This window comes from Gorillibacterium terrae, assembly GCF_051594785.1.
Taxonomy (GTDB): domain Bacteria; phylum Bacillota; class Bacilli; order Paenibacillales; family NBRC-103111; genus Gorillibacterium.
Genome location: NZ_JBPPGI010000001.1, coordinates 1,256,996 through 1,487,681 on the forward strand (window position 1 = coordinate 1,256,996; position 230,686 = coordinate 1,487,681).

Consider the following 230,686-nt stretch of genomic DNA (forward strand, 5'->3'; position numbering starts at 1 on the left):
TTGCGCCTGCAAATCCCCGAACAGGCTTGCGAACCGGAACCCCTGTCCGACGCCGATCAGGAGGAATCCCTGCTGCCGCAGATCCGAAAGCAACTCATTCGGATCATGGCGCGCATCCTAAAATACGACGAAGCCAAGCTCAAGTTGGATGACAATATGAGCGGGATCGGATTCGACTCCATCACCTTGACGGAGCTGGCCAATCATCTCAATGCCACTTTCAAATTGGACCTTACTCCGGCTCTTTTCTTCAAGCATACTAACCCGGGAGCGTTGGCCCAGTACTTGGTTCGGGAGCATCGCGAATCGGTGTCGCGGTATTTTCGAGCCCAAACGCCGCCCGCCGGGAAGCCGCCGTTGCTCCCGGCCCGGCCCGAAGCACCGCCTGTAAAAGGCTTTCGCTCCCGGTTCGAGAGCTTCGGTCAACCGCAAAGCCGACGGATGGACGTTCGCATATCTAACCCGGAGCCGGTAGCCGTCATCGGGATGAGCGGCGTTATGCCCCAGTCCGATGACTTGGAAGAGTTCTGGCGAAACCTGATCGGGCAGCGCGATTTGATCAGCGAGATTCCCAAGGACCGCTGGGATTGGGAAGCCATATATGGGGAACCCAACGGCCAGTCGTTCCAGACGAACGTCAAATGGGGCGGATTCATCCGGGAAGTGGACAAGTTCGATCCCCTGTTCTTCGGCATCGCCCCCCTGGATGCGGAATTGATGGACCCTCAGGAGCGGATCATGATCGAAGTGGTCTGGCAAACCATCTGGGATGCCGGGTACAAAGCCAAGGATTTCGCCGGAACCCGGACCGGCCTGTTCATGGGAGTATCCAATGCCGATTATCAGGAGCTGTTGATCAAGGAGAACAAAACCCCTGTGGTAACCCATTCCCTGTTGGCGAACCGGATCTCCTATATGTTGGATATTCATGGACCCAGCGAACCGGTGGATACGGCTTGCTCCAGCTCGTTGGTGGCGGTCAACCGGGCGGTGGAGGCGATCCAGTCGGGTCATTGCGAGATGGCGCTGGCAGGCGGGATCAATATCATCGTCAGCCCGAATTTATATGTTTATCAAAGCGCATCCGGGATGCTCTCTCCCGACGGCCGCTGCAAAACCTTTGACAAACGGGCCAACGGTTATGTGAGGGGGGAAGGGGCGGGGGCCCTCCTATTAAAGCCCTTATCCAAGGCGCTGGCGGATGGCGACCATATCTATGCGGTGATCAAGGCCGCTTCCGTGAATCATGGGGGGCACGCCGCTTCCTTGACCGCTCCCAATGCCGCCGCACAAGCGGACTTAATAACCGGCGTTTATCGGAAGGCCGGGATCGATCCTTCCACGGTCAGTTATATCGAGACCCACGGGACAGGAACAAGCTTGGGAGACCCGGTGGAAATTGAAGCGTTGAAGGATGCCTTTCAGGACCTCTACCAACAATGGGAGTTGCCGGACCCGCCTGAACCGCATTGCGGTCTGGGCGCGGTTAAGACCAATATCGGCCATTTGGAATCCGCATCCGGAATCGCGGGGCTGCTCAAGGTTCTGTTGGCCCTGAAATATAAGCAGCTGCCGCCTATTCTTCATTTTGAGGAAATGAATCCTTATATCAAATTGGAAGGCAGCCCGTTTTATATTGTCCGGCATTTGCAGCGCTGGGAGCGGTTGCGGGACCGTTCCGGCCACGAAATCCCCCGGCGGGCGGGAATCAGTTCGTTTGGAATTGGAGGCGTCAATGCCCATGTTGTCTTGGAGGAATACGAGGAGAGCTGCGAGGTATCCGAGACGGCCAGCGGACAACCGCAAATTCTCGTTTTTTCCGCCAAAAGTCAGGGACAGCTTCAAGATTATCTCCAATCGATGCTGGACGAATTCCGCAAGATGCTGGCCGGAACCGAGGAAACTCGCATGAACCGGCTCCTTCCCCGTATCGCCTATACGTTGCAGACCGGTCGGGATGCCATGGAAGAACGGTTGGCGGTAGTGGCATCAAGTCTGGATGAGTTGGTAGAGAAGCTGCAAGGCTATCGGCAAGGCAACTCGGCTGTGGAAAACGTATTTGCAGGGAGCATCGGACCGGAGCCGGGAATGACTTCGCTCTTATCGGGAGGGAAGGGCTGGCACTCGTTCGTACAAACTCTGCTAAGAGAGAGGGAGTACGTTCAGGTTGCCCAATTATGGGCGGCCGGAAATGAAATCGACTGGGACCTCTGTCAGGAGGGAACGAATCCCGGAAGAATTCCGCTGCCGCCTTATCCTTTTGCCCGAGAGCGATACTGGTTGCCCGGTACGGATCCGGGGATCGGCGCCACGCAACAACATCCTTACCGGAGTCCTTCTCCGGCCAAGCTTCATCCCTGTATCGATCGGAATACCTCCACGCTGCGGGAGCAAAAATACAGCACCTTGCTGTCCGGAGACGAGTATTATTTGCGGGATCATGTAATCGGAAATCGCAAGATATTGCCGGCGGCGGTATACCTGGAGATGGCCCGGGCAGCGGCGGAGCTTGCCGGGGAACAAGCTGTGGCCAAAATCACGAATGTTCTGTGGGTCAAGCCTTTGGCAGCGGGAAGCGATATCCAAACCGTGGACATCTGTATGCACCCCGAGCGGAATGAAGTTGCGATCGAATTCGTCACCCATGCCGCAGACGGACCCATCATCCATGCTCAGGGACGGGTGACCTTCTCTGCCGATCGGCCCGAGCAGGCAAAAGCGGAATGGATCGATATTGAGAGCATCAAGCATCGAACCGTTCAGTTCGGGATTGACGATGCGATGTATCGGGAACTCCGACAGAATGGCATCGAGTTCGGAGCGAGTTTCCGAACCCAGCGCGATGTGTACCGGAATGAATCCGAGGTCCTGGCGTATCTGGAATTGCCGTCTTCGCTCCAGGAGGGCTTCGCGGATTACGGGCTTCACCCCGTGTTGATTGACGGCGCTCTCCAGTCTGCCGCACATCTGGCCCAAAGAAAGGCGAACGGGACCGGAGCCCTGTTGTTGCCGTTTGCCATGGAAGAATTGAAGATGAACGGGCCTATTCCGGCTCAATGCTATGCGTACGTTACCCTTTCCCATACGACCGCCTCCGTCAACCCGGAACTCCAATCCTATGACATTCGGATCGCCGACATCGACGGCCGGGTCGTCGCGAGCATTCAAAGCTACTCCGTCCGGGAATTTCATCCGACGGAAGTCGAGGCATCTGCCACCGGGACCCCGGCTTTGGAGAATCGCGGAGCCGATGCGTCGGATGCAGCTATCCGGGATTTGTTGTCCCGATTGGAAAAGGGCGAACTGCGGGTCGAAGAGGTAAATCGATTACTGGAGGTCTTATAATGCATGCATCGGACCAGGAACGGATGAAGATATTGGAGCTGATCGCCAAGCAACAACTCTCATCCGAGGAAGGGCTAACTCGAATTAAAGCGTTGCGGCGCAGCCCCGGAGGCGAACTGGACAGACCAACGGGCACGGCGGGTTCCCATTCCAGGGATCAAGAAATTTTATATGGCCGAAGTTACTGGGAAACGGTACCCGCTTGTCACCCGGTTTCCGCCAAGCCTGTGGGTGGCCTCGTCCTGTTTACCGATGACGATGCGTGGGCGGACAGCCTCCGAAGCCTCATCGGCGATCGGATGGTACAGGTGAAAGCCGGAGACCGGTACCGCAAGCTGGGCGCGGATCTCTTCGAAATCAACCCAGCGGCTCCCGATGACTACCAGGCGTTACTTCGGGAGCTGGAGCAGCAGCAGCGGACTCCCCGTCACATTATTCACGGGTGGTCGATCGACTCCTACTCTTCCGAAGCGGATGCTCTGCACAGTCAATTGGAGCATGGCCTTTATTCCATGTATCATCTTTGCCGGACCCTGCTGGAGCAGAAAAACAAGCGTCCGATTCAGTTGTTGTATGTATATTCGGCAGCGGCGAATCCCCTTAATCCGGGAAGCCTCCTTCAACCCCAATATGCGGCGGTCAATGGATTTGCAAAGACCCTTTGCCGGGAGAATCCGCAATTTGCGGTGAAGACGATCGGATGGGATACCCGGTCCATGCCAAGTCTAACACCGGAGTCGCTGGCCGAATGTCTGGAGCGGGAATTGGCCGAGGCGATTGCGGGAACGGCGGAAGTTCGGTATGAGCACGGCCTGCGTCAGATGAAACGGTATGCGGAAGCAACCATGGGTTCGGAGGAGAGCCTGCCGCCGTTTCAGGACCGCGGGGTCTATCTGATTACCGGCGGAATGGGGGGATTGGGCTCCCTCTTCGCCAACTACCTGGCCCGGGAATTCCAGGCGAGATTAATCCTGGCGGGCCGTTCCGAGATCCAAGAACAGGGAAGCCGCCTATTGCAGGAGCTGGAGGCCCTGGGTGCGGAAGCCATCTATGTCCGGGCGAATCTCGCAAAACGGACGGACGTGGAACATTTGATCTCCCAAGCCAAGGCCCGGTTTGGACAGATTCAGGGAGTGATTCACAGCGCAGGAGTTTTAAAGGACTCCTATCTGCTGAAAAAAGACCGGGCGGATATGGAGGCCGTATTGGCCCCCAAAGTGTTCGGTACGGTGTACCTGGATGAAATGACCCGAACCGAGCCGTTGGATTTCTTTGCTTTGTTTTCTTCCCTCGCCGGCGTCTTCGGCAATGTGGGGCAGAGCGATTATGCCTATGCCAACCAATTCCTCGACGAGTTTGCCGGATGGCGCTCCGCGATGAGACGTCCCGGCAAAACGGTCTCCATCAATTGGCCTTACTGGCAGGATGGACGAATGGCCGCCGATGAAGCATCCTTCCGCCAACTGAGCGAAACGACCGGCCTGGCCGCCTTGAGTACCGAAGCGGGCATCAAGGCCTTTGGCACTGCGCTTCATTCGGACATGACCCAGGTGATGGTCCTGCCCGGCCATGCAGACAAGATCAGAAATTGGATCAAGGAGTTGAATCAAGAAACCAGGACTTCCACTAGCGTTGAACCGGTGGAGGCTCTGAATGAAGGAGCGAAAGCTCCGTTCAGGAAGAAGACCGAGACATTCCTTAAGGAACTATTGGCTCGGCAAACCAAGCTGCCTGTCTCCAAAATCGATTCCCGGGAGCGGTTTGAGAAATACGGGATCGATTCGGGGATGATTATCCGATTGAACCGGGAGATGGAACGCCACTTTGGGGACTTGTCCAAGACCCTGTTTTTTGAATATCAAAATCTTCATGAACTGGTCGACTATTTCGTAGAGCATCACCAGCAGCAATTGCTGACCTTAATCGGCGGCGACGATCGTCCATCCGCGTCTCCCCAACAGTCTTCCGTATCGGCCGATCCCGATAAGGCCAAGGAACGGCCGCGGTCCCGGTTTCTGGATCGTGAATCCCCCCGGTCTCAGACCGAAACCAAGGAGACCGCTCCGGTGCGGGACTTGGCTATCGTCGGCATAAGCGGACGGTACCCGGAAGCGAAGAATCTCGATGAGTTTTGGGAAAACCTGAAGGCGGGCCGGGATTGCATCGTGGAGATCCCATCCGAACGCTGGGATTATCGCCGCTTCTATGATCCCGATAAAACAAAGCGCGGAATCAGCTACTCCAAATGGGGCGGATTCCTGGATGGCTTTGACCAATTTGATCCCCTGTTTTTCAATATATCGCCCATTGAAGCCGAGCATATGGACCCTCAGGAGCGGTTGTTCATGGAGACCGTCTGGCACACCTTGGAAGATGCGGGGTATACCCGGGCGGGCTTGCATAAGAACGTGGGGGTCTTTGTCGGGGTGATGTACGGCCAATACCAGCTGTTCGGAGCGGAAGAGATGCAAAAGGGCAATATGATTGCCAATACCTCCTCCTATGCCGCCATCGCCAATCGGATCTCGTACTACTTTGACTTTCAGGGTCCGAGCATTGCCGTAGACACCATGTGTTCCTCCTCGTTGACCGCCATTCATTTGGCCTGTGAAAGCATTCTCCGCGGCGAATGCAGCAAGGCCATCGCGGGCGGTGTGAATCTCACCCTTCATCCCATGAAGCATCTGCAGTTAAGCCAGGGCAATTTCGCCGCCAGCGACGGCCGGTGCCGCAGCTTCGGGGACGACGGGGATGGTTACGTTCCGGGTGAAGGCGTCGGTGCGGTTCTGATCAAACCGTTGTCGGAGGCAATCCGGGATGGCGACCATATCTATGCGGTCATCAAGGGAACCTCCATTAACCACGGGGGGAAGACCAACGGCTTCACCGTTCCCAATCCCAAAGCCCAAGCCGGTTTGATCAGCCGCGCGCTCAAGAATGCCGGCGTTCACCCTCGGACGATCAGCTGCATCGAGGCCCACGGAACCGGTACTTCTTTGGGCGATCCCATCGAGATTACCGGTTTGGCGAATGCTTTCCGGGAATCCACCCAAGACAAGCAGTACTGCTCCATCGGCTCCGCCAAATCGAATATCGGACATTTGGAATCCGCGGCGGGAATCGCCGGGCTGACCAAAGTCATTCTGCAAATGAAAAACCGCCAATTGGTACCCTCTCTTCATTCGGAACGGTTGAATCCTCATATTCATTTTCCGGAATCGCCGTTTTATGTCCAGCGCGAGCTTACCGGGTGGAACCGGCCGATCATTCAAGAAGAGGGAATCGAGCGAGAATATCCCCGGCGGGCGGGGATCAGTTCGTTTGGGGCGGGAGGCTCCAATGCCCACATTATTCTGGAGGAATACTCTGCTCCGGAAGTTCCGGCGGAATGGGATACGCAGCCGCGCGTGGCGGTGTTTTCGGCAAAAACCTCCGCAGCGCTTGACAATTACCTGCGCTCCTTCAAAAGCTGGCTCAAGCCGTTTAGCGATCCGGCCCGATTGGATGCGGGAGAAATGATTCCTTATCGGGATTTTGTCTACACGCTGCAGGTCGGGCGTGAAGCTATGGATGAGCGGTTGGCCGTAGTGGCCGCCGGCTATGCCGAATTGGCGGAGAAACTGGCCCGGTTTCTGGAAACGCGCCAGGAACAAGACGGGGTATACTCCGGTTCGCTCCGCGCCAAGAGCGCTCCAAACCTACTCCTGATGGAGGAAGAAGAGGGAGAGGCTTTCGTTCAAGCCTTGATACAGAAAGGCCGAGCGGATCAACTGGCCAAAGTCTGGGTATCCGGCGCTGCCGTTCCATGGGAGATGGGCTACGCCAACGAACGGCCTCGGCGGATTTCATTGCCCGCCTATCCCTTTGAGGAGGGACGCTACTGGATTCCCACCGTGGATGCGCCTAGGACCGGCAACTTCACCAGCCTCCATCCCCTCGTCGACACCAATGAATCGACCTTGGAACGGCAATGGTACCGGAAAATCCTGAACCCTGCCGAATTCTACCTCCGGGATCATCGCATATCCGGCGATAGGATCTTGCCCGGCGCGGTATATCTGGAGATGGCCGTTGCCGCAGGCCATTTGGCCGTGCAAGACCGCCGGGTTCGCATCATTCAAAATGTCGGATGGATGAGCCCGATCGGAGTCAGGGAGGAAACTCTCCCGGTATCGATCCGGTTGTTTCCGGAAGGCGACGCCGTGGATTTTGAAATCTCCACCGATACGGACGACCGTCTCGGAGATCTGGTTCATTCCAGCGGCCGGCTGTATTATGCCGGTCCGGAAGAAGTCATGGGGCCTGGCTCCATTCGCCCGGAAACGATTCAACAGCGGTGCCCGGTAGTGAAGGCAGGGGCGGAATGCTATTCGGCCTTCCAACGGATCGGATTCCAATACGGTCCGGGCTTTCAAGCCATTCAAAGACTGTACCTCAACGAGAATGAATGCTTGGCCCAACTGGAAGTGGCCGACTTTTTGGAAAGCGAGTTTTCCGCTTATGTCCTTCATCCGTCCTTGTTGGATGGAGCCTTTCAAACGGTGGCCGGATTCGCTCAACTCGCCGGAACCGACCTGAACCGGCTATTCCTGCCCTATGCCCTGGACGAGCTGGTCCTCTTCGGTCCGTTGCCGCCGAAATGCTTCGCCTATGTTACCGTGTCCGGCGATTCGGTCCCGCAGATGCCCAAATATAATATTCAGTTGGCCGATGAAACGGGAGAAGTCCTGGTTCAACTGAAGGGCTTTACGTTGAAGGCGGCCGCAGCCGCTTTGCCGGTCCTGGATTCTTCCGCCTCTCGCACGGTTTATTATCAACAGAATTGGGTTCCCGCGGATTTGGCGGTTGACCCGGAGCATGGCCCGCTGGGGGATACGGTCATTTTTGCCAGCGAAGAAACGTTGGCCGTCGCGTTACAGGAAAGATGCGGACGGCGGAAGGACAGCTCTCGGGTAATTCTCGTAAGACCCGGCGGGGATGATCGAAAGCCGGAGGCAGGAGTCTATTCCATGGCGATGGACGATCCGCAAGCCTACCTGAAGCTGTTTGATGAATTGCAGGCCCAACATATTAGCTTGCAAAATATTATCTACCGGTGGTCTCCTGAAAAGTTCACCGCGGAGGAATCTCCCATCCAAGCATGGCTTGCCCGGAGCGCCTATTCGCTGCTTTATCTGACCCGGGCCTTGATCGAACGGAACCCGAATCGGCCGATCCGTCTCTTATACCTCTATGAATCCCCCAATGGGGAGATACAGCCATTAGATGCGGCACTGGGTGCATTCATGAAAACCATACGCTTGGAATATCCGCATTTGATTTACCAAACCATGGAGATCCGCGGTGCAGGAAGGGCAGCACCCGGCAATAATTTATTGGAAGGAATGGCGGAGTTGGCGTGCCGGGAACTGCAGTCCTCCCGGAACATCCCGGCGGAAGTGCGTTACGAGGCCCAATCGCGGTTTATTCATCAACTGCAAGCCTTTCAACCGGAAATGGAAGCACAGCCGTTCACGGGCATATGTCGAGAACAGGGCGTTTATTTGATCACCGGCGGCGCAGGGGGATTGGGGTTCATCTTTGCCCGGTATCTGTCCGAACGGTACAAGGCGAAATTGGTTCTCGTGGGCCGGTCTCCATTGAATGCCGAGACGGAAGACAAACTGCGCAGCTTGGAGAAGTCCGGCGCCGAGATCCTCTATGTGGCGGCCGATATATCCAAACAGCACGATGTGATTGAAGCGGTGCGCAAAGCCAAGGCTAGGTTCAGCCGGATTGACGGGGTTATTCACAGCGCCGGGGTGCTCCGGGATTCACTCGCCTTCCGGAAAACCGCGGCGGAAATGGATGAGGTGCTGGCTGCCAAACTATACGGCACCCTTCATTTGCACGAAGCGACCCGAGGGGAAAAGCTGGACTTCTTCACCCTGTTCTCGTCCACGTCCGCCGTCAGCGGGAATATCGGCCAAGTCGATTATGCGTATGCCAACAGCTTCATGGATTATTTCGCAGAATATCGAACTCGGGAGAATGCGCCGGGGATAACCACGGCCATCAATTGGCCGTTATGGGAGAACGGTGGAATGAGGGTGAACGATGATGCCAAAACCCTCATGCGTCAAGCGGGCCTGGTCCCCTTGCGTGATAACGAAGGCATTCGGATCTTCGAAACCGGTTTGTCCGCCGGAATTCCCAACCTGATTGTCTTTGCGGGAGAACCGAATCAAATCAACCGGTTCCTGAATCCGGAGCCGGTCACAACCGCTGACTTCCAGTCCCAACCCGAGGGAAATTCGTCCGCCGAACAATACCGGGATGAAGTGGAAGCCTACCTCAAAACCATCCTATCCCGGGAGATCAAACTGCCGCTTCATCAAATCGATTCCCAGGCCCCGTTTGAGCAATACGGGATTGATTCCGTGATGGTGTTAAACTTGAGCCGGGCGTTTGAAAGCTTCTTCGGGAGTCTCTCGAAAACGTTGTTCTTTGAATACAAGAGTGTGGCGGAGCTGGCCGGGTACTTTATCAAATTCCATCCGGAAAAGGTGGCCAAGCTGGGCAAGAAACCGGCAAAGTCCCCAGAGAAAGCGCAACTCCAGGAACCGGTGCGGGAAAGGGCAACCCGTTCCCGATTTATTGCGGCTTCCGCTTCCCTCCAGGACCGAACCCTAAACGAGCCGGTCGTCCAAGACATCGCCATTATCGGTGTCAGCGGCCGGTATCCGATGGCCGCCGATTTGAATGAGTTCTGGGAGAACTTAAAAAGCGGCAGAGATTGCATAACGGAGATTCCCCGCGAACGGTGGGCCTTTGAGGATTACTTCGACCCGGATAAGAATGCCCGCGGCAAAAGCTATGGCAAATGGGGAGGCTTCCTGGACGGCATCGACCGGTTTGACCCGCTGTTCTTCAACATCTCTCCCCGGGAAGCAGCCTATATCGATCCACAAGAACGGCTGTTTCTGGAGACCGTTTGGCAGACCCTGGAGGATGCGGGGTATACCCGCGGGCAATTGGCCCAAGACAAAGTCGGTGTTTTCGTCGGCGTCATGTACGGGCACTATCAGCTGTTGGAGGGGGGAAGCGATGGAGTTTCCCCCGGATCGTCGCATGCTTCCATTGCCAATCGGGTTTCGTATTATTGCAATTTCCGCGGACCGAGCATCGCTTTGGATACCATGTGCTCCTCGTCCTTGACTGCGATTCATCTCGCTTGTACCAGCATCCGCAACGGAGAAAGCGAAGTGGCGATTGCCGGCGGAGTGAACCTGTCCGTCCACCCCAACAAATATTTGCAGCTGAGCCAAGGGAAGTTTCTCGCCAGCGACGGCCGCTGCCGCAGCTTCGGAGCAGGGGGGGACGGTTACGTACCGGGCGAGGGAGTGGGGGCAGTCCTCCTAAAGCCATTGCACCGGGCCGTCGCCGATGGGGACCGGATATACGCCGTTATTAAAGCCTCTGCGGTAAACCATGGAGGCAAGACGAACGGGTACACGGTTCCCAATCCTACCGCTCAAGCGGAACTGATTGCCAACACCTTGAAGAAGGCCCGGGTTGATCCCCGGACCGTCAGCTATATCGAGGCTCATGGAACCGGGACATCCTTGGGCGATCCCATTGAAATAACCGGTTTAGTCCATGCCTTCCAAGAGGGGGCCGGGACAGGCACGGGCGGCGAGCCGTATTGCGCCATCGGATCGGCCAAGTCCAATATCGGACATCTGGAATCCGCCGCAGGGATTGCCGGCATCACCAAGGTACTGCTGCAAATGAAGCACAAGCAATTGGTTCCTTCTCTGCATTCCGACAGCTTGAATCCCCATATCCCGATTGAGCACACGCCGTTCTATGTCCAACGGAAGTTAACCCCCTGGGAGAACCCGCACGTCATGGAGAATGGGATCGCGAAGCGATATCCGTTGCGGGCTGGAGTAAGCTCCTTCGGGGCCGGCGGCTCCAACGCCCATATCATCCTGGAGGAATATACCCCGCCGGTCCGGGAGAATTTCCCCGATCCTTCGGAATTCATCTTTGTTTTTTCCGCCAAGAACAGCGACCGGCTTAAAGCTTATGCTCGGAAAATGGCGGAGGTGCTGCAAAGCAGCGACGGGAAATCCCGGGAGACACCTGGAGATCAGGACCTGCTCATGCGGGTGCAGCATGATTTGGTAAAGCGCGTTGCCGACATATTGCGCATCAGCGAAGCGGAAGTCGCCCCCACCGAGTTCGGCGAATATGGTTTGGATCCGATTGGACTGACGGATCTGGCCAATCAGCTGAATGAGATGTATCAATTGGACATCGACGCGGCCTTGTTTTTCGATTATCCCGCCTTTGCCGATCTGAGTCGGCATCTGCTTCAAATGAATTCGGCGGCGATTGCCCATTACTATGGAAATCCCGAACCGCAAGCCTCCATGGAAGCACGAGAGCCTTTCAACCTGGCGGATCTGGCCTATACGCTGCAAATGGGACGGGAATCCATGGAGGAGCGATTGGCTATCGTCGCCTCCAGCCGCGAGGAGCTGGCGGATCGGCTGGTCGCTTTTATTGAAGGCGCTACGGATAGGGAGGATATTTATGCCGGCAATGTCCGGGATAACCGGTTGAACGCCCACATGCTGGTCAGCGGCAGGGAAGGGCAGGAATTCCTGCGGATTATTTATGATGAACATCAATATAGAAAATTGGCGCAATTGTGGATCAGCGGGATTGATATCGATTGGCGTCCGTTATATCCCGAACCTATTCCCGCCCGTATCTCCCTCCCGGGGTATCCGTTTGCCAGGGAACGCTACTGGGTATCCGCTGCGGAACCCAAAGAGAGCAAGCAGCTGGCAGTCCGCCTGCATCCGCTGATTGACCGCAACGAGTCTACGGTGGCCGGGTTGTGTTTCAAGAAGGAATTTACGGCCGCAGAGCCTTTTGTTCATGATTTCCGGCTGGATCATCGGCAGGTCGTTCCCGGCATCATTCATCTGGAAATGGCCCGGGCTGCCGGTAGTTTGATCAACCAACCATTGCGGGTGGAGGAACTAACCAACGTGGCTTGGGGTCCTCCGATTCCATTGGATGAGGTTCGGGAAGCGGAGATCGGGCTATATCCTGCAGGCGACAGCATGGAATGGGAAATTCGCACGATTACGCACGATGGCCGGACACGAATTTCGGCCCAGGGCGAACTTTCCTATGCTGCGAAATCCGAAGCGGTTCCTCCGGCAGAACCGCCAATAGATCGGTTACAAGCTGATGGTAAGGGCCCACTCCCGGCAGCGGAGTTTTATGAGCTGATGGAGAGGCACGGTATGAAATATGCAACCGGACTCCAGGTCGTCCGCGAGTGTTTCGTTGCGGATGGAGAGGTGTTGGCCCGCTTCCAGCTCCCTGCCTCGTCAAGAGGAACCATGACGGAATTGGCCCTTCATCCGGCCGTGCTGGAAAGCATCCCTCAGCTCATCCTGGCGCTTGAAGCCAACGCCGCCGGGACGGCCGGCCAACCGAAAGCTCTGTTGAAAGCGGCGCGGGTCAAGCTGCTGCAGCCTCTCACCGAAACGGGGTATGTCCATATTCATCCTTCCCAACCATCCAGTGAGGAGGAAAGGGAGTTTGATGCTACCGTGGCTTCGGCTGACGGCCGGGTTCTGGCGGTCCTCCAGCAAGTTCAGTTGGAGACAGTCCGGCTTGACGCCCACTCCGAAACGCTGCAAGCGGAGCACGGGGAGAGGACCGCGTTTTTCCTTGAAAAATCATGGCGAGCGGCAGAGCCTACCGAAACCATTCCCACAACCATCACGGGGACCATCATCATCTTGGGGAATGAAGAGACAACCGCCTTGGCGGACCGCCTGTGCAGCCCGAATCCCGATGCTTGCATTTACATTCAGGATGGCTGGGGATACGAACACCAAACCGGTCAGACCTATGGCTTGAATTTCCGGGAAGCGGACCAAGCAGTCCGGTTGATTCAAGATATCCTGAAGCAGAGAGCCGACATTGCGGCGATTATTGATTTGTCGGATTTGCACAGCCGGCCAAGCGGTACCGGCCGTTTGGCCATGGGGAAAGTCGCCCTGCTGCAGGAGTTGATCAAAGCGATCATTCCAAAGCCGCTCACGATTCTCCATGCAACCACGGGATTGCAGGAGTCGCACAAGATTCCGTCGTTAGACGGAGCGGGCATGGCCGGACTCGTGAGGATGCTGGGAGCCGAATATCAGAAAGTCCACTCCAAAACCGTAGACACCGACTTGCCGATGGACAAGACGGAAGAATGGGCGGAAGTCATCCAACGGGAAATGCGCTGTCGGGACGCGGAGGGCGAAATCCGTTATCGGGCAGGGAAGCGGTATGTTCCCTATCTGAAGCCAGTCGATCCGGGGATTGGAAGTCCCCGAAGTCTGGTCTTAAATCCTGAGCAAGCCATCGTCATCACCGGCGGGACTCGGGGAATCGGGTTGGAGATTGCCCGACATCTGGTCCGGAGAGGAGCAAGGAAATTGGTCTTAATGGGGGTTCAGCAGTTGCCGATTCGCAGCCGGTGGCGGCAGTTGGCCGGCAGCTCCGATACGGAGCCCGGGGTTGCTGCAAAAGTCAAAGCACTGCTGGAACTGGAAGACGCCGGAGCGTCCCTCGAACTATATACGGGTTCCCTGGTCCAACAGGCTGAGCTGGAAGTATTCTTCCAAGAAGTCAGACGGCGAATGGGAGGGATTCAGGGGGTTATCCACTGCGCGGGATACATGAGCCAAGCCAATCCGGCTTTCATCCATAAAACCGAGCAGGATATGCAGCGGGTCTTTGAACCGAAGATGGAGGGTCTGGAAGTGCTGCATGAGGTATTCAAGAACGATTCCGTGCAGTTCTTTCTCTTGTTTTCTTCCGTGTCCGGGCTGATTCCGGCACTTGCGGCCGGGGTCAGCGATTATGCTACCGCCAATGCCTACCAGGATTATTTTGCTGCCTATCAGCACAGACAAGGATACGGCTATTACAAATCCGTCAATTGGCCGGTATGGACCGGCACCGGAATGGCTTCCGATATCGCGCCGCTCTATTCCCAGTTAGGATTCGCTCCGCTGTCGGTGTCCGAAGGTCTCGCATTGTTCGACGCTGTCCTCCAAATCCCCAATCCCTCGCAGATTATGCCGGGTTTGACGATAGCGGAACGGTTCCAACCGGCCGGGTTGCTGCATAGCAACCAAGCGATGAAGGCGCGGTCCAAGCCAGCGGACGCCCCGATCTCTAAGTCTCAGCCGCATAGGAGCATCACAGGGACGATTTCCGCCTTGAAATCATTGTTCGCGGAGGAGTTGAAAATACCGGAGGATCAACTGGCGGAAACGGCCGATTTCGCGGATTTCGGAGTGGACTCCATCCTGCTTGCCGAGCTTGTCAAAAAGGTGGAGGTCCGCTTCGAACGGAAATTGGAACCGGGCGTATTCTTGGAGTACTCGACCTTGGCCTCGCTGGGCAGTTACCTGGAGCGGATGCAGTCTCAGAAGACTCCGCCGGTGGTCGAAGCGCCGCAGCCAGCGCCTAAGGAGCGGACACCGTTCCGACTCGAGTTCCAAAGCGGATGGGAGCTACAGTCCCGTAAAAACCGGGTAAGCCGGATCGGCAATACCGTCGCTCCGGAGTCGCACAAAGTCGCTGTCATTGGGATCGCCTGCCACTTCCCGGGTGCCCAGGACAAGGATTCGTTCTGGGACAATTTGGCGAAAGGGCGGAGCGGTATCCGAGAAATTCCCGCTTCCCGCTGGGATATCGGGCGCTATTATTCCCCGGATTATCAATCCGGTAAAAGCATCAGCAAATGGGGAGGCTTTCTCGACAATATTGAGTATTTCGATCCTGAATATTTTCATATCAGCGAATCGGAAGCGCTGCATATGGATCCGCTCATCCGTCAGTTCCTGGAGATCAGCGTCGAAACGATCCAGGATGCGGGCTATACGCGGGAAGAGCTGTGGAATAAGAAGGTGGGCGTTTTCGTGGGCTCGCGGACGGGCTATTTCGCCTCCCGAATCCCTCAAATGCTGAAGAACAGCGTAACCGGAACAGGGCAGAACTTCATTGCGGCCTATGCCGCCCATTTCCTCAATCTGAAAGGACCGAATATGGTCGTCGATACCGCCTGCTCCTCGTCGATGACAAGCATTCATCTGGCCTGTCAGAGTTTGATGCTGCAGGAATCGGAGATGGCTCTCGCCGGAGGAGTGGATATCTTGCTCGACGAGAATACATACCTGGTTCTAAGCGAAGGGCGGGCGCTCTCTCCGGATGGGAAATGCCATACGTTCGATGAAAAAGCCAACGGGTTTGTGCCCGGTGAAGGCTGCGGGGCCGTCTTATTGAAACGGTTGGATAAGGCACTGGCCGATGGGGATCACATCTACGCGGTGATTGAAGGCTCGGCGATCAACAACGACGGCCGGACCATGGGAGTAACCACACCCAATCCGGAAGCCCAAAGCATGGTCATTCAAGAGGCCTTAACCAAGGCGGAAGCAACCCCCGGTTCCATCAGTTATATCGAGAACCACGGGACGGGCACGATGATCGGCGACCCTATCGAATTGAAGGCCCTAACCAAGGTTTTCCGTGAATCCACCAGGGAGAAGCAATTCTGCGCCGTGGGCAGTGTGAAAACCAATCTGGGCCATCTGCTCAGTGCGGCAGGGATTGCAAGCTTCATTAAAGTGGCCTTATCCCTGTACCACCGACAATTGCCGCCTACCTTAAATTGCGAGACGCCCAATCCGCGCTTCGAATTTGCAAGCTCGCCCTTCTATCCCAATACCCGGCTGCAGGAGTGGAAGCCCCGGGCGGGAATCCGTCGGGCGGGAATCAGTTCCTTCGGATTCGGAGGGACCAATGTCCATATGATCGTGAGCGAAGCGCCGAATCAAGAAGAGGGGCGGAAGACCAGACAACCGCTCCCACGGGTGATATTCAACCGTAGACGATTCTGGTTGGATTCGATACCGGAGGAGAAGGTCGAACGGCCAATCGCCGCTGATCCGCTGCCGAACTCCGCCGCGCTGTTGGATATTACCGTGGAGCATTCTACTGCGGATGCTTTCTTGAAATTCTTGGGGGATAGAGGTGTATGACCATGGATAAGCCCGTATCGATCCAGTTCAGATCGCTGATAACGCATGATAACATGATTGTAAAAAACCACCAGGTTCATGGCGTCCGGATCATGCCAGGCGTAACCTTCCTTGATATGATTTGCAGGGGGCTGCTATCGCAAGGATTTCCCCTGGATCAAGTGGAACTGCGCAACATCGTATTCTTGAAGCCCATTGCCACGGACCCAAATTACGATCAGGAGATTTTCATTGCTATCACGAAAAATGAAACCTCTGGAAATCACGGCATCATTACGGCGAAAAGTCGAAAAGTTAAAAACGATCGGTGCCTCAGTCCGGACTGGGACCTAAATCTGCAAGGAGAACTCCATCTTCACTCGGAACCGTTATCCGACCGGATTGACATTCCCGCACTGAAAAGCCATGCCCTCCGGGTATCGGACATGGAGGAGGCATACGCCGCTGAACGCAAGGTCGACATTGTGCACGACGCTTTTATGAAGATACAAGGCAGGGTGTACCGGGGTGAGGGGTATTGTCTGGCCGAACTTCAGTTAAGTGAATCGGCACAGCTGTATCAGAACGATTTTTACCTCCATCCGGCATTTCTCGACTCGGCCACCATCATTCCCAGCTTCATGTTCTTTAAGGATAACAAGCCATCTGCCGGAGAAGAGCACCAGGATCAAAAGCCGTTTATTCCGATGTTTATTGAATCGTTCCGGAGCGGGGAGAAGCTGAAGGAGAAATGCTATGTGTTTGTCCGGGAGCAACAGGCGGATTCTGTTCCTGGACGGGATGTGATCTCTGTTGATATTGAGTTGTATCAAGAGTCCGGTAATCGGGTGGCTGTATTCAAGAAATTGACGTACAAGGAGATCCGCTCCAAAGATGCCATTACGAAGCTTCAGAAGCCGACGGATACTTCCGCAACTTCTCCTCCACCTATCCCGGAACGGATTCCAACCGAGGGGCCGCGGTTAGTAGGGGAGAGCCCCCGGCAGGAATCGGAGGAGGCCGGTCGAGCGGGCCTCGAACAGGATTTGCAGCAGATGGCCGCCGCCATACTCGGGATAGCGCCGGAATCCATCGGGGTGGACGTTCCCTTCTACGAACAAGGATTGGATTCGGGCCAGTTGCTGCAATTGGTTCGGGAGTTGGAAGCCCGGCTGGGGCGGCAGCTTTATCCGACCTTGCTCTTCGAATATACCAATATCCGGGATCTGGCCGCCTATCTTGCCCAAGAAAACCTGCCGTTGTCCACGCCGCAACCGGAATTAAGCCCTGTGTCTACCGGAGAAGTCGAACAGGATTTGCGGCAAATGGTAGCGGAATTCATTAACCAATCCCCGGAAGCCGTCCGGGTGGATGTCCCGTTCTACGAACAGGGGCTGGATTCGAATCATCTCTTGCAATTGGTCCGGCAACTGGAAGCCAAGCTGGGGCAACCGCTATATCCGACCTTATTGTTTGAATATACCAATATCCGGGAACTGTCCGGTTATCTGCTGAAGGAGTATGGCGATGCTTTATCCGGTTCCCGTAGCGTCAGCCCGCCGCAGCAAATTCCGGATACCCCATCCGCGGTGCTCTATGCGGTGCCGGTATGGGAGCCCTCTTCGCTTCCTGTTGCCGGTCCGTCCCTGTCCGGCAATCCTGTGCTGATCTTCGGTACGGGCGAGCCTTTTCACGGCCTGCTGAAAGAACGTATCGAAAACGAAGGGGGTTCCCGTGTAACGCTGGTTAAACCGGGCGCCGCATTTCAAGCCCTCGGGGATGAAACCTATGAAATCAACCCCCATCAGCCGAGCGACTTTAAGCAATTGCTCCAAGCGCTGAAAGAGCGGGGGGCATGGCCCCGCAAGGTGGTGTACAAGTGGGGCGATATTCCTTTTGATTCCCGCGCCGAGAGGATGCCGGCCCAGTTGGAGCAGGGAATATTTCCCCTCTTCTATCTCCATAAGGCTCTATTGGAAGAGAAGATTAAGGACAAGTTGGCCGTCGCGGTCGTATCCCCAAGCACCGCGGGCCCGACTTCGCCCCTATTCGGTGCTGTCGGCGGGTTTGCAAAATCGGCACAGCTCGAAAATCCGATGATCCAGTATAAATTGGTCGAATTCAAATGGACATCGCCCAGTACCCTTGCATCCGAGCAGGTGGCGAATGCCGTCTATCGTGAGCTCCAAGCGGAAGGCAGCGGCGGGGAAATGATTCAATACCGCGATGGGGAACGGTGGGAAAGAGTCCTCCGGGAAACGAATCCCGATAACGAGCTGCCGATTCCTGTGAAGAAGGGCGGAGTCTACCTGATAACCGGAGGGATGGGGGGCCTCGGCCTGATGGTTGCCCATTCTCTCGTCCAACGAGAACAAGTGCGCTTGGTGCTTACCGGCCGCACCGATTTAAATGAGGAGCAGCAACGACAGCTTCGAAAGATGGAGGCCGGTGGATCGCAAGTCTGTTATATTCGCGCGGATGTTTCCCAGCGCGATGCAGTGGACAAGCTGATCGCCGAAACAAAGAGGTTATTCCATGAGATCCACGGCGTCATACATTGCGCGGGAGTAACACGAGATGCGGTCATTCTCCAGAAGACGCTTCCGGAGATGGAGGCTGTGTTGGCTCCCAAGGTTTACGGAACAGTCAATCTGGACGAGGCGCTGGCCATGGAGCCTCTGGACTTTTTTGTGATGTTCTCCTCCACGTCGGCCCTGTTCGGGAATGTCGGACAATCCGATTACGCGTATGCCAACTGCTTTATGGATCATTACGCCCACTGGCGGGAAGCCCAACGGATCGCCGGCAACCGTCCCGGAAGAACCTATGCCATCAACTGGCCGCTCTGGGAGCAAGGAGGAATGCGGGTTGATGATGCAACCCGTCGCTGGATCCAGTCGCAAACCGGGATGATTCCTCTATCAACCTCGGAGGGGCTCCGCGCCTTCGGGCGGATATTTGCCCTGCCCAGTCCCCAGGTGTTGGTCGTTGGTGGGGAAGCGGACAAACTCAGAGAGGTCTTCCTGCAGCGTCCCGAATTGGCGGATGCCGCAAGTCCTCCCGCAGCATCGATTGATCCGGCTCGGCATGATGCTGCCGATGAACCCATTGCCATTATCGGCTTGAGCGGGCGATATCCGATGGCTCCCGATCTCAATACGTTCTGGGACAATTTACGGCACGGAAAGGATTGCATTACCGAGATTCCCCCAGAACGCTGGGATTATCGCCGGTTCTATGATGCAGAGCCGGGCAAGGAAGGCAAAATGTTCAGCAAGTGGGGCGGTTTTATTGATCAGGCGGATTGCTTCGATCCCCTGTTCTTTAATATCTCCCCCCGCGATGCCGAGTACATGGACCCCCAGGAGCGGGTGTTTTTGGAGATCGTCTGGCAAACCCTCGAGGATGCGGGATATTCCAAAACCCGCCTCCGGAAACGCAAAGTCGGTTTGTTTGTCGGAGTCATGTGGAGCGAATATCAATTGCTGGGCATGGACGGATCAGAGGAGACGGCGGCGCCCATGCAGGCCCATGCCTCCATTGCCAACCGTGTATCGTACTTCTTTGACTTTTGCGGACCGAGTATTGCTCTGGACACGATGTGTTCCTCTGCACTCACCGCGATTCATCTGGCTTGCGACAGTATCCGCAAGGGAGACAGCGAGTTGGCTGTCGCCGGCGGAGTGAATCTATCCATTCATCCGAACAAATACCTCAATCTGAGCCGGATGCGTTTTACCTCCAGCGATGGAAAATGCCGCAGCTTTGGAGAAGGAGGCGATGGGTACGTTCCGGGCGAAGGGGTAGGGGCAATCTTATTAAAACCATTAAGCAAGGCCGTTGCGGACGGCGATCAAATCTATGCCGTAATCAAAGGAAGCGCCATAAACCACGGCGGAACCTCCAGCGGCTATACGGTTCCCAGTCCCATCGCACAAGCCAATGTAATCGGGGAAGCATTGCGCAGAGCTCAGGTAGATTCCCGCACCATCAGTTATATCGAAGCGCACGGAACCGGAACCTCTCTGGGAGATCCCATCGAGATAACCGGTTTGACCAAAGCTTTTCGGGAATGCTCCGGCGCGGACGGGGAGGCGGATGCGCAAAACCAATATTGCGCCGTCGGTTCCGCCAAGTCCAATATCGGACATCTGGAATCGGCTGCAGGCATAGCCGGACTGACCAAAGTGATTCTGCAAATGAAACATCAACAACTGGTCCCCTCCCTGCATTCGGATACGTTGAATTCCAAAATCCCTTTTGACCAAACCCCTTTTTATGTTCAACAGGAATTAACCCCGTGGAAGCGTCCGGTCTTGAATGAGAACGGAAACGCGAAGCAGTACCCGCTCCGGGCCGGGATCAGCTCCTTCGGAGCCGGAGGTTCGAATGTTCACCTCATATTGGAAGAGTTTGCGGGCCGCACCCGAACCTCCGCTGCGGATAAGCACCGGCAAATCTTCCTGTTTTCCGCCAAAAATGAAGAACGACTCGCCGCCATCGTCCAGAAAATGGTTCATTATTTGGAGGGAGACAACCGGCCGGGTGCTCCGGCGGATGTAGCTTATACCCTGCAAGTCGGACGGGAAGCCATGGAAGAGCGGCTGGCGATAGTGGCCACGACCTTGGAGGAGCTCGTCGACCGCTTGCGGGCTGTGGATGCGGGGAAGATCGATCGCCATCATGTCTTTCAAGGGAATCGCAATAACGGAGGCGCTGCAAGGAAATCCCCCGTACCGGCAGGGGCTGCGGCGGAATTATGGACGAACGGGGAACTGGAGAAGTTGGCGCAGCTTTGGGCTTCCGGCGCCGACTTGGAGTGGGACCAGCTCTATACCGGGCCGAAACCGGCCAGGATCTCGCTGCCGACCTATCCTTTCGCGCGGGAGCGGTACTGGCTTCCGGAATCCGCGGAACGGTCAAACCGCAAAGGCGGCTTAGCCGCGCTGCATCCGGTACTGGATTCTAACAACTCGACGTTTGCGGAGCAATGTTTCGTGAAAAGCTTCACGGGGGACGAGTTTTATCTGAAGGATCATGTGATTGGGAACGACAAAGTGCTGCCGGGAGTTATCTATCTGGAGATGGCAAGAGCCGCCGGAGAATTGGCCAATGGCGGCAACCCGACCCGAAAGCTGATGAACGTCATTTGGGCGAATCCGGTGGTGATCGGGAACAGCCCCCGCGAGGTGGCGATCTGCCTCTACCCGGAGGGGATGACAGCGGAATATGAAGTGGTTTCCGTTGGACCGGATCAGCAGAGAACTGTCCACGCCCAGGGAAGAATCGGCTATCAGGACGAAAGCGGCAGCAATCTGGAGAAGCTGGATATCGAAGCCATCAAACGGCGCTGCACCCGCCGTCAAAGCCGCGAGGAATGCTACCGGGAGTTTGAAAGCCGCGGCTTCCGCTATGGCCCCGCTTTCCAAACCATTCGGGAGTTATGGGGGGCGGAAACGGAAGCTTTGTCCTGCCTGGAATTGCCCGATGAACTGGCTGAGAGTATGGCGGACTTTGATTGGCACCCGTCCCTGATGGATGGTGCGCTGCAAACCGTGAGCGGGTTGATTCGGAAGCAAGGCGACGACGGAGGCTTATATCTGCCTTTCGCCGTGGAAGAACTGGAATTGCTCCGCCCCTTGCCACCTCAATATTACGCCCATGCCGAATGGGTGCGGGGACCGGCGGGAATTTCCGGCATACTCAACTTCCATATCACTCTGGCCGACGAACAGGGCCGAATCCTGGCGCGGATGCATAACTTTACTTTAAAAGCCTTCGCGGATAAGCAAATTGGGTTACCCCGGGAGTCTGTCTCTCCCCTTTACTACGGTACCCGGTGGATGGCACAGGAGGCGCAGCCGATTTCGAGCTCCGACCTTGGAACCATCGTGATTTTTGACGACAATGACGAACTGGCTGACCGCTTGCGGCATTATGCGCAGGAGGTTCTGGTCGTCACCCCGGGGAACGGTTATCGGCCCACCGGCGAACGTGCCTATGAGATTGATCCTCTTAACCGGGACGACTACCGACGTTTATGGGAGAATATGATCCGAAGAACCATAAAGCCAACTCGGATTGTTTACCACTGGACGCGTGAAGACTCGGAGCAGACCCCATCTGTCAACGCGGAACTTCGGCGGGGAATCTATGGGTTACTCTTCTTGACCCAGGCGATCCTCGGGCAAAAACCGGATGAGACGATTCAGTTGCTATACGTTTACGATGCCGGAGCAGCCGGCCGTCCTTTGCAAGCGGCAATCGGCGGGTTTGCAAAATCGTTGCGGCTCGAGAATCCCCGGTTTATCTATAAGACCATCGAATTGGTAACCGGCGGAGAAGGGGATATATGGAACATCCCCCTGGGGCAAATCATATCCACGGAATTTCATGCCGGGGATGATCCCGTTCAAATTCGCTATAAAGATGGGCTGCGCTATGTGAAGCAATATATAGAAATTGCGATGGAAGCAGAGCCGACCACCCCTCTGCCGCTGAAGGAACGGGGCGTTTATTTAATCACCGGGGGCGCCGGAGGATTGGGACTGATCTTCGCTTCCCATTTGGCCGAGAAGGTCAAAGCCAAGCTTGTGCTAACAGGACGCAGCGCCCTGTCCCCGGACAAAGAACAGAAGCTCCGTGAGCTGGAAGCCCGGGGTGCCGAAGTCCTCTATTTGGCCGCGGATGTCACCCGACCCGATGAAGCGGCGGTGTTGATCCGAAGGATCAAGGCCCGATTTGGCCAGTTGAACGGGATTATTCACAGTGCGGGAATTCTGCGAGACTCCTTCATACTTAAAAAGTCTTCTGAAGAAATGGAAGAGGTTCTGGGTCCCAAGATTTTTGGAACGATGAACTTGGATGAAGCTACGATCCATGAGAATCTGGATTTCTTTGTGCTATTTTCATCGACGGCCGCCGAGCTGGGAAATTTGGGCCAATGCGATTACGCATATGGGAATCACTTTATGGACCATTACGCCCGCTGGCGCTCCGAAAATCAGCGTTCCGGCAAGTGTCTCTCCTTAAACTGGCCATTATGGCGGGAGGGCGGAATGCAGATCGGGGACGATCTGGTCCGCGCAATGAAGCAGACCCTGGGGCTGGAGCCACTGGAAACCCGGGCCGGGCTCGAAGCCTTTGAAGCGGGGCTGAAGGCCGATGTTACCCAACTGATGGTCCTGAAAGGGGACGCTGCGCAGATTCGCGCCTGGGGCAAACCGAATTCTCAGGTTCCCCGTACCCTTCAAGCCGGGGCAGACCTCACGGAGCCTGAATATGCCGGACTGCAAGACAAGACCGAGGCTTACCTCAAACAAATCCTGGGCCGGGAGATTAAGCTGTCGGTGGATAAAATCGGCTCGCGGGAGCCTTTGGAGAAATATGGGATCGACTCGGTCATGGTCATGAATCTTACCCGGGAGCTGGAACGGGATTTCGGCGCATTGTCCAAAACGTTGTTCTTTGAATATCAAACCATCCGTGATCTCGCGGGTTATTTTATGAAGCAGCACCGGCGGGCATTGGCGGAGAAATTGGGCGGGGGGCTGAAGCTGCAACGGGAAATCCCTGTCCAACAAGTGACAAGGATCGAGCCGAGCACCCGCACGATCAAGCGTTCACGGTTTGCCGGCGATGCGCGGGAGGCCGGTAAGCCGATAGAGGAAGACATCGCCATTATCGGAGTGAGCGGTCGTTATCCGATGGCGGACAATCTGACGGACTATTGGGAGAATCTGAAGTCAGGACGGGACTGTATCACGGAGATCCCGCCGGATCGTTGGAACTGGCAGGACTATGAAGATGGGGAATCCGTCAGCAAGTGGGGCGGCTTCATCCGGGATGTGGACAAATTCGATCCGTTATTCTTCCATATCTCCCCTCGGGAAGCCGCATACCTTGATCCGCAAGAACGCTTATTTATGGAGACCGTCTGGCATACGCTGGAGGACGCCGGCTATACACGCGAACAGTTGGGGAGCAAGAAGATCGGCGTCTTTGCCGGAGTCATGTATGCGCAGTACCAGTTGTTCGGCGTGGAGGAAACCCTGATGGGCAATCAAATGGCCCTGAATTCCATCCACGCTTCCATCGCCAACCGGGTATCGTACTTCTTCAATTTCCATGGCCCCAGCATTGCCCTGGACACCATGTGCTCCTCTTCCTTGACCGCGATTCACCTTGCCTGCGAGAGCATCCGGCGGGGGGAGAGCGAACTCGCCATCGCAGGAGGAGTCAATGCCTGTATCCATCCGGATAAATATATCGGATTGAGCCAAGCTCACTTCACTTCCAGTGACGGAAGGTGCCGGACTTTCGGGGAAGGGGGCGACGGATACGTACCTGGCGAAGGTACCGGTGCACTGCTGCTAAAGCCCTTATCCAAAGCCGTTGCGGATGGCGACCAGATCTACGCGGTCATCAAAGGAAGCGCGGTAAACCACGGCGGAAAGACCAACGGGTACACGGTTCCCAATCCCAATGCCCAGGGAGAATTGATCACGGAGGTCCTAAAGAAAACCGGAATCGACCCAAGGACCATCAGTTATATCGAAGCACACGGGACCGGAACCGCGCTTGGCGATCCTATCGAGATTTCGGGTTTGATGAAAGCCTATGGCGAATATACAAACGATAAACAGTATTGTTCCATCGGCTCCGTGAAATCCAATATCGGCCATTTGGAATCGGCCGCCGGAATCGCCGGAATTACCAAATTGCTGCTGCAAATGAAGCATAAACAATTGGTTCCGTCCCTCCACTCGGAAACGATCAACCCGAATCTCAATTTACAGGATTCGCCGTTTTATGTTCAACGGGAACTGGCGCCTTGGGACCAACCCTTGATTACAATCGACGGGATTGCCAAGCGGCATCCGAGGCGAGCCGGGATCAGCGCCTTTGGGGCAGGCGGGTCCAATGCGCACCTTATCCTGGAAGAGTATGAAGATCCGCGCCAAACCGCGGCAGAAGAAACGAAAGAGCACCTGTTTGTCTTCTCCGCCCGGACGGTGGATCGGTTAAAAGCTTACATCCGCAACATGATCGAATTTATAGACCGTGGCAGCACAAGGAGAATCCGTGTCAGGGCGGGCCACAACCTGCTGGACCATGTCCTGCAAGAAATGGTGCGGACCACCACGGAGCTGTTGCAGATCGGGGAAACGGAAATATCCGCCACGGAAGAGATCGTCGAGTATGGACTGGACCAGGTAGGATTGGCAAATCTGGCCGAGCGGTTGAGTGAAGCGTTGAACCTGGAGATATCCGCTGCCCTCTTTTCCGACCATCCGTCCTTGGATCAGGCTGCGCATTATGTGCTCGGTGCTTATTCGGATGCGCTCCAAAGCCGTTTTCGAGAGCCGGAGGAATCGGTGCAGAAGGAAACGGAGAGCGAGCCGTCACTTTCCCCGGAAGACATGGCCTACACCCTGCAAAGACGGGAAGTCATGGAAGAGCGTTTGGCCATTCTTGCGTCGGATTTGGTTGAACTCCGGGATAAATTGTTGGGTTTCCTCGAGGACAGGTCCGACCTTCCCGGTATCTTCAAGAGCGTGAGCCAAAGCGAAGATCATTTTCGATTCTTAATGGAAGGCGAAGAAGGACAGGAGTTTGTGAATCGGCTGCTTCGGGACAGGAGGCTGGCCAAACTGGCTTATGCTTGGGTAGCAGGTGTGGATTTGGACTGGAGCCTCCTGTATTCCGGCTCAGCCCCCCGCCGGATTTCCTTGCCCTTGTATCCGTTTAAACGAGATCGGTATTGGCTCGAGCGCCGTACCCAAGGGAAGAGGAGTTCAGGACAAATTCATCCCTTAATCGACAAGCTTCATCCTGAATTAAGCCACTGGTCCGTGCTGACTTATCAAAAAACGATTCAGAGCTCCCAACCGCCGGTCAAGCATTATCAAGTCATGGGCCGAGCTTTGTTGCCTAATATGAGTTATTTGGAAATGGCCTACAGTGCCTTTGCCCACGCCCGGGGAGAGCGAGATTTCCTATTGGCGAATGTGAGCTGGCGGAAGCCTTGGGTAGACCGTGCGGCGGAGGAGGTATGCATCAGGATCAGCCGCGAAAATCGCCAGGCGCTGTTCAGCATCATCAGCCAGGATCATGGGCATGCCACGGTTCTTGCTCAGGGGGAAATGCAGCGAATCGATAGCCATTCCGCTATCGGACAGCGGATCTCTCCGGAGGCCGTAATGGGGCGGTGCAGCCGGCGGCTGGATCGGGAAGCCTTGACGCTGGAATGGAGCCGGACCGGAGTTGTTCGGGGTCCGTATTATCAAATCATTCATGACGTGTATGCCAATGCTTCCGAGGCATTGGGAAGCTTCCGCTTCCCCGCAGAGTATGAGAATGAACTTAAAGCTTATACACTGCACCCCGCTTTGCTGGAAGGCAGCTTGTCCATTCTTGCGGCTTTCTTTGACGACCGCCCCATTGCGGGTCTTCGCCCTCTGCTTCCCTACGCCGTAAAAGCGGTGGAAGTTCTGCAGCCGGTCACGGCTCAAGGCTTCGCCTATCTCCGCCTGACAGGGGAAAACCGATTGAATATGGCGATTCTGGATGAGTCCGGACAGGTCTGCGTGAAGCTGCATGGACTGAGGGTGAAGGAGCTGACGGATCAATTTGAGTTTCCTGGGGACGAAGAAGGGTTCATCCCCGCCTTTCGCATAGCGGCGCCGGAGTCCGGGAATGGGGAAGATCAGCCGCAGGATGCGATACAGCCGGGACAAGCTCTCGCCAAACCCGCATCCGGTGACGGGGATTTACGGGAGGAAGCCGTAAATTACGTTCAAGCCTTATTCGCAGAGGTGCTAAAAACCGCCAAAAGCGAAATTCGGCTCCGCGATCCTTTTGATCGCTACGGGATTGATTCCATTCTGGGCATGGAGATCACGAAACGTCTGGAACGGGATTTCGGAACATTGCCGGTAACGCTCTTGATTGAACATCCCACCATTGAAAAATTAAGCGCCTATTTATGGCAGCATTATGGGACGATCATCGAGGCTCTCGCGGGACGGTCCGTGGAACCGCAAGCGGATGCGGATCTATTCGCAATGCCAGCCATCCTCCCCTTCGGGGATTCTCCCGAGCTCCCGGCGCCCGGGCTGGATGGGGAAGCCGACCCGCATCCCGCCGATTCGCCGATCGAAATCATGTCGGTCAGTGAACGGCTGGTGACCGAAACGGATAATTACTGGCGGCAACTTCGGTCTAGCGATGGGGCAGCGCCGGAAAAGACGGATTATCTCAAGGAATACCTGAAGCTGGTGGGGAAGCAGCACGGCCAACAGGCCCACCTGCGAGTGAAAACCCCAAATGCCTCCCGCATGGAAGTGGTGATGGCCGGGGAAGGTGATCCGGTGCTGCTCATTCCGGGATTCGGCATGACTGCGGCCCAATGGACGTATCAGCTGACTGGATTAGCCCATCATTACCAGGTGATTGTCATCCATGCCCCGGGGGTGGGCTATAGCGAAGACAACGGCGATCTCTCCTTCAGCGGTTATTGCAAAACCTACCTTGAAGTCCTAGACGAGCTTGCGATCCGGCGTCCGATTCATGTAATCGGGGCTTCCTGGGGAGGCATGGTTGCGCAGACTTTAGCCAGAGAATATCCGGAAAGGGTGGCTTCATTAATCCTTACCTGCAGCTTGTGCCAGCTGCAAAAGACCGATCAAGACCAACTGAAGGACCGGGTTCGCCGAGATTTCGAAAATATCAACGCCCTTGAGCATTATCATCTCTTGATGGAAAGCCAAATTACCAATCCGGTGGCCATCCGGTATGCCGAGCAATTTCCGGAGGAAGGATTATCCACTACGGAGATTCTCCCCGAAATTTCCGTCCCCACACTGGTCATCAGCGGGGAACGGGACCTGGGCGTTGATCCGAAGGAAACGGAGTTGATCCGCTCGGGCATTCCGAACTCGCACTATTATGAAATGGCCGGCGCCGGTCATTTCCCGATGCTTACCCATCATCAGGGGTACAACCGCAAAGTGCTTGAGTTCCTGGCCGGTCTGGAATGAGTACGGAGGAAGCTTGTAAGGAAGCAACAGACGCCTAAGGAGGATGCTCGATTATGATTTCTGTCGGAATTGAAGCGATCAATACGTTCGGTGGAATGGCTTACCTGGATGTCATGGAGCTGGCCGAGTACAGAAAATTGGATGCACCAAGATTCAGGAATCTATTGATGAAGGAAAAAGCGGTGGCATTGCCTTTTGAAGATCCGGTTACCTGCGCGGTAAATGCTGCTAAACCCATCATCGATTCGCTATCCGAAAGTGAAAAAAATGCCATTGAGCTATTGATTACCTGTTCGGAATCCGGTATCGATTTTGGAAAATCGATGAGCACCTATATTCACCATCACTTGGGATTAAACCGCAATTGCCGCTTGTTCGAGCTGAAGCAAGCTTGCTACTCCGGTACTGCGGGTTTGCAAATGGCGATCAATTTCATCCTGTCCCAGACTTCTCCCGGTGCGAAGGCGCTAGTGATCGCAAGTGACATATCGCGGTTCTTGGTGGCAGAAGGCGGCGATGCCTTGACAGAAGATTGGTCTTATGCGGAGCCTAGCGGCGGTGCCGGAGCTGTAGCGGTATTAGTCAGTGAACGGCCCTATATATTTCAAGTCGATGTGGGGGCCAACGGGTACCATGGCTATGAAGTGATGGATACATGCCGTCCCATCCCGGATAGCGAAGCCGGAAATGCCGACCTGTCCTTAATGTCCTACCTCGATTGCTGTGAACAGACATTTCTGGAATATCAGCGGCGGGTTTCCGGAGCGGATTATCGGACTACCTTCAACTACCTTTGCTTTCATACTCCGTTTGGAGGCATGGTGAAGGGAGCTCATCGTACGATGATGAGAAAGATGGCCGGAGCAAAGCCCGATGAAATTGAAGCCGACTTCGAGAGGCGCGTCATGCCGGGAGTGACCTACTGCCAGCGGGTAGGCAATATCATGGGAGCAACCATACTGCTCTCATTGGCAAGCACCATCGACCGAGGCGATTTTACAACTCCCAAGCGGATCGGTTGTTTTTCGTACGGGTCCGGATGCTGTTCGGAATTTTACAGCGGGGTCGTTACGAAACAGGGGCAGGAACGCCTGCGCCGGTTCCATATTGAGAAAGAACTGAACGAACGCTACCCGTTATCCATGGAAGAATACGAAAAAATCGTGCAGGAGAGCGGTACGGTGAAATTCGGAACCCGAAATGTGAAGCTGGAGCCGGACTTGATTCCGGGTGCGTTGGATAAAAGCCGCGGGAAGCGGAGGCTTATCCTTGAGGGGATTCGGGAATTTCACCGAGAATACAGGTGGACCGAATGAATTATCAGACGATAAAGGTCAACTTTCAAGACAAGGTTTGCTTTATTCAAATCCATCGTCCAGAGGCGAACAATACCATAAACGAACTTCTCATCGAGGAATGCCATCAGGTGCTGGATCTGTGTGAAGAAACGATATGCGTGGTTGTGTTGGAGGGCCTGCCGGATGTCTTTTGCCTGGGTGCGGATTTTCAGGAGATGCATGCCGACCTGTCGAGCGGTCAGCGGGTCGAACCGAAGCCGGAACGCATGTATGACCTTTGGCTGCGGCTTGCCACCGGGCCGTACATCACCATTTCGCATGTCCGGGGGAAGGTAAATGCCGGGGGGATTGGCTTTGTCGCTGCCAGCGATATGGTGGTGTCGAATCTGTCCGCCCAATTCAGCTTGTCGGAATTATTGTTCGGCGTTTTTCCGGCAGCCGTTCTGCCTTTTTTGGTCAGAAGAATCGGAATGCATAAAGCAAATTATATGACGCTGATGACCCAACCGTTTTCGGTTCAGCGGGTACTTGATTGGGGACTGGTGGATGGCTGCGATTCCGATAGTCAGGCATTGCTTCGCAAGCACCTGCTGCGGTTAAGGCCGCTCACCAAGAAGGCGATCCTCCGGTATAAACAGTACATGAGCAGGCTGAATGAAGATCTGGAGCGGGCTAAACCATTCGCCATTGAAGCCAACAGAGAAGTCTTTTCCGATCCGCAAACGCTCGAAGGAATTTACCGGTATGTTGATAAAGGAATATTTCCATGGGAGAGCTTGCCTTGAGAATCCTGACCGTTTCGGACTTGCATATTGACTTCTCCGAAAATTATGAGTGGCTAACACATCTATCCGGCGAAGAATACAAGAATGACATTTTGATTCTGGCAGGGGACATTTCCCATCAGATCACTCACATCGAACAAGCTTTTACAAGCTTAGCGGCGAAGTTTGCAAAAGTGTTTTACGTACCGGGGAACCATGATTTATGGATAACGAACAATGCTTATTCCACTTCCCTGGAGAAGCTTCATGCTATCGAAACGCTGGCCCGACAGGCAGGCATTGGAATGGAACCCGGCAGGGTGAAGGACGTTTGGATTGTTCCGCTATTCGGATGGTACGATTATTCGTTCGGAAGGCCAAATGAGGAAGTTCGGAATTCTTGGGTAGATTTCTACGCGTGCAAGTGGCCGTCAGGACAGGATGTCAACCAAATTACCAAGGACTTTACGGATCGCAACCGGGTGACGATTCCGAAGGGCGATCCGTGCATCATTTCCTTTTCTCACTTTCTACCGAGAATCGATATTATGCCTGACCAGATTCCCGAGAGCAAGAGGACCCTCTATCCCGTACTTGGAAGTGTGTTGCTTGAAAAACAGATACGCGTTTTGGAATCGGATATCCATATCTATGGGCACAGTCACATCAACAGAAATATATGCAAAGACAATACGCGCTACATCAATAATGCGTATGGGTATCCTTATGAAGCGGGTTATACTCGTAAAAAGCTGTTGTGCGTGCACGAATTTTAGCAAGAAGTTGATGCAATTCGTTGGGCGGGAGGTAGGGCCATGAAGCCTTATAATGGAGAATTATTCGTTGAATCGGATCGTGCAAGCTACAAAGCCGGTGTTTGTTTTTGCAACTACTCGTATATCGAGAGGCATTGCGAAGTCCAATCCTTTCTGCATGCGGAGGAGCTGGACTATTTTCATGAACTGAGATTTGAGAAAAGGATTAAAAGTTACCTGATCGGCCGATATGCAGCCAAGCAAGCTTTCGTCCATCAAATAGGGGGAGATCGCCTTCAACAGGTTGCGATCAAAAACGGGATTTTTGGTCAGCCGGTGCTTGCAAGTCCCCATTCGTCCCATTTGCAGGTCAGTATCACCCATTGCGGCGATATAGGCGGCGCTATTGCTTTTCCGGAAGCATGTCCGATGGGCATAGACATTGAGAGCATTTCGATTCTATCCCAGAGCGGCTTCCTCTCCCAAATGACCAACACCGAAAAGGGGTTGGTAGGCAAATTGCAAATGGAAAATGGAAGAAGTGTAGCTGAAATCGTCACCTTGATCTGGTCTGCCAAAGAGTCTCTTTCGAAAGTTTTGAAAACCGGTTTAACGGTGCCGTTTGAAATCTTGGAAGTAAGCGATATTGCATACAATGGAAACGACTATGTGTGTTACTATAAGAATTTCATTCAATACCGTACCCTTTCCACTAGAAAAGAGGACTATGTATTATCCATCACTTGCCCTAAGAATTTGAGAATCCAAAATATCGAAAAGGTGTTTGACGGATTTTGTACAAACGCAGGTCAGGTCCTCCCCGGTGATTCGTTAGATCCAACCGGAACCGATTTATAAGACTACATATTCCGCACGAGTGAATAGGAAAGCTAAAACGTGGCTGATATGAAGAATTGAAGGAGAAGATTCTGTCAGTGTGCTGCTCGACAAGCAGCACGCTTTTTTTTTGGACAAAGCGGCTTTTCCGCTGCAAAAAATATCCTGAACGGCATCGAGGTGGCTGGCTCATCCCAAATGGTTCGCCAGAAATGGATAATGAGGGGATACTTGGCGCCCCAGGTTTCCTCGAAGCGATCTAGTTCTGGTGATGAAACACTTCTGGATCTCGGTGTTCAAGATTTTGGCTTTCGGTTGACAATGAAAGCGGTTCGAATTAAAATGCGTTTGGAGGGTAATATCATCATTTATTAATTAATAATATTGTTAATGAAAACCCGAGAAGCCTGAAAGTATGAGCCTTTGAGAAGGAGAGAGCATCCATGTCCAACCTGAAAGCCCGTATGATCGTTGACAAAGCCTTCCGCATTGCAGAGGTGGATAAACGGATTTATGGATCGTTTGTCGAGCATCTGGGACGAGCCGTATACGGAGGCATCTATGAGCCGGGACATCCGGCCGCGGACGCATTAGGATTCCGCCGCGACGTGATGGAACTGGTCCGCGAGCTTCGTGTGCCGATCATCCGCTATCCGGGCGGCAATTTCGTATCCGGTTACAACTGGGAAGACGGAGTCGGCCCTGTCGCCGAGCGCCCTAGGCGGCTGGAGCTGGCCTGGCGCACCGTCGAGAGCAATGAGATTGGAACCAATGAATTCGTACGCTGGGCCAAAGAAGCCGGCTCCGACGTCATGATGGCCGTCAACCTGGGGACGCGCGGCATCGACGACGCCCGCAACTTGATCGAATACTGCAACCATCCCGGCGGCACCTATTGGAGCGACCTGCGGCGCAAGCACGGGGTGGCGGAACCGCACCGGATCAAGACCTGGTGCCTCGGCAACGAGATGGACGGCCCGTGGCAGATCGGCCACAAAACGGCTCATGAATACGGACGGCTGGCGCTCGAGACGGCCAAGGCGATGCGTCAGGTCGACCCGGGAATCGAACTCGTCTCCTGCGGCAGCTCGAGTACGGGAATGCCGACCTTTCCCCAGTGGGAAGCGGATACCCTCGATCATACCTATGAAGCGGCCGATTTTGTGTCGCTCCACCAATATTACGGCAACCGTGACAACGACACGGCGAATTTCCTTGCGCAGTCGCTGGATATGGATCATTTTATTCATACCGTGGTCTCGGTCTGCGATTACATCAAAGCCAAGAAGCGCAGCAAGAAGACCATGCTGCTCAGCTTCGACGAATGGAACGTCTGGTATCATTCCAACGGGGCGGACTCCCGGCTCGAACCGTGGACGGAAGCGCCGCCCCAGCTGGAGGACGTCTATACCTTTGAGGACGCGCTCCTGGTCGGCAGCATGCTGCTCACCTTCCTGCGCCATGCCGACCGGGTGAAGATGGCCTGCCTCGCTCAGCTTGTCAACGTCATCGCCCCGATCATGACCGAGAACGGCGGCCGGGTATGGAAGCAGACGATCTATTACCCGTACCTGCATACGTCTCTTTATGGCCGCGGAGTCTCGCTCAAGCCGGTCGTGACCTCCACTAAGCACGACACGAAGGACTTCACCGACGTACCTGACCTGGACAGCGCCGTGGTGTTCAACGAAGAGGAGGAGACGCTGACGATCTTTGCCGTCAACCGCAGTCTGAATGACGAACTTCCGCTGGACTGCGATGTGCGCAGCTTCGAAGGCTACCGGCTGGAGCAGCACATCGTGCTGACGCACGACGACATGAAGGCGGTCAACACAGCGGAGCGGGAAGAAGTGGCGCCAAAGGAATGCCGCTCATCGCGGCTGGACAACGGCATTCTGGAAACACGTCTGCCTAAGGCGTCGTGGAACGTCATCCGTCTCACCAAAGCGGAAGGGAAGTAAGGGCCGCATCGAGAACCAAGCCGGGGCGCGTTGAAGCCGGGTCCGCAGGAAGCATACCGTCGTAAGCGGTCCTGCCCATGTCGGAGAACGTCCGGATAATAGCAAAAGACCTTGATCCCGCGATGGATCAAGGTCTTTTTGCATGAGGGGAGCCGGGATACGGGAAGGAAAAGCCTATCTTGAGGCTCCCAATCCCGCATATAGCCGTTTGCGCCTGTGCAGGGCGGGAGTGCAGACCGGAGTGCAACCGAGAATGCAGGCCGCGGGCGCAGGGCCCGCGGGCTGACTGCGTTACTTCGTCGCGTTCTCCTCCGGCTGCGCTGCCGACTCAGCCTCGTCTTCTGGCTCTGCGGCTTGCGGCTTGTTGTAATAAAGGCGGAAGACGATGTCCTGATTGTAGTTGCCGAAGCCCTTGCCAAACAGGGTCACCCCGCCGATATGCTCGGATTCCTTCTCGACCGCAATCCGCAGCGTCCATTGACGGTCGCGCACGTTGACCTGTTCCAGCGTCACGTCCGACATCCGGTTACCGTCCATGAAGGTGCCGTCGTTGCTCACGATGAGGTGCTTGAGCAGCCCGTATTGGTTGACGACGTTCGGCCACCAGGAGGGACTGTATTTGCCGCGCCGGTCGCCGAAGTCTCCGGGACTCGTCCAGGTGCCGAGCTTGACCGAATTCAAGTAGAAGGTGATATCCGAAGGCCAAAAATTATTGGTAAGCGGCGCTTCCGAGGCGATCTCCATCGAGAAGACCAGCTCCTCGGGGTTCTGGGTAGACAGCAGGAAATTGGGAATTTTGTATTCAACGAACCCCTCGCTGAACCAGAGAATCTTGGCGTGAAACCGCTCCGCATCGAGAAAATAGCGGGGATCGTCCACCTCGCCGATAAACCGTTCCGCCGTCGCCAAGCCGCAGGTCGGTTCGACGGCAATATCGGTATAATGGCCGACCGAGATATCGACCTCGTGGAAGGCGCGGATGTTCTCCTGCTTGGCGGGAAAGAGGATCTCCGCCTGCTCGACCTGAAGCGTGCAGAGCTTCTGCACTCCGCCTTTGCCTGGCAGCATCTCGGTGCGAATGATCCCCGCTTTTTCCAGCTTCTTGATGTGCATCGTCATGATGGCGCTGCTGAGGCCGACCGCTTCGGCCAGCTCGCGGATATTCATCGGCCGCTTGGACAAGAGCCGAATGATCTTGAGCCGAACCTGACTGGCCAGCGCTTCGTAAAAAGGCAAAGATTTCTCGGAGATGTCGAGATTCATGGTTCCTCCGCATGATTAATAATTTTATACATATTCTATATCTTTATTAATGTTTTGGCAAATATCCGTCCGCCGATCATCTGCGGGCCATCCGGCGCATCTCCTCCGCCGGCTTCATCGGCTGCAGCATGTCTTCATGACGGCTGGACCCATGCCAGCTGCCGCTGCGTCCCGTCTCTCCGGACATGAGAGGTGATTGCAGGTCATCTCAGTATTGCTTTTTGACTTCGCTGCGAATCATTCCGATGAAGGCCTCGGCCACCGGAGACAGCGGTTCCTGCTTGCGCGTGCACACGGCGATCGGATTCATCAGGGTAAGCCCGCTGACGAATACCCGCGACACTTCGCCCCGCTCGACGTAATCCTTTACGGCCAGAGACGATATAAAGTTGGCCCCGTAGCCCGCGATCACGGCACGCACCGCCTCGCTGACCCCGTTGAATTGCAAGCCGATCTTAGGAGGATTCACATTCAAGGCGCGGCACAGAGAGAACAGCCGCTCTCGGGTGGAGCTGCCTTCCTCGCGGAGAATGAACGGCACCTTCATCATTTCGGATAAGGAAATTTCCTTGCCGGCATAGGGATGACGATTCGGCACAATAAACCACAGCTCATCCTCCAGCAGCTGCTCCCACTCAATGCCCGGCTGCTCTTCCCATCCTCCGCCGTAAACGGCCACCTCCGCGTCATAGTGGAGAAGCTGCTCCACGGCCTCGCGGGAATTGACGGTGGTCAGCACCACCTCCACCTCGGGATGCTCTTGCTTGTAACGGGCCAGCCACTCGGGAAGGAGCAGGTTAGCGGGAAGATAGGTAGCCACAATGCGCAGCACACCGCTGAAGCCGGCCTTGTACTCCCGGATGCCCGACTCAATCTCCCGCTCCAGCGCAAACAGCCGTTTGGCATAGCCCGCCACCATGCTTCCGCTATCGGTCAACAGAATGCCGCGCCCCTTTGGCGCCAGCAGTTGAAACCCCAGCTCTTTCTCCAGGTTGCGGATTTGAGCCGTAACGGCCGGCTGGCTGATATGAAGCTCGGTCGCAGCGCGGGTCACCCCGCCTTTTTCGGCAACCGTATAAAAGATCCTCAGCGCATGCAGATTCATTAGCAGGACTCCATTCCTCATCAAAATTGATGAAAAACGAAAAAATATATATTTTTCTTATGATAACCTTTCCGTTATTCTAGTATCAAGAGAAATATTTCACAAATTCCAAGAGGAAAATGGACAAGGAGTGGAACCCATGCGCAAAACCAAAATCGTTTGTACCATCGGCCCATCCAGTGAAAGCCCGGAAATGCTTCGCAAGCTGATTCGAGCCGGGATGAACGTAGCTCGGCTGAACTTTGCCCACGGGGAGCCCGAGGAGCATAGCGCCCGTATTCGCGCCATCCGGGAGGCTGCCGCCGCGGAGAACCAATATGTGGCCGTGCTCATCGACACCAAGGGTCCCGAGATCCGCATCGGCAAAATGGAGGACGCTTTCGTGGAGCTTGAAGCGGGTGAAACCGTCACCTTAACCACGGAAGAGGTGCTGGGGACCAAGGACCGCATTCACGTTACCTACAAGCAGCTTCCCCAGGACGTGAAGCCCGGCAGCATCATCCTGATCGACGACGGCCTCGTTCGCCTTGAGGTCGAACAGGCCGAAGGGACGGAGGTGGTCTGCCGAATCCGCAACGGCGGCCGCTTGAAGCCCCGCAAGGGCGTCAACGTTCCCGGGGTGAAGACCAGCCTGCCCGGTGTAACCGAGAAGGACATTCGCCACATCCGTTTCGGCGTGGAGCAGCAGGTCGATATGATCGCCCATTCCTTCGTCCGCAAGGCGGAGGACATTCTGGAGATCCGGCATATTCTGGATGAACTCGGCGCAGGACATATCCAGGTAATAGCCAAAATCGAAAACGACGAAGGCGTTGAGAATCTGGACGCTATCCTCTCCGTGGCGAGCGGCATCATGGTGGCCCGCGGCGATTTGGGCGTGGACTTGCCGGTAGAGGATGTGCCGCTGGTGCAAAAAGACATGATCCGCCGCTGCAATCTGGCAGGCAAACCGGTCATTACTGCCACCCACATGCTGGAGTCCATGCAGCAGAACCCCCGTCCCACACGCGCGGAAGCCGGAGATGTGGCCAATGCCGTATTTGACGGGACCGATGCGGTCATGCTGTCCGGAGAAACCGCCGCAGGCAAGTATCCGTTGGAGTCGGTGGAAACCATGGCCCGCATCGCAGGGAAGGCCGAATCCGTTCTGGACAGCTATAGCTGGCTGGTTCTGCAGGCCGCCCGTAAAACGCAGGACGTGACCGGAGCCATCGGCCAGGCGGTCGCGCAAGCGGCAATGGAACTGAATGCCAAAGCCATTCTGGCCCTGACGGAAAGCGGCTTTACCGCCCGGATGATCGCCAAGCATAGACCTCAGGCTCCGGTAATCGCCGTATCGTCCAAGCCTTCCGTGCTTCATGGGCTGACGATGAGTTGGGGCGTCATCCCGCTGTTGCGCAGCACGGACGTTGCGGACAGCGATGCCGCAGTGGTGTCCGCGGTGGAGCTGGCCAAGGCCGGAGGCTACGTCCAGGACGGCGATCTGGTTGTCATCACTGCGGGCGTGCCTGCCGGGGCATCGGGTACCACGAACCTGCTCCGCATCCACCGGGTAGGAGATTCGCTGTAGCTTTCATCGGTTGCCGAAAGCGCCGTTCCCGCATTCGGAGCAGGTTCTTGTGAACCTTCTCGGAAAGGGGAGCGGCGCTTTTTTATGGCTCCTAGCTCCACTACACGAGGTGCGGCGGTTCCATTGCACGAGGCACGGCGGTTCCATCACACGAGATGCGGCGGCTCCGCCCGCCGATCATCTGCGGGCCGCCCGGCGCAGCTCCTCCGCCAGCTTCATCGCCTGCCGCATGTCTTCATGCTGGCTGGACCAATGCCAGCTGCCGTAGCGTCCGATGCTGTGGATGCCCCGCTCCCGCAGATAAGCCCGCAGGACGGCAACCGCCTCCGGCTGTGGCAGGCAGTAATTGTGCTCCAGGTAGACGGGATGGATCACGGCGACATCATCGGCATCCCGGATGAATCCAAGCGTCCTCAGCTCGTCGAGAACCGTGGGAAGGAGGGCCAAGGCCTCGTTGCGGCCGGAAAATCGCAGCGGCGAACATTCCACATACATCGAGCTGAAGCCTTCGGGAGCGAGCTGCGAATTGACGTTGCTGTAGAAGCCGAGCCGGTAAAAGGACAGCTTGGGGTCGGCGGCGTACAGCCAGTCCACCCCGTCGTGCCGCTCGTTTCGGCGCACGCCCAGGTTCAGGATGAAGCCGCGGCTGGCCTTAAGGGAACGGGCCAGCCGCTTCATCGCCGGATCGGCGTCCTCGATCAGGCCGACGAGCAGCGGCAGGGGGAGGGTGCTGACGAGCGTCCGCCAGGAAAGCTCCGAATCGCCGCAGGCGAGCGTCCGGTTCCGAAGCCGGATGGAGCGGACCGGCGAGTTCAGGCGGATATCGAGTCCGCGCGCCAGATGCCGGGCGATGGCCTCGGCGCCGCCGCTTGCCGGATACCAGAATTCCCGGTTATAGCCTTGGCCTCCGGCGGGCTTCACATTGCGCAGCGCCTCATAGCCACTCGACCCGACGGCGATCTCCCGCAAGTTCCGTACGCCGTACATCTTGCGGTTGTAATCGCCGAAGAATAGCCTGTAGAGGGTCGGCCCGAAGGTGCGAAGCAGCAGCTCTTCATACTGGCGGGCCTCTCCGCCGGTTGCAACCGCCGAATTCAGCTCCCGGCGGATGCGCTGAACGAGCTTCCGGTCGGACAGCTCCTCGTAGGTCTGCTGCAGCGGGTAGCCGATCCGCTTCCCGTTCAGCAGAACATAGGCCCTTCGCTCATGCCGGACGAGCGGCAGCCCTTCAAGCAGAGCGAGAACCTCGGGCGCGTTCTGTCGGTGGAACCAGTGGCCGCCCGTATCGAAGCCAAACCGTCCCGCTGCCGTCTCCACGGTGTAGGAGCGGGCTTTGCCGCCCGCTGCCGGTCCCGCTTCGAGGATGACGGCTTGACCGCCGCAGCTTCTCGCGAAGGCGAGTCCGGTCACCCCTGCGCCGAGCACATACAGGCTCATCGGGCTGCCGCCTGTTCCGCCTTTGGACGCTCCGTTCCGGCCGGCAGCCCGAGCGCCGTCAGGATGATCCCATTCACCCGGTCCACGTCGTACACCTCCGCGGCGATCCGGCGGCTGGCCATTCCCATCCGGGCGGCCAGCTCCGGCTCGGCGAGGAACCGCCGCATGGCTCGGACGAGCCCGGAAACGCTGCGCGGCGCGACGACGAAGCCATTCTCGCCGGGAACGACCGTGTCCCGGCAGCCCGGCGTGTCTGTCGTGATCACCGGCAGCCCGCACGCCATCGCCTCCAGGATGGCCTTCGGCGTGCCCTCGCGGTAATAGCTCGGCAGCACGAAGACGGAGGCGTTGGCCAGATGCGGCCGTACATCCGCCGCTTCTCCGGCGTACTCGAGGATGCCGTCCCGCACCCAGGCTTCGATCTCCTGCGGGTCGATGGCCGACGGATTGCAGTCGAACGGGCCCACCAGGCGGAAGACCGCCTGGGGATAGCGCGGCTTCAGCAGGCGCGCCGCTGCGGCGAATTCGCGGACGCCCTTGTGCTTCAGCATCCGGGCGACGAGCAGGAAGACGATCGGCTTGCCGTCGTTTCCTTTGCGTTCCGCAGGCTGAAAGCGGGCCAGGTTCACGCCCGTTCCGGGCACACGGACCGCTTTTTCCCGGATGGAGGACCGGAGGCGGGCCAGCTCGGCGGCATCGTCGCCGTTCTCGAAATAGATTCGCTCACAGCCGTCGATGGCTCGGGCATAGAGCCGCTTGACGAAGGGCAGGAGCAGCGCGGTCTTCCAGGTCCGCTCCGCGAACAGATAGCCGAGGCCGGTCACGAACAGGTGCACCCGGCGAACGCCGGCGCGCCGGGCGGCCAAGGACCCGTACAGGTTCGGCTTCAGGGAATAGCAGAGCAGACGGTCGGGCTTCGCCTCGCGCAAGAGGGCGGTCAGCGCGACCAGGCTGCGGAGGTCCTCGAACGGGTTTAAGCCGGTATTGCGCAGCGGGATCGTCCGGCTGTGGACCCCGCCGGGAAGCTGCGCTTGCCCCAAGGGAAAATCAGGCGCGGCCGCAATCACCTCATGGCCTTGGTCGAGCAGAGCTTGAAGCAGATCATGCTGGAAATGGACATAATATTTTGCATAAGGGACGAGCAGAAGAATTCGCACGAGTCATCCTCCTTGCGGCAGAGAAGCCATATCGATGCGGCCGAGTCGACGACCGGCCAGGAGTGCGGCAAGCAGCGAGACGGCGAGAATGAGCCCCGCCGCCTGCCGGTGAAAGGCCAGAAAGACGCCGGTCCCTCCCAGGGCAACCGTAACGGCGATGGACTGGCCGACGATGGCGGGTATGGGTATGCCGAGCCTGCGCAGCCGGAGGGCATAATGGTCGGGGCTGCCCCGAAAGGGAGAATGGCCCTTCTTCAGGCGCAGCCACGAGACGAACACGGTCTCGAAGAGGGGGACGCCCAGGACGAGAACCGGGATGGCGAGCGGAAGTCCGGCCGGCTCGTCCATCGTCCACTTGAGCGCGGAGCACGCGGTCAGGTACCCGATCCACTGGCTGCCCGCATCCCCGAGGTAGATCCGGGCGGGCTGCACGTTATAGGGAAGGAAGCCGAGACAGGCTCCGGTCAGTCCGAGAAGCAGCGCTCCGTAAGCCGCGTCGCCTTTCGCCAGCAGGAGTAGAGCCAGAAAAGGCGCCGTACCGGCGCAGACCCCCGTTGCCAGTCCGTCCATGATATCGATCAGGTTCCAGGCGTTGCAGACGCCTACGATCCAGAGGACGGTCAACGCCGCATCGGGCAGGGGGGCTCCGAACACTTGCGCCCGCAGACCGAAGCTCCAGGCGCAGGCGCAGGCGGCGAGCTGGACCGCAAGCTTGGCGCTGACCGGGAGCGTTCTCCGGTCGTCGAGCAATCCGCCGGAAGCAATCAGCAGCCCGCCGAGCCCGAGCCCCAGCCATTCGCGCGACAACGAGAGCTGGCCGCTCAGGATTGCGAGGGGAAGAGCGACCGCGAATACCAAAGCGATGCCTCCCAGGTAGGGGACGGGCGCTTTATGCCGTTTGAGCGGAGGGATGGGGCGGTCGACGAAGCCGGTCTTGTTCGCCAGGACCACCATCAGCGGGGTCAACAGAAGGGCGAGCGGAAACGAAAGAGCGAAGAATAGCATGATATCGAGACGCCTCCTATATCTTTCTTCATATAGAACAATCGTTCGATATATAGAATGATAGCATGAGTTTGAAAAATATGGTAGTGTTAACCAGATTTTGCAGGTTCGCGACTGCCATAAATACTCCAAAAGCAAACGGCCCCATCTCTCCGGGAAAGAGAGGCGGGGCCGTTCGGGCATGGCGAGCGAGGGTTGGGTTGAGGCTCTGTGCGATTTCTTTATTTGTAGCGATGAAAAAGTCATGATAGTTAGGCGAAAGGGGTAGGGGCGGAGGGCTTCATCCGTTCTTCTGGGCATAGAGAAATTCGCTGACGGCCGAGCTTCGCAAGAGGAGCCAACCGGCCGCGCCGGAAAAGACGAGCTGAAACAGAATGACCCCGTATACCCAGCCCGGAACTCCCTGGGCGGTGGAAGCGGAGGCCAGAAGCGAGATTCCCTGAAGAATGCCCATGAACAGACCGAAGACGAACAGATACCGCACCCAGACAACCCCGGCGAACAAGGCGATGGACAGGGCCATTTGAATAACGAATGTGAACACATTGTGATTTCCGATCAACGACAGGATGGCGAACAGCATGTTTATCCCGGCGATAACGATCACGATGATGCGGCCCATGCGGAACTCCTTAGCCTGCCGTTCCAGGTAGCGCTGATATTCGGCTTCCCGTTCCTGCTCGGAAATGCCGTCGAATCGCCCGAAGGCCGGTTGTACATCCTGGCGGGGGAGCGGGAGGTCGGCGGAGAGGTCGTTCAGCCGGCGGGCGAGCTCCCCCATGCCGCTCAGTTGCTCCACGTTAACCGTGTCCAGCCGTTCGACGATGGCGGCCTTGGCTTCCGCATCGGCCTGAATCCGGCTGCGGTATTCCTTGACTACCTCGCCGATCCGGCCGGGAGACGCCTTCATTCGCTTGATGTCTTCGATGGAGAAGAACAGCCTGCGCAGCTCGGCGATCGTCTTCAGTTCGGAGACATCGGTTTCCGAGTATTCCCGATATTCGCGGCCGTTTTTTCGGGTGGTCTGCGGAGACAGCAAGCTTTCCTCCACATAAAAACGGACGGTCCGTTCGGTTAAGCCGGTCAACTCGCATACCTGCTTGATCTTCATCGCACTCACCTTTCCAAGGAAAATTTGCTCATTATCACGTTCATCTGGCCTTACTCTACACTCTTACGTAGGGGAAGTGTCAAGAAAATCCCGGCAATAAGGCGGAAAACACTCTATTGCTTTTTATAACGTTATATCGTAATATTACGATATATTGATGTAAGGAAAAGAGGTCCGCCATGAACGAGAATTCCTTCAAAGCGTACTTTTCCACCGCCGAGCTGCTGAAAGCCTTGGGTCATCCGGTCCGGCTGTGCATCGTGCGGGGGCTGCTGCAAAAAGACCAATGCAACGTAACCTATATGCAAGAATGCTTGAACTTGCCTCAATCCACGGTCTCCCAGCATCTGCAAAAGCTGCGGACCGCCGGGATCGTCCAGGCGGAGCGAAACGGTCTCGAAATTAACTACACCATTGCCGACGAACGGGTGAAGCAAGTGGTCGCCCTGTTGCTGCCGGAAGAGGAGGGCTTCTAAATGAGTAAAAAAGTGCTGATTGTCGGGGGAGTGGCGGGAGGAGCTTCCGCCGCCGCACGTTTGCGCCGTCTGGATGAACATGCGGAGATCGTTTTGTTCGAACGGGATTCGTATATCTCGTTTGCCAATTGCGGTCTGCCTTATTATATCGGCGATTCGATCAAGGACCGCTCCAAGCTGCTCGTGCAGACTCCGGAAGCGATGCGCCAGCGCTTCGGCCTCGATGTGCGCATCGAGAGCGAAGTGACGGCGATTCACCCGGAATCCAAGACGGTCACCGTCCGCAGCCGGGAGCGGGGAGAATACACGGAGAGCTATGATGCCCTCATCTTGTCGCCTGGCGCGAAGCCGCTCCGTCCGCCGATGCCCGGAATCGATTCGCCGCGCATCTATGCCCTGCGCAACATTCCGGACACCGACCGGATCAAGCAAAAGGTCCGGGAGGAAGCCACCCGGTCGGCCGTGGTGATCGGAGGCGGTTTCATCGGCGTAGAGATGGCCGAGAACCTGCGCGAGCTTGGCCTCGAGGTTACGCTTGTGGAAGGCGGCCCGCAAATTCTCGCCCCCTTCGATCCGGAGATGGCCGGAGCGCTGACCGAGGAGCTGGAGGAGCACGGCGTGCGGGTGCTGCTGGAGCAGAAGGTAACCGGTTTTCGGGATACGCCGGCCGGCCGGACCGACGTCCTGCTGGAAACGGGAGAGGCGCTGAACACGGACCTGGTTCTGCTCGCCATCGGCGTCAAGCCGGACACGGATTTCCTGAAGGACAGCGGCCTCGTTCTGGGTCCCCGCGGCCATATCCTGGTCGACGACCGGCTCAAGACCAACCTGGATGAGGTCTACGCGGTGGGAGATGCGGTCGAAATCGTCGATTACGTCAGCGGAACCAAGACGGCCATCCCGCTCGCCGGTCCGGCCAACAAGCAGGGACGGATCGCCGCCGACAACGTATGCGGCCTGGACACGGCTTACCGCGGCGCTCTCGGGACTTCGATCCTCAAGGTCTTCTCGCTGACCGGCGCTTCCACGGGCTTGAACGAGAAGACGCTGAATCGGCTCGGTCTTCCGTACCGCGTCAGCGTCGTTCACCCGAATTCGCATGCGTCTTATTATCCCGGCGCCTTCCCGCTGACGCTGAAGCTGCTCTTCGCTCCGGACGGCCGGGTGCTTGGAGCTCAGGCGGTCGGCCGCAAAGGGGTGGATAAGCGGATCGACGATATCGCGACGGTCCTGCATTTCCGCGGCACGGTCGAAGACCTCACCGAGCTGGAGTTGGCGTATGCGCCGCCGTTCTCCTCCGCCAAGGACCCCGTCAACATGGCGGGCTACACGGCGGAGAACATTCGCAGCGGCCGGACATCGGTCTTCCTGCCGCGCGAGCTGGACGGACGCGACACCGGGGCTTCGCTGCTCATCGACGTCCGCTCCGCACTGGAGCATGCCAACGGATGCATCCCGGGTTCGCTTAACGTGCCGGTGGATGAGCTGCGCGACCGCTTGGGCGAGCTGGACCCGGCCAAGGAAATCTGGGTTTACTGCCAGGTCGGGCTGCGCGGCTACACCGCCGCCCGCATCCTGGAGCAGCGGGGCTTCCGCGTCCGCAACCTTACGGGCGGCTACAAGTATTACGCCATGGCCCAGTATCGGCCGAAGCTGAGCAAGCCGGAGCCGGCCGAGCGCGAAGCAACTGCGGTTGCCGCTGCGGCTGCGTCGCAGACGATCGCGAGCGGCGTGCGGGAAACCGCGGCGGTCCGCGACCCGCAGCCTATGCCGGCCTCGAACCGTCCGTCCTCGGATCGGACCGGAGAGTCGGACGGCCCGAGTCGGCCGCAGCCAGACGCCGAGCTGGACGCTTGCGGGCTCTGCTGCCCGGGACCGCTCGTGCAGCTGAAACGGGGGATGGACCGGCTGCAGGATGGTCAAGTGCTGCGGGTCACGGCGACGGACCCGGGTTTCCTGAAGGATGTGGGAGCTTGGGCGGATATGGCCCGGCAGGAGCTGATTCAAGTGAGCAAGAACGACGACGGCGTGATTGAGGCTGTCCTGCGGAAGCGCGCGAGCGCGCCTGCCTTTGCCGAGGGATCGTCCCCCGCCTGCGCGGACTCGGCCTCCACTGTACCGGCCGTTTCGGCCGACGGCAGCACCCTGGTCGTCTTCAGCGGCGATCTGGACAAAGCGATCGCTTCCTTTATTATCGCGAACGGAGCTGCGGCGAGCGGTAAGAAGGTGACGCTGTTCTTCACCTTCTGGGGCCTCAACATCCTCCGTAAGCCGGAGGCGGTCGCCGTCCGCAAGTCCTTCGTCGGCCGGATGTTCGGCCGGATGATGCCGCGCGGCAGCCGGAAGCTGGGCTTGTCCCGCATGAACATGCTTGGCATGGGACCGAAGATGATCCGCGGCGTAATGAAGAGCCGGAACGTCGCCTCGCTGGAGGAGCTGATGGCGACCGCCGTCCGCCAAGGCGTCGAGCTTGTCGCCTGCCAGATGTCGATGGACGTGATGGGGATTGCCATGGAGGAGCTGATCGACGGGGTAACGGTAGCCGGAGTCGGCTATTACCTCGGCAAGGCGGACCGCTCGTCGGTGAATTTGTTCGTCTAAACCGGACTCTTTCCGATGCGGAAGAATGTGGTAAAATGGGGATGGAAGTCCGTCAACCGAAAAGAAGTGGACGGATTCCCGGGGAATCGTATATCACAGCTTTGAACGAAGGCTCGATAAGGGGACGACGATATGAGGCTTCATGGCATTTGCCTGATTACGGTGAACGTTCCGGCGCTTACGGAATTCTACCGTTCCATTTTGCACGCTGAATCCGAGGGGGACGAAACCTCCGTCTGCCTTCGGCTGCCGAACGGCGGCTCGCTGGACATCTGTTCCGCAAATGGAGTAGAAAGCCTGGCTCCGGGCAGTACGGAGGGAATCGGGCATGGCGGCTTCTCGCTCGATATCGAAGTGGAGGACGTCGACGCGGAATACGAACGCATCCGGGAGAAAGTTCGGATAGTAAAGCTGCCCGAGACGTACCCGTGGGGGAGACGCTCGATGTGGTTCCGCGATCCGGACGGAAATTTGGTTAACTTCTTTCAGACTTTATCCAGGTAATCCCAAAGGAATGACTTCCATCTGCGCAGGCGTTACTAAAAAGTTCAATCTATATAGTAGCACCCTTAAGAAGACGGGGAATGCCGAGAGACATTTTCCGCTTTTCTGGGGGTGTTTTTATTATCGCTTTCTTGGGGAGATGGAGTGTGTAGGAAGGGACTGATTTCGATGTATGAAAGGATGGTCAATGGCTGATTTCAAAATGAGTCTTCGTATGCAGAATTTGGCGAGGATAAATATCCTGATCCGCCATTTGATTATTGTCCTGATCCAATAACTTGATTGGAGTTGCTCCCGGTTGGATTGATTTTAGAAACAATCCGGTTTCGCCGTAATCGGACAGGCTCGTTAATACTTCATCTTCGGAAACGGACCCATTTGGTTTCGAATAAACCAGATAATTTCCATCAGGGGTCAACATCGGGTAGAACAAATACTCCCCGAGAGAGACGAGCCGCTTGGTGTCTGAATGGTATTGGTACGCCTCATGATTAATCGTTAAAAAAATGGAGTTGTTGTCGTGCCACTGGGAGATATAGAAGGAACAGTCTCGTTCGGATAAATCCTTCCCGATTCTCACATGATCGATGATGGCGTTATTATCCAAGTCATAGATAAGGAGATATTTCACATGTTCCGCATCTTCTCCTTGATAAGCCATTTTACTATGGTCGGGAGAATAAACCATTCGGAATAAACTTCCCTTAACTTGGTCATTCAAATCCAATTGTAATTTGGAGAAGGAACCATCCCTATTTTGATGGGAAAATTTTTGTTTATCCGCGTTATAGGAAAGGGGAGGTGCGAACTCCTTCCTGTGAAACTTCATGATCTCGCTCTCCGTCAGTTTTTTTCGATCTGCAAGATCATAGTAGAAAGGGGTCACCGTTGGTTCCGTTCCCTTTAGGCCATAAAACACAATACTGGCGTCATGGTTTACTTCTTGTGGATACAGCGAGCTTACCCAGGACTCGGAAATCACTTTTTTGTTAAATTCGATAGCAGATACGATGGTTTCTTTGCCCTGAAGCGCATCGCTTAAATTGAGGAAGAAGTGCTCGTCTGCAGAAGTGGTGAACCAAAGCCAATCCGAAAATTTATCATGGGGCACTGCAGATGGGTTTCGCATTAGCGGCCTGCAACCCGAAGCGAATAGGGCGATGCACAGCAGAAAAACAAATACACATGTCCTTTTTTTCACATTTTTCACCCCGTTTCTAGGATTGCCAGAACCAAAACTTGCGTTGCTGCAAACAATCGAGTGTCGTGGGGGGCTTGGAGGAATCCTCTCTTGTGGGCTTGAATGGCTGTGCCGGATGGTTTTGGATAACCGTATAGGGGCGGGCACGCTTACTGTATCATATTCATTGCTGGATAAAAAGGCGGTTGTCGTGCAATGGATAGGCAAATCATGGTAGGCTATATCCATCGAGCAAGCATACTCATTTTATGACAGGGATGTAAGAGAGATGAGAGATTCAATGAGGCCGTATGCGCTGACGGTCGCCGAGCGAGATGCTGCGCTGGCTGAACTGTCCTCGGAACAGCAAGGGTTCCTGATTAATCGGCTCGTACGGAGCAGACGTACCCTGTTCGCCAATGTATTGGCCGAACGGAAGGGCTATCATTTGCCTGATGCTGCATCGCCGGAAGAAATCGAGGTTCTCCTGGAGGATTGGACCTACTCCGGTTTCATCGACGCCGGGAGGGTCTCGGTGGACCTGAGATGCGAGTGTGGCCGGCCCTTGCGGTATCAACATCAAGTCCAGCATAAAAGCTCGGGGGAGATCCGGAAGTTCGGGATTGAACATCTGAAGGAGCATTTGGCAATCGACGCAGAGGCGGTATCGGCCATCCAGAAAGGATTCCAAGCCATTGATTATGAACAGGACGAAATTCTGATCAAGCAAGGGCTCGGGTGGCAGCCAGACCCCGATCTTCTCTCTCTATATCCGCTTCCACCAGATGTTCAGGAGCAGCTGGATTTGCGATTGCCGTTATTGGAGCGCCAGATGGTTCGGCTTCGGGCTCAGCTTCAGCGGACTCGGCGGCCATCCCTTCGGAAACCGCAATCGCAGCCGACTCCTCTGCCTGCATGGGAGCAGCCCATCGTCCAACCGTCGTTATTTGAAACGGTGGAGTACGAGCAGCGGCCGGAATTGGAGCAAGATGACATCGGTCCTGTTCTGCTCCATCTACCTGGGTCATTGGCTGATGCCGCTGTTCAGCACCTCTTGCGCGGAGTTCGGAGCGCACGGGTGCTGTGCGAACTACTCATCAAGGATCATGGAGGGGCTTCCAACCGTTATCGCACCGGCAAGCCCACTCTGTATTACAGTGTCTGCCGATTTGTTGAATCTCTCCCGGGGGCGGAACTTTTAGAAAGCAGGGTAGAGGACCGGTTGTACACTTATGAAAAGAACCGGTGAATCCTGAGCCCGTCCATACGGAAGAAAGCGGTGGTTGACGCATCGCACGGGCAGATTTTCCGCATCCGCTGAATTACTCTTATCTGTTCCGGACAACGGATGGCGGTCGTCAATGGGCTCCGCTGCCGGTGGAGCTCCCGCATTCGGCCGATTCGAATCGGTGAGCGGATAACCAAAGATCATCCACGCAACGAAAAGAAAGCGGCGGCACGAATCATTTACGATTCGTGCCGCCGTTTTTAGTTGCCGAAGCAGCACCGAGCTGCCTCTTACCCCCGCGCCGTCCGCTTCAACACGCGCGCCCCGTACCGGGCAAGCTCCAGCTTGCCGGAGAGGGCTTCGCCCGTCTCCGCGTCCCGGTAGTCGGCATCGTCCAACCTGACCTCGGCTTCGCGGCCGGAGAAGTTCAGCACGAACACGAAGTCGTGCTCGCCGTCGCTGCGGAGCTGGGCGGTCACGCCCTCCGGCAGCACCGTGTCCAGTACCGGCCGGATGCCGGCTTCGCGGATCAGCTTGCCGTAGAAGGCAAGGTAGAACGCCGGATCGCTGACGCGGGCGGCCAGGTAGTAGGCTTGGCCTTCGCCGCGGCGGTTGACCGTGAGCGCGGGCATCCCGGCGTAGAAGTCGTCGCCGTAGACGCCGAGCGCCTCGGCTCCCTCCAGATGAATCCGCTCGCACAGCTCGCGGATTTCATACTCTCCGGCAAGGGCGTTCGCTGCCGCTGCCGAGTTGCCGTTGTCCCTTCCGCCATTGCCGCCATTTCCACCGCTATCGCTTGCCGCCTCCGCGCTCGCCGCCACGATCAGCCGGTTGCGCTCGTGGTCGTACAGACCGTCGATCTCCTCCGCCCAAATGCCGAGCGTCTCGCGCAGCGGCCCGGGGAACCCGCCGAGGTGGCAGAGATCGTGCTCGTCGACAATGCCGGTCCAGTAGGTGGCGACGAGCGTACCGCCCTCCTGCACGAACCGGTCGAGGGCCGCGCCGGTTTCCTGGCGGAGCAGATAAGCCATCGGCAGGATGAGCAGCTTGTAGCCGGAGAGATCGTCGTTCGAGCCGACGATGTCGGTCGGAATGCCCAACTGCCACAGTGCTTCATACTGCTGGAGCACCGTCTGCTCGTAATGCAATCCGCCGTTGCGGGGGCCTTGGGCGTCGTTGACCGCCCAGCGGTTGTCCCAGTCGCAGAGGATCGCCGTCTCGACGCGCGGCATGGTACCGGCGAGCTCGGGCAGCGCGGCGAGCGTCTCGCCCAGCTCAGCCACGTCGCGGAAGACGCGGGTGTGCTCATGCCCGGCGTGGTCGACGACGGCGCCGTGGAACTTCTCGCTGGAGCCGCGACTCTTGCGCCACTGGAAGTACATCACCGAGTCCGAGCCGTGGGCGACCGCCTGCAGCGAGGACAGCCGGTGCATGCCGGGCTTCTTCAGCTTGCTGATCGGCTGCCAGTTGGTCAGGCTGGGCGTGCTCTCCATCAGGAGGAACGGCTTTTGCTTCAGAGAGCGGAACAGGTCGTGGTTGAACGCGAACCAGGTGGCCACGTTCTTTTCGTCTTCGGCCGCATGCCAGGTCGGATAAGCGTCCCAGGAGATCACATCGACGGCTTCGGCGAACACCCGGTAATCCAGATCGTAGAACCAATCCATGAAGTTTGCGGTACAGGGCAGCTCCGGGTTTGCCGCCTTCAAGAATTTCGCTTCGTGGAGATAGAAATCGACCGTCTGCGCCGTCACGAACCGCCGCCAGTCGAGATTCTGGCCGTGCACCATGTTCTCGCCGTGCGGGGCAGGGGATTCCACCTGCGACCAAGAGGTGTACGCATGGCTCCAAAAGGAGGTCCACCAGGCCTTGTTCAAGGCCTCCAGGCTGCCGTATTGGCCCTTCAGCCAAGTCCGGAACGCGTCTTGGCAGAGGTCGCAATGGCACTCTCCGCCGAATTCGTTGGAGATGTGCCAGCCGAGCACCGCCGGATGGTTCGCGTAGCGTTCGGCGAGCCGGGTATTCATCGCCTGCACCTTGGCACGGTAGACCGGCGAGGTATAGCAGTGGTTGTGGCGCATGCCGTGCAGGTTGCGCACGCGGTTCGCGCCGACCCGCAGCACTTCGGGATACTGCTCGGACATCCAGGCGGGTCGGGCTCCGCTCGGAGTCGCCAGCCAAGCGAAGATGCCGTTCGCGGCGAGCCGGTCCAGCAGCTCGTCCATCCAGTCGAAGGTGAAGACGCCTTCCTCCGGTTCGAGCGCGGACCACGCGAAGATGCCGACGGACACGGCGTTGACGCCGGCCAGCTTCATCAGGCGGATGTCCTCGGCAAGGATGTCGGGGCGGTCGAGCCACTGGTCGGGGTTATAATCGCCGCCGTGGAGCAGGGCGGGCAGCTTGGGGCTAATCGGCGGATGTTTGGCGGTCATGGGGGAACACTCCTTTTGTCGGATGTGGCATAAGGGAAGAAGTCCGAATGGAGAACGGGTGACGCGATGGCATGGCTAGACGGATGATTAGGGTAGACGCTACATCCGGCTACATCCGGCCAACGAAGGCCTTGACACCTGACACAAGCGAGGAGGAGACCGGGTCTCCTCCTCGCCGTTTTTTAGCGCAACCTTGCGCCGTCCATCGCTTTACTTGCTTTGCTTGGCCAGGAAGTCGTTGATTTGGCTCTGCACTTCCGCAATGATCTTGTCAATGCCGGCGGCTTTGACTTGCTTTTGCAGATCGGCCAGGCCCTTGTCGACGTCCTGGATCGAGCCGTATTCCAGCGGGATGCCGTAGCGCAGCATGACGTTGCTGACGTTGGCGACCTCGGTCTTGACCTTGCTGTTGTCGAAGACGAAGGTTTCGAGCGCGTAGTGGTAGATCTGGCCGTTCCACTTGTCCGTCAGCGCCGTGCCTTCGGCCGGGAAGGAGGCATCGTCGCGGTTCAGCGGCGAGTTGAAGCCCCAGTTGGAGAAGCCGGTGTAGTTGCTCGTCTTTTCCGTCGAGTTGTACTTGTCGTCGCCGACCGGCTCGTAGTTCGTGCCGGCGATGCCGTACATCACCAGATCGTGAAGCTCCTTGTCGTTCTGCAGGAGATCCAGCGCCATGAGGGCCCGTTCGGCATTCTTCGAGGTGGCGTGAATGGCGACGCCGTTCTGGGTGGAGATGGCCTGCGTCTTCTTCTTATCCGGCGTAACGTCGGCGAGAGCGACCTCGTACGGCGATTGGTTGCGTCGCATTTCGGTCATGATCGATCCGAGCGTACCCAGGTTATGCGTGATGGAAGCGGTCTTGCCTTCCTTGAAATCCTGCTGGTGGTCGTTCTTGTTGTTCAGCACGTTCTTCGACCAGACGTTGTGGTCGGCCAGGTCCTTGTAATAGAGCGCGAGCTGCTTGAACTCAGGCGTTTCATAGACGTTGAAGACGGTGCCCTTCGGATCGTCGAGGCGGAACGCGATCGGCAGGTCCAGATCGAACGTATGCCATTCGAACTGCTGCTTCATCAGCACGCGGTCGAGGTTGTGGAATTTCCAGTCGCCCGTTTCCGGCGTGAAGGGAATGACGCCTTTTTCCTTTTCGGCAATGGTCTTCAAATAAGTAGCGTACGCTTCCGGGCTGTTGATCTCCGGCAGGTTGTACTTTTTGCGCAGGTCCTCGCGGTAGAGGATCAGCTTCTCGACCGATTCTCCCCGGTTCTGGGGCACCATGTACAGCTTGCCGTTGACCTTGGCCTGGTCCCAGTTCACCTGCGGCATGGCCTTGAAGGTTTCGGGCATGTAAGTCTTGAGCATGTCGTCGGTGAGTTCCTTGAAGCCGCCCTTCAGCGCCTGGTCGTTATAACCGGCCCAGTTGGCCGCATAGATCATATCGAAGTTTTCGTTCGCCGCCAGCTTGAGCGGGTATTTCTGCGCCCAATCGGACCAGTCGAGGAACTCGCCGTCGATCGTCGCATTGATCTTCTCCGACAGCTTCTTGTTGATCTGGCCGAAGACGGCGTCGTAATCGACCGGCTTGGGTCCGACGAAGATCATCTTCAGCGTGACGGCCTTGGAGGTATCGACCGTCCCGGCCGCACTGGCCGACGGAGCGGCCGATTGGCTGCCGGAAGCGGCCGGTGCGCTGGCCGACGGTTCCGCCGTCTTGCCGCTGCTGCAAGCCCCGAGCGCGGTGGTCAGCATCAGGACAGAAGCGAGTGAAATCAACTTGCTCTTTTTCCCCATTGGAAAATCCCCCTATTTGGTGTGATGAACGGTTCTATGACAATCCGGTTGATAACCGGGATCATCCTTTGACGGCACCGATGGTAAGGCCGGTGACAAAGTACTTCTGAACGAACGGATAAGCGATGATGATGGGTCCGCAGGCGACGATGGTCATCGCCATTTTCAGGCTCTCGGTGGGAAGCGCCGTCGTGACGACTGCGCCCGAGCCCATCATGGCCTTGCGCATGCCGTCCATGTTGCCGAGCATTTTGTAAAGGTAATACTGCAGCGGCATCAGGTTGTCGTTCGAGACGAACAGGAGCGCATTGTACCAGTCGTTCCAGTAGGCGAGGGCGAGCAAGAGCCCGATCGTCGCCAGCGCCGGTTTGGCCAGCGGCAGGATCAGTTGGCGGTAGATGCGGAAGTCGCCGGCGCCGTCAATCTTGGCGGATTCGGTGATCGCTTCCGGGATGCCGTTCATGAACGACTTCAACACGATGATGTAGAAGACGTTCAAGAGCAGCGGCAGGATCAGCACCGTCAGCGTATCCTTCAGGTGCAGGTAGTTGGTCATCATCAGGTACCAGGGCACGAGACCGCCGCTGAACAGCGTCGTGAAGAAGAAGTAGAACGAGAAGCCGTTGCGCCACTTGAAGTCCTTGCGGGTGAGGCAGTAGGCGGTCATCGAGTTCAGGAACAGCCCAAGTGCCGTGCCGATTGCCGTTACGGCGATGGTCACGATATAGGCATGGACGATCTGGTCCGGATACTTGAACAGAATCCGGTAAGCTTCGATGCTGAATTCGGAGGGGAAGAACTGAAACCCCTTCAGGACAATGGCGCTCTCCTTGGTAAACGACGACGAGATGATCAGGATGAAGGGCAGGACGCAGGCCACGGCGAGGAAGATCAGCAGCACGTAGCCGATCGCCGAGAACAAGGTGCGGTCCCAGTTGCGGGATAGCCGGGGACGGATGCTCTCCATCCGGATTTCGGGTGAGCTCATGGGGGAGCCTCCTCTCTTAATAAAGTGCCCGGTCGGGATCGTATTTACGAACGGCGTAGTTGACGACCGTGATGGTCACAAAGCCCAGCAGCGATTGATAGAACCCGGCCGCCGCCGACATGCCGATGTCGTTCGTGGTGAGCAGGGAGCGGAACACGTAGGTGTCGATGACGTCGGTCGCGGAGAACAGCACCCCGTTGTTGCCGACCATGTTGTAGAACATCCCGAAATCTCCGCGGAAAATGTTGCCGACGGCGAGCAGCATCAGGATGATCATCGTCGGATACAGGCAGGGCAGCGTGATCTTGCGCACCCGCTGGAAGATGTTCGCCCCGTCGATCTCGGCCGCTTCGTACATCTCGGTATCGATGCCGGTGATGGCGGCGAGGTACATGATCGTGCCGTAGCCGAGCGATTTCCAGGCGGCGACGACGATCAGAATGACCGGCCAGTATTTCGGCGAGTTGTAGACATCCACGGGGTCCATGCCAAAGCTTCTCAGCATGGAGTTGATCGTGCCGATGTCGAAGTTCAGCAGGTTGTAAGCGATGGCGCCTACCACAACCCAGGAGATAAAATAAGGCAGGAACAGCGCCGACTGGGTGATCTTGCGGAACCATTTGCCTCCCACCTCGAATAGGAAGATGGCGGCGACGATCTGCAGCGTGTTGTTGATCACGATGAAGGCGATGTTATACAGCGCGGTATTGCGCGTTACCCTCCAGCCGTCGCCCGATTCGAAGAAGAATCGGAAGTTGGCAAGTCCGTTCCAGGGGCTGTGGAAGATTCCGCCTCCGTAGTCGTAGCGTTTGAACGCGAGGATGATGCCGCCCATCGGCAGGTAGGCAAGCACCAGGTAGAACAGAACGGCCGGCGCCAGCATGAGAAGCAGGGTCCGGTATTTGCGCAGGTCATTCCAAAAACGGTTCATGGTCGTCTCTCCTCTCTCGTGTCTCTCTGATGTTCATTATAAAAAGGAGAGAAGCGGATTTTAATTCAGGGAAACAACGAAAACCTATACTTATTCTTGGTTGTTGAAAGCGGTTGCCGTAAGGCCGGTCGGAAGCGAAGACGAAAAACAGCCCGGACCGGAAAGTCGGGCTGCGAAAAGGCTGTCATCCTTCCGAAAGGCCGCTGAACCATGAAACGGAGGGGGCGAATCGTCCTCTCCTTCAGACCCGGTGCTTTTTGCGGTAATCTCCAGGTGACATCTGCATCGTTTCCTTGAACTGCCGGTTAAAATAAATGATGTTCTTGTAGCCGATCCGCTCGGCGATTTCATAGATTTTGAGCGACGGATCGAGCAAGAGCTCGCAGGCGCGCTTCATCCGCAACTGGATCAGGTAATCGCTGAACAGCGTGCCGGTTTCCTGCTTGAACAGCTGGCCGAGGTAATTCGGCGTGAAATTGAAGTGGGCGGCGACCTCGTTCAGCGTGACCTTGCCGTTCAGCCGCTCCTCGACGTAGCCGGTGATGTTGTCGATCAGCTTGCGCTTCTGCCGCTGCTTCTTCAGGTAGAGCAGCTCCGACAGCTCGAAGAAACGGCGGCGCAGCCAGGACACGATGTCCTGCATGGTCTCGAATTGGAACAGCACGGAGGAATGCGCCTGGTCCCAGCCCAGGATCTCGTAGAGGTTCTCGTTCATTTGCAGCAGGTCGGCGTGCAGCTTCGACGTGATGCGGATGATAAGATCGTACAGGTCGCTCTTGCTGGCGAGCGGACTGGCTCCGCCGAACAGCTCCTGCAGGCAGTCGTCGACTACCACCAGGTCGTAGTCCAGCATCGCCTGCAGCATTTGATCGACCTTGTCTTCCAGGTTGGGCGACATGCAGGTCTTCGGCGACCATTCGGACGCATCCTCGATGATCCGGTTCTTGCCGAGAATCCATTTGATGCTGAGGGCGGCGAGCGCTTGGCGGAAGGAATCCTGAAGTTGGCCGAGACCCGATGCATGCATGCCGATTCCGATGGTGAGCGTGTATCCGAATTCGCCATGGAATTCGTCGATCAGCGGCTGCAGCCGGGAAGGCAGCTGCTCCTTGGCGAGACCCGATAACAGCACGAAGCGGCAGTCGTGGTCGGGGAGCAGGGTGCCGAGCCGGCGCCCGGCGCTGAAATCCCGCAGCCAGCGGTCCATGGCCCGCTTCCGCTCGCGGCGGTCCTCCTCGACGAGCTCCTTCATCCGCCAGGACACGTCGTCGATCTCGATGACGGCCGCCGTCGCGCCGCCGGCCAGCAGCGGATCGAGCAGGTCGCGTATGAGCGGCTCCGTCTGTCCGGAGGCATCGCTTCGGAGCCAGCGCAGGAGCAGCTCCTGGTGCACGAGGGACAGCTTGTCCGACAGGAGCCGATGCTGCTCCAGCTCTCCGAGGATCCGGACGATCAGCTCGTCCAGCTTGGCGTTCAGCTCGCCGTCGTCCACCGGCTTCAGCAGGTACCCGTAGGCGCTCATCTCAATCGCCTCGCGCGCGTATGCGAAGTCCTGGTGGCCGCTGATGAACACGACGGCGAGGCCTGGCAGGAGCTCCTTGGCCCGGCGGGCGAATTCCATGCCGGTCATGATCGGCATGCGGATATCGGAGAGCAGGATGTCGATTTTTTGCTGCTCCATCAGCTTGAGGGCGGCAAAGCCGCTGGTGGCGGTAAAAACCTTGTCTTCCTTGAGGCGCGGATGAGCCGCTACCCGGCGGCGCAGCCATTCCAGGTCGATCGGCTCGTCGTCGACGAGCAGCACGGAAAGCTCTTCCATGCAGGGTTCACTCCATTCGTAGTCTATCTGGATGCGGGTGATAGAAGAGGGCTCTACGGCTTCTCGGCCGGCAGGAGCAGGCGGACCGCCGTCCCCGCCCCGTACAGGCTGCGGATGGCGATGCCGTAATCGGGCCCGTAGCGGAGCTTGATCCGCTCCTCGACGTTCTTCAGCCCGTAGCCTCCCGCCTGCGCGGCCTCCGATTGCAGGCTGTGCAGGGTCTCCGGCCGCATGCCGACGCCGTTGTCGATGATGCCGAGCTCGATTCCGCGCTCGGTCAGCCGGCCCCAAATGCGTATGGAGATGGTCTCGCCGAACCAGGCGTGCTTGAAGATGTTCTCGACGAAGGGCTGGAGGATCAGCTTGAGCACCGGATAGGGCTTGATCTCGTCGGCGATGTCGAAGGCGACGGAGAAGGCGTCGGCGTATTTGACCCGCTGGATGTCCAGATAGGCCGCCACCTGCTCGACCTCCTGCTCCACCGTGATGATGCTGTGCCCCTCGCTCAGGGTCAGCCGGTAAAAGCGGGAGAGCGCTTGCACCATCTGCGTAACCTTCTGCGCTTCGCCTAGGTTCGCCAGGCTGCCGATCGCCGACAGGGTGTTATAGAGAAAATGCGGGCTGATTTGCGCCTGAAGCGCGTCCAGCTCGGCTTGTTTCTTTTGCAGGCCCTGCACGTAGACGTCGTTGATCAGCTGCTCGATATCGGCGGCCATCTGGTTGAAGGAATGGGCGATCTGCACAAACTCGTCGTTGCCGCTGATGGCGATCCGCTTGTACAGGCTGCCGTCCTTGAAGGAGCGGACCTGCTTGACGATCCGCTTCATTCGCATACCGGACAAGCGGGCGACGACCAGCCCGATGGAGGCCATGACGGCGAAGCTGGCGAGGCAGATCAGCCCGATCAGCCGCTGCAGCCGCCCCGCTCCTTTGTTCAGGTAGGCATGGGGAATCTGGGCTTCGATGACGTAGCCCAGGTCGGAGACCTCCTCCTTGATGCTGAGGAAGGAGCCGTTCGGACTGGCGGTCGCCGTCCCCTTCTCGTAGAGAGTCTCTCCGGTATTCCCGTCGACCAGCCGAATGCTGAACCCTTGGTCGAACGGAGCGTTCTCGTCGCTGCCGAGCAGCTCGTCCAGCCGGACCGTGGCCCGCAGATAGCCGATGGGACTCGAGCCGCCGTTGTAGGACACCAGCTTGCGGAAGTGGGACAGGTTTCCGAGCGCCGGGTCCATCTCGATCTGGTGCCAGGGGGTTCCTCCGTCGTCGGCGTCGAGCCGCCGGAACCAGTCGGAATTCTCGATCTCGCCAGCCATCAGGACATAGTAATCGCTCTTGGTGATCGGCGCGGTCATGCTGTCGCCGGTAACCTCCAGAAACTGATCGTTGGTGACGTAGAGCGCGAGCCGGATATGGTTCACATACAGCACGAGCGGGGCCTTCAGCTCGGGAATGATGTTGTCGCGGATATTGAGCATCGTCTCCAGCTGGTTGCCTTTAAGCACGATGGCATTCTGGAACGACAGGCTGCTGAACAAGGTGTCCGACATGCGCTGGATTTCGTCCATCTTGTAAGCCATGTTGGTGCGGATCTGGCTGACCAGGGTGCGGATGCTGGACTCCGCCAGCTCGGTTCGGGACTTGACGAGCATGGAATAGGAGATGGAGCCGATCAGCGCGTCGGTCAGCAGCACGAGCACGAGGTAGGGAATCATGATCTTGTACGAAAAGGGAATAAACAGCCTGCGGGTTCGAAGCCGTTTGCGCATGGCGGCCTCCTGTGAGCGTTTGCGGATTGGTCTTTCTACTATAGCAGAATTTCTTCGGCTGCGGTCAAGGGAGCCATTTCCTGTGGGGGCAAAGGCAAAAAACCGCTGTCCCTCTGGCGGAAAGAGAAACGTTTCGGTAGAATAAAAGACGGCAATCTTACATCATAGGTCAACTTGCGGAGGGTAAATGGGAAAGCTTAAGGAATGGACAAAAAATTGGAAGCTGGTGCTGCTGCTCGCGCTTCCGTCGGTCATCTCGTTCGCCACGCAGACGGTATCCGGGACGGCCAGCCTGATCATGGTCGGCAAGCTGGGCGCGGTCGTCATCGCCATCGTCGGCCTGGCCAACGTCATCATCTATAACGCCTGGGCGCTGTTCTCCGGCCTCGGCCATACGGTGAATTACCTGGTCTCGCAAAATTACGGCGAAGGCGACATGAAAAAAGGCGTCGAGCGCACCTTCATTGCGGTCGGTATCTCAGCAGCGATGGGGCTATTGGTCTTCGTGCTCGGATACTTCTCCGGCGATCTCATTCGCTTGATGGGGGGCTCGGCGGAGATGTCGCAGCAGGGAGCGGGGTATCTGCGCATCCGCTTCTTCGCGCTCGCCTTCGGCATCGTCACGTCGGTCATCTACGGGTTCTTCCGGGCGATCGGCGACACCCGCACGCCGATGCTGATCGCCATCTTCGCCAATGCTGTGATGATCGGCGTCACCTACGCGCTCATCTTCGGCAAGCTGGGCTTCGGCGAATACGGGCTCGCCGGAGCGGGCTACGGCGTGCTGGTCAGCGAGGTAAGCGGCTTCCTGGCGGCGGGCATCCTGCTCGTCTGGAAGCTGCGCACGCGGTTCCGGTCCGCCGTCGCCGTTCCGCGCGACGGGCGCGAGGCGAAGCTGATGGCGAAGGAGGCGGGCAAGCTCGGCTTCATGGAATTCTCCATGAGCGCGGCCATGCTGATCTTCACCATGGTGGTGGTCCGGCTCGGCGAGACGGCCCTCGCCGCCAACGAGATCGCCTTGAACGTCATGGCCTTCGGCTTCATGCCGGCGATCGGCTTCGGCTCGACCGCGACCATTCTGGTCGGCCAGGAGATCGGCAAGGGCAACCCCAAGCTGGCGCGGCGGTACGGGACCGACTCGGCCGTGCTCGGCTCGCTGTTCATCCTGCTCCTCGGCACGGTCGAGGTCGTCTTCGCCAAGCAGATCGGCCGCTTCTATTCGCCCGAGGATCGGGAGGTGGCGCTGCTCGCCGCCCACCTGATCCAAATCTCCGCCTACCTGCAGCTGTTCGACGGCTGGTTCAACCTGTTCGCCGGCGGCCTGCGCGGGGTGGGCGACACCTCCTTCCTGATGAAGGCGGGCCTTGTCACCGGCTGGCTGCTGTTCGTGCCCATGGCGTACGGGTTCACCATTTGGCTGGGTTGGGGAAGCTACGGAGCCTGGATCTCCCTCTATCTCTACCTGCTGATCCTGGGTACGGTGCTCCTCGTCCGCTATTATCGGACGCCATGGTCCGAGGTTCGGCTCGTCCGGGCCAACTAAGCGCAGGACGGATCGGAGCCTATCCGGTCGGCCGAGAGGCCGGGCGGAGGGGCTCCTTTTTTGCGGTGTGCGGAGTCGAAGCGGGCGGTTCTGAGGCGGCGCATAGCCTCAGGCGGAGATAGACAGGATACGGAGGAAACCGAATGGGGCAAAAGCCCAAAGGAGGAAATGAACGTGTCCAACGCACGGAGTTCCGCTCCGGCTCCTTCATCCGGCGGCAGCCATCGATCCGGGCTGGGGAAGTTGCCTGAGCAGACAGAAGCTGCGCCGGCTCTCGCCCGCTTTCTGTTCGATCGCTTGAAGGAGGCCGGCGTCACCGAAGTCTTCGGGGTTCCGGGGGATTACAATTTCACGCTGCTGGACGAGCTGGAGCGCTGTGAGGGCATCGCCTTCGTAGGCGGGCGCAACGAGCTGAACGCCGGCTATGCCGCCGATGCGTACGCCCGGATTCGAGGGCTTTCGGCGCTCATCACCACCTTCGGCGTGGGCGAGATGAGCGCCGTGAACGCCATAGCCGGCGCGAGCAGCGAGCAGGTGCCGATCGTGCACATCGTCGGCGCCCCGCCGGCCGCCGCGAAGCAGGAGAAGAAGCGGATGCATCACACGCTGATGGACGGCAACTATGACGTGTTCCGCCGGGTCTATGAACCGCTCGCGGCCTATACCGCCTGGCTGACGCCGGAGAACGCGGCGGTGGAGATTCCCGCTGCGCTCCGGATCGCCCTGGAGCAGCGGCAGCCGGTGTACCTCGCGGTCTGCCATGATCTGGCGGACCGCCCGATCCAGCCGCGCGGGCAGGTTGCACCCGCCGCACCCGCATCGCCCCCGGCCGCTTTGCAGGCTGCCGTCGAGCACGCGCGGCATCTCATGGACCCGGCGGCAGGGGAGACCGTGCTGCTTGCCGACGCCGGAACGGACCGCTTCCGGCTGCAGGAGCCGGTCCGGCGGCTCGCGGAAACGCTCGGGCTCCCCGTCGCTGCCAGCGTCCTCGGCAAAGGAGCCTTCGACGAGAGCCACCCCCAATTCATCGGCATCTACGCCGGAGCATTCGGTTCTCCGGTGACGGCGGAGCGGGTCGAGAGGGCGGGGTGCGTCGTCGCGGTCGGCCCGGTCTGGGCCGATACGAACCTGGCCCATTTCACGGCGAAGCTCGACCCGGCCCGGGTGATCGAGGTGCATCCGACTTGCGCCAAGGTAGCCGAAGCGGAGTTTCCCGGCGTACGGGCGGAGGAGTTTTTGACCGCACTTGCCGGAAGCGTCCGCTCCCAGCCCCCGGCTGCCTTGTCCACTGACGCCTCGGCTGCCTTCCCTCCCGAGGCCCCGCCGGCCTTGTCTCCCGAGGCCCCGCCGGCCTTGTCTCCCGAGGCCCCGCCGGCCAGGCCGGCCGAAGACCCGCGGGAGATCGCGGCCGAGGGCTCCGAACCGGGCGGAGAACCGGCAGAGGGAGCCCACCCTCAGGCTCCGCTTACCGCCGGCCAGTATTACCCGCGCCTGCAAAGGCTGCTGCGGGAGGGAGATATCCTCGTCGTCGAGACGGGAAGCTTCTTCTACGGCATGTCCCAGCTCCGTCTTCCGCGCGGGGCGACGTATATCGCCGAAGGCGGCTGGCAGGCGATCGGCTACGCCACTCCCGCCGCCTTCGGCGCTTGCGTGGCCGCGCCCGAGCGCCGGGTGCTGCTGTTCACCGGCGACGGCTCGCTGCAGCTCACGGTGCAGGAAATCAGCTCGATGCTTGCGTACGGCTGCCGCCCGATTCTGTTCGTGCTGAACAATGCCAGCTACACCATCGAGAATTATTTGAATGTGAACGTGAGCGATGCCCGCTACAACCGGGTGCCGGTGTGGTCCTACACCCGGCTGCCGGAAGCCTTTGGCGGCGACGCATTCGTCGCCCGGGCCACCACTGCCGGCGAGCTGGACGAAGCCATCCGGGAGGCGGAACGGGAGTGCTCGCACCGGTTGTGCCTGCTCGAGCTTGTAGTTAACGATCCGCTGGACGCCCCCGATTACATGCGGAAGCTGCGGAGCTACTTGGAGGAACGCAAGCGCCAAGGCTTCTCTTCTTGAGGATTTGCGGTTGGTATCGCTTTGCCGGTTCGACCCCTGGGGAGGAGTCCTTGTGTCGCGAAGGGGAGCGGTGAAGACCTTCCAAGCTGCCGCGCCGGGAAGATTGGGGTGACGCTCTCTCCCCGGGGGTGGTATACTTTGGAATATTATTGTAGACGACCGGGAGGGATGAGCCATCGAACGCATTGCGGTAATCTCGGATCTGCACGGCAACGTGCCCGCCTTGGAAGCGGTGCTCGCCGACATCGGCAGGCGGGGAATCTCGCGAATCTTCTGCCTGGGCGATCTGGTCGGGAAGGGGCCGGATTCCGACCGCACCGTCGATCTCGTGCGGGCGAGCTGCGAACGGACGGTCTGCGGGAACTGGGATGACTTCGTCTCCCGGACGAGCGAAGCCCCTACGGTGCTCTGGCACCGTGCCGTGCTCGGGGAGGAGCGGCTCGCTTACCTGCGGACCCTGCCATTCCTGATCGAGTTCTTCATGAGCGGGCGGCTGATCCGGCTGTTCCATGCCTCTCCGCGCAGCTTCAACGAGCGAATCCAGCCGTGGGATTCGCTGGACAGACGCCTGTCGCTGCTGGAAGCTTCGCCTTACGGCGAGCTTTCCGCCGTCTCGAACGTGGCGGGGTACGGGGATATTCATCAGGCTTATCTCCAACAGCTGCCGGGTGGCGGCACCTTGTTCAACACGGGCAGCGTCGGCAATCCCCTGGACCAAACCAAGGCTTCCTACGTGATTGCGGAAGGCGACTACGGGAGCGAAGAACCCGCTCCGTTCGGGCTGCAATTCGTCCGCGTTCCGTATGACATCGAAGAAGCCGTGCGGCTGGCCGAGGAATCGGGCATGCCCTCGCTCGAGCCGTATGTCCGGGAACTTCGAACCGCCCGATACCGGGGACTGCCCCCAGCGCCGGAGCCGAAGGGAGAGGCCCTTTCTTGAAGCCCACGACGCTCTATCTGATTCGCCATGCCCGTTCCGATACGTCCGTTCGGGAGGAAGAACGGCGGCCACTCACGGAAGACGGGCTTGAGGCGGCCCGGCAGCTGGCGGCCGCGATGACGGCGCTTCCGATCGTTGCCGTTTATTCGAGCCCTTACCGCCGTACCGTGGAGACGGTGCAGGGGCTCGCCGCGGCCAAGGGCTTGCCCCTGCAGCTCGACGAGCGGCTGTGCGAACGCCGGGTCGGCTCTTGGGTGGAGGACTTCCGGGCGTTTGCCCGCAGCCAATGGGAGGACTTCGCCTATAAGCTCGAGGGAGGCGAATGCCTGCACGAGGTTCAACAGCGGAACCTGGAGGCTCTCGCCGACATCCGGCGCCGCCATTGTGGTGAGACGGTCGCCGTCGGCACGCACGGCACCGCGCTCTCTGCGGTCCTTCATCATTACGATCCGGGCTTCGGTTATGAGGGCTTTAGCCGCATGGCCGACCGGATGCCCTACGTCCTGCGGTTGGAATTCGAAGGAGAGGCGCTGCTTCGCATCGAGGAGACCGAGCGCCTGTCGGGCTGACCGAAGACCACCGCCGAAAGACCCCGTGAACCTGCAACCAAGTGCCGGTTCACGGGGTCTTTTATAAGAGAGAGGAGTTTTAGAAGGATGCTTTTTCTGATACCGGTCGGTCTATTTCTTATTATGTTTCTATTGGTATGCGGCACGTTTGCGAGGACGGGGCGAATTTTGCGGGATTTGGACCGGATCAAGGATAAGCTCGGGCTCTCGGACGAAGGACAGGTTCCGCTGCCGTCCTCTGAGGGAAGGGAGTCGTCTTTTGCCGAAGAATCGGATGCCGAGCGGACGGTCCGCGATCCCGCCTTGGAGACCTGGAGCTTTTTTGCGCCGGTTCCGATCCAATCCTTTGAATCCAAGAGCATTCCAGAGAAAAACCGGCATAGCGTTAAGGAAGAGGATGGCTCTTCGGCAGAACCGGTTAAAGGAGAAGGAGAGGGAGCGGAATCGGATAATTGACGGGTTGACGGCGGGATCGTCCGGTTAATAAGATAGATAAAGTCGTTTCGCTCGCCCCTGGGGGCATATTCTTTTATCCCACTATAGAAAGAAGAATCGGGATCATGAACACCGTCAACAAACTCCTGAGTCGGAGGTTTGTCCTGTTCACGCTGGTGCTGCTGCTCAAGAGCAGCCTGGCCTGGCTGGTGGTTTTCGGAGGCGGGGCCAATCTTCGGATGGCGCTTACGGAAATACCGTTTTTTTGCGCGGTGTTTTGCCTGATTGAGATCTTCGCCCGAAAACGCCAGCTTCTTTATTATGTCATCGCGAATCTGATCTTTACGGCGCTCTATTTCACCGTGCTGATGTATTACAAGTATTACGGCATCATCGTTACGTACCATGCCATCAGCCAGGCCGACAAGATCACCAAGGTCAAGGAAAGCACCTACTCGCTGCTCCAGCCGCAGTACCTGCTCATGTTCGTCGATATCATCATCCTGCTGGTGCTGCTCGTCCTGTATCGCAGCAAGGGAACCCGGGCGCCGCAGCTTCGCCTGAAGCCTTACCGCAAGGCGGCTCTCCGGGGCATCCTCGCGGTCTCGATCGCCCTCTGCATGCTGAACGTCTGGCCGAATCGGGCCAGCATGAACGAAACCGAGCAAGCCGAGGAAATGGGAATCATGAATTACGAGGTGTTCACGCTCCTCAGCGACAGCACGCAAAAAGCGCAGCTGATCGACTCCAAGGAGATCACCCAGGCCGCCATCGACAAGCTGAAGGGAATCGTTCCGCCGCAAACTCCGCAGTACCGGGGAGCCGAGAAGGGCAAGAACGTCATCGTCATTCAGATGGAGTCCTTCCAGTCGTTCCTGATCGGGCTCAAGGTGAACGGCGTCGAGGTGACGCCGACCATGAACCGGTTGGCCGCCGGAGACTTCTATTACAATCACTTCTATACCATGGTCGGGCAGGGTACGACGTCGGACGCCGAGTTCACCGTCAATACCTCGCTCTATGTTCCGGAGCACGAACCGGCCACCCAAAACGACGTCAACAAGGTATTGCCCAGCCTGCCCAAGCTGATGCAGCAAAACGGCTATACCACCGCAACCTTCCACACCAACGATGTCCAGTTCTGGAACCGCAAGGAGCTCTATCAAGCGCTGGGCTGGGAAAAGTATTTCGATCACAGCTACTTCGGCGACGAGGATCATATCGCCTTCGGCGCTTCCGATGAAGTCTTGTACAAGAAGACGGCGGAGCAATTGATTCGCATGGAGGATGCGGGGCAGCCGTTTTATGCCCAGGTCATCTCGATGAGCTCGCATCACCCCTACAACATCCCCCGCGAAAAGGTAACGCTCGATATCCCGAAAAAGCTGAACGATACGCTGGCCGGACGGTACCTGGAAGCGCAGAACTACGCCGACCGCGCGCTCGGCGGCTTCATCGGGCAGTTGAAAAGCTCGGGCCTTTGGGACAACAGCGTCGTCATTCTCTACGGAGACCATCAGGGCCTGCCGGTCTATGCGCTCTCCAAGGCGGAAAAATCGTCCTTGGAAGAGATGCTTGGCCACCCGTACGATTACAAGGACATGTTCAACATCCCGCTGATTCTGCACGCTCCCGGCATCACGTACCCGGCCGTTCAGCCGAAGACCGGGGGACAGATCGACCTGCTGCCGACCATCGCCAACCTGACCGGCGCACCGATCGACAACCAGATTCATTTCGGCACCGACCTGCTGAACGCCGGTTCGACGCCCAGCCTGCTGCCGATGCGTCACTTCCTGCCGAGAGGCTCCGTGGTCTCGGATACGGGCATCTTCGTCCCCGGCGCGGGTTACGAGGACGGAACGCCGTATCCGTTCGCCGGATCAGCGGCAGACAGCGGCCGCGTTTCGCTGGAGGAGTTCAACCGGACGCTCAGCCTGCTGGACTATTCCGACAGCTATATCGCCCAGCTTCCCGATCGAACCGACGCCGAGTAAGGCGCCGGGCGCCGGTAGTAGCAATTAAAGATGATTCCTGTGCGAAACGGGAATCATCTTTTTTATTTTCATTCAGTTGCTGCAAAAAATAATCGTATTCGACCAGAAATAATGGTTTTACATTATGGGAATACCTGTTTCCCGTACTAAAATAAGAGAAGTACATAGGACAGAATCCCCCTCTCCATCATCTCTTTAGAAATCAATGAGGCTACCCAAATGATTCGAAATTCCTTAACCTCCATCCAAATCATGTTCCGCTATGCGAAACGGGCTTCCATTTGTCATATCGTTGTGATGATGGTTTCCGCGATGGTTACGCCGCTTACTCTGATCCTGCTGCAAAAACTAATCGACGGCATCTCCCTTTATATGAAAAGGGAAGCCGGCTTTTCCACGGTTCTCCCCTATCTGTTCCTTCTGGGAGCAGCTGCTCTTCTTTCCTCGTCAATCGGATATTGGAACAGCTTGGTTGATGGTGTTTTGAACAAACATCTTTTAAGTCACTTTACACCTACGCTTGTTCGTAAATTCAAAAAGCTGGAGTATGGTTGTTTTGAAGATCCAAATTGCCAGAATACGATATCTCGAATCGGCGAAGACTTTCACGAGAAAATGAAAAATGTATTTATGATCTCCATCCATCTCCTTTTTGTGCTGATCGCCTTGATTGGCACTTCCCTGGTTTTTATGAAGGCTTCCTTCTGGTTTTGTATAGGGTTTCTTTTGATTCTTCCGACCATGGTACGGATCAATATCAAATCGGTTCAGCTGATGAATACGATGTTCAATAGCCAATCCATGGAGGAGAGAAAGCTAACCTATATGGAGGGATTGCTTACGAATAAAGATTCGTTGTATGATTTTAAGCTATTTCAAGCGATTGATTTTTTGATTTCAAAATGGAACACAATAGCCAAAAAGGTGTTATCGGAAAGAATGGCCATTACCCTCAAATCCCAGAAACTGTTTTTTATAAGCAATGGACTGATGATGTTGTGGTCCCTCTTTGTGACGATCTTACTCCTGCATTTGCTGTTTAGGGGCCATCTGACTGCGGGCTTATTCATCGCACTATTTGGTTCCATAGATAAAATATTATCTCTTTCCCATCAATTATCCGACGGCTTTACCAGGCTGTCCTATCATTCCATAGACATGCACCACTACAACAAGTTCATAGCTTTTCCCGAAACGAAGACGAAGGAGAAGACCCGGGAAGTAAAGGGGTCCAAAATTTGTTTTACGAATGTGACCTTTCGCTATCCGAATTCCACCAAAGCCGTTCTCAAGGGAGTCAGTTTTGAAATTAAGGAGAACGAAAACGTAGCGATCGTCGGAGAAAACGGTTCGGGGAAATCGACCCTGATCAAGCTGCTGTGCAACTTGTACTCCCCGGATGAAGGAACGATCACGATAGATGGGATTCCTCTTGGCGAACTGACCCGAGATCAAATCCGAGAAGTCATTTCAGTGGTGTTTCAGGATTATGCCCCCTACAGCCTGACGCTCCGTGAGAATATCGCCCTCGGGAACCTGGAGAAATTGCAGCGAGATGAGGATTTGAACGAGGCCCTTAAACAAGGGTTGGGCGATGAAATTTTGGAAGTTGTCCAGGGAAATCTGGATGTGCCTTTAGGGAAGCTGGAAGAGAACGGCATCGATCTATCAGGCGGTCAGTGGCAAAGGATTGCCATTGCCCGGGCCTGTATAGCGAATGCCGCCTTTCTTGTCCTGGATGAACCGACCGCGGCTCTTGACCCGGTGGCCGAAAGCCGAATGTACGAAAGCTTTTTGGAAGTCATGAAGAATAAAGGGTCCATCATGATATCCCATCGCCTGGCAAGCGCCAGGTTGGCGGATAAAATTATCGTGCTTGCGGACGGGAAAGTAGCCGAGTCAGGAAGTCACCATGAGTTGATGCAACAGGATACCCTGTATGCAAGCATGTATAAGACGCAAGCAGTCTGGTATACAAAGGATGCGAAATCCTCATGACGACTGGAAGGAAACCGACAAAAATCACTCGAAAGATTTTTTCTCAAGTGATCAAAACCGTTCCTTATTCGAGTGCAGTTACCATTTTAACTTATGTTGCTTTTGCTGTAATCCCGGGGGCAAGCACATTTATTACCTCCAGCTTGTTTGATCAGGTGTACCGCTACGCGCAACTCCCTTCGGAAACGGACAAATCCATCGTAATGGGGTTGGGGCTTGCTTTTGCCATGCTCTATGTCCTGAAAACCACTCTTAATGCGCTTTCCAGCGTCTGCATTAACACGGGGATTTATGAAAAAGTATCCCATTATTTCAATCGGTTTCTTGCGGAAAAAGCATCGAAACTCGAAATGATGGAGTTCGAGAAGGCAGAGACCCTGGATGAAATCAGACGAGCCCAAGATTGTGTGTCCCGGGAGATCATTCCCCAGATTTTTATGATGACCTTAGGGATCGCTTCCAGCATGGCCAGTGTTATAGGAATTGCTTTGATTCTTGCTGGCTTTTCGATTTGGTTTATCCCCATATCCATGCTTAGCGTGCTACCCTTCTTTATCGCCCGTATCATCAGAGGGAAATAGTTCTATCAGTTGAAATGGTTTCAAGCCAAAAAACATCGCACCATGAGCTATCTCTGGGGACTATTTAACAACCGTAAAACCGTAAAGGAAATGCGCACATATGGCTTTGAAAGGTATATCACCGATAAATGGGATGTCATTCGGGGAGCCGTTCAGGAAGAACAGTGGAGTTTTGCCAAAAGGGATCACCTCAGTCTTATGCTGTGCGAGTTCATAAAGATTGGAGGATATGCGGGAAGTCTGCTGTTCTCCTTCCTCTTGACCGTCCATGGAGAGGTAAGCATTGGGGCGTTCGGTACCTGCATTCTTGCATTCGCTTCCATTCAAGACCAAATGAAATCGTTATTCACGGATATCGGGAAGCTTCCGGAGCGTATGGCTTTTGCAGAGGATTACTTTACGTTCTTGGAGCGTCCTGAAGAGAAGAAGGGAGGCCTTCCTTATGGCGGGCTAACCCATAAAATCAAACTTGACGCCGTTACCTATCACTATCCCAACTCCAGCCATCCGGCAGTTAAACATGTTTCCTTTACGATAAACAAAGGAGAAAAAATTGCGATTGTCGGAGAAAACGGAAGCGGCAAAACAACGTTGTCCAAGCTAATCATCGGTTTGTACCCTTGTGAACAAGGGAGCATTACCTACGATGGAACAAATTTGAAGGAGTTGGATAAAGAGGCGTTATACCGCTCGGTCTCCGCCATCTCCCAACAGATTGTCCCTTATCATTTCTCCCTTCGTGAAAGTGTAGCTTTGGGTGATCTATCCGGGAGGAAACGCGATTCGGATATCCACGAAGTCCTTGACCGGCTTGGGCTAAAAGAAGCCATTTGCGAATTGGGCGGAATCGACACTCCGTTGGGAAAAGAATTTGGAGGAGCCGAATTATCGGGAGGACAGTGGCAGAAGCTTGCGATTGCCAGAGCGTTGCTTAAACCGAGCGAATTTGTGCTTCTGGATGAGCCTACCTCCGCTTTGGATCCTTTAATCGAAACCGAAATCTTATCCAATTTCATAAAGATCGCCAAGGATAAGACGGCAATCATGATCTCTCATCGGGTTGGACTATGCCAATTCGTCGATAAAATCATTGTCATGAAAAAGGGAGAAGTGGCGGAAGTCGGAACCCACGAGCAACTTATGAAAAGGGGCGAAGCCTATTATCGATTGTTTACCGCTCAACAACAATGGTATGCATGACAGACCGGAATAGCTAAACTTTCGCTTCGCGGCCCAGTCTGTCGCGATCTTGCTCATTCATTCCGGAAGCCGGACAGGGGCGGCATATCCGGGTTATACTGAGAGCGAAAGGAGGGATCGGCATGACCTCGATGCGGACAACGAGAACCGACTCGACCCGGGCAGACCGGCTTGCGGGAGAGCCGGCCGACGATGCGCAGTGGGACGCGATTCGGACGAACAATGCCGCTTGGAACGGACGATTCCTCTACGCGGTGGAGTCCACGGGAATCTACTGCCGGCCTTCCTGCGCCTCCAAGCCGCCGCTGCGCAACAACGTTCGGATCTTCCGCAGCGCGGAGGAGGCCGAGCGGAGCGGCTTCCGGCCATGCAAGCGATGCAAGCCTGAGCGGGAACGGCTGCCGGACCGCGAGTGGGTGGAGGAGATCAAGGGCTTCATCCGCAGCCATTGCCACGAACCGCTGTCGCTTGCGGCGATCGCGACGGCCTGCCTCGGCAGTCCCTATCACCTCCATCGCACCTTTAAGCGGGTGGAAGGCGTGACTCCGGCGGATTACCTGCAGAGCTGCCGGCTGGAGCGGGCGATGAGCGAGCTGCGGCGGACGGACGCGTCGGTCGCCGAGATCGGAGCGCGGGCTGGATACGCGAACGCGGCGACCTTTGCCGCACGCTTTAAGCGGGAGAAGGGACTAAGCCCGAGCGAGTATCGGGCAAGCGTAGGCGCGAAACCGGACGAAACGGAAGCATCGAAAGGAGAGGAAACTAGATGAACGAATACCAACCGGACGGAAAGGGTATGGCGGACGGAGTGGCCGGACAGAAACCAGACAGAGAAGGTGCAGACGGCCAGCTCCGGAGCCCTCTGCCGGACAGGCAGCACGCTGCCCCGCGAGTCATCTACTGGACGAAACTGCCCGATTCGGAGTGGGGGCTCCATCTCGCCGCCACGGACAAGGGCCTGTTGTATGTAGGCTCCCGGGGCCGCTCGCTGGACGAGCTGGAAACGTGGGTGAGCCGCCGCATTCCGGGGGCGGTGCTGCAGCGGCAAGACGAGCGGCTGCGCCTCTATGCCGAACAAATGGGGCGTTATCTGCGGGGAGAAGCCGAGCGGTTCGAGCTGCCGCTCGATGTGACCGGAACCGCGTTCCAGCAACAGGTCTGGCGCGCTTTGACGGAGATTCCCTACGGAGAGAGCCGCACCTATTCCGCCATTGCCGAGCGCATTGGGCGGCCGGCCGCGGTACGCGCCGTCGGAACGGCGATCGGCGCGAACCCGCTGCAGATCGTCATTCCCTGCCACCGGGTGCTCGGCAAAAGCGGAGCCCTCACCGGCTTCCGGGGAGGGCTCGAGATGAAGGCGATGCTGCTCGCGCTGGAGGGCTGCGGCCTTGACAGCGCGAGCGGGTATGCGGGGGGCGCGGCAGCCCCCGCGGTCAGTTCCGGTCCGTGATCCGGTCTCCTTCCTCCAGGTTCCCGAGGAGGAAGGGGGAGGCCGGATCGTGGACGGACCGGTTTCGCTCCGCTGCGCCGGGGCTCGCGTTGGCGTAGCAGTACAGGCAGCGGTGCGTACAGGTGTCGTACGCGCCGAGATCGACGGACGGGAGGCAGAGGCAGCCCGTCCGCTGGTTGCGGTCTCGGGCGGCGGACAGCTCCCGCCCAAGGAGCCGGCCGAGCAGCGGCGCGTCGATGCAGCTGCCGGCCGGCACCCCGCAGCCGGAGTAATCCTCCGGCTCCGAGCAGGCGCTGATCGCCAGGCCGAATTCCGCCGCCGTCTCGGCCAGGGCGGCCGCCAGCCCGCGCCGTTCCTCTGGCGTAGGCTGGCGGTAGTCCAGACCCTTCATGTTGCGCTTGGTCTTGGCGTACTCGTCCAAGAAGCTGACCATCACCTTCCCGGTGTGCGGATGAAGCTCTTGGGCCAGCTCGCGGAACGCACGGCGGTGGAAATCGGCTGTGTAGCAGTCGCTGAACAGGATTGGATCGTACCGCCAGACCGTGCGGTCCCGACCGATCAGCTTGGCCAGCCGGATGAAAGCCTCGACCGTCTCCGCAGGGGCCGGAACGTTCTGTTCCACCTCGCGCCCGTAAGGGGTAATCGTCACTTGATAATAGGACGGATAGCGCTCCAGAAGCGGCACCGTGTCCAGGAAGGGCCGCGGATTCTTCGTCCAGAAGACGAAGGCGTCCACGGCGTCCGGCGTGAGCCGGATGCGGCCGAGCTGGCGGCGGTTCATCGGATTGCGCACGAGGGCGTACCCTTCGCGGATTCGATTCCGAAACCACTCGCCGTAAAGAGCGGGAATATCGGTTCGGCGGCTGACGCTGACGATCATCGGGCACCTCCCGGTTCAATGGCCGTGCAGTAAGCGGGGGAGACGGAGCTGCGGTTGACGAAAGAGCGGTTCAATATAAGGTCCTCCATAAATAAAAGGTCGCATACGATTCCCAGCCGCTCCAGGCGGCGGCAAGCTGCCGCAGCTCTTCGCGCGTCGGCTTGCGGTCCATGCCGGTCAACAGCCGGACGGCGTTCTGCAGCCCGACATCGTCGGCCGGAAAGGCCGTCGGCAGGCGCAGGCAGCGCATCAATACATAATGGGCGGTCCACGGCCCGATGCCGCGGATAGCCGTCAGCCTCCGTTCGGCTTCCTCGGCGGTCTTCGCTTGCGCGAGAGCTTGCTTGGAGAGCTGCCCGTCCGCGATCAGCCGAGCCACGCCGATCAGGTATTCGCTCTTGCGGCCGGTCATCTGCAGCTCCTGCAGCGCGGACGGCGATAGCTCGGCGATCCGCTCCGCGGACGGAAACAGCCAGTAACGCTCGCCGTTCGCTTCGATAAACTCCCCGTAAGCTTCCACCAGCCTCCGCTTCAGCGTATGGGCAAACGCCAGATTGATCTGCTGCCCGATAATCCCCCAACTGACCGCCTCGAACAGATCGGAGATGCCGATCAGCCTCAGCCCGTAATGGGCTTCGACCGCTCCCCGGAGCAGCGGGTCCGCTTCCGCCAGCGCATAGAAGGGAGCCAGGTCCAAGTCCAGATCGAACCAGTCCCGAACATAGGCTTCGGCCGCCTCCAGCCGTTCCGGCGACTCTTCGGCTTCGCCGGCGCCGTTTCGAAGACGCAGGGCGAGCGACCGCTCTCCGTGCGCCGCAAGCTCCAAGAGAGCCGGCATCTCAGCGCCCGAGCCGTCCGGCAAATACAGCGCCTTGAACAGCCGGCTCTCGCGGATACGGTAGAGGCATTCGTTCGGAGCCGCCGCCAGATAGGCCAGATTGGGAGCGAAGCGAAACGGTTCCGGCGCTTCGATGATTCTCAGCCTCGCAGGCATAGCCATCCTCCTCTTTTCGTGTCGGGTCTCTTACCGTTGTACCACAAATTCGCTTGGTCTGCCTCCCGTGATCTTGCTCTTTCGTTCCGCTAACGGGCACATGTTCCGCTTGCGGGTACATTCCGCTTGCAGGCACATTCCGTTTGCGGGCATCCGTTCCGCGATGTCGGGCTTCACAACGCAGAGCTGGAGGGATATAATGCCAATAACCCGATAAAAGGATGGCGAGTTCCCTTGAGCGAGAGCAAGACCAATGCCATGCGAATTCTGGACAAGGCCGGGGTGGACTACCGGACGCACGCATACGATCCGAACGACGGTCAGATTCACGGCACCGCCGTCGCCGAGAAGATCGGCCTGCCGGTCGATCGGGTATTCAAGACCTTGGTCGCCCATCACGGCAGCGCCCTCTACATATTTGTCATTCCGGTCGCTTCCGAGCTTGATCTGAAAAAAGCGGCCAAAGCCGCGGGAGAGAAGAGCATCGACATGCTCCCGCTGAAGGATCTGCAAAAGCATACCGGCTATATCCGCGGCGGTTGCTCACCGGTTGGCATGAAGAAGCTGTATCCGACCTTCATCGATTCGAGCGCGGAAGCGTTGTTCCGGATCGCGGTCAGCGGTGGACGGGTTGGCCTGCAGATGGAGCTCGCTGCAGGTGAGCTAGCCGGGCTGATCTCGGCCCGGTTTGCCCCGCTGGCGAAAGAGGAGGAACAGGGTTGATGGAGACGGCGAAGCGAAGCGCTTCCGAGACGGTCAAGCTGTATACGGTCTGCATGATTGCGGACGGCGACCGCATTTTGCTGCTGGACCGGCGGCATGACGCGTTCCAGGGTTTTATCGCGCCGGGCGGGCGCGTCGATTATCCGGAAAGCCCCTTGGAGGGGGCCATCCGCGAGGTGAAGGAGGAGACGGGACTGACCGTACGGGGGCTCGTCTTCAAGGGGCTGGCGGAATTTATCAATCCGGGCGGCGAGCGGTACATGATCTTTAACTACTTTACCCGCGAGTTCTCCGGCGAGCTGTTGACCGCAAGCCGAGAAGGGGTTCCCCGGTGGGTTCCTCTCTCGCGGCTGAACGAGGTGGACATGCAGGACAACTTCCGCCGGCGCATCCCGCTGTTTTTCGAGGCGGGAACGTTTGAAACCCACATGAACCGGCTGGACCCGGAGCGGGTCTGGGAGGAAGTCCGCAGACAATAACCCCGAGAGGGGAGAGAAAAGGGGACAATCGACATCATGTATACGTTCCGGCAAGCCCTGGAGGAGGATTTCACGGCGATCGCCGCGCTTCCGCAAAACGAGCAAGAAGCCTACTACATGTTCCCGCGAGGCACCTGGCCGTTAAAGCCGGAGGAGCTCTACCGGGCTTCCCTCGAACGGGAGCTGGCCATCGTCATGGAGCGGCAGGGGGAACTTGCGGGCTATTGTTCGATGTACGACGTAGCGGAGGGCGAGTCGGCCTGGCTGGGCAACGTGATCGTGAGCCCGGCCGCCCGGGCCAGCGGCGCTTCCGCCGAGCTGCTCGGCCATATGATGAAGCAGGGGAGGGAAGCCTTTCGGCTGAAGGAGCTTCACCTCGTCTGCCACAGCACGAACGCCCGGGCGATGCTGTTCTACCGGCGGATGGGCTTCCTTCCGTACGAGGTGGGCAAAACGGACGATTGGCAGGGCAATCGAATTGCCCGGGTCCTGATGAAGCGGAACTTGACCGAATAGAGCGCAAGGGAGCGAGGAGCCAAATGGCCGAGAACCGGAACAAACCGGAACAGGACAAGCTGAGCGAGGCGGCGAGGGAGCGGCTTCGCCGGTTGGAGTCGGACGACCGCCGCAGACAGCTTCCGCCGGAGGAACTGCTCGCGGAGCTTCCGCTGGAAGAGGCGGCCGCCGTGCTCGACCTGGGAGCGGGAGGCGGATATTTGACCCTGCCCGCCTCCATGCGCACAAGTGGGACGGTCTACGCGGTGGACGCCGACCCGCTCATGCAGGAAGTTCTGGAGAGCCGGGTGCGCAGCAGGGGGATCGCCAATGTTCGGGTGCTGGAGGGGCGGGCGGAACGGCTTCCGCTGGACGACGCTGCCGTGGACGCGGTCCTGGCCTCGCTCGTCCTGCATATTCTGGACGAGCCCGGCGAGGGGGTGGGTGAGCTGGTCCGGGTGCTAAAGCCTTCCGGAGTCGGCTTGATCGTCGAGTGGGCCGAGCCGCGTCCCGACGGCAAGGAAGGCCACCGGGTGTTTCGGCCGGACATGGTCTGTCTGCTGGAAGCGGCGGGTGCGGCTGTGACCGGCGGCCGCGCTTGGGGCGACGCTTATTATTCTCTTCTGTTTCGCAAAGCGTGAAGCGGAAGGCTTATCCGTTCCAGCGAGTGAAATTTCTCAAACTTCAAAAAAGGCCCTCCCGGTCAGCCTTGACGGCTGCCGGAGGGCCTTGCTGGTTTTCGGTCGCTTTTTACCTTCACGGTTCCTGAATTAAGGGGTGTACTGCTGAACGATCTTCACGATTTTCCCGTCCTTCAGAGTCAGGTGGTAGGGAAAGGCGCTCTGATCGAAGTCGGCTTTGTCCTGAAGCAGTCGGGTGAACTCGGAGAGCTCGATCTTCTCGTTCCACTGAATGGCATCGGGGCGATAAAGCTGCATCAGCACCTCGGCTTCGGGACTGACTTCGTAGCTTTCCAGCGTCTTGTCGTCGTTGACGATGTAGTAGCCGTCGGGCGCACCGCCGATTTCCTTGGCGCCTTCCGGGTCGCGCTCGGCGAATACGCGGTCGGCTTCCTTGCCGAAATACCAGTCGATCGGATCGCCGGTCAAGACCAGTTTGCCGTCCTTGCTCTCCAGGGAGGAGATCATCACCGTCACCGTGCTTTCCGGCGTCGAACCCGCCGGCGAACGCTTGCCGACCGCTTGGGCCGTCGACACGGCCGATACCAGCAGAATTACCGCTGCGGCTCCGTAAACCCATCGTTTTGCGCGTCCGTTTCTCTTCATCTTGCTTCTCCCCTTCGAGTCCGCTTGCGAATCACGGTCTTTGCTCATTCTTACCCCGTCTCGCGCGGCGCTAACCATATTCTATTCTACATAACGTTGCGGGAAGCCGAAATGTTTCACTTTCTTGGGGAAAAAAACGTTGTCCGGCCCAAGGGAGGGTTCTGCTTGAAACCGGATTCGTGGTAGAATGGTGGACAAGGAGGAATTCAGCCATGTCTCAAAAGGAAAACGAAACCCCGCAGGCGACCGATCAGGAAAAGGCGGAAGCCATCGGCGCTTTGCTCGGTCATTGCAAAAACCTGCTTCAGCAGAGCTTTGAAGGCTCTACCGTGGAAGGCCAGGTCGGCGAGCACCCGATCTTCGGACCGTTGTTTCTCTACACGCTTAAACTGAACGGCCAATCCTATTCATGCGGCTTCCTGATCGGGGAAGTGGCGCGTACGGTTCAGAATAATCCCCGTCCCGATCTTTGGCTGTCCTCTTTCTTTGTGGATATGGTCCGCGAGGGAGTCAGCCGGCCGCTGCCGGAACAGCCGAAGTCCGAGGAGGAGAGCAAGACCTTTGTGGAGCAGCAAGTGCTGCCGGCTTGCGCCCGCGGCATCGGCGAGGAATTCGCCGGCCGCCAGGTCCACCTCGAGGTGTCGATGAATCCCGAGGTCGGCCCGGTTCTGGAAGCGGGTCTTCCCGAATTCAAAGAAGGACCGAATACGACCGCGCTGCCCATCGCCTTTCTATTCACCTTATACCTCTTGAACCGCGACCCCTCGGAGCCGGTGATCGAATCGCTCAACCGGATTCTCGCCGAGCAAGCGGCCGCCGGGGTCCAGTAGCCTTCGGCCTCCGCCGACTTTGCTTCGCCTCTGTATGCGTCATAGGCCGCTTGGCTTCCGATATTCGGGAGAGCCAAGCGGTCTTTTCCGATTTCGGCAGGGATGGCCCCGCGTCAGGCAGGAAAAACATCCCACTTGTCGAATACGGTAGTGTTCGACACTTTTTTACGGTAATGGGATGGGAGCTCGTGGGATCGTTGATCTTTCCAAAATCGGCACGTGTGGGCAGGATCGCTTTGTTCGTCCTGCTGGGTGCGGCGGCTCTGCTCGGATACGGTCTGCCGGTCCGGCTGCTGTTCGGCCTCGAATTCATCTTCGCATCGGTGTTTCTTTACATATCCGGACGCTTGTACGGCCCGCTCTGGTCGATTCTCCAGGCGCTCGCTGTCCAAACGGCCGGCTATTTCCTGTTCGGCCCCTCCGTCGGCCTCCTGCTGCACGGAACGGAAACCCTCCTTGTCCTTTTCTTCTGCGGCAAATCGAGGCGCAAGGAGTTCTTCTTCGGGGATCTGCTGTTCTGGCTGCTGCTGGGGCTTCCCTTCCTCGGGATTTGGCTGCGCGTCAGCGGGCAGCTCTTTTCCACGGAAATGGCGTTGTCCCTGCTCGTCCCGCTGCTCAGCGGCCTCATGAACGCGCTTCTCGCCGATCTGCTGTTTACGTATCTTTCGCTGTCCCGTTGGCGGACCCGCACCCCGGTGAAGTTCGGCGGCAAGGTGCGGCTGGGCAAGCTGCTGCAGCAGATCACCTTCGCCTGCATCTTCGCCTCCGGCTTCATTTATCTGTTGAACAGCAGCCATACGCTCGAACAGAATATATTGAACCAGGTCGGCGGCGAGGCGGCCGGTTCCTCGCATACCATCGAAGAGGCGTTCAACGGCTGGTCGGCCGAACAGCGGAGGGGAATCGAGCTGCGCAGCCTGCTTACCTACGCCGATCTCCGCGAGCTGATCCGCAGCGCCTCCATGTCCGCCGATTACGAATGGGCGCTGGTCGATTCCAAGGGAGCCTGCTTGTTCTCCTTTCCGAGCAGGGACGAAGAGCCGGGCTGGCTTCGCTCGGGGCAGTGGAGGAAGCTGTCTGCCGCCCTGTATTCCTGGAAGCCGGACCTTTCGCCGCTGCCCCCCGGAGACACGAGCTGGAACCAGAACGGTTATGTGTATTCCGCCGATCTGGGCCGCAATGAGCTGTATGTCAAGGTCCCGCTGACCAAGTTCAGTCCGGATGTATTCGGCTTATACACGGCTCAGCTCAAAAGCTTGTCGCTGCTCGTGCTCATGCTCGGCGTCTTCGCGTATTTGATGCACAAATTCTTCTTGACCACGATCCGCCAGCTTGCGGCCAGCACGGAGAATATTCCGCGCCGGCTGAAATCCCGCTCCAAGATCGAATGGCCGCATTCCCGGATCGAGGAGGTGCATTCGCTCATCGGCAACTTCCGCTCCGTGTCCTCACAGCTTGCCACCATGCTCGACGATTCCTGGCAGATGGCGTATTACGACACGCTGACCGGGCTGCCGAACCGGCGGCATTTTACCGAGCATCTCCGATTAACGCTGAAGAGCCGGGAGGAGCGGGAGGAGCAGCAGCTAGCCGTTCTGTTCATCGACCTCGACCGGTTCAAGCAGATCAACGACACGCTCGGACACGGCATCGGCGACGCTCTGCTGCGGGAAGTGGGCGAGCGGTTGTCCGCCGCTTTGCCGGAAGGCGCGTTCATCGCCCGCCTCGGCGGGGATGAGTTCGTCGTCGTCGCCGAGTACCTCGAGGAATCGGCTCCGGCCTCCGTCGCGGAATGTCTGCTCGGCGAGCTGAACCGGCCGTTCGTCGTCGAAGGCCACGAGCTCTACGTATCGGCGAGCATCGGAATCAGCCTGACCGAGGGCCAGGGGGAATGGGAGCTCGACGAGCTATTGAAGAAAGCCGATTCGGCGATGTACGACGCGAAGGACTCGGGCGGCAATGCCTTCTGCTATCATGCCAGCAGCCAGTCGCAGACGATGTCGGAGCAGATGCTGCTGGAATTCGAGCTGCGTAAGGCGCTGGCGCGCAACCAGCTGACGCTGTATTATCAGCCGATCGTGGACGCGGAGAGCGGAGCGGTGCGCTCGGTCGAAGCGCTGCTTCGCTGGAACCATCCCGAGCTCGGGGCCATCCCGCCGTCCAAGTTCATCCCGGTCGCCGAACGCAGCGGCTTGATCAAGACGATCGGCGAATGGACCTTGAAGGAGGCGTGCCGGCAAAACCGGGAGTGGGCGGAGGCGGCCGCGGAGCCGTTCCGCGTTGCGGTTAACCTGTCGCCGAGCCAGTTTCAGCAAGGCTCGGTGGCGGAGCTGGTGCGCCGGGTTCTCGCTTCGACCGGCTTGTCCCCCGGGCTCTTGGAGCTGGAAATCACCGAAGCGGTGGTGGTGGACCACGTCGGCAAGGTGATGGAGGAGCTGCACGCCTTAAAGGAACTGGGCGTGCGGATATGGATCGACGATTTCGGCACCGGCTATTCGTCGCTCGGCATGCTCAAATCCCTGCCGGTGGACGGGTTCAAGATCGATCAGTCGTTCGTGCGGGGGCTGCCCGACGATCCGGACAACCTCTCGATCGTGCGCACGATCGTATCGCTGGCCGAGTCCCGCAAATGGAGCGTCATCGCCGAAGGCGTGGAAACGGGCCGGGAGTCGGTCACGCTCGCCGAGCTGGGCTGTCTGGAGCAGCAGGGCTACTATTTCAGTTATCCGCTGCCCGCAGACCGAATTGCGGCGCAGGTTTTCGTCGCGCGACCGGCCGGCTGGAAGGAGGAGGCATGAAACATCGATTGCACGGCTTGCTGGTTGTGCTGCTCATCATCCTTCTATCCGGCTGTTCGAGTCCGCTGGCGACGGATAGCCCGATCAAGCCCGTTGCTTCGCCGTCCGCTGCGGGTATCGCAAGCGGCGAGCCCCCTGTCCTGAAGGTGTTGGTTCCCAGCGATATTCCGAAGGTCTGGCGGGAAGAATTAACGACGCTCGCCTCCACGCAGAACATTGCCTGGGTCTATGTCAACAAGAACGATGCCGCCGCTTATCTCGATGCGCTCACCGAAGAGCGTCCGCCCGATCTGGTGCTGTTTGACGAAGGCATGCTGGGCGAGCTGCGGGGACTTGATCTCTTTGAGGATTTAGGCGGTGCCGCTTACGGCGCGTTCTCTTACGCGAACCTGTTTCCCGGCCTATCGCTCAATCCTTACAAATCGATGGACCGTAACCGGCTGGTTGCCTTTCCGTTGGGCCTGTTTGCCAAGGTCACCTTATACCGGGCGGATCTGCTTGCGGCGAATGGGTTTCCCTCTGATCCGGAAGTTTTGGGGGATTACCTGGAGGACCCCGAGCGTTGGCTCGGGCTCGGCACCAAGCTGGCCCACAAGGGCATCCGGACACAGGAATGGAAAACGGACGGCCTGGATTTCCTGATGACCGGGCAGGGCTATTTCCGCGACGACGGCTCGTTCGTCCGCAGCTCCGCCGACTTGGTGAAGAAGCTGGGAGCGGTCCGGGACGCCTCCCGGAACGGAATGAGCGCCGAGCGCTCCGTCGATTCGACGCCGGAGCTGGTTCGAGAGGGAAAGATCGCCATGCTGTACGGACCGGAATGGAAGCTGGAAGGGCTGCGCCAAACCGATCCCGTCTTCGGAAACGAATGGCGGATGACGCGGCTGCCGATGGGAACATATGGGGCGAGCGACTCGCTGCTGTTCGCCATTCCCCGGAGCGGAAGCCATCCCGCGGAAGCGTGGGCGTTTGCCAAGGCGTGGCTGGAGCGGGAGAAAGCCGCGGGAAGCGCGATTGGCAGCAAAGCCGGGGTATGGTGCTCCCGCTTTCCGGACACATGGCCGACCCCGCTGGACCGGCGGGCGGATCAAATCTGGCGGGCGACCGTCCTCGACTACCTGTTTGACGGCAGCAAGACCCCGACGCAGGCGGTCGCCACCGCCTATGCCCATACCCTGGGCGAGATCGGCACGGACCTGCACTCGCTGTTTGCCGTCCTTCGCCAATCGTCCCGATAAAACCGGGATGGTGAGTGGACCGGCGGACATGCTATAATAAAGTTTAAAAAGTTTCCGTTCAGACGGTTGGAGTGGGATTATGACGAAGAAAGTAACGATGCAGCAAATCGCAGATCATCTTGGGGTATCCAAGTTTGTCGTTTCGAAGGCGCTCTCGGGCAAAGGCGGCGTCAGCACCGGGGCCAAAGAACGGGTGCTCGAGGCAGCCGCTCAGCTGGGCTACTTCACCCAGCCGAGCGCCGGCCGCTTGCGGGCGAAGAGGGATGACAAAGCGCCCAAGCCGCAGTCGGGCCGGCATTCCGTTCTCGTCCTCATGCCGAATGTTCGTTATCAAACCATGGATTCCACCTATTGGGGCAAGATCGTGGACGGCATCTCCGCTTGCCTGTCGGAATACGGCTACAGCATGGTGATCGTGGCCGAACAGAACGTGGAGACGCTTCAAAATGTCCTCAACCTGGACGGCATCCTCGGCATGATCGGCGTCGGCGTCATCTCCTCGGCCGTTCTGCTGGAAATTCACCGTTTGGGCCTGCCGATGGTATTGGTGGACCATGAGGATTCGCTGATCCCCGCGGACACGCTGTTCCTGAACAACTTTGACAGCATGAACCGGCTGGCGCGCCACCTGATCGCCATCGGTCACCGGAACCTGCAGTTTGTCGGCGACATCGGCTTCTCCCGCAGCTTTCTGGACCGGTTCGCCGGGTTTCGCGCCGCCATGGAAGAAGCGGGCCTAGCGCTCGGCGACGAGCCGTACGGCAGCCACAGCCTGGAGGGAGTCGACCATTATTCCGAGCAACTGCTCCCTTGGCTGGAGAAGAAGCAAGCGGAGGGCGCGCTGCCGACTGCGCTCGTCTGCGCCAACGATTCCATCGCGCTCGGCGCCATGGAGGCGTTGACCAAGCTCGGGGTGAGCGTTCCCGATGAAATGTCGGTGACCGGCTTCGACAACATCGACGATTCCGCTTGGTCGAATCCGCCGCTGACCACCGTTCACGTACCGAAGGAGACGCTGGGACGTCGGGCGGTCCGTCAGCTCATGGACCGGATTCAGACGTCTGCGGAACCGCAGGAGAAGGTTTTGCTCGCGGGCGAGATCGTCTATCGCGGCTCCATCCGCGAATGGACGCGCGGCTGATCATTCAGCCGCCTCAAGCTTGCATCAATCACCCAACTCAAAAAAGCCCCGGTTCTTCCGCCTAGACGGACGAACCGGGGCTGCTTATTAAGCTGGCAATGCGAGCGTTAGCGGCGAACGGGAATCAAGAGTGAGCGGGCTCGCGGGTCAAGCGTTCGATCATTTCCATGCAGGCGCGGGAATTGTGGTAAGGGCATTTCCAGGCGCTCACCTTGGACTGGCTGATGATCGGCTGGCCCTCGGCGGACAATCCCCAGTACCATTCGCCGTTGACGTGGTCGGAGATGTGCCGATCGATGAATTCCCAGGAATGGACGGCTGCGTTCAGGTAACGCTCATCCTGCGTCATCTGATAGGCGTTGTAGAAGCCGACCATCGCTTCGGCCTGCGGCCACCAATCCTTGCCGGCGTCGAGGAGATTGCCCTTGTTGTCCGCTTCGTTCCAGATGCCGCCGTCCTGGTCGACGCCTTCCTTCAAGGTCGCTTCGGCCATGTGCACGGCGACCTTCTTCACCTGCTCGGTCAATTCCTCGTCGCCCAGCACCTCGGCCGCTTCGACGAGCAGCCAGCTGCCTTCGATGTCGTGGCCATAGGAGACGTGGCCGCCCTTCACGTGCCATTCGTCGTCGAAGAACAGCAGGAAGTGGCCCGTGTTGTCGTCGACGATATAACGAAGAGTAACCTCAATCAGTTCCTTGAGGGAACGGCGCAGCGATTCGGAAGGCCATACACGGTAGAGGTTGGTGTAGCCTTCAAGTACGTGCAGGTGGGTATTCATCGACTTGGGCTCGTTCATGTCCTTGCCGCTCAGGCTCAGCTCGTCCGTCTTCTGCCAGTCGCGGGCGAGAGCTTCCACATAGCCTTTGTTGACCGGATCATAGGCATGCTTCTCAAGAAGCTCGAACAGCTTCACGGCTTCGTCCAGCGCAGCCTTATCCTTGGTGATGCGGAACCACTCGGCGAGCGCATAGATGGCGAAGGCTTGTCCGTAGACCTGCTTCTTCTCGCTGCCCGGGGTGCCGTCGGCTTTAACGCTCCAGTAGAGGCCGCCGTATTCCGGGTCCAGGAACTTCTCCAGCAGGAACTTGAGCGCCCGCTCGGCGGTCTGCTTGTAGACCGGATCGGGATACAAGCGGTAAGCGGACGAGAAGGTCCAGAGAATGCGGGCGTTCAGCACGAGGCTCTTTTCGGCGTCCTCGACCACCGTCAGGTCGTGGCGGATTTCTCCAAGGAAGCCGCCGTGGGCTTCATCGATCGTGTGATTGATCCAGAAGGACAGGATGTTGTCCTTAAGTTCTTTTTCAATTTGCGGGAGCAGGGTAGTCTTAAGTTCAGCGGTCATGGCAGTTCCTCCTTGGCTTGATTGCTTGTTCATTTGTTCAATTGCTTGCGGTAATGGCTGCGGATGGTGGCGGCGGCTTTCTTGCCGTTCACATAATAATCTCCCTTATCGGCAGCCTCAGCCGCGTCCTCCAGCTTGGCCGGCCAATCCCAGAGCATATAGCCCTCCACCCACGGACGCTTCTCGCAAGCGGCGAACATGGCACGGTAGAAGGCGTCTTGGGCTTCCTGCGAGGGCTGGCCCGTGAGCGACCAGTCATTGGGAACGAACTCGGAGCCAACGCGACTCATGCAGCCCGCCTCCATGAAGAAAAACGGCTTGCCGTACGCCTGGACGACGCGCTCGATCCGGTCGAGGTTTTCCTCCCAAGCATCCACAGGGTAATAGCCGCTGGAGGAGATGAAGTCGACGGCGTCCCACCATTTGACTTGGCCTTCCTGGTACTTGTCGCAATTATAGGTGATCGGCCCGTGGAAGACTTCCCGCACGCGGGCGATCAGCTCGCGCCATTCGGCTTCCCGCCGGTCGGTCGAGACCATCTCGCAGCCGATGCAGTAGAGGTCGCAGCCTTCTTCTTCGGCGATCCGGGCATAATGGAGGATGAAATCCGTATAGGTGCGGAACCAATCCGACCATTTGGGCTCGCAAGGGACGTCGATATCGAAAAAGTTGATATGGGCGCGCCAGGTGCCGTTCTTGACGTTCACCACCGGCTTCAGGCAGACGTGCAGGTCCAATCCCTTGGCTTGACGGATAGCGCGTCGAACTTCTTCGTCGGCAACGGTGGGAGCGCTGTCAAAGTGGATGCGTGTCGATTGGGGCGTGTCCTGGAGAGCGCCGAAGGCGAGCGTGACCCAATTGATGTCAAGCTCCTCCGCCATCGCGGCGAGCGACCGTTCGGCGAGCGGCGTACTCCAATCGCCGCGGTGTCCGTCCCATCCCCATGTCATTCCCGCTTTAAAAGATCCAGTCGGTTGATTCATGCTGTTATCCCTTCCTTCGGTTCGGATCTTTCGGTGTGGACTGGCATTGAAAAAAGACTATGTTTCGGATAAAGTTAGCATAACAGAGTAAGAAGTATATAACAACACGAGAAATGGACCCAAATCCGCGAAAAAGCCCCGCTCTTTATTCTGAGGCAGGCTGGTATCTTTCATTCGCGGCGGGACTTGCGGTTTGGCTCCATTCGAGACGGGGAGATCAAGATGGCGAACGAGATTCGGCTTTATCTGGACCAATTGGGGTACTTGCCCATGGAACGTAAGCGCTTTATTCTCACGGGGGCGTCTCGGCCCTTCGAGGTTGTCCGCCAGAAAGACGGAGAGCCGGTCTTGCGCGGAACCACCTCGCCGGCCATAGCCGACGAAGCGAGCGGCGTCGAAGCGGGCAAAGGCGATTTCAGCGATCTACACGAGCCCGGCCGCTACCGGATACGGGCAGCGGGTTTAAGCGAAGATGCGGAGCTGGTCATCGGCGATGGGGTCTATGACGATCTGCATCAGGGGCTGCTTAAAGCCTTCTACTATCTGCGCTGCGGCACGGAGCTGAGCGCTCCGTATGCCGCGCCCTGGACCCACGAACCGTGCCACCTTACCCGCGCCGAAGTCTATGGCAGCAAGGAGACCCGCGAGGTGAGCGGAGGCTGGCACGACGCCGGGGATTACGGCCGCTATACGCTGGCCGGAGCGGTGGCGGTCGCGGACCTGCTGCTCGCGTACGAATACAACCCGCAGGCGTTCGCCAAGCGCCTCCCGCTGCCGGAATCGGCGGAGGGGACGATGCCGGACGTGCTGCACGAATGCAAGTACGAGCTGGACTTCCTGCTGAAGATGCAGGAAACGGACGGCGGCGCCTATCACAAGGTGACGACGTACCACTTCTGCGGTTTGGATGTCATGCCTGAGGACGATACGGGCCCCTTGGTGCTGTCGCCGATCTCCTCCACGGCTACCGGCACGCTGGCGGCGGTCATGGCGCTGGCGGCAAGAGTCTACCGGCCTTGGGACGCCGACTTCGCCGCCCGCTGCCTCACGTCCGCCGAAGCGGCCTGGTCCTGGCTGCTTCAACATCCGGAAGGCCTGCTGTTTCATAACCCGCCGGGGGTGTTCACCGGCGAATACGGAGACGTCAGCGACGCCGACGAACGCTACTGGGCGGCAGCCGAGCTCTTCCGCACGACCGGGCGCGAGGAATTCCACCGCGCCATCCGGGATACGGTGGAGAAGGGCGAGGTCGATCTGTGCGAGCTGGGCTGGGCGCGCGTAGGCGGCTACGGCACCATCGCGTATCTCCGCACGGAGCGGAGTCTCGTCGACACCGGCCTGCGCAACCGCCTGCGGGAGATTTGGCTGGCGAAGGCCGAAGAGTACCAAGAGATCGCCGAGCGGGACGGCTTCGGTGTCGTCCTGGAGGCCCGGGATTACAACTGGGGCAGCAACATGGAGCTCCTGAACCGCGCCCAGCATCTGCTCGTCGCCTACCGCGAAGACGCCAACCGCCGGTTCCGGCAAACGGCGCTCGAGCAGCTCCATTATCTTCTGGGCCGAAACGTTGTGGGCCAGTCCTATGTAACGGGCTTCGGGACCAAGCCGCTCCGCCGCCCCCATTACCGTCCGGGTGTGGGAGACGGGATCGAGGAGGCCGTCCCCGGCATGGTGTCGGGTGGCGCGAATCCGGGGCTGCAGGACGACTATGCCCGCAAGCATCTGGCCGGACGGGCTCCCGCGGCGAGCTTCGAGGATCATGAGCTGAGCTATTCCATGAACGAGATCACCATCTATTGGAACTCCCCCGCGGTCTTTGTCACTTCGTTCTTCGCTTTTGCCGGGGAGTAATCGAACATTTTCCATCGGTTGAAAACAGACCAACGATTGCGGACTGCTCCGATTCCGTATGTACGCCGTATCCAGCCTAGATTTAGCCGCATCTGTGCAAAAAAAAGAAGCTGTTCCCCAAGTCATCATAAATGACGGAGGGACAGCTTCTTTTCAATTCGTTGATTTAGGGCAGGTAGCGCTTCAGAAGCGATGCTACTCCCTGATTGAAGGCGACGGCGTCGGCGCCGGGCGCCGGCTTGTCGGTGAGGCCATACTTCAGCTTGAGCCGGGCGATCCGTTCGACGCTCTCGTTCAGCCGCTCGGCGGTGATGCGGCCGTCCTTCACGGCCTGGGTGAGCGCATCGAGAACGGCCTGCTCCTTGGCATCGTCATGACAGACCAGCACCACGTCGCCGCCGGCCAGTATAGACCGCACGGCTGCGTCCCCCAGGTCGTAATGCTCGGCGACGGCGCCCATGGTCATGTCATCGGTGAACACCACCCCCTGAAAACCGAGGTCTTTGCGCAGCATGCCGCCGATGATCGCTTTGGAGAACGAAGCCGGATAGGTGTCGTCGAACTTCGGCAGCAGAATATGCGCCACCATGACGGCATCGGCTCCCGCTTGGACCGCCTTCTTGAACGGCACCAGCTCAATCTGGTCGAGGCGGTCTCTGCCATAATTCACGACCGGCAGGCCGATGTGGGAATCGACGGATGTATCGCCGTGGCCGGGAAAGTGCTTGACGACCGGAATGACCTGCTGCTCCGCCAGCCCCTGCAGGGTGGCAACGCCGAGCGTTCCGACCCGGGAGGGCGAGCTGCTGAAGGACCGGTCGCCGATAACCGGGTTATCGGGATTGCTGTTGACGTCCAGCACCGGCGCAAAGTTCAGGTTGTAGCCGAAACCGTGCAGCACTTCGCCGATCTTGCCGCCGATTTGCTTGGAGAAGGCGGTGCTGTTCGCTTTGCCGATCTTCAGATTGGTCGGCAGCTTGGCGAATTCGTCCGGCAGCCGGTTGACCCGCCCGCCTTCCTCGTCAAGGCTTAGCCACAGGGGCAGCGGGTTATCGCGATTGGCTTTTTTCAACTGATTGGACAGGCTTAGCATCTGGGACGAATTCTGCAGATTCGGCTTGAAGAAAATGATTCCGCCGACGTGCCGCTCTTCGATCATGCGGCGGGTGGCGGCATCCATGGAGGTGCCTTCCATGCCAACGACGACGAGCTGGCCGATCTTTTCCGCTGTGGACATCTTGCTTACCGCGGCCGCCGCCTCATCCGACGGAACGGTCGAAGGCGACGGCGTTGCCGGCGGGGTGGGAGCTGCGCTTGCCGAGGTTTCGGGAGAAGCGGAAATGGCCTCGGAGGGAGACACTGCCGGGCTTGGGCTCCGGGTTGCGGCAACGGACGCGGACGCGGAGGGAGCCGGGGATGCCGAGCTGCCTGCCTGCGAACCGGGAAATTGACAGCCGGTCGCGGCAAGAGCAGCCGTTAATAGGGCCAAACTCCAAGCATACCGGCGGGTTCCGCGGGAAATCGGAGAGAAACGGTTCATGGGAAGCCTTCTTTCGGGTAGAAGATGTTTTCGTCCGGCGGCCATGCTATCCTGGTGAAGAAACCGATCAAGAAGGGAGCCGAATCGAACATGGATATGGGCTTAACGGGCAAAGTTGCCGTCATTACCGGCTCCAGCAAGGGGATTGGCTTTGCAGCCGCCCGCTTGCTGGCCGCGGAAGGAGCGCGGGTCGTGCTGTGCGCCCGCCGCGAGGAAGAACTGAACGCCGCCGCCGAGCAAATTCGCCAAGAGACGGGGGGCGACGTGTTGGCCGTACCGGCGGACGTGACCCGCCCGGAGGACGGCGAACGCGTCGTCTCGCGAGCGGTCGAGGCCTTCGGCCGGCTGGATATCCTCGTCAATAACGCGGGCACCTCGGCCGCCGCGCCGTTTGAAACCGTCGGCGCCGAGAAATGGCAGGCCGATCTGGACCTGAAGCTGTTGGCGGCGATCCGCTTCTCCCAGGCGGCGCTTCCTTACCTGCGCGAAGCGGGGGGCGGAGCAATCGTCAACATCACTACCTCGGGAGCCAAGACCCCGCCGGCCGCATCCTTGCCCACCACGGTGAGCCGCGCTGCGGGACTTGCGCTGACCAAAGCGATGAGCCATGACCTGGCCAAGGACAATATCCGGGTGAACAGCGTCTGCATCGGCCAAATTCGCAGTGAGCAGATCGAGAAGCGCTGGAAGCAAGCGGCCCCCGAGCTAACCTGGGAGCAATTCTCCACCCTGCCGCAGCACCAGATTCCGCTTGGACGGATCGGAGAGACGGAGGAGGCGGCCCGGGTGATTGTCTTCCTGGCCTCGCCGGCCGCTTCCTATGTCACCGGGACGGCGGTCAATGTGGACGGAGGCAAGGCTCCCGCTCTTTGACAGCATGCCCGCCGGGATAGAGCTCTATCAGCCGGGAGGCTACGCCGATGTGTTTATGGGCAAGCTAACCTCATTCCAGCGGCTGCGCCGCGAGACAGGAGTGAGGAATATGAAGCTTGAGGTTACCCCCTCGGCGGCAAACTTGTTCAAAAGCGAATGGGGCTATCAGGACGGCGACCATGTCCGCGTGTTCGTCCGGTACAACGGCGAGGGCGGCGAAGACAATTTCGCCTTTGGCGTAACCCGGGACAACCCGAACTTTCCGGGAGTCGCCGTAGAGAAGGACCAACTGCATTTTTTTATGGAGCAAAACGACGTCTGGTACATGAACGGCCAGAACCTCACCATCGACAGCGCCGAAGACGGCATCGTCTTCAACAAGCAGTAGACGTGCGCGGCGGGCGAAAGGTTACAGGTGGTAAGTTCCCGACGGCGCGTTAAGCACCCACTCCAGCAGGAGGATACGGTCGTCCAGCCGCTCCAGCTCCGAAGCGAAGCGGGAGGGATCGGCGGCTTCTTTCTGCCGCTCGTTGAGGGATTGCCGTTGCTGAATCAGCTCAAGAAGCTTGCGCTTGATTTGATCTTCGGTCCGCATAGCACTTCCTCCTTTCATTGAGCCTTGAAGCAAGCCTTCTTCACCCGAGCTTTTCGCTTGCGGGGAAGAAGGTTTCTTCGCGTTTAAGAACTGCGCTGTCAGGGAAGCGGATCGATCTGCACGGCGGCTTGCTTGCCGCTGACCTGCACGCCGGTCCGGGGCCGGCCGATGGGCTTCAACTCGCGGATCAGCTCTTCGCACAAGGCGCGGGCCGCCGGGCCTTCCTTGCCGCCGAGCTTCACCGTGATGAGCACGCTGTCGCCGCCGGACAGAATCCGCTCGGCCTGCTGCCGCTTGGTGTCAAGGTCATGCGCTTCGATCTGCGGCGTCAGCCGCAATTCCTTCACCTTGGCTTTTCGCGCCGGCCGGGCCGCTTGCTGAAGCTCGTGGGCCTTGCCCTTGCCGACCAACCGGCAGGGAGGCGGGCTTTCCAGAAGCGAGGTGCAGACGAGCTCGGCCTTTTGCTTTCGCGCCAGCTCCAGCGCTTCCTGCGTCGGAACGATCCCCAGCTCTTCTCCATCAAGACCGAACAGGCGAACTTCCTTCGCCTTGATTTTTTCCCCAGCGATCATTGGATAACCTCCGCAGTTTCGATATAATTACACCATATTACCCGCTTGATACCCGAATGGCAATTTTACCCCGTGAAGGGCGTTGCCGACAGAGAGGAGAGACGGCGATGGACCGCAAGGAGATGGAGGCGGAGGTGATCCGCCGCTACCGGCAGGATGAAGAAATGATGATTCTGGTGTTCGCCCAGTGGTGCGTCAACCGGGGGTTGGACCCCCTGGATCTGTACGGCAGGGCATATCCCGGACAGCTCGCGAACCCGGCGCTGGCCCATGCGCTGGAGCTGACGGTGCCGAAGGAGGAAGCCGGAGAGGTCGACGACGATACGCTGCTGAACGTGTTGTCGCTCTACGACAACGCCGACCTGGCGTTTGTGGTGAGCGAGGAGATCGCCCGGAGGAAGCCGCGATGATCCGGGTGGGCTTAACCGGCTGGGGAGATCATGACAGCTTGCATGCGCGCAAGATACCGGCCAAGGACAAGCTCCGGGAGTACGCCACCCATTTTCCCGTCGTCGAGGTGGACAGTGCCTTCTATGCGGTGCAGCCGGTCAAGAACTACGTAAAGTGGCTGGAGGAGACACCGGAGGGATTCCACTTCGTCGTCAAGGCTTATCAGGGGATAACCGGCCATCTGCGCGGAAAACCGTATTTTACGAACGACGATGACATGTATGCCGCTTTTTTGGAATCGGTTGCACCGGTTGTCGAGGCAGGAAGGCTCTCCTGCGTGCTGTTCCAGTACCCGCCGTGGTTCGACTGCACCCGGGAAAATGTAGCCCGTCTGCGCGACGTCCGCGTGCGGATGGGGAAGCTTCCCTGCGCGCTGGAGTTTCGCCATCAGAGCTGGTTCAGCGAGGAGTTCCGGCAGAAGACGCTGGACTTCCTGCGGGAGGAAGGCTGGATTCACACCGTCTGCGACGAACCGCAGGTTCCGCCCGGATCTGTGCCGACGGTGTTGGAAGCCACAAGCCCCGAGCTTACGCTGGTTCGGCTGCACGGGCGCAACGCCGCCGGCTGGACGCAGAGCTCGGACGCCAACTGGCGGGAGGTGCGGTACTTGTACCGCTACAGCCCGGAAGAGCTGACGGAATGGCGGGATCGCCTGCTCGCTCTGAGGGAGCAGTGCCGGGAGGTCTGCGTGGTCTTCAACAACAATTCCGGCGGCGACGCGGCGGATAACGCCTTGGAGCTGATGGACCTGCTGCCCCAAGAAGAAACCCAATCGGGCATGGCACCCCGGCAATTGGACTTATTTCAAGATGATACCCCATAAACGGAAGTTTCCCCGTAACAGCATGAACCGCAGCCGAAGAATAGGGAGAGGCGAAAAGAGCGAGGTCGCAGATGAGTCAAATCGAAGTCAGGGAACTCAGCAAGGAATTCCGGCAGGCCATCAAGAAGCCGGGGTTGAAGGGGGCGGTCCAGCATCTGTTTACTCAGCAGTACCGGGATAAGCTGGCGGTAGACCGCATTAATCTTACCATTGAGCAGGGCGAGGCGGTCGCCTACGTCGGACCGAACGGAGCGGGGAAATCGACGACCCTCAAGATGCTGACCGGCATTCTCGTTCCCACCTCGGGGTCGGTCCGGATCGACGGGCTCGATCCGCACAAGGATCGGATTCGTAACGCACAGAAGATCGGGGCGGTGTTCGGCCAGCGAACCCAGCTCTGGTGGGACATTCCGGTATCGGAGTCCTTCTCGCTGATCCGCGATATCTACGAGATTCCGGAGCCGGTCTATCGGGAGAACCTCGCAATCTTCACCGAACTGCTGGATCTGAACGATTACATTCACCTGTCCGGGCGCAAGCTGTCGCTCGGTCAGCGGATGCGCGCCGATCTGGCGGCGGCGCTCCTGCACAACCCGGAGATCGTCTACCTGGACGAGCCGACGATCGGGCTCGATGTCGCCGTCAAGGAGAAGATCCGCGGATTCATCAAGCACATCAACCGGGAGCACCGGACCACCATCATGCTGACGACGCACGATCTGGGCGACATCGAGGATCTGTGCCGCCGGCTCGTCATCATCGACAAAGGGCGAATCATTTACGACGGCGAATTGCAGGCGGTCAAGGACGCGTTTGCCCGGGAGCGGGTGCTTCACGTGCAGCTGAAGGAGCCCGCTCCCGGCCTGACCGAGGTTCTCGGCCGGCTTCCCGGCGTATCTCTCGGGGAGGCCGACCGCCGGGCGATCGAAAGCGGCGGCAAACAGGCCGCCGTTGCGTTCGACCGGTTTCTCATCTCGGCGGGCGATGTAGCCGGGGCCGTGCTCCGGGCGGCGGAAATCGTCGACTTCCGGATCGACGAGCCGAGCATCGAGCAGATCATCCGGCGGGTGTATGCCGGCGAGATTGATCTGGCGCAGGCGGCTAAGGGGGTCTCCTGATGCCGATCCGGTTGCGCAAGGGAAAGAAATACGTCTCCATGGCCGCCCGCAGCATACAGAATTCGATTTCCTACCGCCTGTCCTATTTTATGAATTTGTTGGCGGGCTGGATCGGTTTGTTCTCGATGTACTACCTTTGGAAGGCCATTTATGCCGGAAGGCCGGTGCTGGCCGGTTTTACCTGGGAGGAAATGAAGGCGTATCTGGCGGTTACCTTCATCGCCAACTCGCTCCTGTCCTATTATTCCGAATCCCGCATCGCCGGCAAGATCATGGATGGAAGCGTCGCCATCGACCTGCTGAAGCCGATGGATTTTCAGAAGGCGCGCTTCGCCGAAACCCTCGGTTCCTGCGTCATCGAGGGGGTCGTCGGGGCCGTTATGGTCGCCGTCATCGGCCTCGCCGTGATGGACGTCCAATTAAACATGGACGGCGGGACGGCGGTTCTGTTTGCGGTCAGCCTGTTTTCCTCGCTTCTGGTCAAATTCGGCATCGTCTACCTCACCGCTCTGTTGTGCTTCTGGACGACGGGCTCGATGGGGTTGATCTGGGCCCGGCAGGCCGTGACGAATCTGCTGTCCGGCGCGCTGGTTCCGCTGGCCTTCTTTCCCGGCTGGCTGGAGCGCATCGCCTATGCGCTGCCGTTCCAAAGCATCATCCACACGCCGGCAAGCCTCGCGCTCGGCAGCTTGACGGGCGCCGATGCGCTTGGCATGGTGGCCTTGCAGCTCGGTTGGGCCGTTCTGCTGTGGCTGGCCGGTAAGCTGCTGTGGAAGCGGGCCATTCGCCAGATTACCATTCACGGGGGGTGAGGAAGTGAGATTGCGCCGATCGTTGTTTTTGTACCGCCGGTTGTTCTCGGCTCAGCTCCGGGCGATTCTGGAATACCAAGCCGACTTTCTTATTCTGCTCATCGCCGCCGCCCTTCAGCAGCTGCTCGGTTTCGTGTTCCTGTGGGTGGTGTTTGAGCGGATTCCCGATATCAACGGCTGGGGCTTCTGGGAAGTGGCTTTCATCTATGCGATGATCTTTTTTACCGAAGGGGTCGGTTCGCTGTTCTTTGAAGGCACGTGGCGGATCGGCCGACTCGTCAACATGGGCGAGCTGGACCGCTACCTGGTAAGACCGCTCTCGCCGGTGCTGCAAATCTTCACCACCGGCATCGGAATGAACGGAGCGGGCAACATTCTGCTCGGTCTGGTCATCATGATTCAGGCGGGGGTTCACAGCCACCTGGACTGGACCGCCGGCAAGGCCGCGCTGGGCCTGCTGCTGATCGTCTGCGCGATTGTGATTCGCGTGTCGATCAACCTTGCGGCCAATTGCGCCGGTTTCTGGATCAAGAACGCAGGGAATTCTTTTCCGCTGATGATTCACAACCTCAGCGACTTCGCCAAATACCCGCTTACGATCTTCGCGGCGGGCTTCAAGGTGCTCATCGCCTTGGTGGTTCCGTTCGCGTTTGTCAGTTTTTTCCCGGCGGCGTATCTGTTCGATAAGGACGGCTGGAAGTGGATCGCCTTGGGCGCCCCCGCCGTAGCCGCCTACTGTATCGCCTTGGCCTTCCTGATTCTGCGAATCGGCTTGCGCAAGTATGAGAGTGTAGGCAATTAGAGCGTGCCGGAGGAAGGCTGCCGGACTTGAGCTCGCCATCATCCGCCGCCCGAAGCGGCGGCCCATCGGAGGTGCCGTTATGCAGCAAGCACAGAACCAAGTCCAGGACAGGGTCCTCTTCATCGGAACCTATGCCGGCGAAGCGGAGACGGGCATCCACATCGCCCGATTCGACGCGGCCACCGGAGAGCTGACCCGGATCGGCGGCGTTTCCGGGTTGGAACGCCCCTCGTTCCTGCATTATGACGCGGCCCGCTCGGTGTTGTATGCCGTGAGCGAAGCGGCGGGGCGCGACGGCGAGGTGGCGGCCTTCCGGTACCGCCGGGAGGACAACCGCCTGGAGCTTCTCGGACGGAGGCCGAGCGGCGGCGATTCGCCTTGCCACCTGCGGCCGAATCCCCACGGCACCCTGCTGGCGGCCGCCAATTACATGCGGGGCGGCATCACCCTGTACCCGCTCGACGCCGATGGCCGGATCGGCGAGCCGGTCGGCCGGGCGGAGGAAGAGGGAACCGGCCCGCGTACCGACCGGCAGGAAGCGCCGCATCCGCACTCGGTGAACTGGAGCGCGGACGGACGCTTCCTCCACGTACCGGATCTCGGTACCGACCGGATTCGCACCTACCGGCCGGAAGCGGCTGCCGGAGACAACGGGACGGTCGTGCTGCAGAAGGCCTCGTCCGCATTCCTTCAACCGGGCTCGGGGCCGCGGCATCTTGTCCTGCATCCGCGGCTGTCGGTCGCGTATTCGGTCCAGGAGCTCGATTCGACGGTCGTTCGCTTCCGCGCCGACGCTGCCACTGGGAAGCTGACGCCGGAAGGGGAGGCTCTATCCCTGCTCCCCGCCGAATTCGAAGGGCATAACGATGCCGCCGACCTGCACCTTTCGCCGGACGGCCGCTTTCTCTACGCTTCGAACCGCGGGCATGACAGCATCGCGGTGTTTGCGGTCGCCTTCGAGGACGGGGCCCTGTCGCCGGTGGAGGCGGTTCCGACGGGCGGACAGACGCCGCGGAATTTTGCGATCTGCTCGGACGGCCGGTGGCTGCTGTCGGCCAATCAAGGGTCCGGCACCGTTACCGTGTTGAAGCGCGACCGCGATACCGGCCGGTTGACGGGAACGCCGCATCGCTTGGAGGGCATTCCGCAGCCCGTCTGCCTCGAGTGGGCCTAAGCTTAGCCCGGCTGTAGGACGCGCTGCACGGACCGAGAGCGACGGCGGGAGCGGTGAAGCCCACGGTCCGGGTCGGCAGCCGTTCCGATTCCCTCCCGGCTCGGCAGGCTCTTCCGCTTTTCCGGTCAGCCCCTCTTGAAAAACGGCGGATCAATGGTAGGATGGTAAAGATGCATTGCCGCCGCACCGCTTCCCGCGAGCCTCGTCAGAGAAAGGAAGATCCTTGTGACCGCGCTTTACCACATCCTCGGAGCAAAACAGTTCAACCGGACCGAGCTGGAGGAGCTGTTCGAATCCGCAAGCCGCCTGGAAAACCGCGAGCTCTGGAACACCGACCCGCGCTTTCAGGGCAAAATCATGACCACGCTGTTCTTTGAAGCCAGCACCCGCACGCGGCTGTCCTTCGAATCGGCGATGAGCCGCCTTGGCGGTAAGGTGATCGGGACGGAGAACGCCGCCCAGTTCTCGTCGACCATCAAAGGCGAAACCCTGGAGGATACGATTCGGATCGTATCCGGATACAGCGACCTCATCGTGCTGCGGCATACCGATATCGGCGCCGCTGAACGCGCGGCCAAGGTGGCCGACGTGCCGATCATCAACGCGGGCGACGGAGCCGGAGAGCACCCGACGCAAGCGCTGCTCGACTTGTATTCCATCCGCAAGGAATGCGGCCGGATCGAGGGGCTGACGATCGCCATGATCGGCGATCTCGCGTATGGACGGACCGTGCATTCGCTGAGCTATATGCTTGCCAATTACCCGGACATCCGGCTGCTCTTCGTCTCGCCGGAGAATGTCCGCATCCCGTCGTACGTCAAGCACTTCCTGGACGAAAAAGGCGTCTCCTACCGCGAGACCGAGGATTTCGACGAGGCGCTTCAGACCGCCGACGTGCTCTATCAGACCCGCATTCAGAAGGAGCGTTTCCCTTCGGTCGAGGAGTACCGCAAAGCGGAGGGCCGCTATATCATCAACCGCGACATCCTCGGCAAGATGCGCCAGGATGCCATCATCCTTCACCCGCTGCCGCGTGCCGGCGAAATCGCCGTCGAGGTCGACGACGATCCCCGCGCCGCCTACTTCCGTCAGGCCCAGAACGGCCTGTACATCCGCATGGCGCTGGTGGAGAAATGCCTCGCTGCAAAATAAAGCATATCTGAAAATGCCGGCCGCCCAGCGCGGCCCGTTCGGAATCACCGGCTTCCCGCCCGGCTTCGGCCATGGCGGGAAGCCTTTTTTTGCAGGCGGGATTAACAAAAGCTTCAAATGCCATCAACGATCCCTTAACAAATCCAAAATCATCCACAAACAATCGGATGCCAGAATGAGAGAGTAAGGTACATAACCAATCTCGGAGGAACGGGTGAAACGATGAAACCACAATGGCAAAAGGCAATGCTCGCCTTGACGGTGGGCGGGGTCAGCCTCACCGGCATGGCCCTTCCGGCAACGGCCGCGACGAATCCGGCCGCTGTCGCCCTTCAGGTCGCGGTGGATAGCCAGGCAACCGCGCTGCGCACACTGCAGGTGAAAGGGGTCAGCCTCGTCTCGGTCCGCGACTTGGCTGCAAGCTTCGGCATCGTGCCGGAATACGCGGGCGGTAGCATCGCGCTGAACACGGAGGCGACGGTGAACATAAGGGTCGGTTCCCTGGCGTATACGGTCGACGGCGAGGCCCGTCAATTCGCCGCAGCGCCGTTCGAAGCCGGCGGTGTCGTGTATGCCGAGCTGAATTCGCTGGTCGATGCCCTCGGCGGCAGCGTAGAAGGGCAGGGCAAGAACGCCGTCATCCGCAGCTTCCGGCTTCTGGACGGCGAGTTTTCCTCCGCCCGCTGGATCAGCGGCAACCGCATTTTGGCCGTCCGCGAAGACGACAAATCGCTGTACGTGATCGACGCCGCAACGAAGAAGGGGGAGCTTCTTACATCGGACGAGGATGCCCTGGGCCTGACCGTATCGCCGGATGGCAAGTCCGGCATATACACCGCTTCGACTGGCATTGTCAAGCTGATTAACCTGCAGAACGGCCTCGTCCGCACCGTCACCTCCGACACGACGGTCAAGACCGAGCTGGTCTGGTCCGCCGACGGAAGCTCGGTCTACTTCATCCAGGGGGACAACCAGGACAAGCTGTCCCGCCTCAAGCTGGACACCGGCGCCATCGCCACCCTGCTGGACGACAAGGTCAATTTCAAATCCGAGCTGCGGGTTTCCGCCGACAGCAAGAAGCTGCTGTACATCGTTAACGTGACCGGCGTAGCCAAGAACGACAGCAACAGCACCGAGGATTCGCTGACCGTCGATTTCAGCGGCGCCGGTACCCAACTCGTCCAATTCGCCCTCGACGCCAAGGACGCCAAGCCGGTCCTTCTCGCCGCCGGCAAGACGAATAAGCTGTATCCGCAATGGCTGAAGGATGGCAGCGCGGCCTATATCAGCACCGACCCGGACGCCGCCAGCCCGACCGGATCCCTGCAAGTGGTCTCCGCTCCAGACAAGACGGTTCAAGCCATAGCCGAGCTGGACGCGGAAGAGGCGTCCCTCACGCCGGATGGCGAACTGCTTGTGGCCGGACTGAACAAGAACGGTCAGACCGAGCTGCGGCTCGTTCAGCCCGACGGCAGCGCGAAGCCGCTCCTTTCCTTCACAGACGACATCACCGGCCTGTTCGCCTCGTCCGATGGACGCACGCTCGGCTTGTACGGCGGCAAGGTGGTCTTGGTGACCTCCGCCGGCATCGACAGCTTAACCCGATAACCCGCTTGGCCACATTATTCCATGAGGTGATTGTTCATGAATTGGTTGAAGAAAGCAACGATCCTCGCCCTCTCGCTGGCCCTCGTCACCACCGCGGCCGCCGTTACGGCGGAAGCCAAATCGACGCTCAAGGGCCGCGTGACCATCAACGGCTCTACGGCGCTCCTGCCGATGACGCTGCAGGCCAAGAAAGAATTTGTCAAGCTGAACCCGAAGGTATCCATCGTAGCCTCCGGCAAAGGCTCCGTGACCGGTCCGCAATCCGTCAGCAAGGGAATCGCCGATATCGGAGCATGCGACTGGGATGCCAGTATCGACGTTCCCGGATTTAAAGCCTTTCCGGGCCAGGTTGCCCACAAGGTAGCGGTGATTCCGTTTGCGGCGATCGTCAATAAGAATGTGAACGTCAGCAATCTCACGACCGAACAGCTGCAAGGCATCTTCACCGGCACGATCACCAACTGGAAGCAGGTCGGCGGCCAGGACGCGGACATCGTCGTCATCAACCGCGCCTTCGGCTCCGGCACCCGCGTCAACTTCCAGATCAAGGCGCTGGGCGGCAAGGAGACGATCAAGAAGGACAAGAATTACAAGGAAGTCGGCTCCAGCGGCGACATGAAGACCAACGTGGCCACCACTCCCGGCGCCATCGGCTACATCGACTTGACTTACGTGAACGGAGACGTTAAAGCCGTCAAGATCAATGATGTAGAACCCACCGCCGACAATGTCATTAAGGGCAGCTACAAGGTTTGGTCCTACGGCTACTACATGACCAAGGGCCAGCCGACCGGGGCGACCAAGGCGTTCATCGACTACGTGCAGAGCAAGGCCTTCCAAGAGGGCTCCCTGAAAAAATTGAAATTCATCCCGATCTCGGCGATGAAATAATCGCTTTCGAAGGCACCATTCCGCCATCATTCCACGGCAGGCCGACCTGGCAGCGAGCAGGTCGGCCGCTTTCCATGGAGGTCGTTGATTCATGAGCCATCGTCACGAGGCTGTTCCTTCTCCGCTTCTTCGGACCCAAGTCCGAATGGACGGACACTCTTCGCTTCGGCGCAAGAAACGCGCCGCCCGCAAGAACGCCTGGTTCGGCCGCTATGTCAAGCTAAGCGTCTTTTCCCTCTGTTTTGTGCTCGCCCTGGTCTTGATCCTGGTCGGCAAAACCGGCTTGTCGGTCTTCACGGCGCTGTCGCCGGCCGACTTTTTCCTCTCGCTGGATTGGACTCCCGAGGAGGGCCGCTTTGGAGCGGGCTCGCTGATCATCGGCACCTTGCTCCTGACCGCGCTCACCCTGGTCATCGCCGTTCCGGTGTCCGTCGGAATCGCCGTGTTTCTCTCGGAAATCGCGCCGGATTGGCTGAAGAAGCTCTATCGGGCGATGCTCGATATTCTGGTCGGTATTCCTTCGGTTGTTTACGGCTACTTGGGTCTCACCGTGCTGCTGCCGATGATCCGCCAGGCGTCGGGCGAAAATCTCGGCGACGGCCTGCTCGCGGCGGCGCTGGTCCTGTCGCTGATGATTCTGCCGACGGTGAGCCGGGTCAGCGACGATGCCTTGACCGCCGTGCCGCTGTCCTACCGCGAAGCGGCTTACGCCCTCGGGTCGACCCGCTTGCAGGTTATCGCCAAGGTCATCGTGCCCTCGGCTTCGCGAGGCATTCTGTCGGCGGTCATTCTCGGCATGGCCCGGGCCATCGGGGAGACGATGGCGGTGGTGATGGTCATCGGCAACACGGCCCAGCTGCCGCGTGACCTCGTGACGCCGACGGCCGTGCTGACGAGCAACATCGTCATGCAGATTTCCAATGTCGAGTTCGATTCCACCTGGAGTCAAGCTCTCTACCTGATGGCATTCCTGCTGCTGCTGTTGGCCCTCGCGCTGATTGTCCTGCTCCGCACCATTCGTTCGAGGGGGGAATCCGCGTGAGTCCGATTTCCCAATCGTCCGCCGTTCGCCGCACCTTGAACGGCAGACGCCATAACCGCCGCGTTCGGGCATTGAACCGGATCGCAACCGCCTGCTTCTGGGCACTCGGCTCGCTGCTCCTGCTGCTGATCCTCTGGCTGCTCTTCACCATAGTCGGGCATGGCCTGTTCCGCATCGACGGGTCGTTCCTGATTGACATGCCGGAAGAGCTGGATACGGGGGGCGGCATCGGTCCGGTGCTGTTCAATTCGTTCTACATCCTGTTCCTGTCGCTCGTGATCTCCATTCCCATCGGCATCGGAGCCGGGGTCTATCTTGCCGAATATGCGCCGCCCGGAAAAAGCACCGAATTTCTCCGCGTGTGTGTGGAGGGGCTGGCTTCGGTTCCCTCGATCGTCTTCGGGCTGCTCGGCATCGCCATCTTCGTCGAAGCTTTTCATATCGGACTGACGATCCTCGGCGGGGCCGTAACGCTCGCCTTCCTCAACCTGCCGGTGCTGACCCGGGTTACCGAGGAAGCGGTGCACGCCGTTCCTCAAGAGTACCGGGATGCGGCCTATGCGCTCGGCTCGACCAAATTCCAGTGCATTGGACGGGTCGTCCTTCCGGCCGCGCTCGGCGGCATCGTTACCGGCGTATCGCTGACCGCCGGCCGCGCCTTCGGGGAATCGGCTGTGATTATCCTCACCTCGGGCCTCAGCACCTCCGGCCGGATGTGGGATTTTCATCTGATGGCCCCGGGCGAGACGCTGGCGGTCCACCTTTGGTATGTCCAATCGGAGGCGCTGGTGCCCGATGCGCGGGACATCGCCGACAAGTCCGCCGCCGTCCTCGTCGTCGTAGTCCTATTGATCAACCTGGTATTTCGTTTCCCTCTCTGGCTGCGTGCGCGAAGAACGCGCTAAAGTCGAATCGGCTTCCCGGCAGGGAAGCTTTTTTTATGGAGGCTCGATCCGAGTTATCCGCGAATAGTGATCTGGATTACAGCAGCGTTCATGGGGTTCCGGTAATCTTGGAAGGATGTGTCGAGAGAGAACGAGGAGGGAATGCCATGGCTGTGGTGAGAAGCAACGTCCGGATCGCGTCGGATGTGTATATTCTGGAAGCGGAAGGGCATTTCGCGGGAGAGATGGGGCAGTTCTACATGCTGCGGGGCTGGGACGATTACCCGCTGCTGTCGCGCCCGATCAGCATTCACGACAAGACGGAGGACGGCATCCGGTTCCTCTATCGGGTTGCCGGATACGGAACGGAGAAGCTGTCGCGCCTGAAAGCGGGGGATCCGGTCGGCCTGGAAGGCCCGTTCGGAAACGGTTTTCCGCAGATCGAAGGCCGGGTGGCGCTTGTAGGAGGCGGCATGGGAACAGCGCCGCTGTATTATGCCGCAAAGCGGCTTGCATCCGCGGACGCTTATCTGGGCTTCAGCGCCGAAGCGTTTGGCGTTGAGCCGTTTCGGGAAGCGGCGCAGGCCGTCACGGTTAATGTCGGCGGCTATATCGTCGACGATTTCCGTCCGGACGGTTACGCGGCTGTGTTTACCTGCGGGCCGCTGCCGATGATGCGGGCGCTCGCCGCCAAGCTGGACGGGTCGGGAATTCCGCTCTACGTCTCGCTGGAAAAGCGCATGGCCTGCGGCGTCGGGGCTTGCCTGGTCTGCAGCTGCGCCACCAAGAGCGGCAACCGCAAGGTGTGCGCCGACGGTCCGGTATTTCGAGCGGAGGAGGTCGAGCTGAATGACGATTTCAACATCCACTGAGATTGCCGGCGTAAGGTTCAAGAATCCGTTCATCATGGCTTCCGGCACCTTCGGGTTCGGCAAGGAGTATGCCCGGTTCTACGACCTGAGCCTGCTTGGCGGCATCTCCAGCAAGGGATTGACGCTGCATCCGAAGGCGGGGAACAAGGGCAACCGCGTCTACGAGACGGCAGCGGGCATGATGAACAGCGTCGGGCTGGAGAATCCCGGCGTCGAGGCGTTCCTTGACGGGGAATTGGACCGGATGACGTCTTGGGACACGGCGATCCTCCTGAATCTGGGCGGAGGAAGCGTAGAGGACTACCGCGAGGCGGCGGAACGGATCGAAGCCGACCGGCTTGCCCGAATTCGGGACAACCGGCGGGGAGCCGATATGATCGAGTTGAACATCTCCTGTCCGAACGTGAAGGAAGGGGGAATTGCCTTCGGAATCGATACGGGCGAAGCGCGAAAAGTCGTACGGGCGGTTCGTGCGGTCACCCGCATGCCTCTGGCCGTCAAGCTGTCTCCCGGAGCGAAGGACATCGCTGAGATGGCGGCCATGTGCGAGGGGGAGGGAGCCGATGCGGTGTCGCTGGTCAACACCTTTACGGCGATGAAGATCGATATCCGGAAGCGCAAAAGCGTATTTGCCAACGGCTATGCCGGCCTGTCCGGTCCCGCGATTAAGCCGATCGCCTTGCGGCTGGTTCATCAAGCGGCGAAAGCGGTGAAGATTCCCGTCATCGGCATGGGCGGCATCTCGTCTGCCGAAGACGCGGTGGAATTCATCATGGCCGGAGCGCATGCCGTTCAGGTCGGCACGTACAACTTCGTCAATCTCCGGGCCGGAGCGGAGCTGGAGCGCGACCTGCGCGCTTTCATGGAAGCGGAGGGCATTTCGTCCCTGGACGAAATCCGCGGCATCGTTTAGCGAGCCTCATTTAGCGAGCGGAAGGATGATCTCTACCGTGGTGCCGACCCCTTGGGCGCTGCGGAGGGACATCCTTCCTCCATGATTGCGGATGATTTCGTGGCTGATCATCATCCCGAGGCCGGTGCCGCTTTCTTTGGTCGTATAGAACATCTGGCCGATCTTCTCCAAGTCCTCCGGCGAAATGCCGACGCCTTGGTCCTTGATGAGAATTTGGACGGACTTCGCCCCCGCCGGGTGAGTCTCCACGGTGATCCGGCCGCCGCCCGGCATCGCTTCGATGGCGTTTTTCAAGAGATTGATCAGCACCTGCTTGATCTGGTTAACGTCGCAATGAAGCTGGACGGGCTCCGTTCCGCAAATTTGCTCGATTTCCACGCCATGCAGAATCGCTTGGGTATTGATCAGCGTGACGACATGGTCGAGCATGGAATAAAGGTCGGTCTGCGTAAACGAGATCTCATGGGGCTTGGACAGGATCAACAGCTCCCGAATGATCGTGTCGATCCGGGATAGCTCGGAGAGAATGATATCGTGAAACTCTTCCTTGACCGTACCGTTCTTCATGAGCTGAATGAAGCCCCGAATCGCCGTCAGAGGGTTGCGGATCTCATGGGCGATCCCGGCGGCCAAACCTCCTGCGGCGGTCAGCTTGTCGGAGTTGACGGCTTGCTCATGGATGTTCATTTTTTCCGTCTGGTCCCTAGCGACGATAATATAGCTGCCCGGCTGGTCGAGATCGTCGGGCACCGGGGTAATTACCGCTTCCAGCCACAGGACGCCCCCATCGCGGGTCCGGCAGCGAAACGACACCGGCCGGGAGACGTCCGAGTCCGAGTTGTCCATATGGCTGCGGAGCAGGCGAATATCCTCGGGCGGAATGAGGTCTTGGACCGGGATGGATTTCATCTCTTCCTCGGTGTAGCCGGAGAGGACGTAGAAGGACGGAGACAGCGATCCGATGCGGCAGTCGGGCTTCACCGTGCAGATAATATCATGGAAAGTGTTATGGATGAGATTGGTCAACCTCTGCTGCTGGTGCAGCTTTTTCTTAAGCAGCTTCAATTCCGTGACATCGGCAAAGCTGCCCGCCCAGTACGTGGGCGCTCCTTCCTCTCCCGTTGCCGGACTTCCCGTTACCTGCAGATAGCGGATCGCTCCGTCCTGGCGTTTGAGCCGAAACAGAGCCGAGAAGGAATTTCCGGTGGAGATGCGGGCGAATTTTTCCCTATCCTCGGGGTATACGAAGGGAAACAGTTGTTCTTCCGTCAACGGAACCGGTTGGCGCGTCATTCCCAAAACCGCATACATTCCGCTGGAAACTTTGAGATGGGGGACGACCTCCTCGTCCCATTCCCAATAGCCGCCGTTCAGAGCCGTTTGCTCCGGGACGGCGGTTCGCCGTTTCCGGGAAAAAGCCGGCTCGCCGGTTTTTTGGGGCTCGCGTTTTTCCCGAAAGGAGGCGACGACCCAAGAAGGCTCCGTCTGTCCGGGATGGATTCTCGTCAAGGTAATGCGAACGGGAAAGGGAGCTCGACCGGAAAGCAGCCACCGGGTTTCGTAGGTTAGCTCAAGCCGTTCGGAGGCAAGAAACGCCCGCAGCTCCTCGCGTTCGCGTGTTCGATCCTCCGGATGCACGAAGGAATAAAGGGATGTTCCGATCAACTTTTCGGCGGGGATCCCGATTAAGCGGCTTAAGGCTTCATTGGCTTGAAGAATGACAGCCTGACGATTGAGGACCGCTGTTCCATGAGTGGCACGATGGAAAAAGGTGGAATACACTTGGCGAATGGCATCGGTTTCCATAGCTTGACGGCGAACCTCCCGCAAATAGGCAACATTTCCTATTCTCCCTCGATTGTATAGGCTTATCGATGGAAACACAACTCCAAATCATGGATCATTTTGGAAAAAAACGCGGATTTCAGAGGGTTAGACTGCTCGAAAATTGTGAATATTTTGAGAAATATTTCTTCTTATAAGCTGCAAACTATGATATACTGATTGATAGATGGACACGATGCAGCAAACATCCGGAAGGGAGAGGATGACGGATGGAACAAGGACTGCAGCAATTTATCGGGTCGCCTATCGATATTATCTATCTGGAGCAAGACGACCGCACGACCCAACGCAAAATCGACATTCTGACTGCGGGTGACCAATGCGTCTTTGCCTACTGCTTCAACCGCCGGGAACCGGAGCTTTTGCGCAACCGGGATATTCTGGCGGTCTTGCCGGTTGATCGCTGCAGCCACTGAATGCAAGGGGCCGGACTCGTTGGACGACGGCTTTCACCATATATCATTTATTAAAACAATTTGCTTCGCGGCAAGTTGCACGAGAACACAAAAAAACCGATGCAGTCCTCACAAGGGGCGGGCATCGGTTTTTTGATTAAATTCGGCAGATGTTGGAGGGGCAATTCTCGCATTGGCAGATGGTGCGCAGTCCGTCGAGGTCCTTGATGACCAGGTGGCTGCTTTCCTGATCGATGATTCCGTCTTTTTTCAAGTCTCCGAGCATCCGGTTCACGCTCTCGCGGGTAGCGCCGATCATATCGGCCAGCTCGCTGTTGGTCAGCTTCTTGGTGATAAGGATATCGCTTCCGCGCGGGGTGCCATACGTGTTGGAGAGCCGGATCAGCATGGAGCAGAGGGCGCCGGGCTTGCCGAACATCATCAGGTCGCGGAGCTTGGCCTGGGTCATCCGGTGCATCATGCCCATCCATTTCATGAATTCGACGGCGAGTGAGCCGTGCTGCCACATTAAGACCTCCAGGTCTTTGGCCAGGATCGAGCAGACCACGCTGTCCTCGGTGATTTCCGCGTTCATCGTGTGGGTGGAGCCGTGCAGGCCGTCAAGCTGGCCGAACAAATCGCCTGTCTGATGCATGTACAGGATAAACTGCTTGCCTTCGTCGTTGGATTTGGTAATTTGGACACTGCCTTGTTTAATATAAAAGAACTTGTCGGCGGGGTCTCCTTCCCAATACAGATGGGTTCCCGCTGCGAGTTTGGTTTCGTACATGATCTCTTCGATCAATTTGAAGTTTTCTTGGGAAAAGACCTCGGTATTGCGGTTGGACGTCACTTCCGACTGAACAGGTTTGGGCATTACAGGACTCCTCCCTTCAAATTACCATTATTATACCACGTTTCAAAGGATTTGTGTGATTAAACTCACTCGAAGAATTTAAAAATGTGAAATATTTCACTAGTTGTACACAAATAAATGGGTGAGACGAGCGAAGAAACGATAAAAAATAGTAATGAAGTGATAAAAATCATTTGTTTGCTTTTCCTTCACATGGTACACTTGCATTACAATATTGCTGAAAGGCAAGGAAATGGGGGACCCGATCGTGGGAACAGAGCACACGCCGGTGGCCGAGTCCGCTCGGCCTACCGAGCTGGCAGCCGTGCTGGAAAGAATGGAAGCCGAGCATGCGGAATTGTCGGATGAGTTGGAGAAATGGTCGCAAACGGCGAAGGACTTCGCAGAGGGAGCCGGAGAGATTTCCCTGCTCCGTACGATTTCCCAGCTGCGGGAGCGGACATCCATTTTTATGGCAAGGCTGGAAGCGCATCTGAAGCGCGGACGCAGCGAATTGTTCCCGCTGGTCGGGGTATACGCCGGTACGGATTTGGCTCCGTCCATGAACCCGTCCCTCTGGGGGCTCGATAAAAATTATGAATTGGCCAGCCGGTATGTTCTGTCGTTCCAGCGGGAATCCGAGGAAGCCGGTTCCTTCCTGAACCTTGAGATCGCGCAGGAACTGCTGTCACACTTGCAGCAAGCCGCGTTGATCCTGCGGGACTACCTTGCGATGGAGCAGAATCTGCTGTTTCCGCTCGCGGAGGACCTGCTGACGGACATTGACTACCTGTTTTCTTAATGGGTAAGATATCTCACAATTCCCCGAGCCGCGCAAGCGGCTTTTTTCTTTGCCGGTGTGACCGATGCCTCCGGACGTTTTGCGCCTTTTCGCACTTCCCGGTATACTGAAAGCAGCAGCAAGTCCCTAGAAGAGAGAAGCGAAATCAGGTGAAAACAATGAATGAGCGTCGTCCATCGGCTGCGGTCCGGGCGGTCCAGGCACCGGTTCGTTTCTACCGGAAATACCTGTCCCCGCTTAAACCTCCGACCTGCCGCTATTATCCGACCTGCTCCCAATATGCGCTCGACGCCATCGAGGAATACGGAGCGGTTAAGGGCATGTGGATGGCGACCAAGCGCATTTGCCGCTGCCATCCGTTTCATCCCGGCGGCATCGACCCGGTTCCGCCTAACCCGCGCAAACGATGACGGGGCACCGCTTGACAGCTTCTGCGGCGAATGGGTATGATGGGATGCAGAACATGGAAAGACTGAAGGATAGCTAGATAATCATAAGAGCATTCCATGATGGGATGAGTAAGGGTTGGGCGCTGTTTCAGAGAGCCGGGGTTTGCTGAGAACCGGCACAGGGCAACCCCCAAGATGGTCCCGGAGAATCTGTTTTCGAGCGCAAGCCCCGCGGCTTGGCGTGAGGGAACGGCGTATCCCGCGTTAAGGGACGGTCAATGGACCGGCGGAGCCCCGCTTTCGCGAGAAACGGGGGAATCTGGGTGGTATCACGTGAGCGAGAGCTTTCGTCCCAAGCGGGCGGAGGCTTTTTTTGATGTTGATTCATCTGCCATTTAAACGAGGGTTTCAGTTCAAAGGAGGCAATGGAATTGAGCGAACAGGCCAAAACGTTTTATCTCACCACGCCGATCTACTATCCGAGCGACAAGCTGCATATCGGCCACGCCTATACCACCGTGGCAGGCGACGCCATGGCGCGTTACAAGCGGCTGCGCGGATACGATGTGATGTTCCTGACGGGAACGGACGAGCACGGGCAGAAGATCGAAGAGAAAGCACGCCAGAAGGGCGTGGAACCGCAGGCTTTTGTCGACGGCATTGTGGCCGGCATCAAGGCGCTGTGGGACAAGCTGGATGTGTCGTACGACGATTTTATCCGTACCACGGAGGAGCGGCACAAGGAGTCGGTTCAGGCAATCTTCGCCAAGTTCCTCAAGCAGGGGGATATTTACAAGGGCGAATACGAGGGCTGGTACAGCATCCCCGACGAGACGTATTATACGGAATCGCAGCTGGTGGATGTTGTGCGCAACGAGAAGGGCGAGGTGATCGGCGGCAAGAGCCCGGAAAGCGGCCATCCGGTAGAGCTCGTCAAGGAGGAATGCTACTTCTTCCGCATGAGCAAATATGCCGACCGGCTCCTGGAGTATTACGAGGAGAACCCCGAATTCATCCAGCCGGAAGCGCGCAAGAACGAGATGATCAACAACTTCATCAAGCCGGGACTCGAGGATCTGGCCGTGTCGCGGAGTTCGTTCAAATGGGGCATACCGGTGCCCGGCGACGAGAACCACGTCATCTACGTCTGGATCGACGCGCTGTCCAACTACATCACGGCGCTCGGCTATGGTTCCGACGATCCGCAGAACTATTACAAATATTGGCCGGCGAACGTTCATCTGGTCGGCAAGGAAATCGTCCGCTTCCATACGATCTACTGGCCGATCATGCTGATGGCGCTCGGCCTGCCGCTGCCCGCCAAGGTGTTCGGCCACGGCTGGCTGCTGATGAAGGACGGCAAGATGTCCAAATCCAAGGGCAATGTCGTCGATCCCGTCACCCTGATCGACCGTTACGGACTGGACGCCCTCCGGTATTACCTGCTCCGCGAAGTGCCGTTCGGTTCGGACGGAACCTTTACGCCGGAAAGCTTCGTCGAGCGGATCAATTTCGATCTGGCGAACGACCTCGGCAACCTGTTGAACCGCACGGTGGCGATGATCGACAAATATTTCGACGGCGTGGTCCCGTCCTACGTACCGAATGCCACGGAATTCGACGCCGACCTGCTGGAAGTGGCGGAAGCGGCCGTGAAGAAGACGGAAGAGGCCCTTGAGAAAATGGAATTCTCCGTAGCGCTCACCTCGATCTGGACGCTGGTGAGCCGAACCAACAAATACATCGACGAAACCAAGCCGTGGGTGCTGGCGAAGGACGAAAGCCGCAAGGCGGTGCTCGGTTCGGTCATGTACGCGCTGGCGGAATCGCTGCGCATCGTCTCGGTGCTGCTGCAACCGTTCCTGACGGCGACGCCGGCGAAGATCTGGGAGCAGCTCGGCCTCGAGGAAGCGACCCGCGGGGCGGCGACCTCCTGGGACAGCGTCCAGACGTTCGGCGGTCTGCCGGCGGGCATCCGGGTGAAGAAGGGAGACCCGATCTTCCCCCGGCTGGACGCCGAGCAGGAGGTGGCCGCCATCGCAGCCGCAATGGGCGGAAGCGCCGCTTCGCCCGCTCCGGCGGAGAAGGCGGCTGCCGGAAACGATGCGCCGGCCGCTGAGCCGGCCGCGCCGGTCCCTGCGGCGGATGCGGGCGAAGCCAAGGAAGAAATCGGCATCGACGATTTCGCCAAGGTGGAGCTGCGCGTAGCGCAGGTGCTCGCCGCCGAGCCGATTCCGAAGGCCGACAAGCTGCTGAAGCTCCAGCTCGACCTGGGCTATGAGCAGCGGCAGGTGGTCTCCGGCATCGCCAAGCACTACAAGCCGGAGGAACTCGTCGGCCGCAAGGTCATCTGCGTCGTCAACCTGAAGCCGGTCAAGCTTCGCGGCGAGCTGTCGCGCGGCATGATCCTCGCCGCCTCCGTCGGCGATCAGCTGACCCTGGCGACCGTTCCGGACAGCATGCCGAACGGAGCGATCGTGAAGTAAGCTTGCGCCTCACAACGGGAGATAGGGGAATGACGGACAGGCCAAAGCCTGTCCGTTTTTGCTGCCCGGCCAAGCTCCGGCATTGACAGTCCGGCGCGCTCCTCTTATAATTCAACATGTAAATCGTTAGAATTACGGTTAACGAAAGGGGAACGCCATGAAAGCGGATTGGTTCCGCCGGAAGAAAGCGAGTGCCGTCTTCCTCGGCTTGTTGATTCTCCTGACCGCATCCGGCTGCGGCTCCAGCGCCCCCCGGATCGATCCGGATAAACTGAATATAGCGGCTACCATTTACCCGCTTGCGGATTTTGCGGCCAAGATCGGCGGCGACCGCGTCCACGTCATCCCCATCGTGCCGGCCGGCGTCGAGCCGCATGATTGGTCGCCCAGCCTGCGGGACATCAGCACGATGTCGCGCTCGCAGCTGTTGCTCTATCAGGGAGGCGGGCTGGAGGCTTGGGTCGATGACTTCCTGAAGAGTCTGCCCTCGGATGCGGCCGTACAGCCCCTGGAGGTGAGCGCCGGCATTGCCGAGCATCACGACGAGGCGGAAGAAGAGCACGGGGAAGAAGGACCGGCGGGTCATCACGGCCATGATGAGGAAGGACTCGATCCGCATACTTGGCTGAGTCCGGCGCTCGCCAAACGAATGGCGGCCAAGATCGGGCAGGCCATCGCGGCCGCCGATCCCGCCCATCGGACCGAATACGAGGCCAATCTCCAAGCGCTTACGGCTCGTCTGGACGACCTTGACGCCCGTTACCGCGACACGCTGGAACCGCTGCCTCGTAAGGACATCGTCGTTCAGCATTCGGCCTTCGGTTACCTCTGCCGGGAATACGGCTTGACGCAGAGGTCGATCATGGGTCTTACGCCCGACGCCGAGCCGACCGCCAAGCAGATGAGGAGCATCAAGACCTTTGTCCGGGACAACCAGGTTCGGGTCATCTTCTTCGAGGAGCTGGTCTCTGATAAGCTGGCCAAGACGCTGGCCCGGGAAACCGGCGTTCAAACGGAGGTGCTGAGTCCGATCGAGGGCCGGACGCCGGAGCAGGCGGAGAACGGCGAAGATTATTTTTCGCTGATGGAACGCAATCTCGACCATTTAGAGCAAGCGCTGAAGTAGAGGCGCCAAAGGAGCGAACGCCATGGACACATCGTTTCTCAACCAGGCCGAGCGAATCCTCTGTCACGATCCCGTCATTTCGCTGGAGGATGTCTCGTTCTCCTACGAGGGAATGAAGGTGATCGACGGGCTGAGCTTCGTGGCCAAGGAGCGGGATTTCGTCGGCCTTGCCGGCTCGAACGGGGCGGGCAAGACCACGCTGATGAAAATGCTCGTCGGCCTGCTGAAGCCGGAGTCGGGCCAGATTAAGCTGTTCGGGACACCGCTTGCGGAATTCCGCGACTGGAATCGGGTCGGCTATGTGCCGCAGAAAACCAATTTCAACCCCTTGTTTCCGGCGACGGTCGGGGAAGTGGTCACCTCCGGCCTGTATGGCCGGAATACCCTATTTAAGCGGGTCGGAGCGGCAGAGAAGCGCAAGTGCGCCGCCGCGCTCGAAGCGCTTGATATCTCATCCCTGGCCGACCGGAAGATCGGCCAGTTGTCGGGCGGACAGCAGCAGCGGGCTTTCCTCGCCCGCGCGCTGGTAGGCAGCCCGGAGCTGTTGATCCTGGACGAGCCGACGGTGGGGGTGGACGTGGAGACGCAGGATTCCTTCGTCCGGCTCCTCACGCATCTTCATCAGCATCATCACCTGACCTTTCTCATTGTCACGCATGACCGCGAAATGCTGGCTTCTTTTCTCGAAGACGAGCCGTCGCAGGTCACCGGCAAGCTGAAGTTCTACGTCAAACACACGCACGCGCCGGAGGATTGCGACGTGGAGGAATTATCTCACGGGGGAGGGAAACACTGATTATGGATATCTTGCTTGATCCCTTCTTCCTGCGGGCCCTCATCGGAGGCGTCCTGATCGGCGTGACCGCGCCGCTGATCGGCATTTTCCTCGTGCTGCGCCGGCTGTCCATGATCGGCGACACGCTGTCGCACGTCTCCATCGCGGGAGTCGCACTCGGCATGCTGGTCGGGGTCTACCCGCTCGGCATGGGGCTGGTGTTCGCCCTCGCCGCTTCGTTCGCCATCGAGAAGCTGCGCAAGGAATACAAGACGTATGCGGAGTTGTCCATCGCCATCATCATGTCGGCGGGGATTGCCCTCGCCACGCTGTTCTTCTCGCTTGGAAGAGGCTTCAACATCAGTGCCTCCGGATACCTGTTCGGCAGCATTTACACCCTCGACCGGATGGATCTTCTACTCGTCGGTCTCGTTACGGCCGTGACGGTGCTGTTCGTCGTCTTTAACTTCAAGGAGATGTTCCTGTTGTTCTTCGACGAGGAAGCCGCCGCCGTAAGCGGGCTTCCGATCCGCTTCTACAACGTGGCGGTCACCATGCTGACGGCGCTCGTCATCAGCGTCGCGATCAAGATCGTCGGGGCGCTGCTCGTCTCCTCGCTCGTAACGATTCCCGTCGCGGCGAGCCTGCGCCTCGCCAAGAGCTTCAAGCACTCCGTGATTCTCGCCGCTGTCTTCTCGGAGCTCGCGGTGATCCTCGGCCTCACCCTCGCCGCCTGGTTCAACCTGGCGCCCGGAGCCACGATTGTGCTGCTCCTGATCGTCTTTTTGCTCGGCACCTTCGTCATCAAACGCAAGCTGCGCGTCTAGCTTGGAGGTGAAGGCTTGGAACCGCTCAGCCTCGCCGCGTCGGCCGCAGCCGGGGCGGCTTCGTTCTTCTCGCCCTGCTGCCTGCCGCTGTATCCGACATACCTCGCTTATTTGGCGGGCACGACAGGCAAGAACGCAGACGGCCGCCGCTCGGATCGCGGCCGCCGTCTGCGTCTTTTGCTGCATTCGGCCAGCTTCCTCGCCGGCCTGTCCGTCGTGTTCTATGCGCTCAGCTGGAGCGCCGGCGCGTTGGCCGGCTTGTTCGCCGAGCACCGAACAGCGATCCGCATCGCCGGTGCTCTGCTCCTGCTGGTCATGGGAGCGTTCCTGCTCGGATTCCTGCGGATTAGGCCTCTGCTGCGCGAATGGAGATGGCTGCGGCCTCTGCGGAACGCGGGGTTCTTCGGTTCGTTCGCCGCCGGAGTCGGATTTGCCGCCGGCTGGTCCCCCTGCATCGGCTCCACGTTGTCGCTGATCGTCGCTTTGTCGGCCGCGGAACCGGACCGCTGGCTGCTGCTCACAACGGCATATGCCGCCGGCTTCGCAGTGCCTTTTCTGCTGCTCAGCGGCTTCGTCGGAGCCTCCCGCGGGCTTCTGCCCTATACGGGCGCGATTCAAAAAGCGGGCGGGGCGCTGCTGATCGGCATGGCGGCATTGCTCCTGACGGATCGCCTCAGCTTGCTCAGCGATTGGGTCAGCCGAAACGGACTCGGCGGAAGTTAGCTTACGTGAAATATTCGATCGTCGATTCGGGGAATTTCTCGGCGATCTGGGTGTACATGAAATCCTTGAGCAAGCTCGCTTGTTCGTCGGGATAGACGTATTTGCCCTGGCCCCAGCGCCCCCACTTGTACTTGCGGGTGTCCTCCTGCATGTCGAGCTTGGTCTTCGGATACCGCTGCAGAATAATGTTCTTGGCCGTTTTGGTGTAGCGGTGCTGGATCAGCTCGAAGCTTAGGCCGCGGAAGACGCTGCGGGGCATGGCATGGCTCAGCTTTTCCAGCAGTTCGTAATAGCCGTCCTGCCAGCCGTCGTACCACATGATCGGAGCGATGATGAAGCCGAGCGGATAGCCCGCTTCGGCGATTTTTCCGGCCGCCTCGATCCGTTCGTGAAACCGGGCCGTCCCGGGCTCGAAGTTCTTGATGACATAATCCGCATTGACGCTGAAGCGGATCCGGGTGTGGTCGTTGTGCCGGAGCCCGAGCAGGGGCTCGACGTGGTTGAACTTGGTTACAAACCGAAGGCGGCCGTACTCCTGATCGGCCATAAATTCGATCAACTCGGCGAGCGATCCCGAGATATGCTCCAGTCCCACCGGGTCGGAGGTGCAGGCGGCCTCGAAGCGGGTAATCTCCGGCTTTCGCTCGGCGATGTAGCCCGCGGCGGCCTCCATGATGGCATCCGTGTTCACATAGATCCGGATATAGGGCTTCGCGCCAAGCGTCGTTTGCAGATAGCAGTAATGGCAGTGGGCCATGCAGCCCGTGGCAATCGGGATCGCGTACTCGGCCGACGGCTTGGAGGTGTCGAACTTCAGCGTCTTGCGGACGCCGACGACCAGGGTTCGCTTGGCGATCCGGTATTTGGCCAGCTCGGTGTCACCCGGCAGGTCGGTGATGCGATTATGCGAGGTGGTCATGCTGATCGGCAGCCCTTGGGCGGTCGCCCAGTCGCGGATTTTTTTGCCTTTGGGGTAGAGCAGGGCATCGGGTTCGAAATACACGAGCTCCGGGATGAAGACGCCCGTTTCGGTGGATGAACGGATAAGTTCGGCGGTGGTGGACAAGGCTTTACCCCCTAACGTTAGAGATAGGCACAGACGGCATCGTTAGTTTGCCCGGGGCCTCCGGCGCGACGCATGGGAAATGACGGCGGGCTTATTGCGCTAACCGCCGTATTCTTTTATGATGAAGAAGGGTTGATTTAAAGGAGGAACACGAATGGTTGCCACGCCGAGCATGGAGGATTACCTGGAGAGGATCTACAAGCTCATCGACGAGAAGGGCTATGCCCGGGTTTCGGATATCGCCGAGGGTCTTGAAGTCCATCCCTCCTCCGTCACGAAGATGATCCAGAAGCTGGACAAGGACGACTATCTTGTCTATGAAAAGTACCGGGGCCTGATCTTAACCTCGAAGGGCAAAAAGATGGGGAAGCGCCTGATGGACCGGCACAAGCTTCTGGAAAGCTTCCTGACGATCATCGGGGTAAAGGATGAGAACGTCTATCCCGACGTAGAGGGAATCGAGCATCATTTGAGCTGGGACTCCATCACATGCATCGAGAACCTGGTGGACTATTTTTCCTCCCGGCCGGAGAGGCTGGAGGAGCTCATGAAGCAGCTGCACGGCGATTCGGAGCCACTAGAGAGCGCGGAGCCGTAATTCGGCTGACTCCGCCTGAGATAGAAGAGCGATTTGAAAAAGACGGGGAAACCCGTCTTTTTTGCGCATGCGGCGCTCTTCCGGAACATAGGGTTCAAGGGAATGGGCCTTGGCGACCCAACCGGGAGGAGTGGCGGGGGATGGAAGTAAATGCGGTATTTCAGGGCGGCGGGGTAAAAGCCATCGGGCTTGCCGGCGCCGTTTGCGCAGCGCAGAAGCACGGAATCGCTTTCGGACGTCTGGCCGGGACCTCTTCGGGCTCGATTATCGCTTCGCTGCTCGCGGCCGGGTATACCGGAGAAGAGCTTAAGGAGATTATCCTGCGCACTCCATTCTCCCATTTCCTGAAACAAACCGCCCTGCACCGGGTTCGCTGGCTGGGACCCGCCGTCCGCTTGTACGTGAAGAAGGGCCTCTATTCAGGGGAACGGCTCGAGGCCTGGGCGGCCGGGCTGCTCGCGGCTCGGGGAATCGTCCGCTTCGGCGACCTGCCGAAGGGGAAGCTCCAGATCATCGCTTCCGACATCAGCACAGGCCGCCTCCTCGTCCTGCCCGACGATATCGCCAAATACGGCATCGAGCCGGACCGGTTCACGGTCGCCCGGGCGATCCGCATGAGCACGAGCATCCCGTTCTTTTTCGATCCGGTGATTCTGCGAAAGCGATACCGGAACGGCGAGAAGGCCGAACCGTTCCGCGACCAATTCGTCTATGTGGTGGACGGGGGCATCCTCAGCAATTTTCCGCTCTGGCTGTTTGACCAAGACACGAAGGACCCGACCGATCCGGTGCCGACGCTCGGATTTCAATTGGTTGGCCGGGCCGAGCCTCCGGCGCCGCACCGCATCGTGGGGCCGCTGACCATGTTCCGGGCTCTGTTCGGCACGATGATGGATGCCCACGATGAGCGGTATATCGACGAATCGCAGGGCTTCCGCACGATCAAGATTCCTTCGGCGCAGGTTCACACCACGGAGTTCTCCATCAGCCCGGAGAAGAGCGAGGAGCTGTTCGAAGTCGGGGTGGAGGCGGGCAATAAGTTTTTCCGAACGTTTACCGTTCAACGGTACGCCAAGTTATACGCCCAGCGGGTCAAGAATCCCTAATGCGGATGAAGCAATGAAGCAAAAAGCCCTCCCGGCGGGAGGGCTTTCGATTTCTAAGCGAAGCGGCGCATTTTAGTGGTAGCGGTGTTCGTCGTCCGAATCCTTCGATCCGGGGATCACGCGAAACGGGACGGTCTTGCTTCTCTTCTTGGCTTCCGCATACTTGTTCGTTCCCGAATACCGGGGATTCGAGGAGGGGTGGTATCCGCGGTTGCGCGCACCCAGGTAGCGGTTGTAGACGAACAGGCCGCCGATAATCACCACCGGGATCAGGATGGCGATCAGACGCGCGGGGTTGCTGATCAAGTACATCAGCGCACCGAAGAGGGCGAGCCCGTAAATCACATAATCAAACGGAGTCAGCATCATTCGTCTGCGGGACATGGATTTTGACCTCCTTGAAAGTGGGATTTAGCAGCCGAGGCCCCAAGCTTGCTTATGGCCGTTCGGCTTTAACTGGCGTAGCTCTCCTGGACGGCTTCGGCCGCGAGCTCCCGGTCCAGCTCCATCATGCGGTTGAAGGACGCGAGGGATACCTCCACCATGGAATCGTCCGGCTCCTTCGTCGTCAGCTTTTGCAGCCAGAGCCCGGGATATCCAAGGAAACGCAGGAAGGGAAGGTCGCGGACGGAATTCGTGAATTTCAGGACTTCGAACGAGACGCCGATCACGACGGGAATGAGGACGATGCGTTGAACCATGCGTTCCTGCCACGAGTGATAAACGAAGAAGGAGTAGATAATAACGCCGACGATGACGGTGAAAACAATGAAGCTGCTGCCGCAGCGATAGTGCAGCCGGCTGTAGCGCTGAACGTCGGCCACGCTCATGTCGGAGCCGCCCTCATAGGCGCTGATCACCTTATGCTCCGCTCCATGGTACATGAACAATCGCTTGACCGGAGGAGTCAGACCGATCACGTACAGATAACCGAGCAACAATCCGATCTTGATGACGCCTTCGATGAGATTGTGGAGAATGTAGTTGGCGAACAGGCCCTGGAACAGGAACTGCTCCACGAACATCGGAACCAGCGTGAAGATCAGCTTGCTGGCGAGGAACGAAAGAATCCCGACGGCGACGACGCCGAGCACGAGGCCGGACCGTTCAAGAAAACCCGGTTCCTTCGGCTTGGCTTCCGCTTCGCCTTCCTCCTCCGCGAAGATGTCGGCGGAGAAATTCAAATGGCGCGTGCCTTTGATCGACGATTCCAGGAGGGCGACGATGCCGCGGATGAAGGGCACTTTCTTCAAGGTCTGGACCCAGGGGGTCTCTTCCTTGGGAACTTCGAGAAAGGCAAGCTCGGAATTCTTGCGGCGGACGGCGGTTACATTGACTTTCTGTCCGGCGAACATGACGCCTTCGAGAACGGCTTGCCCGCCGTAAGACGGCGTTTTCGGTTGAGACAAGGAGTTCACCTCTTTAATAAGCTGTCTGGCTTAGGCGATGCTTTCTTACATTGTAACCATTTTTGTCCCCAGACGCCACTCGATTCAGCGCTTAGGCGGCGGAACAGAAGCAAAAAGCAGTTCTCAAAACCGGGATGCCTATGGTAAAATGGCCTAAGTTATCGGTTGTGAACGGGTTGGAGGACAGCTATGCGCAGCATTCTTGTATTGAACGGGCCGAATTTGAATATGCTGGGCGTTCGCGAACCCGGAGTTTACGGCTCCGAGACGCTTGCCGGGATCGAGGCTCGGTTGGCGCGCCTCGCCGGCGAGCTTTCGTTGGACCTCGAGTTCTTTCAGTCGAACCTGGAAGGCGAGCTCATCAACAAAATTCACGGAGCGTACGGTTCCAAGGACGGCATTCTCATCAACCCCGGGGCTTTGACGCACTACAGTTATGCCTTGCGGGACGCTCTGACCGCCGTTTCACTGCCCGCTGTGGAAGTCCACTTGTCCAACATTTACAAACGGGAAGAATTCCGTCACCATTCGGTGACGGCTCCGGTGGTTTTGGGACAGATCAGCGGTCTGGGCGCTTACGGATACGAACTGGCGCTGCTGGCGCTGGTCCGCCATTTTGACGAAAAGGGTGAATGAAGCATGGAAGCTGCACGCGTACAAAAATTGCGCAAGGAGCTGGCAAACCGCCAGTTGGATGCGATCCTCATTACGAACGCCTATAACCGCCGCTACATCAGCGGATTCACCGGCACCTCCGGGTATGTGCTGGTCACCGCGGACCGGGCCTGGTTCCTGACGGATTTCCGTTACATGGAGCAAGCCGGGCTGCAGGCGGTCGGCTTCGAGATCGTCGAGCATCAGCCGAAAGCCATCGCGACGGTGAAGGAATTGCTGAACGGCGTCCGCATCACCCGCCTCGCGGTCGAGCAGGACGACCTCTCTTACGGAACCTACCAGGACTATCAGAATGCGCTTGGCGATATTCAGCTCGTCCCGGTTTCCGGTATCGTGGAGCGGCTGAGAATGTTTAAGGAAGAAGCGGAGCTCGACGTGCTCCAGGAAGCCTGCGACCTGGCTGACCGCACGTTTACGCACATCCTGCCATTCCTGAAGCCGGGTGCGATCGAGACCGATATCGCCCTGGAGATGGAGATGTTCATGCGCAAGAACGGCGCAGTCTCGTCTTCCTTCGATACGATCATCGCCTCCGGCGAACGTTCGGCCATGCCGCACGGCGTGGCGAGCGGCAAAGCCCTGGCCATGGGCGAGCTGATCACCATGGATTACGGTGCTCTGTACAAGGGCTACTGCTCGGACATCACCCGCACGGTGGCGCTCGGCAAGGTTCCGGATAAGCTGCGGGAAATCTACGAGATCGTGCTTGAAGCCAACCTGACCTGCATCGCGAACCTGAAGCCCGGCATGACCGGCAAGGAAGGCGACGCCCTTGCCCGCGACCTGATCGCGAAGGCAGGCTACGGCGACCGTTTCGGCCACGGAACCGGCCACGCCGTCGGTCTGGAGATTCACGAGAATCCCCGGCTGTCCCTCCAATGCGATACCGTGCTGGAGCCGGGAATGGTCGTTACGGTCGAGCCCGGCATCTACCTGCCCGGACTCGGCGGCGTCCGTATCGAGGACGACGTCGTGATCACCGAAACCGGCGTACGCGTCTTGACCCGAGCTTCCAAAGAATTTTTGGAAATCGGCTAAAGATTCGCTATACTAGAGGGTGGGAGATTTCCGGCTCACCCGACCAGGCAAGTCCCCATTTTCGAGGAGGTTGTATTCGTGATTTCAGTTAACGATTTTAAAACAGGCCTTACCATTGAATACGATGGAGATTTGTTCTCGGTCGTCGAATTCCAGCACGTGAAGCCCGGCAAGGGAGCGGCCTTCGTCCGTTCCAAGCTCAAGAACCTTCGCAACGGCAACGTGACGGAGAAGACGTTCCGCGCCGGCGAAACGGTGACCCGCGCCCATGTCGAGAACCGGGAAACGCAATATCTGTATTCCGCCGGCAGCGAGCACACCTTCATGGACACCGAAACTTACGACCAGTTCACGCTGACGACGAAGCAGTTGGAATGGGAACTGAAATTCCTCAAGGAAAACACGAACGTCAACATCATCAGCTACCAGGGCGAAATCCTCGGCATCAACCTGCCGAACAGCATCGCGCTGAAGGTCACGGAAACGGAGCCGAGTGTCAAGGGCAATACCGCTACCGGCGCCAGCAAGAACGCCACCGTGGAAACCGGGCTGGTCGTGCAGGTACCGCTCTTCATCAATGAAGGCGACACGCTGTTGATCGATACCCGCGAAGGCAAATACATTTCCCGCGCGTAACTCGCTAGGAACACGGCAAGGAAGGACCGGGCGGACCCAGAGGGCCGCCCGCCTTTCTATATCCGCCTCCCTCGGATGCGGATTGAAGTACAAGCGGACTTTACCGCCGCAATGCGGCATTTCTATAAAGGATATACCCGGCAAGAGGAGCTTAGGGAAAGAGGTGGAAGGGTTGTCTTTGGTGGTGATGAAGTTCGGGGGCAGCTCGGTAGGGGATGCCGAGCGGATGAAGCGGGTGGCCGCGAGGATCGTGGAGCGCAAGCGGGAAGGCAACCGCTGCGTTGTGGTCGTCTCCGCCATGGGGGACACGACGGACGACATGATCGACCTGAGCCGTCAGATCGTGGCGGGCACGCCCGATGCGCGCGAAATGGATATGCTGCTCTCGACCGGCGAGCAGATTTCGGTGGCGCTTTTGTCGATGGCGATTCGCGAGCAGGGCGAGGAAGCCGTGTCGTACACCGGCTGGCAGGCCGGTATCCGCACGGAGGCCGTCCACGGAAAAGCGCGGATTCAGGAGATTCGCCCGGATAAGGTGTTGAAATCGCTGAACGAAGAGAAGATCGTCGTGGTCGCCGGCTTCCAGGGGATGACGGAGGAAGGCGAGATCACGACCCTCGGGCGCGGCGGGTCGGACACGACCGCCGTTGCGCTCGCGGCCGCGGTGCAGGCCGATCTGTGCGAGATTTACACAGATGTGGACGGGATTTACTCCACCGATCCGCGCATCGTCAAGGTGGCCCGAAAGCTGAAGGAAATCTCGTATGACGAAATGCTGGAGCTGGCGAACCTGGGGGCAGCGGTTCTTCATCCCCGTGCCGTGGAATGCGCCAAGCACAACAAGGTGAATCTGGTCGTCCGGTCGAGCTTTACCCACAATGAGGGAACGCAGGTGAAGGAGGAAGCGGTCATGGAGCAGGGAATCGTCGTCAGCGGCATCGCCTACGACAAGAATGTCGCCCGTATCAGCATTTTGGGCGTGCCGGAGAGGACCGGTCAATTGGCGAAGGTCTTTATGGCGCTGGCAACGGAAAAGATTGACGTCGACATCATCGTCCAAAGCGGGATCGTCGAGGGGCTGGCGGAATTCTCCTTCTCCTTGTCCGGTTCGGACGTCGATCGGGCCACTCAGGTGATCGAGGGCTTGCGTCCGGTCGTCGGCTTCCGCAGCGTAACCTCGGAGACCGGCCTGGTCAAGGTCTCCATTGTGGGAGCGGGAATGGTCAGCACGCCCGGTGTGGCGGCCAAGATGTTCGAGACGATCTCCGAGCTGGGCATTTCCATCAACATGGTCAGCACGTCGGAGATCAAGACCTCCTGCGTCATCAGCGGCGAACGCCTGAACGATGTCATTCAAGCGCTCCATACCGCCTACGGCTTGGACACCGATTCGGCGGTCTTCGTCGGCGGCCCATCCGAACGCCGGTAAGAATTGGCGACCAACTCTTGTAAAAAAGGTACAGGACTTCATTCATTTGAAGGCTGTGCCTTTTCCTTTATCTTTACCGATTTGGAGCAGATCAAGGTGATGGAAAAAGAGACCCTGGAGGCTTTGCCTTCCCATTTGACCTGAGGCCTCCGCCATGCTCTTCCCGAAATGCCAAACATGCGACACCCTCCGGAAACCTCGGATCAGGTGTCGCATTTTTTTCGTTGTCAGTCAGCCGGGACTCGCGGAAAACCCTATCGAAGACCGGCTCCTAGAGAAAACGGCCGAACAGGAACTGGAACAGCTTCAGCAGTAATGCGGTCAGTCCCGCCGCCATCAGCGGACCGACGGGGATGCCCCGCAGGAAGACGATGCCGAAGATCGAACCGATCACGAGACCGATGACGATCTGCGGGTCGAGGCGGAGCATCTCCAGGCCGCGTCCGTTCATATAGGCGGCCATGGCGCCGCCGGTGAGGGCCATGACGCCCGGCACCGTCAGCAGCACCGAGCCGATGTCGCGAAAGGTAATTTTGCCGCTGGCGAACGGGACGAGAACGCCGATTGTCAGAAACAAGAGGCCGAGCTCCAGGCCACGCCGCTCCAATGCGGGCAAGTACCGGTCCAGACTGAGCAGCTTGACGGCGAGCAGCACGCAAGCGGCGGTGGTGATGATGTTGGACCGTCCGGCCAGCCCGACGACGATGAGGATCAGCAGCATGTAGTTGCCGTTCATAGGGAAGATCACGCTCCGGTTTATGCCGCCCCGCCGCTCTGAATTCGGCGCGGGACAGCCTGGCTTCATCCTGTCCCCCCATATCTATGAACGGGGCGAACGGGATAGAACGGGCTGTCCCTTAACGGGGGCAAGCGCTTGGACCCTTCGTTACGAAGCTCTCCAAGCGACGAGCGTTCCCTCCGGAGTCAAGCAGGGAACGGTGCGGAGCAGATTGAGCCGGGAGCAGTAGCGTACGTCCGCTTCATGACCGCGGCGGGCGAGGCGGACCCCTGAATCGCTGGCGAGCAGGGCTTCCTCGAGCCGTTCGGCCCGGGATCGGTACAAGGCTTCCATCGCCCGGCCGCCCTCATCCGGTTCGTAAGGCGAGAACCCGGCAAGCTCCGCCAGGACGGCGCCGGCTGCAAGCCCGTCCTCGAGACAAAAGGTCCCTCGGGTACCGGAGCAAAGCACGACAATGTCCCGGCCTTCCGCCGCCGCCGCTTCCGCACAAGCCCGCGCGTTGAGCAGGCAGGCCGTCAGCAGCCGGTTGGCGCGGACTGCTGCATGGACGGCCCGGGTTCCGTTCGTGGTGCTCATGACAATCCGCTTGCCCGTCACTCGGGGCGGCTCATACTCGCCGGGACTGTTGCCGAGTTCGAAGCCCGGGATGGGATAACCGCCCCGTTCGCCTCCGCGCAGGTCGCCCGGCCGGCTGAGAGCGGCCGCCTCTTCCGGACTCTGCGCCGGAACGATCTCCTGCGCGCCGCCGGCGAGGGCGACCGCCATGTTGCTGGTGGCGCGCAAGGTGTCGATCACAATGGCGGTGCGGTCCTCGAATTCCTCGGCACGAAAAACTTCTCCCAGCGAGGCGATCAACCGGATTCTCATCGGACGGGCTTCCGTTCCGCCAGCAGCGCCATCGTATCGGAGCGCAGTCCCCGGCGCAGCGCCTCCAGCGCCAGCGCATCCGCCGGAGCGATGTTGCCCAGATTGACTCCGCTGCCGAGCAGCAGCAGCAGCCGGGCTTGCTGGTCTTTGCGGGGAGCCTCCCAGAGAAGCGCCGAGGACGGCACCCGCCGGACGGTCTCCAGGATTTCCTCCTCGCGGCAGTGTCCCTCTTCGTCGTAGATGCCGACCCCCGCTCCCGATTCCCGCCCCTCGACCGTCACGGTCTCCGCCCCGTTCGCGATATCCGAGAGCGCGGTTTCCACGAGATCATCCAGCGCGAGCCGCGAGCCCCATGCCTTTTTGCCGTATTCGGTAAACACCCGAAGCCCCGATTCCGCCGCCGTCCGAATCAAGCGCGTGCGCAAAGCAAGCGGCAGCTCGATTGTGCCGTCCGAAATCTCCACGCCTTCGAAGCCCCATGCCGCCACCGTCTCAAGGTAGCTCTCCGCAACGCCCAGCCGAACGGCCGCTTCCAGGAACGTGCCACCGGGGTGCAGGCAGATGCCGGCTTCGCGGCAGAGCCGAAGCTTCTCCTGCAGAATACCGGACGGGTAGAGAGCGGCCGTACCAAAGCCGAGCTTGATCGTATCCACATAGTCTCCGGCCGACTCGATCAAATCGCGAAAAGCCGATAAGCCGAGCCCTTTGTCTATCACCATCGTAAGGCCCTCGGAACGGGGCTTGGCGCTTCGCTTGCCGGTCGGCTCGGCAAGGGTTCCGGGCCAGCCGGCGATGCCTGATAAGTCTTGCATGCGGTATTCCTCCGTTTCTTGGACCCGTCTTTCGTCCGCTGGCCTTTCAAGCGGGACGAATCCACAGCCTCATTTTATGCCGGGCGAATGGCCGGGGTTCGGCAAGCCTTGCATTTCCTGGAGGGGAACCGGGAGAGCTTATCCTAAAACGGCAGCGGAGCGCATAGAGTGAAGGGAATAGGAGGTGTCCGATGCTGAACAAATTTGTGACGGGGATGGCTTCGCTTCGGCTTTTATCCGGCACCATCGAGATTCTTGCCGCTCTCTTGATGCTCAAGCTGGGCCGGGTCGACCGGGCGCTCTTGGTCAATTCCGGCCTCGCGGTGGTAGGTCCGCTCATTTTGCTCGCGACGACGAGCATCGGGCTTATCGGCCTGGCGGATAAGCTCTCGTTTTCCAAGTTTGCCTGGATTCTCGTAGGCGTATCCTTGATCTTCTTCGGAATTTTAAAGAAATGAGAGAGTTATATTTTTGCAGCCCCGGCATATATTTGGATCAGACAGGCTGGGAGGGACGCGTATGACCGATTCCATTCAAGACCTTTTGCCGCCCGGAGTCAAATCCATCGTGTCCAAGCTGCCTCCGGAGGTCACCGCTCGACTGGAAGAAATCCGCATTCGCGAAGGACGTCCCCTGGAGCTGGTGTACGGCGGACAGCACGCCTTTCCCGACGCGGCCGGCCGGTTTGCGGCCGCTCCGGCGGACGCGTATCACCCCGGCCACGAAGAGTGCGTCCGCCTGCTCGATCTGCTCACCAAGCATTCCCTGTACAGCTACGAAGAAGAGCTGAAGCGCGGCTACATCACCATCGCCGGCGGTCACCGCATCGGGCTGGCGGGACGGGTGCTTCTCGAAGGCGGCAAGGTCAAGCTGCTGAAGGATGTCGCCTCCTTCAACATCCGGGTTGCCCGCCAGGTCAAGGGCTGCGGCAGCTCCGTACTGCCGCTGCTTATGGACCGGCCCGAGAAGACGGTCCACCATACCCTGGTCCTGTCTCCGCCGCAGCAGGGCAAGACGACGCTGATCCGCGATCTTGCGCGGCTCATCAGCGAAGGTACCCGCGAGCTGCCCGGCGGACGCAAGGTCGGGGTGGTGGACGAGCGCTCGGAAATCGCCGCCTGCGTGCGCGGAGTGCCCACCTTCGATCTGGGTCCCCGCACCGATGTGCTGGACGGCTGCCCCAAGGCGGAAGGCATGATGATGATGATCCGCTCCATGTCCCCGGAGGTGCTTATTGTGGACGAGATCGGCACCCTTCAGGATGCCGAAGCCGTCTGGGAGGCGATGAACGCGGGCATCCGCATCATCGCCACCGCCCACGGCCGCGACTTGACGGAAGCGGCCGGCCGGCCGGCGCTCCGTCGGCTCCTGCAGGAGGGAATCTTCACCCGCCTGGTGCAGCTCGGCCGGGACGGCGAGCGGTTCGAGACGCGGGTGCGGGAGCTGGCCGGGCAGCGCCTCAGGCAAGCCCGGGCGCCCGACGGCAGGGAGGCGAGACCATGCTGAAGACTCTGGGAGCGCTCCTCCTGCTTGCGGCCGGGCTCTTGTTCGGGTTTCACCAGTCCCTGGCTCTGAGCCGGAGGCCGAAGCAGATTCGCCAGCTGGCGCTTGCGCTCCAGCGGCTGGAGACGGAGATCGGCTACGTCGCCACCCCGCTTCCCGACGCGCTGCGCGCAAGCGCCTCGGCGCTGTCCCCGCCGCTTGCCGCGCTGTTTCAAGCCGCCGCGGACCGGATGGAGGAGCCGGGCGCGGGGAGGACGGCGGCGGAGAGCTGGCGCGAGGCGGTGCAGGAAGGCTTTTCCCGCACGTCGATGAAGGAACCGGAACGCGAAGCCCTGCTCCAGCTCGGCGCCTCGCTCGGGATATCGGATACCCAGGATCAGCTCAAGCACCTTCGGCTGGCGGTCAGCCATCTGACGGTGGAGGAACGCAACGCGTCGGAGGAGGAGAAGCGGTACGGCAAGATGTGGAAAAGCCTGGGGGTGCTCGGAGCGGCGCTCGTCGTCGTGATCATGCTGTAAAGACTGGGGTGTCCTATGAATATCGATGTCAACGCGATATTTCAAATAGCCGGCATCGGCATCATCATTGCGATGATCCATACCGTGCTGAAGCAGATGGGCAAAGAGGATATGGCCAGTTGGGTGACGCTGATCGGCTTTGTCGTGGTGCTGTTCATGGTGGTGGGAATGCTCAGCAACCTGTTCAAGGAAATCAAAACCATCTTCTTGTTTCAATAGGAGGACGCCGTGGAAATCGTCCAGCTCGTCGGCATCGCCATCATCGCCACCGTGCTCGTTCTGATCGTGAAGGAGCAGAAGCCGATGTTCGCCTTCCTCCTGGCCATGTTTACGGGAATCCTGATCTTCCTCTTCGTCCTGGGCAAAATCTCGTCCGTGCTTCATGTCCTGGAGGATTTGGCGTCCAAATCCGACGTGAAGCCGGTGTTCTTCAAGACCATTCTGAAGATTATCGGCATTGCCTACATCGCCGAATTCGGAGCTCAAATCGTGCGGGACGCAGGGCAGGAAGCGATCGCGTCCAAGATCGAGCTTGCCGGGAAGATTCTGATCATGGTCATGGCGATCCCGATCATCACCGTCATCGTGGAAACCGTCATCCGGCTGATTCCCGCATAAGCCCGGCCGGGCATTCGGTTCATCGGAGGAGGATTAACGTGCGCGGTATTAAACCCATCCTGCTCCTGGCGCTCCTCTTTCTCCTCGCGGCCGGGGGACAAGCGCTCGCGGCGGGCTCCGGCGCAGCCGCGGCTTCAAGCACGGCCGCAGGTTCCGGCGGCAACGCCGGCTTCGGGGGCTCTGCGGACTCCGTCCGGAGCGGAATGGCCCCGCTAGCAAGTACGGCGGCTTCGCCCGCCGACACCTTGGTTCAGCAGCAGGTGCAGAATGTGAAGACGGACGGCGTCGAGACGTACTGGAATCGCTTGATGCGCGATTACGGCGGGTATTTCCCGGAGAACCGGATGCCTACCTTCAAAGAAATGATGGCTTCGGGCGGCTTCAACCTGAAAACGGCGACGACCGCGCTCCTGCGCTATCTGTTCCACGAGCTGCTCGTCGGCGGACGGCTGCTCGCCACCATCGTGGCCCTTGCCGTATTCAGCATGATCCTGGAGACGCTGCAGACGGCCTTCGAGAAGCAGGCGGTCAGTAAAATCGCTTATTCCATCTGCTACCTTGTGCTCATGGTGCTCGCCGTCAATAGCTTCAACCTGGGGATCGGGTATGCGAAGACCGCGATCTCCGGCATGGTGAACTTCATGATGGCGCTCGTGCCGCTCCTGCTCTCGCTGATCGGCTCGATGGGCAATGTGGTCTCTGTCACGGTCCTGCATCCGTTCATCATCTTCATGATTCACACCGTCAGCATCCTGATCTACGTCGTGGTCTTCCCGATGCTGTTCCTGTCCACGCTGCTCAGCATCGTGAGCTCGATCAGCGAGCGGTACAAGGTGTCGCAGCTCGCCAAGCTGCTGCGCAACGTCGGCATCGGCCTGCTCGGCCTCGCGGTGACGGTCTTCCTCGGCGTCATTTCGGTTCAAGGCGCCACCAGCGCGGCAACCGACGGGGTGACGCTGAGGACCGCCAAATTCATCGCCGGCAACTTCATCCCGGTGGTCGGCCGGATGTTCACCGACGCCTCCGACACGGTGATCGGAGCATCGCTGCTGGTGAAGAACACCATCGGGCTCGCCGGCGTCGTCATCGTGATCCTCATCTGCGCGTTCCCGGCGATCAAGATCATGGCTCTGGCCTTCATCTACCAACTGGCGGCCGCGATGATCCAGCCGCTCGGCGACAACCCGATCATCGGCTGCCTTCAGACCATCGGCAAGAACATGATGTACGTGTTCGCGGCGCTCGCCGCCGTCGGACTGATGTTCTTCCTGGCCATTACCACCCTGATCGCGGCGGGCAACGCTTCGCTAACGATGCACTAAAGGAGGGGTGAGCGTGGCTTGGCTGAGCTCGTGGGTCAAAGAAATCCTGGTCGTGGTGCTCATCGCCACCTTCGCGGACATGCTGCTGCCGAACAAGTCCATGCAGCGGTATGTCAAGACCGTCATCGGGCTGTTCCTGCTCATGCTGCTGCTGTCCCCGGTGCTCCGCCTGTTCCGGATGGATTGGGACACCGACAAGCTGCTTCGCTCCCTTCAGCAGCAGACATCCCTGGTGGTTCAGCCCGCTATCGGGCAGACCTCGCCGTCCGCCACGCTGGATGCGGTGCGGCAGGAAGCGGAACGGCTGAAGGCGCTCGGCAGCGCATCCGCTCAAAAGCTGGTGGAGCAAAAGCTCGCCGGCTCCATCCGGGAGGAGATTGCCGCCCGGTTCGGCCAGCGCCCGGCGGCGGTGGAGGTGGCCACGGCCCTGGACGCGCAGGGCGTGCTGAACGTCGCCTCCGTCCGCGTGACGCTGGCTGCGGCCGACCGGTCGCTGCCCGCTTGGGTCCAGATCGAGCCGGTTCAGCCGATCGATCCGGTCCGGCCGATCGCGCCCCTTGCGGGTCAAGCGGAAGCCGCCTCGAAGCCGGTCGCCGCTCCGGAAGCGGGTGACGGGAACAAAAGCTCCGGCGCCATCGCAGATTATATCGCCGCAACTTGGGAGGTCGATCCCGAGCGCATTCAAGTGATTCGCGACGAAGCGCCATAACGAACCAACCGGAGGTGAAGGCCCGCCGTGGGCAAATGGAGCAAATGGATGGATGACCTGCTGGGCGGAACCAAGGGGGAGAAGCGGCCGAAGCTGCTCCGCTATCTGATCCTGCTTGGCCTGGCGGGAGCCCTGCTCATGATTTTGAGCCAGATGCGCTTGAAGGAGGTCGATTCCGGCGCTACCGGGCGGGCATCGCCTCCGCCGTCGGCTTCCTCCGTACCCGTCTGGGGGGCGGAAACCAAGAGCCTGTCCCCGTTCAAGGAGTACGAACAGGCTTACGAGACGGAGCTCAAGGACATCATGGAGAAGATCGTCGGGGTCGGAGAAGTGGAGGTCATGGTCACGATCGATTCCACCGAAGAGAAGGTGGTGGAGAAGTCGATGAAGCAGACCCAGCAGACCACCAACGAGAAGGATCAGGCCGGGGCCACCCGCCATATCACGGACGTTACCAGCAGCGGCGAAGTGGTGCTCTATCAAGTATCGGGCGACCAGACGCCCCTCGTCACCAAATATATCAAGCCCAAGATTCGCGGAGTGGTGGTGGTCGCCGAAGGAGCGGAGAACTTGACCGTGAAGCGGCTGCTCCTGGAAGCGGTCGAGCGCGGACTCGATGTTCCCTCCAACCGGATCTCCGTTATTCCGCGCAAGCAATAGAAGCGCTGCCCGAAGTCATGCTGAACCCAATTCAAAAGGAGGAATCGCGCAATGAATTCCAAACGTCAAACCATCTGGCTCGTTTCCATGCTCAGTCTCATGGTGGTGCTGTCCGCGTATTACCTGTTCACCGAGGACGTCTCTAAGCTGAAAACCACCGCCGGCCCCACGCAGACCGAACAAACGCAGGTCTCTACCCAGGAAACGAATCCGGTCGGCATGGACGCCGGCGAAGCCTCGGCCGACAAGTCCGCTTCCGGTCTGACCGACGCCGGCAGCGCCGGCAAGGCGGACAGCGGCAAGTCCGCAGCCGACGCAGGAAAGTCCGATGCCGGCCAACCGGTCGCTGAGGCGGATCAACCGGTCAGCGCTCAGGAACACTCCGATGCATCCGCCGCCGCGAAGGATGCGGCCGGGGATAAGGCCAAGTCGACCGATGCGGAAATTCTCGACAAGGTCGCGAGCCAGGGCACATCCGAAGCGGATTTCTTCGCCTACAACCTGATGCAGCAGACCGACCAAATGAACGCCAAGCTCAGCAAGCTGACCGACAAGATGGCGGATGCCAAGCTCAGCTTCGAAGAACAATCGCAAGCTCAGGAGCAATATGATGCGATCGAAAAACAGCAGGCGATGATCACCAGCATCCAGGAGCAACTGCAAAAGGACGGCTATACCGATTCCCTGGTTCAAGAGGACGGCGGCAAGTGGAGGATCATCGTCCAATCCGGCAAGCTGGAGAAGAGCCAGGCCGTCAGCATCGTCGATTTGGCTGCGGACGTGCTGAACGTCGGGCCGGAGAAAATCGTGATCCAGTACCATAAGTAAGCCGATCCAAGTCCGTCGTCCGAACGTTCGGAAGCCCGGACGCCCGGCAGGGAAGAGAGGCCGCCCGCCTATCGGGGCGGCCTCTCTTTGGTATGCGCCGAAGAATTAGCGGCAGCTCTTAAGAGCAACCGACAAATTCGGATGATGCGGTGCAAACTTATGTGGTATAATACGAGCGTTATGAGGGGCCGCAGGCCCGGCCGTCGTTCCGAAGGCAAGCGCGCATGCCTGCAGGCAGCACTTTTCAAAGGAGTGAAAGCCTTGTTCAAGCTGAATGAAATCAAAGAGCTGATCAAATTGGTCGATCAATCGTCCTTGCAAGAATTAGAGATCCAGAACGAGGGCTTTAAGCTCTTTTTGCGCAAACCCGGCCGTACCGAATCGGTCATCGTCTCTTCCGCGCCGGCGCAACCGGCGTACTCCGTATCGGCTCCAGCCGCCGCTCCGTCGGAAGCCCTGCCCGAGCCGAGCGCGGCTGCGGTCCGCGAACCGGCTCCGGCTGCAACCAGCTCCGCCGACTTACATACCATCGTGTCGCCGATGGTCGGCACCTTCTACGGTTCGCCTTCGCCGGACGCTGCGCCCTACGTGAGCCCGGGCAGCAAGGTGAACGAGAAATCGGTGGTCTGCATCATCGAAGCGATGAAGCTGATGAACGAGATTGAAGCGGAAGTGAAAGGGGAAATCGTGGAGGTGCTCGTAGACAACGGCCAGTTGGTTGAATACGGACAGCCCCTTTTCCTGCTCAAGAAGCAGTGACTCGGGAGGACAATCGATGAAATTTCATAAAATACTGGTCGCCAACCGCGGAGAAATTGCCGTCCGCATCATCCGCGCCTGCCGGGAAATGGGAATTTACACCGTCGCCGTCTATTCCGAGGCGGATCGCGACGCTCTGCACGTGCGCCTCGCGGATGAGGCTTACTGCATCGGTCCGGTGCTCTCCAAGGACAGCTATCTGAACTTGACCAACATCATGAGCGTCGCCACGCTGACGGAAACGGATGCGATTCATCCGGGCTACGGCTTCCTTGCCGAAAATGCCGACTTCGCCGAAATCTGCGCCCGCTGCGGCATCGTCTTTATCGGCCCGTCTCCGGATGCGATCAACCGGATGGGCGACAAGGCGGTTGCCAAGCAGACGATGAAGGAAGCGGGCGTCCCGGTCATCCCGGGTTCGGACGGCCTCATCGAGGATCTGGACGAAGCCGTGCGCCTCGCGCAGGAGATCGGCTATCCGGTGATCATTAAGGCGACGGCAGGCGGCGGAGGCAAGGGCATCCGCATCGCCGAGGACGAGGAGACCCTGATTCAGCAGATTACGATGGCCCAGCAGGAGGCTCAGAAGGCCTTCGGCAACGCGGGCGTCTATCTGGAGAAGTACCTGACCGGCATGAAGCATGTGGAAATCCAGATCATCGCCGACAGCTACGGCAACGTCGTCCATCTCGGCGAGCGGGACTGCTCGGTGCAGCGCCGCCGCCAGAAGCTGGTGGAGGAAGCTCCCTGCTCGATCCTGACGCCCGAACTGCGCAGCGAAATGGGCCAAGCCGCCGTGCGCGCGGCGGAAGCCGTCGGGTACGCCGGGGCGGGAACGCTGGAATTCCTGCTCGGTCCGGACGGGAAGTTCTATTTCATGGAGATGAACACGCGGATACAGGTCGAGCATCCCGTGACCGAATACGTGACCGGCGTGGACCTCATCAAGGAAATGATCCGCGTCGCCGAGGGAGAACCGCTCTCCTTCCGGCAGCAGGATATCCGCTGGAACGGCTGGTCGATCGAATGCCGGATCAACGCCGAGGACCCGGCCCGCAACTTCATGCCTTCGCCGGGCCAGATCAGCTTCTACCTTCCTCCGGGCGGGTTGGGCGTCCGCGTAGACAGCGCCGCTTATCCGGGGTACACGATACCGCCTCATTACGATTCGATGATCGCCAAGCTCATCGTCTGGGGACCAACCCGGCAGGAAGCGATCGACCGGATGAAGCGGGCTTTGACCGAATTTGCCATCGAAGGGGTGGCGACGACCATTCCGTTTCATATGAAGCTGCTGGAGCATGAAGGCTTCCTCCGCGGCGATTTCGATATCAAATTCCTCGAAGAACACGACGTGAACGATCCGAAATCCTGATCTCTCCGTGATCGCGTCTCGGTGCCGCGGACAAAAGATTCTCGGGTTTGTCATAACCGGCCCGAAATGCTATAGTATTGTAATAAGACAAACTTTCCCTGCGGCCCGCCCCAGCAGGCTCCGGAACCCTCCGGAACGCCCCGCGAGCGCGTCCGGAGAAACGGTCTGCATCGCTTTACGTGGAGGTTAGGTAAACATGAGCACAATCATTCCCGATTACGAAAAGACGGATATGGGCAATATTCAGATCGCACCCGAGGTCATCGAAGTCATCGCGGGTCTTGCCGCCGTCGAAGTGGAAGGCGTCGCCGGCATGAGCGGCGGTCTGGTCAGCGGTGTAACCGAAATGCTCGGCCGCAAGAACTTGGCCAAGGGCGTCAAGGTGGAAGTCGGACAGCGCGAAGCGGCGGTAGACGTATCCATCGTGATCGAGTACGGCTACAAGATTCCCGAGGTAGCCGGCAACATTCAGAACAATGTCAAGAAAGCCATCGAGTCCATGACGGGCCTGGATGTCGTCGAAGTGAACGTTCATATCCATGATGTGAAGTTCAAAGGGCAGGAGAAGACGGTCGACGAAGAAGCCGCCCTCCCCAACCGCGTCAAGTAGGAAGGCAGACAACCCAATCGATGTCGAATGGAACCCCCTCTGTTGCTGGGCGCGGCCTGGAGCGGGGGGGTCCTTTAGTTCAGGAGGGACAAACCATCGTGGCCAAAATCGTTGACCGCTTCTTGCTCTTCATTTTCAGTCTGGTTGTGATTCTCGGCATGATTGCGATTCTGCTGTTTACCTTCGGCGTCCTGTCGCTAGAGGATACCACCTCTTTCTTGAACCGGGTCTACGAGGATTCGGCGACGGCGGCGGTTCTGATCGCATCGAGCTGCATCATGCTGATTCTGGCCGGACGGTTTTTCTATATCTCGGTGCGTACCTCATCCCCTACGGTGCCCTCCATCGACCAGCGCACGGAGCTGGGCGACGTCCGCATCTCCCTCGATACCGTGGAGAACCTTGCGCTCAAAGCGGCGGCGCGCACGCGCGGGCTGAAGGATTTGAAAGCCAGGATCAAGGTGGATCAGGCGGGGCTTGAGGTGGAGCTTCGCACGGTGGTGGACGGAGAAACCTCCATCCCGGCAATCACGGAGGAAGTTCAGAACGGCATCAAGTCGCACATCGAAGAGATTACCGGCATTCCGGTCTCCCGGGTTTCCGTGTATGTGGCCAACGTGGTCCAAAGCGCACCCGCCTTCAAAAGCCGGGTCGAATAGGAGGAATGCGGCGTCATGTGGCGGGAAATCTGGGAAAAGCACAGCGGCAAGCTCATCGGCGCGGCCTGCGGGGCCGTGCTTGGCATCGTCTATCTCATTGCCGGCTTTTGGGACATGCTGATCTTTGCTTTCCTTGTCTTTATCGGTTATTATGTGGGGAGAAAGCTCGATCGGCGGGAACCGCTGTTTGAACGCGAAGAGCTTATTCAGTGGCTGACGGAACGATGGAGAATGTTCAGATGATCAAGAGGACGGCCTTTGGGGCTGTTCTTTTTTTGGAGGGTATTCAGGAGAATGAAACGAAGAGTTGCGAGAGAGATTGCGATTCAAAGCTTGTATCAAATGCACATGAACGAAGTGACGCCCCACGACGCCATCGTGGCGGCGGTGACGGAAGCGGAGCATGACAACGAAGCGGAGCTGAAAGTAGAAGGGGAAGCCATCGCCATCGAGTTCATCCAAGAGCTGGTGGAGGGTACGGCAAGCCGGCTCGCTCCGATCGACGAGATGCTGACCGATTATTTGAAGGGCTGGAAAATCGACCGGTTGTCGAAGATCGACCGCGAGGTCCTGCGCTTGGCCGCCTATGAAATGATCTACCGCGACGATGCTCCGCCGAAGGTAGTCGTCAACGAGGCGATCGAGCTCGCCAAGCATTTCGGCACGGAGGAATCCGGCAAGTTTGTCAACGGCGTTCTCGGCAAGATGATTCTGGAATTGGACGCACTTAAACAGAAATACGCGGGAACTTCGGCCTCTTAGCTTTTCGGCCCGCGGGATAGAGGAGGGGAAACGGATGACGGCAAACGTAATCAACGGAAAAGCATTGGTCGCGTCCATTCGCGAGGAGATCAAGCGGGATGTACAGGAGATGGCGAACGCCGGAAAACAGCCGGGGCTCGCCGTTGTGCTGGTGGGAGACGATTCCGCTTCCGCCGTCTATGTGCGCAACAAAGCCAAGGCCTGCGAAGAGGTGGGCATCTATTCCGAGGTGCACCGGCTGCCGGCCGAGACCACCGAGACGGAACTCCTTACCCTCATCGGCCAATTGAACAACGATGAGCGTATCCACGGCATTCTGGTGCAGCTTCCCTTGCCGAAGCATATCCAGGAGGATATCGTCATCGACAGCATTTCCATCCACAAGGACGTGGACTGCTTCCACCCGGCCAACGTCGGCAACCTGATGATCGGCAAGCCGGGTGTGCTGCCCTGTACGCCCTCCGGCGTGATCGAGATTCTCCATCGCCTGCAGGTTCCGCTGGCGGGCAAGCATGCCGTGGTGGTCGGGCGCAGCAACATCGTCGGCAAGCCGATGGCGCTTCTGCTGCTGCAGGAGCACGCCACCGTCACCATCTGCCACTCGCGCACCGAGCGCCTCGCCGAGATCACCCGCCAAGCGGATATTCTCGTGGCGGCGGTCGGTCGAGCCAAGATGATCAAGAAAGAGCATGTCAAGGAAGGGGCCGTCGTCATCGACGTGGGGATGAACCGCGACGAGAACGGCAAGCTGTGCGGGGATGTCGATTTCGACGATGTGCTGGAGACGGCCGGTTACATCACGCCGGTGCCGGGCTGCGTCGGACCGATGACCATCACCATGCTGCTGAAGAATACCGTAGCGGCGGCCGAACGGGCGGGTTCCCATGTATCGCCCGAATGAAGACCGGACGGAGAACGAGGGACAAACGGTTCTCTCCATCCGCGACCTCAATCGGCTGATCAAGCGGAAGCTGGAGGGAGAGCCGCAGTTCCAGGATATTTGGATACGCGGCGAAATCTCCAACTTCACCCACCATTCCAGCGGGCATATGTACTTTACGCTCAAGGACGCGGACAGCCGGCTGAAAAGCATCATGTTCGCCTCCTACAATTCGCGGCTGCCGTTCATGCCGCGCGAGGGAACCCGGGTGCTGGCCCGCGGGAGCGTGTCCGTCTACGAGCGGGACGGGCAGTATCAGTTCTATGTCACCCAGATGCAGCCGGACGGCGTCGGAAGCCTGTATCTGGCCTACGAGCAATTGAAGAAGAAGCTGGAGCAGGAAGGGTTGTTCGCGCAGGAGCGCAAGCGGCCCCTGCCCCGATATCCCCGCACCGTCGGCGTCATCACTTCGCCGACGGGGGCTGCGGTCCGGGATATTCTCATCACGCTGAAGCGGAGAAGCCCATCGGTGAACATTCTGCTCTACCCGGTGCTGGTTCAGGGCAAGGGAGCTGCGCCTTCCATTGCGGCGGCCATCGACCACATGAACCGGCTGGGTGAAGCGGACGTGCTGATCGTCGGCCGCGGCGGCGGCTCGCTGGAAGAGCTGTGGGCCTTCAATGAAGAGGCGGTGGCCCGAAGCGTTTACGCCTCGCGCATTCCGATTATATCGGCGGTCGGTCATGAGACGGATTTCACCATCTGCGATTTCGTGGCCGATCTTCGGGCGGCCACCCCGACGGCAGCCGCCGAGCTGACGGTGCCGCATCATCTGGAGCTGAAGCAGCAGCTCTCGGCCGTCACCGTTCAGCTCCGCAAGTCGCTGCTCAGCCGGCTGGAGCTTCAGCGGGAGCGCCTCGTCAAGATGCGCCGTTCGCAGGCGCTGACGAATCCGTGGCGGCTCCTGCAGCAGCCCGCCGAGCGGAGCGACCGGCTGCGCGAGCAACTGCTGTACCGGATGAAGGGAATTGCCGCTTCGGCGCATCAGACCAAGCTGCGGCTCGACCGCCGTCTGGAGGTGCGCAGCCCGCGCGAGCAGGCCAGCCTAGCCCGGTCGCGGTCCGCGGCCGCACACAAGCAGCTGGTGCAGGCCATGGGCGCGCTGCAGAGGACCAAGAGCCGGGAATGGCAGTCGGCCGTCCGGCAATTGGATGCCCTCAGCCCGCTCAAGGTCATGGGACGAGGCTACAGCCTCGTGTACGAAGAGGGAGAGCAGCGGCTGATTCGCTCCGTCCATCAGGTGCAGCCCGGCGATCTTCTGCGGATTCGCCTGGGCGACGGCAAGCTGTCGGCCGGAGTATGGGCGATCGATCCCGAAGCGAAGGCAGAGGAATAATGCGGCCTGGTAGGCTGCTTGTAAGGGAGAGGGGAGCAACCATGGAAGAAAAGCCGACGGCGGATGAAATGACGTTCGAAGAAGCGATGGAACGGCTGGAAGGCATCGTCTCGAAGCTGGAGTCGGGGGATGTTCCCCTGGAGCAAGCCATCGAATGGTTCCAGGAGGGCATGAAGCTGTCCCACCTGTGCGGCCAGAAGCTGGAGCAGGTGGAACGTAAGATCGAGATGCTGGTCGTCGAGAACGGCTCCATGGTCCGGAAGCCGTTCCCCGTCGAGGGCGAAGATCGATAACAGAAAGGCCTTCCGCTCGGGCGGAGGGCTTTTTTCGCTGCAACGAAATCGGATTCGGGATGGGGGCAAGCGCGAATGACGGAGCAGGCAAAGGCGTTCCGCGACTACCTGCAAGAGCGGACCGCGATGGTGGAGGAGAAGCTGAGAACGGTATGGCCTCCCGATTGGGAGATCCCGCCCCGGCTGAGGGAATCGATGGATTACTCGCTGCTCGCCGGAGGCAAGCGAATGCGGCCGATTCTGGCGCTCGGCGCGGCGGAAGCGGCAGGCGGGCGGACAGAGGCGGCGCTCGGCGCCGCATGCGCCGTAGAGCTGGTTCATACTTATTCGCTGATTCATGACGATCTGCCGGCGATGGACAATGACGATTACCGCCGGGGCCGTCTGACCAACCACAAGGTCTACGGCGACGCCATGGCGATCCTGGCCGGAGACGGGCTGTTGACCCATGCGTTCCGGCTGGTCGCCGATTCGCTGCAGGAAGGGGTCCCGGCGGAAACCTGCGTGCAGATCGTGGCGGACCTGTCCCGGCTCGCCGGCCCGCATGGCATGGTCGGAGGCCAAGCCGCCGACATGGAAGGCGTGCAGGGCATTACCGATGTCCGGGAGCTGCAGGCGATCCATACACACAAGACCGGCGACCTGATCGTGTTCTCTCTGCTCGCGGGCGGCCGCTGCGCCGGAGCCGGGGAGCAGCAGCTGGATGCGCTTCGTATCTACGGCTATTCCATCGGGCTGGCGTTCCAGATTCAGGACGACATCCTGGATTTGACCGGAGACGAGGCCAAGCTGGGCAAGCCGGTTAAAAGCGACGAGCGCCAGCAAAAGGTAACTTATCCTTACTTGATCGGGCTGGAGGAGTCAAAGCGAAAGGTAGAGGAGCTGACCGAGGAAGCGAAGAGGGCGATTCGCCAAGCGGGATTCCCAAAGCCGCAGAGGCTGCTGGAGCTGGCAGATTATTTGATGAATCGGGATCATTGAGGTTAAGCGCCGTCGGGAGAAAGTAGCTCGGCGGCTTTTCTTTCCGATGAAATCCGCATACGAAGTATAAAAGTGTCGTACAATATCACTTATCCGACCATTTTCCCTATTTCGATAGCGAAAAACCTGCTATTTTCCCAGATTATCCGACTTTTACATTATATACTCTTGCAGACTGTCTTGCACGAAATCCGGCGCTCCCTTTTGTAGCTGCTGCACGGTATGCAAATAACGCTGGGTGGTATTGATATGAGAGTGGCCGAGCGACTCCTGGACCTGCTGCAGAGAAGCCCCTTGCAATAAGGCTAAAGTCGCATTCGTATGGCGCAGCCAGTGCGGCGTTACCTTCTTCTCCAGATGGCAGGCGGAAGCGGCACGCTTGATGATCCGCTCAATTTGCCTTACCGAGATGGGGAAGAGCCTGCGCTTGTCCCGTTCTTCGGTCTTGTCCGATCCTCCCGGACACGGAGCCTCATACTCCTGAAGCAGCTTCCACAAAAAAGCCGGGACCTTGACCTCCCGGGATTTCCCTCCCTTCGCCTGCCGGATCGTCAAGCAGACCGAGGCCTCCAGCAGATCCGCATGAAAATCTCCCCACGTCACCGCCGCGAGCTCCGATACCCGCAGCCCCAGCAACAGAAGCGACAGGCCGATCAGGTAGTTTCGAAGGCCGCCCCGCTGCAAAGCTTGCAGCAGCTTGCCCACTTCTTTCTTCGTCAGATAATGCCCCCGGCTCGTTACCGTGATCGACGGAATCCGCATCGACACCGTCGGGTTGGTCTCGAACAGCCCGATGTTGGGGTCGCTTCCCCACCGGTACATCGATTTGAGCGGAGCCAGGAAAGCTGCGACGCTGGCCGGTGCGAAGGGGCGTTCCGTTTCCCGGAGATGCGTCAAAGACAATTTGTAGGCCTCCATTTCCCTCCAGGTAACCTGAGACAAGGTCAGATGGGGAACGAACTCGCGAAAGCGCTGAATGGCCCGGCTGTAATTCCGCCTGGTGTTGGCCGATGCGCAGCAGACGGAGAGGAACATCTGAACGATTTGCTCGTCCGAATAGGAGGCTTTCCGGTCGAAATCCGCCAACAACCATTGGTTGGACCCGGTCGATTTCATGGTTGTACTTTCACTCCCTCTGGTTGGTTTGTGTCGGATAAGTGATATTGTACGACATGCAGGACACGTTGGATATTTGGGCGGCAAAGGAGAACCGGGGATCTTGAACGATTCGAACAGCTTTACCAGTAGTTATCGAAAGCAACCCGAGCAAAATGTAATGACATGGATGAAATTTTTGGCCGAAAAGCATCCCGCGACCTATCGCCATTCGGTCAGGGTGGCGATCCTGGCCGAAAAGCTGGCGATCAGCTTGAAATTGAACGAGGAGGAGAAGGGAAAGCTCGTGATCGGCTGTTTCCTCCACGATGTCGGCAAGGGGCTCTTGCCCATCGAGCTCTGGAATCAACGGGAAGCGCTATCCGAGGAGCAATGGCAGACCGTCCGGCTGCACCCGACGGTCGGAGCGGATTTGATCCAGGCCAACTCCGCGCTCGGACCCGAAATTCTGCTAATGATCCGCCATCATCATGAGCGCTGGGACGGAACCGGTTATCCCGACGGTCTGCAAGGAGAGGAGATTCCGTTCTTTGCCCGGATTTGCGCCGTAGCGGACGCCTTCGATTCGATGCTCACCGAGCATCCGTATGTAAAAATGGGAAGCCTGGACGAAGCCAAGCGGGAGCTGGTCCGCGGGAGCGGAAGCCAATTCGACCGTCGAATCGTCCAAGCTTTCCTGCTGCTGTCCAACGAGATGTTGGACATCTATATGGGGACCGAGTGCTGAGAATATCCGGGATTACCGGGCGCTGCCAAGCCGTTTCGTTGAGAATCGGCTTCTTTTTATGGTATAATGAGCGACAGCAATTGACTGTGTTCACTCCAACGGGAGTGTTTTTATATCGACAGCATGCATGTTTTTGGACAATGACGGGAAACGGGGGAAACGAATGTGCTCGAACGAATTCAGAGGCCTCAGGATCTGAAAACCCTCTCCATGGACGAACTGGAAGCACTCGCCGGGGAGATTCGCCAGTTCCTGATCAAGACGCTGTCGGCCACCGGCGGGCACCTGTCCTCCAATCTGGGAATTGTCGAGTTGACCATCGCTCTGCATTATTATTTTAACAGCCCGCAAGATAAACTGATATTTGATGTTGGGCACCAAGCTTATGTTCACAAAATTTTAACCGGACGAATGGGCAACTTCGATACCCTGCGCAAGCAAGGCGGCATGTCGGGCTTCATCAAGCGCTCCGAAAGCGAGCACGACGTCTGGGAAGCGGGGCACAGCAGCACGTCCCTCTCCGCCGCGATGGGCATGGCGATGGCCCGCGATTACCAGGGCAAGAAGAACGAGGTGGTGGCGCTCATCGGCGACGGCGCCTTGACCGGCGGAATGGCCTTTGAGGCGCTGAATCACATCGGCCATGAGCAGAAGAAGCTGATGGTCATTCTGAACGACAACGAGATGTCCATCGCTCCGAACGTCGGCGCCATGCATAATTACCTGATGAAGATCCGATCGGCGAAGCAGTACAAGAAGGCCAAGGAAGAAATTGAAGGACTCCTGAAGCGGATTCCCGCGTTCGGGGAAACGCTGGCGAAGACGGCGGAGCGCTTCAAGGACGGGATGAAGTATTTCCTCATCCCGGGCATCCTGTTCGAGGAGCTCGGCTTTACCTATTTCGGTCCGGTGGACGGCCACAACCTGCCCCAGCTGCTCGACACGCTTCGGCAGGCGAACAGCGTGTCCGGCCCTGTGCTGGTCCATGTCCTGACCCGCAAGGGCAAAGGCTACACGCATGCGGAAGCGGATTCCCACGCCTGGCACGGGGCGAGCGCCTACAAGATCGAATCGGGCCAGATGATCAAAGCGGTCGGAGCGCCGATGTACACCGAGGTCTTCGGCAACATGCTGATCGAGCTCGCCGCCCACGACGACCGGATCGTCGCCGTCACCCCGGCCATGCCGGGCGGCTCGGGGCTGATGAAGTTCGCGGAACGCTATCCCGGACGGATGGTGGACGTCGGCATCGCCGAGCAGCATGCCGCCACGATGTGCGCCGCGCTCGCCCAGGAGGGCATGAAGCCGGTCTATGCCGTGTACTCAACCTTCCTGCAGAGAGCGTACGACCAGGTGGTGCACGACATCTGCCGGCCGAAGCTGAACGTTACGTTCGCCATTGACCGGGCCGGCTTTGTCGGACCGGACGGCGAGACGCATCAGGGCGTCTACGATATCGCCTTCCTGCGCAGCCTGCCGAATCTGGTTCTCATGATGCCGAAGGACGAGAACGAGCTTCGGCGGATGATGGTCACGGCGCTCCACTATTCGGACGGACCGATCGCTTACCGTTATCCGCGCGTGAACGGGACGGGAGTCAAGCCGGAAGCGGTGGTGGAGCCGATCCCGATCGGCACCTGGGAGACCGTCCGGGAAGGGGAACGCATTGCGGTACTGGCGGTCGGCCCGATGGTTCAGGTCGCGGAGGAAGCCGCCGATCTGCTTCGGCCGACGGGCATTCAGCTCCATATCGTCAATGCGCGCTTCCTGAAGCCGCTGGATGAAGCCATGCTGCTTGATCTGGCCAACCGGGGCTACCACCTCATCACGATGGAGGAGGGCGTCCGGCTTGGCGGCTTTGGCAGCGCCGTGCAGGAATTCTATGCCGACCATGGACGGTTTGACATCCCCATCAAATGCCTGGGCGTTCCCGACTATTTCGTCGAGCATGGAAGCATCAAGGAGCAACGGAAGGAAGTCGGCTTGACCGCGGAGGACCTGGCCTTGCAGGTGCAGGCTATGCTGCCTCGCACGAACCGGCAGCGGGCGTGAGGTCAGCCAATCAGAGAAGGGGACGGACAACCTGAACGACAAAGAACGAATCGACGTCCTGCTTGTGGAGCAGGGATTTTTCGATAGCCGCGAGAAGGCGAAAGCGGCGCTCATGGCGGGTCTTGTGCTGGCCGACGAGCAGCCGATCGACAAACCCGGGATGAAAATTCCGCGTTCGGCTGCGCTCAAGGTGAAGGGCGCGCTGCATCCGTATGTCAGCCGGGGCGGCCTCAAGCTGGAGAAGGCGCTGAAGCATTTCAACCTCGACGTGACCGGATCGGTCATGCTGGATATCGGGGCGTCCACAGGCGGCTTTACCGACTGCGCGCTGCAAAACGGAGCCAAGCATGTGTACGCGGTGGATGTAGGCTACAACCAACTGGATTGGTCACTGCGCCGCGATCCGCGGGTAACGGTCATGGAGCGGACGAATTTTCGCTACCTCACCCGAGCGGACCTTCCCGCCGACACGCCGGATTTTGCCACGATTGACGTCTCCTTCATCTCGCTGAAGCTGATTCTGCCCGCGCTCGGCGGAATCCTGGAGCAGGGCGGACGGGTGGTTGCGCTCATCAAGCCGCAATTTGAAGCGGGGCGGGAGAAGGTCGGCAAGTCGGGCGTCATCCGCGACGCTGCTGTTCACCGTGAAGTGCTGGAGACGGTGCTCGGCTTCGCCGCCGAATTCGGCTATCGCTTGGACGGATTGACCTTCTCCCCGATCACCGGCGGAGAAGGCAATATCGAATTTCTCGCCGTCTGGACCTGGACCGGGGAGCCTCAGTCCTTGCCCGCCGATATAAGCGCCCGGATTACCGGCACGGTAGAGGCCGCGAACGGCGCTTTTTCCTCTTGACCCATAGACCGTATGCCGGAAGACTCACCCCTTGCCGGAGGCAACTGAATCACGCGAAGTGTACGGAATCGTTCTGGAAAATCGATTGGAAGAATGATCCGTATGCGAAAGCGATGATTGTTTCAGTTGTTTCCCTTGCGGATGGGTCTTTTTTGGAAAAGAGCAGGAGTTTCTGCGAAAAAGGCGAATATATATTCGGGTGATACCATGAAAAATGGCGACGGCTTCGTATTGATTCTGCTTCTGGCGCTCTTCCTGATCTGGGCGGCGTATTGGATTCGACATTGGTGGAACAAGCTCCCGGACCGCCGGATGACGGTGGAGCCGGACGAGGAAATTCCGGTTACGGAAGCGGTTGCCCTGCTGGAGAATGCCGGATATGAGGTGCTCACCGTCAAGCGGCGGATTCCCGTATTTATTCAAGTCGACGGCGGTGCAGATATCGGCGGCGAAGACTTGGAAAGCCGGCTCTTCGTCGATCACTGGGCTCAGTTCGAGGACAAGCTGTATGTGGTGAAGGTAGAGCGCGAGCGCAAGCCTTACGAGTGGACGGGCAGCGGACTTCGCGATCAGTTGATGATCTACGCCCTGCTATACGATGACGCGGCCGGTATTTTGGTGGTCAGTCCGCAAACCGGGCGGATTCGCAAGGTGGAGTTTGAAATCGAGCGCTGAATCCGGCGCGAGAAAAGGGGATTGAACGGACGTGAAAGGCAAACGGCAGCTCAAAATCAAAGAAATCCTGAATGCCATGGAAATCGAGACCCAGGAAGACTTGGTGGATGCGCTGCGCGAAGCGGGCTTTAACGTAACCCAAGCAACCGTTTCCCGCGATATCAAGGAAATGCACCTGATCAAGACGCCGCTGGCGGACGGGCATTACAAATACGCCGTCCCCACCGAGCAGCGCTTCAATCCGGAACAGCGGCTGAAGCGCGCCCTCATGGACCAATTCGTCGGGATCGATTATACCGAGAACCTGGTGGTCTTAAAATGCACACCGGGGACGGCGAACGGCCTTGGAGCCTTATTGGACGTTCTGGAATGGGACGGCATGATGGGAACCATCTGCGGGGACGACACCATCTTGGTCATCTGCCGGACGAAAGAGAGCAGTGAGGAGTTTGTGAATGAAATCATGAGCCTGCTGGGGTGAGGAACGATGCTTAGGGAACTAACCATCCGCAATTTGGCGGTCATCGAATCCGTTCAATTGACCTTTGACGAAGGCTTCCAGGTCTTGACCGGGGAGACGGGCGCCGGCAAATCGATCATCATCGATGCGCTCGGCCTGATCGCCGGGGGCCGGGCTTCGGCCGATCTGGTCCGGTACGGCCAGGACAAGGCGGAGATGGAAGCCTTGTTCGACATGGGGAGCGATCACCCCGTATGGGAGACGGTTGAACGGCTCGGTATCTCGGCGGACCGGTCGGAGCCGATCATGATCCGCCGGGAAGTGACCGCCGCCGGCAAGAGCACGGGCCGGGTCAACGGGCAATTGGTCAACCAGAGCATGCTGCGGGAGATCGGCGAGCACCTGGTCAACATCCACGGGCAGCATGAGCATCAGTCTCTGCTTCGCCCCGAAGGCCATATCGGCTGGCTGGACCTGTTCGGCGGAGCGGAGGTAGCCGAAGCCTTTTCGGCTTACAAAGCCTCCTACGACCGTTATACCGGCCTTCAACGGCAGCTTCGGGAGCTGCAGGACAGCGGCAAGCAGGCGCTTCAGATGCAGGACCTGTACCGCTTTCAAGTGGATGAGATCGCCTCGGCCAAGCTGAAGCCGGGCGAAGAAGAGAAGCTGCTGGAGGAGAAGCGGAAGCTGGCCAACGCCGAGAAGCTGTTCTCCAACGTGAACGATTCGTACGAGGCGCTGGCGGCGGGCAAGGGGCTGCAGGCGGTCGGCAAAGCGATGCAGAAGCTCCAGGATATCGCGGGACTTGATTCTTCCCAGCTTCAGCCCTTGTTGGAACAGATCCAATCGGCGTATTACCAATTGGAGGACGCTTCGTTTCAGTTACGCGATTACCGCGACCAGATCGAATTCAATCCGGCCCGGATCGACCAGATCGAGCGCAGGCTGGACGTCCTGTCCTCGCTCAGGCGCAAATACGGCGACAACGCCGAGGAAATTCTCCTTTATTATGAGAAGATCCGGCGCGAGCTGGAGCTGATCGACAACAAGGACGAGCACATTCACAAGCTGGAGGCCGAGCTTGCGGCGGAGCAGAGTATCGTGCTGAAGGCGGCTTCGGCCCTGTCGAAGCTGCGGCGCCGGGCAGCGGACGAGTTGGCCGCCGCCATTGAGCGGGAGCTACAGGAGCTGCAGATGCAGCGGACGCGCTTTGCCGTGCAGATCGAGCCCTTGGAGGATCCGAACGGCCCCGAGCTGGAGGGACGGTCCGTTCGGCTGACTCCGTCGGGGATGGACGGCGTGGAGTTCCTGATCTCCGCCAACCCGGGAGAGCCGCTCCGGAGCATCAGCCGCATCGCCTCGGGCGGCGAGCTGTCCCGGATCATGCTGGCCATGAAGACAATCTTTGCCAAGGTGGACCGGATACCGGTCCTGGTCTTCGACGAAGTGGATACCGGCGTCAGCGGCCGCGCGGCACAAGCGATCGCCGAGAAGCTGTCCCGCCTATCGACCGATTGCCAAGTTTTCTCGATCACGCACCTGCCGCAGGTCGCCTGCATGGCAGACGAGCATTATTTGATCCAAAAAGGGATCGAAGGCGAACGAACCTACACCCGCGTGTTCCGGCTGGATCACGAGGGCCGTGTCTTGGAGCTCGCGCGCATGCTCGGTGGAGTCGAGGTGACGGAAACGACAAAGCGCCACGCCGAGGAAATGATCTCCATGGCCAACCGCCGGAAATTTCCTGGGCAGGATGGCAAAAAACGAGGAATGACGCGGGTTTCCCGGTAACATTTTGATTCATAAAACCCCTGGGCCGGGGTTACCTTATAGTTACGCTGATGGCGACCAAACGCTCGTCCATTGAGCATCCAACTGACTATAAGGAGCGTGATCCGCTTGAACCCCGGCAAATGGTATCGATGGGTGGGGTACATCCTCTCCCTGGCCATCCTCCTCTTGGGATTCTCCACGCCCTTCCAGAACCTGGCCTCCCTTCCTTCCAACTATCGCCTCTTCGACGGCCAGGAAGCCCGGCTCTCCCTCTCCATGCCGGTTACGGCCCAGGTTTCGGTCGAGAACCCGGACATCGTGCACATCAACGGTCTCTTTCGTTATTTTTCCCAAGTGCGTTTAAATGATCCCATCCAGGTGGCGGCCAAACGAACGGGGCATACGGAAATGACGCTCAAGCTCTTCGGCAAGGTTCCGCTGCGAACCGTCCGGGTTCATGTGATTCCGCAAATCAAGGTGATTCCAGGCGGTCAGACCATCGGTGTTAAGCTGAAGTCGGCCGGAATCCTGGTGGTGGGCCATCATCAAGTCACTGTATCGGGCAATCGCAAGGTTTCTCCCGGAGAAGAAGCCCGGCTGCAGATCGGCGACATGATTATCAGCATCGACGGCAAGCCGATCAACGAGGTGGAAAAGGTGGGAGCCTTGACGGAGTCGGCCGGAAAAAGCGGAAAGCCGATGAAGCTCACCGTTATGCGGCGGGGCGAGAAGCTGGAAATGAAGCTGATGCCCGCCTTTGACATTTTGGACCGTTCTTACCGGTTGGGGCTTTATATCCGCGATTCCGCGGCCGGCGTCGGCACATTGACCTTCTATGCTCCTTCCCGCAACACGTATGGCGCGCTCGGTCACGTCATTACCGACATGGATACCCAAATGCCGATTGCCGTCGGCGGCGGCGAGATCGTCCATTCCAATGTAACCTCGATCGCGAAAAGCCAGAACGGCGACCCCGGCGAGAAGATCGCTCATTTTTTCCGGGAAGGCAAGACGCTCGGCAATATCGAGAAGAACACTTCCTTTGGCATTTTCGGTAAAATGACCGCTTTGCCCGACCATGGAGTGGAGGAATCGGCTCTTCCCATTGCTCTGGCGAACGAAGTTAAGCCGGGGGCAGCCCAGATTTACACCGTGGTCAGCGGCCAAAAGGTGGAGAAATTCGATATCGAAATCACGCATGTATCCCGGCAGGATTTTCCCGCGACCAAGGGACTCGTGCTGAAGATCACCGACAAACGGCTTCTGGAGCGAACCGGAGGCATCGTTCAAGGCATGAGCGGCAGCCCGATCATTCAGAACGGCAAGGTGGTGGGAGCGGTGACCCACGTGTTCGTCAACAATCCGACCAACGGCTACGGCTGTTTCATCGAGTGGATGCTGCGCGATGCCGGGCTGATGGACGAGGGGACGTCAAGCGCTCCGTATCGGCAAGCCAGCTAAGCGCGGGATGATCATGCAAAATAGCTCCTGGGCAAGGAACCGCTTATGGCGGTCACTTGGTCAGGAGCTTTTTATTGAACGAATGGTCAACATCGGTTAGGGGGCATTTGTCGATTTTTATCAAACCAACACCGAAAATTATCAGTATACCCAATAATCAAAAAAAATGAAATAAAAAAATGTTTCGACAGGAGGAATCCCGGATGCAGTGTCGAATACATTTACTGGAAAGGGCGAAACAAAGAAAGAGGAGGAAATCACTAGCAGACGATTGATGTGCTTTTGGCGGATGACAACCGAGAATTTACATCTTTGCTATCGGAATTCATCAACGATCAGGATGATATGTCTGTTGTTGGGGTAGCCTATAACGGGAACGAAGTGATCCGTATGATCGAACAGGCGAAGAAAGTCCCCGACGTGCTGATTCTGGACATCATCATGCCGCACCTCGATGGACTGGGCGTATTGGAGCAGCTCCGGGAAATGAACCTGCACCCGCAGCCCAAGGTCATCATGCTGACGGCCTTCGGCCAAGAGAACATCACCCAGAAAGCGGTTCAGCTCGGCGCTTCTTATTATATTCTGAAGCCGTTTGACATGGACGTGCTCACGAACCGGATTCGCCAGCTCGTGGGGACTTCGCCGGCGTCGATGACCTCCAGCAGCCCCATTTCCCCAAGAACGAACGTCGTCCCGATGAACAAGGGCAAGAATCTGGACGCGAACATCACCAGCATCATTCACGAAATCGGCGTTCCCGCCCACATCAAGGGCTACCAATACCTGCGCGAAGCGATCACGATGGTGTACAACAACATCGAAATCCTCGGCGCGATCACCAAGACGCTGTATCCGGCGATTGCCGAACGCTACAAGACGACGCCGTCCCGCGTCGAGCGTGCGATTCGCCATGCGATCGAAGTCGCCTGGACGCGCGGCAACATCGACAGCATCAGCTTCATCTTCGGCTACACGATCAACATCAGCAAGTCCAAGCCGACCAACAGCGAGTTCATAGCGATGGTGGCCGACAAGCTGCGGATCGAGCACAAGGTGAGCTAGGACGGACGGAGTTCCTTTTTCGGACTATAGAATGAATGAGAGAAGCGCAAGCTTGCGGCAATCCACCGCGGGCTTGCGCCTTTTTTCGTAATCCGCTTATATAAATTTCAAATGCTTCATTCGGTTCAGGACCGCCAATACTTCATTTAGCCTGGGCAACTCCAGCCATCGTTCAAAACCGGGAAAAAACGAGGAGAACACTCGATCGACCCCTTCTCTTTCCATATCGTCGAGCGCTTTGCGAATCCTCTCCTGAAGCGGGATGACGCGATCCTGATTGCTTATCGCGATTTTTCGAATCAAAAAGGCGATCGCGGCAAGCTGGGCCTCCGAGGTGATGTTGTATAGCCCCCGGATGTCGATTTGTTCATCGCCCATCAGAATGTATCCCATGCTGGAGACCTTCAGTTTCTCGGTACCGCTGCTCTGCGGATAGCTGGAAAAGCGGTCGTTGGTTATTTTTCGGTCAATCTCCCAGTTGGCCGCAGGAATCCGTTCGCGCGGTTTGTCGGGTTCGCCTATTTTTTTGGCTTCCCCGGTTACGTTCTTTGGCGCAAACTGGTCCATCAGGATGATTTGATCGGCAACCGATAAAAATTCACCGCTGCCGCCAATCACCAGAACGGAAGATACGCCCATGGCTTCATATAGCTCTCGGACGCGTTCCGTAAAAGGGGTGATGGGTTCATGTCGGATCAAGGAACGCATTTTCGCATCCTGAATCATGAAATTCGTCGCACTTCTGTCTTCATCAATCAAAAGCAGCTTACACCCGACGTGGATCGCCTCCATGATATTGGCGGCTTGAGACGTGGAACCGGAAGCGTAATCCGTCGAGAACTGTTCGGCCGAACGATTCGGTATCCATTTTATGAAAGGCGTGATATTGATATTGCTTATGGCCCGCCCTTCCTCTGCAGCGATTTCCATGGCACTTTGGTCGGTAATCACCCATTCTCGTCCGTCGCCCAGGCAATGATTGTAGATCCCTGAATTGAGCGCATCCAGCAAGGTGCTTTTCCCCGAATACCCGCCGCCGGTAATAACCGTCACCCCGCGCTTTATTCCCATGCCCCGCACGCCGCAGATTTCAACTTCCATATCTTCCGGTGAGACAAAAGGCAGAGCGCCCTCCAGCGGTCCGTTGTTGTCGGTGTTTCTGGGCAGAAGGCTGCCATTCGCAATAAACGCACAATAATCGCTGGACTTTAGCCACTCCCGAAGCTCGTTTTGCTTGTTGGCCAAATCAAAGGCAGCCTTTAACCGGAAGTGATCAAAATGGGCAATGAACTCCTCCACTTCTTTCGGAAGCATTTTGCAGAGCATCCGCATTGCTTTATCGTGATTTTTGTAGGGAAGCTGCACGGTAATCATCAGGCATAAATACCTCTTCTCCGAAAGGACTTCGACAAAGGACGCATTGCGCTGCACTACCGCATTGGTGGGACGAAAGCAATAAAAAGCGCCGTTGTCTTTGTCCGAACGCGACCGGTTATAAATCCATTCATTTAAAGCATCCATATGCCCAACCCATTGCCTGAGGGCAAAATCGGAAAGAACAACAGGGTCAAGCCGGTCATCTAAGCCGAGACGGTCAAACGGGATTTTTATCGTGATGCAGGGTTTATCCGGGGTGAGCTTATGCGTCCGTTCAATGTGAAAGGCAACATCCTCATTCCAGTAGGTGGGGTCCGATATCCTCTCCCCTTCGACATAGTAGGAGCCTTCGTAGATCAAGCCGTAAGAAGACTGTTCGGCTTGCATAGAGCGAAAATAGTGAGCGAGTCTTTTAATCCTGCATCATCCTTTCCTGATTAGAAGCTTGGGATGCCCCAAAAAAGAACAGCCACTCGAAAGTGGCTGTCATAGATCGGCAGGAAAGCCTATTGCTTCTTTCCGCCTAAATATAAAAGCTCCGAGAGTGTGAATCTTACCCTCAGAGCTTGAACTACCCGAATGAACCAACTAACACGAAAGATGAGGATAAGACATATATTTTTTTGTTTTCATTTTCCTCACCTCGTTAAGTTTTTTTACAGCTATCCAATCATAACACTAATATATTCCATTTTCAACCCCCAAAAGCAATCGCAGATGCGGAAATATCGTCCCCCAATGCCCGTCATTGGGGTAAACTTAGAAGCAGGAATTCCCGCTGGATAAGAGACAACAACCATTTCCGTTTGGAGGCCCACGCTTATGCAAACCCGCCGCACGGCCATACTCGAAGCCTTGTCGATTCAGACGCGCATGAAGCGACGCATCATCGGCGTGTCCTGCGGCTCGGGGCTAGCGGCCAAGCAGGCCGAACGCGGCGGCGCCGATCTGCTGCTCGCGCTGAATTCCGGTCGCTTCCGGATGATGGGGCAGGGGTCGCTGGCGGGGTTTCTGCCCTTCACCAACTCCAACCAGCTGGTGATGGAGTTCGGGGCGCGGGAGCTGGTGCCCGCCGTGGAGATTCCCGTGGTCTTCGGTCTCAATGCCACCGATCCCACGATCCAACTGGATCGCTTCATCTACCAGATCAAGGCCAGCGGCTTTGCCGGCATCAACAACTACCCGACCCTCGGCCTCATCGACGGGCAGTACCGCGAAGGGCTGGAGGAGCAAGGCTTAACCTACGACAGGGAAGTGGAGGCCATCCGACTCGCCCATGAGATGGGCCTGTTCACGATTGCCTTCGTGTTTGAGGAAAGCCAAGCCGAGAGCATGCTGCAGGCCGGCGCCGATGTGCTGTGCGTGCACCTGGGGCTAACCAAAGGAGGCGCGCTCGGGGCCAAGAAAGTATTGACGCTGGAAGCCGGAACCGAGCTGGCCCAGCGGGTATTCTCCGTCGGCGATCGCCTTCGGCCCGAAGTGTTCAAGATGGTATACGGCGGGCCGGTTCACACCCCGATGGACCTGGAGTACATCTCCAACAATACGTCGGCGCAGGGCTATATCGGCGGCTCTACCTTCGACCGGACGCCATCGGAAAGGGCGATCGAGGAACGGGTGCGCCAGTTCAAGACAGCCGGCCAATACGAGAACGACGAATTGCTGCAAAAGATGCTTTTCGGGATCGATCAGCGGGATTACGTCGGCTTCGTCAAGGAGTACATCGCGCAGAATTATATGAACGAAATCGCCTTCACCGATCTCGCGGCGGTGGCCAAGCTGTCCCGCTCTCACCTCAGCACCCTGTTCCGCAAAGAGACGGGCCTGACCTTCCCGGCCTTCCTGACCAATTTCCGCATTCATAAAGCTTGCAGTATTCTTGAGCAGGAGAACCTTCCCTTAACGCAAGTCGCAGAACTGGTCGGGTATCGCGATTATGCGCATTTCAGCAAGACGTTCAAGAAGGTCATCGGCCTCACGCCTTCCGAATACGCCCAAGCCTCTGAACGCAAAATAGACAAAGCCTAATTCACGAAAGCAATTTCCAGTGAATCAAAAATAATCCATATATCGAACATAAACACAACCAAATCGGACATGCAAACATTTACTTGGCTCTGGGACGGGGGTATGATTTTCGTATCGGGAGCTCCATCCCGACAAGTTGAGAGGAAGGAAGGGACGCAGATGAAAACGGTCGCAATCGTAGGAACGTTGGATTCGAAGGGACCTGAGTTCGCCTTTGTGCGGGATATCCTCCAGGGATTGGGCCTGGGAACCTTGATGATTCATACGGGGGTGTTCGAACCGACCATTCCGGCCGATGTGCCCAATTCGGCGGTGGCAAGCGCCGCCGGCTATGACATTCATGAGGTGGCTGCGAAGAAGGATCGCGCCTACGGAACCGAGGTCTTGACCAAAGGAATGGAGCGTCTGCTTCCTGCGCTGTATGAACAAGGATGCTTTGACGGTGTCATTTCGTTCGGCGGCTCGGGCGGTACCGCGCTGGCCACGGCCGGAATGCGCCAACTGCCGGTAGGCGTGCCGAAGGTGATGGTCTCCACGATGGCAGGCGGCGACACGTCCGTCTATGTGGGCAGCAGCGACATCTTCATGTATCCGTCGATCGTGGATGTGGCGGGCATCAACTCGATTTCGCAAAAGATCTTCACCAACGCCGCCCATGCGATAGCGGGTATGGTGAACTTTGAAAGCGCTCTTCCCGAGTCCGATAAGCCGCTTGTGGCGGCGACGATGTTTGGCGTTACGACGCCCGCGGTCGAGCATGCCCGCGCTTACCTGGAGGACAGGGGATACGAGGTGCTGGTATTCCATGCCACAGGCTCGGGCGGACAAGCCATGGAGAAGCTGACGGCCGGCGGGTATTTCAAGGGAGTCCTGGACCTGACCACCACGGAATGGTGCGACGAGCTCTTCGGAGGCGTCCTCAGCGCCGGACCGAATCGGCTGGAAGCGGCCGGACGAAACGGCATCCCGCAGGTGGTGTCGGTCGGTGCGCTCGACATGGTCAACTTCGGCCCTTACGATACCGTGCCTGCCCCTTATGCCGGCCGCAATCTGTATAAGCACAACCCATCCGTCACGCTCATGCGTACCACGGTGGAAGAGAACCGGAAGCTGGGCGAAAAGCTGGCCGAGAAGCTGAATGCGGCCGGATCGCCCACGGCGCTGATGCTGCCGCTGCAAGGCGTGTCGATGATCGATGCACCGGGGCAAGCCTTCTATGGACCCGATGAAGATGCCATGCTGTTCGATACGCTGCGCCGGTTGGTGAACCGGGATAAGGTAGAACTGGTCGAATTGGATCACACGATCAACGATAAGGCATTTGCCCAGGCTGCGGCTCAGAAGCTGATCGACCTGATGTCGTCCGCTCCTAAACAGGCTTAATTCAAACGAATCGGAAAGGCGGAATCGAATATGGCTATCACGCGCCAAGAAGCAATCGATAAATTTCGCAAGGAAGTAGCGGAAGGCAACATCTTGTTGGGTGTCGGTGCAGGTACCGGCATCACGGCGAAGAGCAGCGAAGCCGGCGGAGCGGACATGCTCATCATTTACAACTCCGGCCGCTATCGCATGGCGGGCCGCGGTTCCCTGGCGGGGCTGCTGTCCTACGGGGACGCCAACCAGATCGTGGTGGAGATGGGGGCGGAGGTGCTGCCGGTGGTCAAGCATACGCCCGTTCTGGCAGGGGTCTGCGGCACCGATCCGTTCCGGATCATGGAGGTCTTCCTGAAGCAGCTGAAGGACATGGGCTTCGTCGGCGTACAGAACTTCCCGACGGTCGGTCTCATCGACGGCGTGTTCCGCCAGAACCTGGAGGAAACCGATATGGGCTACGGCCTCGAAGTCGAGATGATCCGCAAGGCGCACGAGCTCGATCTGCTGACGACGCCGTACGTGTTCGACACGGATCAAGCCAAGGCGATGGCCAAGGCGGGGGCGGATATTCTGGTCGCCCACATGGGCCTGACGACCAAGGGCAGCATCGGCGCCAAAACAGCCTTGACCTTGGACGACTGCGTCGAGCGGGTGCAAGCGATTGCCGATGCCGGCCGGGAGGTCAATCCCGACATCATGGTCATCTGCCACGGCGGCCCGATCGCGGAGCCCGAGGACGCGAAATACGTCATCGAGCGCACGACCGGGGTGGACGGCTTCTTCGGGGCTTCCAGCATTGAGCGGTTCGCCGCCGAAGTCGGAATCAAGAAGCAGACGGAGGCGTTCAAGGAGATCCGCGCGTAACCTATGCGCACATGAACAGCATTGCCACATCAATTAAAATGCCACCCTTGCAGTTGGGCCGCGAGGGTGGCATTTTGTTAGGCGAATGAAGGCGCATCGGCCGCAAGGCGTCGGCTAGTGCTCCCGTTTCAGTCCCTCCACGCCGATGAAGCGGTCGAAGAGCCCGATGGCGCGAATCCGGCCGAACTCTCCGAAATCGGTTGTGCAGCGGCTGGCGACCAGGTAGCTTTTGCACTCGGTGGTCTTATTAAGCACGGCGGCTCCAAGCAGGTCGACCCCTTGGCGGATGAGCCAATTGCTGCTCTGCTTCTTGATTTCTCCCTTGGTCCAATCGATATAAGAGGCTTTGCTCGGCACGGTTAGGGCCGCAATGACCAGCAGAAGAACCGCTGCGGCCAGAACTAGCTTTTTCATTTCCCGTTCCGCTCCTTCCTGTCACGCTGTTTCCTTGAGCAGATATGCCCTTACCATAACCCGACCGGGCCGAAAAGAAAAGAGAGTGGGAGAAAATCGGTAAAACTAATTCGTCCGAGACGGCTTATGATAAGCTGAAAGCAACGCAAAGAACCGTAATGATCGGAGGAGGCTGGACGTGAACCTCAAGGAGTGGAAGGAACTGGCTGATAAAGGATTTCCGATACCGGACGGAATGGATCCGGCAGCGAGAGTTCGGGAAGCGATAGCGTTGTTAGGCTCAACCGATCCGCTATGGCGGGACGAGTTGGCGTATCTTGCGCTTCACCAATGGCTGCTCTTGGATCAGCGACTCACCGGTCCGCAATTGGTCGAGCTGTTGGAGGAAGCCGTAGCGGAGAATGCGCTGTTTCAAGGAATTGGAAGCCAAGATGAAGATAGCGTCTACCGGCGGACGTTCACTACTCTATTGATTGCCCTCTTGCTGGCACGCGACAATCGGGAGCCCTATCTGCATAAAACCCAATATGACCATACGCTGGATAGACTCGTTCGATATTGCCGGGAGGAACAGGATTTTCGCGGGCATACCGGGGAGAAAGGATGGGCCCATGCCGCCGCCCATGCGGCCGATGCCTTGGACGAATGTGCTGCAAGCCGACATGCGGATCCGGCCGCGTGCCGAATGATCTGGAACGGATTGAGCGCCTTGATGGATGGCGCGAGGTTCGTCTATCAGGAAGAGGAAGACGAGCGAATCGCTACTGCGTTGTGGTCCATGCCGAACTTAGAGAAGGTGAGTGTTCACGACCTGATGGAATGGGACCGGGAGCGGACCTCGCCGGTACGCGACAAGCAATTGGAACGGTATCGGGCGATCAACCGAAAGCAGGTCATCCGCAGCTTGTTCATGCGGCTTCAGGACGGCGAACCGTTTGGGGATGAGAAGAACTTGCTGGAATGGGAGGGGACATACAACCGATTTCGACGGCGCTGACCTTTGGAGTGTTAGGAAGAATTTCTGCATCCTATAGAACTTCCCTCGACAATTTGCAAAACGACCCGATTCGAGGCTATTCCATGAAAGAGCTTCAGAATCGCTTGCATAACGGAGCGGAAGTCTGGCATCTGAAGCTGGAGGGAGGACAAGAGATGGCTGCCGCCGCAGACAGCAGCGGCGTTCAGATGGAGTTGGTAAAGTTACGCCGAGGGAGGAATTTCCTTCGCTCATGTAGAATATCCTCCTGCTAGATCACTCTACATAGAAGAAGAGAGGGTATTTATGTTCAAACCAGCAAGAACCATCCTGGCGGCTTCATTGGCCGCAACCTTGGCGCTCGGCGGCGCTCCGGCGGCGTTCGCTGCCGCCAAGGCGGCGGTACCGGCCAGCCCGACCGTCTATATCGACGGGGTCAAGCTGAGCTTCGCCAGCCAGCAGCCGGTCGTCCAGAAGGGACGGACGCTCGTGCCGATGCGGGCGATCTTCGAAGCGCTTGGGGCCAAGATTCAGTACGACGGGAAGACCGGGAAGGTGACTGCGACCAAAAAAGACACCTCGTACGCCACCTTTATCGGCGACAAGACCGTCACCTTGACGCTCGGGTCGACGAAGGCGCACGTCAAGGCTGTCCCCTCCGAGGATTGGGAGGAGAACGCCGTGGACAAGGACGTCATCCTGGACGTTCCCGCGCAGACCGTCAACGGCAGCACGATGGTTCCGCTCGCCTTCATCGGTCAAGCGCTCGACTGTCATGTGAAGTGGGACGGAGCGAAGAATCGCGTCAACATCTACAAGCCGCAGGTGAAGGAGTACTGGTACCAGCAGGATTCGATCACCGGCGAACTGATGGTCCGCTATGATCTGGACACGTATCGTCATCCGGACCCGATTCCGTTGAATAAGGACCAAGTTTACCTGCGGACCATCGGCTACGGGGACCAGAAGGCGGTTGCGTTCTATTCCTACCTGCTAACCCGGATTCCGTCCGACGACGAACAGGGCGAACCGATCACGGCCGATGTGATGGTGGACGGCAAGATCGAGGACGGCCAGTGGACGGGCGATTATGTGCTCAGCCTGGACGACCCGGCGACGGAGGAATGGGATTATTCAGTGGACGATCATATCGTTCTTCCTGCCTATGTCACAAGCGACGGAAAATCGGACCTGAGTACGATTCCGTTCTCAGTGTACGCCGCGATTTACGATGCGGATCAGAAGGGGCTGCTCGACGAGGAAAGCTGAACGGGGCAAAGGCAAACAAAAAATCTCCTGCCGGAGTATGGCGGGAGATTTTTTCGTCGAGCGGCGATCAGCCGGTGAAGCGCAGCGAGAACCCGGTCAGTTGATGCGCCGCCGTATAGAGAATGTACAGCAGCATGAGATACGCAAGGATTGTCAGGAAGATGAATTTCCGTTTCTTGCGCTGTTTCTTTTTCTTTTCCTTGTCGTCCCATTCGTCCTGCTCGTCCAAACGGGCCAACTGCCGGAGCCGTTCTTCCCTGTAGATGGGATCGTTCTTATCCATGCCCGTCCGCCTCCCCCTATCAAGGTATGAAGCGCTTGGGCTGGATATGCCGGGGGGACGGGGAAGGCCTGGTCGGATTTACCACCCGTCAACCTGTGTCAGACGTATATATTTGGTGATATACTATTAATGCAAGCTTCGGCTTGCTTCATAACCTTTTTTTCTCCGATTTTGCCGCCGGTAGTTGGAACCGGCGGATTTTTTTTGTGCCGAGAATGTGACAAAAAATCAAAAAATCCCGGTAGGAGGTTCTTCCTATTATGCCGGGACATCCACCATTTGGCTATTGTCTATGCGTAACTCGCATGATACCCTAGACAATGTGCTGTTATTACTACAATTTGCCGAATCCGGTTCTCGCAGGACCGGTACGGGGGATTTCTTTGTCGGGCTGGCCGGAATGGAGAGCGCACTGCGCTAATTTCGGCGAGCCATTCGACGTAACCAAGCGAAAGGGCGCCGAAGCGCGCCGCCGACGGTAAGATTCGGCAGCTTGGTTAGCGGGGTGAATGCTTGCGGGGTAACCCGTCGAGCTAGGGAGAGCACCTCTTCCCGAATCCGTCAACTAACCTCGGAGGCACTAGGAGGAACTTAAACTGAATAAAGTCACCAAGACCGTCCTGTTGTCGTCTGCCGTCTTTGCGTCCGGACTTCTGTATGCTCAGCAGAGCGAAGCCGCCCAGAGCCCCGTCAAGGTGCAAATCAACGACTCGCTGGTTTCGTTTCCCGACGCGCAGCCCTTTGTCGACGGCAACAGCCGCACCCAGATTCCCGTCCGCATCGTTTCCGAGAAGATGGGATACTCGGTTACCTCTACAGACGTAGGAAACCAAGTAAAGGTTACAATCACCGGCAAAAATCGCACGATCACGCTGACCACGGGCCAAGCCAAAGCCACCGTCAATGGCCGGACCCTTGCCCTCGATACCAAAGCCGTCGTTTCGCAAAATCGTACTTATGTCCCGCTCCGGTTTGTGTCCGAATCGTTTGATACGGAAGTGAAGTGGAATGCCGCCGTTCAGCTTGCCATCGTCGAGGCCGACGGCAAAGAACATGCTCCGGTCATTCAGGCCAAAACCGAAAGCAAGGCCGCTAAGCTTGTCGCAAATTCCAAGCAATACTTAGGCGTTCCCTACATGTGGGGAGGTTCGACCCCGTCCGGTTTCGATTGCTCGGGCTTCGTCCAATACCTGCTGAAGAAGCAGCAGGTTTCGGTTCCCCGGACCGCCGACGGCATGCGTTCCAGTACCGGAACGAGCGTATTCTCGCCCAAGCCGGGCGATCTCGTATTCTTCTCTTCCACGCAAAAGGCGCCGGCCAACCACGTCGGCATCTATATCGGCAACGGTAAATTTATCTCGGCGACCAACTCCAACGGGATTCACATCGATCCCTTGAATACCGGTTATTGGGGCAACCGTTATTTTACCGCCAAACGCGTCTTCTCGTCCTAATACCCCTCCTTACCCCACAGAATCGCACACGAATCGGCCTGAACGGCGTTCCTTCCGGAGCGCCGTTTTTTTCATTCATGGAAGCCCAGGGAGCAGGCAGAAAACGAAGGGATGGCAAAGCCGGGGACAAACGGGTACAATGGGGAACGATGAGATTGCTGCAGGTGGAGGGGAACAGGATGTCCAAATCCTATGAGGTTGTCGTATTGGGCGGCGGAGTGGGCGGTTACACGGCCGCAATCCGGGCGGCTCAGCTCGGCAAGCGGGTCGCCCTGGTGGAGAAGGAAAAGCTGGGAGGCACCTGTCTGCATCGGGGCTGCATTCCGACCAAGGCCCTGCTCCGCAGCGCCGAGGTCTATGCCGAGTTTCGGGAAGCCGGCGAGTACGGCATCGAAACGGACGGCTTCCGGGTCAACATGGGCAAGGTCCAGGAACGCAAGAACCGCATCGTGGAGCAGTTGCACAAAGGCGTTCAATTCCTGATGAAGAAAAATAAAATCGACGTCTATTCCGGGACAGGCCGGCTGATCGGGCCCTCGATCTTCTCGCCGCGGGCGGGAAGCGTGGCCGTGGAGTCGGCGGACGGCGAAACCGAGACGCTGGTGCCCGAGCATCTGATCCTGGCGACGGGTTCGCGTCCGCGCTCGCTGCCTGGTCTCGTTCCGGACGGCAAGCGGATATTGACCAGCGACGAAGCGCTGGAGCTGACAGAGGTGCCGCGGTCGGCGGTGATCATCGGCGGCGGCGTCATCGGCTGCGAATTCGCCTCCCTCTTAAGCGACTTCGGCGCGGACGTGACGGTGGTGGAATACGCCGACCGGCTGCTTCCGCAGGAAGACAAAGACGTATCGGCGGAGCTGGCCCGCCGGTTCAAGAAGGACGGCGTGCGGCTTCTGACCGGCGCCCGCGTGCTGGCCGAATCGGTCCGAACCGAGGAGGACGGGGTCCGCTTGAGCGCCGAGCTGGCCTCCGGGGTGACGGAGCTTACGGCCGACATCGCCATCGTGGCGGTGGGCCGGATCGGCAACACGGAAGGCATCGGCTTGGAAAATACGGACATCATCGTCGACCGCGGCTTTATCCGCACGGACGATTACATGCAGACGGCGGTCGCCCACATCTACGCCGTGGGCGACGTCAACGGCAAGATGCAGCTCGCCCATGCGGCCGCTCACCAGGCGGTGTCGGCGGTTGAGCGCATCGCCGGGATGGAGGGCCATCCGTTCCGCGTCCGGGAAGTGCCGCGCTGTGTCTATACGCGCTTGCAGGTGGCCGGCATCGGCGAGTCGGAGCAGGAAGCGAAGGACGCCGGGCGCCGGGTGAAGGTCGGCAAATTTCCCTTCAAGGCGCTCGGCAAGGCACTGGTGCAGGGAGAAACCGGCGGCTTCGTCAAGGTGGTGGCCGATGCCGATTCGGGCGATCTGCTCGGCGTGCATATGGTCGGCGGCCATGTGACCGAGCTGATCGGCGAGGCATCGCTGGCCGGTTTCCTGAACGCGACCGCCTGGGAGGCCGGTCAGGCCATCCATCCGCATCCGACGCTGTCGGAGGCGCTCGCGGAGGCCATGCTGGATGTCGACGGCAGCGCGCTGAATCTGTAACTCATCCGGAGAAGAAGCCCTACGGCGAAGGCGAGGCCATTGAAAAACAAGCGAAGTGTTCGAAATCGTTCTGGAAAAGCGATAGCGGTCGCCTTTGCCCGCGGATTTCGACCGCAGAAAGCGGTTAGATCAAAGAAATCCGGGGGCAACAGCGATTGGAAGAATGATTCGTATGCGGAGCGACGACTTTTTCAGCAGCCTCGGCGATGGCCGGAAGGCTTTTTTGGCATGAACGGAACAGCTCCGGTTGCTCCTAGGACCATAGGGGCGGCGGGACAGCCGTTTATAAGAGCTGGCCAAAAAAGATGCATCTCCGGGGCAAATTGTGGTATAGTACCCTATAGGGTCAGATATTAGGACCAGGTAATAAAAACATTCCGTCCCGGATAGGCGCCTTGGCGCTCGAAGAGCCGGGGGAATAAGGAGGCAAGCTCCCTTGACAATCGGTCAAATGACGAAGCATCGCAGCCTGGGATTGTCGGACGAAAAAGCCGTGCTGATGTATGAACTCATGGTGAAAGCGCGGAAATTCGATGAGATGGTGATGCTGCTGCAGCGGACGGGGAAGGTCGCTTTTTTCGTGTCGGGAATCGGGCAGGAGGTCTGCCAGGTTGCCGCCGCTATGGCTCTTGAGCCGCATAAAGATTATTTTCTGCCGTATTACCGCGATTTCGGCTTCGTGCTTTCGGTCGGCATGACCTTGAAGGAGCTCATGCTCTCCGCGTTCAGCAAGGCGGATGACCCGACGAGCGGAGGCCGCCAGATGGTCGGCCACTTCAGCCACAAGCAGCACCATATCGTAACGGGCTCCAGCCCGGTTACGACCCAGGTGCCGCATGCGGTCGGCTTCGCGCTGGCCGCCAAGATGAAGAAGCAGGACTTCGTTTCGTACGTGACGTTCGGCGAAGGCTCCAGCAACCAAGGCGACTTCCACGAGGGCTGCAACTTCGCGGGCGTCAAGAAGCTGCCGGTCATCTTCCTGTGCGAGAATAACCAATATGCCATTTCCATCCCGGCCCACAAGCAGCTCGGCGGCAAAGTCAGCGACCGGGCGCAGGGCTACGGCTTCCCCGGTATCCGGGTAGACGGCAACGATGCCCTCGAAGTGTTCCGGGTCGTCAAGGAAGCCCGCGAGCGCGCGGTCCGGGGAGACGGGCCGACGCTGATCGAAGCGATGATGTACCGGCTGTCGCCGCATTCCACCTCCGACAACGACCTGCTGTACCGGACCAAGGAAGAGGTGGAGGCTCAGCGCAAGCTGGACGGGATTCCCCGCTTCCGCGATTATTTGATCGAGTGCGGCCTGTGGAACGAAGAGAAGGACCGCGAGCTGCTTGCGGCGGTTGACCGCGAGGTGCGCGAAGCGGCCAAGTTCGCCGAGGATGCCCCTCATGCGCGGATGGAAGACCTGCACCGCCACCTGTACGCCGAAACGGAGGAGATCTGACCATGGCGGTAATCACCTATCTGGAAGCGATCCGAACGGCGATGCTGGAAGAGATGCAGCGCGACGAGAACGTATTCGTGCTCGGGGAAGACGTGGGCAAGGGCGGGGTGTTCAACGCGACCAAGGGCTTTCGCGATCTGTTCGGCGAGGAACGCTGCATGGACACGCCGCTCGCCGAATCGGCGATTGCCGGGGTCGCCATCGGCGCAGCCATGTACGGCATGAAGCCGATCGCCGAGATGCAGTTCGCCGATTTTATTCTGCCGGCGACCAACCAGATTATCAGCGAAGCGGCGAAGATCCGCTACCGCTCAAACAATGACTGGAACTGCCCGGTGGTCATCCGCGCTCCGTTCGGAGCGACCGGCGGCAGCGCCCTCTATCATTCGCAGTGCACGGAATCGGTCTTCTTCGGCACGCCCGGACTGCAGATGGTCGCCCCGTCCAACCCATACGATGCCAAGGGACTGTTAAAGGCAGCCATCCGCAGCGAAGACCCGGTGCTCTATTTCGAACATAAGAAATGCTACTTGTCGATCACCGGCGAAGTGCCGGACGGCGATTACATCGTTCCGATCGGCAAGGCCCGCGTCGCCCGCGAAGGCGAAGACATCACGGTGATCTCCTACGGCATGGCGGTCAACCTGACCTTGAAGGCGGCCGAGGAGCTGGCGAAGGAGGGCATCAGCGCCCAGGTCCTGGACCTTCGTTCGCTCGCGCCGCTCGACCGCGACGCCATTCTCTCCTCCGCCGCGAAGACCGGCAAGGTGCTGATCGTCCACGAGGACAACAAGACGGGCGGGGTCGGCGCGGAAGTGTCGGCCATCATCTCGGAGGAGCTGTTCTACGACCTGGACGCTCCGATCATGCGCCTGTGCGGCCCCGATGTGCCGGCCGTCAGCATGAGTCCGGTTCAGGAGAAGGCCTTCCTGCTGACGCCGGACAAGATTGCCGCCGCCATGCGCAAGCTGGCGGAGATTTGACGAGCCTTCCGGGGCGTGGATACTTAAGGAAACGAGGGACGAACCGATGAGGGATAAGGACAGCCGAGGCACTGCCGTGCCCGTTCCCCACTTGGCCGAGAGCCTGGTCGCCGCGACGGTCGGCCAATGGCTGAAGCAGCCGGGGGATTATGTCGTACAATATGAGATTCTCTGTGAGCTGATCACCGAGAAAGTCGTGGTGGAAATGCCGTCGCCGATCGAAGGCACGCTGACGGAATGGGTGGTCGCCGAGGGCGAGACCGCCCAGGTCGGCGACCCGATCTGCTACATCCGCGAAGAGAGCGGGGCGTCGGCGGAAGCGGAGACGCCCGCTCCGGCCGCGGATGGAGCGGTTTCCGCCGCGGCGGACAGCGCCGCAGGCGCCGGAGGCGAGCACAGCGGACGGTTCTCGCCCGCTGTGCTGAAGCTGGCCGCCGAGCGCGGCATCCGCCTGGCCGATGTGCCGGGAACCGGCCTCGGCGGGCGCATCACGCGCAAGGACGTGCTGGCGTACGCCGACCGGACCGCGGCGGCGGGGATAGGGGCCCCGGCCGCAAGCAGTCCTGCGGTGACGGCCGGCATTTCCTCGCTGCCGCCCGCTCCGGCGGCGGCTCCGGTCTCCGCTCCGGCAGCGTCCGCAGCTTCGGCAGCGCCGGCCCAAGCGCCGGCCTATCCCGGCGGCGAGCCGTTTCACTCGGCTCCCGCGCTGCCAACCCAAGCGCCCGCCGGACCGGTGCGCTCCACCGGCCTGCACCTCACCTCGACGCCGGTAACGCCGTTCAGCGAGGTCGAGCAGGTGGCCGAGAGCCGCGGCGAATCGCTGATCGACGTGACGCCGGTGCGTGCCACCATCGCGAGCCGCATGCGGCAGAGCGTGACGGAGATTCCGCACGCCTGGACGATGGTGGAGGTCGACGTCACCAACCTGGTCCAGCTTCGTTCCAAGCTGAAGGACGAGTTCATGCGCAAGGAAGGCATCAACCTGACCTACCTGGCTTTCGTGCTGAAGGCGGTCGTCGGCGCGATCAAGGACTACCCGATCCTGAACTCGGTCTGGGCCGTAGACAAGATCATCGTCAAGCGGGACATCAATATCTCGCTCGCCGTCGGCACCGATGATTCGGTGATCACGCCGGTCATCAAGAAGGCCGACCAGAAGAGCATCGCCGGTCTCGCGCGCGAGGTCGACGAGCTTACGCGCAAGGCGCGCACCGGCAAGCTGTCCCTGAGCGACCTGCAGGGAGGCACCTTCACGCTGAACAACACCGGCTCGTTCGGTTCGCTGCTGTCGTACCCCATCATCAACTACCCGCAGGCGGCGATCCTGACCTTCGAATCCATCGTCAAGAAGCCGGTCGTCATCAACGACATGATCGCCGTCCGCTCCATGGTCAACCTCTGCCTGTCGCTCGACCACCGGATTCTCGACGGGGTGATCTGCGGCCGCTTCCTACAGCGGGTCAAGGAAAACCTGGAGAGCTACGGACCGGATACCCGCTTGTATTGATTCGGGCAACCGGGGCCGAAGCTGGCCGACCGGAAGCCGTATTGCCAGATCCATGCCAAAAAACCGCCGCCTCCCTGCTGGAGCGCGACGGTTTTTTTACGCGGTTTTTCTCGGGTTTAGAACGGTTGGATGAAGGCCTCCAGCAGGTACATCAGCGTGGAGATCACCATGCTGGCGATCATCAGCCAGAGGACGATGCGGAACCAGAGCTTGGACTTCAATTGCGGACTCCCCTTTTCAGGTGGTATGGAAACGAGTAAGATGAAGGAGGCGCCTGGAGGCGCAATGGGTAACATACTAACGCATAGTCCCTATTTTACCCCAATAGAAGCGATGGAGGGAAGACCTTATGATCCAACAGGAGCGTCTGATCGGCGAGTTTATGGAGCTTGTCCAAGTCGACAGCGAGACGAAGCACGAGGAAAAGATTGCCCAGGTGCTGAGAATGAAGTTCACCGAGCTCGGGCTTCTCGTTCAAGAGGACGACAGCAAGGAGAAGACCGGACACGGAGCGGGCAACCTCATCTGCACCCTTCCCGCAAAAGGAAAAGGCGCGTCCGCGCCCAAGCTGATGTTCACCTGTCACATGGACACCGTGCTGCCCGGCAACGGCATCAAGCCGGCGCTTGGCGAGGACGGCTACATACGGAGCGACGGCACGACCATTCTCGGCAGCGACGATAAGGCGGGGCTGGCGGTGCTGCTGGAAGGCTTGCGCGTGCTGCGCGACGAAGAGCGCGATCATCCGCAGATTCAGGTCGTGATCACCGTCGGCGAGGAATCCGGTCTGGTCGGCTCGCGGGCGATGGACCCGAAATGGCTCGATGCCGACCTCGGCTTTGCGCTCGACTCGAACGGCGCAATCGGCGGCATCGCCGTCGCTGCGCCTTCGCAGCAGAAGATCTTCATCACCTTCAGCGGCCGTTCGGCCCACGCCGGTGTGAATCCGGAGGACGGCGTCAGCGCCATCACGGTGGCGAGCCGGGCCGTCTCCAAGATGAACCTCGGGCGAATCGACCGGGAGACCACGGCGAATATCGGCAGCTTCTACGGCGGAACGGCCGGCTCGACCAACATCGTCTGCGATAAGGTCGTGCTGGAAGCGGAGGCGCGCAGCCTCGACAGCGACAAGCTGAACCGTCAGGTCGAGTCGATGCGGACCGCCTGCGAGGCCGCGGCCGCCGAGATGGGAGCCACCTGCGAATTCCGCAGCCACCTGCTGTACCCATCCTTCAAATTCTCGGACGATGCCCCCATCGTCGGCTTGACGAAACGGGCGCTCGCCCGCGTTGGGGCGGTTGCGAAGACCTTCCATTCCGGCGGCGGCAGCGACGCCAACGTGTTCAACGGGCACGGCGTTCCCACAGTGAACCTGTCGGTCGGCTATGAGGACATTCACACGACCAAGGAACGCATCAAGGCGGAAGACATCGTCAAGCTGGCCGAGGTGTTTCTCGCTCTGATCGAGGAAGCCGTGCAGACCGGCAGCGCCGACTAATACCGGCGAATTCGTCCCCGCTTCGAACAAGATGAAAGCCATCCCTCTCGCGTGCGGCGCGGTGAAAGGGATGGCTTTTTTTGAGTTTGGCCTGCTGTATGTCGCCCCGTGCGGCTTACAGTTCCTCGCGGATGCGCATGCCGCGTTTCTGGAGCTGGGCGAGGAAGAACTTGAGAACCCCGACCGACACGATGAAGAACAAGCCGGCGCTGAGCAGAATATGCGGGTAGAACTGGATGAACCGGGCGCCGTAGGAGATCATCGCCCCCCACTCGCCTACGGGGCTCTGTTGAATAAGCGGCATTCCATCCTCCAGGTTGACCGTCTCGGAGCCGCCGAGGAAGATGCCCAGTACGGCGAGCTGGCCGAGCAGGAAGAGCACTTGCACCCATTCCGACAGAAGCATGTACAGGAGCTCCGGAGCGAGGGCCGGCAGAATATGCCGGCGGGCGATCCGCAGGCGGCCCGCTCCCATCAAACGGGCCGCGGCCACGTAGTCTTTGGCCAGGAAGAACCGGCTGCGTTCCGCCGTCTGGTCGGCGACCGAAGCGATTCCGAGGAAGGAAGCCGATGCAAACAGCAGCAGCGAGAACAGCGTGCGCTTCCATTCCTGGTCCGGCAGCACCATTCCCAGGTTCAGCAGCCGATAGAAGCCGATGAGCACCGGATAGAGCAGGATCAGGGCGGGGACAGAGGCGGTTACGAGCTGCAGTACGCGGATGAAGATCCGCCCCGCTCGGCTGCCGGCGCTCCAGAGGCCGAGCGGGATGCCGAAGAGGAACCTACATAGCGCGAGGGCCGCTGCGAATCCGAGGGTAAGCTTCATGCCGTTCAGGAGCAGGCTGAGGAGATCGATGCCCCGGTGATCCGTCCCCAGCCAGAATTCGCCGTTCGGCCGAACGGGAGGGATGATATACACCGGCTGTCCGCCCTCCGTCACTTGGCGGTATTGAAACTTAGCGCCGTCTCCGATCGAATGCGGCATGAGCCGGCTGCCGAGCAGAGCGATCAGCAGAAGCAGCAGGAACAGCGACCAGGCGACCAGATACGCCATCGGCAGTCTGCGCAGCCGGTCGGCGAAGCGTCGGAGTCGGGGGGCGGCCTGTCTTGCGGCGGCGGGCTGCTCTGCTGCAGCGGCGGCCGGAGTGGCGACGCCCGGAGTAGCGGCGACCGGAATGGAGAGCGGAATGAAGTCCTCAGGCTTCCGCTGGAGAAAAGCCTTCGTTCCGTCCGCCGGAGCGGTCCCTCCGGCGGCCAAAGCCGTTCCCGCCGAGTAGCGCTTCGGAGTCCAGCGATTGTCCTGCGTCATCGTGCGCTCGCCTCCCGGATTCCGACATGCAGCAGGCGCTTCAGTACCGCATAGAACAGGTTCAGGCCGAAGGTGACGAGCCCCAGAACCAAGCAGACCGTGACGAGCGAATCGCCTGCATAATAACGCGGATGGTCGAGCAGGCCGCCGAGGCCGAAGATCTGGCACAGCACCTCGGCCATGACCATCGCCGCCACGGCGAGTCCGGTCGCCTTCGGCAGCGCGGCGAAGAGGTCGTCCGCCACGTTGCGAAAGACGTGGCGGACGATGACGCCGCTGCGCCCGAGTCCCTTCGAGCGGGCGGTGACGATGTAATCCTCCGCCCATTCCCGCCGCACGGCGATGCGAAGGGTGCCGTAGACAAGCGCGCCTGGAACGAGCGCGATGGCGACGAACGGGATGAAGAAGGGCACACGCCCGTTGAATTCGACGATAAGGTACATAGGGCGGTGGAACTGACCGACCAGGAAGATGCACAGCAGTTGCAGCAGGCAGACCACCACGAAATCGGGCAGCGCGAGCAGGATGGCGTGTACGCCGTCGAACAGCCGCCCGAGCCGGGGATGAAACGAAGCCACGAGCGCGCCGGCGGTGCCCGCGAAGACCGCAAACGCCAGGGCGGGCAGGAGATAGCGCAGGGTAGTTGCCATCAGCCCGCCAAGCTTGCCGGCCAAGGGAATCTCCTTCGCCGGACGGCCGGGAGAACCGAAGCCCGAGGTCAGCTCGCCCCAATCTCCCGCCGCGAAGCGCTTCAGCGTGTCGCTCAGAGTCCGACCGTAAGCGGAAAGGGAGAACGTGGGCGGCCCTTCGACGGGAAAAGTCTCGCGCACCCCGTATTCGCGGTTGAGGAGGTCGGCGTATTCGGCGGTTTGGCCGCGGGGGATTTGCAAAATGCCCGGGCTTCGCTCATTTCCGTCTTGGACAACCGTCGTTTCCGGATGCTTTTCCGGAATGGAATGCAGGACGCTCGCCTTCACCGGGACGCGGAGCTGATCGTCGGCGACGGTCGGCTTCAAGGCATGGCCCAACTGGCTGAACAGAAAGATACCGAGCAGCATGCAGAAGCCGGTTACGAGAGCGGTGCGGATAGGCTTCATTGCGATTCACCTCGATGGACATGCAGGATATCCCATTTTACCATGCGGCGTGAAATGCGGCTGTGTTTTTTTAAGCGCGACGGTTCGGTTGAGGCGCCGAAATTACCCTCTTTGCACTGCGCTTTCGGAAATGGCGGACCGCCCCTTACGGCAAAAAGCGCGCTATTCCCGACGAGGGAACAACGCGCTTTCTGAAGGGGGACGGCAAGGAGGCTCCGATTTCAGGGCATCGTCTTCAGATAAGGCTTCACCGTCTTGGCCAGCGCGAAGCCGTTCGAACCGTCCCAGTTGATGGACCACGTCATGGCTCCGCGGAAATCCGGGTATTTGGCGACGGGTTTATAGGTGCCGCAATTGGCTCCGGTCGCCAGACAAGACAGGGCGTTGTTGACGACGGACGGGGAGACGTATCCGCCGCCGGCTGCCGATGAGGTGGCAGGTACGCCGATGCCGAGCTGGGAGGGAGAGACCCACTGCAGCGTCAGGTCGCTCAACGCCGTCAGAAAGTCTACGCTGCCCTGCGAATAGCATTTTCCGTCCCGACCCAGCATGCAGCCCGAATTGTAGTATTGAACGTTGATGACGGTCGTGATGTCCTTCAGGTTCTGATAGAGCTGCATGTACGACGTGGAGCTGCTCTGCATGTCGATGGTCTGCGGGGCCATCGTCAGGATGAACCCCGAGCCGACCTTCTGCTGAAGCTGGCGGACGGCTGTGGTCAGGTTGGCGACGTTCATGCCGTTTTCCAGGTCGATGTCGATACCGTCCAGGTTATAGGTCGTGATCAAGCCGTACATGCTGTCGACAAAATTGGCGACGTTGGGAGAAGCGCTGCCGAGGTTGATGTTGCCCTTCTCCCCGCCGACGGAGAGAATCACCTTGACGCCTTGGGCCCGCTTCGCCTTGATGTCATTGACGAGATCCTGATCGGTATAGCCGCCGAGCGCGCCGGACAGGCTGGAGTCGACATGGAAGGTGACGCCTCCCGGTTTGGCCGAATCCATCTCGGCAAACGCCAGCACGATGATGTCGTATTCGGCGGGCACGGCGGACAGCTTCAGGTTGGCGGCTCCGTTGACGAAATTCTGCCAATAGCCGGTCAGAATATGCTTCGGCAGCGTGCCGCCTCCGCCGGTGGTGGCGGTCGTCGCCGTTACCGAGGCGCTGGCGGCAGAGACATTCCCGGCGGCATCCTTCGCCTTGACCAGGAAGGTATAGCTCGTGGCGGCGGCCAGGCCGGTGACCGTCGCCGTCGTTCCCGTTACCGTCAGCGCAACGGACGAGCCCTTGTAGACCTCATAACCCGTAACGCCAACGTTGTCGGTGGAAGCCGTCCAAGCGAGGGTTACGCTGGACGAGGTCGTTGCGGTGACGGTGAGGCCGGTTGGAGCCGACGGCGCTTGCGTATCGGTCACGGGGACGGAGGTGGTGACGCTGACCGCGCCGCTCGCCGCCGAAACATTGCCTGCCGCATCCAAGGCTTTCACCGTGTACGAATAAGCGGTAGCGGCGTTCAGGCCGGAGTGAGTAAAGGTCCGCGTCGATCCGCCGACGCTGCCAACCTGCGTTCCGGACTGATAGATCGTGTACCCGGTCACCGCCACGTTGTCGGTGGATGCCGACCAGGTGAGGGTGACGCTCGACGAGGTGACGGCGGTTGCCTGCAGTCCGGTTGGAGCGGTCGGCGCCTGTGTGTCTCCGCCGCCGGGAACGAGCTGCCACAGAGCCGGAACATTGGGCGGTTCCCAGCCGGGCAGGGAGGTATGCGCCTGGATATCCTTATACGTCTGCCCGCCGTAAGTGACGGTATCGCCGGCCGCGTACGAGACATAAGGCGCCCAAGCTCCCCGGTCTGCCGCCGAAGCGAACGAGGGGACTAAGGCGAGAAGCAGGATAAGCGTCAGGAACAGCGACAGGGGCTTGCGTAAGCGGCGTATTTTCATTTTCATCAAGGACACCCTCTTTCGTAGAATTAAAGTGACTCCGCTAAAGTCCACAACAGCCGACAGACGAGCCGATAGGCAATGCCCGACGAGCGGATTCCTCCCTTCCGCATGTGGAGTGGGCGGCCATCCTCGTACCCGAAATAAAGAGCGATATAGACCCGGAATGGGGTATGGAAGAAGTTTACAAATTGCCGCTTTGCCTTTACTTTAGCATGGAGTTCTCGGGGAGGAAGGGGGAAATTCCGCTAATCGAGGGAGATTATTTTCCATAAAAAATACCGTCCCCGCCGTTTCCCTAGGACTGGCTACCCGGGAAGAACGGAGAGACGGCGAAGCAACGTGAGATCAGACCGGAAGAGTTAGAAGAGGGGCACAGCTACTGCCTTGGCTTCCTGAGAAAAAGCGGCTGTTGTCCTTTGAAGCAAGGATTACGGCTTCGCCCGGCCTTTGCGTTCCTTGCCTTTGCCGCTCCCGCCAGCCGGGCGGGGGAGCATGGAGGCGACCCGGGTATCGCCTGAGCCGGCGGCCTGGGACAATTCCTTCAGCTTGCTGCGGACCTCCCATGCCTTGCCCACCATCCGGAAGCCTTCTTCCGTGACATAGACTTTCATGCGAATCGTTCCCTTCCTGCGGATTCGGCCGGAATGCTCCGGATGTGTTACAATCATATGCAGGAAAAAAGCAAACGATGACCGCTTGTCCGAGTTTGTCGGGAAGGGCTGAGGGCGGCGGCGCGATTAAGGCAAAGGAGTGGGTAGAATGGGCGAGACTGGAATGGGGAATGGCCGGGACAAGCGTTTTGAAGAGGAAACGCTGGAGGTCAAGCCGATTTTTCAAGGAAAAGTGATAAACGTGGACGTGGAGACCGTTCGCCTGCCGGACGGGGGAACCGCGACCCGCGAGATCGTCCGCCATCCCGGCGCCGTCTGCGTGCTGGCCGTGATCGGCGAGCGCATCCTGGTGGTCGAGCAGTACCGCAAGGCGCTCGGCCGCAATCTGATGGAAATTCCCGCCGGGAAGCTGGAGCGGGGAGAAGATCCCCTCTCGGCGGCGGAGCGCGAGCTGCAGGAGGAAACCGGCTATACGGCGGGGAGGCTGGAGAAGCTCGCCTCGTTCTATTCGGCGCCGGGCTTCTGCGACGAGCTGCTGCACCTCTATCTGGCGGAGGACCTCAAAGCGGGCGACGCCCATCCCGATGAAGACGAATTCCTGGAATGCGGGGCGGTGACCCTGGAGGAAGCCAAGCAGCTGATTGCAGACGGCGTCATCGCCGACGCCAAGACGATTCTGGCGGTTCAGGCCTGGGAGCTTCTGTGTATCGGCAATCCAGGGAGACTGCGGCCGGAATGAAGGACTACTTCGCCGACCTGCACGTTCATATCGGGCGAACGGAAGACGGCATTCCCGTGAAGATCACCGGAGCCCGCAGCCTGACCTTCGAGAACATCGCCAAGGAAGCGTCGCTGCGTAAGGGCATGGACATCGTCGGCATCATCGACTGCGCCTCGCCGGCCGTACAGGCGGACATCCGCCGCTGCCTGGACCGCGGAGAAATGGAGGAGGTCGAGGGCGGCGGCTTGCGGTACCGCAGCACCGTGCTTCTGCTCGGCAGCGAGATCGAGGTGCACGATCCCGGCAGCGGTCCCGCGCATCTGCTGTGTTACCTTCCTGCTCTCCGGGACATGGAGGACTTCACCGAGTGGTTGAGGCCGCGCATGACCAACGTCACGCTCAGCACCCAGCGGTTGAGGGCCACCGCCCGGGAGCTGCAGCGGGCCGTGGCCGACAGAGGCGGGCTGACGATTCCGGCGCATATCTTCACCCCGCACAAAAGCCTCTACGGAAGCTGCACTGACCGGATGGCCGATGTCCTCGACCTTTCCCTGGTGGCAGCCGTGGAGCTGGGACTCAGCGCCGACACGGAGATGGCCGGCGGCCTCAGCGAGCTGGACCGCTTCGCGTTCGTCACCGACTCCGACGCGCACTCTCTCGGCAAGATCGGCCGCGAATACAACCGGCTGAGCCTCGCGGAGCCGAGCTTCGCCGAGGTGAAGCTGGCGCTTGCCGGCAGCGGTGGGCGTGGCATTGCCGCCAATTACGGTCTGAATCCCCGGCTCGGCAAATATCACCGCACCTACTGCGAAGCATGCTCCCGGATCGTCGACGAAGCGGATCAATCCGCCGACCGCTGCCTGGTCTGCGGCAGCCGCCGGATCGTCCGCGGCGTGATGGACCGCATCGGCGATATTGCCGACCGGCCCGCTTCGGCCGCGACTCGGCTGAGGCCGCCTTACGTCCATCAGGTGCCGCTGGAATTCATCCCGGGACTCGGTCCCAAGCTGCTGGATAAGCTGCTCGCCCGCTTCGGCACGGAGATGGACATCCTCCACCGAGCCTCGCCCGACGAGCTGGCGGAAACGGCGGGGGCCCGGGTGGCCGGAGCCATCGTCGCCTCCCGCGAAGGCCGGCTGGCGGTGGACGCCGGGGGCGGCGGCCGGTATGGCCGGGTCGCCAAGGATCGCTGAAATGGCCAAAAGCAGGCTGACTCTTCCTTGGAGTCAGCCTGCTTTTGTTTTGACGGGAAAAGACGAATTCAGTTGGCCGCCTTCGGACGCGCCGGATCGAGCGCCTTGGCCGCATCGAACAGCGGGGCGAGCCGCTTCGGCGTCTGCGTCAGCGCCATGCCGTCGATGTGGCGGCGGTCCATGAAGAGCGCTTCCTTGGTGATCTTCAGATACGGAAGCGGTCCGACCGAGCAGAAGACCTGAAAGCCGCGGTCCTGCAGCAGCTTCAGCTTGGCCGGGACGCGGTCGACCGAGCTGCCGTAGGGGTAGATGTAGACATTCGTCGGTCCGATGAGCGGCTCGACCTCCTTCAGCCAGCGGTCCGTATCCTGGGCAAGGTGCGCCGGTGTGATCTTCGCCGCATCGCGGTGTCCCCAGCCGTGCGAGGCGAAGCTCCAGCCGGTTGCCTTGAGCTCCTTGATGACCCGCTCGGCTCCGGCCTTCTCTTCCGCGTAGCCGGCCGCGGACGCATCGTTGGTGCGGTAGCCGAGTACGCCCTCGTAGCCGGTCAGAGCGAGCACGCCTTTCGCGCCGTTGTAAGAAAATTCGGGATGGGCCGCGACGAAGTCATCGAGCAGCGGGACGATGTCGTTGTCCCGCGCCGTGACGCGGCTGCCCTTGGGATCGACGGCGAACCCGGCGACGCGGCCGTCGTCGCCGATCACCAGCTTCTGAATGTTGCCGTTCTGCCGCATATAATCGTAATAATTATTGTCGTCGACCGAGAGGATGAGCGGTTTCTTGCCTTCGGGCAAAAGCAGGTCCTTGGCGTAAAGCTCGGTCTTGCCGTTCGCTCCGGTGCGCGTTCCGTAGAGGTCGTCGGGCCGGATGAGGAGGTATTGGTTCTTGTACAGATCGTCCAGAATGCTGCGGAATTCCTTGACTGTTACGAACCAGTCGAAATAGCCCTTGGCCATGCTGTCGCCGTCGAAGGCGAGCTCGGGATAGACCACCAGCGGGTGGAAGAAGAGATGCTCCACGCTGCCGTGGTAGGGAACCCGCTTAACGGTGTCGCTTCCGGGAGCGGGAGACGCACCCGAAGCGCCTTCGGCCGGAACGGGCGAACCCGCGGGAGCGGCTGGGCTGGCCGACGGAGCCTGGCCGCCGATGGGGGAAGCGGACGGGCTTCCTGCGGTCGGGGCCGGGGAGGCGGAAGCGGACGGACTGTTTGCCGAGGCAGTCGGACTGCCGGCGGACGGGACGGGCGGGTTCGCTCCTGCGCGGACCGGGCTGTTGCCGTAAGCCAGCCAGCCGATGCCGGCGGCGAGGACGAGCAGGACGGCGGCGGCGAGCCAGCGGCGGGTTCTCTTTTTCATGATCGGTTCACCCTCTGTATCTATCGAATTCAAATCATCAACTAGACGATGGAGGAGCGGGGCGGGTTGCATGGACGGGCTGGCATGATTTTTCAATCGGGTTCATAAGCTTGTAGGGATTGGACAAGGAATGCCCGAAGGAGGCCAAGCGCCATGCCCGCCAAACGCAAAGTCGCCACTCATGTGAGAACCTACCTGTCGTTTTATATTTTCGCTTCCGCCGTCTTCGCGACCGGGGTGATCTTCGGTGTGGTGCTGGTCGGAGCGCTCACGCTGGATATGACGCAGGAGATCGGCCGGCATCTCGGGCACTTCTTCGAGTCGATGAACCAGGGGGAGGAGCTGGACACGGTTCGTTCCTTCTGGACGATCTTCGGCATGAACGTGAAGTGGGTGCTGCTCATCTGGCTGTTCGGCATGTCCGTGATCGGGCTGCCGCTGATCCTGGTACTGGACTTTCTGAAAGGGGCGCTGGTCGGCTTCACCATCGCCTTCTTGATCGGACAGTATGCTTGGAACGGCTTCCTGTTCTCGCTTGCGTCCGTGGTTCCGCAGAACCTGCTGCTCATTCCGGTGATGCTTGCGGGCAGCGTGTCCGCCCTGTCGTTCGGCATGTATGTGGTCAAGAACCGGTTTCTTAAGCAAAAAGGCCCGTTCTATCAGCCGTTTGTCCGCTATACCGCCCTCGCCTTCCTGCTCGTCCTCCTGACCGCCGGAGCCTCGCTCTACGAGGCCTATCTGTCGCCTGAGCTCATGAAGCACCTGACGCCGGCCCTCTTGTCGCTGTTCGGAGCAAGCCCCGAAATGGTTTGACTTTACGAGGAACAACCTCCTATAATGAAAGTAGTATTTTGCGCCCGGGGAGGAAGAGCATGGAAGAAGCCCGTATTGAGAAAATCAAACACCAATTGCAGTCTCAGGGCTACAAGCTGACGCCTCAGCGCGAAGCAACGGTGCGGGTCCTGCTGGAGAACGAAGAGGACCATCTGAGCGCCGAAGACGTGTTCATGCTGGTGAAAGACAAGGCTCCCGAGATCGGGCTGGCCACGGTCTATCGCACCCTGGAGCTCCTGAGCGAGCTTCATGTGCTGGAGAAGATGAACTTCGGGGACGGAGTCGCCCGTTACGATCTGCGCAACGACCGCTCGCGCCACCATCATCATCATATGATCTGCGTGCAATGCGGATCGGTCAACGAGATTATGGAGGATTGGCTTGCCCCGCTGGAAGCCAAGCTGGAAGAGGAATTCGGCTTTAAAGTGCTCGATCACCGACTGGACTTTCAGGGAATCTGCAAGACCTGCGAGGAGAAGAATCGGCAGAAGGTTCCCCCCATTCCATATAGCAGCAGCACCCTCTGATGCGCCTGGCGCAGCAGGAGGGTGTTCTTATTTTGACGGCATAGCCCGTCTCTTCGGTTCATAGGTTCTGAGTAGGCATTCGAATCGGAGTAGACGTTCGAAGCGAGGCTTCGACGAACCGAAGGGAGAGAGTGCGTTTGCTGGTGCTGTCCTGGAAGAAGCTGGTCCGACGAACCGTGTTCCTGATTCTGTTCGTCTTCGGAACGGTGGCTCTTCATGCGCTATTTTCGGCGTTCGGCTCCTGGAGCGGTATTCACCGGACAAACGGCGGAGAGGTGCCCGCTGCGATCCTGGCTGCTCCGGCTCCTGTGCCGGAAGCGGGCTTGTCGCGGCTGGAGCGGTTGAAGCTGTTTTATACCTTGGGCGAATGAATCGACGGGAAGAACGTCCCGGGGATTTCGCCGGTCCAAGCAGGAATTGAGCGGGGCGATGTGGAAGGAACAGAACGGGAGCCTTCCTGGGCCCGAGAACCGGCAACCACATGGACAAGGGGCATCGATGTTATGGAAGCATGGCTTCAGACCTTCATTCAGCATGTTTCGGCCGAGAAGGGCTTGGCACCGAACACTCTGGAATCCTACGAGCGGGACATCAGCCAATACCTCGTTTTTCTGCGGGGGGAAGGGGTGACCGAGCTCAAGGATTCCCGGCGGATCCACATTCAGAAATACCTCCTGGAGCTCAAAAACCGAGGTCGGGCGGCATCTACGGTCTCCCGAAGCCTGGTCTCGATCCGTTCCTTCTATCAATACCTGACGGGCGAGGGCGTGATCGCAGGCGGCAACCCGGCGCTTCAACTGGAGGCTCCCAAGCTGGACAAGCGGCTTCCCCATGTGCTGTCGGTGGAAGAGGTCGTGCAGCTGCTGGAGGCTCCGGAAACCGGGACCGCGGCGGGCGTTCGGGATAAGGTCATGCTGGAGATGCTGTACGCGACCGGCGTGCGGGTGACGGAGCTCATTTCCCTGGATGTCTCGAAGGTCAATCCCGAGCTGGGCTTTATCGAATGCTCCGGGAAGAACCGCAAAGAACGGGTCATTCCGATCGGCAAGACGGCGGCCAAATGGCTGCGGCTGTATCTTAGGGACATGCGGGCTTGCATGCTGCGGGACGGCTCGGACGAGCCTGCGCTGTTCATCAATCACCTGGGGTCGCGGCTGACCCGGCAGGGCTTCTGGAAGATCATCAAGAAGTACGCCCGGGAGGCCCGGATCGAGCAAGAGATTACGCCGCATACGCTGAGGCATTCGTTTGCCACCCATCTGCTCGACGGAGGGGCGGACATCCGTTCCGTTCAGGAGATGCTCGGCCACGCCGACCTGTCCACGACCCAAGTCTACATCCGCACGATGAAGAGCAACCTCAAGGAGGTCTACGACCGCGCCCATCCGCGGGCGGGAGAAGAGGTCTCCGGGCATTCGATTTGAGGGCGTAAGCGGCGGGTAATTTTAGTTGTAAGGAACACACTATGTAGACTGGACAAAAGAAAGCCGGAGAAGAGGAAGGTCGAGAAGAAGCGGAACGACATTCCATCGGACAGGCGCAAATCGTAAGTTCAGTCTATCTAGCAGGGACGACCGCCGGCGCAGCCGTAAAGGCGCGGCAATCTGCGCGAGCCGGCTTGCGTTGGCGGAAGATGACAGGGAAAAGCTCCGTTTCGGAGCTTTTTGGTTTCCCCGGAAACGACCCGGGAGCGAGCAGGCTGGACTATCGAAGGAGGAACAAAAGATGAACTACCGCAGAATCTGTTTGATCGTGCTGGACAGCGTCGGCATCGGCGAATTGCCGGACGCTGCGAAATTCAACGACCAGGGGGCTCACACCCTGGGCCATATCGCCGAGCGGGTGGAGGGCTTTGCGCTGCCGAATCTGCAGAAGCTGGGCCTCGGCAACATCGCCCCGCTGAAGAACGTGCCGGCGGCGGACAAGCCGGAGGCCCGTTACGGAAAGCTGGCCGAGGTCTCGGTCGGCAAGGACACGATGACCGGCCATTGGGAGATCATGGGGCTGAAGATCGAGGTGCCGTTCAACACCTACCCCGACGGCTTCCCGCCTGCGCTGCTCGACGAATTCGAACGCCGCACCGGGCGCAAGGTAATCGGCAACAAGCCGGCCTCCGGCACCGAAATTCTCGACGAGCTGGGCGAGGAACAGATGAAGACCGGAGCCTGGATCGTGTATACCTCGGCGGACAGCGTGTTCCAGATCGCCGCGCACGAGGAAATTATCCCGTTGGAGGAGCTCTATGAAGCCTGCCGGATCGCCCGCGAGCTGACCATGGCCGAGGAATATTCCGTGGGCCGGGTCATCGCCCGCCCCTATGTCGGCGAGCCGGGGAGCTTCAAGCGGACGCCGAATCGCCACGATTACGCCGTCAAGCCGCCGCAGCCGACGGTGATGAACCGCCTGCGCGACGCCGGACTCGATGTGATCGCCATCGGCAAGATCAACGATATCTTCGTCGGCGAGGGAGTGACGGAAGCGACGCCGACCAAGAGCAATGAGCACGGCATGCAGGTTACCATCGAGACGATGGGCCGCGATTTCCGGGGTCTGGCGTTCACCAACCTGGTCGACTTTGACTCGCTGTACGGCCACCGCCGCGATCCCGAGGGCTACGGTCAGGCTCTGATGGACTTCGACCGGGCGCTGCCGGAGCTGATGGCCAAGCTGACCGCGGAGGATCTGCTCATCCTGACGGCAGATCACGGCAACGATCCGATCCACGCCGGCACCGACCATACCCGCGAATACACGCCGCTTCTCGTGTGGAGTCCGTCCATGGCCCAGGGGGGCTCGCTCGGCATCCGCCGCACCTTCAGCGACATCGGCGCGACGGTGGCGGACAACTTCGGCGTCAGCGCGCCGGAATACGGAACGAGCTTCCTCTCCGAGCTGAACTGATCGAACAACGAGCGAAACCGGACAAGCGAACATGTGGAGGCGGAAGACCGATGCGTACAGTGGATCTTATCCAGAAGAAACGGGACGGCCATGAGCTGTCCGAAGCGGAAATCTCATTCCTGATTGAAGGCTATACCCGGGGGGACATCCCCGATTATCAGATGGCCGCCTGGGCGATGGCCGTTTATTTTCAAGGCATGACGGCCTCCGAGACCGCCCAGCTGACCATGGCCATGGTCCGGTCCGGCGACCAAATGGACTTGAGCGGCATTCCCGGCGTCAAGGTGGACAAGCATTCCACCGGCGGCGTCGGCGACACCACCAGCCTGCTGCTCGTCCCGCTGCTGGCCGCGGCCGGAGTCCCGGTGGCGAAGATGTCGGGACGCGGGCTCGGCCACACGGGCGGAACCATTGACAAGCTCGAAGCGATTCCGGGCTTCCGCACGGAGCTGTCGCGCGACGAATTCATCGCCCAGGTGCGGACGGTCGGCGCTGCGATCATCGGCCAATCGGGCAATTTTACGCCCGCCGACAAGAAGCTGTACGGCCTGCGCGACGTGACGGCGACGGTCGATTCGATTCCGCTGATCGCAAGCTCGATCATGAGCAAGAAGATCGCGGCGGGAGCCGACGCGATCCTGCTCGACGTCAAGACGGGCGGCGGCGCTTTCATGAAGACGCTGGACGATTCCATCCGGCTCGCCCAAGCGATGGTGGCGATCGGAACCGAGGTCGGCCGCGAGACGGTGGCGCTGATCACCGGCATGGAGCAGCCGCTCGGCAATGCGGTCGGCAATGCGCTGGAAGTGAAGGAAGCGATCGAGGCCCTGCACGGCAAGGGGTCGCCCCGGCTGCAGGAGGTGGCGCTGACCCTCGGGGCGCATATGCTCGTCCTCGGCGGGAAGGCGGCCGGGCTCGAAGAGGCGCGGGCCGCTCTATCCGCGCACATCGCCGACGGCTCCGCCCTCGGGAAGCTGAAGGAAATGGCGGCGGCCCAAGGCGGGGATACGTCGGTGATCGACGACCCGACGCTCTTGCCGCAGGCCGCCCGGGTGGTGGCCGTCCCTTCGCCGGAGGAAGGCTACGTCCAATCGATCGACGCGGAGGAGATCGGTCTCGCGGCGATGACGCTGGGCGCCGGACGCGCCACCAAGGAGGCCGTGATCGACCTCGCGGTCGGCATCGTGCTGCATAAGGGCATCGGCGAGTTTGTTGCCAAAGGCGAGCCGCTGGCCGAGCTGTACGTCAACTCCTCCGAGGATACCGTGCGCGAAGTGGCAACCCGGGTCGTGGCTGCCTTCGGACTGTCCGGTGAGCCGGTGCCGAAACCGCCGCTGGTCTATGCGGTCGTATCGCGGCACGGTGTGGAGCGGCTCGTCGAGGAGCCGTCATGAGTGCGAAGGAGCCGCGCGGCGGAGAGGACTGCGCCTGCGAAGACCTGACTTCACCGCTCGTCTGGCCGGCATCGCTCCGGTTGCTTGACCGTTTCTCCGGCCAAGCCGTAGGGACCGATGTCGCCCATTCATTTGCCGTCGACGAGCTGCTCTGCCGCCGGGTCGGAGAGGGCGAGGAGCCGCTGGTGCATCTGTGGCGCCACCCCCGCGCCTTCGTCATGGGCCTGCGCGACCGGCGGCTGCCGCATGCGGCAGCGGCGATGGAGTGGCTGCGCGGCCTCGGTTACGATGTGCTGGTCCGCAATTCGGGCGGAGCGGCCGTCCCCTTGGACCCGGGGGTGGTCAACGTCTCGTTGATCCTGCCGAATCCGGAACGTTCGCTCGCCTTCCGCCGGGATTTCCGGTACATGGTAGAGCTCGTAAAGGGGGCGCTGACTTCTTCGGGGAACGAAGTGGAGGCCGGGGAAATCGGCGGAGCTTACTGCCCGGGCGATTACGACCTGAGCATCGGCGGCCGGAAGTTCTGCGGAATCGCCCAGCGGAGGCAAACGAAGGCGTTCGTGGTGCAGGGCTTCATCGTGACCGAGGGCAGCGGCGTTCAACGCGCCGCTCTGGTCCGCGAGTTCTACGAGCGGGCGTCGGGTATCGGTTCGTGCGGTGCAGCCCGGACCGAAGCGGCTGCGCCAGAGCCGGCGAGCGGGGACTTGGAGCCGGCGGCGGGCTACCTTGATGTTCGCCCGGAAACGATGGCGAGCCTGGAAGAGCTAGGCGTTCCCGGGGGGGCGGAGGGGTTTCGCACCGGAGTCCTGAACTGGCTGGAGGAGCGCCTTCCGGTACGGCATTTGGCCGACGCCGGAATTCCCGGGGATCAGATCGAGGCGATGATGCAAGCTTTGCGGAGCCGTTACGACAGGTGAAAACAATCACAACCGGTCAAGTAATACAGGAGCTTGGAATTGGAAGCGACTGAACCCATAAAAAAGACGGCGTCGATCGACGCCGTCTTTTTCTATTGACCGAAGAAGAACCGGAGCGCTTCGGGCAGCTCGTTTTGCCAGAAGCCCCACAGGTGCTTGCCCTCCGCTTCTTTGTACCGGACCTCGGCGCCGCGCTCGGCGAACAGGCGATAAGCCTGCCGGTTGACGGCGAGAAAGTCGTATACGCCGGTATCGGTCTGAACCGCTTCCTCTTGAAGCCCGATCAGCTGGTACAACCGGAGCAGCGACAAGTCCGTTTCCGCCGCCACACGGTCGAGGGTAGGCTTAAGAAAAGCGCCCGATAAGGACAGAATATGACGGAAGCGGTCCGGATAATCCAGCGCCAGATGCAGCGACACCGTCGCGCCGAGCGAATCGCCCGCCAGGATGCGGCCGTCGCGGTCGTTGCGGACCGGGAATTCCCGTTCGACGGCGGGCAGAACCTCATCCACGACGAAACGCTTATAGGCGGCGGTGCGGCTTCCATCCGCTGCATACTCGGCGGTCCGTTGGGGGAGATCCACCTCGATTCCAACGATCACCGGGGAAACGATTCCCTCTTCCAGGACAAGATAATTGGTATGGGTGGCAATGCGGCCGAAATTCAGGAATTCAAGCCCGTCCTGGCAATACAGAACCGGATAGGTGGAGAGCTCGGTGTAGCCGGGGGGAAGGTAGATCCACAGGCTGCGCTCTTTTCCCAGGTGCTTCGAGACGAGTTTCCGTTTCAAAATGGTGCGTTTGTTGTAAGTCGAGCTGTCCAACACGAGACCTCCTTGGTTGTTGTAACTGTGTTTGTTCAAAATTTATTCAATTATAACAAGAAGCCGGTTGTTTCACCATTTTGCTGAACGGGTAAAAATGTCGGTGTGGTTTTTCTGTCTGTATCAGTATTATTTGTTCCCTGTTTCGTAACAGATTCGATAACCTGTGTGATAAAGTTAACTTTTTTAGTGGCTTTTTTGCTGAAACAGTATTATAATATCGGTATAACAGAAAGACGAAAAATTTCCAAGCGAGGTGCGGGAATTCATGAGTAAGGACTATGAAGTGACAGCTGGAGAAGTGAAGGCTCTGACCATCATCTCTCCGGAAGGCAAGGTCGTGAACGCAGAAGAAATGCCCGATCTGACCGACGAGCAATTGAAGGAGATCATGCGCCGGATGGTATTCACCCGGACGTGGGATGAGCGTGCAATCAACCTCGGCCGTCAGGGCCGCCTCGGCTTCTATGCGCCGGTATCCGGCCAGGAAGCGTCGATGGTCGGCAGCGAATTTGCCTTGGAGAAGGAAGATTTCATCTGCCCCGGCTACCGCGATATGCCGCAGCTGGTCTGGCACGGCTTACCGCTGTATCAAGCTTTCCTGTATTCCCGCGGCCATCAGCACGGCGGGCAGATTCCGGAAGGCGTCAATGTCCTGATGCCTCAGATCATCATCGGCGCTCAGGTGCTTCACGCCATGGGCATCGCGATGGGCTTCAAGAAGCGCGGCAAGAAGAACGTCGCCATTACCTATACCGGCGACGGCGGCTCCTCGGAAGGCGATTTCTACGAAGCGCTGAACTTCGCCGGCGTATTCAAGCTTCCGGCGATTTTCGTGGTGCAGAACAACGGCTATGCGATCACGACTCCGTTCTCCAAGCAGACCGCAGCCCATTCGGTCGCCCATAAATCCGTCGCCGCCGGGATTCGCGGCGTGCAGGTGGACGGCATGGACGTCGTCGCCGTCTACAAAGCGGTCAAGGAAGCGGCCGACCGTGGACGCAACGGCGAAGGGCCGACGCTGATCGAGATTCTCACGTACCGCTTTAAGCCGCACTCCCTGTCGGACGACACGACGAAATACCGGACGAAGGAAGAGGAAGCCGAGTGGGGCCACAAGGACCCGATCGTCCGCTTCGGCGCGTACCTCGCCTCGAAGGGCCTCTGGAGCGACGAGGACACAGCCCGCGTGAAGGACGAAGCCAAGGCGGCGGTGGCCGAGCACATCAAGAAGGCGGAAGCGACGGAGAAGATGACCATTCCGGGCCTGATCGACACCATGTTCGAGACTCCGACTCCCCAGCTCGCCGAGCAAAAAGCCGAGTTTGCCTGATCCCGCCGTCGAGCGGTTGAAATCATACGCTTAACCCCAAGCGCGGCTCGCGCTTGAACTTGTGGAACTTAAGGAGGATATCGGTTGTCATGGCACAAATGAACCTGAAAGAAGCGATCCGCGACGCCATTCGCGTCGAACTGAAACGCGATGAGAACGTGCTCCTGTTCGGAGAAGATGTCGGGCACGTTGGCGGCGTATTCCGCGCGACGGAAGGCCTACAGAAGGAATTCGGCGAAGAGCGCGTCTTCGATACGCCGCTTGCCGAATCGGCGATCGGCGGCCTTGCCCTCGGCCTCGCGGTTCAGGGCTTCCGCCCGATTGCGGAAATTCAATTCGTTGGCTTCATCTATGAAGCCCTCGATCAGATGCTCGTCCAGGCATCGCGTCTGCGCTACCGTTCCGGCGGCCGCTACAACGCCCCGATCGTATTCCGCACGCCGTTCGGCGGCGGCGTCAAGGCGGCGGAGCTGCACACCGACTCGCTGGAAGGCCTGGCGATCCAGACCCCCGGCATCAAGGTCGTCATTCCTTCCAATCCCTACGATGCCAAGGGCCTGATGATCTCGGCCATCCGCGACAATGATCCGGTCTTCTTCATGGAGCACCTGAACCTCTACCATGCCTTCCGCGCCGAAGTTCCGGAAGGCGAGTACACGGTGCCGATCGGCAAGGCCAATGTCGTTCGCGAAGGAAAGCATGCAACCATCCTGACGTACGGACAGATGGTGCACAAATCCCTTCAGGCGGCGGAAGACATCAAGAAATCCCGCGGAGTGGAAGTGGAGGTCATCGACCTTCGCACCCTGAGCCCGCTCGATATCGATACCATCGTCGAATCCATCAAGAAGACCAACCGCGCCATCGTCGTACAGGAAGCCCAGCGGATGGCAGGCGCCGCTCCGGAAATCATCGCGCAGATCAACGAAAAGGCCATCCTTCACCTGGAGGCCCCCGTGCTTCGCGTTGCCGCTCCGGATACCGTCTACCCCTTCGCTCAGATCGAAGACGCTTGGCTGCCGACGCCGGCGCGTATCGTGGACGGCTTGAACAAAGTACTGGATTTCTAATTCTAGGGAATACAAGGAGGATACGCTTGTGGCCAGATTCGAGTATAAGTTTCCCGAGCTGGGCGAAGGCCTGCATGAAGGCGAAATCGTCAAGATTCATATCAGCGTCGGCCAGGATGTAACCGACGAAGACATCATTATGGACGTTCAGAACGACAAAGCGGTCGTCGAAGTTCCCTGCCCGGTCAACGGCAAGGTATTGGAAGTTCGCGTGAAGGACGGCCAGGTTTGCCATGTGGGCGAAGTGGTTGCCGTCATTGACGCGGAAGGAGACCTGCCGGAGCAGCCGGTCGACGAATCGCAGGACAGCGGCACGACTCACGCGCCGGAAAGCGAAGAACAGATCAAGGGCAACATCGGCCAGGCCGTCGTCGAGAACGTCAAGGATCCGGACCCCGTTCCGACGCCCGCTGCGCCGAGCGCAAGCGCACCAGCCGCTTCGGCGGCTCCCGCGAAGGACCCGTCCGAAGTCCTCGCGACCCCGAGCGTCCGCAAGCTCGCCCGCGAGAAAGGCGTGAACATCGGCTCCGTTCCGGCCACAGGCAAAAATGGCCATGTCACCCGCGAGGACGTGCTGGCCTTTGCCGAAGGCAAGACCGCCCCGGCCGCTGCCGCCCCGGCCCAAACCGCTGCCGCCGAGCCGCAAGCCGCGAAGGCTACGCCTGCCGCATCGACCGCTGCCGCCGGCGCAGGCGAAGAAGAGCGCGTGCCGTTCAAAGGCATCCGCAAGATCATTGCCAACGCCATGGTGAAGTCGGCCTATACGGCTCCGCACGTCACCCTGATGGACGAAGTCGACGTGACCAAGCTGGTCGAATTCCGTACGCGGATGAAGCCGCTGGCCGAGAAGAAGGGCGTCAAGGTCACCTACCTGCCGTTCATCGTCAAAGCCCTCGTCGCCGCTTGCCGCGAGTTCCCGATTCTGAACTCGACGCTGGATGAAGCCGCAGGCGAGATCGTCATCAAGAAGTACTACAACATCGGCATCGCCACCGATACCGAGAACGGCCTGATCGTTCCGGTGATCCACGACGCCGACCGCAAGAACCTGTTCAAGATCGCCGAGTCGATCAAGGACCTGGCTTCCCGCGGCCGCGAAGGCAAGCTGGCGGCGAACGAGATGAAGGGCAGCACCATCTCGATCACCAACATCGGCTCCGCCGGCGGCATGTTCTTCACGCCGATCATCAACTTCCCGGAAGTCGCCATTCTCGGCACCGGCCGCATCACCGAGAAGCCTGTCGTCCGCGATGGCCAAGTGGTTGCCGCTCCGGTGATGGCTCTCTCGCTCAGCTTTGACCACCGCCTGATCGACGGTGCGACGGCCCAGAACTTCCTCAACCTGATCAAGAACCTGTTGGCCGATCCTGATCTGTTCCTTATGGAGGTGTAAGCAGTCATGGTAGTAGGTGACGCTTCGGTAGATATTGATGTAGTGGTAATCGGTGCGGGACCCGGCGGCTATGTGGCCGCCATCCGCGCCGCTCAGCTCGGCAAGAGCGTGCTTGTGGTGGAGAAGGAACACATTGGCGGCGTCTGCTTGAACGTCGGCTGCATTCCTTCCAAGGCCCTGATCTCCGCGGGTCATCAGCTGGAAACGATCGAGCACGCTTCGGACATCGGCATCACTGCCGGCGAGCCCAAGGTGGACTGGAGCAAGGTCCAGGAATGGAAAGGTTCCGTCGTGAAAAAGCTGACCGGCGGCGTAGGCGCGCTGCTCAAGAAGAACAAGATTCAGGTTTACAACGGCGAGGCTATGTTCATCAATGAGAACGAAATTCGCGTCTTCAACGATGAAGGCCAGGCCCGCTACCGCTTCAAGGACTGCATCATCGCGGTCGGCTCCCGTCCGATCGAGCTGAAGGCCTTCCCGTTCGGACCGCGCATCGTCTCCTCGACCGGCGCGCTTGCTCTGAAGGAAATCCCGAAGAGCATGGTCGTCATCGGCGGCGGCTACATCGGCATCGAGCTCAGCCAGGCGTATGCCAAGTTCGGCACCAAGGTCACCATCCTGGAGGGCTCGAACAGCATTCTGCCGGGCTTCGAAAAGGAGCTGTCCCAGCTCGTCGTCAAGAAGCTGAAGGCAAGCGGTGCGGAGATCTTCACGGAAGCCATGGCTCAATCGTCGGAAGTTACCGACAAGGACGTCACCGTGACCTTTACGGTCAAGGGTGAAGAGAAGAAAGTCACGGCCGACTATGTACTGATTACGGTCGGACGTCGTCCGAATACCGACAATGAAGACTTCGGTCTCGAAATGATCGGCATCGAGATGGGCGAGCGCGGCCTGATCAAGGTCGACAAGCAGGGCCGTACCAACAAGCCGCACATCTACGCCATCGGCGACATCGTCGCCGGACCGGCGCTTGCGCACAAGGCTTCTTACGAAGGCAAGGTCGCAGCGGAAGCCATCGCCGGGGAAGCGAGCGAAGTCGACTACCGGGCCATCCCGCTCGTGGTCTTCTCCGATCCGGAAATCTCCAGCGTCGGCCTGAGCGAGTCGGAAGCCAAGGAGAAGGGAATCGCCGTCAAGGTTTCCAAGTTCCCGTTCATGGGCAACGGCCGCGCGCTGTCGCTGAATGCTCCGGACGGCTTCATGAAGCTGATTACAGCGAAGGATACCGGTCTTGTCCTCGGCTGCCAGATCGTCGGGATCGAAGCCTCCAACCTGATCGCCGAGCTCGGACTCGCCATCGAGATGGGCGCCACGGCGGAAGACATCGCCCTCACCATCCACGCTCACCCGACGCTGGGCGAGATCACGATGGAAGCGGCGGAAGTCGCCCTCGGCCATCCGATTCACATCTAAAGCACATCTAAAGCACATCTAAAGCACGGCGGCTTCGCCTATATGAAAACCGCATAAAGCAAACGGACCTTCCTGCGGGAAGGTCCGTTTGTCTAAATGCGGTGCGCTTTAGTTGGCTGAATCCGGCGTCGGCTTCGTCCGGGAGCGCTTGGCCTTCGGCTTGTCGACCGCGGCCGCGGTCTCCTGAACCGCCGATACCGCTGCCTGCGGGTCGGGCTGTTTCCTGCGTCTGCCGGGCCGCGCGGATTCGGCGGCGGAGACAGAAGGCGCCGGGGAGTCGGCGGGAACAGCCGCATCCTCGGCCGGTTTTTTCCGGCTGCGCCGGTCGCTTCTGCCCTTCGGCTTCGCTTCGGCTACCGGTTCCTCGGGAACGACCGCAGCTTCGGCTGAAAGAAGCGGCTCCGCGAACGTGACCGCCGCTTCGGCCGCAGGTTCCGCCGTCACTGCCTCTGCTTGCGGCTCGCCGACGGCTTCGATGGCGGCGTTCCGCTCCGCCGAATCTTCGGCCGCCACGGCGGCTGTGTGTTCCTTTGTCCGCTCCTCGGCCGCCTTTGCGGCTGCGCGTTCCTTCGCCTGCTCCTCGCTGGCATCTGAGGTGCTGCTGGCCGTGTTGGTTGTGTGTTCCTTGGAAGGCTTTGAGGCGTTCCCTTCCTCGGCTTCCGACGGCGGGAAGCCGCCCAGAAGCGTATCGAGCGCCCGGCTGTACTTCTTCAGCCGGTCTTTGTCCTTGTCGGTCTTTTTGCGCAGCCGAAGCGGCGCCATGTTGTCCTGCAGGTCGAGGATTTTTACGCGGCGCGCCAAGGAATTTTGCTTGATCCGAAGAATAAAGTTCTCATACGATTCCTTTTTGCGGCGCGATAGGGCGTCGACCGCTTCCACGATCCGTTCCGAAAAGCCTTCCTCCCGCAGCCTCTCGAGGGTTAACTCGGTGTCTTCGATGGTGTCGTGCAAGACGGCAATGATCTGCTCGTCTTCGCTCAGGGCGTTCAGCATCAGTCTCAGCGGATGAAACAGGTAAGGCTGATTTCCTTTGTCCTTCTGGCCGTCATGGTATTGGGCCGCAAGGATGATGGCACGGGTCAACGAGGCCACTGAACTTCACCCTTTCTTCCAAGCGATTCAACGGATCGCATGCAGTTTTATCCATTGTGCCACACTTTCGTCAAGAAAGAAACGAAATTCCCGAGGGCTTGTTTCAAGGCTCTTAATATGGACTTAACAATTGCATGGCATACTAGGGTGAGAGAAAACCTTTTTGCGACGCGAAATGGAAACGGGTGGTACACAATGAAAACCGAAGAAAACGTGCAGGAGATTTCCCGCTACATCAACCGGGAGCTGAGCTGGATCGAATTCAACCGGCGCGTGCTCGAGGAGGCCCAGGACAAGGACACCCCGCTCCTGGAAAAAGCCAAATTCCTCGGCATTACAGCGTCAAACCTCGACGAGTTCATGAGCGTCCGCGTCGCGGGGCTGCTCGATCTGCAGAAGAACGGCTACAACAAAAAGGATTTCACCGGCTATGCCCCGGCAAGCCTGCTGCGGCGAATCTTCAAGCGGACGAGCGCCTTTGTCGCCGAGCAATACAAGGTATACAAGGAGCTGACCCGTCAGCTCGCCAAACACGGCATTCGCATTCATACCTTCGACGAGTTGTCGGCTTCCCAGCAAAAAGCCGCTAACCATCACTTCCACCAAATCGTCTATCCGGTGCTCACGCCGATGGCCATTGATCAGGCCCGTCCGTTTCCGCTGATCAACAGCCTGGGCCTCTACCTGGCGGTCGTCTTGACCCGCAGCGAAGACGTCGGCAAGGAGGACGCCGAGCTGCATTTCGCCATCGTGCGGGTGCCGCCGAACTTTTCCCGTCTTGTCCAGGTGCCGACGCGGGGCAAGGCGAAGGCTCACTTCGTTTTTCTGGAGGAGATTATCCGGGAGCATATCCACACCCTCTTCAACGGGTATGCGCCGGTGTCGGTTCATGCCTTCCGGCTGACGCGCAACTCCGATCTTGTGCTGGACGAAGAAGCGGCGGAGGACCTGCTGGAGGAAATCGAGAAGGAGCTGCGCAAGCGGCGCTGGGGAACGCCGGTGCGGCTGGAGGTGGAGAAGGGCATTCACCCGTATGCGCTGGAGCAGCTGATCGAGGAATTCGAAATTTCCGCCGATGTATTCGAGATCGACGGAGGGCCGCTGGATCTGAGCTGCATGACCCGGCTGCCGGAGATGATTCCGGAGAACGGCAGCTTGAAATACCCCGAGGTGCAGCCGGTGTACCCCGAGGATTTTCTTGAAGAGGATTCGTTGTTCGACGTCATCCGCAAGAAGGATGTCCTCATCTATCATCCGTATGAATCGTTCCAGGCGGTCAACGATTTTCTCATCGAGGCGGCCGAGGACCCGCAGGTGCTGGCGATCAAGATTACGCTCTATCGGGTGAGCGGGAATTCGTTGCTCGTCCGGGCGCTGGAGCGGGCGGCGGAGTACGGCAAGCAGGTAACGGTCGTGCTGGAGCTGAAGGCCCGCTTCGACGAAGAACGGAACATCGCTTGGGCGAAGCGGCTGGAAAAAGCGGGCTGCCACGTCGTCTACGGGCTGATCGGGCTGAAGACGCACGCCAAGGTCACCCAGATCATCCGTCAAGAGGAGGATGGGCTGCGCCGGTACATGCATGTCGGCACCGGCAATTACAACGAGAATACAGCCCGGCTTTATACGGATGTCGGCCTGTTTACTTCCGACGCGGAGATCGGCGAAGACGCTTCGTCGCTGTTCAACGAAATCACCGGCTATTCCACCGCTCCGCGGTTGAACCAGCTGGTCTCCGCGCCGACCTGGATGGCCGGAGAGCTGGCCCGGCTGATCGGAAGGGAAACGGAGTTCGCCCGCGCGGGCTCGCCTGCACGGATTATCGCCAAGATCAATTCGCTGTCCAATCAGGAGATGATCGACCATTTGTACGAGGCGTCCCAAGCGGGCGTCAAGATCGATCTGATCGTGCGCGGCGTCTGCTGCTTGCGGCCCGGTGTACCGGGACTCAGCGAAAACATTACGGTGCGCAGCATCATCGACCGCTACCTGGAGCACTCCCGGCTGTTCTACTTCGAGAACGGCGGCGAGCCGGAGACCTGGCTGTCCAGCGCCGATTGGATGACCCGCAACTTAACCCGCCGGGTCGAGGTGATGTGCCCCGTCCGCGGCCGGACGACCCGCGACATCCTCGTGCGCATTCTCAAGCTGCATCTGAAGGATACGGCGAAGGCGCGGCTGCTTCAGCCGAACGGGACCTATCTGCGCCGCACGGAGGAGGACGGCGGCTTCCGCAGCCAATTTGAAGCGGCGAAGATCAAAGCCTGGAAGAAGCCGGCTAAGCGGGGGCAGCCTTCGGACGTCACGGCCCCGGCGCCGGCGGACCGCTGAGGCTCGCCTGCGGCGGTCTCCGGTCATGAGCGCGGCCACACCACCGCCGGAGCCGGGGGGTTGCCGCTGCGGTTTCGCCGCTGATTCGATTCGGATCATGACCGCTGCCCATCGCAAAGAAGCATCCCGTCCTTGGAAGGACCGGGATGCTTCTTCTGTTTGGATGCCCATTCAAACGGTGGCTTGCATTCAGCGGCCGTGCTCTTCCTTTACGGCGAAGCGAAGGGGGAAACCCCAGGTCTTGCGGAAGTCGTCCGACAGCCGCATGGCCGTTTCCAGCTCGGCCTCCGGCGGTTCCGAGCAGGTAAGCTCCAGGAGAGGAGCGCCGTCGGAACTGGCGACGCGGATTTCCCGGATGCGGTCCCGACGGCCGTTGTCGAGCGCTGCCGCGAGCTGCAAGAGCGCGCCCAGAGCCACCGCCGTGGACAAGTCCGTCTCGCTGAGCAGATCCTGATGGGACAGGAAGGCTTTGCGGGTTTTCTTCTTGCCGGTATGGGAGGCAATGAGGGCGGCCAGCACGATCTCCCGATGCTCCAGCCCGTATAGGCGGGCATGGGTGATCCAGTAGAAGGAATGGGCCGGATAGGTGTAATAATTGACTGCGGCTCCGATCCGGTAGAGCCGGGACGCGGCATACAGGCTGCTGCGCGCGCCCTCGTCCAGCCGATGATAGGTCTTCAGCCCGTCGAAGAGCTGCATCGCTAGGCGGTGAACCTGGTCGATGTGGCGGGAGGGAGCCATTCCGGCATTGTGGGTGAGAATCTGAGTGCTGTGGGCGAGCACATCGTGGGTCACGGGCTGCTCCGGGCAAGCGGTCTCGTAATAGACGCCTTCGCGCAAGCCCGTACCGCTGACGACGCAATAGGAGGCTCCGATGTGCATGAGAGCGGTTTGAAGCAGGACGAGCCCGGGCACGAGGATATCCGCCCGGTCGGCGGCAAGCCCGTCGAGCTTCAGCTTCTGCGCGAGCGTCATGCTCCCGAGCAGATCGATCGTCTCGTGAACGGTGATGAGCGGGATGCGGTAGTTGTGCGTGAGCGGCAGGGAATACCCGGAACGCTTCTGGGTCAGCTTGGCCAGCGTGCGGACGGTGCCGCCGAGTCCCACGAGCGGCAGACCGGGATGCTGCCGCAGCCACGGCTGCGTTTCGAAGAGCGTCTCGGCCATCACCCGGATATCGCGCAGGCTGGCTTCATCGGTCGCTCCGTTCGGAGCGTACCGCTTTGCCGTGTTGACCGCTCCGAACGGGAAGGAGACGGAATTCACGATCTGCCTGTCGCGGAACAGGGTGATCTCCGTACTGCCTCCGCCGATATCGATCAGGAAGCCGTCGCGGATGGTCATCGAATTCATCACACCGACGAAGCCGTAGCGGGCTTCGTCCTCGTCGCTGGCGATTTCGATGGCGAGGCCGGTGGCGGCGCGAAGCGCTTCGACCACTTCCCGGGAATTGGCGGCGTTGCGAACGGCGGCGGTGGCCACCGCCCGGATGAAGTCGGCGTGATTGGCAACGCAAACCGACCGGAAGTGAACGAGCGTCTGAATCAATTCATCGAGCTGATCGATAGGCAGAGAGCCGTCTCGGGCAACTTTTCCGACGAGGCGAATATTCTTCTTGCTCTCCTCGACGATGCGGTGAATACCGTGGCCGGCGTCTTCATACAGAACGAGCCGTACCGAGTTGGAGCCGATATCGATGATGCCGAATAGCCGGGATTTTGTCATGGGGCGCCTCCAATCGACGAGAGTGGGTCTGGGGATTCCGGATTGCCCTCTATTGTACCACGCCGCCGCCGGGTTACCAATCGGCGGATCGGCTCTCACCGAATTCTAATGACGGGCACAGATGGCCGGTGTACACTGGGGAAAACCCTAAGCCGCGCGACCGGATTAAACCGCTCGGCGGCATTACACCGGGAGGAGACCATGTCCTACCACGCCCAATTGCGCCGATCGCTTGTCGTCAGCATTCTGGCAATGATCGGCATTATTCTGATCGTTCTGTATCCGCGGGAACTCACGGTTACCGTCGAGAAGTACGAGCTGAAGGCCAGCTCGACCGTGACTTGGAAGGAGTACGCAGGCCGGATACAAGCCTTCGTCCGGGAAGCCTGGCAGACGGGCAGCCTCGGCCGCAGCCGGGACGGGCAGCCGGTGGAGGCCGTGGTCGGCGCGGCGATGGGACGCAGTTTGGCCGTCATTGCCGGCTCATTCGCCCTCAGCGCCGTACTCGGAATGGGGAAGGGCATCTTCGATCACCTTCATGCCCGACGCAAAAGCGGACTTTTCGGCGGCGCAGCATCCATGCTGCTCCAATCCACCCCCGATTTCTTGTTTATCCTGCTCGTTGAATGGGCAATCATCCGATTTATGCCGTCGGTTCGCTTCTTCGGGCATGTCGGGCTGTCCGCCTTCGTGCTGCCGGTGCTCCTGGTGTCTTTTTTTCCGACGCTGTATATGGCCCGGATCACGCACAACGCGCTCGACGCCCATTTACATCCGATGTACATCCAGGTGGCGCGGGCCAAGGGGCTGAAGGAGCGCAGCATCTTCCGCACCTACGTTCTGCGCAACAGCCTTCCCGGCATCCTCGCGCATTCGACCACGCTCCTGGTCTACCTCTTGTCCAATCTCCTGATGGTCGAATACCTGATGAATTATCCCGGAGCGGCCGCCCGGCTCTATCAAGCGATCGATTACAGCCGTTCCCTGGGCACCGGGCCCCACTATGAACCCGGCATCATCATCGAGACCGCATTTTGCTTCATGCTGCTCATTCTGCTTGTGCAGGGCTTCAGCCTGTGGGCGCGGAAACGGCTCGACCCCCGTCCGGAAGGAGGGGAGGAAGCATGAGACGCCGGCGAAATCTGCCGCTCGCCGTGGGGCTGGCCATGCTGGCTGTACTGCTTCTCGCGATGTTCCTCGGACCCGAACTGCCTTTTGTCGACAAGAAGCTGACCCCGGTTCCGCATCGCTGGACGGAAGCCCATAAGCTGATCCTCCCCAAGTACAAGCCTTCCGCCGCCAATCCGCTGGGCTCGGACAAATCCGGAGTCGACAACCTCAGCATGCTGGTGGTCGGGACGCGCGATACCGTCGCTCTGATCGCAGCCATCGCCGCGCTGCGGTATTTGATCGGCGTTCCTCTCGGCCTGCTGGCGCGGAAGGGAACAGGCTTCGCTTCCGCGGCCGTCCAGGTGCTGAACCGGATGTTCGCGTTCCTGCCGACGGTCTTTTCCGCGGCGCTTCTCCTGAGCGCGCCTTTCCTGTTGTTCAGCGACCACCGGCTCTTCTGGGTGCTGTGCCTGCTCGCCTTGCTGGAAGCGGGACGGGTAGCGGATACGGTGTCCGTTCGGGCGCGGGAGCTGGCCAAGGAGCCGTATTTCGAAGCCGGGCATGCGCTCGGCTTAAGCCGCCGGCGGTTGATCCGCCGCTATTACCTGCCGGGCCTGGTTCCCGATCTGCTCATCGGCTTTTGCCAGGATCTCGGCAAGGTCATGCTGCTGCTCGGCCAACTGGGCGTACTGAGCATCTTCCTCACGCAGCGCTGGGTGGAGGTCGATTACCTGACGAAGGTATTCGTCGATACGAGCGTCAACTGGATCGGCCTGTTGGCCAGCCACCGGGCGGACATTTTCTCCGGCAGGTTCTCGTTCGTCTTTTATCCCGCGTTTGCGATTCTGTTCGTGGTATTCACCTTCAACCTCATCGGCGAGGGGTTGCGCGTGCGGTATCTGAGCAAATGGCGAGCGTAGCTAATTTCGGTTTGGAATTGACAAAAAACAGGTCCGCCGCGGCGCTGAAAGCCGTGGCGGACCTGTTTTTTTTGACTGTTTCCGGCGAACTTACGGATTCGCGCTGGCCGAGGGCGACGAGGCCGGCGCTTTGGCAGCGCCGCTGCCGCTAGACGTCGAGGCGGACGGGCTGATGCTGTTCAGGTCGATGAACGGCGTCGCACCGCCGGTAACGGTCGGCAGCTTGCCATCCCATTTATCGAGCGCCTTCTCCTGAACCTCGATCTGCTTGAGCTGAATCAGCTCGGTGGTAACCTCCTGCTTCTTCAGCCGCAACGATTCGGCTTCGGCCTGAGCCTGGGCGATCTTCTGCTTGGCCTCGATCTCGATGCGCTTCAGGTCGTTCTCCGCCTGCATCGCCTTCTGGGCTGCGATCTGCTTGGCTTCGATCGACTGGTTAAAGGCGTCGTCGAATTCGAAGTTGACGATGCTGATGTCCGTAACGATGAGCTGGTAATGGCTGAGCCGGTCGGACAAGCCTTCCTTTACTTCCAGGGCCACCGTATCGCGCTTCTGGATCAGCTCCTCCGCCGTGAAGCGGCTGGTGACGGATTTCAAGATTTCCTGGACGGCCGGGCCGACGATCCGGTTGGCGTAATCGGGTCCGACATTGTTGTAGAGCTTATAGGCTCCGGCGGCGTCAACCCGATAGTTGACGGCGATTCGGGTATGGGTGATCTGCAGGTCGCGGGAAGCGGCGGCCGCTTCGCTCTCCGACTTGGTGACTTGAACGTTGACCGGAATGATCGTCTGAATGAACGGAACCTTCAGGTGCAGCCCTTCTCCCAGGGTCTCGCTGCTCATTTTCCCCAGGGTTTTGCGGATGCCGACATGCCCGTAATCGACGACGGTGAAGCTGTTGAACAGCACGACCAGGGCGACGAGGGCGAGCGCGACCCAACCGACAATGCGGGGGGCGGGGTTCTTTTTTCCTTTGAACGGAATCTCTGTACTCATGCCATAACTCCTCCTGTGTTCTCTATTTTCACGTTAGTGCTGTACCTTACGCAAAAAGGTAGGGTCCCGTTTCACCGCAACGGGAATATTCTCGCGGCAATTCGTCAACAATGGAAAAAAGGAATACCGGATATTTCCAATATGGGAGGAACCTGCCACGATGAAGAAGATGCTAGCTTTGCTGGTCGCCTGTACCCTGGTCTCGGGTTTGGCCGCGCCAGTCATTCATGCGGATGAGAAGAAATCCGCTCCCGTTGCCGATTACGCGCCTGGAGCCAAGTCCGCCGTTCTGATCGACAGCGATACGGGCACGGTCTTGTACGACAAGGCCAAGGATACCAAGCTGCCCCCGGCCAGCATCACCAAGATCATGACCATGCTGCTGATCATGGAAGCGCTCGACCAAGGCAAGCTGACCATGACCGATAAGGTGAGAGCGAGCGAGAATGCCGCCTCGATGGGCGGCTCGCAAATTTTCCTCGAGCCGGGAGAAGAGATGACCGTGGAAGAGATGCTGAAGGGCATCGCGATGGCCTCCGGCAACGACGCCTCCGTGGCGATGGCCGAGAAGCTGGCCGGCAGCGAAGAAGCGTTCGTCGCGCAGATGAACGCCCGCGCGGGGGAGCTCGGCATGAACAATACGCATTTCTCCAACTGCAACGGGCTTCCGGTTGCGAACCACTATACCACCGCCTACGACATCGCCATCATGTCGCGGGAGCTGCTCAAGCATCCGGAGATTACCAAATTTACGGGCGCCTATCAGGACTATCTGCGCAAAAGCTCGGCCAAGCCGTTCTGGCTGGTCAATACCAACAAGCTTGTCCGGTTCTATCCGGGAGCGGACGGGCTTAAGACCGGCTTCACAGCGGAAGCGCGCTTCTGCCTGTCGGCGACGGCCAAGAAGGACGGGCTGCGCGTGATCGCCGTGGTCATGGGCGAGCCCGACACCAAGACGCGCAACGCCGAGGTGACCAAGCTGTTCGACTATGCGTTCGCCCAATATGCGAGCCATCCGATTCTGAAGGCGGGCGACGTCATCGGGTCGATCCGGGTGGACAAGGGCAAGGAGCAGGTGGTCACGCTGAAGGCCAAGACCCCTTACAGCATCCTGCTGAAGAAAGGCGAGGACAAGGGCGACGTGCGGTACGAGCTGAAGCTGGCCGGCAAGGTGAAGGCGCCGCTCAAAGCCGGAGACAAGATCGGAACGCTGGCCATCTACCGCAACAACAAGCTGCTGAACGAGGTGCCGGTGGAGAGCCCGGCAAACGTGGATAAGGCCGGCTGGTGGACACTATTCAAGCGGACCTTCCAGCAGTTGGTAACGATTTGAATTTTGCCCTGTCGGACTTTGTTGGCTTTGTTCTAGTTTTGTAGCGCTGGTTCTAGTTTTGTCGGCCAGGCAGGAGATGGTTTTCGGAGTGTAGAATTCAATGCTCATGCCAAGGAAGGAGTGAGCTGAACGTTGAGTTTGCACATCGAAATCGAAAAGGCGGGGCGCCGAACCCTGATCGTCCGGCTGGCCGGCGAGCTGGATCACCATACCTCGGAAATCGTTAAAGCGAAGATGGAGGAGGCTCTTCAGCGGGAAGGCAGCATTCACGTGATCCTGAGCATGAAGGACCTCACCTTCATGGACAGCTCCGGGCTGGGCGTCATCCTGGGGCGCTACAAGCAGATCACCGGCATGGGCGGCAAAATGGTCGTCTGCGACATTCACCCTTCCGTACACCGGCTGTTCGAAATGTCGGGACTTTACAAGATCGTATCCGTGCAGGACAACGAACGGCAAGCCGTGTCCAGTCTGGAGGTCGTATCATGACAGGGAGCAACTTCATGAAGCTGGAATTCGCCAGCCGCTCCGAGAACGAGGCCTTTGCCCGGGTAACCGTCGCCGCTTTTGCATCGCAGCTTGACCCCGACATGAACGAGTTGACCGACATCAAGACGGTGGTGTCGGAAGCGGTCACGAACTCGATCATCCACGGCTACGACAACAATCCCGACTGCATGGTGACCATCACGGCCCGGATCGAGGACGACATGCTCTATCTGACGGTGGAAGACGACGGCTCGGGCATTGCCGATCCCGAACAGGCCCGCCAGCCGCTCTTCACCTCGAAGCCCGAACTGGAGCGCTCCGGCATGGGGTTCACGATCATGGAGAATTTCATGGATCGGGTGGAGATTGAGACGGAGGTCGGCAAGGGAACGGTCGTCCGCATGGTCAAGCGAATCGAATCGAAGAAAGCTCTCTTCAATTAGGAGTCTAGGGAGTCGAGTCTATGAATGGGGATTTGAAGCAACCCTCTGGGAGCTATTTGGACGACAGCGAAGTCAAGCGCCTGATCGCTTTAAGCCAGGCGGGAGACAGCCTCGCCCGCGATACGCTGGTGAATTGCAACATCCGGCTTGTCTGGTCGGTCGTGCAGCGCTTCCTCAACCGGGGATACGAGGCCGAGGATCTTTTTCAGATCGGCTGCATCGGGCTCTTGAAAGCGGTGGACAAGTTCGACCTGTCTTATGACGTCAAGTTCTCGACCTATGCCGTACCGATGATCATCGGCGAGATTCAGCGCTTTCTCCGCGACGACGGCACCCTGAAGGTTAGTCGATCCCTCAAGGAGCTCGCCAACAAGGTGCGCAAGGTCAAGGACGAGCTGTCCAAGGAAATCGGGCGGCTGCCGACGATCAAGGAGGTCGCGGACCGCCTCGGGATCTCTCCCGAAGACGTCGTCTTTGCGCAGGAAGCAAATAAGCCGCCCTCCTCGATTCACGAGACCGTGTTCGAGAATGACGGCGATCCGATTACGCTGATGGATCAAATATCCGACGATTCGCAGGAGAACTGGTTTGACAAGATGGCTCTCGGCGAAGCGATCGAACGCTTGAACGAACGGGAGCGGTTGATTGTCTATCTTCGCTATTACCGGGACCAAACCCAATCGGAAGTGGCGGGCAGGCTGGGCATTTCCCAGGTTCAGGTTTCCCGGCTGGAGAAGAAAATCCTCAAGTCCATTCGCGACCAAATTGCCCAATAGCCGGTGTCAGGCGCTCACCCGGCGTTTTTGCTGGTAGTGGATGATGAGCTGATCCAGCTCCTGGCTCAGGCTGACCACATGAGGATGGACGAGGGTGTCGCGTCGGCCCGCAAGCAGGTTCAACTGAGCGCGCAGCAGCTCGATTCTTTCCGATAGGGAAGAGAGTTCCATGACGCTTATGTAGCTCCTTTCGAGATAGCATGACTACCCTATATAATCATATCACCACGCTTTAGTAAAACGAAACTTTTGTAACATAATTTAAAAATCTTGTAAAAAACGTTTAGATGTGTATGGTGTTCAATTAATTGTAATAAATGAACCGGCCATTGGCCGGTTTCTTCCTTATTGAAACGGATCGCCCGCTCATTCGTAATGAACGGAAAGCTTGCCGCAAATATTGATTCTCCGGGAGAGACGACCATGACGGAACCGATGGAAGACTATGAAATCGCCATGCGAGCCATGAACGCCAAGATGATCAACGAATGGAAGAACTGGCTGCTGGTCTACAAATTCGCTTTGGACGAAGTCAATACGAAGCTGGAGATTCTGAACGAGGAGTTCCAGTTCATCCATAATTACAACCCGATCGAACATATGAAGTCCCGCCTGAAATCCCCCGAAAGCATCATCTCCAAGCTGCACCGCAAAGGGCTTGAGGTGAGTCTGGAGAACGCCCGCGATCACATCCACGACATCGCCGGCATTCGGATCATCTGCTCGTTTACGACCGATATCTACAAAATCATCGATCTGCTTTCCAGGCAGAGCGACGTTCAGGTGCTGAAGGTCAAAGACTACATCAAAGAACCGAAGCCGAACGGATACCGCAGCGCCCACCTGCTGATCCTGATTCCGGTCTTCTTGACCGACCGGGTGGAGCAGGTGCCGGTGGAGATCCAGATTCGAACCGTCGCCATGGACTTTTGGGCGAGCTTGGAGCACAAGATCTATTACAAGTTCGACAGCGAGGTGCCCCGCTCGATCACCGATCAGCTGAAGAATTCGGCGGAGCTGATCGACCTTCTGGACAAGCGGATGCTCGCGATCAACGAAGAGGTGTCCGAATACAAGAAGGACGAGCCCGAACCTTCGCCTTTCCGGTTTTAAGGCGCAGAGCTAGCAACAGAGTACAAACCCGCCCAATTTGGCATACTTTCCGGTAAAGACTTCCGGGAGGTGTGCGGGATGGCGGAGGAATCGCACGCAGACAACGTGCTTTATTTGCGTTTCCGCAAACGGGTCTGCCTGGAAAAAGGAGAAGTGCTCACCCTGGGCCGGGCTGCCCGGCTGCTCGCCGATCCGAAGCGAGAGAAAGAGCTCGGCCGATTGGTCATCGCCCGCCCCAAGGAGCGCGACGGCAACATGATCCTCGTCGATGTGCTGCAGATTATCGGGCTTGTCCGCGAGTATGCCCCGGGCTTGCGCATCGAGCATTTCGGCGATCCGTTCGTGCTGGTTGAGGTGAAATCCCGGCAGGAACGCTTGCCGAGTTGGCTGATCGTATCCGCCGTCTGGCTCCTGCTGTTCATCGGCTCGGGGCTGACGATCATGAATTTTCATGCCGATGTGAGCATGCCCGCCGTTCACCGGAGGCTGTATCAGCTCATCACCGGCAAATTCGAGCCGAGGCCCCTCGCCCTGCAAATTCCCTATTCCTTCGGAATCGGCATCGGCATGGCGATCTTCTTCAACCGGTTCTTCAAGAAAACCTTCAATGAAGAGCCGAGCCCGCTCGAGGTGGAGATGTTTCTCTACCAGGAGAATGTGAACCAGTATATCGTCACCGAAGAGTACCGCAAGCTGGCGGCCCGGGAGGGAGAGCCGGATGACGGCTGTCCGTGAACTGGCCGCCTCGTTCGTCGGTCTCGCCTGGGGCCTCGCCGTCGGCTGCGGCTATGTGGCGTTCATCGCGGTGCTCGACATTCTGCCGCGGCTCGCGCAGGTGACGCGCACCTACGACCGCATCCGCCGGTACGAGCAGGCGCTCATCGCCGGCGCTTTTTATTGGACGCTGGCGGATTTCTACGGCTGGGCGTTCCCGCTGCCCGGAGGCTTCGTCACCGTGGCCGGGATCTTGTCCGGCATGTTCGTCGGGCTCATCGCCGGCGGACTGACGGAAGTGGTCAACGTGCTGCCGATTCTCGCCAAGCGGCTCGGCCTTCACGCCTATATCGTCCTGCTGCTGTTTGCGATGATTTTGGGAAAAGTGGCGGGCTCGCTTTTCGAATGGTTGCTCGATTGAGCGTTGTCAACCCCCCGGCCTTGTGATAAGTTAAGAGTAAACTTTTTGGGGGGAACGCTCGTTATGTTTTTGCACGGAACCAGTACCATCAACGGGCAGGGGCATCTGCAGATCGGCGGATGCGATACCGCTGCCCTGGCCAATACCTTCGGGACCCCCTTGTACGTGATGGATGAAGACTTGATCCGCCGTCGCTGCCGCGAATTCAACGAGGCTTTTCAGGCCTCGGGACTCAAGTTCCAGGTGGCCTTCGCGAGCAAGGCCTTCTGCGTCATGGCCATGTGCCGTTTGATCGAAGAGGAAGGCCTCACGCTCGACGTCGTTTCGGACGGCGAGCTGTATACGGCGCTTCAGGCCGGTTTTCCGCCGGAACGCATTCATTTCCACGGCAACAACAAGACGCCGGAGGAGATCGACTATGCGGTGGAGGCGGGCATCGGCGTGTTCGTGGTCGACAATTTCCACGAGCTGGCGCTCCTGAATGCCATTGCGGGGTCCAAGCGGAAGAAGATCGATATTCTGCTGCGTGTCTCCCCCGGTGTGGAGGCGCATACGCACGACTATATGCTGACCGGCAACGAAGACTCCAAGTTCGGCTTCGATCTCGGCTCGGGCGCCGCGATGGAAGCGGCGCGCCGGGCGCTGGAGCAGCCGAACCTCGAGCTGCTCGGCATCCATTCGCACATCGGCTCGCAGATCTTCGAGGTGGAGGGCTTCCGCCACGCGGTGGAGAAGCTGATGGGCTTTGCCCTTGCGGTCCGCGACGAGACCGGCGCGGTATTCCGCGTGTTCAACCTGGGCGGTGGCTTCGGCGTCCGGTATGTCGAAGGCGACAGCCCGCTTGAGATCAAGGATTACGTTAAGGCGATCACCGAGAACATCCATTCGACCTTCACCGCGGGCGGCTATCCGGTGCCCGCCGTCTGGGTCGAGCCGGGGCGGACGATCGTGGGAGACGCTGGGACGACGCTTTACCGAATTGGCTCGATGAAGGACCTGCCCGGCATCCGCAAGTACGTGTCGGTGGACGGGGGCATGACCGATAATCCGCGTCCGGCGCTGTACCAGGCGAAGTACGAGGCCCTGCTCGCCAATCGGGCCAGCGAGGCAAACGAAGAGACCGTCTCCATCGCCGGCAAATGCTGCGAGAGCGGCGATATGCTGATCTGGGATCTGGAGCTGCCGAAGGCGGAGGCGGGCGATATCCTCGCCGTTTCCTGCACCGGGGCCTACAATTATTCCATGGCAAGCAACTACAACCGCATCCGCCGGCCGGCCGTCGTCTTTGTTAAAGACGGCGAAGCCGAGGTTGTGGTCCAGCGGGAGTCGCATGCCGATCTCGTCCGCAACGACGTGATTCCGGCCCGTCTGCGCAAGCAGCCGTCCGAGGCCGGCAAGCGCTGAGCCTAAGCCGAGTTGTGTTTTGCCGGCGAAGCCCGTACAATGGTAACCGAGCTCGCTTATATTGAAGGAGATGAATGTTGCATGGCCAAACAAGCCAAGATCACGATGGAAAACGGGGAGCAGGTCGTCATCGATCTGTTTGAGAAGGACGCCCCTAACACGGTAGCCAACTTCGAGAAGCTGGCCAACACCGGCTTTTACAATGGACTTGTGTTTCACCGGGTAATCCCCGGCTTCGTCGCGCAGGGCGGCTGTCCGAACGGGACAGGCACCGGCGGCCCCGGCTACACGATCAATTGCGAGATCAACCCGAACAAGCACGAGCGCGGCACGCTCGCCATGGCGCATGCCGGCCGCAACACCGGCGGCAGCCAATTCTACATCTGCTATGCGCCGCAGCCTCACCTGGACGGCCAGCACACGGTATTCGGCAAGGTCGTAAGCGGCATGGAAGCGGTCGATCAGTTCCGCGGCCGCGACAAAATGGCGAAGGTCGAAGTCGTCGAAGCTTAAGCTTCCTGACGGTAACGGCAGATCCCGGGCGCAGAGTGCTCTGCCCCGGGTTTCTTGTTTCCGGTCATTGGAGCGGTTGACATTTCCGCTTCCGGTTGACCAGAGGGGGTACTTATGAAAAAAAAACCGATGAGACGGATCGTCCTGTTACTTGGACTCATTCTGATTATTTTCCTAGGCGTCTACGCTTACCGGCTCTACGATTCGCTGAACGGCATGAACAAGGCTACATCCGTGGAAGGCACGACGGACTGGAACGGCAAAGACCGCGTCAACGTGCTGCTCATCGGCGGAGACTCGCGCGACAGCGGCAAGGACGGGAATCCCCGCTCCGACACGCTCATGATCGCCTCCGTCGATCCCGCGAAGAAAAGCATCGTCCTGTTCTCCGTGCTGCGCGATACTTACGTGAGCATTCCGGATCACGGCAAGAGCAAGATCAACGCGGCTTACGCGCTCGGAGGCCCGTCGCTCGCCATTCAAACGGTGAGCAAGCTGCTGGACATGCCCATTCATTATTATGTCTACACGGACTTCCAAGGCTTCATGGCGCTGATCGACGCCGTTGGCGGCGTTCGGATCGACGTGGAGAAGAACATGGATTACGAGGACGCCGCCGACGGGCATAAGTTCGACATTCATCTGAAGAAGGGCGAGCAGGACATGGACGGCAAGACGGCGCTGCAGTATGTCCGCTTCCGTCACGACGCCCTGTCGGATCTCAGCCGCACCGAGCGCCAGCGCAAGCTGATCGCGGCGGTGACCGAGAAGCTGCAGAAGACATCGTCTCTGATCAAGCTGCCCGGTATCATAAAGTCGGCCAGTCCCTACGTGGATACGAACATGAAGCCGTCCGACATGCTGAAGCTCGGCAAGCTCGGGTTATCGGCCAAGGGCAACGGAATCGACAGCATTCAGCTGCCGCCGACGAACCTCATCACCAACATCCGCACGAAGAGCGGCGCCGCGCTGAGCGCCGATCCGGCCGCTCTGCAGAGCTACGTATCGACCAAGCTGGAGGAAGCGGGCCAGGGCGGAGCGGGCGAGGAGAAGTCGAAGAACTAAGCGGACCTCTTGGCAAAAGGCAAGGCGAAAGCGCGGGGTACTGGAACGCGGCGCTTTTCGCCTTGCTTTTGCATTGCCGGGGGTGGTAAAATTTCAGGTAACCCGTACCGATCGGTGCGGGAGTCATATCCTTCGGGGCAGGGTGCAATTCCCTACCGACGGTGACCGCAGGCGGCCTTCGAAAGCTGGACGCCGTGCGGAAGTCCGTGACCCGCTCGGAAGACGGCCAGGCCCGAATAGGGCAGCCATCGACTGGCGGCTGATCCGGTGAGAGTCCGGAACCGACAGTGACAGTCTGGATGGGAGAAGGAGCGGCGATTCATGCAAGAACAGGCTGTGCCATAGACGTTCCTTTTTTCACAAACTTGGCCGCCAAGGTTCTTTCGCATATCACGCAACCTCTATGCCCCCGAGTAAGAACGGGGGCTTTTTTGTCTTTACGGGCCCCCGCAAACGAGGAGGGAGGAGAACGGCCGGTGGACGTTCTGAATGACGAGTATTACATGGGGCTGGCGCTGGAGCTCGCCCGCGGCACGAACGGCCAGACGGGCATCAACCCGGCGGTCGGCTGCGTGATCGTGAAGCAGGGACGCATCGTCGGCATCGGAGCCCACCTGCGGCGCGGGACGGCCCATGCCGAGGTTCACGCCCTCGACATGGCCGGCGGGGAAGCCGAAGGGGCGACCGCTTACGTGACGCTGGAGCCCTGCAGCCACTACGGCCGGACCCCGCCCTGCGCGGAGCGGCTGGTCCGGGAGAAGGTGGCGCGCGTGGTCGTGGCGGCGAGCGACCCGAATCCCCGGGTGGCCGGCCGGGGGATCGCTCTCCTGCGCGAGAACGGCATCGAGGTGACGACCGGCATCCGCGGCCGGGAGGCGGAGGAGCTGAACGAAGCGTTCAACAAGTACATCGTCACCGGCCTGCCGTTCGTCACCCTGAAGACGGCCAGCACCCTGGACGGCCGGATCGCCAGCCGGACGGGCGACAGCAGGTGGATCACGAACCCGCGCTCGCGGGAGTACGTCCATCTGCTGCGGCACCGCCACCAGGCGGTGATGGTCGGCATTGGCACGGCGCTGGCGGACGATCCGGCGCTCACCGCGCGGCTCGCCGTACCGGCGCTTCAGCCGGTGCGGGTGGTCGTCGACTCCGCGCTGCGGCTGCCGCCGCAGGCCCGTCTGCTCGACCCCGCCGGCGGCGGTCCGCTGCTCGTGCTCACCCGCGAAGGGGCCGACCCCGAACGCGCCCGCGAGTTGACCGCGCTCGGCGCCGAAGTGGTGCCCATCCCCGGCGACGGGCCGCAGGTCGATCTGACCGCGGCGATGCGCGAGCTCGGCCGCCGGGAGATCGGCTCCGTGCTGCTGGAAGGCGGCGGCCGGTTGAACGGCGCCATGCTGGAGCGGAGGCTGATCGACAAGCTGGTGCTGTTCTTCGCGCCGAAGATCATCGGCGGAACCACCGCACCGGCGAGCTTCGCCTTCGACGGCTTCGAGCGGATGGAGGAAGCGGTTCGCCTCACGCGCACCCGCGTCGAGCTCATCGAGGAGGATATCTGTTTGACCGGTTATCCGGAGTACGGGTCATGAGGCAGCAAACGGACCGGTTTGGAGGAAATCGTTATGTTTACCGGAATCATTGAAGAAATCGGCACGATGCGCAGCGTGAAGCGGGCCGGCCATTCGCTGGTGCTGTCCGTCAACGCGTCGCGCATCCTGGAGGATGTGCACCTCGGGGACAGCATCGCCGTGAATGGCGTTTGTCTAACGGTGATCTCCTTCGACCGCACCGGCGTGGCCATGGACGTCATGCCGGAGACGTACCGCAAGACCACGCTGGCTTTGCTTGAGCCGGGCAGCCGGGTGAACCTGGAGCGGGCCATGGCGGCGGGCGGCCGGTATGGCGGCCATATGGTCCAGGGCCATGTGGATGCGACCGGCGTGATCCGGAGCCGGACGCGCGAGGAGAATGCCGTCGTCTACACGATCGAACCGGAGCGCCCCGGTCTGCTCCGGTATGTCGTCCCGCAGGGCTCGGTCGCGATCGACGGCATCAGCTTGACCGTGGTGAGCGCGGACGCGGACCGCTTCACCGTCTCCATCATCCCGCACACGTTGCAGGAGACGATCCTCGCGGACAAACACGCAGGGGATGCGGTGAACGTGGAATGCGACATTTTGGGAAAATACATCGAGAGGCTGCTGCTCGCTCCGCGCGAGGCCGCGCCGCCAAGCCGGCCGGGCGGACTTACGGAGCAGTTTCTAGCCGAGAATGGCTTTCTGTAAGCCGTGAGTCGCTAGACAGGAGGAAGCGTTATGGACGATATCCGGTTTGATCCGATCGAAGAGGCCATCTACGACCTCATGCAGGGCAAGGTTATCATCGTGGTGGACGACGAGGACCGCGAGAACGAAGGGGATTTCATTGCGCTGGCGGAGAAGGCGACGCCCGAGGTGATCAACTATATGATCCGCGAGGGACGCGGCCTCGTCTGCGTGCCGATCACCGAGGAGCGGGCGGCGGAGCTCAGCCTTCATCCGATGGTGGAGCGCAATACCGACAATCACGGGACGGCGTTCACCGTGTCCGTGGATCATGTTACGACCACGACGGGCATCTCCGCCCATGAGCGGTCGGCGACGGTGCGGGCCTTGATCGACGGCGCGGCCAAGCCGGCCGACTTCCGCCGCCCCGGGCACATCTTCCCGCTCATCGCCAAGAAGGGCGGCGTGCTGCGCCGGGCCGGGCATACCGAGGCGGCGGTGGACCTCGCCCGCATGTGCGGTTCTTACCCGGCCGCCGTCATCTGCGAGGTGATCAAGGAGGACGGTTCCATGGCCCGGGTGCCCGACCTGATGAAGCTGCGTCAAACGGGCGGCCACAAGATCATCACCATCCGCGACCTCATTCACTACCGCAACGAGAAGGATAAGCTGGTCACCCGCGAGGTGGAAATCAACCTGCCGACGGATTACGGCACCTTCAAGGCGGTGGCGTATTCCAATGAAGTGGACGGCAAGGAGCATATCGCCCTGGTCAAGGGCACCATCGACCCCGCCGTTCCGGTGCTGGTGCGGGTGCATTCCGAATGCTTGACCGGCGACGTGTTCCACTCGCACCGTTGCGATTGCGGCCCGCAGCTCGAAGCGGCGCTTGCCCAGATCGAGGCAGCGGGCTCCGGCGTTCTGCTCTACATGCGGCAGGAGGGGCGCGGCATCGGCCTGATCAACAAATTGCGCGCTTACAAGCTGCAGGAAGAAGGACTTGACACCGTCGACGCGAATATTAAACTAGGCTTTGCGGCCGATTTGCGCGATTACGGCATCGGCGCCCAAATTCTGCGCGACTTGGGCCTGCGCCGCATCCGGCTTTTGACCAACAACCCGCGCAAGATCACCGGCCTCGAAGGCTACGGCCTGGAAGTGTCGGAACGGGTTCCGCTGCAAATGCCGGAGAACGAAGACAATTCCCGTTATCTGCATACCAAGCAGCAGAAGCTCGGGCATCTGCTGACCTTTGTGGAACAGAACGAAACGATCCCGACCCATGAGCCGAAAGGATGATGAGAGATGACCCGAATTTTTGAAGGAAAGCTGATCTCCGAGAACAGCAAATACGCCATTGTGGCAGGCCGTTTCAATGAATTTATCGTCGGCAAGCTCGTCTCCGGGGCGCAGGATGCGCTGAAGCGCCATGGAGCCCAAGAGGAAGACGTGGACCTCGCCTGGGTGCCGGGGGCCTTCGAAATCCCGCTCGTGGCGAAGAAGCTGGCCGAAAGCGGCAAATATGACGCCGTCATCACCCTGGGCGCCGTGATCCGGGGATCGACGCCCCATTTCGATTACGTGGCGAACGAAGTGTCCAAGGGGGTCGCCGCGGTTGGATTGGCTGCCGGCATCCCGGTGGTGTTCGGCGTGCTCACGACCGACACGATCGAGCAGGCAATTGAACGGGCCGGGACCAAAGCGGGCAACAAGGGCTGGGAAGCGGCCGCCACGGCCATCGAGATGGTGAATTTGCTGAAGCAGATCCAAGCGTAAGGGAGAATCCGGAGAACCGAATGAAGGAACCGAGCGAGGAAACGCGGGAATACAAAAACATGGAAGATACGGGGGCAGGAGACGCTCGGGAAAGGGGAGCGTCCCCTTCCGATGCCGAAATCGACGCTGCAGCCGAGGAGAACACCACGGAGATCATCCCGGATAGCACTCCGAATGGTGCACCTGACGGCACACCGGAGGGACATCCGTCCTCGAAGGTAACCTTCAAGCTGGATGCCTTCGAAGGGCCGCTCGACCTGCTCCTGCATCTGATCGACAAGAACGAGGTCGATATTTACGACATCCCGATTAAGACCATCACCGACCAATACATGGAGTATCTCGACCTTTTCCAGGAGCTGGAGCTGGATGTGACCAGCGAATTTCTGGTGATGGCGGCGACGCTGTTGTCGATCAAGAGCAAGATGCTCCTGCCGAAACCGCCCGTCATCGAAATGGACTGGGAAGACGGCATGGAAGACCCCGACCTCGACCCCCGCGCCGAGCTGGTCCGCCAACTGATGGAGTACAAAAAATACAAAGAAATCGCCGATCACTTGCGGGAGAAGGAAGTGGAACGAAGCCACCTCTTTACCCGCGAGCCGGCGGACCTCAGTCCTTTCGTCGTCGTGGCGAAGGAGAACCCCGTCGAGGGGCTGGTGCCGGCCGATCTTCTGCTCGCCTTTCGCCGGGCGCTGCGAAAGATGGCCGGACGAAATGCGGTCGCGCGTATCCGCCGGGACGAAATCTCCGTGAAGGAGCGCATCCGGCAGATCCTTCGCCAGCTCAAGCGGGAGGGAGACCGTGTGCTCTTTTCCCGGCTCCTGGAGGATGGGTTCTCCCGGGAGGAGGTCGTGACGACCTTCCTCGCGCTGCTCGAGCTCATGAAGATGAAGCGCATCGTCTGCTTTCAGCACCGGCTGTTTGACGATATTGTAATTGAAACGAGAGAGGATGGTACCGCGGTTGCCAGTGAGTCCGATGTTACCGATTATTGAAGGCCTGCTGTTCGCGGCGGGCGATGAAGGGCTGGACGCCCGCCAATTGGCGGAGGTGCTGGAGATCAGCGCTGCTGCGGCCCGCGAGCTGGTGGAAAGCCTGCGGCTGAATCTGAAGGAGACCGGCCGGGGCGTGCAGATCGTCGAGCTGGCGGGCTCCTACCAGATGACCACCGTTCCCGAGCACGCTCCGTATTTCGAGAAGCTGGCGGAGTCCCCGTCGCGCTCCTCGCTGTCGCAGGCGTCCCTGGAGACGCTGTCGATCGTCGCTTACCGGCAGCCGATCACCCGCGTGGAGATCGAAGAAATCCGCGGCGTAAAATGCGACCGGGCGCTGCAGACTCTCGTCGCGAAGGAGCTGATCGAAGAGACGGGCCGGGCGGAAGCGGTCGGGAGGCCGATTCTGTACGGAACGACGAAGCCGTTTCTCGATTACTTCGGCCTGTCCTCGTTGGAGGATTTGCCGGATTCTTCGCTCTTTGGCCAAACCCTCGATCTGGAGGAGGAGGCGCGCCTCTTGTTCGAACGTCCCGAAGCCAAGCAGTTGACCTTCGAGGATGTGGCCGATTCCGGCGAGACGGAAGCCTTCGACCGGGAATTCGAGGCGCTGGCGGATTCGTTCCTGGCTTTGGATTCTTCGGCGAATTCGGAAGCCGAAGAAGACTAGCGCCCAAATCCCGCGCAAGCTGCGCATTTTTTCCAGCCGGGCGTGCATACTAACCCGTGTTCTTCCAGGTTTGACCGGGAGGACACGGGTATTTTTGTTGCCATCGGAGGTGGATTAACATGGGCTGGTACATCGCCCTCTCGCTGTGTCTGGTTCTGCTGGCAATCGTGGCAGGCGTGCTCGCCAGCGAAATTCGCATGGAATTCCGCTTTTCGAGAGCCCGCGACAACGACCGGCTGGATGTGGAGGTCAGGGCCGTGTTCGGACTGGTGCATTACCATTATTCCGTTCCCAAAATCGATTATCAGGGCCTGCTTCGGGGTGTCCGCTTGTTCGGTCAGGAGAAGCCGATCGGCAAGTCGGAGGCGAAGGCCGAGAAGACGGTCGACGATCTGAATAAACGCGATGTGGAATGGAGCATTCGCATGCGGAAGGTCTTCCAGGCTCATTTCCGCGACTACAACGGCTGGCTGAGCGAGCTGGTGGGGAAGCTGACCTGCACCGGCTTCCGCTGGTCCACGAGTATCGGCGTTCCGAACCCGGCCCAGACAGCCGTTCTCACCGGAGGAGGCTGGGGACTGAAAGCCTTCCTCGTCGGATTTTTGACCCACAAGCTCCATTTCAAAACCGATCCTCTGCTGGTGGTAACGCCTTGCTACAACCGGTACGCCTTCTCCACCGACCTGGAAATGAGCCTGACGGTCCGCGCAGGCGCGATGGTCGCTTCCGGTTGGCAGCTCTTTCGCCGAATGCTGAGCCTGGGGCATGCCAAGCAGGCGTTCCGGAGCGTACGGCGGTTGTCGCAAGCGCGATGACGGAAATAACGCCATCCACGACGAAAAGGAAGCCGGGAAGACCTGAAGGTCCTCCCGGCTTCCTTTTTTTGAACGGGAATCGAATCCCGTGGATCAGCCTCGGGTCAGCGGAACGTTCGGCTCGACGTCTGCCTCGTAATCGACGCCGGGAATGCCGAAGCCGAACAGGCGGAGGAAATCGTTGCGGTACCCCTCCAGATCGGCAAGCTCGTTCAGGTTGTCGACGCTGATCTGCTCCCAGAGGGAGTCGACCTCGCGCTGAACATCCTCTCGCATCTCCCAGTCGTCGATGCGGATGCGTCCGGCTTCATCAACTGCCGGCTCGGCCGCGTATAGGCGGTCGGCATAGAGCCGGTACATCTGCTCGATGGTGCCCTCGTGCAGCCCCTTATCCTTCATGACCTTGAACAGCAAAGAGATGTAGAGCGGGACGATCGGAATCGCCGAGCTCGATTGGGTGACGAGCGCTTTGTTGACGGATACGACGGCTCCGCCGCCTACCGCATCGTCCAGCGCCCGGTCGAGCTTGAGCGCGGTCGCTTCCAGATCGTTCTTGGAACGGCCGATCGTGCCTTCCCGGTAGATGGGATAGGTGATCTTGGGGCCAATGTAGGAATACGCAACCGTTTTGGCGCCTTCCGCCAGCACGCCGGCTTCGAGGAGATCGCGAATCCAGAACTCCCAATCCTCGCCCCCCATGACGGCGACCGTCTGGCGGATTTCGTCCTCCGTGGCCGGGGGAACCGAGACGGTGGAGACGGCTCCGGTCATGAAGTTGACCGTTTTGTTCTCATACGCTTGACCGATCGGCTTGATGACCGACGTATAGGTTTCGCCCGTCTTTGGATGGGTCCGCCGGGGAGAGGCGAGGCTGTAGACCACCAGATCGACTTGACCCAGCTTTTCCTTGATCAGGGCGATCGTCTCCTGCTTGATCTCGTCGGAAAAAGCGTTGCCGTTAATGCTTTCGGCGACGAGCCCTTCCGCGCGGGCGGCTTGTTCAAAGGCGGCGGTGTTGTACCAGCCTGCGGAGGCCGTGCGGTCCTTTTCCGCCGGACGCTCGAAGAAGACGCCAATCGTGTCTGCGCCGAAGCCGAATGCGGCGGCGATGCGGCTCGCGAGGCCGAAGCCCGTCGAGGCTCCGATGACGAGCACCCGCTTGGGGCCGTTCAATTTGGGCTTACCTTGTATGTACCGGATCTGCTCCGCGACCTGCTTGGCGCAGCCTTCGGGATGTGCGTTCGTGCAGATAAATCCGCGGATTTTCGGTTGAATGACCATCGGGATTCTCCTTTGTCGGATGTGACGTTCTGCCGCGCGGGCAGCGGGTTGTTTGCTTCGTGTTCCAGTATACCATGTCCCGCGCGACTTTGCCGACGGGTTCACGCATTCAGAAGCAAGAAAATGATCCGCTTTTCCCGCGCCGCGTCCAATATCGGCGTGGAATATCGTCGATTTTGGCATAGTTCGCGTAATCCGTCTTGGCCCATTCGAACTGAGAGTGCTTTAGTCCATGCCGAACCTTCGTTACGATTTTCTTCACTGTAGCTTCATTCGTCTTCCCGTCGATCTTCTCTGCCATCCCAATCCCTTTTGCAGATTCAATAGCATTGAAAGCCTAACGATTGGTACAGCTTCTTGCTTCCGCTTGCCGCTCTCAGCGTGATAATACGCGCTCCCGCGGCGAACGCGTCTTCTATGGCTCGGTTGCAAGCGGCTTGAGCCAAGCCTTTCCGGCGGAATTCCGGCTCGGTCGAGACGAATTCGAGCGAATCGTCGCCATGGTGATGCAAAATGGCCGCTGTTGCGGCGAGAGAGGAGCCGTAATAACCCGAGTAGCAAGATAACGCTCCCGAGCTCCACAGGTGAAGGTGATGGTCGGGATGCAGGACGGGGAAGCCGCCGCTCATCACCCGATTGCTCTGGTCGACCCAACGTTTGAAATCCGCTTCATGCAGCACTTTCCTGACCGAGACCGGGTAGCAAGTCTCCGGAAAGGAAATTCTTTGTCCGGGGAGGAGCGCCATATTGGCCTCTTCCTCTTCCTCTCCTTGCCTGTTCCCGGAGGCGGATGCTAGCCGTTGGTTTACTTTCTCCATCACCGGCCCGGGAAGATTCCCCCAATAGATTGGGCCTCCCGCTTTGAACACGCGGTCCAAGCCCTCCTCGATCTCTGCCTCCGTCAATCCTTCCACCCGAAAATCAAACCGGATCGAGATGCCGCATTCTCCCGACTTGGGACGGATAAGGGAGCAAATGCCTTCCTCCACCTGTTCCATATGCACCGCGTCGGCCAATCGGCGCAGATAAGTAACGCCGCCTTGCACAATTTGCTCGGCTATCTGTACATTATCCATCCGGAACCTTCCTCTCCTGCTAGCAGGTTGTTAAATTGTACATGGGGAGACGAACAGCGTCTATCACCAGGGTTAAAATCATCGATTCTTCGCAACTCGGCTTATGGGAGGAGGACCGTTTCACCCGAGCCATTGCGCAATACGAAGGGGCTGCCGCTTTGCTAACGCGGCTGTCTCAGCTCTTGCCCCTCCGTAGAGAGACCGACGGCGAGTTGGACGGAAACAGAAGAGGTCGGAGCATTAAAGACGATTGGCGACTGTCCTTCCTCCCGGCGCATATTCCCAGGGCCGTTTAGGGCATTATATAGAAAGCACTTACGACATCTTTCTGACACCGAGGAGGAAAACGATATGTCCGACCATCCCATTCAGGGACTCATGAAGACGGCCATGGAACAGATCACGGAAATGGTCAACGTCAATACCATTGTCGGCGACGCCATTGAAACCGGTGACGGCGACGTCATCATGCCGATCTCCCGCGTCAATTTCGGCTTCGCGGCAGGCGGCAGCGACTTCAACACGCAGAAGGAAGAGGGAGAAGAAGCGAAGAATGCGTCCGTCCAGCTTCCGTTCGGCGGCGGCAGCGGCGGCGGCGTCTCCATTACGCCGATCGCCTTCCTGGTTGTAGGCAAGCAAGGCGTCCGGGTGGTGCCGCTGGATAACCAGACCCACCTCGTCGAGCGTCTGATCGACTCCGCTCCGCAGGTGGTGGACCGGATTCAGGGACTGCTGCAGAGCTTCGGAGCCGACAGTGCCAAGAACCGTACGGCCGGCGCGGGCGTAAGCGGCAGCACCTTCTCGGCCGGTCCGGTTCCGGGAAACGGTTCGGGCTCATCTGCATCCGGTGGATATACTGGCAGCGGCAGCAGCAGCAGCGGAAACAGCGGCAGTTTCGGCGGATATTCAGGCATGGGCAGCTCGGGCAGCGGCTTTAGCAATGCCTCCGAGGTGCAGCCGTTCTCGTCCGCAGACAATTCGGCCAGCGTGTCCTCGCTGACCAGCGTCAATCCGAAGCCGGATTTTCAGTAACAAACGGGCCTTCTACAAAAACGCCTTCTCCAAACGGGGAGGGCGTTTTGCTTCTTCACAGCCGGTGCGCTTTGCGGTATGCCGAAGGGCTGGTCCCGAGCCGAACCGAAAACGCGCGGCTGAGCGAGAAGCCGGATTCGTAGCCGCACCGTTCGGCGATCTCGCCGACGGTCAGGGAGGTCTCGGCCAGCATCCGGCAAGCCTCGGAGAGTCGGACGGAGCGAAGGTAATCGGACGGCAGCCGGTGGTAAGCGGCGCGGAACCGGCGGGTGAACTGCACGGGGCTGAAGCCGAGCCGGGCGGCCAGCTCGTTCAACGAGACTTCTCCGCCGGCCAGCGTCCGGATTTCCTCCGCCGCGCGGTCCATCAACGCGTCCCCCGACGGAGCGGGCAGCGGACTGGCGGCCCGGCGTTCCTCCTGCTCCATTTCGTAGAGCTGGAACAGGTCCCGGAGCAAATGCGCCGAATGGTTCAGCGAACTCAGGTCCGGATAATCCCGTGCGGCCCGCCGCAGGTAGCCGTAGGTGGATTTCAATCGGACGCGGTCCGCCAAGCGAATTCTTCGCTTCGGGAAGAGTGCCGCCATTTCCTCATCGGGACGGTTCCATTCCACATGCAGAACGTGAAACGACAGCGGCGTGACGGTTTCCCTGCCGAATTCTTCACCCGGCGGACAGAGGACGAGATCGCCCGCTACCGCCGTCCCGCTCACAGAGCCTACGCGGTAGCGGAATTCTCCTTCTTCCACGGCAAAGATCGCCCATTGGTCGTAGACATCGGCGGACAGCAAAAAGCTGGGCTTGCGGTCCCAGTAAATGTGGCCGGTTACCCGGGCAACGAGCTCGGCGATCGGTTCCGTCCCCATGCTTGTCTTTCCCCCTTAAAGTGAAATTACCGTTATCATAGATGAAGCAATCGGCTATGTAAAGTAAGCGAAGGATCGAATACTCTGAAATCACCGATATGATGAGGTGAGGTCATGAGAGAAGAAACCATCCGCAGCGACATTGCGGTCATCGGCGGCGGTCTTGCGGGCGTCACGGCGGCGATCGCCGCCGCCCGCCTGGGGCGATCCGTCTCGCTGGTGCAAAACCGCCCGATGCTGGGCGGCAACTCCAGCAGCGAAATTCGCGTTTGGGTATGCGGGGCCACCGGCCACGGCGCCAACCGCTATGCGCGGGAAACCGGCATTATGGGCGAGCTGTTCCTGGAGAATCAGTACCGCAACCCGGAAGGAAATCCTTATCTGTGGGATTCCGTGCTGCTCGACGCGGTGTTGGCGGAGCCAAACCTCCGGCTGTTTCTGAACACCGACGTGCATGAGGTCGAAGCCGGGGAAGAGGAGGGCGGCCGGCAAATCCGGTCGGTTACGGGCTGGATGATGGGCTCCGAGCGCAGAATCCGGTTCGTCAGCGAACGCTTCCTGGACTGCACCGGCGACGGGCTTGTCGGCTTCCTCGCCGGAGCCGATTACCGCATCGGCCGGGAAGCGAAGGCGGAATTCGGAGAGGATTGGGCGCCCGATCAACCGGATGCGGTCACGTTGGGCAGCACCCTGCTGTTCTACACGAAGGATACCGGCCGCCCGGTCCGGTACGTGGCTCCGAGTTTCGCGAAGGATATCGCGAAGACCTCGATCCCCGTTAACCGGGTGATTCGCAGCGGCGATTCAGGCTGCCATTACTGGTGGATCGAGTTCGGAGGCGACCGCGATGCGGTGACGGACAATGAAGCCATCCGCGACGAGCTGTCCTCCGTGATCTATGGAATCTGGGACTACATCAAGAATTCCGGCAAGTTCGATGCCGAGACGCTGACCTTGGAATGGGTAGGTTCCCTGCCGGGCAAGCGGGAATACCGCCGGTTCATCGGCGATTATACCCTGACCCAGAATGACATCCTCGCGCAGACACCGTTCGAGGACGGCATCGCCTTCGGCGGCTGGTCGATCGATCTGCACCCTCCGGGGGGGATGTACGCCGAGGAGAGCGGCTCCAAGCACAAGTTCGCCGACGGCGTCTACACGATTCCGTACCGGAGTCTCTATTCACGCAACGTCGGCAATCTGCTGTTCGCCGGGCGCAATATCAGTGCCTCGCATGTCGCCTTCGGTACGACGCGGGTGATGGCGACCTGCGCGCTGCTCGGCGAAGCTGCCGGGACGGCGGCGGCGCTGTCAGTCGAGCGCGGTGTCAGCCCCCGCGGCCTGTACCGCAGCCACCTGAGCGAGCTGCGGCAGACCCTGCTGCGCCAGGACGCCTCGGTGATCGGCTATGCCAACGCCGACCCCGCCGACCTGGCGCGCCGCGCAGCCGTCCGCTCGTCGGGCTCGCTGCGGCGGCTCGCTCTGGAGAAGCCGTCCGGCGGGTTCTTCCCGCTTGACGCCGACGCGGCGGTGCTCCTTCCGGTCGATCCCCGCTTGGATCGGCTGGAGCTTCGGGTGCAGGCGGCAGAGAACACCCGCCTGTGCGTGGAACTGTGGGACACCGCTCGGCCGGAGAATTACGTCCCGCACGAGCGGGTAGCCGAAGCGGCGTGCGAGCTGGAGGCGGGCGAAGGCTGGGCTTCCTTGCCGCTCTCCTGGACTCCGTCCGGGGCACGGAACGGGTTCGTCATCATCCGCCGCAACCCGGCGGTCCGGCTGTGCTTGGCGGAGGATACGCAGAGCGGCATGCTGATGTTCCGCAGCGTGAAGCAGCCGATCGAGAACCAATTCCGGCTCGACGACCCGATTAAGCGCTGGCCGGCCGTTAACCGCACGCTGCCCTGCCTGAGGGTGTTTCCCGATACGGCGGCCTTCTCGGCGGAGAAGCTGCTGGACGGATACGTTCGTCCGTTTGGCGGTCCGCATTTGTGGATCTCGGCCAATCCGGTTGCGGGCCAAGAAGCTCCGTGGGCAGCCTTGGAATGGGAAAGTCCGGTTGCGATCAAGCGGGTCCTCCTGACGTTCAACGACGACGTGAACGAGGACCTGATCAACCTTCACCACCACGAAACGCCGTTTCCGGTCATTCCCGAGCTTGTGCGCGGATACCGGCTGGAGGCGCTCGTGAAGGGAGAATGGCGAGAGCTTGCCCGAGTCGCCGATAACCGGCGGCGGCGGAGAGTCCACGTGCTGGACCAGCCGGTTCAGGCTTCGGCTCTGCGGCTGGTTGTCGACGAAACCAACGGCGCGCCGCTTGCCGAAGTGTTCGAAATTCGGGTTTACGGCGAATAACCGAGTGAATGGCGAATAACCTGCTTCATCCAGCATAACCGACCGTCCGGCGCGAGCCGGACGGTTTTTGCCCATTCCGGCCATAGCTCCTCTATCGACTGCCGTGGCTTCGACGGACATGTTCCCGCCCGTCCGGGCATATAGTGGAGTAAAACGAATCACGAAGAGACCGGGAGTGAAACCATGAGCCGTATTCTGCTATGCCTAGCCGCTTTCGCGCTTCTCCTGCAAGCGGCCTTCCCCGCGGCGGGCCTGGCCACCGGAGCGGACAGGCTTGCCGCCGCCGGGCTTAAAGCGGCGCCGTCCGCACCGAGTCCAAGCGGGGCGGCCCTGCAGACGAACGCCGAAGCGGCGGCCCTGATCGACGTGTCGTCGGGGCGGATTCTCTACAGCAAGGCCGGCGACAAGCGGATGAGGATCGCCAGCACGACCAAGATCATGACCGCGATCATTGCCATCGAGAACGGCCGCTTGTCGGACAAGGTGACCGTGGGCAAGAACGCCTTCGGCAAGGAGGGTTCCTCCATCTATCTGAAGCTGGGCGAGGAGATCAGCCTGAACGATCTGCTCTACGGCCTTATGCTCCGCTCCGGCAACGACGCCGCCACGGCCATCGCCGAGCATGTCGGGGGCTCGCAGGAGGGCTTCGTGTACCTGATGAACCGCAAGGCCGAAGAGATCGGCATGACCCGGTCGCATTTCTCCAACCCGAGCGGTCTCGATGCCGACGATCATTATTCCACCGCCGACGACATGGCTCGCCTGGCCGCTTACGCGCTGAAGAATTCCGTTTTCCGCGAGATCGTCAAGACCAAGACGAAGCGGGTGTCGCGCGAAGGCGAGTCCTGGGACACGGTCTGGACCAACAAGAACAAGATGCTGTCGCTGTACCCGGGCTCGGACGGGGTCAAGACCGGCTTTACGAAGCTGTCCCGCCGCTGTCTCGTCAGCTCGGCTACCCGGGACGGCCAGCAGCTTGCGGCCGTCACGCTGAACGACGGCAGCGACTGGGCCGATCACAGCCGGATGCTCGATTACGGGTATAAGCACTACCCGCAGACGCTCGCCGTCAAAAAGGGCGAGGATCTGGGGCAGGGCTACACGGCCGCCGAAGATTTCGCATATCCGCTCGCCGAAGGCGAGTCGCTGGAGCGGAAGCTGCTGCCGACGAACCCGAAGAGCGTCGATTACCGCCTGGGCGACCGGGGCGCGCTGGAGCTCTCATTTGCCGGGCAGAAGGTCGGAAGCGTACCCCTGGCCGTTCCGGCTCCAACCGCTCCCGGCAAAACCGGCAAGCCCACCACGGGCGATCAGCCGACCGGCCGCTTCAGCGAGGTCGGGGAGCCGACGGCCGCGGGCGTCGTTCAAGAGCGGCGGAGCGGCTGGCTGCAGCGGTGGTCGCACACCCTGGCCGACGTCCTGCTCGCATTGATTCCGGGCGGAGGGGGGAGCTGAACGATGGTCAATTACATCTGGCTGTTTTTCATCGTCGTCGGCTTCGCGGTGGCCGCCGTCAACGGTCGGATCGATGTGGTGACCAAGGCGGTATTCGAGGGAGCGGAGACCGGGGTCACCGTCTCCCTCGGCCTTATCAGCATTTTGACCTTCTGGATGGGCATGATGCGGATCGCCGAGGAGGGGGGACTGCTCCGGGTCATCTCCCGGCTGCTCCGGCCGGTGATCCGTTTTCTGTTTCCGAGCGTTCCGATCAATCACCCGGCGGCGGGGTATATCATGTCCAACATGAGCGCCAATCTGCTCGGACTCGGTAATGCGGCGACGCCGATGGGAATCAAGGCGATGCAAGAGCTGCAGAACCTGAACCCGAACAAGGACCGTGCGAGTCCGGCAATGAGCACCCTGCTCGCGCTGAATACGGCGAGCATCACCCTCATTCCGACGACGCTCATCGCCATTCGGATGAACTTGCATTCCGGCAATCCCGCCGAGATCATCGGCACGACGCTGCTTGCGACGGCGGTATCCACCGCTGCGGCCATCCTCGTCGACCGCTGGTACCGCAAGCGGGAGGCCAAGCCGCCGGAGGAAGGAGGATAACCCATGTACGGCTTGATCAGCGCCATTTCCGCCTGGGCTATTCCCGTGCTCCTGGTGTTCATTCCGCTCTATTCGGCCTTCCGCAAGGTTCCGGTCTACGAATCGTTCGTGGAAGGGGCAAAGGACGGCTTTCAGACGGCGGTCGCCATCATTCCGTCGCTCGTCGGCATGATGGTGGCGATCAGCGTATTTCGGGTGTCGGGCGCCATGGACATGCTGGTCGGAGTGCTGAAGCCGGTGCTGGACTGGGCCGGCATTCCCGGCGAGGTTCTGCCGCTGGCCATTCTGCGGCCGATCACCGGAGCGGGCTCGCTCGCGTTCACGACGGACCTGATGAAGCACTTCGGTCCGGATTCGCTGATCGGCCGGATCGCTTCCACCGTGCAAGGCAGCACCGACACCACGTTGTATGTCATCACCGTGTATTTCGGGGCCGTCGGCATCCGCAAGGCGGGGTACGCGCTCAAAGTGGGCTTGATCAGCGACGTTATCGGTTTCATCGCATCCGTGGCGGTTTGTTACTTGGTATTTGGCTGATCCGGCCATTCCGGCCATTCCGCCTCCTGTCGGCCGAACGCCTCGCATGCGGCGATCCTCCGGGCATTCAGCAGGGTTTCCTCCGGGAAGCCCTGTTTTGCTTGTGATTTCGGCTTCAACTGGGTATGATTACGAATGAGGTGAAGCGCGACATGGAACGTCTGCAGAAGGTGCTGGCCGCGGCCGGCGTCGCATCAAGACGAAAATGCGAAGAAATTATCAGCTCCGGCCGGGTGAAAGTGAATGGCACCGTGGTCAAGGAGCTTGGAGTTAAGGTCGATCCCAAGGAAGATGTCATTCTGGTGGACGACAAGCCGATCAAGCATGAGAAAACGCTCTATCTTCTGCTGAACAAGCCGAAGGGCGTCATCACGAGCGCCAAGGATACGAAAGGCCGCAAGGTCGTAGCGGACTACCTGCCCGGCATCAAGGAGCGGGTCTATCCGGTGGGCCGGTTGGATTATGATACGGAAGGGCTGCTCATTCTGACCAACGACGGCGAATTCGCCTACCTGCTGACCCATCCCCGCCACCACGTTCCCCGCACATACCGGGCTACGGTGGAAGGAACGCCGCACGGAAGCGTGCTCGAAAAATTGGCCAAGGGCATCAAGCTGGAGGACGGCATGACCGCCCCGGCGATCGTCGATTATCACGACGTCAATCCGGAGAAGAAGGAAACCGTTATCTCCATCACCATCTTCGAAGGCCGCAACCGGCAGGTCCGGCGGATGTTCGAAGCCGTTCATTACCCGGTCATCCGGCTCAAGCGCATTCAATACGGGCCGCTGCATTTGGGCAACCTGGCCCGCGGTCAGTTCCGCCACCTGACTCCCCAGGAGGTCGCCGAGCTGCGCAAAGCCGCATTGGAGGCGGAAGGTCCGCCGGCTCCGGAGGGAGCGACACAATCCGTTCAAAAAAAGAATTAACGAATTCGCCAAAATTCGCTATAATGAGGGAAGATTTGAATATTCCGTGACAGCGGCCGGCGGCTTTGGACAAGGCTCCTGGAACGGGGAAACCTCAGACATTTCACCCGGACGGTTTGGAAGGAGCTTTTTTATGGCAGAGATGAACGAAAGCATATTGGTCGTGGACGACGAAGAGCGGATTCGCCGGCTGCTTCGCATGTACCTGGAGAAGGAAGGCTATGCCATCGATGAGGCGGAGGACGGGGAGACCGCCCTGCAAAAGGCCATCGACCACGACTATGATCTCATTCTGCTCGATTTGATGCTGCCGGGAATGGATGGCCTGGAGGTGTGCGCACGGCTTCGCCAGTTTAAGGCGACGCCCGTGATCATGCTGACCGCCAAGGGAGAGGAATCAAACCGGGTGCAGGGCTTCGAGGCGGGAACCGACGATTATGTGGTCAAGCCCTTCAGTCCCCGCGAAGTCATCTATCGGGTCAAGGCCATCCTTCGCCGTTCCTCGGCAACCGCCTACCTCTCCAAGGGAGGCAATTCCAGCAATAATATCGTATTCCCTCATCTGCTGATCGAGCACGACGCCCACCGCGTGACGGCGGGCGGGCAGGAGATTGCCCTGACCCCGAAGGAATACGAGCTGCTGCATTATTTGGCGGTCTCGCCGGACAAGGTATTCTCCCGCGAGGAACTGCTGAAGGACGTATGGAACTACGAATTCTTCGGCGATCTCCGCACGGTGGACACCCACGTCAAGCGACTGCGCGAAAAGCTGAACAAGGTTTCTCCGGACGCCGCCGCCATGATTACCACCGTCTGGGGAGTCGGCTACAAGCTGGAGGTTCCCAAATAATGCTCCTGTTCAGGAGCGTCGTCGGCAAGCTCTGGATGACCATCATCGCACTGGTGGCTGTGGTGTTGATCATCCTGGGCTTGTTTCTTTTTCGTTACATCGATACGAGCTTTCCCGATCAGTCGGGCTCGCTTCTGAACACGGCGGAGAAGCTGGCCGACCTGTACCGCGAGCACGGCGGCGACCCGGCCTTCGCGGAAAGCGCCGGGGAAATCCTGTCGGCGGAGGACGCGGGGGTTGCGGTCCTCGAGCTTAGCAAACCGATGGGAGAGAGCCTGCTCGCGTTCGGCGGCTCGTCCGTTCCCGCGGATCAGGTATTCAGCAAGGGGGAGCAGCAGGCGATTCGAAGCGGCGACCGAATCAAGGCGAGCTATCGGCCGCCGGGCGAAGAGGGGGCGGGGTACCTGCTCGTCACCGTTCCCGCCATGGTGCAGGATGGCGATACCTTGACGCACAGCCTCGTGCTCTATCAGTCGAAGAAGAGCATCGAGGACCTGCAATCCTACGTTAAACGAATCTTCGTCTACGTCTGCATCGTCGGCTTTCTGCTGACCACGTCGTTCGGCTTCTTCCTCATCACCCGGATCAACCGGCCCTTGATCGAGCTGCAGAAGGCGGCCGAGAACATCCGAACCGGGGATTACAAGCGGCGGGTGGTCATTCACTCCCGGGACGAGATCGGCGAGCTGGGCACCACCTTCAACCTGATGGCCCGGCAGCTCGACTCCACGATCCGGGACCTGCAGCTGCAAAAGGACAACCTGGCGAGCGTGCTGCGCAGCATGGCGGACGCGGTCATCTCGTTCGATACCGACGGCCGGATCATCTTCCTCAACCCGAACGGGGAGAAGCTGCTCGCCGATTGGTCCCGGTACCAGTCCGATGAGCCGGAAGAGGAAGAAGCTTTCGAAGAGCCGGAGAATGTGATTCCCGGCCCGCTTCGCCCGCTGTTCCAGTCGGCCACGGAGGGCACCAAGGAAATCGCCGCCCGCCTCCATGTGGAGAAGGAGGTCTGGTCTGCGGTGATGGCTCCGTTGTATTCCGGCGAGACGGTGCGGGGAGCCGTCGTGGTGATGCGGGACGTAACGGAGGAATACCGCGCCGAGAAGATGAAGACCGACTTCGTCGCCAACGTGTCCCACGAGCTGCGAACGCCGCTCTCCATGCTGCAGGGATACAGCGAAGCGCTCGTCGACGACATCCCCGGCACGCCGGAGGAGCGCAAGGAGCTCGCCCAGGTCATTTACGACGAGTCGCTTCGCATGGGCCGGCTGGTCCGCGACCTGCTCGACCTGTCCCGCCTGGAGACCGGGCACATGGAGATGCATTTCCGCGAAATCGGCGCTCACCAGCTGCTCGCCCGCATGCAGCGGAAATTCGCGGCGCTTTGCCGGGACAAGGGCATCGAGCTGGCGCTGGCGTTCACCCCGAACGCGGAGATTCAGATCCGCGGCGACGAAGACCGGCTGGAACAGGTGCTGACCAACCTGATCGACAATGCCATCCGGCATACTCCGTCGGGTGCGGCGATTCGGCTTCGATCGTACCCGGCTCTGCTCAAAGGGGAGCCGGCCCTCACCCTGGAAGTGGAGGATGAAGGGGAAGGCATTCCCGCCGACGACCTTCCTTATGTGTTCGAGCGGTTTTACAAGGCCGACAAAGCGCGCAAGCGGGGAAGCACGGGCGGAACCGGCCTGGGACTTGCCATCGCCCGCAACATCGCCGAGCTGCACAAGGGAGTTATCGAGGTTCGCAGCACGCTGGGCAAGGGAACAACGTTCACGCTCATCGTTCCGCTTAAGTAAGCGGGCAAGCGATGCCTTTGCGCTTCAATAGCCGAAGATAGACAAAAAGCGGGACCTTTTCCAGGTCCCGCTTTTGTTTCACCTTGTACGGAGTAGCGAACGATTGGCTTTCCTGCCGCTTAGGGGAAGGAAATCTTGTTGCCCGTGAAACAAACCGAGCTTCTTTAGAGCGTCAATTCTTTAACTTTGTCAATATCATCCAGTTTCTCCAGTTCATCAAGCACCGGCTTGTCGGCGTGCTTGTCGACGGTCAGCACCATGATGGCGCGTCCGCCGACGTCCTTGCGCCCGACCTGCATGGAGGCGATGTTGACATCCCGCGTGCCGAGCAGGGTTCCGACCTTGCCGATGAGCCCGGGCTTGTCGGTGTGCGAGATCAGCAAGAGGGTCCCTTCCGGTGCGATATCCACCGGGTAGTCGTTGACCTTGACGATCCGTTCGCCGTAGCCCGCGAGCAGCGTACCGGCCAGCGTCAGCTCACCGGCCTTCGTCTTCAGCGTGACGGTGACGAGGTTCTTATAATTGTCCGCGGTGGCCGTCTTCTGAACGAGGACGTTGACGCCGCGGGATTTGGCCAAGTGCGTGGCGTTGACGAGATTGACCTCGTTCCCGAGGTGCGCCGTTAGAACACCCTTTACGACATACCGGGTGAGCGGATTCGTGTCGAGCTCCATCAGCTCGCCCGAGTAAGTGACGACGACATCCGTCACCGGCGCTTCCGCCATGCGGGCGACGAACAGACCGAGCTTCTCGCCGAGCTTGAAGAAGGGCTGAAGCTTGTTGAGCACGACCGCCGGAACCGGAGGCATGTTGACCGCGTTCTTATAGGGCTGGTCGCGGAGAATGTTGAGCACCTCTTCCGACACGTCGATGGCGACATTCTCCTGCGCTTCCACCGTGGAGGCACCGAGATGGGGGGTCACGATGATGTTCGGATGCTTCGCAAAGGGATGATCGGCCGGCAGCGGCTCCTGGGTGAACACGTCGAAGGCGGCGCCCGCTACGATGCCTTCCTCGACTGCGGCCACCAGCGCTTCCTCGTTGACGATGCCGCCGCGGGCGCAGTTGATGATGCGCACGCCGCGCTTCATCTTGGCGAACTGCTCGCGGTCGAGGATGTTGCGCGTATCGTTGGTCAGCGGAGTATGAACGGTAATGAAGTCAGCCTGCTCGACGATGTCCTCCACCGTGGCGGCGGTGACGCCCAGCTTCTCGGCGCGCTCCTCGGTCAGATACGGATCGTACCCGAGCACGCTCATGCCGAAGGCTTTGGCCCGTTTGGCCACTTCGCTGCCGATGCGGCCCATGCCGATAATGCCCAGCGTCTTGCCCCGCAGCTCGACTCCGACGAAGGTCTTCCGGTCCCACACGCCGCCGGTCGTCTTCTTGTACGCCTGCGGGATCATCCGGGCGGTGGCCATCATCATGGCGAAGGACAACTCGGCGGTGGCGATGGTGTTGCCGTCCGGCGCGTTGACGACCACGATTCCCTTTTGGGTGGCGGCTTCCAGGTTGATGTTGTCCACTCCGACTCCGGCCCGGCCAATCACCTTAAGGCGGGGAGCCGCCGCCATGATCTTCTCGGTCACCTTCGTCTGGCTGCGGACGAGCAGGGCATCGTATTCGCCGATAATGGCGACGAGTTCGTCCTCGCTGAGGCCCGTCTTCTTGTCCACCTGCACGTCTGTCGCGTCGTGAAGCTGCTGAATCCCCAGGTCGCTGATCGGATCCGAAACCAATACCTTAAACATCTTGTTACCCCTCCTCAACATGGTTAAATGCCGGCCTGTCAAAAAAGCTCCCGTCCTCACACGGAAACGGAAATCTTCCATGTGAAGGGACGAGAGCTCAACTTCGCGGTGCCACCCTTGGTTTGCCGTTTCTGCTCGCGCAGAAAGGCCTCACGGTCTGAATCAGACCCAGACAGGTAACGGTGTCTTACCGGCGGAGTTTACTTAAGGGTTCAACTCCGCAGCTCGGGATTGCTCCACGCCCTTCGCCACACCGGCTCGCACCAACCGCCGGTTCTCTGGGAAGCTCCAGACGTTTCCTTCCGTCATCGCTCTTGCGAACATCGATTTTTCCATACTTTATCACGTTGATGTAAGGGTGTCAATACGGAGAAACGAAATAAAAATTCATTGATCAGGGCGAAATAGCCTGGTTTTCAGCAAATAACCGAATGATTCGACATAATCATCATCTTAATGTTCGTCCTGTTTAGGAGAAGAACGGGATGAGCGGCAGAATTTCCTTGGAGTAGCGCTTGGCCTTGAGACGAGTGAAATCCTCCGGGCGAACCGCACCGGTCGCGCTGAGAATTTCGACCGCATCCTGGACGGAATTCAGCTTCATCTTCGACGAGTGCCCGTCCGATACCAGCATATCGATTTGCGCGGCGAGGTCCTGTGGCGCATAATTGGAGAAGAGCGGCCCATCGGCCAACAGCTTCGCCAGGTATTGGTTCTTCTGGTTCAAGCTGAGGCTGTTCCAGCTCTTAAGCGAAAGGACCTTCTCGCCAAGCAGATCGGAATGCTTAAGCTCGGGCACCTGGGTTTTGTTCCACTCCAGAATGGCGGAGTAATACTCCTCCTGGGCCGTCAGCGCGAACCGCTTGGCTTCGGTCAAGCCGGCGTCCTTGTCCAAGACCGACGCAAGCTTCGTCCCGCTCTGCAGCGCGGTGCTGCCCTCATAATCGGCCAGCTCTTGCGAGAAGAGCTTCAAGCTCTTGAGCAGGTCCTTCTGGGCATCCTGCAAGAGCGGAGAGTTTGCCGGCATGGAGCCTTCCGCCGCGCGTTCATAGGAGCTGTCCGCCTGCTTGCGGAGCTCGGCGAGAATGGCGCCCGTCTCCTTGCTCGTCGCCGCATTATCCAGGGCGGCCAAACCGTCGAACCAGGCCGTACGGAAATCCTCATAGGGAAGATAGGCCAGATGGTAATAGGAAGCGAGACTCGACTGATCATACGCTCCGGCTTCGGAGCGGACTTTATCCTTGTCGGCCAGCAGCGTTTTGTATTTGGCTTCCGCTTTGTCGGTGCCGGCCAAGAAGCCGTAAAAGAAAGCCACGGCCACGCAAACCAACATAAAAATAAAGGACATGACGAATGCGTATTCCGTTCGGGACCATTGTTTTCTCAAGGGGAGCACCTTCTGTTTTTTCTTCCAGTATAGGAGAATAAACGGAAAATGGGAATACATCTTTCGACATTGTAGGGTAGACTAGGCATGAAGAAATGGGATATTCGTAAGATCAAGCTGAAAAGCATGTCGATCGACGAGATAGACGAGCGGCTGCTGCTGATCAACCTGTACATTACCCAACTGCTGACCTTCTTGGTCGGCTCCGGGCTGACGCTCCTTCAGAAAAATGCGTTCTGGACCCTGTTTCCGCTCAAGCTGCCCGCCATGCTGCTCTGGGGAGCGGGGCTGGCGGCGGCCGTAATCGCTGCGGATATGCTCGTGTCCCGGCTCGTCAAGGAAGACATCTCCGAGGACGGCGGAGTCAATGAAATGCTGTTTGCCAATCGCCCGCTCTGGCATATCGCCCTCATCTGCCTCGTCGTAGCCTTCTGCGAGGAAATCCTGTTCCGCGGAGCCGTCCAGCAATGGTTCGGCCCCTATTGGACGAGCATTCTGTTTGCGGCGATCCACGTCCGTTATCTTCAGCATTGGCTGATGACCGGACTGGTCTTTGGCATCAGCTATGGACTCGGATGGAGTTATGTTCATACCGGAACGCTGTGGACGCCGGTCATCGCGCACTTCCTGATCGACTTCATCATGGGCTGTCTGATCCGCTATGCCAAGTCATCCGGTTCTTCCGAATGACCGACAGAGCTCGCGGCAAGTTTAAAGCAAAAGCTCCGGCCGCCTCGTTCGTCGAGGGGCCGGAGCTTTTTGGGTGAGTAAGTGAAAACGAATAGCATTAGGTCTCAGGACTCAGTTCGTCGGCTGCGGGATTTCAATCCGGTTCGGATCGAGGAAGCTGTAGCCCTTGGCTTCCAGCTTCGTCAGCAGATCGTCGAGCGCCTCCGCCGTCCAGGCCGTCTCATGCATCAGAATGTTCGAGCCCGAATGGAGCTGGTCCATGACGTTCTTGATGATCTTCGCATGCTTATCGGGGGTGCTGGTCTTCATCGTCCAGTCGAGCGAGCCGTTCGACCAATTCATCCGCAGAATGCCTTCCTTCTTCAGCTTGGCGAGCAGGTATTCGTTGGACAAGCCGTTCGGCGGCCGCATGAACACCGGGGCGCTGCCGATCAGTTCCTCGACCTGTTTCTGCACGGTGTCGATCTGATAATCGATGGAGGAGTTTGATTCTTCGCTCAGATGAATGTGATCGTACGAATGATTGCCGATCACCTGTCCCCGCTCGTGAATGACCTTGAGCAGCTCAGGGTGTTCTTTGATCCGATAGCCGTTCACAAAGAAGATCGCCTTAGCCTTATGCTGATCAAGCGTGTCGAGGAGGGGCATCAGCGTCTCCTCCGCTTTCGGACCGTCGTCGAAGGTAAGCAGAATCACCTTTTTGTTGCCGTCCTCCCGAATCGGCACGACGTCGTAGTTCTTGTTCAGCCGGTAATCCGCGGTTTGCGCCGGGGAAGGAGAGGGAGAAGGAGTCGCTGCGACGGACGGACTCGGCGTTGCGGTCGGTGCGGTCGACGGTGCGATGGAGGCCGGAGGCGTCGATCCGGCCGCAGCCGAAGGTGAGGACACTTCTCCTGAAGTCTCCCGCGCACCGCATGCCGATAGCGCGAGTGCGATGAGGGCGGCGGAGCTTAACGCCATAAGCGGTTTTTTCATGGGAATCACCTTTGTCGATTTTTCGGTTCGTTTCGTCATTATACCACAAGTCGGTGCAACGGGTTTCCGCCGGGGGAACCATCTTCGTGCCGCGAGCGGATGCTTTGGCGCCGATTTCGTTGGCCGGACTCCCCTTTCCTTTAATTCACTCGCATAGGTCATTCCTTCCGGTAAATGCTAGCTGTGTAGTCTTTACACATCAAAGGAGGCAGAGGCATATGCGTTTAAGCGGATTTCTCGTCGGCACGGTTGTCGGCGTCCTTGCTACCCGTTACATGATGCAGGGAGGGAAGCTTTCCCGGATCGTTCCCAGCATGGCCGGCGTCGGCAGCAGCGCAGGCAAAGCGATGGGGCAGGTCATCTTCAACCGCAGTTCGGCGGATAAGGAGCACGCTCAAGAAGGCAAGGGAATGGGCCAGGTCGGCGATCTGGTGAACCGCGATCCGGCCGTCAAGGCTCAGGTGAGCGAAATCCTGCGGGAAAACAACCGGTCGGCGGAGGAGCTTCATTAAGTTCGAAGCTCCGATTGCCGGCCCGGGGCGGAACGGGTGCAGCCTTAGCGATGGCTATGGGCGCACCCGTTCTTATACCCTCAAATAACACAATTCCAAACGGGGAATTGTGTTATTTTTCCGTTGCGGGTTTAATAAGTTGTAACAGTTGGTCCGCTTCGGCTTTAGGGACTCCTCAACTCATTTTCCAAACCGGAATGCGGCATGATATAATAGACTTATTCAGATAGAAAGCTTGTGTGTATGCCAGCACCATTGCCACCGGATTTCATAATCTGTAGAAAGAGACATTCGTTCGGCCATCCCCCAAAGCATGAAGGAAAAGGAGGATCCTGTATGAAAATAGAACGACTCGGTGCCGATAAAATAAGGATTTTCCTTACATTCGATGATTTGACGGAGCGTGGAATCAAGAAGGACGATATGTGGCGGGAAGTACCGAAGGTTCACGAGCTGTTCAGCGAGATGATGGAGCAGGCTTACTCCGAGCTCGGCTTTGATGCAAGCGGTCCTCTGGCGGTCGAAGTGTTCGCGCTTCCGGCTCAGGGTATGGTCGTCATCGTGACGCGCAGCAAGAACGACGAGCGGGAGGAAGACCGCTTCGAAGACGAAGACGGGTACGAAATGGAAGTAACCCTGGAGCACAGCGACGTGATCGCTTACGCGTTCCGCGATCTGGAGGACCTCATTCGCATGGCCAATGTCATCCAGTCGGGATGGAACCCGGGCGGAACCCTCTACTCCTACCAGGATCGATACGTTCTGTTGTTCGATACGCCCGACTTCGACGAGAATGAACCGAAATATCAAGCCCTTATCGCTATCTTATCCGAATACGGGGAAGCGACCTCCGTCACCCAGGCGGTCCTCGCGGAATACGGCAAGACCGTCATCGCCGAAGACGCCGTCGGCGTGCTGTGCGCCCATTTTCATTGATCCGCTCGCACGTTCCCCTAACGCCATAAAGCCTTCGATCCCGCCGAACGGGTTCGGGGGCTTTTTCGCATGGGGCGGTTTTGGGTAAGAAGTCGCGTGCAAGAAGCGCGCCATTTCACCGATAAGGAGGAAACGATCATGCCGAGCCTGAAGCCCATCCGCGAGCTCGCGGATCATCCCAACTACGACCTGGAGCAGCTTACGGAGCATTACCACCGGCAACTCGACCGGCAGGCGGAACGCTTTTTGGAGGAGCGCGGAATTGAGGAACAGACTGCCGAAGAATTTCGGATCGGCTTCGAATCCGGCCGCTTCGGCTTTTATATCCGGGAGAACGGCCTCTCGGACTATTTCGAGGACCGCCTCATCGTTCCCCTCGTCAGCCCCGAGGGGGTGATCGTCGATCTCGTCGGACGGGCGCTCGATAACCGCGATCCGTTGTATAAATCCCTGTACGGGGTTGAAGATTTCCTGTTCAACGAAAAGGCCCTGATGGATTCGGAGGAGGTCGTGCTGGTCTCGGACATGCTGGATGCCCTGACCCTCATTCAAGCCGAGCTGCCTGCGGTTTGCCTGCCCAACTCGCTGATCTTCAAAGAATCCCATGCCGAGCGCTTCGCCGGCAAACGGGTCTTCCTCTGCCTCAGCAACGATGAAGCGGGGAGAAGGGAGAGCGTGCGCATCGAGGCGATCCTGAAGGAAAAAGCGAGCGAAATCTACCGCCTGCGCCTGCCGGAGAAGGTGAGAACCGTCAACGAGCTGTTCGTGCGCAAGGAGCATCCTCTGGAGGAGTTCCGCGCCATTCTCCAAGAGGCGGTGGACGATGCCATCAAGGCCTCCATCGCATCGGATCATAAATACCTTACCGTCTTCCGCGAAGAGTACGACAAGCGCCGCAGCGAGCCGGAAGGCAAGGCCAGGACCGGCATCGCCGGCCTTGACCAGATTCTCGGCGGGGGCCTCGCGAGAGGCCTGTATCTCCTGCGGGGCGGCATGAACAGCGGCAAGAGCACCTTGATGAAGCAGATGGCCGACGGCATGTCGGCTGCCGGACATCCGGTGGTGTACGTCTCCTGGGATTTGACCCCGTTCGAGCTGTGGGCGAAGAGTGTCTCCCGTGTACTGGGAGTCCCGGCTTGGGAGGTGCTCGAAGGGGAGATCGAGCCGGATCGCATCGAGGAAGCGAACCAAAGCATTGACCGCATCAGCAAGCTGCAGTGGACGCTGGAGGCGAGCCTCGGCACGGAGCTCGCCGACATTTGCGAGTACGTCGAGAAGATTGCGCTCCAGGCGGGCAAGCCGCCGATCGTGTTCATGGACCCTTTTCAGCGGTTGGTGTATGCGGCCTTGCGCAAGGGGGAGGTTCGCCAGCCGGCCCATTATGTGCTGTATCAGCTGAAGGAATGGTCGCGCGAATGGAATGCCGTTATCATGACGGCGGTCTCCGAGTCCGTCCAGGATGCGCCGATGCGGGAAGTGATCGGGCAGACGGCCGACGGGATTCTCGCCATCGAACACGGCAAACCGGAGGAGGGGGGACAGACGCGCACAAGCATTCGCGTGGAAAAGAACCGCAGGGGCCACCGCGGTCGAGCGAGCGTGCTGTTTTGCCGGGAAAAAGCGGCGTTTTTCGATATTTCCGCGCCGTCGCGGCCGACGGGGAACGGAGAAGAATAGCACGGCGGCGGAATACACGGTATAATAGAGGTATTTTAAAGAATGAGGTTATATGCGAATGGCACTTTCCCTGATTGCCGCCGCCGCGGCTCCCGGCTGCGCCCTGTTGGCTTATCTGTACCTCAAAGACCGCTACGAGTCCGAACCGATCAAGCTGGTGCTGCGGATGTTTCTCTGCGGCGCGCTCGCCGTCTTTCCCTTGATGGTGCTGCAGCGCTCGTTCGTGCTCGGGTTCGGCGATAATACGTTCCTGTTCTCTTTCGTCTATTCCGCCGGTATGGAAGAGGCGGTGAAGTGGCTGATCCTGTACGTGCTGATCTACAAGCACGTCGAATTCGACGAGCCGTACGACGGCATCGTCTATGCGGCCGCCGTGTCGCTCGGCTATGCCACGGTCGAGAACATCATGTATGCTCTCGTCAATTACACGACCTTCTCGCAGATTATGATCCGGGCGCTTCTGCCGGTCTCGGGTCACGCCCTCTTCGGAATTTTTATGGGCTACTATCTCGGAAAAGCGAAGTTTCAGCCCGGCCCGGCCCGAAAGACGCTGGCCTTCTCGCTCCTGCTGCCGATTCTGTATCACGGCATATTCGACTTCATCTTAACGGATTACAACTCCCATACCGTCTGGTTCATCGTCCCGTTCATGGTCCTGCTGTGGAGCTGGTCGCTGTGGAAAATCAAGAACGCCAACATGGCCTCTCCGCTCCGAGTGGCGGTGGACGAGGAGTTTAATCTGCGCGCCTGACAGCCATACTGTAGGGTATATGACTCCATGGAGGGTATGCCATGACAGCACGCGTCAAAGTGCGGATCCGCTGCCGCCGATGCGGCGAGAATTACGTTTTGAAGGGCGTCCGGTCGAAGGGCCGGATCGACACCGGCTTCAAACGCTGCCTGTGCGACAACGACAGGGAGCTGGATATCGAAGAGCTGGAATGAGGGCTTGCCGCAGGCGAGCTCTTTTTTTTGTGCTGGCGGCGGTTTTTGGACCGTTTTGCATAAAGCGGATTCGACGGAAGAAACCTATGCGGGAGGAAAGAATGCGCAGGAAGGGAGCATGATTCGCATGTACAAAACCATCAGCGCGGTCGTAATGCCGATCGCCGTGCTCGCCGCCGTCGGCCTCGGCGTGTGGGGGTATCAGGTGAACACCGAGAAGAACACCATTCTCATCAAAGCCGAAAACCAGTACCAGCGTTCCTTTCACGACCTCTCGCACAATGTGGGCCAGCTGCAGCAGGAGCTGGGCGGGATGCTTGCCGTCAATCCGTCCAAGCAGGGGTATTACCGCCGCGAAATGATCAATCTCTGGAGAATTACCAATCAGGCCAAGACGAACATCACCCAGCTGCCGCTGACGATGCTGCCGTTTGACAAGACCCAGGAGCTCTTGCACCGGCTGTCGAAGTTCTCCTACCAGACTTCGATTCGCGACCTGGACGCCAAGCCGCTTACCGATGGGGAAAAGAAGACGCTCCTCTCGCTGTACGAATGCACCAAGGACATCGACAAGGAATTGAGTCAAGTGCAGAACACCATCCTGACCCAAAATCTGCGCTGGATGGATGTCGAGGCCGCCCTCGCCAGCCAGAAAGAGAACCAGGACAACGTGATCATCGACGGATTCAAGACCCTCAACAAGAAGGCCGAAGGGTACAGCGATTTGGATTTCGGTCCCGACGTCATGAAAACGGCGGAACGAAGAGACCTGAACAAGCTTCCGGGCAAAGAAATGAGCGCGGAAGAAGTCCGCAAGATCGCCGAGAAGTTCCTGGGACTGCCGAACAGCTCATCCCTTACCATCACCGAGAACGGACCGGGCACGGAATTCAACTCGTACACCGTGTCCTATCCCACCGGCAAAAATGAAGAACTGACCCTCGATTATTCGAAAAAGGGCGGTCATCTCCTGCAGTTCATGCGTCCCCGCAGCATCGGCACGAAGGTGCTCGACGCCAAGGGCGCGCAGGATGCGGCCAAGGAGTTCCTGGAAGAGCATGGCTTCGCCAACATGAAGCTGATCAATTACGACGAGTACCAGCGGACG

At 59.2% G+C, this 230,686-nt stretch carries 198 protein-coding genes, 3 pseudogenes, 2 riboswitches and 1 other annotated feature (2 of these 204 cut by a window edge); of the genes and pseudogenes, 149 read left to right on the forward strand and 52 right to left on the reverse strand.

The window, feature by feature from the left end:
* The 8 genes from ACSEXS_RS05325 to arfA all read left to right on the forward strand — a co-directional run.
* Window positions 1–3,345: the 3' portion of an SDR family NAD(P)-dependent oxidoreductase gene (locus tag ACSEXS_RS05325; RefSeq protein WP_438432127.1), read on the forward strand. Its footprint begins 11,595 nt before the window's first position; 3,345 of the gene's 14,940 nt are visible here — the last part of the coding sequence; the start codon falls outside the window, past its left edge; it ends in the stop codon at window positions 3,343–3,345.
* Window positions 3,345–16,457 (forward strand): SDR family NAD(P)-dependent oxidoreductase, encoded by a 13,113-nt coding sequence (locus ACSEXS_RS05330; protein WP_438432128.1) that lies wholly within the window; start codon window positions 3,345–3,347, stop codon window positions 16,455–16,457. The genes ACSEXS_RS05325 and ACSEXS_RS05330 overlap by 1 nt, the downstream gene beginning before the upstream one ends.
* Entirely contained in the window at window positions 16,454–28,477 is a 12,024-nt protein-coding gene (locus ACSEXS_RS05335; RefSeq protein WP_438432129.1) for an SDR family NAD(P)-dependent oxidoreductase, read from the forward strand. The genes ACSEXS_RS05330 and ACSEXS_RS05335 overlap by 4 nt, the downstream gene beginning before the upstream one ends.
* Window positions 28,478–28,530: 53 nt before the next feature.
* Window positions 28,531–29,793: a hydroxymethylglutaryl-CoA synthase family protein gene (locus ACSEXS_RS05340; protein ID WP_438432130.1), complete on the forward strand. Its 1,263-nt coding sequence runs from the start codon at window positions 28,531–28,533 to the stop codon at window positions 29,791–29,793.
* Window positions 29,790–30,560 carry an enoyl-CoA hydratase/isomerase gene (locus tag ACSEXS_RS05345; RefSeq protein ID WP_438432131.1) on the forward strand — a complete coding sequence of 257 codons (771 nt, stop codon included), beginning with the start codon at window positions 29,790–29,792 and terminating at the stop codon, window positions 30,558–30,560. Before ACSEXS_RS05340 ends, ACSEXS_RS05345 begins: the two co-directional genes overlap by 4 nt.
* The gene (locus ACSEXS_RS05350; protein ID WP_438432132.1) at window positions 30,557–31,315 is read left to right on the forward strand and encodes a metallophosphoesterase; all 759 of its coding nucleotides are present in this window, start codon (window positions 30,557–30,559) and stop codon (window positions 31,313–31,315) included. Before ACSEXS_RS05345 ends, ACSEXS_RS05350 begins: the two co-directional genes overlap by 4 nt.
* Before the next feature lie 39 nt (window positions 31,316–31,354).
* Window positions 31,355–32,152: a 4'-phosphopantetheinyl transferase family protein gene (locus ACSEXS_RS05355; protein ID WP_438432133.1), complete on the forward strand. Its 798-nt coding sequence runs from the start codon at window positions 31,355–31,357 to the stop codon at window positions 32,150–32,152.
* Window positions 32,153–32,574: 422 nt separating this feature from the next.
* Window positions 32,575–34,092, forward strand: a complete 1,518-nt coding sequence (arfA, locus tag ACSEXS_RS05360; RefSeq protein ID WP_438432134.1) for an arabinosylfuranosidase ArfA — start codon at window positions 32,575–32,577, stop codon at window positions 34,090–34,092.
* A gap of 291 nt (window positions 34,093–34,383) precedes the next feature.
* Here arfA and ACSEXS_RS05365 read toward each other — a convergent pair whose 3' ends face one another.
* Together ACSEXS_RS05365 and ACSEXS_RS05370 are read right to left on the reverse strand one after the other, a co-directional pair.
* Window positions 34,384–35,355, reverse strand: a complete 972-nt coding sequence (locus ACSEXS_RS05365; protein ID WP_438432135.1) for an ArsR/SmtB family transcription factor — start codon at window positions 35,353–35,355, stop codon at window positions 34,384–34,386.
* Between the two features lie 208 nt (window positions 35,356–35,563).
* The gene (locus tag ACSEXS_RS05370) at window positions 35,564–36,460 is read right to left on the reverse strand and encodes a LysR substrate-binding domain-containing protein (RefSeq protein ID WP_438432136.1); all 897 of its coding nucleotides are present in this window, start codon (window positions 36,458–36,460) and stop codon (window positions 35,564–35,566) included.
* A 139-nt stretch (window positions 36,461–36,599) separates the two neighbouring features.
* Between ACSEXS_RS05370 and pyk the strand changes: the two genes are divergently transcribed.
* Window positions 36,600–38,030, forward strand: a complete 1,431-nt coding sequence (gene pyk, locus ACSEXS_RS05375) for a pyruvate kinase (RefSeq protein WP_438432137.1) — start codon at window positions 36,600–36,602, stop codon at window positions 38,028–38,030.
* A 177-nt stretch (window positions 38,031–38,207) separates the two neighbouring features.
* Here pyk and ACSEXS_RS05380 read toward each other — a convergent pair whose 3' ends face one another.
* The 4 genes from ACSEXS_RS05380 to ACSEXS_RS05395 all read right to left on the reverse strand — a co-directional run bounded on the left by ACSEXS_RS05380 (window position 38,208) and on the right by ACSEXS_RS05395 (window position 42,740).
* Window positions 38,208–39,467 (reverse strand): protoporphyrinogen/coproporphyrinogen oxidase, encoded by a 1,260-nt coding sequence (locus ACSEXS_RS05380; RefSeq protein WP_438432138.1) that lies wholly within the window; start codon window positions 39,465–39,467, stop codon window positions 38,208–38,210.
* The gene (locus tag ACSEXS_RS05385; RefSeq protein ID WP_438432139.1) at window positions 39,464–40,624 is read right to left on the reverse strand and encodes a glycosyltransferase family 4 protein; all 1,161 of its coding nucleotides are present in this window, start codon (window positions 40,622–40,624) and stop codon (window positions 39,464–39,466) included. Before ACSEXS_RS05385 ends, ACSEXS_RS05380 begins: the two co-directional genes overlap by 4 nt.
* 3 nt (window positions 40,625–40,627) lie before the next feature.
* A complete protein-coding gene (locus ACSEXS_RS05390) occupies window positions 40,628–41,629 on the reverse strand; it encodes an MraY family glycosyltransferase (RefSeq protein ID WP_438432140.1) in 1,002 nt (333 codons plus the stop codon).
* Window positions 41,630–41,909: 280 nt separating this feature from the next.
* Window positions 41,910–42,740 (reverse strand): MerR family transcriptional regulator, encoded by an 831-nt coding sequence (locus tag ACSEXS_RS05395; RefSeq protein WP_438432141.1) that lies wholly within the window; start codon window positions 42,738–42,740, stop codon window positions 41,910–41,912.
* A gap of 179 nt (window positions 42,741–42,919) precedes the next feature.
* Between ACSEXS_RS05395 and ACSEXS_RS05400 the strand changes: the two genes are divergently transcribed.
* The 3 genes from ACSEXS_RS05400 (at window position 42,920) to ACSEXS_RS05410 (ending at window position 46,321) form a co-directional block, all read left to right on the forward strand.
* Complete coding sequence (locus tag ACSEXS_RS05400; protein ID WP_438432142.1) at window positions 42,920–43,216, forward strand: ArsR/SmtB family transcription factor; 297 nt, start codon at window positions 42,920–42,922, stop codon at window positions 43,214–43,216.
* Window positions 43,217–45,817: an FAD-dependent oxidoreductase gene (locus tag ACSEXS_RS05405; protein WP_438432143.1), complete on the forward strand. Its 2,601-nt coding sequence runs from the start codon at window positions 43,217–43,219 to the stop codon at window positions 45,815–45,817.
* A gap of 132 nt (window positions 45,818–45,949) precedes the next feature.
* The gene (locus ACSEXS_RS05410; RefSeq protein WP_438432144.1) at window positions 45,950–46,321 is read left to right on the forward strand and encodes a VOC family protein; all 372 of its coding nucleotides are present in this window, start codon (window positions 45,950–45,952) and stop codon (window positions 46,319–46,321) included.
* A 184-nt stretch (window positions 46,322–46,505) separates the two neighbouring features.
* Here the strand turns inward: ACSEXS_RS05410 and ACSEXS_RS05415 are convergent, their stop codons facing one another.
* Window positions 46,506–47,750 carry a hypothetical protein gene (locus tag ACSEXS_RS05415; RefSeq protein ID WP_438432145.1) on the reverse strand — a complete coding sequence of 415 codons (1,245 nt, stop codon included), beginning with the start codon at window positions 47,748–47,750 and terminating at the stop codon, window positions 46,506–46,508.
* 40 nt (window positions 47,751–47,790) lie between these two features.
* Here ACSEXS_RS05415 and ACSEXS_RS05420 point away from each other — a divergent pair, with 40 nt between their 5' ends.
* Window positions 47,791–48,750: a DUF3895 domain-containing protein gene (locus tag ACSEXS_RS05420; protein ID WP_438432146.1), complete on the forward strand. Its 960-nt coding sequence runs from the start codon at window positions 47,791–47,793 to the stop codon at window positions 48,748–48,750.
* 269 nt (window positions 48,751–49,019) lie between these two features.
* On the opposite strand, the gene ACSEXS_RS05425 is transcribed toward ACSEXS_RS05420, so the two are convergent.
* From ACSEXS_RS05425 to ACSEXS_RS05460, 8 genes and pseudogenes are all read right to left on the reverse strand, one after another.
* Window positions 49,020–51,158, reverse strand: coding sequence for a beta-galactosidase (locus ACSEXS_RS05425; RefSeq protein WP_438432147.1), 2,139 nt, complete (start codon window positions 51,156–51,158; stop codon window positions 49,020–49,022).
* 210 nt (window positions 51,159–51,368) lie between these two features.
* Window positions 51,369–52,943: an ABC transporter substrate-binding protein gene (locus ACSEXS_RS05430; RefSeq protein WP_438432148.1), complete on the reverse strand. Its 1,575-nt coding sequence runs from the start codon at window positions 52,941–52,943 to the stop codon at window positions 51,369–51,371.
* 61 nt (window positions 52,944–53,004) lie between these two features.
* Window positions 53,005–53,910 carry a carbohydrate ABC transporter permease gene (locus ACSEXS_RS05435; protein WP_438433092.1) on the reverse strand — a complete coding sequence of 302 codons (906 nt, stop codon included), beginning with the start codon at window positions 53,908–53,910 and terminating at the stop codon, window positions 53,005–53,007.
* 37 nt (window positions 53,911–53,947) lie between these two features.
* Entirely contained in the window at window positions 53,948–54,862 is a 915-nt protein-coding gene (locus tag ACSEXS_RS05440) for an ABC transporter permease (protein ID WP_438432149.1), read from the reverse strand.
* 241 nt (window positions 54,863–55,103) lie between these two features.
* Complete coding sequence (locus ACSEXS_RS05445) at window positions 55,104–55,760, reverse strand: helix-turn-helix domain-containing protein (RefSeq protein WP_438433093.1); 657 nt, start codon at window positions 55,758–55,760, stop codon at window positions 55,104–55,106.
* Window positions 55,761–55,835: 75 nt separating this feature from the next.
* A pseudogene (locus ACSEXS_RS05450) lies at window positions 55,836–56,234 on the reverse strand (hypothetical protein); the annotation flags it as partial.
* A gap of 102 nt (window positions 56,235–56,336) precedes the next feature.
* Window positions 56,337–56,681: pseudogene (locus ACSEXS_RS05455) on the reverse strand (response regulator); the annotation flags it as partial.
* Between the two features lie 53 nt (window positions 56,682–56,734).
* Complete coding sequence (locus ACSEXS_RS05460) at window positions 56,735–58,447, reverse strand: cache domain-containing sensor histidine kinase (protein ID WP_438432150.1); 1,713 nt, start codon at window positions 58,445–58,447, stop codon at window positions 56,735–56,737.
* 187 nt (window positions 58,448–58,634) lie between these two features.
* Here ACSEXS_RS05460 and ACSEXS_RS05465 point away from each other — a divergent pair, with 187 nt between their 5' ends.
* The 11 genes from ACSEXS_RS05465 to ACSEXS_RS05515 all read left to right on the forward strand — a co-directional run bounded on the left by ACSEXS_RS05465 (window position 58,635) and on the right by ACSEXS_RS05515 (window position 71,227).
* Window positions 58,635–59,990, forward strand: coding sequence for an MATE family efflux transporter (locus ACSEXS_RS05465; protein ID WP_438432151.1), 1,356 nt, complete (start codon window positions 58,635–58,637; stop codon window positions 59,988–59,990).
* A 234-nt stretch (window positions 59,991–60,224) separates the two neighbouring features.
* The gene (locus ACSEXS_RS05470; protein WP_438433094.1) at window positions 60,225–62,057 is read left to right on the forward strand and encodes an alpha-keto acid decarboxylase family protein; all 1,833 of its coding nucleotides are present in this window, start codon (window positions 60,225–60,227) and stop codon (window positions 62,055–62,057) included.
* Window positions 62,058–62,232: 175 nt separating this feature from the next.
* Window positions 62,233–62,997, forward strand: coding sequence for a metallophosphoesterase family protein (locus ACSEXS_RS05475; protein WP_438433095.1), 765 nt, complete (start codon window positions 62,233–62,235; stop codon window positions 62,995–62,997).
* On the forward strand, window positions 62,994–63,566 hold the full coding sequence (locus ACSEXS_RS05480) for a histidine phosphatase family protein (RefSeq protein WP_438432152.1): 573 nt from the start codon (window positions 62,994–62,996) through the stop codon (window positions 63,564–63,566). Before ACSEXS_RS05475 ends, ACSEXS_RS05480 begins: the two co-directional genes overlap by 4 nt.
* A 168-nt stretch (window positions 63,567–63,734) precedes the next feature.
* Entirely contained in the window at window positions 63,735–64,022 is a 288-nt protein-coding gene (locus ACSEXS_RS05485; protein WP_438432153.1) for a hypothetical protein, read from the forward strand.
* A gap of 104 nt (window positions 64,023–64,126) precedes the next feature.
* Window positions 64,127–65,998: an LTA synthase family protein gene (locus ACSEXS_RS05490; RefSeq protein WP_438432154.1), complete on the forward strand. Its 1,872-nt coding sequence runs from the start codon at window positions 64,127–64,129 to the stop codon at window positions 65,996–65,998.
* A 219-nt stretch (window positions 65,999–66,217) separates the two neighbouring features.
* The gene (locus ACSEXS_RS05495; protein ID WP_438432155.1) at window positions 66,218–67,996 is read left to right on the forward strand and encodes an ABC transporter ATP-binding protein; all 1,779 of its coding nucleotides are present in this window, start codon (window positions 66,218–66,220) and stop codon (window positions 67,994–67,996) included.
* Entirely contained in the window at window positions 67,993–68,577 is a 585-nt protein-coding gene (locus ACSEXS_RS05500; RefSeq protein WP_438432156.1) for a hypothetical protein, read from the forward strand. Before ACSEXS_RS05495 ends, ACSEXS_RS05500 begins: the two co-directional genes overlap by 4 nt.
* Before the next feature lie 9 nt (window positions 68,578–68,586).
* Window positions 68,587–69,777: an ABC transporter ATP-binding protein gene (locus tag ACSEXS_RS05505; RefSeq protein ID WP_438432157.1), complete on the forward strand. Its 1,191-nt coding sequence runs from the start codon at window positions 68,587–68,589 to the stop codon at window positions 69,775–69,777.
* A gap of 122 nt (window positions 69,778–69,899) precedes the next feature.
* Entirely contained in the window at window positions 69,900–70,547 is a 648-nt protein-coding gene (locus tag ACSEXS_RS05510; RefSeq protein WP_438432158.1) for a bifunctional transcriptional activator/DNA repair enzyme AdaA, read from the forward strand.
* Complete coding sequence (locus tag ACSEXS_RS05515) at window positions 70,544–71,227, forward strand: methylated-DNA--[protein]-cysteine S-methyltransferase (RefSeq protein ID WP_438432159.1); 684 nt, start codon at window positions 70,544–70,546, stop codon at window positions 71,225–71,227. Before ACSEXS_RS05510 ends, ACSEXS_RS05515 begins: the two co-directional genes overlap by 4 nt.
* Here the strand turns inward: ACSEXS_RS05515 and ACSEXS_RS05520 are convergent.
* The gene (locus ACSEXS_RS05520) at window positions 71,211–72,107 is read right to left on the reverse strand and encodes a DUF1848 domain-containing protein (protein WP_438432160.1); all 897 of its coding nucleotides are present in this window, start codon (window positions 72,105–72,107) and stop codon (window positions 71,211–71,213) included. The two genes, ACSEXS_RS05515 and ACSEXS_RS05520, sit on opposite strands and share 17 nt — an antisense overlap.
* A gap of 70 nt (window positions 72,108–72,177) precedes the next feature.
* Window positions 72,178–73,101 carry a DNA-3-methyladenine glycosylase 2 gene (locus ACSEXS_RS05525; RefSeq protein ID WP_438432161.1) on the reverse strand — a complete coding sequence of 308 codons (924 nt, stop codon included), beginning with the start codon at window positions 73,099–73,101 and terminating at the stop codon, window positions 72,178–72,180.
* 234 nt (window positions 73,102–73,335) lie between these two features.
* Here ACSEXS_RS05525 and ybaK point away from each other — a divergent pair, with 234 nt between their 5' ends.
* Genes ybaK through ACSEXS_RS05545 form a run of 4 tightly spaced genes read left to right on the forward strand, consistent with a single transcriptional unit; the run spans window position 73,336 to window position 75,439 of the window.
* Window positions 73,336–73,824: a Cys-tRNA(Pro) deacylase gene (gene ybaK, locus ACSEXS_RS05530; RefSeq protein ID WP_438432162.1), complete on the forward strand. Its 489-nt coding sequence runs from the start codon at window positions 73,336–73,338 to the stop codon at window positions 73,822–73,824.
* A complete protein-coding gene (locus tag ACSEXS_RS05535; RefSeq protein WP_438432163.1) occupies window positions 73,824–74,303 on the forward strand; it encodes an 8-oxo-dGTP diphosphatase in 480 nt (159 codons plus the stop codon). Before ybaK ends, ACSEXS_RS05535 begins: the two co-directional genes overlap by 1 nt.
* Before the next feature lie 36 nt (window positions 74,304–74,339).
* Entirely contained in the window at window positions 74,340–74,819 is a 480-nt protein-coding gene (locus ACSEXS_RS05540) for a GNAT family N-acetyltransferase (protein ID WP_438432164.1), read from the forward strand.
* Between the two features lie 23 nt (window positions 74,820–74,842).
* The gene (locus ACSEXS_RS05545) at window positions 74,843–75,439 is read left to right on the forward strand and encodes a class I SAM-dependent methyltransferase (RefSeq protein WP_438432165.1); all 597 of its coding nucleotides are present in this window, start codon (window positions 74,843–74,845) and stop codon (window positions 75,437–75,439) included.
* Window positions 75,440–75,568: 129 nt separating this feature from the next.
* On the opposite strand, the gene ACSEXS_RS05550 is transcribed toward ACSEXS_RS05545, so the two are convergent.
* On the reverse strand, window positions 75,569–76,084 hold the full coding sequence (locus ACSEXS_RS05550) for a hypothetical protein (RefSeq protein ID WP_438432166.1): 516 nt from the start codon (window positions 76,082–76,084) through the stop codon (window positions 75,569–75,571).
* A gap of 212 nt (window positions 76,085–76,296) precedes the next feature.
* On the opposite strand from ACSEXS_RS05550, the gene ACSEXS_RS05555 reads away from it, so the two are divergent.
* The 4 genes from ACSEXS_RS05555 (at window position 76,297) to ACSEXS_RS05570 (ending at window position 82,091) form a co-directional block, all read left to right on the forward strand.
* Window positions 76,297–76,914: a hypothetical protein gene (locus ACSEXS_RS05555; protein WP_438432167.1), complete on the forward strand. Its 618-nt coding sequence runs from the start codon at window positions 76,297–76,299 to the stop codon at window positions 76,912–76,914.
* A 188-nt stretch (window positions 76,915–77,102) separates the two neighbouring features.
* Window positions 77,103–79,712: a putative bifunctional diguanylate cyclase/phosphodiesterase gene (locus ACSEXS_RS05560; protein ID WP_438432168.1), complete on the forward strand. Its 2,610-nt coding sequence runs from the start codon at window positions 77,103–77,105 to the stop codon at window positions 79,710–79,712.
* Window positions 79,709–80,950: an extracellular solute-binding protein gene (locus ACSEXS_RS05565; RefSeq protein WP_438432169.1), complete on the forward strand. Its 1,242-nt coding sequence runs from the start codon at window positions 79,709–79,711 to the stop codon at window positions 80,948–80,950. Before ACSEXS_RS05560 ends, ACSEXS_RS05565 begins: the two co-directional genes overlap by 4 nt.
* Before the next feature lie 79 nt (window positions 80,951–81,029).
* Window positions 81,030–82,091 (forward strand): LacI family DNA-binding transcriptional regulator, encoded by a 1,062-nt coding sequence (locus ACSEXS_RS05570; RefSeq protein ID WP_438432170.1) that lies wholly within the window; start codon window positions 81,030–81,032, stop codon window positions 82,089–82,091.
* Between the two features lie 124 nt (window positions 82,092–82,215).
* On the opposite strand, the gene ACSEXS_RS05575 is transcribed toward ACSEXS_RS05570, so the two are convergent.
* Both ACSEXS_RS05575 and ACSEXS_RS05580 read right to left on the reverse strand, forming a co-directional pair.
* Window positions 82,216–83,433: an AGE family epimerase/isomerase gene (locus ACSEXS_RS05575; protein ID WP_438432171.1), complete on the reverse strand. Its 1,218-nt coding sequence runs from the start codon at window positions 83,431–83,433 to the stop codon at window positions 82,216–82,218.
* A 29-nt stretch (window positions 83,434–83,462) separates the two neighbouring features.
* The gene (locus tag ACSEXS_RS05580) at window positions 83,463–84,416 is read right to left on the reverse strand and encodes a glycoside hydrolase family 113 (protein WP_438432172.1); all 954 of its coding nucleotides are present in this window, start codon (window positions 84,414–84,416) and stop codon (window positions 83,463–83,465) included.
* A 222-nt stretch (window positions 84,417–84,638) separates the two neighbouring features.
* Here ACSEXS_RS05580 and ACSEXS_RS05585 point away from each other — a divergent pair, with 222 nt between their 5' ends.
* Entirely contained in the window at window positions 84,639–86,267 is a 1,629-nt protein-coding gene (locus ACSEXS_RS05585; protein WP_438432173.1) for a glycoside hydrolase family 9 protein, read from the forward strand.
* Window positions 86,268–86,433: 166 nt separating this feature from the next.
* Here ACSEXS_RS05585 and nagZ read toward each other — a convergent pair whose 3' ends face one another.
* Entirely contained in the window at window positions 86,434–87,447 is a 1,014-nt protein-coding gene (gene nagZ, locus ACSEXS_RS05590) for a beta-N-acetylhexosaminidase (protein ID WP_438432174.1), read from the reverse strand.
* Between the two features lie 13 nt (window positions 87,448–87,460).
* Here nagZ and ACSEXS_RS05595 point away from each other — a divergent pair, with 13 nt between their 5' ends.
* The 3 genes from ACSEXS_RS05595 to ACSEXS_RS05605 all read left to right on the forward strand — a co-directional run bounded on the left by ACSEXS_RS05595 (window position 87,461) and on the right by ACSEXS_RS05605 (window position 89,068).
* Window positions 87,461–87,718 (forward strand): hypothetical protein, encoded by a 258-nt coding sequence (locus ACSEXS_RS05595; RefSeq protein WP_438432175.1) that lies wholly within the window; start codon window positions 87,461–87,463, stop codon window positions 87,716–87,718.
* Window positions 87,719–87,897: 179 nt separating this feature from the next.
* Complete coding sequence (locus tag ACSEXS_RS05600; protein WP_438433096.1) at window positions 87,898–88,680, forward strand: SDR family NAD(P)-dependent oxidoreductase; 783 nt, start codon at window positions 87,898–87,900, stop codon at window positions 88,678–88,680.
* 109 nt (window positions 88,681–88,789) lie between these two features.
* Window positions 88,790–89,068, forward strand: a complete 279-nt coding sequence (locus tag ACSEXS_RS05605) for a HesB/YadR/YfhF family protein (RefSeq protein ID WP_438432176.1) — start codon at window positions 88,790–88,792, stop codon at window positions 89,066–89,068.
* Window positions 89,069–89,089: 21 nt separating this feature from the next.
* Here the strand turns inward: ACSEXS_RS05605 and ACSEXS_RS05610 are convergent, their stop codons facing one another.
* Window positions 89,090–89,275, reverse strand: coding sequence for a hypothetical protein (locus ACSEXS_RS05610; protein WP_438432177.1), 186 nt, complete (start codon window positions 89,273–89,275; stop codon window positions 89,090–89,092).
* 98 nt (window positions 89,276–89,373) lie between these two features.
* Complete coding sequence (infC, locus tag ACSEXS_RS05615; RefSeq protein WP_438432178.1) at window positions 89,374–89,847, reverse strand: translation initiation factor IF-3; 474 nt, start codon at window positions 89,845–89,847, stop codon at window positions 89,374–89,376.
* Between the two features lie 107 nt (window positions 89,848–89,954).
* On the opposite strand from infC, the gene yxiS reads away from it, so the two are divergent.
* The 13 genes from yxiS to ACSEXS_RS05680 all read left to right on the forward strand — a co-directional run bounded on the left by yxiS (window position 89,955) and on the right by ACSEXS_RS05680 (window position 102,388).
* Window positions 89,955–90,257, forward strand: coding sequence for a protein YxiS (yxiS, locus tag ACSEXS_RS05620; protein ID WP_438432179.1), 303 nt, complete (start codon window positions 89,955–89,957; stop codon window positions 90,255–90,257).
* Entirely contained in the window at window positions 90,254–91,120 is an 867-nt protein-coding gene (locus tag ACSEXS_RS05625) for a DUF72 domain-containing protein (protein ID WP_438432180.1), read from the forward strand. The genes yxiS and ACSEXS_RS05625 overlap by 4 nt, the downstream gene beginning before the upstream one ends.
* Before the next feature lie 71 nt (window positions 91,121–91,191).
* Window positions 91,192–92,238, forward strand: a complete 1,047-nt coding sequence (locus ACSEXS_RS05630) for an ABC transporter ATP-binding protein (RefSeq protein WP_438432181.1) — start codon at window positions 91,192–91,194, stop codon at window positions 92,236–92,238.
* On the forward strand, window positions 92,238–93,050 hold the full coding sequence (locus ACSEXS_RS05635; RefSeq protein ID WP_438432182.1) for an ABC transporter permease: 813 nt from the start codon (window positions 92,238–92,240) through the stop codon (window positions 93,048–93,050). Before ACSEXS_RS05630 ends, ACSEXS_RS05635 begins: the two co-directional genes overlap by 1 nt.
* A gap of 4 nt (window positions 93,051–93,054) precedes the next feature.
* The gene (locus tag ACSEXS_RS05640) at window positions 93,055–93,852 is read left to right on the forward strand and encodes an ABC transporter permease (RefSeq protein WP_438432183.1); all 798 of its coding nucleotides are present in this window, start codon (window positions 93,055–93,057) and stop codon (window positions 93,850–93,852) included.
* A 79-nt stretch (window positions 93,853–93,931) separates the two neighbouring features.
* A complete protein-coding gene (locus ACSEXS_RS05645) occupies window positions 93,932–95,026 on the forward strand; it encodes a lactonase family protein (RefSeq protein WP_438432184.1) in 1,095 nt (364 codons plus the stop codon).
* Between the two features lie 225 nt (window positions 95,027–95,251).
* Window positions 95,252–96,178: an aspartate carbamoyltransferase gene (pyrB, locus tag ACSEXS_RS05650; RefSeq protein ID WP_438432185.1), complete on the forward strand. Its 927-nt coding sequence runs from the start codon at window positions 95,252–95,254 to the stop codon at window positions 96,176–96,178.
* A gap of 222 nt (window positions 96,179–96,400) precedes the next feature.
* Complete coding sequence (locus tag ACSEXS_RS05655; RefSeq protein WP_438432186.1) at window positions 96,401–97,786, forward strand: hypothetical protein; 1,386 nt, start codon at window positions 96,401–96,403, stop codon at window positions 97,784–97,786.
* Window positions 97,787–97,822: 36 nt separating this feature from the next.
* Entirely contained in the window at window positions 97,823–98,677 is an 855-nt protein-coding gene (locus ACSEXS_RS05660; RefSeq protein ID WP_438432187.1) for a phosphate ABC transporter substrate-binding protein, read from the forward strand.
* A gap of 91 nt (window positions 98,678–98,768) precedes the next feature.
* Entirely contained in the window at window positions 98,769–99,719 is a 951-nt protein-coding gene (gene pstC / locus ACSEXS_RS05665) for a phosphate ABC transporter permease subunit PstC (RefSeq protein WP_438432188.1), read from the forward strand.
* A complete protein-coding gene (pstA, locus tag ACSEXS_RS05670; protein ID WP_438432189.1) occupies window positions 99,716–100,624 on the forward strand; it encodes a phosphate ABC transporter permease PstA in 909 nt (302 codons plus the stop codon). The genes pstC and pstA overlap by 4 nt, the downstream gene beginning before the upstream one ends.
* Window positions 100,625–100,770: 146 nt before the next feature.
* Complete coding sequence (locus ACSEXS_RS05675) at window positions 100,771–101,475, forward strand: dihydroorotate dehydrogenase electron transfer subunit (RefSeq protein ID WP_438432190.1); 705 nt, start codon at window positions 100,771–100,773, stop codon at window positions 101,473–101,475.
* On the forward strand, window positions 101,453–102,388 hold the full coding sequence (locus tag ACSEXS_RS05680; RefSeq protein ID WP_438432191.1) for a dihydroorotate dehydrogenase: 936 nt from the start codon (window positions 101,453–101,455) through the stop codon (window positions 102,386–102,388). Before ACSEXS_RS05675 ends, ACSEXS_RS05680 begins: the two co-directional genes overlap by 23 nt.
* A 6-nt stretch (window positions 102,389–102,394) precedes the next feature.
* On the opposite strand, the gene ACSEXS_RS05685 is transcribed toward ACSEXS_RS05680, so the two are convergent.
* Window positions 102,395–104,194, reverse strand: coding sequence for a PAS domain S-box protein (locus ACSEXS_RS05685; RefSeq protein ID WP_438432192.1), 1,800 nt, complete (start codon window positions 104,192–104,194; stop codon window positions 102,395–102,397).
* 248 nt (window positions 104,195–104,442) lie between these two features.
* Between ACSEXS_RS05685 and ACSEXS_RS05690 the strand changes: the two genes are divergently transcribed.
* On the forward strand, window positions 104,443–104,649 hold the full coding sequence (locus ACSEXS_RS05690; protein WP_438432193.1) for a hypothetical protein: 207 nt from the start codon (window positions 104,443–104,445) through the stop codon (window positions 104,647–104,649).
* A gap of 136 nt (window positions 104,650–104,785) precedes the next feature.
* Here the strand turns inward: ACSEXS_RS05690 and ACSEXS_RS05695 are convergent, their stop codons facing one another.
* On the reverse strand, window positions 104,786–105,505 hold the full coding sequence (locus ACSEXS_RS05695) for a Crp/Fnr family transcriptional regulator (protein WP_438432194.1): 720 nt from the start codon (window positions 105,503–105,505) through the stop codon (window positions 104,786–104,788).
* A gap of 247 nt (window positions 105,506–105,752) precedes the next feature.
* On the opposite strand from ACSEXS_RS05695, the gene ACSEXS_RS05700 reads away from it, so the two are divergent.
* The 7 genes from ACSEXS_RS05700 to ACSEXS_RS05730 all read left to right on the forward strand — a co-directional run bounded on the left by ACSEXS_RS05700 (window position 105,753) and on the right by ACSEXS_RS05730 (window position 112,612).
* The gene (locus ACSEXS_RS05700) at window positions 105,753–106,286 is read left to right on the forward strand and encodes a hypothetical protein (RefSeq protein WP_438432195.1); all 534 of its coding nucleotides are present in this window, start codon (window positions 105,753–105,755) and stop codon (window positions 106,284–106,286) included.
* Window positions 106,287–106,444: 158 nt separating this feature from the next.
* Window positions 106,445–106,696 (forward strand): membrane protein insertion efficiency factor YidD, encoded by a 252-nt coding sequence (gene yidD, locus ACSEXS_RS05705; RefSeq protein ID WP_438432196.1) that lies wholly within the window; start codon window positions 106,445–106,447, stop codon window positions 106,694–106,696.
* 404 nt (window positions 106,697–107,100) lie between these two features.
* Window positions 107,101–109,161, forward strand: coding sequence for a methionine--tRNA ligase (gene metG, locus ACSEXS_RS05710; protein ID WP_438432197.1), 2,061 nt, complete (start codon window positions 107,101–107,103; stop codon window positions 109,159–109,161).
* Between the two features lie 157 nt (window positions 109,162–109,318).
* Window positions 109,319–110,287, forward strand: coding sequence for a metal ABC transporter solute-binding protein, Zn/Mn family (locus ACSEXS_RS05715; RefSeq protein ID WP_438432198.1), 969 nt, complete (start codon window positions 109,319–109,321; stop codon window positions 110,285–110,287).
* Between the two features lie 22 nt (window positions 110,288–110,309).
* Window positions 110,310–111,083 (forward strand): metal ABC transporter ATP-binding protein, encoded by a 774-nt coding sequence (locus tag ACSEXS_RS05720; protein WP_438432199.1) that lies wholly within the window; start codon window positions 110,310–110,312, stop codon window positions 111,081–111,083.
* A 2-nt stretch (window positions 111,084–111,085) separates the two neighbouring features.
* Window positions 111,086–111,889: a metal ABC transporter permease gene (locus ACSEXS_RS05725; RefSeq protein ID WP_438432200.1), complete on the forward strand. Its 804-nt coding sequence runs from the start codon at window positions 111,086–111,088 to the stop codon at window positions 111,887–111,889.
* Between the two features lie 15 nt (window positions 111,890–111,904).
* A complete protein-coding gene (locus ACSEXS_RS05730; RefSeq protein WP_438432201.1) occupies window positions 111,905–112,612 on the forward strand; it encodes a cytochrome c biogenesis CcdA family protein in 708 nt (235 codons plus the stop codon).
* Between the two features lies 1 nt (window position 112,613).
* On the opposite strand, the gene splB is transcribed toward ACSEXS_RS05730, so the two are convergent.
* On the reverse strand, window positions 112,614–113,678 hold the full coding sequence (splB, locus tag ACSEXS_RS05735; RefSeq protein ID WP_438432202.1) for a spore photoproduct lyase: 1,065 nt from the start codon (window positions 113,676–113,678) through the stop codon (window positions 112,614–112,616).
* Window positions 113,679–113,832: 154 nt separating this feature from the next.
* Between splB and mntR the strand changes: the two genes are divergently transcribed.
* Both mntR and ACSEXS_RS05745 read left to right on the forward strand, forming a co-directional pair.
* Complete coding sequence (gene mntR / locus ACSEXS_RS05740; RefSeq protein WP_438432203.1) at window positions 113,833–114,276, forward strand: transcriptional regulator MntR; 444 nt, start codon at window positions 113,833–113,835, stop codon at window positions 114,274–114,276.
* 140 nt (window positions 114,277–114,416) lie between these two features.
* Entirely contained in the window at window positions 114,417–115,382 is a 966-nt protein-coding gene (locus ACSEXS_RS05745) for a patatin-like phospholipase family protein (protein ID WP_438432204.1), read from the forward strand.
* Window positions 115,383–115,454: 72 nt separating this feature from the next.
* On the opposite strand, the gene ACSEXS_RS05750 is transcribed toward ACSEXS_RS05745, so the two are convergent.
* Together ACSEXS_RS05750 and ACSEXS_RS05755 are read right to left on the reverse strand one after the other, a co-directional pair.
* Window positions 115,455–115,766, reverse strand: coding sequence for a hypothetical protein (locus ACSEXS_RS05750; RefSeq protein WP_438432205.1), 312 nt, complete (start codon window positions 115,764–115,766; stop codon window positions 115,455–115,457).
* 68 nt (window positions 115,767–115,834) lie between these two features.
* Complete coding sequence (locus ACSEXS_RS05755) at window positions 115,835–116,791, reverse strand: DUF1385 domain-containing protein (RefSeq protein WP_438432206.1); 957 nt, start codon at window positions 116,789–116,791, stop codon at window positions 115,835–115,837.
* 189 nt (window positions 116,792–116,980) lie between these two features.
* On the opposite strand from ACSEXS_RS05755, the gene aroQ reads away from it, so the two are divergent.
* The 4 genes from aroQ (at window position 116,981) to ACSEXS_RS05775 (ending at window position 120,569) form a co-directional block, all read left to right on the forward strand.
* The gene (gene aroQ, locus ACSEXS_RS05760) at window positions 116,981–117,427 is read left to right on the forward strand and encodes a type II 3-dehydroquinate dehydratase (RefSeq protein ID WP_438432207.1); all 447 of its coding nucleotides are present in this window, start codon (window positions 116,981–116,983) and stop codon (window positions 117,425–117,427) included.
* 3 nt (window positions 117,428–117,430) lie between these two features.
* A complete protein-coding gene (locus ACSEXS_RS05765) occupies window positions 117,431–118,504 on the forward strand; it encodes a M24 family metallopeptidase (protein ID WP_438432208.1) in 1,074 nt (357 codons plus the stop codon).
* A gap of 78 nt (window positions 118,505–118,582) precedes the next feature.
* Complete coding sequence (gene efp / locus ACSEXS_RS05770; protein WP_438432209.1) at window positions 118,583–119,140, forward strand: elongation factor P; 558 nt, start codon at window positions 118,583–118,585, stop codon at window positions 119,138–119,140.
* A 172-nt stretch (window positions 119,141–119,312) separates the two neighbouring features.
* Entirely contained in the window at window positions 119,313–120,569 is a 1,257-nt protein-coding gene (locus tag ACSEXS_RS05775) for an aspartate kinase (protein WP_438432210.1), read from the forward strand.
* Window positions 120,570–120,840: 271 nt separating this feature from the next.
* Here the strand turns inward: ACSEXS_RS05775 and ACSEXS_RS05780 are convergent, their stop codons facing one another.
* From ACSEXS_RS05780 to comA, 3 genes are all read right to left on the reverse strand, one after another.
* Window positions 120,841–121,305 (reverse strand): DUF441 domain-containing protein, encoded by a 465-nt coding sequence (locus ACSEXS_RS05780; protein WP_438432211.1) that lies wholly within the window; start codon window positions 121,303–121,305, stop codon window positions 120,841–120,843.
* A gap of 150 nt (window positions 121,306–121,455) precedes the next feature.
* Window positions 121,456–122,175, reverse strand: a complete 720-nt coding sequence (locus tag ACSEXS_RS05785; RefSeq protein ID WP_438432212.1) for a 2-phosphosulfolactate phosphatase — start codon at window positions 122,173–122,175, stop codon at window positions 121,456–121,458.
* On the reverse strand, window positions 122,172–122,987 hold the full coding sequence (gene comA, locus ACSEXS_RS05790; protein ID WP_438432213.1) for a phosphosulfolactate synthase: 816 nt from the start codon (window positions 122,985–122,987) through the stop codon (window positions 122,172–122,174). Before comA ends, ACSEXS_RS05785 begins: the two co-directional genes overlap by 4 nt.
* A gap of 191 nt (window positions 122,988–123,178) precedes the next feature.
* On the opposite strand from comA, the gene ACSEXS_RS05795 reads away from it, so the two are divergent.
* The 19 genes from ACSEXS_RS05795 to ACSEXS_RS05885 all read left to right on the forward strand — a co-directional run bounded on the left by ACSEXS_RS05795 (window position 123,179) and on the right by ACSEXS_RS05885 (window position 136,860).
* Complete coding sequence (locus ACSEXS_RS05795) at window positions 123,179–123,445, forward strand: YqhV family protein (protein WP_438432214.1); 267 nt, start codon at window positions 123,179–123,181, stop codon at window positions 123,443–123,445.
* A 61-nt stretch (window positions 123,446–123,506) separates the two neighbouring features.
* Window positions 123,507–124,493: a stage III sporulation protein AA gene (gene spoIIIAA / locus ACSEXS_RS05800; RefSeq protein ID WP_438432215.1), complete on the forward strand. Its 987-nt coding sequence runs from the start codon at window positions 123,507–123,509 to the stop codon at window positions 124,491–124,493.
* Window positions 124,487–125,008 (forward strand): stage III sporulation protein SpoIIIAB, encoded by a 522-nt coding sequence (spoIIIAB, locus tag ACSEXS_RS05805; protein ID WP_438432216.1) that lies wholly within the window; start codon window positions 124,487–124,489, stop codon window positions 125,006–125,008. Before spoIIIAA ends, spoIIIAB begins: the two co-directional genes overlap by 7 nt.
* A gap of 15 nt (window positions 125,009–125,023) precedes the next feature.
* On the forward strand, window positions 125,024–125,227 hold the full coding sequence (gene spoIIIAC, locus ACSEXS_RS05810; protein ID WP_438432217.1) for a stage III sporulation protein AC: 204 nt from the start codon (window positions 125,024–125,026) through the stop codon (window positions 125,225–125,227).
* Window positions 125,228–125,236: 9 nt separating this feature from the next.
* The gene (gene spoIIIAD / locus ACSEXS_RS05815; protein ID WP_438432218.1) at window positions 125,237–125,626 is read left to right on the forward strand and encodes a stage III sporulation protein AD; all 390 of its coding nucleotides are present in this window, start codon (window positions 125,237–125,239) and stop codon (window positions 125,624–125,626) included.
* 38 nt (window positions 125,627–125,664) lie between these two features.
* Window positions 125,665–126,948 (forward strand): stage III sporulation protein AE, encoded by a 1,284-nt coding sequence (gene spoIIIAE, locus ACSEXS_RS05820; RefSeq protein ID WP_438432219.1) that lies wholly within the window; start codon window positions 125,665–125,667, stop codon window positions 126,946–126,948.
* Between the two features lie 13 nt (window positions 126,949–126,961).
* Window positions 126,962–127,657 carry a stage III sporulation protein AF gene (spoIIIAF, locus tag ACSEXS_RS05825; protein WP_438432220.1) on the forward strand — a complete coding sequence of 232 codons (696 nt, stop codon included), beginning with the start codon at window positions 126,962–126,964 and terminating at the stop codon, window positions 127,655–127,657.
* 27 nt (window positions 127,658–127,684) lie between these two features.
* Window positions 127,685–128,317, forward strand: coding sequence for a stage III sporulation protein AG (gene spoIIIAG, locus ACSEXS_RS05830; protein ID WP_438432221.1), 633 nt, complete (start codon window positions 127,685–127,687; stop codon window positions 128,315–128,317).
* Window positions 128,318–128,368: 51 nt separating this feature from the next.
* Window positions 128,369–129,145 (forward strand): SpoIIIAH-like family protein, encoded by a 777-nt coding sequence (locus tag ACSEXS_RS05835; RefSeq protein WP_438432222.1) that lies wholly within the window; start codon window positions 128,369–128,371, stop codon window positions 129,143–129,145.
* Window positions 129,146–129,406: 261 nt separating this feature from the next.
* Window positions 129,407–129,904: an acetyl-CoA carboxylase biotin carboxyl carrier protein gene (gene accB, locus ACSEXS_RS05840; RefSeq protein WP_438432223.1), complete on the forward strand. Its 498-nt coding sequence runs from the start codon at window positions 129,407–129,409 to the stop codon at window positions 129,902–129,904.
* Window positions 129,905–129,920: 16 nt separating this feature from the next.
* Entirely contained in the window at window positions 129,921–131,279 is a 1,359-nt protein-coding gene (accC, locus tag ACSEXS_RS05845) for an acetyl-CoA carboxylase biotin carboxylase subunit (RefSeq protein ID WP_438432224.1), read from the forward strand.
* 196 nt (window positions 131,280–131,475) lie between these two features.
* Window positions 131,476–131,889 (forward strand): Asp23/Gls24 family envelope stress response protein, encoded by a 414-nt coding sequence (locus ACSEXS_RS05850; protein WP_438432225.1) that lies wholly within the window; start codon window positions 131,476–131,478, stop codon window positions 131,887–131,889.
* Window positions 131,890–131,987: 98 nt separating this feature from the next.
* Window positions 131,988–132,548, forward strand: a complete 561-nt coding sequence (gene amaP / locus ACSEXS_RS05855) for an alkaline shock response membrane anchor protein AmaP (protein WP_438432226.1) — start codon at window positions 131,988–131,990, stop codon at window positions 132,546–132,548.
* Between the two features lie 15 nt (window positions 132,549–132,563).
* Window positions 132,564–132,791, forward strand: coding sequence for a DUF2273 domain-containing protein (locus tag ACSEXS_RS05860; RefSeq protein ID WP_438432227.1), 228 nt, complete (start codon window positions 132,564–132,566; stop codon window positions 132,789–132,791).
* A gap of 51 nt (window positions 132,792–132,842) precedes the next feature.
* Window positions 132,843–133,310: a transcription antitermination factor NusB gene (gene nusB / locus ACSEXS_RS05865; RefSeq protein ID WP_438432228.1), complete on the forward strand. Its 468-nt coding sequence runs from the start codon at window positions 132,843–132,845 to the stop codon at window positions 133,308–133,310.
* 34 nt (window positions 133,311–133,344) lie between these two features.
* Complete coding sequence (gene folD, locus ACSEXS_RS05870; RefSeq protein ID WP_438432229.1) at window positions 133,345–134,211, forward strand: bifunctional methylenetetrahydrofolate dehydrogenase/methenyltetrahydrofolate cyclohydrolase FolD; 867 nt, start codon at window positions 133,345–133,347, stop codon at window positions 134,209–134,211.
* The gene (gene xseA / locus ACSEXS_RS05875; RefSeq protein ID WP_438432230.1) at window positions 134,195–135,586 is read left to right on the forward strand and encodes an exodeoxyribonuclease VII large subunit; all 1,392 of its coding nucleotides are present in this window, start codon (window positions 134,195–134,197) and stop codon (window positions 135,584–135,586) included. Before folD ends, xseA begins: the two co-directional genes overlap by 17 nt.
* 41 nt (window positions 135,587–135,627) lie before the next feature.
* Window positions 135,628–135,879: an exodeoxyribonuclease VII small subunit gene (xseB, locus tag ACSEXS_RS05880; protein WP_438432231.1), complete on the forward strand. Its 252-nt coding sequence runs from the start codon at window positions 135,628–135,630 to the stop codon at window positions 135,877–135,879.
* Between the two features lie 75 nt (window positions 135,880–135,954).
* A complete protein-coding gene (locus ACSEXS_RS05885) occupies window positions 135,955–136,860 on the forward strand; it encodes a polyprenyl synthetase family protein (RefSeq protein WP_438432232.1) in 906 nt (301 codons plus the stop codon).
* A gap of 153 nt (window positions 136,861–137,013) precedes the next feature.
* Here ACSEXS_RS05885 and ACSEXS_RS05890 read toward each other — a convergent pair whose 3' ends face one another.
* Window positions 137,014–137,976 carry a tyrosine-type recombinase/integrase gene (locus tag ACSEXS_RS05890; RefSeq protein ID WP_438432233.1) on the reverse strand — a complete coding sequence of 321 codons (963 nt, stop codon included), beginning with the start codon at window positions 137,974–137,976 and terminating at the stop codon, window positions 137,014–137,016.
* A 169-nt stretch (window positions 137,977–138,145) separates the two neighbouring features.
* Between ACSEXS_RS05890 and ACSEXS_RS05895 the strand changes: the two genes are divergently transcribed.
* The 8 genes from ACSEXS_RS05895 (at window position 138,146) to spo0A (ending at window position 147,042) form a co-directional block, all read left to right on the forward strand.
* Window positions 138,146–138,703, forward strand: a complete 558-nt coding sequence (locus ACSEXS_RS05895) for an HD-GYP domain-containing protein (protein WP_438433097.1) — start codon at window positions 138,146–138,148, stop codon at window positions 138,701–138,703.
* Between the two features lie 165 nt (window positions 138,704–138,868).
* Entirely contained in the window at window positions 138,869–140,755 is a 1,887-nt protein-coding gene (gene dxs, locus ACSEXS_RS05900) for a 1-deoxy-D-xylulose-5-phosphate synthase (protein ID WP_438432234.1), read from the forward strand.
* 31 nt (window positions 140,756–140,786) lie between these two features.
* Complete coding sequence (locus tag ACSEXS_RS05905) at window positions 140,787–141,608, forward strand: TlyA family RNA methyltransferase (protein WP_438433098.1); 822 nt, start codon at window positions 140,787–140,789, stop codon at window positions 141,606–141,608.
* A gap of 207 nt (window positions 141,609–141,815) precedes the next feature.
* Window positions 141,816–142,283, forward strand: a complete 468-nt coding sequence (locus tag ACSEXS_RS05910) for a hypothetical protein (protein WP_438432235.1) — start codon at window positions 141,816–141,818, stop codon at window positions 142,281–142,283.
* Window positions 142,284–142,314: 31 nt separating this feature from the next.
* Window positions 142,315–142,764 (forward strand): transcriptional regulator AhrC/ArgR, encoded by a 450-nt coding sequence (gene ahrC, locus ACSEXS_RS05915; protein WP_438432236.1) that lies wholly within the window; start codon window positions 142,315–142,317, stop codon window positions 142,762–142,764.
* A gap of 6 nt (window positions 142,765–142,770) precedes the next feature.
* On the forward strand, window positions 142,771–144,534 hold the full coding sequence (recN, locus tag ACSEXS_RS05920; protein ID WP_438432237.1) for a DNA repair protein RecN: 1,764 nt from the start codon (window positions 142,771–142,773) through the stop codon (window positions 144,532–144,534).
* 108 nt (window positions 144,535–144,642) lie between these two features.
* Window positions 144,643–145,977, forward strand: a complete 1,335-nt coding sequence (gene spoIVB, locus ACSEXS_RS05925; RefSeq protein WP_438432238.1) for a SpoIVB peptidase — start codon at window positions 144,643–144,645, stop codon at window positions 145,975–145,977.
* Between the two features lie 270 nt (window positions 145,978–146,247).
* Complete coding sequence (gene spo0A, locus ACSEXS_RS05930; RefSeq protein ID WP_438433099.1) at window positions 146,248–147,042, forward strand: sporulation transcription factor Spo0A; 795 nt, start codon at window positions 146,248–146,250, stop codon at window positions 147,040–147,042.
* 96 nt (window positions 147,043–147,138) lie between these two features.
* Here the strand turns inward: spo0A and ACSEXS_RS05935 are convergent, their stop codons facing one another.
* A complete protein-coding gene (locus ACSEXS_RS05935; RefSeq protein ID WP_438432239.1) occupies window positions 147,139–148,779 on the reverse strand; it encodes a P-loop domain-containing protein in 1,641 nt (546 codons plus the stop codon).
* Between the two features lie 462 nt (window positions 148,780–149,241).
* Here ACSEXS_RS05935 and ACSEXS_RS05940 point away from each other — a divergent pair, with 462 nt between their 5' ends.
* The 3 genes from ACSEXS_RS05940 to ACSEXS_RS05950 all read left to right on the forward strand — a co-directional run bounded on the left by ACSEXS_RS05940 (window position 149,242) and on the right by ACSEXS_RS05950 (window position 152,688).
* Window positions 149,242–150,447 (forward strand): phosphoenolpyruvate hydrolase family protein, encoded by a 1,206-nt coding sequence (locus tag ACSEXS_RS05940; RefSeq protein ID WP_438432240.1) that lies wholly within the window; start codon window positions 149,242–149,244, stop codon window positions 150,445–150,447.
* A 159-nt stretch (window positions 150,448–150,606) separates the two neighbouring features.
* On the forward strand, window positions 150,607–151,830 hold the full coding sequence (locus tag ACSEXS_RS05945) for a Tm-1-like ATP-binding domain-containing protein (RefSeq protein WP_438432241.1): 1,224 nt from the start codon (window positions 150,607–150,609) through the stop codon (window positions 151,828–151,830).
* 30 nt (window positions 151,831–151,860) lie between these two features.
* Entirely contained in the window at window positions 151,861–152,688 is an 828-nt protein-coding gene (locus ACSEXS_RS05950) for a phosphoenolpyruvate hydrolase family protein (protein WP_438432242.1), read from the forward strand.
* Between the two features lie 114 nt (window positions 152,689–152,802).
* Here the strand turns inward: ACSEXS_RS05950 and ACSEXS_RS05955 are convergent, their stop codons facing one another.
* Window positions 152,803–153,102 (reverse strand): hypothetical protein, encoded by a 300-nt coding sequence (locus ACSEXS_RS05955; RefSeq protein ID WP_438432243.1) that lies wholly within the window; start codon window positions 153,100–153,102, stop codon window positions 152,803–152,805.
* Between the two features lie 178 nt (window positions 153,103–153,280).
* Between ACSEXS_RS05955 and ACSEXS_RS05960 the strand changes: the two genes are divergently transcribed.
* The gene (locus ACSEXS_RS05960) at window positions 153,281–154,099 is read left to right on the forward strand and encodes a DUF2785 domain-containing protein (RefSeq protein WP_438432244.1); all 819 of its coding nucleotides are present in this window, start codon (window positions 153,281–153,283) and stop codon (window positions 154,097–154,099) included.
* A 285-nt stretch (window positions 154,100–154,384) separates the two neighbouring features.
* The gene (locus ACSEXS_RS05965; protein ID WP_438432245.1) at window positions 154,385–155,347 is read left to right on the forward strand and encodes a copper amine oxidase N-terminal domain-containing protein; all 963 of its coding nucleotides are present in this window, start codon (window positions 154,385–154,387) and stop codon (window positions 155,345–155,347) included.
* Window positions 155,348–155,414: 67 nt separating this feature from the next.
* Here the strand turns inward: ACSEXS_RS05965 and ACSEXS_RS05970 are convergent, their stop codons facing one another.
* Window positions 155,415–155,630: a hypothetical protein gene (locus tag ACSEXS_RS05970; protein WP_438432246.1), complete on the reverse strand. Its 216-nt coding sequence runs from the start codon at window positions 155,628–155,630 to the stop codon at window positions 155,415–155,417.
* A gap of 332 nt (window positions 155,631–155,962) precedes the next feature.
* Window positions 155,963–156,225: riboswitch (cyclic di-AMP (ydaO/yuaA leader) on the forward strand.
* A 28-nt stretch (window positions 156,226–156,253) separates the two neighbouring features.
* Here ACSEXS_RS05970 and ACSEXS_RS05975 point away from each other — a divergent pair.
* The 5 genes from ACSEXS_RS05975 to ACSEXS_RS05995 all read left to right on the forward strand — a co-directional run bounded on the left by ACSEXS_RS05975 (window position 156,254) and on the right by ACSEXS_RS05995 (window position 162,622).
* Complete coding sequence (locus ACSEXS_RS05975; protein WP_438432247.1) at window positions 156,254–157,084, forward strand: C40 family peptidase; 831 nt, start codon at window positions 156,254–156,256, stop codon at window positions 157,082–157,084.
* Between the two features lie 179 nt (window positions 157,085–157,263).
* Window positions 157,264–158,685 carry a dihydrolipoyl dehydrogenase gene (lpdA, locus tag ACSEXS_RS05980; protein WP_438432248.1) on the forward strand — a complete coding sequence of 474 codons (1,422 nt, stop codon included), beginning with the start codon at window positions 157,264–157,266 and terminating at the stop codon, window positions 158,683–158,685.
* Between the two features lie 436 nt (window positions 158,686–159,121).
* Window positions 159,122–160,132: a thiamine pyrophosphate-dependent dehydrogenase E1 component subunit alpha gene (locus ACSEXS_RS05985; RefSeq protein ID WP_438432249.1), complete on the forward strand. Its 1,011-nt coding sequence runs from the start codon at window positions 159,122–159,124 to the stop codon at window positions 160,130–160,132.
* 2 nt (window positions 160,133–160,134) lie between these two features.
* Window positions 160,135–161,115, forward strand: coding sequence for an alpha-ketoacid dehydrogenase subunit beta (locus ACSEXS_RS05990; protein WP_438432250.1), 981 nt, complete (start codon window positions 160,135–160,137; stop codon window positions 161,113–161,115).
* Window positions 161,116–161,161: 46 nt separating this feature from the next.
* Window positions 161,162–162,622: a dihydrolipoamide acetyltransferase family protein gene (locus ACSEXS_RS05995; protein WP_438432251.1), complete on the forward strand. Its 1,461-nt coding sequence runs from the start codon at window positions 161,162–161,164 to the stop codon at window positions 162,620–162,622.
* Window positions 162,623–162,738: 116 nt separating this feature from the next.
* On the opposite strand, the gene prli42 is transcribed toward ACSEXS_RS05995, so the two are convergent.
* Entirely contained in the window at window positions 162,739–162,843 is a 105-nt protein-coding gene (gene prli42, locus ACSEXS_RS06000) for a stressosome-associated protein Prli42 (protein ID WP_438432252.1), read from the reverse strand.
* Between the two features lie 128 nt (window positions 162,844–162,971).
* Between prli42 and ACSEXS_RS06005 the strand changes: the two genes are divergently transcribed.
* Window positions 162,972–164,120, forward strand: a complete 1,149-nt coding sequence (locus ACSEXS_RS06005; protein ID WP_438432253.1) for a M20/M25/M40 family metallo-hydrolase — start codon at window positions 162,972–162,974, stop codon at window positions 164,118–164,120.
* 115 nt (window positions 164,121–164,235) lie between these two features.
* On the opposite strand, the gene ACSEXS_RS06010 is transcribed toward ACSEXS_RS06005, so the two are convergent.
* The 4 genes from ACSEXS_RS06010 to mciZ all read right to left on the reverse strand — a co-directional run bounded on the left by ACSEXS_RS06010 (window position 164,236) and on the right by mciZ (window position 169,083).
* Entirely contained in the window at window positions 164,236–165,429 is a 1,194-nt protein-coding gene (locus ACSEXS_RS06010) for an ABC transporter permease (protein ID WP_438432254.1), read from the reverse strand.
* On the reverse strand, window positions 165,426–166,526 hold the full coding sequence (locus ACSEXS_RS06015; RefSeq protein WP_438432255.1) for an ABC transporter permease subunit: 1,101 nt from the start codon (window positions 166,524–166,526) through the stop codon (window positions 165,426–165,428). The genes ACSEXS_RS06010 and ACSEXS_RS06015 overlap by 4 nt, the downstream gene beginning before the upstream one ends.
* Before the next feature lie 221 nt (window positions 166,527–166,747).
* Window positions 166,748–168,475, reverse strand: a complete 1,728-nt coding sequence (locus ACSEXS_RS06020) for a fibronectin type III domain-containing protein (protein ID WP_438432256.1) — start codon at window positions 168,473–168,475, stop codon at window positions 166,748–166,750.
* A gap of 425 nt (window positions 168,476–168,900) precedes the next feature.
* The gene (gene mciZ / locus ACSEXS_RS06025; RefSeq protein WP_438432257.1) at window positions 168,901–169,083 is read right to left on the reverse strand and encodes a Z-ring formation inhibitor MciZ; all 183 of its coding nucleotides are present in this window, start codon (window positions 169,081–169,083) and stop codon (window positions 168,901–168,903) included.
* Between the two features lie 148 nt (window positions 169,084–169,231).
* Here mciZ and ACSEXS_RS06030 point away from each other — a divergent pair, with 148 nt between their 5' ends.
* Together ACSEXS_RS06030 and ACSEXS_RS06035 are read left to right on the forward strand one after the other, a co-directional pair.
* Window positions 169,232–169,822, forward strand: coding sequence for an NUDIX hydrolase (locus ACSEXS_RS06030; protein ID WP_438432258.1), 591 nt, complete (start codon window positions 169,232–169,234; stop codon window positions 169,820–169,822).
* Entirely contained in the window at window positions 169,819–170,997 is a 1,179-nt protein-coding gene (locus ACSEXS_RS06035) for an endonuclease Q family protein (protein ID WP_438432259.1), read from the forward strand. The genes ACSEXS_RS06030 and ACSEXS_RS06035 overlap by 4 nt, the downstream gene beginning before the upstream one ends.
* Before the next feature lie 68 nt (window positions 170,998–171,065).
* Here the strand turns inward: ACSEXS_RS06035 and ACSEXS_RS06040 are convergent, their stop codons facing one another.
* Window positions 171,066–172,352, reverse strand: a complete 1,287-nt coding sequence (locus ACSEXS_RS06040; RefSeq protein WP_438432260.1) for a polysaccharide deacetylase family protein — start codon at window positions 172,350–172,352, stop codon at window positions 171,066–171,068.
* A gap of 153 nt (window positions 172,353–172,505) precedes the next feature.
* Between ACSEXS_RS06040 and spoIIM the strand changes: the two genes are divergently transcribed.
* From spoIIM to ACSEXS_RS06075, 7 genes are all read left to right on the forward strand, one after another.
* Window positions 172,506–173,165 carry a stage II sporulation protein M gene (gene spoIIM, locus ACSEXS_RS06045; protein ID WP_438432261.1) on the forward strand — a complete coding sequence of 220 codons (660 nt, stop codon included), beginning with the start codon at window positions 172,506–172,508 and terminating at the stop codon, window positions 173,163–173,165.
* A 59-nt stretch (window positions 173,166–173,224) separates the two neighbouring features.
* Window positions 173,225–173,713: a ferric iron uptake transcriptional regulator gene (gene fur / locus ACSEXS_RS06050; protein WP_438432262.1), complete on the forward strand. Its 489-nt coding sequence runs from the start codon at window positions 173,225–173,227 to the stop codon at window positions 173,711–173,713.
* 131 nt (window positions 173,714–173,844) lie between these two features.
* Window positions 173,845–174,084: a hypothetical protein gene (locus ACSEXS_RS06055; RefSeq protein WP_438432263.1), complete on the forward strand. Its 240-nt coding sequence runs from the start codon at window positions 173,845–173,847 to the stop codon at window positions 174,082–174,084.
* A 132-nt stretch (window positions 174,085–174,216) separates the two neighbouring features.
* Window positions 174,217–175,137: a site-specific tyrosine recombinase XerD gene (gene xerD, locus ACSEXS_RS06060; RefSeq protein ID WP_438432264.1), complete on the forward strand. Its 921-nt coding sequence runs from the start codon at window positions 174,217–174,219 to the stop codon at window positions 175,135–175,137.
* A gap of 301 nt (window positions 175,138–175,438) precedes the next feature.
* Entirely contained in the window at window positions 175,439–176,614 is a 1,176-nt protein-coding gene (deoB, locus tag ACSEXS_RS06065; RefSeq protein WP_438432265.1) for a phosphopentomutase, read from the forward strand.
* 50 nt (window positions 176,615–176,664) lie between these two features.
* A complete protein-coding gene (locus ACSEXS_RS06070; protein ID WP_438432266.1) occupies window positions 176,665–178,008 on the forward strand; it encodes a pyrimidine-nucleoside phosphorylase in 1,344 nt (447 codons plus the stop codon).
* Entirely contained in the window at window positions 178,005–178,925 is a 921-nt protein-coding gene (locus tag ACSEXS_RS06075; RefSeq protein ID WP_438432267.1) for a lipoate--protein ligase family protein, read from the forward strand. The genes ACSEXS_RS06070 and ACSEXS_RS06075 overlap by 4 nt, the downstream gene beginning before the upstream one ends.
* 92 nt (window positions 178,926–179,017) lie before the next feature.
* On the opposite strand, the gene ACSEXS_RS06080 is transcribed toward ACSEXS_RS06075, so the two are convergent.
* On the reverse strand, window positions 179,018–179,749 hold the full coding sequence (locus tag ACSEXS_RS06080) for an alpha/beta hydrolase (protein WP_438432268.1): 732 nt from the start codon (window positions 179,747–179,749) through the stop codon (window positions 179,018–179,020).
* A gap of 268 nt (window positions 179,750–180,017) precedes the next feature.
* Between ACSEXS_RS06080 and pdhA the strand changes: the two genes are divergently transcribed.
* The 4 genes from pdhA (at window position 180,018) to lpdA (ACSEXS_RS06100) (ending at window position 184,961) form a co-directional block, all read left to right on the forward strand.
* Window positions 180,018–181,082 (forward strand): pyruvate dehydrogenase (acetyl-transferring) E1 component subunit alpha, encoded by a 1,065-nt coding sequence (gene pdhA / locus ACSEXS_RS06085; protein ID WP_438432269.1) that lies wholly within the window; start codon window positions 180,018–180,020, stop codon window positions 181,080–181,082.
* 89 nt (window positions 181,083–181,171) lie between these two features.
* A complete protein-coding gene (locus ACSEXS_RS06090) occupies window positions 181,172–182,152 on the forward strand; it encodes an alpha-ketoacid dehydrogenase subunit beta (protein ID WP_438432270.1) in 981 nt (326 codons plus the stop codon).
* A 28-nt stretch (window positions 182,153–182,180) separates the two neighbouring features.
* Entirely contained in the window at window positions 182,181–183,545 is a 1,365-nt protein-coding gene (locus ACSEXS_RS06095) for a dihydrolipoamide acetyltransferase family protein (RefSeq protein WP_438432271.1), read from the forward strand.
* A 6-nt stretch (window positions 183,546–183,551) separates the two neighbouring features.
* Entirely contained in the window at window positions 183,552–184,961 is a 1,410-nt protein-coding gene (lpdA, locus tag ACSEXS_RS06100; protein ID WP_438432272.1) for a dihydrolipoyl dehydrogenase, read from the forward strand.
* A gap of 108 nt (window positions 184,962–185,069) precedes the next feature.
* Here the strand turns inward: lpdA (ACSEXS_RS06100) and ACSEXS_RS06105 are convergent, their stop codons facing one another.
* Complete coding sequence (locus ACSEXS_RS06105; protein WP_438432273.1) at window positions 185,070–186,053, reverse strand: hypothetical protein; 984 nt, start codon at window positions 186,051–186,053, stop codon at window positions 185,070–185,072.
* Between the two features lie 195 nt (window positions 186,054–186,248).
* Between ACSEXS_RS06105 and ppk1 the strand changes: the two genes are divergently transcribed.
* Window positions 186,249–188,381 (forward strand): polyphosphate kinase 1, encoded by a 2,133-nt coding sequence (gene ppk1 / locus ACSEXS_RS06110; protein ID WP_438432274.1) that lies wholly within the window; start codon window positions 186,249–186,251, stop codon window positions 188,379–188,381.
* A 189-nt stretch (window positions 188,382–188,570) separates the two neighbouring features.
* Here the strand turns inward: ppk1 and ACSEXS_RS06115 are convergent, their stop codons facing one another.
* A complete protein-coding gene (locus ACSEXS_RS06115; protein WP_438432275.1) occupies window positions 188,571–190,106 on the reverse strand; it encodes a Ppx/GppA phosphatase family protein in 1,536 nt (511 codons plus the stop codon).
* Between the two features lie 201 nt (window positions 190,107–190,307).
* Here ACSEXS_RS06115 and ACSEXS_RS06120 point away from each other — a divergent pair, with 201 nt between their 5' ends.
* Both ACSEXS_RS06120 and ACSEXS_RS06125 read left to right on the forward strand, forming a co-directional pair.
* Entirely contained in the window at window positions 190,308–191,234 is a 927-nt protein-coding gene (locus ACSEXS_RS06120) for an ABC transporter permease subunit (protein ID WP_438432276.1), read from the forward strand.
* The gene (locus tag ACSEXS_RS06125; protein ID WP_438432277.1) at window positions 191,231–192,136 is read left to right on the forward strand and encodes an ABC transporter permease subunit; all 906 of its coding nucleotides are present in this window, start codon (window positions 191,231–191,233) and stop codon (window positions 192,134–192,136) included. Before ACSEXS_RS06120 ends, ACSEXS_RS06125 begins: the two co-directional genes overlap by 4 nt.
* Before the next feature lie 90 nt (window positions 192,137–192,226).
* Here ACSEXS_RS06125 and ACSEXS_RS06130 read toward each other — a convergent pair whose 3' ends face one another.
* Window positions 192,227–193,132: a prohibitin family protein gene (locus ACSEXS_RS06130; RefSeq protein WP_438432278.1), complete on the reverse strand. Its 906-nt coding sequence runs from the start codon at window positions 193,130–193,132 to the stop codon at window positions 192,227–192,229.
* 160 nt (window positions 193,133–193,292) lie between these two features.
* Between ACSEXS_RS06130 and ACSEXS_RS06135 the strand changes: the two genes are divergently transcribed.
* From ACSEXS_RS06135 to sigF, 4 genes are all read left to right on the forward strand, one after another.
* Window positions 193,293–194,465 carry a D-alanyl-D-alanine carboxypeptidase family protein gene (locus ACSEXS_RS06135; RefSeq protein ID WP_438432279.1) on the forward strand — a complete coding sequence of 391 codons (1,173 nt, stop codon included), beginning with the start codon at window positions 193,293–193,295 and terminating at the stop codon, window positions 194,463–194,465.
* Window positions 194,466–194,597: 132 nt separating this feature from the next.
* The gene (gene spoIIAA, locus ACSEXS_RS06140; RefSeq protein ID WP_438432280.1) at window positions 194,598–194,954 is read left to right on the forward strand and encodes an anti-sigma F factor antagonist; all 357 of its coding nucleotides are present in this window, start codon (window positions 194,598–194,600) and stop codon (window positions 194,952–194,954) included.
* A complete protein-coding gene (gene spoIIAB / locus ACSEXS_RS06145; protein ID WP_438432281.1) occupies window positions 194,951–195,397 on the forward strand; it encodes an anti-sigma F factor in 447 nt (148 codons plus the stop codon). Before spoIIAA ends, spoIIAB begins: the two co-directional genes overlap by 4 nt.
* 20 nt (window positions 195,398–195,417) lie before the next feature.
* The gene (gene sigF / locus ACSEXS_RS06150) at window positions 195,418–196,173 is read left to right on the forward strand and encodes an RNA polymerase sporulation sigma factor SigF (protein ID WP_438432282.1); all 756 of its coding nucleotides are present in this window, start codon (window positions 195,418–195,420) and stop codon (window positions 196,171–196,173) included.
* Window positions 196,174–196,179: 6 nt separating this feature from the next.
* On the opposite strand, the gene ACSEXS_RS06155 is transcribed toward sigF, so the two are convergent.
* Window positions 196,180–196,344 (reverse strand): Spo0E family sporulation regulatory protein-aspartic acid phosphatase, encoded by a 165-nt coding sequence (locus ACSEXS_RS06155; RefSeq protein WP_438432283.1) that lies wholly within the window; start codon window positions 196,342–196,344, stop codon window positions 196,180–196,182.
* Window positions 196,345–196,629: 285 nt separating this feature from the next.
* Between ACSEXS_RS06155 and ACSEXS_RS06160 the strand changes: the two genes are divergently transcribed.
* The 13 genes from ACSEXS_RS06160 (at window position 196,630) to ACSEXS_RS06220 (ending at window position 207,920) form a co-directional block, all read left to right on the forward strand.
* Complete coding sequence (locus ACSEXS_RS06160) at window positions 196,630–197,286, forward strand: GTP pyrophosphokinase (RefSeq protein ID WP_438433100.1); 657 nt, start codon at window positions 196,630–196,632, stop codon at window positions 197,284–197,286.
* Window positions 197,287–197,364: 78 nt separating this feature from the next.
* Window positions 197,365–198,021, forward strand: a complete 657-nt coding sequence (locus ACSEXS_RS06165; RefSeq protein WP_438432284.1) for a stage V sporulation protein AA — start codon at window positions 197,365–197,367, stop codon at window positions 198,019–198,021.
* Window positions 198,005–198,421, forward strand: a complete 417-nt coding sequence (locus ACSEXS_RS06170) for a stage V sporulation protein AB (protein WP_438432285.1) — start codon at window positions 198,005–198,007, stop codon at window positions 198,419–198,421. The genes ACSEXS_RS06165 and ACSEXS_RS06170 overlap by 17 nt, the downstream gene beginning before the upstream one ends.
* Window positions 198,422–198,484: 63 nt before the next feature.
* A complete protein-coding gene (gene lysA / locus ACSEXS_RS06175) occupies window positions 198,485–199,825 on the forward strand; it encodes a diaminopimelate decarboxylase (protein ID WP_438432286.1) in 1,341 nt (446 codons plus the stop codon).
* Between the two features lie 81 nt (window positions 199,826–199,906).
* Window positions 199,907–200,338 carry a peptidylprolyl isomerase gene (locus ACSEXS_RS06180; RefSeq protein WP_438432287.1) on the forward strand — a complete coding sequence of 144 codons (432 nt, stop codon included), beginning with the start codon at window positions 199,907–199,909 and terminating at the stop codon, window positions 200,336–200,338.
* Window positions 200,339–200,452: 114 nt separating this feature from the next.
* On the forward strand, window positions 200,453–201,403 hold the full coding sequence (locus ACSEXS_RS06185; RefSeq protein WP_438432288.1) for an LCP family protein: 951 nt from the start codon (window positions 200,453–200,455) through the stop codon (window positions 201,401–201,403).
* Between the two features lie 124 nt (window positions 201,404–201,527).
* A riboswitch (FMN riboswitch) is annotated at window positions 201,528–201,718 on the forward strand.
* A 161-nt stretch (window positions 201,719–201,879) separates the two neighbouring features.
* On the forward strand, window positions 201,880–202,989 hold the full coding sequence (gene ribD / locus ACSEXS_RS06190; protein WP_438432289.1) for a bifunctional diaminohydroxyphosphoribosylaminopyrimidine deaminase/5-amino-6-(5-phosphoribosylamino)uracil reductase RibD: 1,110 nt from the start codon (window positions 201,880–201,882) through the stop codon (window positions 202,987–202,989).
* A 33-nt stretch (window positions 202,990–203,022) separates the two neighbouring features.
* Window positions 203,023–203,685, forward strand: coding sequence for a riboflavin synthase (gene ribE, locus ACSEXS_RS06195; RefSeq protein ID WP_438432290.1), 663 nt, complete (start codon window positions 203,023–203,025; stop codon window positions 203,683–203,685).
* 30 nt (window positions 203,686–203,715) lie between these two features.
* Window positions 203,716–204,963: a bifunctional 3,4-dihydroxy-2-butanone-4-phosphate synthase/GTP cyclohydrolase II gene (locus tag ACSEXS_RS06200; protein WP_438432291.1), complete on the forward strand. Its 1,248-nt coding sequence runs from the start codon at window positions 203,716–203,718 to the stop codon at window positions 204,961–204,963.
* A 6-nt stretch (window positions 204,964–204,969) separates the two neighbouring features.
* Window positions 204,970–205,440 (forward strand): 6,7-dimethyl-8-ribityllumazine synthase, encoded by a 471-nt coding sequence (ribH, locus tag ACSEXS_RS06205; RefSeq protein WP_438432292.1) that lies wholly within the window; start codon window positions 204,970–204,972, stop codon window positions 205,438–205,440.
* A gap of 20 nt (window positions 205,441–205,460) precedes the next feature.
* Window positions 205,461–206,438, forward strand: coding sequence for a segregation and condensation protein A (locus ACSEXS_RS06210; RefSeq protein ID WP_438432293.1), 978 nt, complete (start codon window positions 205,461–205,463; stop codon window positions 206,436–206,438).
* A complete protein-coding gene (gene scpB, locus ACSEXS_RS06215) occupies window positions 206,395–207,105 on the forward strand; it encodes an SMC-Scp complex subunit ScpB (RefSeq protein WP_438432294.1) in 711 nt (236 codons plus the stop codon). The genes ACSEXS_RS06210 and scpB overlap by 44 nt, the downstream gene beginning before the upstream one ends.
* A gap of 119 nt (window positions 207,106–207,224) precedes the next feature.
* Window positions 207,225–207,920 (forward strand): DUF2953 domain-containing protein, encoded by a 696-nt coding sequence (locus ACSEXS_RS06220; protein WP_438432295.1) that lies wholly within the window; start codon window positions 207,225–207,227, stop codon window positions 207,918–207,920.
* A 93-nt stretch (window positions 207,921–208,013) separates the two neighbouring features.
* Here ACSEXS_RS06220 and fabV read toward each other — a convergent pair whose 3' ends face one another.
* Together fabV and ACSEXS_RS06230 are read right to left on the reverse strand one after the other, a co-directional pair.
* Entirely contained in the window at window positions 208,014–209,201 is a 1,188-nt protein-coding gene (gene fabV / locus ACSEXS_RS06225) for an enoyl-ACP reductase FabV (protein ID WP_438432296.1), read from the reverse strand.
* A gap of 320 nt (window positions 209,202–209,521) precedes the next feature.
* Entirely contained in the window at window positions 209,522–210,277 is a 756-nt protein-coding gene (locus ACSEXS_RS06230) for a GNAT family N-acetyltransferase (protein WP_438432297.1), read from the reverse strand.
* A gap of 351 nt (window positions 210,278–210,628) precedes the next feature.
* Between ACSEXS_RS06230 and ytfJ the strand changes: the two are divergent.
* A pseudogene (gene ytfJ, locus ACSEXS_RS06235) lies at window positions 210,629–211,075 on the forward strand (GerW family sporulation protein); the annotation flags it as partial.
* 289 nt (window positions 211,076–211,364) lie between these two features.
* On the opposite strand, the gene ACSEXS_RS06240 reads toward ytfJ, so the two are convergent.
* Window positions 211,365–212,174 (reverse strand): helix-turn-helix domain-containing protein, encoded by an 810-nt coding sequence (locus ACSEXS_RS06240; protein ID WP_438432298.1) that lies wholly within the window; start codon window positions 212,172–212,174, stop codon window positions 211,365–211,367.
* A gap of 114 nt (window positions 212,175–212,288) precedes the next feature.
* Here ACSEXS_RS06240 and ACSEXS_RS06245 point away from each other — a divergent pair, with 114 nt between their 5' ends.
* From ACSEXS_RS06245 to ACSEXS_RS06275, 7 genes are all read left to right on the forward strand, one after another.
* A complete protein-coding gene (locus ACSEXS_RS06245; RefSeq protein ID WP_438432299.1) occupies window positions 212,289–214,526 on the forward strand; it encodes an FAD-dependent oxidoreductase in 2,238 nt (745 codons plus the stop codon).
* Between the two features lie 183 nt (window positions 214,527–214,709).
* Window positions 214,710–215,981: a D-alanyl-D-alanine carboxypeptidase family protein gene (locus ACSEXS_RS06250; RefSeq protein ID WP_438432300.1), complete on the forward strand. Its 1,272-nt coding sequence runs from the start codon at window positions 214,710–214,712 to the stop codon at window positions 215,979–215,981.
* Window positions 215,982–215,984: 3 nt separating this feature from the next.
* Window positions 215,985–216,584: a nucleoside recognition domain-containing protein gene (locus tag ACSEXS_RS06255; RefSeq protein ID WP_438432301.1), complete on the forward strand. Its 600-nt coding sequence runs from the start codon at window positions 215,985–215,987 to the stop codon at window positions 216,582–216,584.
* A gap of 3 nt (window positions 216,585–216,587) precedes the next feature.
* Window positions 216,588–217,121, forward strand: coding sequence for a spore maturation protein (locus ACSEXS_RS06260; protein WP_438432302.1), 534 nt, complete (start codon window positions 216,588–216,590; stop codon window positions 217,119–217,121).
* A gap of 152 nt (window positions 217,122–217,273) precedes the next feature.
* A complete protein-coding gene (locus ACSEXS_RS06265; protein ID WP_438432303.1) occupies window positions 217,274–218,050 on the forward strand; it encodes a pseudouridine synthase in 777 nt (258 codons plus the stop codon).
* A gap of 133 nt (window positions 218,051–218,183) precedes the next feature.
* On the forward strand, window positions 218,184–218,900 hold the full coding sequence (locus ACSEXS_RS06270; RefSeq protein ID WP_438432304.1) for a response regulator transcription factor: 717 nt from the start codon (window positions 218,184–218,186) through the stop codon (window positions 218,898–218,900).
* Window positions 218,900–220,705 carry a HAMP domain-containing sensor histidine kinase gene (locus tag ACSEXS_RS06275; RefSeq protein ID WP_438432305.1) on the forward strand — a complete coding sequence of 602 codons (1,806 nt, stop codon included), beginning with the start codon at window positions 218,900–218,902 and terminating at the stop codon, window positions 220,703–220,705. Before ACSEXS_RS06270 ends, ACSEXS_RS06275 begins: the two co-directional genes overlap by 1 nt.
* Before the next feature lie 164 nt (window positions 220,706–220,869).
* Here the strand turns inward: ACSEXS_RS06275 and serA are convergent, their stop codons facing one another.
* Both serA and ACSEXS_RS06285 read right to left on the reverse strand, forming a co-directional pair.
* Window positions 220,870–222,456: a phosphoglycerate dehydrogenase gene (serA, locus tag ACSEXS_RS06280; RefSeq protein WP_438432306.1), complete on the reverse strand. Its 1,587-nt coding sequence runs from the start codon at window positions 222,454–222,456 to the stop codon at window positions 220,870–220,872.
* Between the two features lie 82 nt (window positions 222,457–222,538).
* Window positions 222,539–222,774, reverse strand: a binding site (T-box leader).
* 151 nt (window positions 222,775–222,925) lie between these two features.
* The gene (locus tag ACSEXS_RS06285) at window positions 222,926–223,843 is read right to left on the reverse strand and encodes a hypothetical protein (RefSeq protein WP_438432307.1); all 918 of its coding nucleotides are present in this window, start codon (window positions 223,841–223,843) and stop codon (window positions 222,926–222,928) included.
* An 87-nt stretch (window positions 223,844–223,930) separates the two neighbouring features.
* Between ACSEXS_RS06285 and ACSEXS_RS06290 the strand changes: the two genes are divergently transcribed.
* Window positions 223,931–224,533 (forward strand): CPBP family intramembrane glutamic endopeptidase, encoded by a 603-nt coding sequence (locus ACSEXS_RS06290; RefSeq protein WP_438432308.1) that lies wholly within the window; start codon window positions 223,931–223,933, stop codon window positions 224,531–224,533.
* A gap of 111 nt (window positions 224,534–224,644) precedes the next feature.
* Here ACSEXS_RS06290 and ACSEXS_RS06295 read toward each other — a convergent pair whose 3' ends face one another.
* Window positions 224,645–225,508 carry a polysaccharide deacetylase family protein gene (locus ACSEXS_RS06295; protein ID WP_438432309.1) on the reverse strand — a complete coding sequence of 288 codons (864 nt, stop codon included), beginning with the start codon at window positions 225,506–225,508 and terminating at the stop codon, window positions 224,645–224,647.
* Window positions 225,509–225,726: 218 nt separating this feature from the next.
* Here ACSEXS_RS06295 and ACSEXS_RS06300 point away from each other — a divergent pair, with 218 nt between their 5' ends.
* From ACSEXS_RS06300 to ypeB, 6 genes are all read left to right on the forward strand, one after another.
* A complete protein-coding gene (locus ACSEXS_RS06300) occupies window positions 225,727–226,020 on the forward strand; it encodes a hypothetical protein (protein WP_438432310.1) in 294 nt (97 codons plus the stop codon).
* 336 nt (window positions 226,021–226,356) lie between these two features.
* Window positions 226,357–226,956 carry a genetic competence negative regulator gene (locus ACSEXS_RS06305; RefSeq protein WP_438432311.1) on the forward strand — a complete coding sequence of 200 codons (600 nt, stop codon included), beginning with the start codon at window positions 226,357–226,359 and terminating at the stop codon, window positions 226,954–226,956.
* Between the two features lie 138 nt (window positions 226,957–227,094).
* Window positions 227,095–228,633, forward strand: a complete 1,539-nt coding sequence (locus ACSEXS_RS06310; RefSeq protein WP_438432312.1) for a DnaB-like helicase C-terminal domain-containing protein — start codon at window positions 227,095–227,097, stop codon at window positions 228,631–228,633.
* A gap of 58 nt (window positions 228,634–228,691) precedes the next feature.
* A complete protein-coding gene (gene prsW / locus ACSEXS_RS06315; protein ID WP_438432313.1) occupies window positions 228,692–229,384 on the forward strand; it encodes a glutamic-type intramembrane protease PrsW in 693 nt (230 codons plus the stop codon).
* Between the two features lie 41 nt (window positions 229,385–229,425).
* The gene (locus ACSEXS_RS06320; RefSeq protein WP_438432314.1) at window positions 229,426–229,578 is read left to right on the forward strand and encodes a hypothetical protein; all 153 of its coding nucleotides are present in this window, start codon (window positions 229,426–229,428) and stop codon (window positions 229,576–229,578) included.
* Window positions 229,579–229,705: 127 nt separating this feature from the next.
* Window positions 229,706–230,686, forward strand: partial view of a germination protein YpeB gene (gene ypeB / locus ACSEXS_RS06325; RefSeq protein ID WP_438432315.1) — the 5' portion only. 363 nt of this gene lie beyond the right edge of the window; only the first 981 of its 1,344 coding nucleotides appear in the window; its start codon is at window positions 229,706–229,708; the stop codon falls past the right edge of the window.

Excerpts from the sequence above, each read along its gene's own strand:
- ACSEXS_RS05330 (WP_438432128.1), top strand. The coding sequence starts at position 3,345 with ATGCATGCATCGGACCAGGAACGGATGAAGATATTGGAGCTGATCGCC.
- ACSEXS_RS05335 (WP_438432129.1), top strand. The coding sequence starts at position 16,454 with ATGACCATGGATAAGCCCGTATCGATCCAGTTCAGATCGCTGATAACG.
- ACSEXS_RS05340 (WP_438432130.1), top strand. The coding sequence starts at position 28,531 with ATGATTTCTGTCGGAATTGAAGCGATCAATACGTTCGGTGGAATGGCT.
- ACSEXS_RS05345 (WP_438432131.1), top strand. The coding sequence starts at position 29,790 with ATGAATTATCAGACGATAAAGGTCAACTTTCAAGACAAGGTTTGCTTT.
- ACSEXS_RS05355 (WP_438432133.1), top strand. The coding sequence starts at position 31,355 with ATGAAGCCTTATAATGGAGAATTATTCGTTGAATCGGATCGTGCAAGC.
- arfA (WP_438432134.1), top strand. The coding sequence starts at position 32,575 with ATGTCCAACCTGAAAGCCCGTATGATCGTTGACAAAGCCTTCCGCATT.
- ACSEXS_RS05365 (WP_438432135.1), bottom strand. The coding sequence starts at position 35,355 with ATGAATCTCGACATCTCCGAGAAATCTTTGCCTTTTTACGAAGCGCTG.
- ACSEXS_RS05370 (WP_438432136.1), bottom strand. The coding sequence starts at position 36,460 with ATGAATCTGCATGCGCTGAGGATCTTTTATACGGTTGCCGAAAAAGGC.
- pyk (WP_438432137.1), top strand. The coding sequence starts at position 36,600 with ATGCGCAAAACCAAAATCGTTTGTACCATCGGCCCATCCAGTGAAAGC.
- ACSEXS_RS05380 (WP_438432138.1), bottom strand. The coding sequence starts at position 39,467 with ATGAGCCTGTATGTGCTCGGCGCAGGGGTGACCGGACTCGCCTTCGCG.
- ACSEXS_RS05390 (WP_438432140.1), bottom strand. The coding sequence starts at position 41,629 with ATGCTATTCTTCGCTCTTTCGTTTCCGCTCGCCCTTCTGTTGACCCCG.
- ACSEXS_RS05395 (WP_438432141.1), bottom strand. The coding sequence starts at position 42,740 with ATGAAGATCAAGCAGGTATGCGAGTTGACCGGCTTAACCGAACGGACC.
- ACSEXS_RS05400 (WP_438432142.1), top strand. The coding sequence starts at position 42,920 with ATGAACGAGAATTCCTTCAAAGCGTACTTTTCCACCGCCGAGCTGCTG.
- ACSEXS_RS05405 (WP_438432143.1), top strand. The coding sequence starts at position 43,217 with ATGAGTAAAAAAGTGCTGATTGTCGGGGGAGTGGCGGGAGGAGCTTCC.
- ACSEXS_RS05410 (WP_438432144.1), top strand. The coding sequence starts at position 45,950 with ATGAGGCTTCATGGCATTTGCCTGATTACGGTGAACGTTCCGGCGCTT.
- ACSEXS_RS05415 (WP_438432145.1), bottom strand. The coding sequence starts at position 47,750 with ATGGATATAGCCTACCATGATTTGCCTATCCATTGCACGACAACCGCC.
- ACSEXS_RS05420 (WP_438432146.1), top strand. The coding sequence starts at position 47,791 with ATGAGAGATTCAATGAGGCCGTATGCGCTGACGGTCGCCGAGCGAGAT.
- ACSEXS_RS05425 (WP_438432147.1), bottom strand. The coding sequence starts at position 51,158 with ATGACCGCCAAACATCCGCCGATTAGCCCCAAGCTGCCCGCCCTGCTC.
- ACSEXS_RS05430 (WP_438432148.1), bottom strand. The coding sequence starts at position 52,943 with ATGGGGAAAAAGAGCAAGTTGATTTCACTCGCTTCTGTCCTGATGCTG.
- ACSEXS_RS05435 (WP_438433092.1), bottom strand. The coding sequence starts at position 53,910 with ATGGAGAGCATCCGTCCCCGGCTATCCCGCAACTGGGACCGCACCTTG.
- ACSEXS_RS05440 (WP_438432149.1), bottom strand. The coding sequence starts at position 54,862 with ATGAACCGTTTTTGGAATGACCTGCGCAAATACCGGACCCTGCTTCTC.
- ACSEXS_RS05445 (WP_438433093.1), bottom strand. The coding sequence starts at position 55,760 with ATGTCGCCCAACCTGGAAGACAAGGTCGATCAAATGCTGCAGGCGATG.
- ACSEXS_RS05460 (WP_438432150.1), bottom strand. The coding sequence starts at position 58,447 with ATGCGCAAACGGCTTCGAACCCGCAGGCTGTTTATTCCCTTTTCGTAC.
- ACSEXS_RS05465 (WP_438432151.1), top strand. The coding sequence starts at position 58,635 with ATGGGAAAGCTTAAGGAATGGACAAAAAATTGGAAGCTGGTGCTGCTG.
- ACSEXS_RS05490 (WP_438432154.1), top strand. The coding sequence starts at position 64,127 with ATGAACACCGTCAACAAACTCCTGAGTCGGAGGTTTGTCCTGTTCACG.
- ACSEXS_RS05495 (WP_438432155.1), top strand. The coding sequence starts at position 66,218 with ATGATTCGAAATTCCTTAACCTCCATCCAAATCATGTTCCGCTATGCG.
- ACSEXS_RS05500 (WP_438432156.1), top strand. The coding sequence starts at position 67,993 with ATGACGACTGGAAGGAAACCGACAAAAATCACTCGAAAGATTTTTTCT.
- ACSEXS_RS05510 (WP_438432158.1), top strand. The coding sequence starts at position 69,900 with ATGACCTCGATGCGGACAACGAGAACCGACTCGACCCGGGCAGACCGG.
- ACSEXS_RS05515 (WP_438432159.1), top strand. The coding sequence starts at position 70,544 with ATGAACGAATACCAACCGGACGGAAAGGGTATGGCGGACGGAGTGGCC.
- ACSEXS_RS05520 (WP_438432160.1), bottom strand. The coding sequence starts at position 72,107 with ATGATCGTCAGCGTCAGCCGCCGAACCGATATTCCCGCTCTTTACGGC.
- ACSEXS_RS05525 (WP_438432161.1), bottom strand. The coding sequence starts at position 73,101 with ATGCCTGCGAGGCTGAGAATCATCGAAGCGCCGGAACCGTTTCGCTTC.
- ACSEXS_RS05535 (WP_438432163.1), top strand. The coding sequence starts at position 73,824 with ATGGAGACGGCGAAGCGAAGCGCTTCCGAGACGGTCAAGCTGTATACG.
- ACSEXS_RS05540 (WP_438432164.1), top strand. The coding sequence starts at position 74,340 with ATGTATACGTTCCGGCAAGCCCTGGAGGAGGATTTCACGGCGATCGCC.
- ACSEXS_RS05545 (WP_438432165.1), top strand. The coding sequence starts at position 74,843 with ATGGCCGAGAACCGGAACAAACCGGAACAGGACAAGCTGAGCGAGGCG.
- ACSEXS_RS05550 (WP_438432166.1), bottom strand. The coding sequence starts at position 76,084 with ATGAAGAGAAACGGACGCGCAAAACGATGGGTTTACGGAGCCGCAGCG.
- ACSEXS_RS05555 (WP_438432167.1), top strand. The coding sequence starts at position 76,297 with ATGTCTCAAAAGGAAAACGAAACCCCGCAGGCGACCGATCAGGAAAAG.
- ACSEXS_RS05565 (WP_438432169.1), top strand. The coding sequence starts at position 79,709 with ATGAAACATCGATTGCACGGCTTGCTGGTTGTGCTGCTCATCATCCTT.
- ACSEXS_RS05570 (WP_438432170.1), top strand. The coding sequence starts at position 81,030 with ATGACGAAGAAAGTAACGATGCAGCAAATCGCAGATCATCTTGGGGTA.
- ACSEXS_RS05575 (WP_438432171.1), bottom strand. The coding sequence starts at position 83,433 with ATGACCGCTGAACTTAAGACTACCCTGCTCCCGCAAATTGAAAAAGAA.
- ACSEXS_RS05580 (WP_438432172.1), bottom strand. The coding sequence starts at position 84,416 with ATGAATCAACCGACTGGATCTTTTAAAGCGGGAATGACATGGGGATGG.
- ACSEXS_RS05585 (WP_438432173.1), top strand. The coding sequence starts at position 84,639 with ATGGCGAACGAGATTCGGCTTTATCTGGACCAATTGGGGTACTTGCCC.
- nagZ (WP_438432174.1), bottom strand. The coding sequence starts at position 87,447 with ATGGATGCCGCCACCCGCCGCATGATCGAAGAGCGGCACGTCGGCGGA.
- ACSEXS_RS05595 (WP_438432175.1), top strand. The coding sequence starts at position 87,461 with ATGCCAACGACGACGAGCTGGCCGATCTTTTCCGCTGTGGACATCTTG.
- ACSEXS_RS05600 (WP_438433096.1), top strand. The coding sequence starts at position 87,898 with ATGGATATGGGCTTAACGGGCAAAGTTGCCGTCATTACCGGCTCCAGC.
- ACSEXS_RS05605 (WP_438432176.1), top strand. The coding sequence starts at position 88,790 with ATGAAGCTTGAGGTTACCCCCTCGGCGGCAAACTTGTTCAAAAGCGAA.
- ACSEXS_RS05610 (WP_438432177.1), bottom strand. The coding sequence starts at position 89,275 with ATGCGGACCGAAGATCAAATCAAGCGCAAGCTTCTTGAGCTGATTCAG.
- infC (WP_438432178.1), bottom strand. The coding sequence starts at position 89,847 with ATGATCGCTGGGGAAAAAATCAAGGCGAAGGAAGTTCGCCTGTTCGGT.
- yxiS (WP_438432179.1), top strand. The coding sequence starts at position 89,955 with ATGGACCGCAAGGAGATGGAGGCGGAGGTGATCCGCCGCTACCGGCAG.
- ACSEXS_RS05625 (WP_438432180.1), top strand. The coding sequence starts at position 90,254 with ATGATCCGGGTGGGCTTAACCGGCTGGGGAGATCATGACAGCTTGCAT.
- ACSEXS_RS05630 (WP_438432181.1), top strand. The coding sequence starts at position 91,192 with ATGAGTCAAATCGAAGTCAGGGAACTCAGCAAGGAATTCCGGCAGGCC.
- ACSEXS_RS05635 (WP_438432182.1), top strand. The coding sequence starts at position 92,238 with ATGCCGATCCGGTTGCGCAAGGGAAAGAAATACGTCTCCATGGCCGCC.
- ACSEXS_RS05645 (WP_438432184.1), top strand. The coding sequence starts at position 93,932 with ATGCAGCAAGCACAGAACCAAGTCCAGGACAGGGTCCTCTTCATCGGA.
- ACSEXS_RS05655 (WP_438432186.1), top strand. The coding sequence starts at position 96,401 with ATGAAACCACAATGGCAAAAGGCAATGCTCGCCTTGACGGTGGGCGGG.
- ACSEXS_RS05660 (WP_438432187.1), top strand. The coding sequence starts at position 97,823 with ATGAATTGGTTGAAGAAAGCAACGATCCTCGCCCTCTCGCTGGCCCTC.
- pstC (WP_438432188.1), top strand. The coding sequence starts at position 98,769 with ATGAGCCATCGTCACGAGGCTGTTCCTTCTCCGCTTCTTCGGACCCAA.
- ACSEXS_RS05675 (WP_438432190.1), top strand. The coding sequence starts at position 100,771 with ATGGCTGTGGTGAGAAGCAACGTCCGGATCGCGTCGGATGTGTATATT.
- ACSEXS_RS05680 (WP_438432191.1), top strand. The coding sequence starts at position 101,453 with ATGACGATTTCAACATCCACTGAGATTGCCGGCGTAAGGTTCAAGAAT.
- ACSEXS_RS05685 (WP_438432192.1), bottom strand. The coding sequence starts at position 104,194 with ATGGAAACCGATGCCATTCGCCAAGTGTATTCCACCTTTTTCCATCGT.
- ACSEXS_RS05690 (WP_438432193.1), top strand. The coding sequence starts at position 104,443 with ATGGAACAAGGACTGCAGCAATTTATCGGGTCGCCTATCGATATTATC.
- ACSEXS_RS05695 (WP_438432194.1), bottom strand. The coding sequence starts at position 105,505 with ATGCCCAAACCTGTTCAGTCGGAAGTGACGTCCAACCGCAATACCGAG.
- yidD (WP_438432196.1), top strand. The coding sequence starts at position 106,445 with ATGAATGAGCGTCGTCCATCGGCTGCGGTCCGGGCGGTCCAGGCACCG.
- metG (WP_438432197.1), top strand. The coding sequence starts at position 107,101 with ATGGAATTGAGCGAACAGGCCAAAACGTTTTATCTCACCACGCCGATC.
- ACSEXS_RS05715 (WP_438432198.1), top strand. The coding sequence starts at position 109,319 with ATGAAAGCGGATTGGTTCCGCCGGAAGAAAGCGAGTGCCGTCTTCCTC.
- ACSEXS_RS05720 (WP_438432199.1), top strand. The coding sequence starts at position 110,310 with ATGGACACATCGTTTCTCAACCAGGCCGAGCGAATCCTCTGTCACGAT.
- ACSEXS_RS05725 (WP_438432200.1), top strand. The coding sequence starts at position 111,086 with ATGGATATCTTGCTTGATCCCTTCTTCCTGCGGGCCCTCATCGGAGGC.
- mntR (WP_438432203.1), top strand. The coding sequence starts at position 113,833 with ATGGTTGCCACGCCGAGCATGGAGGATTACCTGGAGAGGATCTACAAG.
- ACSEXS_RS05745 (WP_438432204.1), top strand. The coding sequence starts at position 114,417 with ATGGAAGTAAATGCGGTATTTCAGGGCGGCGGGGTAAAAGCCATCGGG.
- ACSEXS_RS05750 (WP_438432205.1), bottom strand. The coding sequence starts at position 115,766 with ATGTCCCGCAGACGAATGATGCTGACTCCGTTTGATTATGTGATTTAC.
- aroQ (WP_438432207.1), top strand. The coding sequence starts at position 116,981 with ATGCGCAGCATTCTTGTATTGAACGGGCCGAATTTGAATATGCTGGGC.
- ACSEXS_RS05765 (WP_438432208.1), top strand. The coding sequence starts at position 117,431 with ATGGAAGCTGCACGCGTACAAAAATTGCGCAAGGAGCTGGCAAACCGC.
- ACSEXS_RS05780 (WP_438432211.1), bottom strand. The coding sequence starts at position 121,305 with ATGAACGGCAACTACATGCTGCTGATCCTCATCGTCGTCGGGCTGGCC.
- ACSEXS_RS05785 (WP_438432212.1), bottom strand. The coding sequence starts at position 122,175 with ATGAGAATCCGGTTGATCGCCTCGCTGGGAGAAGTTTTTCGTGCCGAG.
- comA (WP_438432213.1), bottom strand. The coding sequence starts at position 122,987 with ATGCAAGACTTATCAGGCATCGCCGGCTGGCCCGGAACCCTTGCCGAG.
- ACSEXS_RS05795 (WP_438432214.1), top strand. The coding sequence starts at position 123,179 with ATGCTGAACAAATTTGTGACGGGGATGGCTTCGCTTCGGCTTTTATCC.
- spoIIIAA (WP_438432215.1), top strand. The coding sequence starts at position 123,507 with ATGACCGATTCCATTCAAGACCTTTTGCCGCCCGGAGTCAAATCCATC.
- spoIIIAB (WP_438432216.1), top strand. The coding sequence starts at position 124,487 with ATGCTGAAGACTCTGGGAGCGCTCCTCCTGCTTGCGGCCGGGCTCTTG.
- spoIIIAC (WP_438432217.1), top strand. The coding sequence starts at position 125,024 with ATGAATATCGATGTCAACGCGATATTTCAAATAGCCGGCATCGGCATC.
- ACSEXS_RS05835 (WP_438432222.1), top strand. The coding sequence starts at position 128,369 with ATGAATTCCAAACGTCAAACCATCTGGCTCGTTTCCATGCTCAGTCTC.
- accC (WP_438432224.1), top strand. The coding sequence starts at position 129,921 with ATGAAATTTCATAAAATACTGGTCGCCAACCGCGGAGAAATTGCCGTC.
- ACSEXS_RS05850 (WP_438432225.1), top strand. The coding sequence starts at position 131,476 with ATGAGCACAATCATTCCCGATTACGAAAAGACGGATATGGGCAATATT.
- ACSEXS_RS05860 (WP_438432227.1), top strand. The coding sequence starts at position 132,564 with ATGTGGCGGGAAATCTGGGAAAAGCACAGCGGCAAGCTCATCGGCGCG.
- nusB (WP_438432228.1), top strand. The coding sequence starts at position 132,843 with ATGAAACGAAGAGTTGCGAGAGAGATTGCGATTCAAAGCTTGTATCAA.
- folD (WP_438432229.1), top strand. The coding sequence starts at position 133,345 with ATGACGGCAAACGTAATCAACGGAAAAGCATTGGTCGCGTCCATTCGC.
- xseA (WP_438432230.1), top strand. The coding sequence starts at position 134,195 with ATGTATCGCCCGAATGAAGACCGGACGGAGAACGAGGGACAAACGGTT.
- xseB (WP_438432231.1), top strand. The coding sequence starts at position 135,628 with ATGGAAGAAAAGCCGACGGCGGATGAAATGACGTTCGAAGAAGCGATG.
- ACSEXS_RS05885 (WP_438432232.1), top strand. The coding sequence starts at position 135,955 with ATGACGGAGCAGGCAAAGGCGTTCCGCGACTACCTGCAAGAGCGGACC.
- ACSEXS_RS05890 (WP_438432233.1), bottom strand. The coding sequence starts at position 137,976 with ATGAAATCGACCGGGTCCAACCAATGGTTGTTGGCGGATTTCGACCGG.
- ACSEXS_RS05895 (WP_438433097.1), top strand. The coding sequence starts at position 138,146 with ATGAAATTTTTGGCCGAAAAGCATCCCGCGACCTATCGCCATTCGGTC.
- ACSEXS_RS05910 (WP_438432235.1), top strand. The coding sequence starts at position 141,816 with ATGAAAAATGGCGACGGCTTCGTATTGATTCTGCTTCTGGCGCTCTTC.
- recN (WP_438432237.1), top strand. The coding sequence starts at position 142,771 with ATGCTTAGGGAACTAACCATCCGCAATTTGGCGGTCATCGAATCCGTT.
- ACSEXS_RS05940 (WP_438432240.1), top strand. The coding sequence starts at position 149,242 with ATGCAAACCCGCCGCACGGCCATACTCGAAGCCTTGTCGATTCAGACG.
- ACSEXS_RS05945 (WP_438432241.1), top strand. The coding sequence starts at position 150,607 with ATGAAAACGGTCGCAATCGTAGGAACGTTGGATTCGAAGGGACCTGAG.
- ACSEXS_RS05950 (WP_438432242.1), top strand. The coding sequence starts at position 151,861 with ATGGCTATCACGCGCCAAGAAGCAATCGATAAATTTCGCAAGGAAGTA.
- ACSEXS_RS05955 (WP_438432243.1), bottom strand. The coding sequence starts at position 153,102 with ATGAAAAAGCTAGTTCTGGCCGCAGCGGTTCTTCTGCTGGTCATTGCG.
- ACSEXS_RS05965 (WP_438432245.1), top strand. The coding sequence starts at position 154,385 with ATGTTCAAACCAGCAAGAACCATCCTGGCGGCTTCATTGGCCGCAACC.
- ACSEXS_RS05970 (WP_438432246.1), bottom strand. The coding sequence starts at position 155,630 with ATGGATAAGAACGATCCCATCTACAGGGAAGAACGGCTCCGGCAGTTG.
- lpdA (WP_438432248.1), top strand. The coding sequence starts at position 157,264 with ATGTCCAAATCCTATGAGGTTGTCGTATTGGGCGGCGGAGTGGGCGGT.
- ACSEXS_RS05990 (WP_438432250.1), top strand. The coding sequence starts at position 160,135 with ATGGCGGTAATCACCTATCTGGAAGCGATCCGAACGGCGATGCTGGAA.
- ACSEXS_RS05995 (WP_438432251.1), top strand. The coding sequence starts at position 161,162 with ATGAGGGATAAGGACAGCCGAGGCACTGCCGTGCCCGTTCCCCACTTG.
- ACSEXS_RS06005 (WP_438432253.1), top strand. The coding sequence starts at position 162,972 with ATGATCCAACAGGAGCGTCTGATCGGCGAGTTTATGGAGCTTGTCCAA.
- ACSEXS_RS06010 (WP_438432254.1), bottom strand. The coding sequence starts at position 165,429 with ATGACGCAGGACAATCGCTGGACTCCGAAGCGCTACTCGGCGGGAACG.
- ACSEXS_RS06015 (WP_438432255.1), bottom strand. The coding sequence starts at position 166,526 with ATGAAGCCTATCCGCACCGCTCTCGTAACCGGCTTCTGCATGCTGCTC.
- ACSEXS_RS06020 (WP_438432256.1), bottom strand. The coding sequence starts at position 168,475 with ATGAAAATGAAAATACGCCGCTTACGCAAGCCCCTGTCGCTGTTCCTG.
- mciZ (WP_438432257.1), bottom strand. The coding sequence starts at position 169,083 with ATGAAAGTCTATGTCACGGAAGAAGGCTTCCGGATGGTGGGCAAGGCA.
- ACSEXS_RS06030 (WP_438432258.1), top strand. The coding sequence starts at position 169,232 with ATGGGCGAGACTGGAATGGGGAATGGCCGGGACAAGCGTTTTGAAGAG.
- ACSEXS_RS06035 (WP_438432259.1), top strand. The coding sequence starts at position 169,819 with ATGAAGGACTACTTCGCCGACCTGCACGTTCATATCGGGCGAACGGAA.
- ACSEXS_RS06040 (WP_438432260.1), bottom strand. The coding sequence starts at position 172,352 with ATGAAAAAGAGAACCCGCCGCTGGCTCGCCGCCGCCGTCCTGCTCGTC.
- spoIIM (WP_438432261.1), top strand. The coding sequence starts at position 172,506 with ATGCCCGCCAAACGCAAAGTCGCCACTCATGTGAGAACCTACCTGTCG.
- fur (WP_438432262.1), top strand. The coding sequence starts at position 173,225 with ATGGAAGAAGCCCGTATTGAGAAAATCAAACACCAATTGCAGTCTCAG.
- xerD (WP_438432264.1), top strand. The coding sequence starts at position 174,217 with ATGGAAGCATGGCTTCAGACCTTCATTCAGCATGTTTCGGCCGAGAAG.
- deoB (WP_438432265.1), top strand. The coding sequence starts at position 175,439 with ATGAACTACCGCAGAATCTGTTTGATCGTGCTGGACAGCGTCGGCATC.
- ACSEXS_RS06070 (WP_438432266.1), top strand. The coding sequence starts at position 176,665 with ATGCGTACAGTGGATCTTATCCAGAAGAAACGGGACGGCCATGAGCTG.
- ACSEXS_RS06075 (WP_438432267.1), top strand. The coding sequence starts at position 178,005 with ATGAGTGCGAAGGAGCCGCGCGGCGGAGAGGACTGCGCCTGCGAAGAC.
- pdhA (WP_438432269.1), top strand. The coding sequence starts at position 180,018 with ATGAGTAAGGACTATGAAGTGACAGCTGGAGAAGTGAAGGCTCTGACC.
- ACSEXS_RS06090 (WP_438432270.1), top strand. The coding sequence starts at position 181,172 with ATGGCACAAATGAACCTGAAAGAAGCGATCCGCGACGCCATTCGCGTC.
- lpdA (WP_438432272.1), top strand. The coding sequence starts at position 183,552 with ATGGTAGTAGGTGACGCTTCGGTAGATATTGATGTAGTGGTAATCGGT.
- ppk1 (WP_438432274.1), top strand. The coding sequence starts at position 186,249 with ATGAAAACCGAAGAAAACGTGCAGGAGATTTCCCGCTACATCAACCGG.
- ACSEXS_RS06115 (WP_438432275.1), bottom strand. The coding sequence starts at position 190,106 with ATGACAAAATCCCGGCTATTCGGCATCATCGATATCGGCTCCAACTCG.
- ACSEXS_RS06120 (WP_438432276.1), top strand. The coding sequence starts at position 190,308 with ATGTCCTACCACGCCCAATTGCGCCGATCGCTTGTCGTCAGCATTCTG.
- ACSEXS_RS06125 (WP_438432277.1), top strand. The coding sequence starts at position 191,231 with ATGAGACGCCGGCGAAATCTGCCGCTCGCCGTGGGGCTGGCCATGCTG.
- ACSEXS_RS06130 (WP_438432278.1), bottom strand. The coding sequence starts at position 193,132 with ATGAGTACAGAGATTCCGTTCAAAGGAAAAAAGAACCCCGCCCCCCGC.
- ACSEXS_RS06135 (WP_438432279.1), top strand. The coding sequence starts at position 193,293 with ATGAAGAAGATGCTAGCTTTGCTGGTCGCCTGTACCCTGGTCTCGGGT.
- spoIIAB (WP_438432281.1), top strand. The coding sequence starts at position 194,951 with ATGACAGGGAGCAACTTCATGAAGCTGGAATTCGCCAGCCGCTCCGAG.
- sigF (WP_438432282.1), top strand. The coding sequence starts at position 195,418 with ATGAATGGGGATTTGAAGCAACCCTCTGGGAGCTATTTGGACGACAGC.
- ACSEXS_RS06155 (WP_438432283.1), bottom strand. The coding sequence starts at position 196,344 with ATGGAACTCTCTTCCCTATCGGAAAGAATCGAGCTGCTGCGCGCTCAG.
- ACSEXS_RS06160 (WP_438433100.1), top strand. The coding sequence starts at position 196,630 with ATGCGAGCCATGAACGCCAAGATGATCAACGAATGGAAGAACTGGCTG.
- ACSEXS_RS06165 (WP_438432284.1), top strand. The coding sequence starts at position 197,365 with ATGGCGGAGGAATCGCACGCAGACAACGTGCTTTATTTGCGTTTCCGC.
- ACSEXS_RS06170 (WP_438432285.1), top strand. The coding sequence starts at position 198,005 with ATGACGGCTGTCCGTGAACTGGCCGCCTCGTTCGTCGGTCTCGCCTGG.
- lysA (WP_438432286.1), top strand. The coding sequence starts at position 198,485 with ATGTTTTTGCACGGAACCAGTACCATCAACGGGCAGGGGCATCTGCAG.
- ACSEXS_RS06180 (WP_438432287.1), top strand. The coding sequence starts at position 199,907 with ATGGCCAAACAAGCCAAGATCACGATGGAAAACGGGGAGCAGGTCGTC.
- ACSEXS_RS06185 (WP_438432288.1), top strand. The coding sequence starts at position 200,453 with ATGAAAAAAAAACCGATGAGACGGATCGTCCTGTTACTTGGACTCATT.
- ribE (WP_438432290.1), top strand. The coding sequence starts at position 203,023 with ATGTTTACCGGAATCATTGAAGAAATCGGCACGATGCGCAGCGTGAAG.
- ACSEXS_RS06200 (WP_438432291.1), top strand. The coding sequence starts at position 203,716 with ATGGACGATATCCGGTTTGATCCGATCGAAGAGGCCATCTACGACCTC.
- ribH (WP_438432292.1), top strand. The coding sequence starts at position 204,970 with ATGACCCGAATTTTTGAAGGAAAGCTGATCTCCGAGAACAGCAAATAC.
- ACSEXS_RS06210 (WP_438432293.1), top strand. The coding sequence starts at position 205,461 with ATGAAGGAACCGAGCGAGGAAACGCGGGAATACAAAAACATGGAAGAT.
- scpB (WP_438432294.1), top strand. The coding sequence starts at position 206,395 with ATGGTACCGCGGTTGCCAGTGAGTCCGATGTTACCGATTATTGAAGGC.
- ACSEXS_RS06220 (WP_438432295.1), top strand. The coding sequence starts at position 207,225 with ATGGGCTGGTACATCGCCCTCTCGCTGTGTCTGGTTCTGCTGGCAATC.
- fabV (WP_438432296.1), bottom strand. The coding sequence starts at position 209,201 with ATGGTCATTCAACCGAAAATCCGCGGATTTATCTGCACGAACGCACAT.
- ACSEXS_RS06230 (WP_438432297.1), bottom strand. The coding sequence starts at position 210,277 with ATGGATAATGTACAGATAGCCGAGCAAATTGTGCAAGGCGGCGTTACT.
- ACSEXS_RS06240 (WP_438432298.1), bottom strand. The coding sequence starts at position 212,174 with ATGGGGACGGAACCGATCGCCGAGCTCGTTGCCCGGGTAACCGGCCAC.
- ACSEXS_RS06245 (WP_438432299.1), top strand. The coding sequence starts at position 212,289 with ATGAGAGAAGAAACCATCCGCAGCGACATTGCGGTCATCGGCGGCGGT.
- ACSEXS_RS06250 (WP_438432300.1), top strand. The coding sequence starts at position 214,710 with ATGAGCCGTATTCTGCTATGCCTAGCCGCTTTCGCGCTTCTCCTGCAA.
- ACSEXS_RS06255 (WP_438432301.1), top strand. The coding sequence starts at position 215,985 with ATGGTCAATTACATCTGGCTGTTTTTCATCGTCGTCGGCTTCGCGGTG.
- ACSEXS_RS06260 (WP_438432302.1), top strand. The coding sequence starts at position 216,588 with ATGTACGGCTTGATCAGCGCCATTTCCGCCTGGGCTATTCCCGTGCTC.
- ACSEXS_RS06265 (WP_438432303.1), top strand. The coding sequence starts at position 217,274 with ATGGAACGTCTGCAGAAGGTGCTGGCCGCGGCCGGCGTCGCATCAAGA.
- ACSEXS_RS06270 (WP_438432304.1), top strand. The coding sequence starts at position 218,184 with ATGGCAGAGATGAACGAAAGCATATTGGTCGTGGACGACGAAGAGCGG.
- ACSEXS_RS06275 (WP_438432305.1), top strand. The coding sequence starts at position 218,900 with ATGCTCCTGTTCAGGAGCGTCGTCGGCAAGCTCTGGATGACCATCATC.
- serA (WP_438432306.1), bottom strand. The coding sequence starts at position 222,456 with ATGTTTAAGGTATTGGTTTCGGATCCGATCAGCGACCTGGGGATTCAG.
- ACSEXS_RS06290 (WP_438432308.1), top strand. The coding sequence starts at position 223,931 with ATGAAGAAATGGGATATTCGTAAGATCAAGCTGAAAAGCATGTCGATC.
- ACSEXS_RS06295 (WP_438432309.1), bottom strand. The coding sequence starts at position 225,508 with ATGAAAAAACCGCTTATGGCGTTAAGCTCCGCCGCCCTCATCGCACTC.
- ACSEXS_RS06300 (WP_438432310.1), top strand. The coding sequence starts at position 225,727 with ATGCGTTTAAGCGGATTTCTCGTCGGCACGGTTGTCGGCGTCCTTGCT.
- ACSEXS_RS06305 (WP_438432311.1), top strand. The coding sequence starts at position 226,357 with ATGAAAATAGAACGACTCGGTGCCGATAAAATAAGGATTTTCCTTACA.
- ACSEXS_RS06310 (WP_438432312.1), top strand. The coding sequence starts at position 227,095 with ATGCCGAGCCTGAAGCCCATCCGCGAGCTCGCGGATCATCCCAACTAC.
- prsW (WP_438432313.1), top strand. The coding sequence starts at position 228,692 with ATGGCACTTTCCCTGATTGCCGCCGCCGCGGCTCCCGGCTGCGCCCTG.
- ACSEXS_RS06320 (WP_438432314.1), top strand. The coding sequence starts at position 229,426 with ATGACAGCACGCGTCAAAGTGCGGATCCGCTGCCGCCGATGCGGCGAG.